The following is a 198,467-nucleotide window of genomic DNA, read 5'->3' on the forward strand; positions in this document are numbered from 1 at the left end:
CTACCTAGGAGATAACCAGACACAGGTTGGCCTGCTGTTCTGCTGATGGTTATTCAGTTTTCAATGTGCGTCACGATGTGCTGATGGTTTCATCGCTAAAACCGTCACGATGTGCTGATGTACGACAGGTAGACAGTAGTCGGTAGACAGTAGTCGGTAGAGAAGCGTGATAACAGATATCGATGAGGCGATGCAATGGAATATCGAATTTTGGGCAAAACCGGCCTGAGGGTGTCGGTGTTGAGCTACGGCGCTTCGCCCCTGGGGAGCGTCTTCCGGGAGGTGGATGAGGCCGAGGGGATCCGCACCGTCCATACAGCCCTGGACCTGGGGATCAACTTTATCGACGTGTCACCGTACTATGGCCTGACCCGGGCGGAGACGGTGTTGGGCAAGGCGCTGCGGGGCATCCCCCGCACCCAGTACGTGCTGGCCACCAAGGTTGGCCGCTATGGAGACCAGGAGTTCGACTTCTCCGCCGCGCGGGTGACGGCCAGCGTGGAAGAGAGCCTGCGACGTCTGAACGTCCCCTACATCGACCTGATCCAGTGCCATGACATCGAATTCGGCGACCTGGACCAGGTGGTCAATGAAACCATCCCCGCCCTGCGCCGGTTACAGCAGCAGGGCAAGGTGCGCTTCATCGGGATCACCGGGCTTCCCTTGAAAATTTTCCGCTATGTCCTGGAACGGACCGATGTGGACAGCATCCTGTCATACTGCCGCTACGCGCTCAACAACACCCAGCTGGTCGACCTGATCCCATTTCTTCAAGAGAAGCAGGTAGGCATCATCAACGCCTCTCCCCTGAGTATGGGGCTGTTGACCAACCGGGGTGCGCCAGCCTGGCACCCGGCCAGTGAGGAGATCAAGCAGACGTGCGCCCGGGCTGCGGCCTTCTGCCGAGAGCAGGGGGTGGACATCGCCAAGCTGGCCCTCCAGTTTGCCCTGGCCAACCCGGACATCCACACCACCCTGGTGGGAACGGCCAACCCGGAAAACATCCGCAAGAACGTGGCCTGGATGGAAGAGCCCCTGGATGAGGAGCTCCTGGCCCAGGTTCAGCAGATCCTGGCGCCCATCCACAACCAGATCTGGCTCAGTGGACGACCTGAGAACAACTAAAAGGCATTGTCCATCCAAGGCTCGGTCACCTCGTATACAGCTCCAGATCGGGAATATCGTCGTAGTCAGCGATGTTGCGGGTAACCAGAGTCAGGTTATATTCCAAAGCTGTGGCTGCAATAATCAGATCCAGAGCACGGGCATTCACCCGCTTGCCTTGTTCTTTGAGATGATTGCGTAATTGTGCACAACGTCGGGCGACCGACAATGAGAAAGGTAAAACCACAATGCCTTCCAAAAGAGCATCAAAACGTTCCTGCGCCTGGACTGGGTCAGGACTACGAATGACGCCCTGATAGACCTCCATATAGGTGATAATGCTGATGGCGATACCCTCCGCAGCAAGCCTGCTCAGGGGCTCGGCTGCATCCTGGACGTCACTCAAATGGTCGATAACCCAGTCAGAGTCGATCAGATAAGGCATTGTTGTCAGGCGGGACGGCCACGGCTGTTCTGTTTGCGTGCGAGATGAATGTCTGCCAACAGTTCTTCGCGGTCGATTCCACGTAAGGCGCCTGTGCTTTTGCTCAGGGCAGATCTGGCCTTCTGTGGGCTATAGCCGGCCCAAAGATCTTGTACTGGCTCTACCGTCAAGCGATAGAGTTTGCCATTTTTCTCAAGCAAAGCCGGTGCATCCCCAATTTCATCCAATAAGCGGGCAAGCTCACTGTCAGGTTTGACGCGGATGCGATATGGTTCGGTGACCATTATCGGCACCTCCTACTGTGCCTCAAACTTACTGTGCCTCAACCTGGAGGGCAGGACATTAGCGGCCAACCAGAAAGGACGCCCTCTGCCCTCCAATGTCAGCAGTTCACGATTTCGACGCGGAGTCGGCATCTGAGGATGCCGACCCAGCGGGACAGCGCCGCATCTGAGGATGCTCACTCCGCAAATGGGCAACAATCGTGAAGTACTGAATGTACAAAATAGCACTGCAAACGCCTCTATCCAGGATAGTATATCACATGGGAGAATCCCCGTTGAGCATTGTGCGGCGTCACGGTATTTCCACCAATACGTACTGCCGTTCCACGGTCACTTCGTACGTTTCGGCCACGTAGGGGCCCTTCTGGGGCCCCTGGCTTTCTGCCAGCTCCTTGCCTTCGGCCACCTGAACCGGGTAACTGCGCACCCGGGTGCGGGCCGGATCAAACCACGATTGGCCGGTCTTGACGTCGAACTCCCAGCCGTGCCAGGGGCAGCGCAGGATTTCGCCCCGACGGCTATAGGTGTATTCCCCGGGCACGGTGGCCAGCAGCAGTCCGCTCAGCCGTCCTTCGCACAGGGCGCCTCCCTGATGGGGACAGCTATTGCGCAGGGCGTAGAACTCGCCGCCGATGTTAAAAACGCCAATGGAGCGGCCGGCCACCTCCACAATCTTGCGGCCGCCTGGCGGGATTTCATCCACCGTGGCGACAACATAGCGCGCCATGTCCATCCTCCTCGATGCAGTTCAACGCTCGCCTGGCTTTCAGTGCTCCTCCGGCCGCGAGACCTGGTGCAGTCTGGCGTAAATGCCCCCAGAGATCAGGGGGTGCGTAGACGGGTTCACGTACCGCACCGTAGGTCCGGCCTCCCGGCCGGACAGGGATGCCTGCGCCTCTGTCACGCCAGGATGCGTGACCTGCGTACCACCCACCTACGACTCAGTATCCACAGGTCTGCTTCCGCCGGGCTCTACAAGTGCCGGGGCGGCAGCTTATAGAGGGCGCGGGCATTCTCCGCCATGATTTTACGTTTGAGTGCCGGGGGCAACTCCACCGGAAAGGCCCGATCCGGCGCGTCGAAATCCCAGTGGGGATAATCCGTGGCGAACATGAGGCGGTCGTCTGCGTTTAGCTGCTCCAACAACTGGCGGAAAAAGCGCCCCTTGGGTGGCTCTTCCATGGGCTGGGTGGTGATCCAGAAATGCTCGTGGATGTACTCCGACGGCGCCCGTCGCAGGTAGGGCACCTCTTCCTTCAGCCGGCGCCAGCTCTGGTCCAGCCGCCAGGCCAGGGGCGGCAGCCAGGCAAAGCCGCCTTCAATGAGGACGATCTTCAGGGTGGGGAACCGTTCAAAAACCCCTTCGCAGACCAGGCTGATGACCTGGGCCTGGAAGGCCTGGGGCATCCCTGCATGGTCCTCGATGTAATGGGAGGGGAAGCCGGCACCGGTGATGGGGCCGCCCCCGGCGCCGCCAAAGTGGATGCCAATGGGCAAGTCGTGGCGGACGGCCGCCTCGTAGATGGGCCAGTACTTGCGCCGGCCCAGGGGTTCCGCGGTGCGGGCGATGAGGAGAACCTGCACGAAACCGGGGTGGCCGCCCCACCGCTCGATCTCCTGCGCGGCCAGGGCGCTATCTTCATAGGGCACCACGATGGAAGCCCGCAGGCGGGGCTCGGGCTCCACCCATTCGGCCAGTTGCCACTCGTTGGTGGCCCGAGCCAGGGCCGCGCCGAACTCCAGGTTCAACTGTCCGCCGGCCCCCAGGAGGGGGTTGAGGATGCCGTATTCCAGGTCCCAGGCGTCCAGCAGTTGGGCGCGCATGAACGCCAGGTCGGAGCCGGGTGGCAGGCCATTGGGCGGCCAGGCGTCATGACGGGCGGCGTTTTTCATGGCCCGGGGATAGTGGCCACCGTAGTGGCCGCGCAGGCCGATGGTCTCATGGTGACGACGCCAGCGGGCCGGCAGGTACTTATACAGGGTCTCGTTGGAGGGAAATGCGTTGTGGATGTCGCAGTCGATGACAGGTGTCTGGACTCTTTGGCGTTTTCGTGTCCTACGCTCAGCCAATTGTATGGGTTCCATGCCCTTTTCTCCTGTGCCCTTGACCGTTAATTCCATCGGTTTTGTCTAACGTTCAGACTATTCGTCCACCAGCCGAATTCTCAGTCGATGGGATTCTACCGTAACAATAGCACCTGCTTGAAGCGCTTCCCCATGGGATGCAAGTACCCTGGCACAAATGGGGCCCTGTTGGCGGGCAGGCAAATTGACCAAGCGTACGATTCCTGCATGTGGCTGCTCATACACGATAGCAAGCTCACCAAAATCCTTGTCAAGCGTTACCAGTATGCGGCCTTCCCGATGGGCCAGCATAAGAATTTCAGCATCCCCAGGATCGGTATCCCAGTCACCAGCCCAAATAACGTCGTGCCCGGATTCTTCCAAAATAGAACGAGCTCCGCCCCATACACAAGTGTCAAGCAGTACCTTCATGGCATTTCTTGGGGTACAAGTTCAATTCGCTCATGGCTAACCATTCGATGTGCGTAAACAAGGCAGGCTTGAATGTCTTCTGGTTCTAGCCATGGATATCCCTCCAAAATAGTCTCTGGGCTATCTCCGGCTGCCAGCATGCCCAAAACATGCTCAACGGCCAGGCGTCGACCGCGAATGATCGGTTTTCCACCAAATATGCGAGGATCAACCGTAATTCGCTTGAGCAGATCTTGTGTAGTCATTTTTCTCAACCTCCCCATGCTTGCGGCGTTTATCTGCCCTACAAACGATAAAACCGGCGAGCGTTCTCTGACATGATTTTAGCATACAATGGCTCGGGCAGACCGGCGGGGATCGCCTCTTCCGGCCGGTCGAAGTGCCAGTGGGGGTAGTCGGTGGCGAACATCAGGAGCTCATCGGACTCCATCTGTTCCAGGATCTGGGCCATGGCCGCGGGATCCGGCGGCGCATCCAGGGGCTGCAGGGTCCAGCGCATATGCTCCCGCATGTACGCCGACGGGGGACGTTTCACCCACGGGGTGTTGTGACGCAGCCCCTTCCACTCCTTGTCCAGCCGCCACATGAGGGAGGGCAGCCAGGTGAAACCCGCCTCGATCAGGGCCACCCGCAACGGCGGAAAGCGGTCAAAGACGCCTTCGATGACCAGGCTGATCACCTGGGACTGAAAAACCTGGGCCATGCCGGCGTACTCCTCCAGAAACGTGGATGGCCAACCCACCGGCGTGGGCGGGTTACCTGGCGCACCGCCGTAATGGATCCCCACCACCAGATCGTGGCGCACCGCCGCGGCGTAGATGGGGTCGAAATGGCGCTTGCCGTAGGGCATGGCCGAACGCACCGGCAGCAACACCTGCACAAAGCCAGGATGGCTGCCCCAGCGGTCAATCTCCCGGGCGGCCAGCTCCGGATTCTGGCTGGGCACCACAATGGAGGCCCGCAGGCGCGGCTCCCGGGCCAGCCAGTGCTCGGCCTGCCAGGTGTTGATGGCCGTGGCCAGGGACGCGGCCAGATCCTCGTTGTGTACTGCGGAGACCTGGTACACACAGGTCAAAATGCCCACTTCCACCGGCCAGACGTCCAGCACCTGGGATTGGAGCAAAGACAAATCCGAGCCAGGGGGGCGCCCATCCCCAGGTCGATAGTCGGGCCGCGCGGTGATGGCCGCGCCCCGGGGATAGTCGTTGGCATCTGGCCCCACGAAGGCCGATTCCCGGATATAGTCGCACCAGTAGTCGGGCAGATAGGGAAAGAGGGTTTCCAGGGAAGGCAACTCGTTGTGGAGATCACAGTCGATCACAGCAGGCCGTCGGTCGAGTTCCATGATGGATCCTCCTGGGAAGCCGGATGTGGTTGCGCCCCGGCCAGGCCGTGGACGCGCCACCCATCTAAAGATTGTCCAAATATGGTTTTAATGTTCCTCTAATCATTTTGCGACATGATGGCGGCTGTCAGCGGCCCCGGTAGCCGTTGATGGGGGAATATCCCCTTTTTACCGTGATGCCATATGGATTTTGGCAATCAAAATGACTCAAACAAGGAAAGGAAAGCTATGAAGACCCATCGCAAAACCATCTGGACCATCGCCCTGGTTTTTCTGCTGGCCCTGGCCCTGACTGCCTGTGGCAGTTCCAGCGAAGCGCCTGCCGCAGAAGTTCAGGGGGAGGCCCAGGCCGATGTGGCCGCCCAAACCCAGGAGCCGGTTCAAGCCGACGCCCAGGCAGAAACACAGACGGAAGCCCAGGCAGAGAATGCCCCAGAAGCGGACTCATCCCCGAGTGATGAGGTAGCCGCGGACACCGACGAAGCTGGCGAGATGGCTTCGGATGCAGAGACGTCGGCAGAGGCGGATGCCCCGGCCCAGGCCGAGGCCGCCGGTGAAGGCCAGGCCGCAGCCCAGGCAGGCGGCGTCCAGATCTTCCGCATCGACCCGGAGCGCACCCAGGCCCGCTTCACCATCGACGAGGTGTTGCTCGGCAGCCCCAAGACGGTGGTCGGGGTGACCTCCCTGGTGGAGGGCGAAATTCAGATCGACCCGGCCGCGCTGGAGAACACCCAGATCAGCACCATTCGGGTGGACGCCAGCGACCTGACCACCGACGACAACCGGCGTAACCGGGCCATCCGGGAACGCATCCTGGGCGCCAACAATGAAGCCTACCGCTACATCACCTTCGAACCCACCGCCATCGTGGGCCTGCCGGCGTCGGTGGCCGTGGGCGAGTCAGTCCAGTTCCAGGTCACCGGCAACCTGACCATCCGGGACACGACCCGGGAGGAAACCTTCGATGTGACGGTCACGCCCACGTCGGAGACTGAAATCACCGGCCTGGCCACCACAGTGATCCGCTATGCGGACTACGGGCTGGCCATCCCCAGCGTGCCTTTCGTGGCCAACGTCTCCGAGGAAGTCCAGCTGGAGCTGGAGTTCACCGCGGTGGCCACCGGTTCCTGAGCCTCAAGGAGAGGCTGGCCGGATGACCAGAAGCTGCAGGGCGTAGCCGTCCAGGTGGAGGGCCAGGGGCAGGGAGCAGGCCTGGCGTTGGGCCGTGGCCGGATCCACCAGCCAGGCCTCCCCTGGCACGGCAACCTGCAGCCGAACCTTCAGCGGGGTGCCCGCTTCGTTGAAGAGCAGATAGACGTGGTACCCCTCTTTCACCACGTGGCGCACCCGCAGGTCCGGCGCCGGGCGATCCGGTATCACATCCGGCTCCACCAGGCGGTCGATCTGGGCGAGGAGGGCAGCGCCTGACTCGCCCGGATCCGCCGCCGGGTCATAGCGGATGAGGCGGCCGGCCCGTTCCAACTGGGCCAGGGCCGGTCGCGCCCGGGGATCCGGTTCGTGGGCCAGGATCAAGGCCCGGTAGTGCATCCCGGCCAGCTGTACGCCCGTCTCGTCCACCCGGGCATCTTCCCACAGGTGGCGCTCCTCCAGGTAGTTGAAATCCCGCTGATGTTGAAAACAGACTTTGGCCGGCTCCCAGGGTAGATAGTCGGCCGCCCCCAGGATGGCCAACTGGCAGACATGGCCGCTGTCGGTGTTGATCCAGGAGAGGCGCCGGCAGCGATCCGCGTAGGTGGCGAAGCGGTCCCACCAGGGGCTGTGGGGTCCCACGTCCGGCGGGCGCTCATCCCGTCGGGGCCCCCGCACCGAGTAGTAGAAGGCGTGGGGGAAGAGCAGGTTCACCCCCCGCACGAAGCACCAGTCGGCCAGCCAGTTCATCTCCGCCCAGGTCAGCTCGTGGCCGTAGGCGCCGCAACACTCGTTGGCATTGCGCCGACGCCCCAGATGGATCATGGCCGAAGAGCTGCACTTGCCCTGGGTGGCCTGTTCCCCCTCCAGGGCGGACGGGTGATCCGGCAAGACCCAACGCCAGACCAGATCCTGTCCGGGGATGTGGAAGTAGCGCAACGCGCCGATGTCGTCGGCCCGGGCCGGATGACCGGTCAGCGCCAGGCCATGGGCTTCACACCAGTCGTAGAGTTGCCGGTACCAGGTTTCTTCCATGCGCAGGGCGATGGCCTGTTCGTAGCGCCGGCGATGGTGGGCCGCGTCCGGCTCATCGTCGTACCAGAGGGCCGCCAGGTGCGGGGTGAAGTCCTCGCCCAGGATACGGTTGACGTGCTCCAGGATGCCAGTGGTGCCGGGCCAGATGCCCCGCTCCCGAGGGCGGCCCAGGGGGCTGGGCTCATCGGTGAAGATGGCCATGATGGGGTCCCCGAAGTAGCGGCCGAAATGCTGGGCGAAACGGTCGTAGACCAGGGCCAAAAAGCAGCGAACCGCATCCGGGTTGAGCAGATCGGCGGCCGGGGGCGCATCCTCGTCCGGGCCCTCAGCGATAAAGTGCAGCCCCCGGATGGTGGCCTCTAACCGGCGGTCGATCACCGCCAGCCGCTCCCCGTTGCGCCGGGTCACCACCGCCACCAGGTTCTGGTCGGCGGCCAGTTCCGGCTCCTGGCCCGGCGCCAGCTCGATCTTGTCCAGACAACGGGTCTGGTAGGCGGGGTTGCTGACCACCACCTGCCCCGAGGCCGAACCCGAGGGGTACATGCCCTCATCGTAGAGGATTACGTACATGCCCCGGCGTTGGGCCTCCTGGATGGCCACATGGTAGAAGTGGAGCAGCGCCTCGGACATGAAGCCCAGGTCCCGGGGGAGCCCCACCCGGGGATGGATCACGAAGCCGTGGACCCCATGGGCCTGGAAGTCGGCAATCTGCCGGCGGATCTCCGCCTCGTCCAGCCGGTCGTTCCAGAACCAGAAGGGCATTACGCTAAACTCCCGGGGCGGCTCCAGGAGGGTCTGCCAGAAGGACATGGACACCCGATCCATCAGCCGGCCATCTCCTTGACCAGACGGAAGAAGGCCTGCTTGCGGGGGGTGGACAGGCCCCAGTTCACCGGGGGCGACTGGTAACCGTCCCGATAGTTGCTCTGGCCGGGGTCAAAGTAGCCCCAGGAGGCGTAGCGGGAGATGGCCGCGATGAAGTTGTTCCACGGCTTGTCGAAGTCGAAATGGTCGTCCTCGTTGAAGAGGATGGGCATGGGGCGATAGCCGGGCACCTGACGCGCCTCCTCCACCATGGCGGCAATCCGGTCGGGGTCGGAGACGCCGTTGCCGTGCATCAGAAGGAAATCGGAGACCCGCACCACGTTTTCTCGGGGGATGCTGTTCCCTTTGTAGCTCACGCCCACCAGTAGCCTGCGGTCGCCGTCGCGGATGCTCCGGGCCCGTTCCACCAGCTCGTGAACCCGGTGGGGCTGCAGAATTTCGTGCTCGTACTTGGGCACGTCGCACTCGTTGCAGATCTCCAACAGGACGTGCCGGTAGCCCCGGTCCAGCAGCCAGGTGACGGCGTTGTCCAGCGCCCGGATGACGGCCCGTTCGTCGGCCAGCCGTTCGTCCTGGCCGAAGTAGAAAAGCCCCACGATGGCCACCATCCCCAGCTCATCCAGCCGATCCAGCACCCGCCGCATCCGGTCCAGGTAGTCGGGCTTGAGCTCCCCTTCTGCAGTGAAGGCGGTGTTGATCCAGGGCTGCTCCTTGCTGTAGCCTTCAGGGCTCCCGCCCTGGAAGTTGAGGGTCACGGCCAGCAGGCCATGCTCCCGGTAGATGGGGAGCGCGGCCAGAAACTCCTGGACGTTGCGCTCGGCGTCGTAGACGCCTGTGTCGGGATAGGCCCAGCGGTGGCGCGTCTCCGGGTTGGTGTCGTCGAAGGTGGCCTGCACCATGCGGCTGTTGAGCAGGAGCCCTTCGATGGGGTAGTCTCGATAGCTGCGGCCTTTGTAGGTTGGCTCCCCGTCGATGTAGAACCGATCATCGACAATGGTGACTTCGGTCATGGTCAGCTCCTTGGGGGTGTGGTGCGTGGTATGTGGTGCGTGGTGCGTCGATCTCATCCGAGGATGCGTGAGCGACGCACCACGCACCATACTGCCTTCTGCCCGCTTCGGCTACGGCAGCCAGAACTAGGCCTGGCCCTGCTGTTGGGCCTTGCGCCAGGCCTCATACTCGGCCCGGGCTTCCTCGGAGAGGGGATAATATTTGCGCAGGTCGCCGCCCTCGGCCAGGCGCATACGGGAGAAGTCCTCCCACTCCGCGTGTTCGCTGGCCTTCTTGAGCAGCTCCGGCGCCAGCTTGATGGGCACCACCACCACGCCGTCGTCGTCGGCAACGATGATGTCGCCGGGCATCACCAGGGTATTGCCACAGGCAATGGGCACATTCACCGCGAAGGGGAAGATGTTGGTCTGGGTGTGGAAATTGGGGGTGGTGCCCCGCAGCCACAGGCCCAGCCCCAGGTCCTTGGCCCGGGGATAGTCCCGGATGCAGCCATCGATGACCACGCCGACGCCGCCTCGGCCCTTGAAGTAGGTCAGCATCATTTCGCCGAAGACGCCGCTGCCCATGTCGCCCCGGGCATCCACCACCACGATGTCGCCGGGCTGGGTGTGGTAGAGCACATGCCGGTGGAGCTGCTTCTCCGGGTCGGCGTATTCGTCCACGTTATAGAGGTCCTCCCGCTTGGGCATGAACTGCAGGGTCAGGGCGGGCCCCACCACCGTCTTCCCCGGGGTAAAGGAGACCGGTCCCCGAATCTGGGGATCACGAATGCCCAGGCGGGCGAGTTCGCCGCTGGCGGTGGCGCTGCCGATGTGGGCAAGCCCCTCGATCAACTCCTTGGGTGGGCGCTGAATGTCGGGTGTCTGGATCATGGGATGCTTCCTCTCTAGGGTTTGTTGATTCAAGGTGACTGGAAGGTGCTTGTTGAGTGCAGAGGAATGGGGGGCGACAGGGGTGAAATCACCCCTGTTCATTTTAACGGATCCACCGCCGACCGGCCGAAATTGGCATCCCATGGAATCGCGGCTGGCCGGGGCCGCCGGCACTATCGTCGGCGACGCCGCCGGCCCCGGGAACGGGAGCGGGAGCGTTGTGGCTGGGGCGGGGACTCATCTTCGGGCTGGGGCGGCGGCGCATGGAGGAGCTGCTGGTAGTAATCGTCCAACAGCATGGCGATGATGGCCGACTCGTCCTCGTTTTCCGCCAGGGCACGGGCCAGGGGAATGAAGCGGCGGCTCCGCTCTGCCTGAAGTTTATCTCGGGTGCGCAGGCGGGCCTCCAGCATGGCGGTGAGTCGCTCGGAGACCACCGCTTCCACATCCTCGTCGGTGGGCAGGGGGCGCTCCTCCAGCTCGATGCCGTAGCGCTTGGCGATGCGATCCAACAGGCGCTTCTGGGGGCGGTCCACCAGGGTGATGGCGACGCCGGTGGCGCCGGCCCGGCCTGTGCGGCCAGCCCGGTGGATATAGCTTTCCATATCCTCCGGCGGCTCAAACTGGATCACATGGGAGAGCTCCGGGATGTCCAGGCCCCGCGCGGCCACGTCGGTGGCCACCAGGAAACGCAATGTGCCTGCACGCACCCGGGCCAACACCCGCTCCCGCTCCTTCTGGGAGAGGTCGGCGCTCAGCTCGTCCGCGTCGTAGCCAAAGCGCTGGAGCACCACCGTCACAAAATGGACGTGCACTTTGGTGTTGCAGAAGATGATGGCCGATGCGGGGTTTTCCACCTCTATGATGCGCACCAGGCTCCGCTCCCGCCCCATGTCCGGCACCAGATAGAAAATATGGTCCGTATCGGTGACGTGCACATGGTCGCGGCTGAGGGAGAGGAACTCCGGATTGCGCAGGAATTGATGGGCCGTGCGCATGACGGAAGCCGGGAAGGTGGCGGAGAACATGCTGGCGTGGATCTCGCCCTCGGGGAGATAGCGCTGCACTTCCCGCATGTCCGGGTAAAAGCCCATGGAAAGCATCCGGTCGGCCTCGTCGAAGACCAGCATACGCAGCTGATCCAGGGAAAAGGTACGCCGGAGCAAATGGTCGAGGATGCGTCCCGGCGTCCCCACCACGACCTGGGCGCCCGCCTTCAGGGCCTCGATCTGGGGGCCGTAGCCCACGCCGCCATAGACGGCCACGGTGCGCAGGCCGCTTTCGGCAAAGAGGACTTCCGCCTCCCGGGCGACCTGACGGGCCAGTTCCCGGGTGGGGACCAGGATCAGAGCCTGGCAATGGTGCTGGGCCGGATCCAGCCGCTCCAGCATGGGCAGCAGGAAGGCGCCGGTCTTGCCGCTGCCGGTACGGGCCTGGACCATGGCATCCCGGCCCGCGAGCAGGTAGGGGATGGCCCGGGCCTGGACTGGGGTCAGGCTTGTCCAGCCGGCCCGGGCTACAGCAGCTCGCAGCGTCTCTGGCAGATCGTCCAGGCCCACTTCGGCCAGGGTGTTTTGTGACTGGGGTTGGGAATGGCTTTCGGAATGATTTTCAGGGTAATTCAAGTTCGACTTGTCTCCAAACGATTTGTACGTTGTTCTATCTTCCGTTCTATCTTCCCCAAGGGGGAAGGTATCACGGGCCGTAAACGATTCAACCTTTGCCCAAGGGCGGTCACAGGTTGATGTTCTCCATCTTACCCGCGGCGGGCACTTCCTGCAAGGCAGCCTTGATGGCGTCCAGATCCTGGCGCAGGGCTCCCCGGAAGGCCGCAATGTCCATGGAGTGGACGATCAGGTTGGCGCCCATCCGGGCCCAACGGATCTCCTGCTCCAGGCCGCCGGCGTAGACCACGTGGATGCCGGCGCCGATCTGGCGGGCCCGGGCTTTCTGGATGATGGTGTCCACCGCGTCGATGAAGCGGGGATGCTGATACTGTTCTGGGATGCCCAGGCTGCAGGAGAGGTCGTGGGGGCCGATGAGGACCCCATCCAACCCATCCACCGCCAGGATTTCGTCCAGGGCTTCCAGGGCGGGCACACTCTCGATGTTGACGATGGCCACGTTGCCGGCGTTGCGCTCAGCCAGGTACTCCGCCAGCTCCGGCTCCAGAGGAACCTGGCCGATGAGGGCCTGGTGAAGCTTTTGCCCCTTCAGGGGTCGGTACTTCACGGCCCCCACAATCTGCCGCACCTGATCCGGCGTCTCCACGTAGGGGGCAATCACGCCCTGGGCGCCACCGTCCAGCACCATGGCAGCCTGGTAGGGATCCGGACTGGGGATACGTACGATGGGGACCACGCCGGTGGCGGCGTAGAGCTGGCACATCCACGAAAGTTGGGAGCGATTCTGCTGGATGTGCTCGGTGTCGATAAAGGCGAAGTCCAGGCCGATGGCTTTGCAGACCGCGGGCCATCGGGGAGACACGGCCACGATCATGGTGCCGTAGACCCGGTCGCCCCGGTGGAGCCGTTCGCGAAGTTCTTTGCCGTTCATATTCCTGAGCGTCTCTCGTTTCTTCTTGCTGGTGTGGTCTTCCACTTGCTGGTGTGGATAGTGGGTCGGTCCAGTCGGCCACGTGGGACAGGGTCAATCAAAGAAGTCCTCATCCCCAGGCGGCAGGTAGGGGCGGGCGGCCTCGGGGTTGATGTCCACACCCAGGCCTGGTCGATCCCAGACTTCGATGAAGCCATCTTTAACGATGGGGTTGGGCAGCCCTTCCACAATGTCGTACCACCACGGGGGATTGCCCACCGGATACTCGAAGGCGATGTAGTTGTCGGGGAGGGTAGCCGCCACCTGGACCAGCGCAGCCAGGCCGATGAGGCCGTCGCCTGTGCCATGGGGCGCCATGAGGATACCGTGGAGATCCGCATACTCGGCCACCCATTTCAGTTCAGCCAGGCCGCCGACATCGCACGGGTCCGGGCCGATGATATCGACTGCGCGCTTTTCGATCAGGTCCATGAAATTTTGGCGCAGGTAGATCTGCTCACCGGTGTGGATGGGCGTGGAGGTGCTTTGGGTCACGTCCCGGTAGAGGTCGGCCAGGACGTAGGGGGTGTAATCGCCGGTGATGAGATCTTCCAGCCACATGACGTTCAGGGGTTCCAGGGCCTTGGCCAGGCGGATGGCGTCGGGCACAGTCCAGCCGGGGCCACAGTCCAGGGCCAGGCCCACCTCGTCGCCCAGGACATCCTTCATGGCCTCCACGCAGGCGATGACATGTTTCAGCCCTCGCTCGGTGAGGAGGCCCCGGTTGGGGTGCCGCCCTCCGCCCCGAAACTCGCCGTAGAAGAAGTCGGGCACTTCCCGGGGCATGGGGCTGTGGAAGCCGATGCCCTGTTTGATGATGGTGAAGCCTTCTGGAGCTGCCTTCATCCTGGCCATGTTCTCCGCGTAGTCCTCGGGGGAGTAGCCGTTCATGGGGAAGCGGACGGCCCCGTTGTAGACCCGCACCCGATCCCGCACCTTGCCGCCCAGGAGCTTGTAGATGGGCAACCCGGCGGCCTTGCCCGCGATGTCCCACAGGGCGATCTCGATGGCGCTGACTGCGCTGCCCCAGGGCTTGAAGCTGGCCATGCGGCGGATGCGCTGCATGACCCGCTCCACGTTGGTGGGATCTTCGCCGACGATGAGGTCCTTGTAGAAGAGTACGTGGGGTTTGATGTAGGGCTTGTAGGATTCCACCGGGCCCAGGCCACTGATCCCTTCGTCGGTGGTGACGCGGACCACAGGGGTTTGTCCCAGGACAGTACATTTCAGATCGGTGATTTTCATGGGTGAACGCTCCCTTGGTGCCGGGGTGAAATGGGTGGGTAGATGGGTAGCATGGGATGGACCCTCAGCCGCGACCGATCCAGGCCAGCTCCAGGTTGGCGGCTGTGCCCAGCCGTTCGTACAACTCGCCGGTATGGTGTTGAAGGTGGCGCAGGTTGTAAAACTGAAGTTCCAGCTTGTTCATGGGGAGCCAGTGGAAGCCGGAGGGCGCCTGCCAATCCAGGGCGGCGAGCCACCCGCCAAGCTGTTGCCGGCAAAAGGCCAGGTAGGCCAACACCTCCTCCACCGCATAGGGCTGTGGTGCCCTGCCCTCCTCGCCAGCAGCGGCGGATCCCATGGCGTGGGAGTCGGCCCGATGACCAGGCCAGGGTACGAAATCGTCCTCAGACGGCTGCAGGTAGAGGTGGGTATAGAAGAGGGCGTGGTAGGCAACCTGCCAGAAGCGATTGGCGTAGGTGGCGTCATCCCAGAGGAACGCCGGGCAGCGCTGAACAGCCTGTTGGAGCATCTGGAGCGCGGCCAGATATTGGGACGCGAGCACGGCCTGGGTGTCGGGCTCGTGGGTGGAGATAGCCATGGTTCCTCCGTGGAAATCGCTGGGTGGTGCTGGGGTGCACAGGGCCGGCCTGCCCAATTATAACAGGGGATTGCCCAGGTGGGGAACTATGGACCCCCTGGAATGGTTGTGCTCTACCGCTGCCCCCACAGCCAGAGCACCCGCGGGGCCATCAGCAGATAGTCGATGACCACGGCGACGAGGAACCCCGCGGCCAGCCCCCGGGCCCCTGTGGCGGCCAGCGCCCAGGCCGCTGCCCCCAGGATCACCCACTCAATTCCAAGCCGGAGAGGGCCTGGGACCGGGATCAGGGCCGGACCGGGGTCGTTGGGAACCCGCAGGACGGCCCAGATCACGGCGGCCAACACAGGCAGGCCCACCCCCAACGCCAGCCTGGCCAGCAGGTGATCGCCGGTCTGAAATCCCCAATATACCAGCGCAGTCAACGCAAGCAGCTCCAGCACAAAGTGAAGCCCTAACCCCAACGTAACAGTGGTCATTTTCTCCTCCCCGTAGCAAAGTCCTGAGTCCGAAGTCCTGGTCCTAATTCCCCACCACTCAGCCGTTCATCAAGGGGTTTACTCCAGAAAGCCCAGATTTCACCAGATTCGCCAGAAGAGCCATCAGCGGGCCGACAGCGGATGCCCCTCCTCCACTGTGTTCTCCAGGCCTCGATAAAAGATCTGCACCAGACGACGAAAGCTTTCGTCACAGTCCAAAGAGAGGCCAAAACCACCGGCAATCTCCAGGGTGGCAAAGCCGTGGACCACACTGCGCAGCCCCCGCACCGCGTGGAGGGCATCATCCCCCGTCAGCCCAAAGGAGGCAACCACCGCCAGGGCCACGTCCACCACCTGCTGCTCCAGGTCATGGAGCTCCTGATCCCCGGGCTGGCCTGCCGCATAACGCAGGCCAGCCATGTACACGCCCGGATGAGCCTTGATGTAATCCCGATAGGCCTGGGCCACGGCCATCACCGCCTCCGGGCCGGCCTTCCCAATGGCCGCCGCCGTCAGGGCATGAGCCATCTGCCGGAGGTTGAGCAGAGCCAGCTCCCGCATGAGCCCGCCCAGCCCCTCCACGTGGTTGTAGAGGGAGGGCGGCTGCACGCCCAATTCCCTGGAGAGCCGGGCCAGGGAAAGGGCATCGACCCCCTCCTGGTCGACCAGCCGGGCGGCTGCCTCCACCACCCCGCCCCGATCCAGCCGTCTGCGCCGGCTCATCCCACCACCTCCGCCGGCTGGGACCACACTTCGGCCAGAAAGCCGCGGATCAGCTCACCGGCTATCCCGGGCATCTCCGCGTGGGGATAATGGCCGGCCCCTTCCACCAGGTGGCAGCGAAAACCCAAGGCGTCGGCCACCCAGCGGGCCTCGACGCCGGGATCGCTGAAGTCCGGGTCCCGGGTGCCCATGAGGACCAGGCCAGGCGCCTGGACCCGGGGAATGCGCTCTTCCGAAGCCCGCTTGGAGGCGAAAATCATCTGCCGCAGGGCTTCAAAGCGGCCGGGCTCCTGCAGATTGGCCCGCAGCGCCCCGGCATAGGCCTCATAGTCCGCCGGCTTGCGGCTGGGATAGAGGCTGCCATAGTACCAGAGCCATGCCGCCGGTCCCCAGGGACGGCGGAAGAGGGCGCCGTATACCGGGCGGTGCCACCACAGGGGCTCCCCCCGTACGAAGGGACCAACCAGCACCAGGCCAGCAACCAGCTCCGGCGCCTCCGCCGCCGCCCAGACCGCGGCGCCCGCCGCCATGGAGGTCCCCACCAGGACCGCCGGCCCTCCATCCAGCGCGCGCAGCAGGGCCACCAGGTCGCTGCCCACCCCGGCCACCGAGTAATCGGTCCAGCCCACACTGCTTTCGCCATGGCCCCGCACGTCCAGGGTGACCACCCGGTAACCGGCATCCACCAGTTGAGGCACCAGGTAGCGATACTCGGCCCGCAGGTCGCCCATGGAGGGCACACACACCACCAGGGGTCCCTCTCCCTGGTCGTCGTAGGCCAGGAAACCATCAGCAACATCCAGATATCGAGTTGACATGGGATTCACCCTCCTCAGGGAGATAGATGGGGCTTCCGTACAGAAAGCACAGATTTCGCAGATGGACACAGATTTTGCCAGATTGCGCTCTGGAAGCCTCTGCGTCGAAACATGCCTTCCTTCCAGGGAAACCAAATTCAGCAGTTCACGGTTTCGACGCGGAGCGGGACAGCGCCGCATCTGAGAATACTCACTCCGCAAATGGGCAACAATCGTGAAGTGAAGTACTGAATTTGCATTCACCAACGAACTAACATAGTTAGTATTATAACTAACCTCATTAGTTTTGTCAAGCCCCAAGTTTCGGACGGTGTGGTTCACAATCGTCGGGGTCACGGACAGAGCGAGCCCTGTCCCTACGTCCTGCACCGACGATCTTGAACGATCCCCATTTCTGACTTTTTGCTCGGCTATCTTTTCACTTTTCAGACATGCCTGGCTGTGTCGCGTTCCTGCAGGTGGGCGAGCAAGGCGGTGGCGTAGGGCATCCAATACAAAAACGCCCTGGGCGGAATTTCCCCAGGGCGTTGGCGAAAGCGGACAGACCGTTTCGGCTTTCCAGCAGGCTATTGTCGCTGGAGCCGACGAAGTTCAGACAGGGCTTTGGAGGCAGCCAGGGGCACGCCTACGCTGGGCTCCGGGCCTTCCAGGGCTTGAAAGACGGGCCGAACCAGGTCGGCGGTGCGTTCCAGCAGGTAATTTTTGGCGAGCAAATCGTGGAGGACGTGGTGGGCTCCTTCGATCATCAGGGAGGAGAGGGGACGTTCTGCCAGGGCTTCCAACAGGGGCTCCAGGCCGGCCTGTCCCAGGGCAATCAGGGCTTCCGCCGCCAGCCAGCGAACGCTGAACTGGTTGTCCTCCAGGGCCTCGATCAGGGCCGGGGCCGCTTTGGGGCTGGCAATTTCCCGCAGTGCCTTGGCAGCTTCCCAGTGGGAGGGGCCATCGTCCTGTTTCAGAACCTGGATCAGGGCATCCACCGCGGGCTCGCCAATGCGAACCAGTTGGATGCGGGCCTTCTGACGTACCAGCCCATCCGCGTTGCGCAGGGCGGCAATCAAAACCTGGATATTCGCCTGTAGTTCCTCATGAGATTCCATGGCTATCATCCTCCTTCGTCAGCCTGGCAGGCCCATCGCCTCTCCAGGGGCCTGGGCCAGGAAGGGGAGTCCGTCTCCCGACTTCCTGGCCTGCGCCCGTGCGAAGTGCCCAAAATCTTTACTGAACGTCCAACAGCTCCACCTCAAAGACCAGGGTGGCGTTGGGCGGGATGACGCCGGCGGCACCCTGGGGACCGTAGGCCAGCTCCGGCGGGATGATCACCTGGCGCTTGCCGCCCACCCGCATGTCGAGCAGGCTTTCATCCAGCCCGGGGATCACCTGGCCGACGCCCACGGTAAACTCCAGGGGCTCGCCCCGATCCAGCGAGCTGTCGAACTTACCGCCGTCCAACAGCCAGCCGGTATAGTCGAGGGTAACCGTCTGGCCCCGCTGGGGTGTGGCGCCGTCGCCCACCTGGAAGTCTACAAATTTCACGCCGTTGGCGGTGACGCTGTAATCCCCCTCGTCCACGGCGGTCGGTTTCTCCGGCGCGCCGGGCCGAACTTCGAGTAACTCCACGTCGAAGATCAGGGTGGCGTTGGGCGGGATCACATTGCCCGCGCCCCGCTCGCCATAGCCCAGCTCCGGGGGGATGGTCAGGGTTCCCTTGCTGCCCTCCCGCAGGAGGGCGATCCCCTCGTCCCAGCCCTGGATCACCTGGCCAGCACCCAGCACGAACTGGATGGGCTTGTTGCGCTGGTAAGAACTATCGAAGACGGTACCGTCGGTGAATTTGCCCGTGTAGTGGACCACCACCACGTCGCCAGGCTGGGGCCGGGCACCCTGGCCGGCCACGGTTTCGGTATAGGTTACACCGGTTTGTTGCGTCAAAACATGGCTCCTTAATCCATGAGAGTTGGGCGAGCTTCTCGCCCACGAAATCGAATGGGGTCCGTGTGACTTCAGCCCGTGGGGGTCAGGCTCCCCTGGCCGGCAGGCAGCTCCACGACCTTTTCGACCGTGTCGTAGAGCCGGAACCCTCGGGCCTGATAGTTCTGGAGCGCCCGGGGATGATCCAGGGTACAGGTATGCACCCAGACCCGGCGGGCGTCCATCTCCCAGGCACGGCGAATGGCTGCCGTCAGGAACAGACCGCCGATGCCCCGGCCCACAAAGCGGGGAAGCAGGCCAAAGTAGGCAATCTCCACCTGCTGGCCGGGCTGCTTTTCCAGTTCCACGTAGCCGGCGGGCGTATCCTCCAGGTAGGCGATCCAGGTCTCCAGCTCCGGCCGGTCCAGGTAGGCGAGCCATTGATGGTCGTCCCAGCTCAGCCGCTCGTACCAGTGCCAGTCTGCGCCCACGGTGGTGTAGAAGAAGCGGTTCAGCTCCGGGCAGGGAATGCGCGCCTGGCGAATCGCCAGGCCGGGCACCGTCCGTTGGGCCGGCACCAGCTCATCGGGGCTGGTCATCTCCAGGTAGTAGATGGTCACAAGTGTCGGCGTACCCATGGCCTCCACTTTATCATGGCTGGCGGGAAAGTACCAACCATTCCTTCGCTTGATCAAGGTTCCACGCCCTGGCCAGAGGAGTGCAACGGGGTAAAGTCCTTCTTGTGGGCGGCGCTTGTTGACAGCTTTCGTCTCCTGGCGTGAAAATACCCGTATGGACACGCACCCTCATCACTCCCTGGAAGAAGTACACGAAAGTGTTCCCGTCCCCAGCGGTGGTTCCTGGTGGCGGCGTTGGCTGGCCATTACCGGCCCGGCTTTGATGGTCTCCGTAGGCTACATGGACCCGGGCAACTGGGCCACGGACCTGGCCGCAGGCAGCCGCTACAACTATCGGCTCATCTGGGTCCTGCTCATGTCCAACCTCATGGCCGTGCTCCTGCAGAGCCTGGCCGCGCGCCTGGGCATCGTCAGCCGCACCGACCTGGCCCAGGCCAACCGGGAAGAGTATCCCAGCGTGGTGAACATTCCCCTCTACGTCCTGGCCGAGATCGCCATCACGGCCACGGACCTGGCCGAGGTGATCGGCTCTGCCATTGCGCTGAACCTGCTCTTCGGCCTGCCTTTGCTGTACGGCGTCCTGCTCACTGCGCTGGACGTCCTGCTGCTCCTGATCCTGTCTCATTACGGCATTCGCCGCCTGGAAGCGGTCATCACTTCCCTGGTGGGTACCATCGCCGTGGCCTTCCTCATCGAGATCTTCCTGGCCCGCCCCGAGTGGGGCGGGGTGTTGCGGGGGTTCACGCCGTCCCTGCCCGACGCCACGGCCCTCTACATCGCCATCGGGATTTTGGGCGCGACGGTGATGCCCCACAACCTCTATCTGCATTCCTCCCTGGTGCAGACCCGCAAGATTGGCCGGACGCCCCGGGAGATCTGGCAGGCCATTCGTCTGAACACCTTCGATTCGGCCATCGCCCTGAACGCGGCCTTTTTCGTCAACTCGGTCATCCTCATCGTGGCTGCGGCGGTCTTCTATCGCACCGGCCACAACGAAGTAGCCGAGATTCAGGATGCCCATCGCCTGCTGGAGCCATTGCTGGGCACAGCCCTGGCGCCCATCGCCTTTGCCGTAGCCCTGCTGGCCTCCGGCCAGAGCTCCACCATTACCGGCACCCTGGCCGGCCAGATCGTGATGGAAGGCTACCTGCACTGGCGGATTCGCCCCTGGTTGCGCCGCCTGTTGACGCGGCTGTTGGCCATTGCTCCGGCCGTCTTCGCCATCCTCCACTTCGGCGAGCAGTCCACCGGCGAGCTGCTGGTCCTGAGCCAGGTGGTGCTATCCCTCCAGCTTCCTTTCGCCACCATCCCCTTAATTCACTTTGTGGCCGACCGCCGTCGCATGGGCGAGTTTGCCATCTCCCGGCGGCTGCAGGCGGCGGCCTGGGTCGTGGCCGGCCTGATCGTGGCGCTGAACATGAAACTGGTCGTCGATGAGATCCAGGGCTGGTTGACCAGAGCAGGGGACCGCGCCTGGCTGCTGTATGCCAGTGTGGTGCCCCTGAGCCTGGCCTTGCTCCTCCTGCTGGCCTACATCACGGTGCGCCCCTGGCTGGATAGCCGCTTGGGGCGGGCCGGGCAACCTCGGGGCACCGACCTGCATCCCCTGCCAGCCCGGCCAGCGCCCCAACTGGCGCTGCCACCAGCCTACCATCGCATCGCCATCGCCCTGGATTTTGGGGAAGGTCAGGAGCGGCTGCTCAACGAGGCCCTGCGCTTTGCCCGCTTCAACCACCCCCACTACTACCTGCTCCATGTGACCGAAAGCCCGGCGGCCCAAGGGCTGCGGGACAACGCGGCCGATCGGGAGATCCAACGGGACCGGGAGCGGCTGGCCGCACTGGCGGAGATGCTACAGGCCAGAGGCTTGACCGTCACCTGCCATGTGGGCACCGGCGACCCCGCCGGAGAGCTGGCCCGGCTGGTGAACGAAGTAGGGGCAGATCTGCTGATCGTGGGTTCCCACGGTCATCGAGGCGTGGCGGATGTCCTATACGGCACCACCATCGACCGGTTGCGCCATTTGGTCCGTGCCCACGTGCTCATTGTATCTCGGGAATAACAAGGTACTTGACAGGGACGAGCGCAAGTACCGGGAAAAACCAAAGTCAACAGATTCTCATGTCGAAGATCAAATCAAGGAGAAAGAGATGTACGAACATCGTCGTGAGCCGCTACTTCCCCTGGGCCGCTTCCTCTGGCGACTGTTCTGGCATGCGCTCGTCTCCACCGGTGTGGTCAGTCTTTCCTTGGGAATCGGCGTTGTGGGATATCATGTGACCGAACAACTCTCCTGGCTGGATGCGCTGTTGAATGCATCCATGATCCTGACCGGCATGGGCCCTGTCAATCCCATGACGACCGTTGCCGGCAAACTCTTTGCCTCTGCCTATGCCCTCTATTCGGGCGTCGTATTTCTGGCTGTTACAGCCATCATGATGGCTCCCCTGGCCCACCGGTTGCTCCACCGGCTTCACCTGCCTATCGAAGAGTGATGTCACCAGCTGGAATTCACGCCTCGTCCGCCCCCTGGACCCAGATGGGGCTGGACCAGGCCCGCTGGCCGTTGCGCTGTTCCACCCGCACCCGGTAGTGGGTCTCCTGGGTCAAAGGCTCGTCGTCGGTGACGGTGAAGGTGACCGTATAGCCGGCCTCGGGGATGACCCGGTGCAGTTTGGCTTTGTGGGCGAAGTGATAGTAGGCATCGCTGCCTTCTGCCCGCTCTGGCTCCAGGCCGGTGGCATCCCGCAGGAAGTGGATGCACTCGTCGCGGTACCAGAGCAGATGGCTGCGCATGGACAAAGCTGAGACCGGGGCGGTCAGCTCCAGGCCATTCAAGCGCAGCTGGACCAGGGATTCTGGGGTGGCTTCAAACTCGAAGAGGGTCGCGCCCTGCATGGGACGCCCCACATGCTCCTGGCGGCTGACCATGTGGAACCAGGCTGTGTCTCCCTCCAGCCGGGGCACACCCTGCCAGGGCGAGATCCAGCAGGGCTCCCATCCCACCATGCGCCCGTCGCCCACCGTCAGTTCGCCGTCCCAGTGATGCTCCGGTTTGGGCAGCTCGTTGGGGCGGGGGCCCCAGCCCACTTCCAGGCGCAGCTTGTAGCGGGTCCGCTGTCCAGGCTGGGGCTCGGACCACTGCCCCTGGTGGCAGTAGGTGGCCCACACCCGGCCGTTGCGTAAAATTTCGATGCGGTCGATGGCATCCGAGCCGCGCACGGTCACGGCCAACTCTCGCCTGGGCGCATGGCTCAGGATGCTGCCCATGCGGGCGCCGTTGCAGGTGAACTCCAGCTGGATACGGTCACCCGTCACCCCGTAGACCCGGCGGGCCAGGAAAGCCTCCCAGAGCCCTTCCCGGCTCAACTCGCTGGCCCAGCAGCCCATGAGCCCCTGTCCCCAGTGGCCTGGCATGTGGGTCCAGTTGTCGGTGGAGCAGATGGCCCCCAGGTGCAACCCCCGGTCCAGCGCCTCCTGATAGGTGCCGCCACCGACCCCCGGGCCCATGTGGGCGTTCTGGCGCAGGCCGATCCACTCTTCGTCAGTCTCCGAGCACCCGTGGATGGAAAAGAGTTCGGCAAAGGGGCTGAGCCGTTCGTCACAGTGGCGCCAGTCCGGCGCGCGCTGACCCACCAGGTAGCCGGTGTGGTGGGGGATGGCGATGGCCCGGATGGGCAGCTTGCGCAGGAAGTCGTACAGCGCCGGCAGGGTGTCTGCATCGCACAGGGGATGGCCTTCCTCCTGGTAGACCACGTTGTGGTCGCCCCAGCGGCCGTTGCCCTGCCACTCGTAGCCCGGAAAGGCCACGAACTCCCCCGGACGATTCCATTTGGCCGTGGCGATCTGGAACTCTCGCCACTCCTGGGCCATCAGCGCCGCGTCCTTGGGCCGCTCCAGGTGCACGCCCCGGTAGTTCTGGCCGGCCGTGCCTGTCTCTTCGGAGAGGTGGCCGCCGACCGTGGCCAGCGCCGGCCCCTGCAGATGGGGCTTGGGGGGCACAAACTCGAAGAAGCGCATGTAGTAGGCGCCGGTGTAGAAGTCCAGATGGCGGCTGGCAAAGTCCAGGATGTCCACCAAGGGCGGGTCCTGGCCGCCATGCTGATAAGAATTGTGATGAGTCTCTCCCCAGAACAGTTGATAGGTCATGACTTCTCCCTGCTGAACTCATGAAATACCGCCCACATCCGGCCTCTACCCCCAATAACGCCGACCCCACCCATTCCGTTCACCCACCCAATCACCTGATCACCCCTCATACCGCGCCAACGCCCGATACAGAGCCTCCGCGCCAAAGCGGATCGCCTCCACCGGTACCCGCTCGTTGGCCCCGTGGACGGTGGCATTGGCGTTGAAATCGGCCGGGAGCTTCAGGGGGAGGAAGCCGTAGTTCTGGATGCCCAACCGGGCGAACATGCGGCCATCGGTGAAGCCAGCCACCATGCTGGGAATGGGCACCCCTTCGGGATCCAGCTCCTGCAGGATGCCAGCCAGCAGGGGGAAGAGGCCCATGTCCACTCGATCCACGCCGGGGTCGTGGCGGATGACTTCGAAAGTGAGGTCGTTGCCCAGGAGGGCGTGGAGCTCGGTCATCAGGTCCTGGGGGGTGAAACCGGGCAACAGGCGGCCATCCAGCTCCAGCTCGATGCGGCTGGGGATCACGTTGGTCTTGGCGCCGCCCCGCACCACAGTGGCGTTGACCGTGTTGTGAAGGAGCGCGTCCAGCAGCCGGTGCTGGCGGATGCCCCGGTCGGCCAGCTCGTCCAGCACGGCATCGGTCTGGGCGGGGTCCAGCAGGCGGCGCAGCAGATCCCCCTCGGTGGGGCTGGCGTGCTCGGCCAGGCCCTGGATCATGCGCTCCATCACCGGCGTGATGTGCACCGGCAGTCGATTCTGATCCAGGCGGGTGAGCAGGCGGCCCAGCCGGGCCATGGCGCCGCCCCGCAGCGGGGTAGAACCGTGGCCGCCGGGCCCGCGCAATTCGGTGCGCATCCAGCAGACCTGCTTCTCTGCCACCATCACCGGGTAGTAACGCCGGCCGAAGAGGGTCTGGGCCGTGCCGCCGCCTTCGCCGATGGCGTAGGCGGCCCCGGCAAATTGCTCGGGGTGTTCTTCCACCAGGAAGCGGGCGCCATAGTCGCTGCCCGCCTCCTCGTCGCTCATGATGGTCAGGATCACATCACCGGCCGGGCGCACTCCCTCCCGCCAGGCCCGCAGGAACGCGGTCACCATCATGGCCACCCCGCCCTTCATGTCCAGCGCGCCTCGCCCCCAGACGTAGCCGTCCACCAGCTCGGCCGAGAAGGGCGGATGTTCCCACGCCTGCCCGGCGGTGGTCACCACGTCCACATGGCCCTGGAGGACCAGCCCCGGCGCCTCGCCCCGGCCGGGCAGCCGGGCAATCAGGTTGGGCCGGTTGGGATCCCTGGCCAGGATGGTGGCTTCCACACCGGCCCGGGTCAACAGCTCCCGGAGGAAGGCGATGCAGGCGGCCTCATTGCCGGGCGGGTTGGTGGTATCGAAGCGGATAAGGGTCCGCAGCAGTTCAATGGGATCCAGGTCTACAGTCGCCGTCATCTCGATGATCCTCACTCCCCCAATCTGCAATCTTGAATCTTCCACTCAAACCGCATGTTCTGCGATCCACTCCTGGGTAATCTCCAGGCCGAAGCCCGGCGCGTCGCTGGGTACCAGGTAGCCGTTTTCGATAGCCGGCGTACCGGGCAGGCGGGTCATCTCGGCCAGGGGTACGCCCGGCGGGGAGACGCCCTCGGAGCGTTCGCCCCAGGTGACGGCGGGCATGGCGTAGGCCAGGTGCTGGCCGAAGGGGTAGTTCATGCCCGCGTGGGGGATGACCTCGATGCCCATGGCCTCGGCCAGGTGGCAAATCTTGACCACGCCGGTGATGCCCCCGCACCAGAGGATGTCCGGCTGGAAGATGTCCACCAGGCGGCGGCTGGCCGCAGCGGCAAAGGTGTGGGGCAGGTACCAGTGTTCGCCGGCGGCCAGGGTCTGCCAGGGCAAGCGGCTGCGGACGGCCTGGTATTCGTCCAGTCGTTCCGGCGCTACGAACTCCTCGATCCACCGCAGGCGATAGGGGCGGACCAGCTCCGCCAGGCGCAGGGTGTAGTCCACGTCGGTGGACATCCAGCAGTCCAGCATGAGCTCCACCTGGTCGCCCACCAGCTCCCGGGTGCGGGCCACCAGCTCCACGTTTTTGTGCAGGCCGTCCAGCCCATCCTGGGGGCCCCAGGGGGTGAAGATCTTGGTGGCCTTGAAACCCAGCTCCAGGTACCACTCGGTGTCGAAACCGGTGGCGTAGCAGAAGATCCGCTCCTTCTGGGGGCCGCCCAGCAGCTCGTAGACCGGCCGCCCCAGGAGCTTCCCCTTCAGGTCCCACAAGGCCACATCCACCGCGCTGAGGGCATAGCTGGCCAGGCCGGCCGGTCCATAGGCCATGCTCATGCGGGCCATCATGTCCCACAGCTTTTCGGTGGCCATGCAGTTCTGGCCGACCAGGGCGGGCGCGAAATGGTCGTTGATGATCGAGACCACGGGGTTGCTGTGGACGGTGAGGCCGAAGCCCCAGGTGCCATCCTCGGCGGTGACCACCACCGCGGCCCGCTGCCACATGCGGGGAAAGCCATGGCCGCGCGCTTCAGGATAACGGTTCACCGGCCGGTTCATCTCCAGGGTGTTCGCCCGGCTGGGCGAGCGGGGTGTCGTGGTTGGGCGTGGCGTGACGTCGATGGTCAACGCCCGGACTTCTTTGATCTTCATGGTTAGCGTCCCTTGGGCATGAAGGCGGAAAGCCCCCCATCCACCGGAAGCACCTGGCCGGTGATGTGGGCGGCGTGGTCACCAAGCAGGAAGCAGACCAGCGCAGCCACTTCTCGCGCGTGGCCGGGGCGGCCGTTGGGCACGTCGGCGCACTGGGGGAAATCGGCGGGGTCCGGCGGGTAGGGCGCGTCCGCGGGGAGGGTCCAGCCGGGCGCTACCGCGTTGACGGTGACGCCATGGCGGGCCAGCTCCACGGCAAAGGATTTGGTCAGGTGATTGATGCCGGCTTTGGCCACGCCGTAGACGCCCTCGCCCGGCACGTAGTTGAGGCTGGCCACGCTGCTGACATTGACGATGCGCCCCCAGCCCCGCTCCACCATGCCAGGCGCCACGGCGCGGATGGTCAGGAAGGTCCCCCGCAGGTCGGTGTGGATCAGCCGATCCCACTCGTCATCCTGCAGCTCCAGCAGGGGCTTGTCCACCCAGTCGCCGGCGTTGTTGACCAGGATGTCGATGGGGCCCAGGGCTTCCTCCACTGCGGCGCAGAGGGCGGCCGGTCCCTGGTGGGTGGACAGGTCCCCCTGGACCGCGGTTGCCCGGTGGCCGGCGGCCCTCATGGCGGAGACCAACGTCTCTGCCCGGGTCCGATTGTGATGGTAGGTGACGGCCACGGCAGCGCCTTCCTGGGCGATGGCCCAGGCCATGGCTGTCCCCAGCCCGCCGGCGCCGCCGGTGATGAGGGCAACTCGTCCTGTCAGTGTCATGAAATCTCCTTTCGGCTAAGGAAGGACTCGCTTGGGTATTTTGCAGACCATGGTATAGGCCGGGTCGTAGATGTTGCCCAGGTCATATTCCACCGTCTGCCCCATGAGGATGTGCGCCCCCACCGGGTCCAGGCCGTAGCCTTCCTGGAGCCAGCGCAACATTTCGGTGGTGGCATGTTGGGTGGCCTGGTCCAGGGGGCGGGCGTTGCCCACGGTGAAGATGTAGTCGTTGTTCTCGCCCCGGGGCCAGAAGCATCGCTGCCCCTTGCGCAGATCCACCGTAAACTGCACGTCAAAGGAAATCTCGATGCCGGTACCCACGATTTCGCCGTCCCCCTGCAGGGCGTGGCCATCGCCGATGTGGAAGAGGGCGCCCTCCACGAAGACCGGGAAATAGACGGTCACCCCAGCCACGAAGCCCCGGTAGTCCATGTTGCCGCCGTGGGGGCCGGAGGTGGCGGTGGAGATGGCCTGACCGCCGGCCGGGGCCACGCCGAAGCACCCCACCATGGGGGCCAGGGGAAGTTGAAGCCGCCCCAGGCGGGTGTCCTCGGGATCGATGAGGGTGGCGGTGCCCGCCGCGTTGTTGATGGCCCAGGTGGCCAGGGCCTGGCTCTCGTCGGCCGGCCAGGGCATGCCAGGTACATATTCAGGATCCACCACGTTGGCGGCGACCACCTTACGGCTCCAGCCGGTGGGCCGGTTGGGCGTCAGCCGGTCCAGGTAGACGATGAGGGTGTCCCCTGGCTCCGCGCCTTCCACGTAGAAGGGGCCGGTCATGGGGTTGCCCCGGGGGGTGATGGGTTGACCGCTGGCGTCCGCGCCCCGGGCGTCCACCGTGGTGGTGATCACCGTATCGCCGGGCGCGATGTGCAACACCGGGGGATGGGAACCGATGGTGTTGAAGTAGTGGGTGGGTGTAAAATGATGGGTCGCCATGGATCTTCTCCTGGAATCTCAGTTCTTGGAACGGATGAAAGCCGTGGTCAACCTGTAGGGACAGGGCGAGCCCTGTCCGCTTGCCCTGTCCAGGGTGCAGGCGGGGCAAGCCTCGCCCCTACCAGTAGAGGACCACGTCGTCCCCCTCCTGTTCCACCTGGTAGGTACGCACCCGCAGGGTCTCGTCGTAGAGGGCCCGACCGGTTTTGATGTCAAACTCCCACTGGTGCCAGGGGCACTTGATGATTTCGCTCTCCCGGTCGTAGGCCACCTGGTAGACGCCCGGGGAGACCACCAGGGGACGGAGCCGGCCATGGCAGAGGGGGCCGGCCCGGTGGGGGCAGTAGTTGAGCAGGCCGTAAAAGCGACCCGCCACGTTGAAGATGCCGATCTCCCGGCCGTTGATGTTGACGATCTTGCGGGAGCCCGGCGGCAGTTCGTCCACATGGGCCACCACCTGGCGCCGGGATGCTTTGCGGTTCATGGTCAGCTCCTGCTTACCGACAGCGCTCCTGCTCACAGATGATAGAGCTGGCGGGCATTCTCGTACATCACGGCCCGGCGCAGCTCCCGGGGGAAGCCGGCCAGGAAGGTGCTGGGCTCGTCCCAGTCCCAGTGGGGATAGTCGCTGGCGAAAACCAGGGTCTCATCGGCCCATATCCAGTCCAACAGCCGGGCCAGGTCGTCCCGGGTGGGTGTGTTGGGCATGGGCTGGGAGCCGAAGCGGATGTGCTCCCGCAGGTATTCGCTGGGCAACTTCTTCACCCAGGGCGTGTAGTCCCGCACGCTCTTCCAGTCCCCGTCCATGTGCCACATGAGCCCGGGCACCCAGAAAAAGTCATGCTCGATGAAGAGGAAGTGAAAGTCGGGAAACTTCTCGAAGACCCCTTCGCAGATGAGGCTGACGGTGTGGGCCATGGCGATCTGGGGGCGGGCCATGCGCATCTCCAGGTAGTAGGATGGGTAGCCGGCGGCGGTGGGTGGTGCGGCGATGCCGGCCCCCTCCGCCCCGAAGTGGACGCACAGGGGTAGTCCATGGCGTTCACACGCCGCGTAGATGGGATGGTAGAAGCGGTTGCCAAAGGGGAGGCGCGCGCCGGCAGGCATCATCACCTGGACGAACTCCGGCCTGGGTGCCAGCCGCTCGATCTCGGCCACCGCCTGCTCCGGGTCCGTGGGTGCGATGTGGATGGAGGCCCGGAAGCGGGGATCCTTGGAGACCCAGTGATCCAGGGTCCAATCGTTGAAGGCCCGACAGTAGGCCGCGGCGTAGTCCACGTCCGGATGGACGGCGGCGGCGTAGGGGCCGCCGGTAAGGATGGCGATGTCGATCTGGTAGCGGTCCAGATGTTTTTCGATGCAGACCTCCGGCACGGTGGCCGGGTTGACGTCGGCGTCTACCCAGAGGTCGTGGCGGGCACCGTGGCCGGGCATGTTGGTGTAGCCCAGGCCGGGCATCATGGTGCCGAAGTCCTGGATGTATTCCACATAATGGCGGGGGAGGTAGGGGAAGAGCACTGACACGTCGTCAAACTGATGGTGGACATCACAGTCGATGATGGGGATACGCTCTGCCGCCGTGGAATCGGTGGCAACTTCCGCCGCGATGGCGGGGGAGTCGGCTGCTGTAGCCATGGTTGACCTCCTTGGTTCGTTTGAGGGGAGCGATCCTTCGACAACCGTCAACGGGCACTGCGGAGGCCGGGCAATCCTTCCAGGCTCTCGTGGTTGTAGCGGCGCTGGTAGGCCCGCACCCCCTCCTCGCCCAGCTGCTCACCAAAGCGTACCAGGGCCTCCCGTTGCCCCTGGTACGCGTACAGGGGAACGCCGGTACCACACGAATCGGCAATGCGGGTCACATCCACCCGAATGATGGCGCGCACGCCGGCATAGGGGGGAAAGTGACCGCGCAGGCTTTCAAAATCCGGGTCACCGGGCTCAAGGACGGTGCCCCGGCCGTGGAGGCGCAGGATCTTTGGGGGCCCTTCCAGCGCGCAAAACATGATGACGATGCGGCCATTTTCCCGCAGGTGGGCCACGGTCTGAATGCCGCTGCCGGTCAGGTCCAGGTACGCCACGGTGTGGGGATCGAGGATGGCGAAGGTATCCAGCCCTTTGGGCGAGCAGTTCACCAGGCCGTCCTCCGCCAGGGCGGCGGTGGCTACAAAAAAAATGTGCTGGCCGCGGATCCATTCGGCCAACCTGTCGTCGATCTCGGGATAGACTTTTCCCATGGCCTGCTCCTTGGAGAGGGGTAGATGAAGATGGGTGTGGTGCGCGGGATCTATTTTACCAGCTTTTCGGTGGCCGTCGAAGTGGGGCGGCCTCCGCAGCGCAACAGCAAACAGCGTCAGCGAGGAGCGACCCTGAATGGACGTTGCGGCCCGCTGTCGCCGTCGGGACAGGCCCCTGTGCCTGTCCGTGATGTGGTATCATAAAGCGATCCCCCGTCAAAAACCACAGATTACAGAAGACACAAGAAAACCACTCTAGAAAAGGACACAACGTGGAACCCATCCAGGTACTCGCCTTTGCCGGCAGTCTGCGCCAACACTCCTACAACCGGGCCCTTCTGCGGGCAGCGGTGGAGCTGGCGCCCGCCCAGATGCAGATCCACATTTTTGACCTGTCCCCGCTCCCTCTCTACAATGCGGATGTGGAGGCCGCGGGAACACCGCCGGCGGTCCGAACGTTCCAACGGCAGATCGCCGCAGCCGACGCCCTGCTCATCGCCACGCCGGAGTACAACTACTCCGTCTCCGGCGTGCTCAAAAACGCGCTGGACTGGGCCTCTCGACGCCTCTCCGCCGAAGAACTGCCGGCCCTGAACGGAAAGCCCGCGGCCATCCTGGGTGCGGGCGGACGCTTCGGCACGGTGCGTGCCCAGGCCCATCTGCGGTACATCCTCCTGCACAACGATGTCAAAGTGCTCAACAAGCCAGAGCTGATGATCCCCCGGGCCAGCCAGTTCTTTGACGAGGAAGGGCGCCTGGTGGATGAAGAGCTGCGCGAGCGGCTCCGGGATCTCCTGGACGCCCTGTACGAGTGGACGCTTCTCTTCCGCCATCGATGATGGCGCTTTGCTGAACAGCTTTGCAGGACGCTGATACTGCCCAAGGCAGCACGCGAGAAGGCCGTGAGCCGGTTTCACATCTCCCTGTTGGGCCCCCTGGGGCTCCGACTGGATGACAGCACCGAGATTCATCTGACCGCGCCCCAAAGCCAGGCTTTGTTGGCCTACCTGGCCGCGCCGGACGGGCGGGCAGGCTATGGTCGGGAGCAGCTGGCTGAGCTCTTCTGGCCGGAACAGCCCGCCCGCACCGGCCGCCAAAACCTGCGCCAGGCCCTGGCCCGCCTGCAACGGGCTCTGAAGTGGCCACCCGCACCCAAAGGGGACCTGCCGCCCCTCCTCCAGGTCAGCCGCCAGCACATCCGGCTCCACCCGGAACTGGCCATCCAGACAGACCTGGAGATCTTCCTCGCGGCCGTGGCCACCGCCCAGGAGCATGACCATCCTGAGATAGCTTCCTGTCCCGACTGCGTCCGACGCCTCTCCCATGGAGTCAACCTGGTTCAGGGGGAGTTCCTGGCCGGGCTGCCGTCCATCAGTCCCCCGTTTGACGCCTGGGTCATGACATGGCGCGAGCGGCTGAACCAGCACCTGGCCTGGGCCCTCGGCTGCCTGACACGCCACGCCCTGGAGCGGGGCAACTACGATGCCGCCAGCCTCTACGCCCGGCGGCATCTGGCCCTGGTCCCCCTGGACGAAGAGGCATGTCGTCGGGCCATGATCGCCCTGGCCCGGTTGGGCAGGCCCCAGGAGGCCGCGGTCTGCTATCAGGCCCTGGCCCAGGCGCTCCAGGAGGCGGTGCAGGCGCCGCCATCCCAGGAAACCACGGCCCTCTACCGCCAGATCTGCGGCCAGGCCACCGGCGCAACCGACAGCCGTCCACCCCCCACGGTGACCGGCCTGCCCGTCCAACACACCCCCTTCGTGGGCCGCCGCCAGGAACTGGCTGCGCTGGACGCCTGGCGCGACCGGGGCCGGCCGGGCCTGTTGACCCTGTACGGGCCAGGCGGCATGGGCAAGACCCGCCTGGCAGTAGAGTGGGCCGGCCGGGCCGCGGCCCGCTTTGCCGACGGCGTGTGCTTCATCAGCCTGGCCACGGTGGACACGCCCGACCGGGTCCTCTCGGCCATCGCCGCCGGCCTGGGCCTGGCCTTCCAACTGGCGGGCAACGAACCGGAAGGACACCTCCGCCAGGTTCTGGCCACCCTGCGGGAACGAGAGCTCCTGCTCGTCCTGGACAACTTCGAACATCTCCTGCCCGCCCGGGATCTGCTCGCCCGCCTGCTGGCCGGCACCGAGGGAGTCTGGCTCCTGGTTACCTCCCGCACCACCCTGGAGCTGGCAGGGGAAGAGAAGCTGGAGATCCGGGGGCTCCACCGGCCGCCCCCGCCGCCCCATCGTCTCCACCAGCCCCCGGTCAATCCTGACGCGTACGATGCCCTCCAGCTCTTCGGACGCTGCGCCCGTCGCATTCAGCCGGCCTTCCACTGGCACGCCCAGACCCTGGCTGCCGCCAGCCAGATTTGCCAGTTGGTGGGAGGGCTGCCCCTGGCCATCGAACTGGCCGCAGCCACCGTGCGGGAACGGGATGTGACGGCCCTGGCAGCGGAGCTGTCCCACAACCTGGACATCCTGGCCACCGACATGCCGGACGTCCCCCCGCGCCACCGGAGCCTGCGGGCCATCTTTGCCAGCTCCTGGGCCATCCTTTCCCACGGGGAACGGCGGGCCTTCACCCGGCTGGCCATCTTCCCTGGCATCATCGACCGGGAAGCCGCCCAGGCTGTGGCCGGCGTGGACGAAGCCATGCTGGAGCGCCTGGCTGCACACTCTTTCCTGCGCCGAACCCGGCCAGGGCGCTACGAGATCCACGCCATCCTCCGCCAATACGGCCTGGAACAACAGACAACTCGACCGGTCCTGCGCCGGCGCACGGCGGAACGGTTCTGCCGCTACTTCGCCGAACGCCTGGCCACCCACACCCCCGACCTCTTCAGCAGCCGCATTCGCCAGGCCCGGGATGCCGTCCAGGCCGATCTGGCCAACCTGCGCCAGGCGTGGCAACTCTGCCTGGCCCACGGCTGGCCCGCGTTCCTGGGCCGCTATATCCCCGGTCTGAGCCGTTTCTACACCATCGCCGGGTTGAGCCATGAGGGAGAGCAGCTCTTCCAGCAGGCCATCCAACAGCTTCAGACCGAGCCGGCCCGCGGTGGGCATCCAGGGCTTCTGGGGCAACTGCTCACCGCCCAGGCCGGCTGCGCCCTGAATCTGGGCGCCTTCGACCGGTGCATCGCCCAGGCCCAGGCGGCCTACGACCTGTGGCTGGCCGGGCACCGCTGGCCGGGCGGCGCTGCCGAGGCCCTCCTGTACTGGGGCCGCGCCCTCTGGCGGCTGGGGCAGCCAGCAGAGGCCCGGCAACGGCTGGAAGAGGGCCTGACCCTGGCCCAGGAGCACGGCCAGCGCCAACAGGAAGCCGAAATCTGGCTGGCCCTGGGTGACATTCCCCTGCTGCGGGGCGAGGAGACGGGCGCACACAGTGCCCATGCCTGCTTCAGCCAGGCCCTGGCCCTCTTCCAGGAGACGGGCGACTGGTATGGCGCCAGCTCGGCCCTGAACAGCCTGGGCTTCCGGGCCGCCGTCCAGGGCGACTATGAGACGGCGGGCCATTATTTTGAACGGGCCCTGGAGCTGTACCGGCAGATCGACAACCGCCTGGGGCAGAGCACCGTCCTGAACAACCTGGGCAACCTGTACGCCCTGCGGGGAGATTACGACCGGGCCAATGCCTGCCTGCAGGAGGTGGTTGCCACAGCCCGGTCCACCGGCAACCCCATCGGCGAAGTAAACGCCCTGGTCAACCTGGGCACCAACGCGTTGGATCAGGAAGATGACCAGCGGGCGGCCAACCTTTTCTGCCAGGCCCTGGAGATCGCCCAGCAAATCGGCTATCGTCGGGGCCTGGGGGCCATCTACAACAATCTGAGCGCCATTGCCCTGCGGCGGGGAGCCCTGGCCACCGCCCGCCACTACGCGGAACTCTCCCTGGCGGAAGCCCAGGCGACCGACGACCGCTACTTTGAGTGGCAACGGCTCAACGTCTTGGGAAACCTGGCCCGCCTCCAGAGGCAGTGGGCGGCGGCCGAGGCCTACCTGCAGGCGGCCCAGACCATCACCCAGGCATTGCCGGCCGCCGCGGCCCAGGCGACCCTCTCCCTCTCGTGGGGGCTGCTGGCTGAAAGCCGGGGCGATTTGGAGCGGGCCCGAACTGCCCTGCGGGCCGCCCTGACCCAGGGCCAGGACAATCAGGAGGTGGCCGTCCAGGCGCTCTTGGGACTGTCCCGGCTGGCCCTGGGCCGGGGGAAGGCCAGGATCGCCATCCAACTGGCTCAGCAGGCCCTGGAGATGGCCCGGACCCTGGCCGATGGCCAGCAGGTGGCCGCCTGCCTGACCCATCTGGGCCGGGCCTACGAAGCTGGGGAAGAAGGGCCGGCAGCCCAGGCAGCTTTTGAGGAAGCCCTTTCCCTGCGCCGGACGTTGCAGCAACCCCACCTGGCCCTGGAGCCCCTGGCCGGCATCGCCCGGCACCACCTGCACATGGGGGAGACGACGGCGGCTCTGACCTGCGCCGAGGAGATCTGGGCCCAGCTTCAAGTCCTGCCGCCGGAATGCACCTGGGACCCAGATGCCATCTACGTCACCTGCATCCAGGCCTTCCGCGCCCACGAGGATCCCCGGGCAGCGTACGTCCAGGACGCCTGGAAACAATGGCGAGCAGAGCGGGCGGCGGGGAAGATCTCTGCCGCCAGATCGCGAGGTTAACCGTATGACAGGCCTCCAAATCCTCAGCCTGGGGCCGTTCCAGATTTTGGATGGAGAGGAAGTGGTGGAGACCATCACCGCGCCCAAAGCCCGGGCCCTGCTGGCCTACCTGGCGGCCCGGCACCGCCAGCCCCACTCCCGGCAGGAGCTGGCCGCGCTCCTCTGGCCTGACCACCCGGAGCCCCAGGCCCGGCAGAACCTCCGCCAGATCCTCCACCGACTGCAGAAGTCCCTCCCCCCCACCGGAGATGACCTGCTCCTCGTGCGGTGGCAGACGGTCCAGCTCAACGCCCAGGCAGCGGCGCTGGTGGACGTGGCGACCTTCACCGACGAGCTGGCCGCCGTCCACAACCATGGCCATGACGACCCGGCCCGGTGTGCCCCCTGTTGCCGGCGCCTGGCTGCGGTGATCAGCCTGTACCGGGGGGACTTTTTGGCCGACCTGGATGCAGAGAGCCCGGCCTTTGACGACTGGGTGCAACTGGAGCGTTCCTGGCTGCGCGGCCAGGCCCAATGGGCACTGGACGTGCTGGTGCGCCATGCCCGGTCAGAAGGGGACTTTGAATCCGTCGCGGCCCTGGCCCGTCAGCTGCTGGCCATCGACCCCCTGCTGGAGGAGGCCCACCGCCAGCTCATGGAAGCCCTGGCCCATCTGGGGCAGCGGGCCCAGGCCCTGGCCCACTTCAGCAACGCACGCCGCCTGTTCCAGGAAGAGCTGGGGATGGAGCCCGGTGCGGAGACCTTTGCCCTGGTGGAGGCCATCCGGGCGGATGCCATCGGCCGGGGGGCGGCGTCGGCCTCTACCGGCCCGGCACCCGAACTCACCGGGCTGGGGAATCAGCTTCCCCTGTCCCGCACTCCATTTGTGGGCCGTGCCAGGGAGCTGGGCCAGGCGGAGGAGTGGCTGGCCGATCCCCACTGCCACCTGGTAACCCTGGTAGGCACAGATGGGGTCGGGAAGTCCAGGCTGGCGCTGCAACTGGCCCGCCGACGGGCACTGGCCTACCCCCACGGTGTCCGCTGCGTGTCCCTGGCCGGGGTCACGACGCCGGCCATGTTCCGCTACGCCCTGGCGGCAGCCCTGCCGTTGCCCGGTGCTCCCCTGGAAGCCCGGGCAGACGGGCAGCGACTCCTGGCCCATCTCCAGGCCCATCGCATGCTCCTGATCCTGGACCAGTACCAGGCGCCCTGGCCTGGCCTGGAGCTGGTGGTGGAGCTGCTCCAGACGGCTCCGGGGCTCCAGTTCCTGATCACCGCGCCCCAGCCCTTGAAGCTCCGGGCCGAATGGCTGGTGGATGTCCAGGGGTTGCCTGGCGGCGCCCCCGTGTCCGGCGAGCGCCGGCACCTCTTCTTCCAGCTGCTGGCAGCCAGCCAGGAGCGTGGCTCCCCTGGTGCCCAGGCAGATCGGCTGGCGGAGCAGGTGGGCGAGCTCTGTCAGGGCAATCCCCTGGCCATGGAGCTGGCCGCCGGAGCCGCCTTCCGGCTGTCCCTGCCCCAACTCCAGGACGAACTGGTCCGCTGGCGGAAGGTGCACCCGGCCGATCCCGTGGCGGCGGCCTTTGAATGTGCCTGGGCCAGCCTGGATGGGGAGCGACGGCGACGGCTGATGGCCCTGGCCGTCTTTCCGGGGGGCTTTACGCCGGCCGCGGCCTCGACCGTGGCCCAGGCCAGGCCCGAGGATCTGCGCCTCCTGGTGAAGACGATGCTGGCTCACCCCGTAGGCCGCATGCTCCCGAGCGGCCCACTCCGCCTGGCCTTCCATGATCGGGTATGGCGTCTCCTGGCAGAAAAGCTGGCCGCCCATCCAGAGGCCTGGGAGCAGGCCCATCGACGCCTGTGCCGCTTCTTGACCCGGCAGATGAGCCTTTTGGGCGGCGTCCTCTCCTCCGGGGCACCCGGCAAGGCTCCGGCGTCCCTGGCCGCCGAATGGCTCAACCTCTGCCATGCCCGGGATTGGGCCCATCGCCACTGGCCGGACGGGCCGGCCAGCCCTCTCCTGGATCAGCTCTCCTGGCTGCCGCGCAACGATTAAGAAAAGAAGAAACTACCCATTCTATAGATCACTATCTTTGCACTTTATTTTCAGCCACAGATTGCACAGATAACACGGATTACACAGACAACGCCGCATGGGGCGAGTACGCATCTGAGGATGCGCACTCCTCGAAAGGAGCACCACCGCCACGCGGAGTCGGCATCCTCAGATGCCGACCCAGTCGCTGCGCAGCCGTTGCCGTCCCTGCACCTGTCCGGATTGGGTGCAACACGTGCGTAGGGCGGGTCTCTGGCCCGCCGTGGGTGGCTGGTTCGACCGCGACAGCGGGCGGGCACGGCGGCCCGCCCCTACGGGAACGGGCGCCCTTCCGGGCACCACCGTGCGGCCGGAGACCGCACCTACGAGAGGAGCCGCCATCCGCGCAGATCGGACGCCACGGATATGGGGAGCGGCTGTGAAATCGATGGGGCGGATCTGCAAAGATAATGTATAGATGACTCCCCTGCAACGCAAGGGCGCAAAGGCGCAAAGAAACGCAGGAGAGAGTAACCCGAATCAGCGTTCATCTGCGTGGGTCAGCGTCCTCATTTGACCTTTGTGCAGTAGAGCCATGGATGAAACCCGGATGGCCTGTCGCCCCAAAATGACAGAAATTTGTAAGAACTTTCCTGTTTCTGTTCTGTTAAACTAAACTACGGGCGGTATTTCTGTCATCGGACTTCTCACGGCGGCCATTCCAGAAATGCTGTCCCCTCTTTCGTTCTTCCCGGGTCAGCCGCCATATGAAGATGCAGCGCGCCTGTTCCGTGGCCCAGGCACAGCCCGGCCGGCAGCAGATCCTACCAGCGCCCTCTGCAACGACATCCTTCCACCCAATGTGCTGATCCCCATCATTCTTGAAGGAGTCCGATATAGAGTCCACAAATTGAGCAGGTGTCCGCAAGTTTTCTTATCTCGCGGGGGAATCTGGTCGTTACCCCTTTTTCAATAAAGTTATCAGCGATGGATGTTAGGAGACAAGTGAGATCCACATGACAAAGCCCAACAGATTTATCGCCCCGGTCTGCGCATGGGCATTTGGCCTGGGTCTGCTCATGGCCCTGGTTACCGGGCTGACTGTGACCCTATCACCCCAACGGGTGACGGCCGCGCCGCTCCCAGTGCCCCATTTTGTCCCCACTCTGCTCTCGACCACGCCAGACGCTAATGCCCGCCACGTCCCCAGGAACACGGCCGTTTCGGCCAGCTTCCAGGAAGCCATGAACCCATCCTCGGTGACGCCCAGCACCTTTGTGGTCCACGGCAGCCAGAGCGGCCTCATCGCGGGCACGTATGCTGTCAGCGGAGATGGCCAGACGGTCAGCCTGACCCCAGCAGCCAGCCTGTTCCCGGGCGAACGGGTGGATGCCATCCTCACCACCGGGCTCGCCAACACCAGCGGCGAACCCCTGGACGCGCCCCATGTCTGGCAGTTCTGGGCCCAGGCGGGCATCGCCACCGGCATTTACGGCTTCAGTGGCCAGCCCCTGGGCGCAGCCAACCAGCAGAGCTACGCAGTGGCAGCAGGCGACCTCAACCAGGATGGCTTTCCCGACCTGGTGGTGGGCAACGCCAAGGCCGGCGGCCACAACACCATCTACCTTAACGATGGCACGGGCTCCTTCGGCACCATCAGCCAGACCCTGCCCACCCTGGACTCCACCCGCAGCGTCCTGCTGGTCGATATGGACATGGACGGCGACCTGGACCTGGTGGTAGGCAACCACGGCAAGCAAAATTACATCTACCTCAACAACGGCAACGGCACCTTTGCCACCCCCGGCCTGCCCTTTGGCCCCGATAACGACACCACCTACTCGCTGGCGGCCGGTGACCTGGACGGCAACGGAACCATCGACCTGGTGGTGGGCAATGTCATCACCTCGCCCATGGGCATCTACTTCAACAACGGCAACGCCACCTTCTCCAGCCAGAGCTACACCCTGCCTGTAGAAGGCCAGGTGTGGAGTGTGGCCCTGGGGGATGTGGATGGCGACGGCGACCTGGACCTGGCCGTGGGCAACTATAGCAACCCCAACCAGATCTTCCTCAACGACGGCCACGGCAACTTTATCCAGCCCGGCATCAACCTGCGGGACGCGACCGACCTGACCCACCGCCTGGTCCTGGGGGATGTGGACGGCGACGGCGACCTGGATGCCGTGACAGCCAACGCCGGTCTGAACTACGTCTACTACAACAACGGCGACGGCACCTTCAGCGCCAACCGCCACCCTTTCGGGGTGAGCTATGACAACAGCATGGGGCTTGCCCTGGGGGATGTGGACGGCGACGGCGACCTGGATGTGGTGGTGGCCAACGACGTGGGCGCAGCCAAGAATCCGGGCGAAAGCGGCAACGTGGTTTACCTGAACGATGGCGACGGCACCTTTGATACCACCGCCTACCTCTTCGGCGGCGTGAGTGACCGCAGCCAGGCGGTCGCTCTGGCCGACTTCGACGGCGACGGCGACCTGGATCTGGCGGCCGTCAACGCGGCCATGGCCGGCGAAAATCCCGTTCCCCAGCAGAGCGCGGTCTACTTCAACGCCAACGCCTCCGATCCGGCCATCACCTTCAGCATGCAACCCACGTCGACCGTCCCCGGCGGCACCGTGCGCTATTTCCTGCGCTTCCAGAACCAGGGACAGGCTGCCTCGCACCAGGTGATCATCACCATCACCCTGCCCGCCCAGGTCACCATCACCAACATCGAAACCAGCGGCGCGCCCGTCACCATGAGCGGATCTGGCCAGATCCGGGTCTTCCAGGCGGGCTCCCTGGCCGCCCAGGCATCCGGCCAGATCACGGTAACCGGTACGCTGGTGACCGGCCTGGCGCCGAACACCCAGTTCTCCGCGACGGCCAGTATCACCGGCAGCGGTGACGGCTATCTGCTGAACAACAATGCCAGTGCAGTAGGACAGGTACTCAACGGTCCACCCAACGCGGTGGATGATTCCTTTACCATTCCGGAGGATTCCCCCAATACCGCCCTCTCGGTGCTGGCCAATGATTCAGATCCCAACGGCGATCCCCTCTCCATCTACGCAGTAGGGATCCCTGATCACGGCGGCGTGGTGAACTTCAATGCCAGCACCATCACCTATCGACCGGCAGCCAACTTCGCTGGGACGGAAGTCTTCACCTACACGGCCCGGGATGGACGGGGCGGCTATGGCACGGCCAACGTCATCGTCACCGTCACCCCTGTCAACGACCCGCCCGACGCCCGCAACGACAGCGCCACCGTGGATGAAGACAGCGGCGACACCTTCATCGATGTGCTGGCCAACGACACCAGCGCGCCGGACACGGGCGAAACCCTCACCGTGATCGCGGTGGGCACGCCCAGCCGGGGCGGCACGGTCAGCTTCACACCGGGCGGTGTCACCTATCGACCGGCGCCGAACTACAACGGAGTCGAGACTTTCACCTACACCATCAGCGACGGCAACGGCGGCACCGACTCCGCCCAGGTTACCGTCACCGTCAACCCGGTCAACGACCCGCCCGACGCCCGGGACGACACCGCCACAGTGGACGAGGATAGCCAGGACAACCTGATCAACGTTCTTCAAAACGACCGCATCACGCCGGATGTCGATGAGATTCTGACAGTCATCGCAGTGGGCACCCCCAGCCAGGGCGGCACCGCCACCCTCACCGGCGGCCAGGTCCGCTACACGCCGGCGCCCAACTTCTTCGGCATCGAGACCTTCACCTACACCATCAGCGACGGCAATGGCGGCACCGACTCCGCCCAGGTCACCGTCACCGTCAACCCTGTCAACGACCCGCCCGACGCGCGGGACGATACCGCCACAGTGGACGAGGACAGCCAAAACAACCTGATCAACGTCCTGGCCAACGACACCAGCGCGCCGGACACGGGCGAGACCCTGACCGTCACTGCGGTGGGCACCCCCAGCCAGGGCGGCACCGCCACCCTCACCGGCGGCCAGGTCCGCTACACGCCGGCGCCCAACTTCTTCGGCATCGAGACCTTCACCTACACCATCAGCGACGGCAACGGCGGCACCGACTCCGCCCAGGTTTCCGTCACCGTCAACCCCGTCAACGACCCGCCCGACGCCCGGGACGACACCGCCACGGTGCTGCAGAATGCCGGCGCCACCCCCATCAACGTCCTGGCCAATGACACCTACCTGCCAGACGCGCCGGAGACCCTGACCATCGTGGGCGTGGGCGTCGCCAGCGCCGGGGGCAGCGTCAGCTTCAGCGTGGATCAGGTGTTCTACACGCCCCCGCCCAACTTCATCGGCACCGATACCTTCGCCTACACCATCAGCGACGGCAACGGCGGCACCGACTCCGCCCAGGTCACCGTCACCGTGACGCCCTCCTCGAACCCGCCCGCCAACCACCCGCCCGCGGCCCGGGACGACGTGGCTACGGTTAGCAAGAATAGCCACAGCAACCGCCTGGATGTGCTGGCCAACGACAGCACCGAGCCAGATACGGGCGAACAGCTCTCCATTATCGCTGTCAACGACCTGAGCGCGGGCGGCACAGTCACCTTCACCGCACGCTATGTGTTCTACACACCGAAGACAGATTTTACCGGCGTAGAAACTTTCGCGTACACGGTGGACGACGGCAGAGGCGGCACCGATTGGGCGGTAGTGACTGTCACGGTCACCGGCACCACGGGGTCACCCGGTAATCCGCCCGGCGATCCGTCTCCTGGCGACCCGCCCGGCACCGGTAACCGGGCGCCAGTGGCGGTCAACGATAACTACTCCACCGTGCAGGGGCAGACGTTGACCGTCAGCGCGGCAGAAGGGGTGCTGCAGAACGACCAGGATGAGGATGGTGACACCCTCACGGCGGAACTGGTAGCCGACGTGGTCCAGGGTACCCTGTCCCTCCAACCAGATGGCTCCTTCGTCTACACCGCGCCGGCCACCTTCTCCGGCACCACGACCTTCAGCTACCGGGCCTACGACGGCCAGGCCTATTCCGGGGCCGCAACCGTCGTCATCTCGGTCCAGGCCGAAAGCAGTGGCAACCTGGAGTTGGATAAACAGATCTTCCTGCCCGTCATCCAACGGGCGACAGAATGAGAAAAAGGGGTAGGGCGAAAGATCTTTCGCCCTACCCCGATTGACCCTGGGTGGATGCAGGGGCGGCGACGGCGGCGCAGCTGCGAGCTGCGCCTACGAGGACGGGTTCCGATTTCCGTAGGTGCGGTTTCGAACCGCAAGCTGTCGCCAGCCCCGGGCGGATGCAGGGAGGGCGACGGTGGCGCAGCTGCGAGCTGCGCCTACGAAGACGGGTTCCGATTTCCGTAGGTGCGGTTTCGAACCGCAAGCTGTCGCCAGCCCCGGGCGGATGCAGGGGCGGCGACGGTGTCCCGTACAGGCGGGTGAATCCGTGGATCCGTCGTGGTGTACCTCACCAGAGGAGCGACTTCTCGGTCTGGGGATCGAAGAACTGGACCCGCTCGCCGTCCAGGACAACGTAGACCGACTCGCCCATTTGCAGATCCATGGAAGGATCCACCAGGACATGAAGCTCTGCCCCATCGAAGCGCACGGTGACCAGGTCGTCCCGCCCCAGGGGCTCCACCACGTAGACTTCGGCCTGGAACGCGCCGGGCATGGCCGTCCGACTCACGGTGATGTCCTCGGGGCGGATGCCCAGGATTACCTCGCCCCGGCCCGCGGCCTTGGCGCCACGGGAGGGTGTCACCGTGGCATCAAAACCGGGCCGCCGGGCATGATAGGTCCCCTCCTCCTGGACCACGGTCACATCCAGGAAGTTCATGGGCGGGTTCCCCACAAAGCCGGCGATGAATAGGGTTCTCGGCTGGTCGTAGAGCTCGTCGGGCGAGCAGTAGGCCTGGAGGATGCCGTTTTGGATGACGGCGATGCGGTCGGCCATGGTCATGGCCTCCACCTGGTCGTGGGTGACGTAGATGGAGGTGATGCCCAGCTCCAGCTGCAGGCGTTTAATCTCGGCCCGCATGCTCAGACGCAGGCGTGCATCCAGGTTGCTCAAAGGCTCATCGAAGAGCAGCAGGTCTGGCTCCTTGGCCAGGGCCCGCCCCAGGGCCACCCGCTGCTGTTGCCCCCCCGAAAGCTGGCCGGGCCGGCGATCCAGCAGGTGGCCGATGCCCATCATATCCGCCACCTGGCGAGCCCGCTGGTCCATCATCTGTTTGGGCACCTTTTTCAGCTTCATGGGGAAGACGATGTTTTCGTACACCGTCATGTGGGGGTAGAGGGCATAGCTCTGGAAGACCATGCCGATGTTGCGGTCTTTGGGCTGGACGTGATTCATCACCCGGTCGCCGAAACGGATAGCGCCTGAGGTGGGCTTGTAGATGCCCGCAGTCATGAGCAGGGTGGTGGTCTTGCCGCAGCCCGAAGGGCCCAACAGGGCCACAAACTCGCCGTCTTTGATTTCCATGGAGATGTTGTCCACTGCCACCACATCCCCGAAGCGTTTGGTCAGATTTTCAAAGGTTACATTCATCTTACGTGCCACCTTTTGTGCCACCGCCGAAGATATTCAGCAGATATTCCTGGGTAAAGATGAAGAAAATCAGCACCGGGATGAGCTGAAAGAGGCCCACCGCGGCCACGGTGCTGTAGTTGACCGGCGCGGTGTCGCTGATCAGCCCCCGCAGATACGGGGCGATGGTGCTCTGGTCCTGGGTCGTGAGGAAGGTGTAGGGAATCAGGAAGGCATTCCAGCCGGAGATAAACGAGAAGATGGAGAGGGCCGCAATGCCCGGCCGGATCAGGGGCATCACAATCTGCCACCAGACCCGAAAGCGGGAACAGCCATCGATGAGGGCAGCCCGCTCCACGTCCCAGGAGATCTGGTCGAAGAACCCTTTCATCAGCCACACGCCCAGGGGCAGCTCCAGGGCCACGCTGACCAGGATCACACCGCCCAGGGTGTTGTAGCCGAAGCCGCCGATGAGGGGCAGCCCCCGCCCCAGCACGGGTATCCCCGCGATCCAGCGCAGCACAAAATAGATGGCGATGAGCAGGGTCACGCTGGGGAAGGCGTGGAGCACCAGGGTCGTGGCCAGAAATGCCCGACGGCCTGGGAAGCTGATGCGGGAAAGGGCGTAGCCGGCCAGGGAAGAGACCAACACCACGCCCACGGTCAGCCCCAGGGCCAACACGAAGGTGTTGACCACCAGCCGCCAGATGATGGGATCCTCCCACAGGAACGACCAGTTGCGCAGGGTCAGGCCGCCGAACTGGCCGTCCGCATCCACGGGGATCAGCCCGTGGGTGCGCTGGGCAAAGGTAGAGACGAAGACCCAGATGTAGCCGATGACGATGGGAATGGTCAGGATGGCCAGGACCGCCAGCGGAAAGATCACCCGCCAACGGCTGCCCGCCCCCATGGTATCGTTCATGGATCGCTCCTCGATTTCAGCTAAGTCGCCATGCCGGGACCTCAAAGGGCCTCGATCTTCGGCTCCTGAACCAGCTCGTTGAATTGGAAATAGCGCATGTAGATAATGGCCAGGACGATGCCCACCGCCACCAACACGGTGGCCAGGGCGGCCCCAAAGCCCCACTGGAAATTGCCCCAGTAGTTGTTCAGCGCCCGGTGATACGCCCACAGGGACCAGACCTCGGTATTGAACTGGCCGTCGGTCAACAGCAGGATGTACTCAAAGGAAGTAAGCAGGGACAGGGTCTGGTAGGTGGTGACGAAGAGCAGCGGCCAGCGGATCATGGGCAGGATCACGTAACGGATGCGCTGGAGCAGGGAACAGCCATCCACCAGGGCCGCGATCAGGTAATCTCGAGGGATGGATTCAATGGCCGAGGTGAAGATGATCATGCCGAAGGAAGCACCGATGAAGCCGTTGGTCATCACCACGAAGAGCCAGGGCTGGGCCGGGATCCAGTTGGTGGGCTCCACGCCCAAGGGCTCCAGCAGGTGGGTGTTCAAAATGCCGTAGGGCGCGTCGGCTGCGATGTATTTCCACATCATGATGTAGACCACCGACGGCGTGATGCGAGGCAGCAGCCAGAGGGCCCGGAAGAAGAAGCCAGCCCGGCGTGGAATGTGGACGCTCAGCAGGGCCACCACCAGCGCCATGCCAATGTTGAAGAGACTCAGGGTCAGCACCACATACTTGGCCGTGTTCCACAGGATGGGACCGGACTGGGGGTTATTGGCAATGCGCCGGTAATTTTCCAGCCCGATCCACTTCCAATTCTGGAAACCTGTGGCTGAACTCAGATCCGTGGCCGACAGACCCACAGTAATCAACACCGGAACAAAAAAGAATACGATCACCAACAGGGTAGCCGGCGCCATGAAGAGCAGCGGGCCGATGGCCCGGCGCAGGGTATCGCCCCAACTCTCCCGTACCTGCAGCGCCGCCGGCTGGACCGTCCCTTCTGTGGTGGCAGTCGTCATGATGAAAACGCCTCCGTGGCTACGAGCGTGGTATTACGAGCGTGGTATGTAGTGCGCAGTGCGTGGTGCGTAGTGCGTGAACGGATGAACGTACCACGCACTATGCACCACGCAAGGGCCCCAATGTCTATTGGACGATGTCTATTGGACGATCAAAAACCTACTCGACGAGCACCTACTCAACGATCAAATAGTCGCCAAGCTCCGCCTGCAGCTGCTGGACAGCCTGGCTGGCCGCATCGGCCGGCGAAAGCTCGCCGTTCTCCGCCCGCACCATGAAGTCCCACAGGATGTCGAAGTACGGCCCATACATCACATGGTTGGGCTGGTAGAAGTTGTAGTCCAGCATGTACAGGGTATCAGAGAGCAGCCGGTCGTTGGCATACTCTGGATAGTCCGCCTGGGATTTGAGGATGCCCAGGTGGGTGCTTTCCACCGCGTGGAGGGTGTTGATCTCCGGCGTGGTGGTCTTGGCCAGGAGCGCACAGGCGGCAGCCTGGTTGTTGCGGCCGGACGCCTGGGGCGAGGTGATCATGTAGACCAGGGGATGGCTGAGGGTCGAGCCGGGCCGACCGGGGATGCCCGAAGGCTGCAGGGCGTAGCCGGCGAAGCTGAAGAGGAAGTCCTGCCCGCCCTTGTCCGCCACGTAGTTGGTGGCCCAGTCCGCCCACTGCCAGATGCCGCCGTTCCAGAAGAGCACCTCGCCGGCAGAGACGGTGCTGTGCCAGATGCTCCACTCGGTGCCGATGAAGTTCTCCGGGGTAATACCCTCTTCCACCACCCGGCGCTGGAAGGCATACCACTGCTCCAGCGCGTCCTGGGTCACCACCAGCTTGTCCGCCTCGGCATCGTACAGGCGGCCACCATAGGCGTGGTAGTACTGGAGGAAGTCGCCACCCTTGCTGGGCCGATGCCAGTAGCCGTAGCCCGGCTCCACCACGCCGGCGTCGACGGCCTGCTTGGCGGTGACGATCAGATCATCCAGGGTGAATTCGCCGTTCTTGATGCGCTCGGGCAGGCTGTTGATCTCCTCCTCGGACCAACCCAGCTCGGCCAGCTTGGTCTTGTTGTAGTACATGGGCCGGGCTTCTGTGTCCTGGGGAACGCCCCAGATCTTCCCCTGCCACGTTACCGAATCCCACAGGCTGTCGATCACATCATCGAACTCGGGATAGCTCTCCCGACACTCGGTGAACTCGATGATGTAGCCCGCATTGGCCCACACCGGCACATCCTCATGGCCAGAGAGGACAATATCGGGCGCTTCGCCGGCATCCGCAGCCAGGGTGAACTTCTTCTTGTAGTCGCCCCAGCCCGAATCATCGTTGACCGGGTTGACGGTGATCTCAAAGTCGGTCACCATCTCGGCGGCCTTGGCCGGCCCGTCGGCCCGCCAGTGCTCCACGTTGTTGGCCTGGGCCCAGACGGTGATCTCCACCGGGCCAGAGGCCTCGGCCGGCGCCGCCTCCTGGCCCGAGGAAGCCGGCGCGCCAGGTTGGGCCGGCGCCGGGCAGGCCGCCAGGACCAGCGCCAGAAGCGCAAGGATCATCCCAAGGGCAACCTGTTTCATCACGGTTCGCTGTGGCATTGGACTTTCTCCTTTTCTTCTTGCAGCTCGCTGAAAAACTGGATGTGAATTGATTGGGTACCATCTTAACAATGATGGTTAAGACAACGGCTGGGGGAAAAGGCCAGGTACAGGCAACGGCGTAAAGCGGCCCCACAGGCAACAGCCGGGGACAGCCAGGCAGCGCACACGATTGTGCACCCTTCACCGAAGGGAAAGCCCCACCGCTCAATCAAAGCACGCTGCCGAATCCTATCACGGATGGTTCAGGAGATGGCCAGAGCCCACTTGGGCAACCGTTGGATATGCCATTTTATCCCATCCGATGTTAGAATGGAAGGGTAAATTGAGATCATTAAGACAGGTGCGATGTTTTTGTTAACATTCGTGTTAACGGCTGTGGCAGCAGCCCTGTCCCCATCGCCCCTGTCCCCTTTTCAGGAGAAGCTGGGCAGCAAGCACCATGCAAGTTCGAATCGAAGTGCGGATGCCGCACACCGCGGCAGCCCGGGAGATCGTGCGCCAGGCCGCCACGCTGGGAATCCGCGGCCTGACGGCGTGCAACCTCTCCCGGCTCTACTTTCTGTCCCACCACCCGGGCACAGAGTCACTCCAACGGCTCTGTGCCCTTCTGTTGGTAGACCCAGTCACGGAACAGGCCCACTGGCAGATCTTCGACGGCGCACCGCCGCCGGCCGAGAGCCCCCACGCCGTCATCGAGGTGGCCCCCCGGCCGGGCGTCACCGATGTGGAAGCTCGGGAGCTGGTCCGGGGGATGGCCGAACTGGGCCTGCCAACCTGCGAAGTGGCCACGGCCATGCGCTATGAGCTGGTAGGGGACTTGAGCCAGGCCGACCTGCACCGCCTGGCCCGCCAGCTCCTCTGTAATGAAACGGTGGAACATTATTGTCTGGGCCCTATTATACCCCAATTTGGCGTGGCTGCACAGGCCGGCGATCAGGTGGAAACGGTGCCCATCCGCACCCTGACCGACCCGGAACTGCTCGCCCTCAGCCGGGATCGACTCCTCTCCCTGGATGTGGATGAGATGCGCGCGATCCAGGCGTTCTACGTGGCCCAGGATCGGGATCCCACCGATGTGGAGCTGGAAACCCTGGCCCAGACCTGGTCCGAGCACTGCGTCCACAAGACCTTCCGCGCCTGCATCGACTTCACCTGGCTGGACGAGGCAGGCCAGGTCAAGGCGCAGGAGACCATCGACGGTCTCCTGCGCACTTACATTCGCGCGGCCACCGAGGCCATTGCACCGCCCTGGCTCCACTCCGCCTTTGTGGACAACGCCGGCATCATCGCCTTCGACGACACCCATGACCTGGCCTTCAAGGTCGAAACCCACAACCACCCCTCCGCGCTGGAGCCCTTCGGCGGCGCCAACACCGGCGTGGGCGGCGTGGTGCGGGACATCCTGGGCGTCTCCGCCCGGCCCATCGCCACCACCGATGTCCTCTGCTTCGGCCCCCAGGATCTGCCCCACGAGGAGCTGCCCGAGGGGGTTCTCCATCCCCGGCGCATTGCCGACGGCGTGGTGGCCGGCATCGGCGACTACGGCAACAAACTGGGCCTGCCCACAGCCAGCGGCGCCGTCCTCTACGACCCGGGCTACCTGGGCAACCCCCTGGTCTTCTGCGGCTGCGCTGGCCTGCTGCCCCGGGGCAGCCATCCCACCGCCCCCCAACCCGGCGACCTGGTGGTGGTGTTGGGCGGACGAACCGGCCGGGATGGCCTCCACGGCGCCACTTTTTCCTCCGCCGAACTCACCCACGAGACGGGCGAAATCGCCGGCAGCGCGGTTCAAATCGGCGACCCCATCACCGAAAAGGGCCTCATCGAGGTGGTGGAACGGGCCCGGGATCAGCAGCTTTACCACGCCATCACCGACTGCGGCGCCGGCGGCCTCTCCTCGGCCGTAGGCGAGATGGGGGAAACCCTGGGGGTGGAGGTGGAGCTCACCCGCGTGCCCCTCAAATACCCTGGCCTGGTCCCCTGGGAGATCTGGCTCTCCGAGGCCCAGGAGCGCATGGTCATGGCCGTGCCGCCGGACCGGCTGAAGGCCCTCCAGGCCCTGGCCGAGCAGTGGGATGTGGAGCTCAGCGTCCTGGGACGCTTCCGAGACGACGGCCAGCTGCGGGTGTACCACGACGGCCGGGTGGTGGCCGACCTGCCCATGGCCTTCCTGCACGAAGGGCTGCCCCGGCGCCACATGCGCGCGGTCTACCAGGATCCGGCCCCGGCCGAGGAGGCGCTCCCGGATCGCCCGGCGGGTGAGCTGCTGCTGGCCCTGCTGGCCCACCCCACTGTGGCCAGCAAGGAGGCCATCATCCGCCGCTACGACCACGAGGTGCGGGGCGGCACCCTGGTGCGTCCGTGCACCGGCCCCGAGCTGGACGGCCCCACGGATGCCGCGGTGCTCAAACCCCTGGGCACCTGGCATCACAGCCGCGCCTTCGCCCTCAGCGCGGGCATCAACCCGCTCCTGGGCCGACGGGACCCCTACGCCATGGCCGTCAGCGCGGTGGATGAGGCCGTGCGCAATGCGGTGGCCGTGGGCGCGGACCCGGACTACATCGCCATCCTGGACAACTTCTGCTGGGGCAACCCCACCCTGCCGGACCGGCTGGGCGGGCTGGTGCGGGCCTGCCAGGGCTGCTACGACGCCGCCCTGGCCTACCGTGCGCCCTTCATCTCGGGCAAGGACAGCCTGTACAACGAATTCAACGGCCAGCCCATCCCCGGCACTCTGCTCATCTCGGCCATCGCCCTGGTACCGGACATGCACCACACCGTCACGTCGGACCTGAAGGCACCTGGCAACCGGCTCTACCTGGTGGGAGAAACCCGGCCGGAGCTGGGCGGTTCCCTGCTCTATGCCCTGCTGGGCCAGGAAGGGGGCACGCCGCCGGGCCTGCTGGCGGATCCGTTGCCCCGCTACCGGGCCCTGCACCGGGCCATCCGCCAGGGGCTGGTGCAGGCCTGCCACGATTTGAGCGAAGGCGGCCTGGCCGTGGCCCTGGCCGAGATGGCCATCGCCGGTCGGCTGGGCGCCGCCATCACCCTGCCCACGGACGACCTTGCCGACAGCGGGTGGCTCTTCAGCGAGAGCAACGGCCGCCTGCTGGTGGAGGTGGCCCCCGAAGATGTGGACGCCTTTGAGGCTCACTTCCAGGGCCTGCCCCTGATCCCCCTGGGCGACGTCACCTCGGCCGGGCGGCTCAGGGTCCAGCGGGGAAATCGCACCCTGATCGACCTGGAGCTCGATACCCTGGTGTCCACGTGGAAAGGCAGCCTGAGCTAGACGTTGTAAAATTCAGGAAGGAATTGTTCGCATCAGCGTTCATCTGCGTAGGCCAGCGTCCTATTTGACCCTTTTGTAGTAGAGCCATATGTAGGCCATATATAGATGGGTAAGACCACTCAGGAGGAATCTTAACCGGTGGTGAAACAAAGTGGAGCATCCAAGATGAGGGAAATCATTTTTCTAGTGCAGGATTCCCCAGAAGGTGGATATGAAGCGCGCGCTCTAGGAGAATCGATCTTTACTGAAGCAGACACGCTGGAAGAGCTACGAGCTATGGTACGAGATGCAGTAGCATGTCACTTCGATGAAAGCGAGCGTCCACAACTGATTCGGCTACATTTCGTCCGTGAAGAGGTTCTTCCTGCATGAGGCTACCGAGAGATCTGAGTGGAGACGAGCTGGTACTTCGACTCGAAAAATTCGGATATCACATCACCCGCCAAAGAGGCAGTCATATTCGCCTCTCTCGAGTTACCCATGAAGGAACTCATCACCTTACCATTCCGCGCCATAATCCGCTGCGGGTTGGAACTTTGAATGGGATATTAAATGATGTAGCCTCTCACCTGGGCATGAGCAAAGACGAATTACTCGCACAATTGTTCCAATCATGAAACCGTCCATTCTGATCCTGCACGCCTCGGGTACCAACCGGGACCAGGAAGCCGCCCGGGCCTGTGAGCTGGCCGGTGGGGCACCCGAGATCGTCCACATCAACCAGTTGCGCCGGGGGGAGCGACGCTTCCAGGACTACCAGATCCTGCTGCTGCCCGGTGGCTTCTCCTACGGCGATGCCCTGGGCGCAGGTACCCGCCTGGCCCTGGATCTCCACGTCTATTTCCACGACGAACTCCATGCCTTTGTGGAGAGCGGCAAACCGGTGCTGGGCATCTGCAACGGCTTTCAGGCCCTGGTCAAGGCCGGCCTGCTGCCCGGTCCCCTGGACGGCACCGGCAATGGCGACATGGCCACCCGGCCGGCTACCCTCACCGAGAACGCCCGCGGCCACTTCGAATGTCGCTGGGTCCACCTGGCCGTCAACCCCCAGGCCCGGGCCGGCTGGCTCGCCGCCCTGGATGAGCTCATCTTCTGCCCGGTGGCCCACGGCGAGGGAAATTTCCAGGTCAAGGATGAAGCTACCCTGGCCGCCCTGGAGGCCGAAGGACTGGTGGCCTTCCGCTATGTGGACCAGGGGGGCCAACCGGCCGGGGGACAATACCCCCTCAACCCCAACGGCTCCGTGGCCGACATAGCGGGCATCTGCAACCGGGCCGGCAACGTGGTCGGCCTGATGCCCCATCCGGAAGATCACCTGCTGCCTATCCAGAACCCCCTGGGCAGCCCCGGCCGCAGTGGCCTGGCCCTCTTTCAGGCCCTGGTGGCCAGCGTCCAATAGAGCAAGGGAATCGAGCCCATGGCCTTTCCAGAGAAATCACAACCGGCTGGCATCGTGACTGAGGAATTTCTGGCTCATCACCTGGATCATGCCCTGGCCCAGGTGGAGATCCCGGGGCTGGACGCCCCCGAGCGGGGCAAAGTGCGGGATATCTTCCGCCACGACGACCGGCTGATCCTGGTCACCACCGACCGGCTTTCAGCCTTTGACCGCATCCTGGGCCTGGTGCCCTTCAAGGGCCAGGTCCTCAATCAGCTCTCGGCCTTCTGGTTCGAGCAGACAGCGGATCTCATCAGCAATCACCTGCTGGCGGTACCCGACCCCAACGTGTCCGTGGTCCGCCGCTGTGAGCCCCTGCCGGTAGAGGTGGTGGTGCGGGGGTACATCACCGGCGTCACCCAGACGGCCCTCTGGTACCGCTACAGCCAGGGCGAGCGCACCATCTACGGCATCGACTTCCCCGAAGGGCTGCGAAAGAACGATCCCCTGCCGGAGCCCATCATCACGCCCACCACCAAAGCCCGGGACGGCGGCCACGACGAGCGCATCACGTCCGCCGAAGTGGTGGAGCGGGGCCTGGTGGACGAGGAAAGTTGGTCCCAGATCTGCCAGGCGGCGGTGGCCATTTTCCGGCGAGGCCAGGAGATCGCCCGCCGGGGCGGCCTGATCCTGGTGGATACCAAGTACGAGTTTGGCCGCACGCCCGACGGCCAGATCGTGCTGATCGACGAGGTCCACACGCCCGATTCCAGCCGCTTCTGGCTGGCCGAGAGCTATGCGGACCGCCACGCCGCGGGACAAGAGCCAGAAAATTTCGACAAGGAGTTCATCCGCCTCTACTACGCCGAGCGGGGCTACCGGGGCGACGGCGAGCCTTTTCCCATGCCCCCGGAGCTGGCCGTCCAGGCAGCTCGACGCTACATCCAGGTCTACGAGATGCTCACTGGCACACGTTTCATGCCGGGCGAACTGCCAGCCCCGGCGCGTATTGTCCGCAACGTCCAGGCGTGGCTGGCGGCCTCTACAGGGTGAACGCGGAGCAGGCATCCTGCCCTGAAAAAGGACACAGATTCACGTAGATAGGTAGGTCCGGTCTCCTGGCCGGAGATCCGCACCCAACATGACAGGAACCCATGTCACGCAGGGATGCGTGACCTACGGGTCGTGCCGATTGTTCATCTCCCGCGGGGCCATGAAGGTGCAGGAAGCACTCAGATGCGGCGTAATCTGTGGCTAAAAACGAGCGTGCAAAGATAGTGAGCTGGAAAGGAAGTGGCAGAAAATGACAACAGTGCCCCTGGTGGGCGTGATCATGGGCAGCAAGTCGGACTGGGAGACCATGCGCCATGCCGCGGAGACGCTGGAACAGTTCCAGGTTCCCCACGAGTGTCGGGTGGTTTCGGCCCACCGCACCCCCGAGTGGATGATGGAGTACGCGTCCCAGGCCGAGGGGCGGGGGCTGGAGGTGATCATTGCCGGCGCAGGCGGCGCCGCCCACCTGCCCGGCATGGTGGCCGGCCACACCCTCCTGCCCGTGATCGGCGTGCCCATCCAGAGCCGGGCCCTCAACGGCCTGGATTCCCTGCTTTCCATCGTGCAGATGCCCGCGGGCGTCCCTGTGGCCACCATGGCCATCGGGCGGGCCGGAGCCATTAACGCCGCGCTGCTGGCCGTGGCCATCCTGGGCGCCCGACGGCCAGAACTGCGCCAGCGCCTGCAGGCATACCGCCAGGAACGGGCCCGTCAAGTCCTGGCAGAGACCCTGGAGTAAATCTGGAGCAATCGGATATATCATGCCACCCACAACGACCATGGCTGTCACAGAAAATTCCAAAACCAAGACAACGCCGATCCTGCCTGGCGCCACCATCGGCGTCTTCGGCAGTGGCCAGTTGGGGCGCATGTTGGCCCTGGAAGCCCGGCGCATGGGCTACCGCATCCACACCTTCTCCCCAGACCAGGACTCGCCCACCGGCCAGGTGGCCGACCGGGAGGTGAGCGCGGCCTACGCCGACCTGGATGCGGTGCGGCAGTTCGTGCGCGGGGTGGATGTGGTGACCTTCGAGTTCGAGAACGTGGCCGCGGCCGTGGCCGACATCGCCGCAGAGGAGGGCGTGCCCGTCCGCCCCGGGGGCTGGGTGCTCCACACGGCCCAGCAGCGCCTGCGGGAGAAGGGCTTTCTGGCCGAGGCGGGTCTGCCGGTGACGCCCTTCGTGCCGGTCCACAGCCTGGCCGATCTGGAGGCCGGGCTGGCGCGCCTGGGCTGCCCCGCGGTGTTGAAAACCGCGGCCTTCGGCTACGATGGCAAGGGCCAGGTCAAAATCGAGCGCCCAGACGATGCGGCCGCGGCCTGGCAGACCATCGGCCAGCAGGAGGCCATCCTGGAGGGCTTTGTGGACTTTCAGTGCGAGATATCGGTGGTGGCCGCCCGGGGCGTGGACGGCAGCTTCGCCCACTACGGCGCCATCGAAAACATCCACCGCAACCACATCCTGGACATCTCCCTGGCGCCGGCCCGGGTGGCCCGGCCGGTGGCCGAACGGGCGGTGGCCCTGGCACGGTCGGTGTTGGAAGCGCTGGATGTGATCGGCGTGCTCTGTGTGGAATGCTTCGTGACCCGAGGGGGAGAGGTCCTGATCAACGAGATGGCGCCCAGGCCCCACAACTCCGGCCATCTGACCATCGACGCAGCGGTCACCAGCCAGTTCGAGCAACAGTTGCGCGCAATCTGCGGCCTGCCCCTGGGCAGCACCGAGCTGCTGCGCCCGGCAGCCATGGCCAACCTGCTGGGCGACCTGTGGGAAACGGGCACGCCGGACTGGGCAGCGGCCTGCCAGGTGCCGGGCGTGAAGCTCCACCTGTACGGAAAGCACGAACCCCGACCTGGCCGCAAGATGGGCCACCTCACCGCGCTGGGCAGCAGCGTGGATGAGGCCTTGGCCCAGGTTGAGACGGCCCGGGCCCGCTTGCAGGGCTACGCCGGCGGCAGAGGGCCAACCCCCTGTTGAGAGACAGGTTCATGAGCCGTGAACCGGAGGAGGACTCCACCCATGTATTCCGACGATAAACTACACGAGGAATGCGGCATCTTCGGCATCTATGCGCCGGACCGGGAGGCGGCCCGTCGCACCTTTTTCGGCCTCTATGCCCTGCAACATCGGGGCCAGGAAGGGGCCGGCATTGTCTCCTGCGATGGCCGCATGGCCCATATCCACAAGGGCATGGGCCTGGTCTCCCAGGTGTTCAATGAAGAGAACCTGCGCTACCTTCAGGGCCACATGGCCATTGGCCACACCCGCTATTCCACCACCGGCTCCACCAAACTCCGCAACACCCAGCCCTACATCCTGGAGACCCTGGACGGCCCCCTGGCCATCGGCCACAACGGCAACCTCATCAACGCGCCCCAACTGCGCCGGGAACTGCTGGAACGGGGCGTGGGACTCCAGACATCCACCGACAGCGAGGTGATCATCCACCTGCTGGCCGGCGCCGGCGGGCCAGATTGGCCCACCCGCATCCGCATCATGATGGCCAAGGCCGAAGGGGCCTACAGCCTGGTCATCCTCACCCGGGAGGCCATCTACGGCGTACGGGACCCCTGGGGGTTGCGGCCGCTGGTACTGGGCGAGCTGGAAGGCGGCCACGTGCTGGCATCGGAGAGCTGCGCCTTCGCCACCATTGGCGCTCGCATGATCCGGGAGATCCAGCCGGGCGAGATTGTGCGGCTGGACCACAACGGCTACGAGATCATGCAGGGGGCGCCCCCCCAGAAGCTGGCCTTCTGCACCTTCGAGCAGATCTACTTCGCCCGCCCCGACAGCGTGCTCAACGGCCGACTGGTCCACCAGGTTCGCCAGAAGCTGGGCCGGCAACTGGCCAAGGAGGCGCCGGTCAAGGCGGACATCGTCATCCCGGTGCCGGACTCGGGCACACCCCACGCCATTGGCTACGCGCAGAAAAGCGGTATCCCCTACAGCGAAGGGCTGATCAAGAGCCGCTACATCGGCCGCACCTTCATCGAACCCACCGATCAGCTCCGCAAGGTGGGCGTGGCCATGAAGTTCAACCCCCTGCCCGACAACCTGAAAGGCCGTCGGGTGATCATGGTGGACGACTCCATCGTGCGGGGCAACACCTCTGGCCCTTTGGTACAGCTCCTGCGGGATGCCGGCGCGCGGGAAGTGCACGTGCGGGTGGCATGCCCCCCCATCAAGTTCCCCTGCTTCATGGGCGTGGACATGGCCACCCAGGCGGAGCTCATCGCCGCCAACAAGAGCATCGACGAGATCTGCGAACACATCGGCGCCGACTCCCTGGCCTTCCTCTCCATCTCCGGCATGATGAAGGCCCTCAAGGCCACCGACGGCTACTGCAACGCCTGTTTCACCGGCGAATATCCCTTCCAGACGCCCATCCCCCTCATCGAGCTCCAGGAAAAGGAAAAATTCCCCCAGGTGTGGGGAAATTGATGGGATCCACAGATGCCCCAAAGGGCACGGGGATGATTCACAGGGGATGATTCACAATCGTCGGAGTCACGGACAGGGCGGCGCCCAGGGGCGCACCTCTGGGCCCCTGTCCCTACACCCTGCACCGACAATCTTGAACGATACCCCAAGGGCACAACCTGGCCAGATGTCCTCAGAAATTGGGGCGATTGCCCTGATCCATCGACAAAAATCCATGCTACAATGGACTCCGAATTGTGGGCTGGGTAGTCCAGACCCGAAACCAACAGGAGCATGGGAAGAGGACTTATGAGCGAAACCCTCGTATCTGCCTATCGACGCCACCCGCTGGATGCCATCTTTGCCCCCAAGACCGTGGCCGTCATCGGCGCTACGGAAAAGGAAGGGGCCGTTGGACGCACCATCCTCTGGAACCTGATCAGCCACCCCTTCGGCGGCACCGTCTTCCCGGTGAACCCCAACCGAAGCAGCGTGCTGGGCATCCACGCCTACCCCAAAATTGCCGATGTGCCGGCCCAGGTGGACCTGGCCGTGATCGTCACGCCTGCCCTGACCGTGCCCGGCATCATCGAGGAATGCGTGGAAGCCGGGGTCAAGGGCGCCATCATCATCTCCGCGGGCTTCAAAGAGATCGGCAAGGCCGGCGCCCAACTGGAGCAGAAGATCCTGCGTCGAGCCCAGTCGGCCAAGATGCGCATCATCGGCCCCAACTGCCTGGGCGTCATGAGCCCCGTGACCGGGCTCAACGCCACCTTCGCCCGGGGCATGGCGCGGCCCGGCAACGTGGCCTTCATCAGCCAGAGCGGCGCCCTCTGCACCTCGGTGCTGGACTGGAGCTTCCGGGAGAACGTGGGCTTCAGCCACTTCGTCTCCATCGGCTCCATGTTGGATGTGGACTGGGGCGACCTGATCTACTACCTGGGTGACGACAGCCGCACCAAGAGCATCGTCCTCTACATGGAGACCATCGGCGACGCCCGCTCCTTCCTTTCTGCCGCCCGGGAGGTCTCCCTGAGCAAGCCCATCATCGTCATCAAGGCCGGACGCACCGCTGCGGCGGCCAAGGCGGCCGCTTCCCACACCGGCTCCCTGGCCGGCAGTGACGCGGTGCTGGACGCGGCCTTCCGGCGCTGCGGTGTGCTGCGGGTAGACTACCTTTCCCACCTCTTCGCCATGGCCGAGGTGCTGGATAAGCAGCCCCACCCCCGGGGCCGCAAGCTGACCATCGTCACCAACGCGGGTGGGCCAGGCGTCCTGGCCACCGACGCCCTCATCCAGGGGGGCGGCGAGCTGGCCGAGCTTTCAGACGAGACCATGGCCGCCCTCAACGAGGCCCTGCCCCGCCACTGGAGCCACGGCAACCCCATCGACATCCTGGGGGATGCCACGCCAGAACGCTACACCGAAGCCGTCAAGATTGCGGCCGACGATCCCAACAGCGATGGCCTCCTGGTCATCCTCACCCCCCAGGATATGACCTACCCCACCCAGACCGCGGAGCAGATGTCCCGGGTCCTGGCCAACACCCGCAAGCCAGTGCTGGCCTCCTGGATGGGTGGCCCCGAAGTGGCCGCCGGGGTCGATGTACTCAACCGGGCCAACATCCCCACCTTCGACTACCCGGACACCGCCTGCCACATCTTCAACTACATGTGGCGCTACACCTACAACCTGCGCAGCATCTACGAGACCCCTTCCCTGCCCATTGCCAGCGAGGCCGAAGCCACCAACCAGCGCCGGGCCACCGAGCTCATCGAAGAGGTCCGAAAGAAGGGGCGCACCATCCTCACCGAGTACGAATCCAAGCAGATCTTCCAGGCCTATGGCATCCCCACGGTGCCCACCCTGCTGGCCCACAGCCCGGACGAGGCCGTGGCCCGGGCCGAGGAGATCGGCTACCCGGTGGTGCTCAAGCTCAACTCCGAGACCATCACCCACAAGTCCGACGTGAACGGCGTGCAGCTCAACCTGACCAACGCCGACGAAGTTCGCCAGGCCTACGAACGCATCCGCCAGACGGTGACGGAACGCAAGGGCGCCGAACACTTCCAGGGCGTGACCGTCCAGCCCATGGAAAAGCTGGACGGCTACGAGCTGATCATCGGCAGTAGCCAGGACAGCCAGTTCGGGCCGGTGCTCCTCTTCGGGACGGGCGGCACCCTGGTGGAGGTCTTCCAGGATCGGGCATTGGGGCTGCCGCCCTTGAACACCACCCTGGCCCGCCGCATGATGGAACAGACCAAGATCTTCCAGGCCCTCCAGGGCGTGCGCGGCCGGGGACGGGTGGACCTGGAGGCGTTGGAGCGGCTGCTGGTCCGCTTCAGCCAGCTGGTGGTGGAGCAGCCCCGCATCCGGGAGATCGATATCAACCCCCTCTTCGCCTCTCCCGAGCGGCTGGTGGCTCTGGATGCCCGCATCGTCCTCCACGACCCGGATCTGCCCGACGAAGAGCTGCCCCGCCCCGCCATTCGCCCCTATCCGGTGCAGTACACCTGGCACTGGCAGTTGCCCGACGGCAGCCAGGTGGAGATCCGGCCCATCCGGCCGGAGGATGAGCCCCTGATGGTGGAGTTCACCCAGGGCCTCTCGCCGGACAGCCTCTACCTGCGCTACTTCCACGCCGTGTCCGTGAGCAGCCTCATCGCCCACGAGCAGCTGGCCCGCCTCTGCTTCGTGGACTACGACCGGGAGATGGCGCTGGTGGCTGTGCGCACCAATCCCGAGAGCGGGAAGCCAGAGATCCTGGCCCACGGCCAGCTCACCAAGCTCCACGGCACCAACGATGCCGAGTTCAGCATCCAGGTGCGGGATGACTTCCAGGGCACTGGCCTGGGCACCGAACTGCTGAGCAGGCTCCTGGAGATCGGGCGGCACGAAAAGCTGGAACGGGTGGTGGCGGAGATCCTGCCCGAGAACACCGGCATGCGCCGGGTCTGCACCAAGCTGGGCTTCAAGCTACAGACCAACCCAGAGACCCATACCGTGCAGGCGGAAATTCATTTGTGACGCCCATTGCGCGAACACTGCGCCCTATCCCTTTCCCAGGACAGACAGAAGCGGGGGAGCCGGGACGATCTCGTCCCGGCTCCCCCGCTTTCCATTTCATACCGATTGCCTGATCAAGCGCCATCGGAGGTCCGGTATGGAAACCGGACCTCCGAAGTGATGCAGCCCGCCCGGTCAGGAGGAGGGCCCCCAGCTGAGCATCTGCTCCAGGGCAAAGTTGTACTCTATCTCCACCGGGATCTCCAGGGGCCGCTGGCCACTGCCGTCGGCATTCATCACCCAGATGCGCCAGGGGCCGTGGCTGTTGTTGGCATCCCGGCTGCTCAGGTAGGCGATGTGGCGGCCGTCCGGACTCCAGGCTGGCGCCACGTTGTGGGGAAGCTGGTCCACCAGGGTGGTCACCGGACGGGTCAGGGCGGTCAGATCCGAGCCGTCCGGGTTGACGGCGAAGATCTCCCAGTGATTGCCCTCCCGGCTCTGGAAGACGATCCGCCCGGCGCCCGGCTGCCAGGCCGGATCCTGGTAGTACGGGGCGCTGATGACGGCCCGGGTCTCTCCGTCGGGCGTGTCCTGGGTGATCTCCAGGGACGTGGCCGCGCTGTAGACGATCCCCCCTTCGTTCCAGTCCGGCGCCTGGGCCGTGTTCAGGGAAGGCAGGTCCCGGTAGTTCTGGCCGTTGAAATCCACCCGAGCCAGCATGGTCTGGGGCTTGCGGATGAGAGGAAAGCCGCTCAGGAAAGGATTGTCCGGCAGGCAGATACCGAAGCCCACATCCCGACATTCATACGAATCGATGGCATAGCTGAAGACGATATACTGGCCGTCCGGACTCCAGCTGGGGCCCCGCATCCCGGCCCGGCCGTTGTAGATGCGCCGTTCGTTGCGGCCATCGATGTCGATCAGATACAGGCCAGACTCGCCCCCCTCCCGCACAAAGGCCACCGTGCGGCCGTCCGGGCTGATGTCCGGGTCGATGCCCGTGGTCAGAGGGCGCAGGCTGCCCGTGGCCAGCTCGTAGACGTAGATGGTGCCCCCACCCCGGTCCTGAAAAACGAGCCGCCCGGACAGTGCTGGCTCTGCCCGGGCGGTGGTGGGAGACGGGGCCGTGGCCCCTTGGGCCACGTTCCCCGTCTGGGTGGAGATGGGCAAGTCCAGGACCGAGCCGCTCAGGGAAATAAAGGGGGCCGAGACCCAGCCGAAGCCGCCGGGCAGATCCGGCACGGCAATTTGCACCCATGTGCCGGTGGCGTTGCGGCCCAGGGCAATGAACTGTTCGCCTGGCAGGGCCTTGCCCACGATGGCGTAGTTGGTGCCCGGCCCGGAGCGGATGTTCAGGCGGGCGTCGGTCAGCACCACCGTGGCCACGATGTCGCCCGGGCCCGCCTGGGGCGTGGGCCGCACCGGCTGGAGGGGCGTCGGCGAGGCCAGCAGGGTGGGCGTGGGCGTCGGCAGCGGCACCATGGCCGTTCCGCCGCCGGCCTCCCCCCCGGCAGAGGCCGCCTGGCCCCGGGGCGGCTGCTCCAGGACGGGCAGACTCTCCACGTTAAACGCAACCACCTGATCCCGCTCGACCCAGCCCTGGGCACCCGCGGCCGTGGTGGCGAAGAGCCAGCGGCCGTCACCCGTGCGGGCCAGCAGGGTCAGAGCCGTGCCGGTAGCCAGGGGCTGGAGGCTCTCGCCACCCGGTTCTGCCCGCAACAGGGCGCCACTCCCCCGTACCACTGCCACCAGGCGTGGCGCATTGACCGGCCAGGGCGTGGGCGTTGGGGTGGGTGGCGGCGTGGGCGTGGGGCTCGGCGTGGGAGAAGGGGTGGGGCTGGGTGTGGGCGTGGCCGTGGGCGCGGCCGCCGGCTGGGTAGCTGCCACCGTGGGCTCGGCCGGCGCGCTGCCCGCCTCCAGCATGACCGGCAGATCCTCCAGGCCGAAGGCCACGATCTGGCTGCGTTCAACCCAGCCCACCGTCTGCGCATCCACATAGACGACCAGCCAACGGGTGTCGGCAGTCCGCCCCACCGCGGTCAACACGGTACCGGGGGCCAGTGAGCGGAGGGCCGTGCCGCCGGGCGCGTCGTACAGGCTGGCTTCATTGGCCCCCACGATGGCCAGGATGCCTTCCTCGGCAGGCTGGACAGCCGGGGCAGCGGTGGTGGGGGCGGAAAAGAGAAGCCCGGCCAGGAGGATGGCCAGCAGGAAAGCCATCAACAGCCCCAGGCGCAGCCGCCCGCCCAGCCGATCTCCGGCTTGCAGGCGGCTTCGTCCGTTGACACCAGGTTCCAACTGTGACATCGACTTCGCTCCGTTCAGTTCCGTGAGTTCATGAGTTCAATTGAATCCACAGATTTCGCAGATGCGCACAGATTTTTATCCCGTCCTATCTGTGTAATCTGTGGATCAAAGCCAATCTGCAGAGGCGGTGTCTTTGACAAAGGTAAAGACGATCGGTAGAATCTATTCGACCGACCGTCCGGTCGGTTCAGTCCAGTGCATTATCGGTGTTCAATGGCTTCTTTGTCAAATGGACACCCCGAAAAAATGACCGCCGGGTCCAGGCTGATGGGATCCATGTTTACATCCATGTTTGTCGGAGAATCTCAAGCAGGGATCACGAGTAGGAGATTACCACCAGACAATTATGCCAGAGAATCATGACCATGGCGGATGAAACCAACGAGGCCTTTGCCTCCAAACAGGCTGTGCTGGAGGCCGCCCACCACCTGATCCGCCAGCACGGCTACGCCGGCCTCTCCATGCGAGAGCTGGCCCGGGCCAGTGGCCTGGCCAAAGGCACCATCTACCACCACTTTCAGGACAAGCGGGACATCTATCTCCACGTCCTGGAGCGGGATATCCAGATCGTATGCCAGCATGTGGCCACCGCTGCCGCCTCTTCAGAACATTGGAAGGAGCAGTTGCGGGCCATCGTCCGGGCCTATTTCCAGCTCCAAAGGGAACGGTGCGTCCTCATCCTGGCCAGCCTGCGGGAAGCGGTGGGAATGGAGCAACAGCTCTGCCAGCTCGTCCGCCAGTACCGGAAGGAGCTGCTGAAGCCCATCGCCCAGGTCCTGGAGCGGGGCATGGCCCAGGGCGAGGTGCGCCCCATCCACGTGGAGATGGCCGTGCTCAGCCTGGTCGGCATGCTCCACAGCTTCGTCCTCCACCATATGATCTTGCAGGAGCTGGAGGTGGACGAGGAAGCCATCATCGACCACACCCTGCAACTGTTTCTGTACGGAATCGCCCAAAACAGCACCTCGAACGGGACAAACCTCCCGGCATCCTCGGGCCAGTCCGTCGTTGACCAACATCCATGATTCAATACGCCATGATACCGTGGGAGTTTCACCCAGGAGAAACCGGGACACACCTATGACCAGCAAGAGAGAGCGTCATATTGGGGAGCTTGGCAAGCGTCAGCACGGCGCGGGCGCCAGCCGTTGGTGGATACCGAAGGCCCAGGTCCAGGGGGTATGGCCCCGGGTGGTCGTCTGGGCCAGCCTGGCCCTGCTGCTGGCAGCCTGTAACCTGGGCGGCAGCCAGGCAGAGCCGACCCCGGTAGCCGTGCCCACCTACGCGCCGCCGGATGGGGTCGGCACCGGCGTGGTGGCCGAAACGGCTGCGTCGGCCCCGGCGGCCGCAGAGGCGCCGGCAGCGGCAGCCCCCGCCCGCGCCGATGTCGCGCTGGGCTCTAACACCTACACCGGCGAAGTACAGGCCGAAGATCAGGTGACCGTGATGGCCGAAGTGGGCGGCCAGGTGCTGCAAGTCAACGTGGAAGTGGGCGACCGGGTCCAGGCCGGTGAGACCCTGGTCAGGATCGACAGCACCACCCTGGAAGCCCAGCGAGCCCAGGCCCTGGCCGGCCTGGAGGCGGCCCAGGCCCAACTGGACCTCCTCCTGACCAAACCGGACGAAAGTGACCTGGAGGCAGCCCGGGCTGCGGTGGCCGCCGCGGAAGCCGCCTACCAGCGGGCGGTGGAAGGCCCCACCGAGGAAGATCTCATCGTGGCCGAGACCCAACTTCGCCAGGCGGAAGCCGCGGTGAAGCGAGCCCAGGCCGCCTACAACCAGGTCTCCTGGAATCCCCTCATCGCGGCCTTGCCCGAGAGCTTGCAGTTGGAACAGGCCACCCTGAACCTGGAGGCGGCCCGGGCCCAGTACAACAAGCTGGTCAAGGGCTCCACCGCCGATGTCATCGCCGGGGCCTACGCCCAGCTGGCCCAGGCCCGGGCCACCCTGAAGCGCCTGGAGGAAGGGCCGGAAGCCGCCCAGATCCGGGCCGCCGAAGCCCAGGTCCGCCAGGCAGAGACCGCGCTCTACCTGGCCCAGCTGCAGCTGGACAAGGCCACGGTCAAGGCGCCGGTGGAGGGCGTGGTCTCCCAGGTGAATGCCACTGAAGGGGCCATGCTGGCCCCTGGCTCGCCGGTGGTCACCCTCCTCTCCCCGGCAGTCAAGGTCACCATCGCGGTGGAAGAGTTCCGCATCGCCACCGTGCAGGTGGGTCAGCCGGCTCGCATCCGCGTGGATGCCTACCCGGACCGGGTCTTTGAGGGGAAGGTGGCCATCATCGCGCCGGCCCTGGACACCACCACCCGAACCGTGCAGGTGACCATCCGCCCCACGGGGGATGCTTCCCTGCTGGTCCCCGGCATGTTCGCCACTGTAGAGCTTCTGGAAGGTGAGTCGTCATGAAGCTTTGGGACATCGCCATCCGGCAGCCGGTCTTCATGACCATGATCCTGGCCGCCGGCATCGTGTTGGGAACCGTCTCCTATTTCCGGATGCCGGTGGATCTGTTTCCCAACGTCGAATTTCCTGTGGTCCTGGTCACTACCATCTACCCCGGCGCCAGCCCCGAGGAGATGGAGCAGCAGGTGACCAAGGTGCTGGAGGAAGAGCTCAGCGCCATCAGCGGCATCGACTCGGTCATCTCCCGCTCCTCCGAGGGGCTCAGCACCCTCATCCTCCAGTTCGACCTGGACCAGTCAGTGGACAAAGCCAGCCAGGAGGTGCGGGAGAAGGTCAACCTGGTACGCAACCGCCTGCCCGACGGCATCCAGGAGCCCATCATCCGCCGCTTCAACCCATCCGACAACCCCATCCTGCTCTTCGGCGTGGCCGACCGTTCGGGCCAATACGCGCCGGTGGAGCTGCGTAAGCTGGTGGAGGACATCATCCAGGCGCCCCTGCAGCGGGTGCCCGGGGTGGCCGCAGTGGATGTGGATGGCGGCCAGGTGCGGGAAATCAAGGTGGAGCTGGACCTGGAAGCCCTGGAGGCGCGGCGCATTGCCCCCCAGCAGGTGGTGGAAGCCCTCCGCGCCGAGAATCTGAACATCCCCGGCGGTTCCGTGGTGACCCCCCAGCAGGAACTGGCCGTGCGCACACCCGGCAATTTCCAGACCCTGGACGAGCTGCGCAACCTGGTCATCGCCCGGCGGACCGCGCCTGTCTACCTGCGGGACGTGGCTCGAGTGGTCGATGGCTTCGAAGAGCGGGAAGTCATCACCCGGCTGAACGGCCAGGAGTCCATCGTGGTGCGGGTACGCCGGCAGAGCGGCACCAACACCACCGCCGTGGCCAACGCCGTCAAGGAAGAGCTTCAGACCATCGCCCAGGCCAATCCCAACCTGGAGATCGTCATCGCCGGCGATGAATCCCTGCTGGTCAAGCAGTCCACCGATGGCGCCTTCGAGGACCTGATCTGGAGCTCCATCCTGGCGACCCTGGTCATCCTCTTTTTCTTCCGGGACCTGCGCAACACGGTCATTACCATGGCCGGGCTGCCCGTGATCATGGTGGCCACCCTCTTCTTCATGGACCTGGCCGGCATCTCCCTGAACCAGGTCTCCCTGCTGGCCCTGGCCCTGGTGGTGGGCCTGGTCATCGACGACGCCATCGTGGTGCGCGAGAACATCATGCGCTGGGTGGAAAAGGGCTACAAGCCCCGGGAAGCGGCCAGCAAGGGGACGGCGGAGGTGGTGTTGCCGGTGCTGGCCACCAGCGCCACCATCCTGGCCGTTTTCTTGCCCGTGGCCTATGCCGAGGGGATCATCGGCAAATTCTTCCGGGACTTTGGCCTGACCGTCTCCATCGCCATCGCCGTCTCCACCTTCGAGTCCCTGACCATGGCGCCCATGTTGAGCGCCTACTTCTTCCGGGCCAGCGAAAATGTGGACCGGGAGATCGACGAGAGCCGGGGCAACGAAAGTGGCAGCGGCCTTCTGGCCCGCATCTACGGCCGCAGCCTCAACTGGGCGCTGGACCACAAGCTGATCTCCAGCCTGGTGGCTGTGGCTGTGATTGCGGTCAGCCTCTACAGCGCTCGCTTCATCGAGCAGAGCTTCCTGCCCAGCCTGGACCGGGGCCAGTTCGACGTCTCCATGGAGATGCCCCTGGGGACCTCCCTGGCCGTCACCCAGGCCGAGGCGATTAAGGTAGAAGAGATCCTGCGCAGCCATCCCGACGTGGCCGACGTCTTCACCACCATCGGCGGCACCAGCACGCCCGAACAGGCCAGCTTCTTCGTAAAAGTCAAGGATGAGGACGGCCGGAAGGTGGACACCCGGAAGGTCATCAACGACCTGCGCAGCGCCCTGGCCAACGTGCCTGGCATCTCCTTCCAGCTGGCCGACAGCGCCACCGGCGGCGACGTGATTCTGGGCGGCAAGGACGTGATCGTGGAGATGACCGCCTACTCGGGCGATTACGGACTGCTGGCCCAGGAGGCCCGGCGGGTCGCCCAGGAGATGGCCCAGATCCCCGGCATTGTGGACATCGACGTCAGCTACAAAGAAGGACGGCCAGAGCTGCAACTGGAGATCGACCGACAGCGGGCCTCGGACCTGGGGCTGAGCACGGCCCAGATTGGCGCCACCGTGCGCACCCTGGTCAACGGGGAAGTGGCTTCCGTCTTCCGGGGCGAGGGCCCAGAGGCCGACATTCGGGTACAGCTCAGCCAGGCGGATCGGGCCAGCGTGGAAGACATCCTCAACATCGGCCTGCTCTCGCCCACGGGGCAGGTGATCCCCCTGCGCAACGTGGCCCGGGTGCAGATTGCCTCTGGCCCCAACGAGATCGTGCGGGTGGACCGGCAGCCCACCATCAGCATCGGCGCCAACATCAGCGGCCGGGACGAGCCCAAGGCCACGGCGGATGTGGTGGCCCTGCTGGAGCGCATGGACTTCCCCACCGGCATCGAGGCGAAACTGGGCGGTGATGCCGAGGCCCAGGCGGACGCCTTCCGGAACCTGGGGCTGGCCCTGGCCCTGGCCATCATCTTCATCTACATGGTGCTGGCCAGCCAGTTCGGCAGCTTCATCCAGCCATTGCTCATCATGCTGGCCATGCCCCTGGCCGTCATCGGCGCCATCCTGGCCCTCTCCATCAGCGGACGCCCCCTGGACCTGACCGCGTTCATCGGCTTCATCATGCTCATGGGGCTGGTGACCAAAAACTCCATCCTGTTGGTGGACTTCGCCAACCGGGAGCGGGCCCGGGGCCTGGACGCGGACACGGCCATGCGCCACGCCGGCCCGGTGCGCCTGCGCCCCATCTTGATGACCGCCCTGTCCATGATCCTGGCCATGATTCCGGTGGCTTTGGGCCTGAGCGCCGGCGGCGAGTTCCGCTCCTCCATGGCCATCGCCATCATGGGCGGCATGATCACCAGCACCTTCCTCACTTTGATGGTGGTGCCCATCGGCTACAGCCTGGTGGTGGGCACCCTGGATCGACTGGGGCGGCGGATTCGATCCGGTCAGGAACGGACCGAGGCCGGGCAAAGTCCGGCGGAAGGCACAGTCCAACCGGTGGGCGACTGAGGTGAAACTGATCCTGCACTATCTTTGCATTTTCTTTCCAGCCATAGATTCCACAGATTACAACGCGTCTGAGGATGTTCACTCCGCCCATGGACCACCATCGCGACGCGGAGTCGGCATCCTCAGATGCCGACCCAGTCGCTGCGCAGCCGTTGCCGTCCCTGCGCCTGTCCGAATTGGGTGCAACACGTGCGTAGGGCGGGTCTCTGGCCCGCCGTGGGTGGCCGGTTCGACAGCGGGCGGGCACGGCGGCCCGCCCCTACGGGGACGGGCGCCCTTCCGGGCACCACCGTGCGGCCGGAGACCGCACCTACGACAGGAGCCGTCATCCGCGCAGATCGGACGCCACGGATAGGTGGGGCGGCTGTGAAATCGATGGGGCGGATCTGCAAAGATAGTGTGTACTAGAGCCCTCATTGAATCGATGTTACAATAGGCTGGCTTGCGTCGACGCTGAGACAAGCGCCAGGGTCAACCATCCCTGAGCCCCACGAGAGAAGATATCGATTCAATGAAGTGGTCTCGTCTGGATTGGATCCTACTGCTGGCAGTCACCCTCCTGGCCGCGGGCCTGCGCTTCTACCGGCTGGGCGAAGTCCCACCCGGGTTCCAGTTTGACGAAGCCTTCAACGCCATCGATGCCCGGCTGGTCCTCCAGGGGCACCGCCCCCTCTTCTTGCCGGCCAACGCGGGCCGGGAAGTGCTCTACACCTACTGGCAGGCCCTGCTGGCCAGCCTCTTTGGGCTGAACGTCTACACCCTGCGACTGGCCTCTGCCCTGGCGGGCATTGTGGCGGTTCCGGCCACCTACCTGCTCCTGCGCACCCTGCTGCGCCAGGGCAGCCGGGCGATAGCCCTGTTCACCAGCCTGGCCCTCTGCCTGAGCCTGTGGCACATCCACTTCAGCCATTACGGCATCCGGGTCATCACCATGCCGGTCATCTTCAGCGGCCTCTTCGGCCTCTACTGGCTGGGCCACCATGGCAGCAGCCGGCGGGTGCGCCTCGCAGCCTATGGGCTGGCCGGCGTGCTGGCGGGCCTCAGCGTGTGGACCCATCCCACCGGCCGCTTTGTGCCCTTTGTGCTCATCCTCTACACCGCCTGGCTCTGGTGGCGTTCACCGGCCCACCGCCGGCTGCACCTGGACAGCCCGGTGGGTGGGTTGCTGCTCACGGGCGCGGTGGCGTTCCTGGTCTTCCTGCCCCTGGGGCTGGAATTCTACCGCCACCCGGAATTCTTCTTCGGCCACGCCTCGGAGGTCTCGGTCTTTGCCCCCCGGGTGGGCGGCGATGCCCCCTGGCGAGTGCTGATGGGCAACTTCTTCCGGGTGCTGGGGATGTTCAGCGTGGCTGGCGACCGGGAATGGACCCACAACCTGGCCGGGCGCCCGGTCTTCGACCCGCTGATGGCCATCCCGTTCTACATCGGCCTGATCCTCTGGGCAGAGCGCCTGTGGCGGCGTCGGGGAGAAGCCGGGGATGTGGATGCCCTGGCACTGCTGGCGCTGTGGGCGGGCATCATGCTCTTCCCCTCCATCCTCAGTGAAGCCGCGCCCAACTACTCCCGTACCCTGCCCGCCCTGCCCGCGCTCTTTGTACCGGTGGGGCTGGGCCTCCACTGGCTGTGGGAACGGCGGCATCCGGTGCCCTGGCTGGGCCCTGCCCTGGTGGCCGTGATCGTGCCCGTCAGCGGTGGGCTGGCGGCCTACGACTATTTTGGCCGCTTCGCCAACAGCCCGGAAGTGTACTACATGTACGACGCCGAGAAGCTGGATGCGCTGGCCTACCTGGCCGAGCTGACCGGCGACAACCAGGTCTACCTCTCCCAGCTTTGGGGCGACATGCACGCCACCGTCTTCTACCTGCGGGGCAACCTGGGCATCAAATCCCTGGACACCACCGACACCCTGGTGCTGCCGCCGCCAGGCCAGGGCGCGGTCTACGCCTTTCCACCCGAGCAGAAACGCCGGGCGGAACGGCTGGCCGAAAGCTGGCCCGCGCTGCGCCTGGACGTGGTGCCAGACCGCTATGGGGAGCCCCTGCTCTACACCCTGGCCCTCCGGCCCGAGGACGCCCAGGAATGGCCGGCCCCCTACGAGCCCACCCAGACCCACACGGCGGCGTTCCAGGGCGCGCCCACCCTGCTGGGCATGCGGCCGGAGTCGGATGCTCCGGCCCTGCGCCTGTACTGGCGAGCCGACGAGCCCATGGGACAGAGCCTCACCTCCTTCGTCCACCTGCTGGACCAGGACGGACACCGGGTTGCCCAGATGGACAAATTGCCGGGCAACGGCAGCTACGCCACCATCCACTGGACGCCCGGCGAACGAGTCATCGACCGCTATCCGTTGAATGTGCTGGATCTCTGCGCCGGTGGGGAAACCCTTCGGGTGCAGGTGGGTTGGTACCAGGCGGGCGTGGAGGGCGCCCTTGATGCGCAGCCCCTCCGCCGGGCCGATGCGCCGGGCCATACCGCCCTCGCCGGCCAGATGACCCTGCCCTTCATCGGCCAGCCGCCAGCCCAGATGGAGCCGCCCGTCCGCCTGGATCTGCCCTTGCGGGAGGACCTGGCGCTGGTGGGCTATGGGCTGACGGGCGAGGATCTCCAGGCCGGCGCGCCGGTCACCCTGGATCTCTACTGGCACAGCACCCGGCCAGCCGATGCCCCGCCCCCCACCGAAGAACCCGTGACCCTCTACCTGGCACGGACAGGGCAACGGGAGGTGCTCTGGGAGGGACAGCTGGCTCCAGAGGGATATTGGGCCGCCGGCGAGGTTCTCTGCCGCCGGCTGCGGCTGCGCCTTCCCGCAGAGGCAGCGCCCGGGACCTATCGCCTGGAGGTGGATCTGAATGAAGCCCGCTCGCCAGATCCTACGCCCCTGGCCGACCTGACCCTGGGGCCGTCCACCCGCCTGTTCCAGCCACCGGCATTGACCCTGTCCACGGAAGCCATCCTCGGCGAGCCCGACGGCAGCCACGGCCAGGCCAGGCTGCTAGGCCTGGCGACGCTGGACTGGCAGTCGCCCCAGGAGAACCCGGCCGGCGCGCCCTCGCTGGCCGTGGACCTGGTGTGGGAAGCTCGCTCGCCGTTTCCCAGCAGCTACAAGGTCTTCGTCCACCTGGTGGACCAGCACGGCCAGATCGTGGCCCAGTCGGATGCAGTGCCGGGCCCCGACTACCCTGTCACCCGGTGGCTGCCCGGGGAAGTGGTGGTGGACCGGCACATCCTGGCCGTGTCCGGGGAACTGCCGCCGGGCCGCTATCAGCTCTTTGCCGGCCTGTACGACCCGGTGAGCGCACAGCGGCTCCCGGCCTACGACGGGACGGCGCAGCGCCTGCCCGACGACCGGGTCTCCCTGGGCGAGGTGACCTGGCCGCCTGCCGCGCCGTGAGGGCTTGCAACCGCAGAGAGCATCTACAGATTTTACAGGTGAATACAGGCTGACCATGACCAAACCGATCCTGTTACTGGCCCTGGAGGAGGGCCGACTTTCCGAACAGCATCTGGCCCGGCTGCGGGAACTGGCGCCGGGCTACGAAGTGATTCAGAGCCGAGACGAAACCGAGATTCGGGCCCTCATCCACCGCATCGAAATCGTGGTGGGGGACATCCCGTGGGAGCTGCTGGGCGAGGCATCCCGGCTGCGTTGGGTGCAGCTCTGGGGTGCGGGTGCGGACTGGCTCATGCGCTATCCGGAGGCGGCCCGGCATCCGTTCATCCTCACCAACGCTTCGGGTGTCCATCCTATCCCCATCAGCGAACACATCTTCGCCCTGCTCCTGGCCCTGGCCCGCCGCCTTCCCCAGGCCTTCCGGGCCCAGCAAGCCCACCGCTGGGAATCGCCCGATTGGGACGATGTCTTTGAGCTGGCGGGCAAAACCCTGGTGCTGGTGGGCGTGGGCGCCATCGGGGAGCGGACCGCGCAGGTGGCCCGGGCGCTGGGCATGGCGGTGGTGGGCGTGCGCCGGGACCCGACCCGCCCGGCGGCGGGCGTGGAGCGCATGGTTTCGCCCGACCAGCTGTTGGATGTCCTGCCGGAGGCCGACTTCGTGGTCATCACCGCGCCGTTGACGCCGGAAACCCGGGGACTCATCGGGCGGGAAGCGCTGCGGGCCATGAAGCCCACCGCCTGCATCGTTAACATTGGCCGAGGCGCCATCATCCAGGAGGAGGCCCTGATCCAGGCGTTACAGGAAGGCTGGATCAGGGGCGCAGGTCTGGATGTGGTGGCCACCGAGCCCCTGCCGGCCGACTCTCCCCTGTGGGATATGGAAAATGTGATCATCACGGCCCACTACGCGGGTAAGACGCCCTGCTACGACGAGCGGGCTTTCGCCATTTTGGAGGACAATCTGCAGCGTTTTCTGGCCGGCCAGCCCCTGCGCAACGTGGTGGACAAGCAGGCCGGGTATTGACCCGCACAGGAGCCGGATACCCCGGGGAAGGGCGGCTGCGAAAAGGAGGTCACGATATGGCAGAACTGGATCGATTTCGAGGTGCGCTGTTGGGCCTGGCCTGCGGCGATGCGGTGGGCACCACGCTGGAGTTCCAGCCCCGGGGACATTTCGAACCCCTGACAGACATGGTGGGAGGTGGGCCATTCCACCTGGCACCGGGCGAATGGACCGACGATACCTCCATGGCCCTGTGTCTGGCCGCCAGCCTGGTGGCCTGCAACGGCTTCGATGCCCGGGACCAGATGGATCGCTACGTGGCCTGGATGCAGCAGGGCTACATGAGCAGCAACGGACGCTGCTTCGACATCGGCATCACCGTCTCCACCGCCCTCCGCCGCTACCTGGCCACCGACGACCCCTTCAGCGGCTCCGCCGATCCCCTCAGCGCCGGCAATGGCTCCCTCATGCGCCTGGCCCCGGTGGCTCTGTTCTTCTACCCCAACCTGGAGGCCATAGTCCACTATGCGGGGGAGAGCTCCCGCACCACCCACGGCACGGCGGAATGCGTGGACGCATGCCGACTGTTCGCGGCCATGCTCTACAAGGCCCTCGCCGGAAAAGACAAAGAGACCATCCTCGCGCCGCCCCACCTGCCCGCGGAGACAACGGGCCCGGCAGGGCTGGCCCCCAAGATTCAGGCCATCGCCGAGGGCAATTACCGGGACAAGGCCGAGGCCGAGATCGTGGGCAACGGCTACGTGGTCAACAGCCTGGAAGCCGCGCTCTGGTGCTTCTGGCGGACAGACAGCTACCGGGAGGCGATCCTGCAGGCGGCAAACCTGGGCGACGACGCAGACACCACCGCGGCCATCTGCGGCCAGCTGGCCGGCGCCTACTACGGCGCATCCGCCATCCCGGCCTCGTGGCTGGAGCGGCTGGCCCTGCGTGACCAGATCGAGGAGCTGGCTGCCCAACTTTACCAGGTGGCTGCGGAGCGGGAAGGAGATAAAGGAGGGAGGAGGGTAGACAGTAGAGGGTAGACAGTAGACAGTAGACAGTAGACGGTAGACGGTAGATGGTAGATGGTAGATGGTAGATGGTATGGGGGAGATGGCGGACAGAGGGGATGGGTTTGTGATAAAATTGTGCCAGGAGGCGTAAAGACGCCCAGGAATCAGATGGTACATCGTTGTGGAATAGGGGTGCAAAAGGCCTCTTTGGGCCCGAGGAGAGCATGGCTGAGAGGGGGCCATGAGGAGGGACGCCATGAACGAATCCACCCATTCGACCCGTGTGTCAGATGCCACATCGAGCCGGGTGTGGACGGAGATTCGGCAACGGATGGAGGAGCGGCGAGCTCGGGTGCGCCGGCTACAGCGGAAGGCGCGGCTGGCCTCCCTGGGCCTGTTGGGCCTGGCCCTGGACACCGCCCGCACAGCCTGCCGGGAAGGCCAGGACTGGCTCGACCGGGCTGAGGCCCGGGGTGAAGCCCTGGAGCAGGAGCTCCATACCCGGCTCCAGGCCATGGGCCCGTGCGGCCGGGCTGTGGATGAACTGTTGACCTGCCTGGGCATGGCGCCGGCTGCGCGCCAGCCGGCTGAAATCCCCATCGCGCCGGCCGAAACCCCACCCTTCCCTGACTACGATGACCTCACCGCACCCGAGATCCTCCAGCGCCTGGATGCCCTGGATGCGGACGGGCTGGCCCGGCTGCGACGCTACGAGGCGGCCCACAAGCAACGGGTCACCATCCTGCGGGCGGTGGATGAACGGTTGGGCGGGAATTTGAAGATTGAAGATTGAAGATTGGGATGATTCGAGGCGAGCTGCGCGGCCGTTGACTTTCGTCCGGCCCTGTGATAGACTCGCGCCCACATATGGCGAAAGGCGATGACAGGGAGAGGTTGCCCGGCCTTCCCGGCGCCCAGAGAGCGACGCCACCGGCTGCAAGCGTCGCCGTCGGCCCCGGGCAATGACACCCTCGAGCCGACCGGTGAACGTGCGGCAAAGCTGTCGTGAAAAGCTGTCGTGATCAGTAGCCGGGATCCGGGTGCGCCCGTTATCGCGCCACGGCCCGCTATCGGCAATCTGGCTGGTAGGGCCGGCTGAGGCTCCAGCGCGGAGCGAATGGTGGTGGCACCACGGGTGGCTTTGGCCCTCGTCCTCCAATGGACGGGGGTTTTTTATTTGGCGCAAGGAGCTGGGCGGATGGTCCAACCCGGCTGTTTACGGCGGCGCGGCCCAGCGATCGATTCAAGGAAGGAGACATTCCCATGGCGAGCAGCGCTTCACCGATTCGGGTACGCACCCACGAAATCCTGACCCACGTGGGCGAACGGGTCATCCTGCAGGGCTGGCTCCACAACCTGCGCCGCCTGGGCGGGGTCAACTTCATCATCCTGCGGGACGGCTGGGGGACGGTTCAGGCCGTCACGGAGGACGAGGCCGACCTGGCACCGCTGCTCCAGGAAGGGCTGGGCGTGGAGACGGTGATTCGGCTGACGGGTACGGTGGTGGCCACCCCCCAGGCGCCCGGCGGCGTAGAGCTCCATCAACCCGAGCTGGCGGTGATTACCCCGGTACAGGAGGCGCCGCCCCTGGCCCTCAACAAACGGCGGCTCCGCGCCGCGCTGCCCACCCTGCTGGACCACGCCGTCATCGCCAACCGGCACCCGTCCCGCCGGGCTGTCTTCCGACTGGCGGCGGGCCTCATGGCCGGCTTTCGGGCGGCCCTCGCTGACCGGGGCTTCACCGAGATCCAGACGCCCAAGATTGTGGCCTCCGCCACCGAAAGCGGGGCCAACGTTTTCACCATCGACTATTTCGGCCGGCCCGCCTACCTGGCCCAGAGCCCCCAGTTCTACAAACAGATCATGGTGGGCGTCTTCGAGCGGGTCTATGAAGTCGGTCCCGTCTTCCGGGCAGAGCCCCACGACACGGCCCGTCACATCAATGAATACGTCAGCCTGGACGCGGAATTCGGGTTCATCCAGGACCACTTCAGCGTCATGGCCCTGCTGCGAGAGGTCCTGGCCCACATGTTGGCGCACCTGGCCGAGGCATACGCGCCCGAGCTGGCCCTCCTCCAGCTCAGCCTGCCGCCGGTGCCGGCCACCATCCCCCACATCCACTTCGCCGATGCCCAGGAGCTCATCTTCCAGCGCCACGGCGTGGATGTGCGGGGCGAGCCGGACCTGTCCCCCCAGGACGAACGGTGGTTGGGCGCCTGGGCACAGGCCGAACATGGCAGCGACTTCCTGTTTGTCACCGGCTATCCCATGGCCAAACGCCCCTTCTACACCCATCCCGATCCCAATCGGCCCGGGTATTCCAACTCCTTCGACCTCCTCTTCCGGGGCGTGGAGCTGGTCACCGGCGGACAGCGACTGCACCGTTACCCGGATTATCTGGCCGCGCTGGAGGGAGCCGGGCTGTCGCCCGAGCCATTTGCTACCTACCTGGAGGCGTTCCGCTACGGCATGCCACCCCACGGCGGCTTCGCCATCGGCCTGGAACGGCTCCTGATGCAGTTGCTGGATGCGCCCAACCTGCGCCTGACCACCCTCTTCCCCCGGGACATGACGCGCCTGGCGCCATGAGGCACCCGGGCGGGCACCGATTCCCGTAGGGGCGGGCGTCCCGTCCGATGTCGCCGGCCGCGAAAGGGCGCGGCTTCCAGCCGCCCGATGGTGTCAGGCCCCGGCAGGTGAAGGCGCGGCAACGGATGCGCAATATGTAGGGGTGAATCATGATTCGCCCCGCCTACGAGGGGGCGACGATGGGTGGTAGGGTCCTATGCTTTACGGGGGCCGATGCCGGTGGTATACTCATAGCCATTCATGCACATGTCCATGGTTTGGACTAGATGGGAGATACCATGCCGATCAGCACATCATCCTTCGGCGATGAGCGGGACAGCCGCTACAACGAGTACGAAAAGACCGATCTCTATGACCAGGAGACGCTGGACTTTCCCGGCCTGAGCGCCGCCATGGCCGAGTCCTTCCTGAAGAAGCTGGGCGGTGGTGTGGCCGAAAAGGAATGCCGGGTGGAGGGAGTGGGCTGGAACGCCACCATCCATCCCCGAGAGGACGGCGTGGCTGTGGAGTTCGATGCCCACGAGGAGCTGTTGGACGACCTGATCCGCCGCTTCGAGTTGATGGCCGAAAAAGCCAGCGGTTAGTACCAGGAGGCGTAAGCGCGCCCCGAAATCAGATGGTACGTCGCAGGCGGGTTCACGCGCTTCACGATTGGTCACGATACGTCCGACCAGGAAGCCGGACAGGGGTGCCTGCACCGCTGTCACGCAAGGAGGCGTGACCCGCGGCACTACCACGTACCATCCACAATGGGCCTCCCCTCGCCCGGTCAGCCCATCCGACACCCCCAACCTGACAGAAGGACATCACCGGAAGCGGATATGCGCAAGTGTACCGTACGGGCAGGCAGCAACATCGCCTTCATCAAGTACTGGGGCGTGGCCGATCCCGCCCTCAACCTGCCCCTAAGCAACTCCATCAGCATGACCCTGGCCGATGCCTACACCGTCACCACCGTGGCCTGGGAGGAGCGCCCGGCTCAGGCTCGGGGTGAAGCCCCGGACGAAATCGTACTGGATGGCGTGCGCCTGGAGGGGGAAGCAGCCCAACGCATCGTGGCCCACCTGGATCGCCTGCGGGCCCTGGCCCAGGTGGACTGGCGGGCACGGGTGGTCAGCCAGAACAACTTTCCGGCGGCCGCGGGCATTGCCAGCTCGGCCAGCGGCTTTGCCGCCCTGACGGTGGCCGGCTGCCGGGCCTTGGGCCTGGAGCTGAGCCCGACCCGGCTTTCGGCCCTGGCCCGCCGTGGCAGTGGTTCTGCCTGCCGCAGCATCTTCGGTGGCTTCGTGGAATGGGAGCAAGGCCACGACGACACCACCAGCGTGGCCCGTCCGCTCTTCCCGGCCGAACACTGGGACCTTCACGACGTGGTGGCGGTGGTCAGCCGCGCGGCCAAGGCGGTCAGCAGCGCCGGCGGTCATCAGGTGGCCGCCACCAGCCCCTTCAACGCAGCCCGCATTGCCAGCCTGCCGCCCCTGTTGGCCACAGTGCGCGACGCCATCGCAGCGCGAGACATCAGCCGGCTGGGACCTGCCATCGAACAGGATGCGCTGGCCATGCACGGGGTGATGATGACCAGCCACCCCAGCCTCCTCTACTGGCAGCCCGGCACCGTGGAGGTGCTCCATGCGGTGCGGCGCTGGCGCCAGGAGGAAGGGCTGGCCGTCTATTTCACCATCGACGCCGGCCCCAACGTGCATCTGATCTGTGAACAGGACCAGGTTGGCCCGGTGGTCCAGCGGCTGCAACAACTGGCCAGCGTCCAGCAGATCCTGGTCAGCGGCCCGGGCCCTGGACCGGTGGAATTGGATGAACACCTGTTTTGATGGCGCCCGCTCTCTTCACTGGGCGCATCCGCCCATGCGGCGTCGTCTCGTCTGGATCGACATCCTCCGATGCCGACTCCGCGTCATGAGGGTGGCCCGTATGCGAAAGTCTTGGGCCGATGATTGAAATCATCGGCTGGCACACCACAAGTGCGTTGAAACGCACTCCACGGGGCAGATTGCACCCGGATTGAATCCGGAAAGATCCTTTGATTCTGATTAAGGAGAGGAACCCCATGAGCAAGCTGCCGGGCGGTGCCCTGGCCAGCCGTCCCCTCCACTTCTTTTGGATCGCCGATTGTTCCGGCTCCATGGGGGTGGACGGCAAGATCCAGGCGCTGAACAACGCCATTCGGGAAGCCATCCCCCACATGCAGCAGGTCGCCCTGGAGAACCCCAACGCTCAGGTCCTGGTGCGGGCCATCGCCTTCGCCCACGGTGCCCGCTGGCATGTGGCCCAGCCCACCCCGGTGGCCGACTTCCGCTGGCCCGATCTGAAGGCGGGCGGCGAGACCGACATGGGCCAGGCCCTGCGCCTGGTGGCCGAGCAGCTCCGGGTGGAAGCCATGCCCGCCCGGGCTTTGCCGCCGGTCCTGGTCCTGATTTCCGACGGTCAGCCCACGGACAATTTTGACGCCGGGCTCCAGGCGCTGATGGAACAGCCCTGGGGCAAGAAGGCCGTGCGCATCGCCATCGCCATCGGCGACGACGCCGATCTCAGCATCCTGCAAAAGTTCATCGGCCACCCCGAGTTCCAACCCCTCCAGGCCAACAACGCCGATACCCTGGTTCGCTATATCCGTTGGGCATCTACCGAGGTCCTCAAGTCTGCCTCTTCGCCAGCCAGCCAGGCCACCACGGCGACAGCCGCTACTAATGTTCCCCTGCCCCCGGCACCGGACGCCGGCACCCTGCCGGAATCGGCGGAAGACGTCTGGTGAGGTAACCGGAGGCCCCTGTATGTACCCGGCCGGCAGCCAGTGGTGGGTCCTGGGCCAGAGCGTGCGCGGGGCACGCCATCGACGGGGCCACAGCCCCAACCAGGATGCCCTGGCCCGGCTGCACCCGGGACCGACGTCCCAGGCCCTCCTGGCTGTGGCGGACGGCCACGGCAGCCCCCGCTATCGGCGCAGCCACCAGGGCGCCAAGCTGGCCGTGCAGGCGGCCATCCGTGGCCTCCACGAGTTTGTCACCTCCCACGGGGCGGTGGAGAACTTGTCTACCCTCAAGCGAGGAGCCACCGAACCACTCCCCAAACGCATCGTCCACCTCTGGCAGATGGCAGTGGCCGAACATCTGGCTGTCCATCCGCCGTCCACGGACGAGCAGGCACCTTCCGCCCATGCCCTCTACGGATCCACGCTCCTGGCCGCGGCCGTCACGCCCCGCTACCTGCTCCTGCTCCAACTGGGCGACGGGGACATCCTCATCGTCGACGACGCCGGCCAGGTCAGCCGCCCGCCTTTCCCGCCGGATCCGCGCCTGCTGGGGAACCAGACCATTTCCCTGATCGATGAGCGGGCCTGGGCCGAGTTTCGGGTGCACTTCCAACCCCTGGCGGACCATCCGCCGGCCCTGGTGCTGCTGGCCACCGATGGCTATGCCAACGCCTTCGCCACCGAGGCCGATTTTCTCCAGGTGGGCACCGACCTGCTGGCAGCCATCCGGCAGGAAGGGCCACGCAAGGTCCAGCAGCGGCTGGCCCACTGGCTGACCCTCACGTCGGAGCAGGGCAGCGGTGACGACATCACCGTGGGGCTGCTCTACCGGGCTGGCTGAACTTCGGGTGGACATGACAGCCCGTCCCTCCGGCAGGAAGATTTGGCGCTATAGCCGGAGTGTGATATGCTGGCTCAGCCATAGTGGACATCGATCTGCAAAATGGCAACGGTGACGGTCCCTCGACCGAGAAAGGAGGCGTAGCTATGGAAGTTGTAAATCGCCACGCGCTTGCAGCCCTAAATGAAATGCGCCTATCGGTCGTGAGGAGACCTCGCCCCCACGCTCTGACATAACCCCCTACAGATTGAACCGGCAGCCGACCGGGGATACAGAGAAAAGACGGGGTCCCTCCCCTGCGGGGAAGGAATGGCCGCGGGCGCATGGCGTTCGCGGCCTGTTGCATTGGGCAACGGCCCTGCCAGGCCTGGGCGCCAGCTGCCGACGACGACGCAAGTCGCGTCGGCCCCTCTCATCACCTTGTGCCAGACCTGACAGAGGAAGCGACCGTGTCTACACAACAACCACCCAACAGGGACCCCCGCGCAGAAAGCCCGGAAAAAGATTTCCAATCCGGGCCAAAGGGTGTCCCCGAGGATTCGTTTGAAGAAGGTTCGTTTGAGGATCTTGGGCAAGATCCAGATCAAGATCCATACGTCGAATATGCCCGCCAGTTTGATCCGGATTGGGCCGCAGCCATGGAAGATGCCCGACCTCGCCGACGAAAGGCCCGGAAGAGCCGGCAACAGATCGTGGCCGAGCTAGCCGAGGAGGCCGCGGGCCTGGAGGCGGGGTTCCACATCACCTACCGGCCTGCCCGCTATGAAGCCACGTGGCTGCTGGAGTCCCTGCGCCCGTTCTACGACCAGGGCGTGCTCCGGGATGTCCTGGCCCAGATCAAAGGAGGCAAGGAGGCCAGCGTCTATCGCTGTCAGGCCGACCCCTCCACGGGCCTGGAGCTGGTAGCGGCCAAGGTATACCGGCCGCGCCAGTTCCGCAACCTGCGCAACGACAAAATCTACCGGGAAGGGCGCCAGATCTTGAAGGCGGATGGCCGGCCGGCCAAGAAGAACGACCACCGCATGATGCGCGCCCTCCAGAAGAAGACCGACTTCGGCGCGCAGGTCGCCCACACCTCGTGGCTCATGTACGAATACACGACCCTGGAGCAGCTATATCAGGCCGGGGCGTCCGTGCCTCGTCCCCTCGCGGTGGCGGAGAATGCCATCCTGATGGGCTACATCGGGGACGAACGGCGGGCCGCGCCGACCCTCCATGAGACGGTGCTGACGGCCGACGAGGCACCTCGCCTCTTCGCCGAGACCCTGCGCAACGTGGAACTGATGCTGGAGTATGGCTTCATCCATGGCGACCTGTCGGCCTACAACATTCTGTACTGGGAAGGGCAGATCACCCTGATCGACTTTCCCCAGGTCACCAGCCTCCACGCCAACAGCAACGCCCGCTCCATCCTCCGGCGGGATGTGGAGCGGATCTGCGACTACTTCGCCCGCTACGGGCTGGACGCCAACCCCCAGGAGCTGGCCGCCAGCCTCTGGCAGCGGTATACCCGCATCACGCCCAACGACCTGCTGGCGGACTATTCTCGCCACGAAGCAGAGGAGGAAACGTAAGAGTACGCGGGGCATTGTCCCGTCTGAATTGATTCACACGCACGCACCATGGACCATGCCTTTACGCCTCACCAGCCATAGCGTTCCGGACCCCAAGGCCGGGTGGTGAGCTCCTGGCGGAGCATCACCACCTGCCGGTCCGGGACGTCCTCGTAGAGGACGACGCCTGGGCCCACGCAACTGTAGACCCCCACCCGCCGCCCCGGCATGATGATGGCGTTGACGCCCGTCCGGCAGAAGTCGCCGAAGTAGGCGGCATTGGCCCCGTGGAGGGGCGTCTCCTGCCGCCCACGCACCCGCCAGACGGTCTCGCCGTCGTCGAAGCGCAGGTTGCCGCAGACGGTGGCCGCGCCAAAGTCCACCGCTTCCCCCACCACGCCCCAGATCTCGCAGTAGTGGTAGCAGTAGACCCGGTCCAAAGCCACGCCGCTGAACTCGGCGCCGTGGCCGTAGACCCCACGCGCGCCCACGGTGGTGTGCCCGCCGATCAGGCAGTAGTCCCGAATCCGGGTTCCAGGGCCGACCGCCACCGGCCCGTCCAGGATGGCGCCGTTGATGACGCTGGCCCCATCGCCCAGCCAGAGGTCGCCCCGGATGCTCACCCGGTTGCCGATGACGCAATTCGCGCCCACTGCCAGCCGCCCCTGGATCTCCGCACCATCGTGGATGCGCGCCGTGGGATGGATCACCTCCCCCACCATCTCCCGGGCCATGGCATCCATCACCTGCCGGTTGGCTTCCAGGATGTGCCAGGGCTTGTCCAGGTCCACGTGGTAGCCCGGCGCTTCCACAGCCAGCACCGGCTCGCCGTCATCGATCATCATTTGCAGCGACTGGGCCATCTCCGCCTCCAGGGGAGGCATGCCTCCCACCGGCACCTGCCGCATGATCCCAGGATTATCCCGGAAGTAGGGGAGCGCGGCGGCGCGCAGGGCATAGACGCCACACAGACGAAATGAGCCCCCGCGACTGTGACCTTCGACCCCCAGAAGCCGTTCCCCTTCCGGGAAGGCGACGAGCCAGTCCTGAGGACGTTCCGGCCCCAGCGGCTGGATCAGGGCTGCGGCCAGGGGTCCCTCTTCCTGAAAGCGGATGAGCAGCCTGGCCAGGTTGCCGCGGTCGGTGGCCACGTCGCCCGACACCACCAGGCAGTCCTGGTCCAGCGCCTGGAGGCCCAGCAGCGCAGCCGTGGCCGTGCCCGTGGGCTCCGGCTGGCGGACGTAGACCGGCTGGATGGGGGCAGTGCGCAGGGCGGCGCGCACGCTGGCCTCCCCCGGGCCCACTACCACGGCCACCCGTTCGATACCCAATTGGACAAGATCATCCACGAGCCGGCGGACCAGGGGCACGTTGACAATGGGGAAGGCGGCCTTCTGACGTACCACGTTGTAGGGCCAGAAGCGGGTGCCGCGTCCTGCGGCCAGCACCACCGCGGCCCGGATGGGCTCAAGGCGCATCGGCATCTTGCTCCAGAGTTGTCTGAATGAGGGTCACCGTATGCTGGATGAGATATGCATCTCCCCGGGCGTGGCTGCCCATCAGGACAATGGCCCGGACTCCTGGCCCGTCAAAACGGTGAATCCAGGGGAAGAAGTTGGATTGCGCCATGGGTCCCTGTGATAAAACCGTGTTATAATGGCAGCGTACTGGCCCCATCGGATGGCTTCAGCCGGTGGCTTCGAAGCCCCGCACAGAAAGAGGAGAGCCATGCACCGTATTCCCGTCCGGCAGATCATGCAGACGACCGTTGTGACTGTTCATCCCGATGCCCTCATCGCCGACGCGGCCCAGTTGATGGAAGATTTCAACGTGCGCAGGCTCCCGGTGGTGGACGACGAAGATCACCTGGTCGGCATTGTCACCGACAGCGACGTGCGGGAAGCAGAAATGGCGGGCAGCGTCATGAGCACCTATGAACCCGGCGTCGACGTAGAGTGGCTCACCGTGGCCGACATCATGACGCCGGAGGTGATCACCATCGGACCGGATGCCACCGTGGGTGAGCTGGCTGCCATCCTGGCGGAACACAAGGTGGGCGGCGTGCCGGTGGTGGTGCCGGACGCCGCCGCGCCCAGGTATGTTCACGTGGTGGGGATCGTCACAGAGGTGGACATCTTTTCCATGATTGCCGCCGCCTGGAAGGCAGAGAGCCAGGCCCAGGTCTGAAGACTCAGATGGGCAACGGCGTGGAGGAGCGGATGCGGGCCACGATCTGGGGGAGCTGCTCCAACACGTAGGCCACATCCTCCGGCGTGTTGCTGTGCCCCAGGGTCAGCCGCAGGCCGCCCACCGCATCCCGAGGTGGAACGCCCATGGCCTCCAGCACGTGGCTGGGCCGATGGGAGGCACTGGTGCAGGCGCTGCCGCTGCTGGCAGCCACGCCGGCCAGATCCAGGCCAATCAGGACGCCTTCGGCTTCCACCCCCTGGATGACGAAGCTGGCGTGGGAACAGATGCGCTCCCGGCGCGATCCGGTCAGCCGGGCCCCGTCCACCGCCTCCAGAATGCCCCCGATGAGCTGGTCTCGCAACACCTGCAACCGCTCTGTCTCCTGGGGACGCTCCGCCTCCGCCAGGGCCAGGGCCTTGGCCATGCCCACGATGTAGGGCACATTTTCGGTGCCGGCCCGGCGACCGTTCTCGTGGCTGCCGCCGGTGATGAAGGGCAGGCAGGGCGTACCGCCGCGCAGGTAGAGGAAGCCCACCCCTTTGGGGCCATAGAACTTGTGGGCACTGCAGCTCAGGGCATCCACCTGGAGCTCATCCACCCGCAAGGGCAACTTACCGGCCGCCTGGACGGCATCGGTGTGGAAGGGGATGCCCCGCTCCCGGCATAGGGCGCCGATCTCGGCGATGGGCTGGATGGTGCCCACCTCGTTGTTGGCGTACATGACGGAGACCACCGCCACATCCTGGCCGTCGCCCAGGGCCGCGGCCACGTCAGCCGGGTCGACCCGTCCTTCGCCGTCCACCGGCACCAGGGTCAGCTCAAAGCCGAAGTGATCCCGCAGATCCTGGGCCGTGTAGAGCACCGCCTTGTGCTCCACCGGCGTGGTGACAATCCGGTTGGCGCCGGTGGCTTCCCGCCGGGCCAGGGCAATCCCACGGACGGCGGCGTTGTCGCTCTCCGTCCCACAGCTGGTGAAGATGATTTCGCTCGGGTGGGCCCCCAGGATCTCGGCGATGGTACGGCGGGCGGTAGTCAGGGCTACACTGGCCCGGCGTCCCAGGCTGTGGATGCTGGACGGATTGCCGTAGGCTTCGGTGAAGAAGGGCAGCATCGCCTCCAGCACCTCGGGCCGGACCGGTGTGGTGGCGGCATGATCCATGTAGATAAGACGACGATCTTGTGTAGTCACGGCGTTCAACCCCTTTTTGTCTATGCGAACCAGACGTTTCATCCATTGTAGCACGGCGCCATCGGGCGGGTCAAAGGCTTCCGCCCATGGGACCATGCTATATTTATGCCCGTTTGAAACCAGTAGATTCGATTGCCATTTAGTCAACAGGAGGCGATCATGGCAGATGTCATCGTTATCGGCGATGGGCCCGGCGGGCTGAGCGCAGCCCTCTTCCTGGCCAAGAACGGCAAGTCGGTCCAGGTTTTCGGCCAGGACGAGACGCCCATGCACTACGCCATGCTCTACAACTACCTGGGCATTCCCGAAATCAAGGGGAGCGATTTTCAGAAGATCGCCCGGGACCAGGTGACCAAGTTTGGCGCCACCCTCCACGACCAGGAGGTCACCCGGGTAGAACCCACCGACGACGGCTTCGTGGTCACCACCGCGGACGGCAGCCGCCATGAGAGCAAGTATGTGATCATCGCCGAAGGCAAAGGGCTGGAGCTGGCCGCCCAACTGAACCTCCCCCGTTCCCAAAGCGGTGTGGAGGTGGACCGCAACGGCCGCACCGCCATTGAGCGGCTGTACGTGGTGGGGCGCAGCACCCGCATCAACCGCAGCCAGGCCATCATCTCCGCCGGGGAAGGCGCCGCCGCCGCGCTGGACATTCTGTCCACTGAAGCGGGGCGGGATGTGCACGACTTTGACACGGTCAAGTAGGCCGGCCGGCAAAAACGATCCCCATGGAAACCATCATCACCGATAGCCCATCCCCCTACTGTTCTCACGTCTCCCGGGCCGTGGGCGAGCAAATCTTCGGCACCGCGGCCCGGAACACCCGGGTGTGGCTGGCGCTGGAGTATCCCCGCCCCTGGGGTGCCAAAGCCCTGGAGGAGAGCGACCTGCCCGCGCCGGTCAAGGAGCGGCTGGTCCACCTGCAGGCGCATGTACCCGGCTGTCGACTCCAGTTCATCAAACAGCAGGCCAATGGAGCGGCCGCGCCGTCCGGCATCCGCTGCTTCGTCGGCCTTTCCCGGGAGCAACGCTCCCAGCTCTACCAGATCCGGCTCCAGGAGTATGGAGAGCTCCTGTCCCTGGATCTGGCGGCCCTGGCCGCGGGCGAGCCTGTGGCCGGGGCAGAAGCCGTTCCAGGCCCCTTGTTCCTGGTCTGCACCAACGGCCGCCGGGATCGCTGCTGCGCCAAATTTGGCCTGCCCGTGTACCAGGCCATGGCCCACCACGCGGGTGCAGCCGTCTGGCAGACCACCCACACCGGCGGCCACCGCTTCGCCGCCACCCTGATCGCCCTGCCCGATGGCGTCTGCTACGGCTGGCTGACGCCCGAGGACGCGGTCCCCCTGGTGGAAGCCCACCGGCGGGAGCAGATCTATCGCCTGGATCGCTATCGGGGGCGCTCCTGTTACGGCCCGGTGGTCCAGGCGGCCGATTACTTCCTGCGCCGGGAAACCGGCCTCCTGGGGCTGGCCGACCTGCGCCTGGTGGACTGCCAGCCCGCGCCCGACGAACCGGACGTGTGGACGGTTCGCTTCGTCACCGCGACCGACGGCGCGCGCCATCAGCTGCGCCTGCGCCAGGAGCTGTCCCCCTTTGAACTGGCCCTGAGCTGTGGCAAAGAGGAAGCCGAGGCGGTGCCCCAGCATCGGCTCCTGGCCTGGGATGTGGAAAACCCCCGGTCGGCTTGACGGGTCCGCTTGCCGCTTCCTCCATTTTGACATCGATTGACATCCCGGGCCGCCGGAGCCCAGCAGGAAGCACGATCCTGTTGGTCCCCTGGCGGCCCGGCCATTTCAAGGCCCTTACAGACATCCGACAACCGGGGTTGAAATTGCCTTTAACCTCCTTTGCGCGCGCCGGTTAGTCCCCCTTCAGCACACCGTTCACCGCTGCCGAACCCACTCCCCGCCAAATTGGCCCGCAACGCTCCCCAAAATGATGGTAGGATCTCCCGCGGGTTTCTGCCCGACAAGGCCGGACAGACCGGCCGGCCTGAAGGCAAGGGGAGACTTCTGCCCGGGACCTCCTTTTCCCCGGGGAGATCTGGCGAGATGCGGTCTCCCATCCAAGAGCACAAAACCAACATGGGGAGTTATCCGTGATGCCGAAAACATATCGCAAGAGTGGACGAGAAAAAAGAAACCGGCTTTTCCGCCAGGCTCTGCTGTGGGGATGGATGGTTCTGCTGGTGGGTGGGTTGGTTGTTGGCTGTACCCCGGCGCAGGAAACCGGGCGCGAGGAGACACAGCCTGTCCCGGCAGCTTCAGCCGATGGGGAAGGGCGCCGGGTGGCCCACGCCATGGGCGAAACCCAGGTCCCATGCACGCCCCAACGGGTGGTCACCCTGGGCCAGGGGGCCACGGACGCCGTCCTGGCGCTGGGGTTGACGCCGGTAGGTGCCGTGGATCCCTGGGGTGGGAAGTGGTACGCCTACCTGGGCGACCGCATGGCGGACGTGCCTTCCGTGGGTAGCGAGACCGAACCCAACCTGGAGACCATTGTCGCCCTGGATCCGGACCTCATCCTCGGCAGCCGCCTGCGCCACGAGGCTATCTACGACCAGTTGAGCGCCATCGCGCCCACGGTCTTCGCCGAGACCATCGGCAAGGCCTGGAAGGAAAATTTCCAACTCTACGCCCAGGCCCTCTGCCGGGAGGAACAGGGCCAGGAGCTGCTGGCTGCCTGGGAGGCGCGCATCGCCGACTTTCAGGGCAAAATGGGCGAGCGCCTGCAGACCCGGGTATCGCTGGTCCGCTTCCGGGCCGATGAAGTGCGCATCTACACCACCGGCTTTCCCGGCTCTGTGCTGCGGGAGGCCGGCCTCTCTCGCCCCGAAAGCCAGCAGGTGGACGACTGGGAGAACGCGCCCCAGGTCATGACCCTGAGCAAAGAGCAGATCCCCCTCATGGATGGCGACATCCTGTTCTACATGGTCTCGGACTGGGAGAACAACGAAGGCAGCCAGATCCAGGCCGAGTGGACGGGACATCCCCTCTGGCAGACGCTCCAGGTCGTCCAACAGGGGGCCGTCTACCCGGTCAATGAAGAGCACTGGAACCTGGGCGGCGGCATCCTGGCCGCCAACCGCATGCTGGATGACCTCTACCGCTTCTTCCTGGGCGAAGAAGCCACGGAACCCGCGCCGGCCACCACGGCCTTCCCCGTCACCATCGAGCACAAATTCGGCACCACCACCATTCCCCAGGCGCCCCAGCGGGTGGTGACCGTCGGGTTCAGCGAACAGGATCCGGTCCTGGCCTTGGGCGTAAAACCTGTGGCCGTGCGGGAATGGTTCGGCGAACAGCCCTACGCGATCTGGCCCTGGGCCCAGGACGAGCTGGGCGACGCCACGCCCCAGGTGTTGCGCATGCCCTTCGGCGAATTGAACTTCGAAGCCATCGCCGCGCTCCAGCCGGACCTGATCGTGGCCACCCATGCCGGAATCACCCAGGAGGAATACAACCTCCTGGCCCAGATCGCCCCTACCCTGGCCCAATCGGCCGCTTACCCCGATTTCGGCATGCCCTGGCAGGAGCAGACCCGCATCATCGGGCAAGCGCTGGGCCGCCCGGAGCAGGCCGAAGCCCAGATCGAGAAAGTGGAAGCCCAGATCGCTGAAGCTGCCCAGCAGCACCCGATCCTGGCCGGCAAAACCGTGGCCTGGATCACCCCGGCTGGCGAGCCTGGACAGTTCTGGGTCGTAGGGCCGGACACGCCGCCCATGCGCTTCCTGACCGCCCTGGGCCTCTCCTATCCAGACGAACTCCGAGCCCTGGTGGGAGAGCTGGACTCCGCCCAGATCAGCAGCGAACGCTTGGACCTGCTGGATGTGGACGTGCTACTGGTGCGAGCTGCCAACGAGGAAGAACGGGCCGCCATCGAAGCAGATCCCATCTTCCAATCCCTGGGCGTATTCCAGGATAACCGCGTCATCTTCTTTGTCGGCGCCGATGACCCCATCTACGGCGCGCTCAGCTTTAGCACGGTGCTCAGCCTGCCCTATGCATTGGAAGAGCTGGTTCCTCAACTGGTCCAGGCAGTGGAACGTTCCTGATGGCGACCGTCACCACGACAGCCCCCCATCTACAAGATAGCACCTACTGCAATGTACTCGCCCGACAGAATGGGCTGGACCCGGGCGGCCACGCCGGCCATTTCGACGACGCCGTGCTGGTGGAAACGCCCTTGCCCTGGCGGCGGGATATCTACCAGACGGCCGGCCCACTGCCCCAGGAGCTGATTGACCTGCTGGCTTTGTGGTTGGAACGCTACCGTCAAACCGGAATCTACAACCACCGCCCGCTCCTGATCGCACCGGACCCCGACTATTCAGAACCCGGGTATCGACGTGTGATCTTCTACCGACGCCCACAGGAGCCCTGTGCCCACTTCCATAAGACCGAGTATTCGGTCCCGGAAGCGAAAGTGGGGCCGTTGCTCTGGGCACTCTTCCAGGATCGGGAGGGGTTGGCGGCCTTTGAACCCTACCGCCGGCCGGAAGCAGAGCGGCTGCGGGACCTGCTGGTCTGTACCCATGGGACAGTGGACGTGGCCTGTGCCAAGTTCGGCTATCCCCTCTACCGAAACCTGCGCCACGAAATCGCCAGCCCAGATCTGCGTATCTGGCGGGTGAGCCACTTCGGCGGCCACGTGTTCGCGCCCACCTTTCTGGATATGCCCACAGGCCATTACTGGGCCTACATGGATGTAGCGGAAAGCGAGGCTGTGCTCGGCCGCACCGGCGCTCCCGCCGCCCTGTACGGCCACTATCGAGGCTGGGCCGGTCTGCCGACAGGCTTTGCCCAGGCAGTCGAGCGGGAGATATGGCAACAGGAAGGGTGGCAGTGGTTTGACTATCCCAAGGCCTGCACCGTGTTGGAGCAGGATACGGACGGCGCTTCCCCCAGGTGGATGGTGATTCGAATGGACTTCCGGCGAACCGACGGTTCATCCGCCGGCTACCTGGCTCGGGTGGAAATTTCCCACACGGTGGAGACACGGCCCTCTACCCGCGGCGCCGATGCCTACGCCTACCCCCAATATGAAGTCTCCTGGCTGAAACTTGTGACGTGAAGTCCCCCAAAGGATCAAAATCAGGTGAAAGGTCTATAAAAAATGAATTCGCACAAAGTCTCCTACCAAACAAGGCGTCATCCACTGCTGACCCTGGGGCTGATCCTGCTGTTGCTGCTGGCCGGATGCGCAGCACCGGCTGCTCCGGACAGCGCCCCATCCCCCGCGCCCACTCCACTTACCGTGGACCATGCCCTGGGTGAAACGGAGATCCCCACCACGCCCCAGCGCATCGTTGCACTGGAGTGGACCTACGTGGAAGATCTGCTGGCGTTGGGTATACAGCCCGTGGGCGTGGCCGACATCGCCGGCTATGAAGAGTGGGTGCAGATCCCAGTGGAACTTGCCCCGGATGTCACCGACGTGGGCACCCGCCAGGCCCCCAATCTGGAGACCATTGCCGGCCTGAATCCCGACCTGATCGTCGCCCCAGCTTTCCGGATTGCCGACATTTACGAACAGCTGAGCGAAATCGCGCCCACCCTGGCCTTCGACGCCTACCCCACCGACCCCGAGCAAACCCAGTACGAGGAAATGCGCCAGACCTTCCTCACCCTGGCCGATGTGGTGAACCGACGGGCAGCAGGCGAGGCCGTCCTGGCGGAGATGGAAGACACCTTTACCGCAGCTAGACAGGCCATTGAAGCGGCCGGCCTGCTGGGCGAGCCCTTCGTCCTGGCCCAGGCCTTTGGGCAGGACACCGTCCAGGTGCGCCTCTTCACCGAAAACGCCCTCGCCGTCCAGATGGTGGAGCAGATCGGGCTGGAAAATGCCTGGGAAGATGCCACTTTCCAGCAGTACGGCTTCAGCACCGTCAGCGTGGAGGCCCTGCCGGATCTGGGCGACGTCCATTTCTTCTACGTGGTGCAGGAGGAGAATAACGTCTTCGCCCGGGAAGCCGTCCGTCCGGTGTGGGAGAGCCTTCCCTTTGTTCAGAATGGCCATGCCTATCCCCTGGGCGGAGACACCTGGCTCTTCGGCGGCCCCCTCTCGGCCCAGGTCCTGGTCCACGCCATCCTGGACGCCCTGGGCCTGGCGCTCCCCGCGGAGACGGCCTTCCCCGTCACCATCGAGCACAAATTCGGCACCACCACCATTCCCCAGGCGCCCCAGCGGGTGCTCTCCCTGGGCTACAACGACCAGGATCCCATCCTGGCTCTGGGGGTGGTCCCAGTGGCGGTGCGCTACTGGTTCGGCGATCCAGGCGATCAGATCTGGCCCTGGGCCGAGGAAGCCCTGGGCGATGCCCGGCCGGCCATCCTGAACATGCCCTTCGGCGAATTGAACTTCGAAGCCATCGCCGCGCTCCAGCCCGACCTGATCATCGCCGTTTCCGCAGGCATTGACGAGGAAGAGTACGCCCTCCTCTCCCAAATCGCGCCCACGGTGGCCCAGTCGGACGCCTATGTCAATTTCGGCACCCCCTGGCAGGAGCAGACCCGCCTCATCGGCCGGGCCCTGGGCAAGGAGGCCCTGGCCAACCGCCTGGTGGCAGAGATGGAAGCCCGCTTCGCCCAGGCCCGGGAAGCCCATCCGGAGTTCGTGGGGGCCACCGCGGCCATCGCCTCCCCGGCCGGGGAAGGGCAGTTTTTCTTCTCAGGCCCCCAGCACGAACGCCAGCGGGTCCTGACTTCCCTGGGCTTCGTGTTGCCAGAAGAGCTGGCCCAGATTGCGGGCGATTCGTTCTACGGCACCATCAGCGGCGAACGGCTGGACCTGCTGGACACCGACGTCCTCATCTGGACTGTGTCCAGCCCGGAACAGCGGGCCGCTATCGAATCGAACCCCCTGTACCAGCAGCTGGCCGTGGCCCGGGAGGGACGGCACATCTTCCTGGATACCTCCGGCAGCGGTGAGCTGGTGGGGCCGGCCCTGGTCTTCAGCAGCGTGCTCAGCCTGCCCCTGGTCTTCGACGAGCTGGTGCCCATGCTGGCCGAACGGCTCCAGCGTTAGGTGAAGGTGCCATGGGTGTGGTAACCACTTCTACCGCTTCGGGTGGGCTCCGCCTGGTCCGGTCCCGTGGCGGCCTGGTGGCCGGACTTGTGCTGGGTCTGGCGCTGCTGTTGGCGATCCTGCTGGCCAGCCTGGCCTTTGGCGCTGCGGAGATCCCCCTCCCCGAGGTCTGGGCTGCCCTCTTTGCCTTCGACGCCGGCGCCACCAACCATTTGATCGTGCGCACCTTGCGCGTGCCCCGGGCGCTGGTGGCGGCTTTGGTGGGGGCGTCCCTGGCCGTGGCCGGCGCCCTGGTCCAGGGTCTCACCCGCAATCCCCTAGGGGATCCAGGCATTTTGGGCATCAACGCGGGCGCAGCGCTGGGGGTGGTGGTGGCCGTCTTCCTCTTCCAGATCCACACCCTGTCCCTCTTTGCGCTCTTTGCCTTTGCCGGCGCGGCCTTGACCGCGACGGCAGTCTACGGGCTGGGCGCATGGGGGCGGGGTGGCCCCACGCCCCTGAACCTGACCATCGCCGGTGCGGCCCTGACGGCGCTGCTTTCGTCCTTCACCACCGCCATCCTGATCTTGAACCAGCGCACCCTGGAAGAAGTTCGCTTCTGGCTGGCCGGTTCGGTGGCGGGCCGGGATCTGGCGCTGTTGGCCCAGGTTGCACCCTACCTTCTGGCCGGCCTGATGCTGGCCTTTGGGCTGGGCCGCCAGATCACCACCATCACCCTGGGGGATGACGTGGCCCGGGGTTTGGGGCAGAACACCGCCTGGGTCAAGGCTCTGGCTGCGCTGGCGGTGGTGCTGCTGGCCGGTGGCTCCGTGGCGGTGGCCGGGCCCATTGGCTTCATCGGGCTGGTGATCCCCCACATGGTTCGTTTTTGGGTGGGCGTAGACTACCGCTGGGTGTTACCGTATGCCGCGCTGGCCGGCGCCATCTTCCTGCTCATCTCCGATGTGGCAGCACGGCTCCTGCTACGGCCTACGGAGCTGCCCGTGGGCGTGATGACAGCCCTCCTGGGCGGGCCGTTCTTCATCTATCTGGTGCGCTGGCGGGTGCGGAGGTAAACCGATGGGCAAACAGGTTGGACAGGAAAATACGCCAGCCCCCTGGCTGGTGGTCCGGGGTGGACGGCTGCCCCTCTCCGTCCGGCTGGACCGGCGGGTACCCTGGGTGCTGTTGGTGGGCCTTCTGGCCACGCTGGCCGTGATGGTGGTCAACATGGGCGTGGGCGAATATCCCATCCCACCGGTGGACGTGCTGAAGACGGTGCTCCACCTGCCCACAGGCAACAGCGACCACTCGTTCATCGTGAACACCCTGCGGTTGCCCCGCATGCTGGTGGCTGCCCTGGTGGGGGTAGCCCTGGGCCTGGCCGGCGCCATCCTCCAGGCGTTGACCCGGAATCCCCTGGCTTCCCCGGGCATCCTGGGTATCAACGCCGGGGCGGGCCTGGCCGCGGTCTCCCTGATTGTGCTCTTTGACCGTGTGTCAGCCAGCCTGCTGCCCCTGGCTGCGTTCGGCGGAGCGTTCCTGGTGGCCCTGGCCATTTACGGGCTGGCCTGGCGCGCCGGGGACTCCCCCACCCGCCTGATCCTGATCGGCATCGGGCTGACGGCCGTGGCCCAGGCCCTGACCACCCTCATGATCACCTTTGGGGACATCAACAACGTCCAGCGGGCGCTGGTCTGGCTGACGGGCAGCGTCTACGGTCGAACCTGGGACGAATTCTGGGCCCTGTTGCCCTGGCTTGTTCTGCTGGGGCCCGTCGCCCTGTTGCTGGCCCGGGACCTGGACGCCTTGAGCCTGGGCGACGAGGTGGCTCGGAGCCTGGGCAGTCCGGTGGATCTGCAGCGGGGAATCTTGCTGGGGGTGGTGGTGGGTCTGGCCGGCGCCGCGGTGGCAACGGCCGGGACCATCGGCTTCGTGGGGCTCATGGCGCCCCACATTGCCCGGCGGCTGGTGGGTCCTGGGCATCTGGGGCTGCTCCCCACGGCCGGCCTCACCGGTGCGTTTCTGGTGGTCACGGCTGATCTGGTGGGACGCACCCTGCTGGCACCCACCGAGTTGCCCTGTGGCCTGGTCACCGCCGCCATTGGTGCCCCCTTCTTTCTGTACCTATTGTGGCGCCAACGGTCGTGAAGGGTTCACCAAAAAGAAGTGCGTGACCGTTACCCACCCATCAGCCGAAACTGATAGGTTCCCCCGACGGATAACGGCCACGCAGGAACTACTATACCACCATCAAGAATTTCCTGCAAATTTGATTTAACGTTGCTGACAATTCATTACTACTGCAATCCAGCGGAATGCTTACGGCAGATATTCAGCGCGGCACTACCCCTGGTGGAAACCGTGGACAAACTTTGGCTGGGATCCACAGTTCACAATCGCCGGAGTTTGGCCATCGGATGCTGTAGGGGCGCTGCTTGCTGCGCCCGGCACGGACAGGGCATGTCACGGAGAGGGCGGCGCCCAGGGGGCTCCCGCCTCTGGGCCCCTGTCCCTACATCCTGCACCGACAAATGTGAAATATACCCTCGCCTTTTCGCCTTTTTTTGTCCTTGACGCAGACCTCATAGTATGATACATTACGTCTGCTTGGGAGCGCTCCCAAAACCACGCAAGGCATTCTTCGCATGACATTCCCAAGCACAGCTTAGTTGGAACATTACCCTATTTCTTCCACAAAGCGAAATATTTACAAGCTGTTCTCTTTTCATTGATTTGAAAAGAGAGACTCGCACAATAAACTGCGCTCTCTAAATCAGAATCTGGGATGCATTCTTCCCGCTTCCCAGGGTTCTGTTGACATCTCGCCTGGCAAAAAAGATAGCAACTGCGCCAAGAAGCAACCAAAAGACCTGTAGCAATACCCGATCAGGTACAGTGCCCCCAAAGAAACCTGGTTTTCAAGTTAAACGGCGTTTCACCGTACCTCGATCTCACAGGTTCTAAACCTTACGGACGATGACGAATGACTCTCGAAGAGATTGCTCGTCTGGCGGGTTGCTCGCGCTCAACAGTCTCGCGGGTGATCAACAATGATCCAAACGTGCGAGAGGAAACGCGGAAACGGGTGCTGCGTGTAATCAGGGAGCAGGATTTTCAGCCCAATCCTGCTGCGAGGGCGCTGGCAGGCCGTCGCAGCAGGGTGATTGGTCTGGTAATCCCACAGCCGCTCAGCACCATCTTCTCCGATCCTTATTTCTCGACATTGATCCAGGGCTGCGCAACGGCGTGTGATGAGCGTGGATACTATCTCATGCTTTCGTTGGTGTTGCGGCAGGCGGATGATACCTATCGATGGCTGATTCGCACTCGACACATGGATGGCTTGCTTGTCGCACCACCTCTGATGGACGATCCGTTTATCCCCCATTTGCTGGACAGGTGCCTTCCGCTTGTCATGATGGGTCGCATTCCGGGACGCGCAGACATCCCGACGGTGAATATTGACAACGTCAATGGGGCAAAGCTAGCGACTCAGCACTTATTGAAACTTGGCTATACACGGATTGCCACTATCACCGGAGCCATGAACCTGGTTGGCGCCATCGATCGCCTGGAAGGTTTTCTCAATGCGTTGCGGGAGGCAGGTATTGACCCTCCGGAGGAATATATCCAGGAAGGTGATTGGTCGGAAGCGAGTGGAAAGCGGGCCATGGAAAACCTGTTGCAGGTGACACCGCCTCCTCAGGCTGTATTCGCCGCCAGCGACAACATGGCCATCGGAGCAATCAAGGCGATCCAGGCAGCGGGGTTAAGGGTCCCCGACGATATTGCTGTGGTGGGATTCGACAATATGCCAATGGCCGCGATGGCCGATCCTCCCCTGACTACTATCAATCATCAGATTGAGCGAATTGGGTTTCTGGCAGCTACCACATTGATTGACAGATTGGAGACGCCTCCGGCCTGTATGTCGGACGGCGATGTTCAACATGTTTTATTGCAACCCGAGCTGGTCGTTCGGATGTCCTGTGGACAGTCGCTACAGCATGGGGTTGTTCCATAAGGGATAGGACCAAAGACCGCGTGTCCCGAGAGAAAGGAGGTGCAGGCTACCTACAGGTTCTGCCGCTTCTCGTAGATATCTATTCACCGTAACAGGAACCTTCTTCACCCCTTTTCAGGAGGCAAGCATGAGATCTCGCTTCAACCTTTGGATTGTCCTGCTGCTCATCACCGGCATGGTGCTGGCGGCCTGCGGTGGCGGCGCAACATCCCCCGAGCCAGCAGTAGAGCAGCCAGCTGCCCAGGAACAAGCCGCCCAGGAGCAGCCTGCGCAAGCAGCAGAAGCGCCCGCCACAGCTCCGGCGGAGGCTTCCGCCCCGGTGGATGCCAATGCATTGCCCCGCGACGAGACCCTCTACTACAACGGTTTCCAGTGGGGCCCCGTGGTCGGTTGGAATCCCTACTCCAACAGCAACAACAATGGCATGGCCATCGCCCAGCAGGACAACGCCCGGGTGACCATGTTCGAAACCCCATACCTCTACAACATGCTGGACGGCAAGCAGTATCCGCTTCTGGCGGACGGCGACTGGTCGTGGAACGAGGATCGCACCGAGATCACCTTCAAGATCAAGCCCGCCGCCCGCTGGAGCGATGGGACACCGGTGACTGCCGAAGACGTTGCCTACACCTGGGCTACCCACGTGAAGTATGAGACTGCGATTGGTGCTGCAAACAAGGCGTACATCGACACCATCGAAGCAGTCGATCCCCAGACCGTTGTGATTAAAGCGAAGCTGGATGAAAATGGCCGAGCGGTCAACCCGCTGATCGTACAGGCGTACCTGAGCAGCTACTACGTGATCCAGAAGGCCTGGACGCAGAAGCTGGAAGAGCGCAGTGGCGGCGACCCCACCAAGCTGATGGCAGACCCGGCAGAGGATGTGGTCTACTCCGGTCCCTACGGCAAGTTCTTCGCCGATGACACCAAAGTCGTGCTGGTGCGCAACGACAATTACTGGGGTCAGGATCCCAGCATGTGGGGGAAGCTGCCGGCGCCCAAGTACCTGGCCCACACCATCTTCAAGGACAACGCGGCCGGCACCACGGCTCTCGCGGCCGGCGAGGTGGACGTCAGCCAGCAGTTCAACTCCAACGTCCAGGACCTATGGGAGAAGCAGAACCTGCCCATCTCCACATATCTCCCAGACCCGCCCTACCACATCGGCGCCAGCCTGCCGACTGCCTTCTACAACCTGAAGGCGCCTGGCCTGGATCAGGTCTGCATCCGCAAAGCCATTGCCATCGCTGTGGATTATCGGGCCATCGTCGCCAACGCCATGACCAATCAGTCCGCCACCTTCGAGCAGGTGCCTCGTTCGCTGATGAATCCAACCCCCTTCGAGCAGGCTCTGTACAACCGGGAAGCAGTCCGGGAGTTGCAATGGGTGGGTAATGACATTGAAGGCGCCAAAAAGCTGCTTGACGACTGTGGCGTGGTGGACACCGACGGTGACGGCTGGCGCGAATACAATGGCGAGAAGCTGAGCTACGTGGCCACCTGCCCCAACGGCTGGTCCGACTGGCAGGCCGCCATCGAGATCGTGGCTGCCGCCGGCAAAGAGATCGGCATCGACATTACCACCAACTTCCCCGAATGGTCGGTCTACCAGACTGTCGTCACCAAATCTGACACGCCGCTGCCGCCCGGCTATGAGATCTTCATGATGTGGAGCGCCGGGGCTGGCCCGACGCAACCCTGGGGTCGCATCCGCAACCTGCTCAGCTCGGAGTGGATCGGCCTGCCCAGCAACTGGAGCGGCAACTGGGGTCAGTACTCCAACCCAGAGGTGGACGATCTCCTGGCTAAGATTCCTCATGAGACGGATGAGGCCAAGTTGAAGGAGATGTACACACGTTTGGTGGAGATCTACCTGACCGACGTGCCTTCCTTCACCTTGATGTATCGCCCACAGAACTTCCACACCGTCAACGAGAGCGTCTGGACGAACTTCCCCCACGAGGGCGACGGCACCAACCCGCCCGTCCCGCCGCTTAACCTGACGGATGGCTGGAGCATCGCTGGTCTTTACAACCTCACCCTCGTAGAGCCATAGCGGATGGCCGAGACCCTTGCCGGGACGCGTCCCGGCAAGGGTCTCGTTTTCCCCGTTCCACTCTTGTTATGTGCGGTTGAGGCACCGCTTTCCGTGTTGTGAAGTCGGTGGCTGTTGACAAGCCAAAGGAAGGATCCCGTTGAAAGGCTACACCCGATATTTCCTCGTTAAATTCGGTTGGTTTCTGGTCACCTTTGTCTTCGCCTTTGTGCTGAACTTTACTTTGCCCCGCCTGATGCCCGGCGATCCGGTAGCCGCGATTGTAGCCCGACAGGCGCAAGGCATGAGCAACCCAACCGGCGTGCAGGCAATCTACCAGCAATACACCGAACTTTTCGGTACCAACAGGCCCATCATCGAACAATTTTTCATCTATGTGCGCAACGTGTTTCGCGGAGACTTTGGCTTTTCGTTCAGTCAATATCCCCGTACGGTGGCGGAGGTGATCGGCGCTTCGATTGGTTGGACCCTGATCTTACAGTTTCCGGCCATCCTTGTGGGCTGGATTTTGGGCAATGTACTCGGTGCCATGGCCGCCTATCTCAAAGGTGGCTTTGATAAGATGGTTATGCCCACTGCTCTCTTCCTGAGCAGCTTTCCGGCTTTTGGCATGGCCATCATCTTACTTGTGATCTTCGCTGTACAACTGAAGTGGCTGCCCACATCGGGCGGCTATGGCTACAACCTGATCCCCAGCCTGACGCCCACCTTCCTATGGTCGGCATTCGTCCACTACCAGCTGCCCTTTTGGTCCATTGTGCTGATTGCCATCGGTGGCCAGGCCATCGGCATGCGCTCCATGTCGATCTACGAGTTGAATGCGGATTACGTGAAATTTGCCCGCTTTATGGGCATCAAGGACGACAAGATCGTGGCCTACGTCTTCCGCAACGCCATGCTGCCCCAGGTGACCGGTCTGGCCCTCTCCATCGGCACGATGGTTGGCGGCGCGCTGATCGCCGAGATCGTGTTCAGCTATCCTGGCCTTGGCACGACGCTTTTGAATGGCATCATGGGGCAGGACTATCCCCTTATCTCGGCTGCAACCTTAATCATCACGTTCATGGTGTTGACAGCCTTTTTTATTCTGGAGATCGTATACGGCCTGATCGATCCACGCATCAAGGCCGCCCAGTCTGATTAGGATGGAAGCGCCATGCAGCATACTTTCAGGCAGATTTTTCGCTCCGGCAAGTTTATTATCGGTTTCACGATTTTGATGATGATCCTCCTGATGGTCATCATCTACCCCTTGTTGTTCCCCTATCCACCCCTTCAGATTATTGCCCAGGGCACCTTCTTTCCCCCCGGCGTCTATGTAAGCGTCTACGATGCCATCAACGCGCCGGCGTTGTACACCCTTAACCTGGAAGACGCCGACCTGAAACGCATTGCCAACAGGTTAAGCCAGGAAGATCGGGAGGCCATGAAAGAGTGGCTGGTCTCCTTCGGCGTGCCTGAAGAAGAAATAGACATCGAGAATACCGAACAATTGCTGTCCCAATGGAACGCCAACTACGACCCCAATCTGCGCTTGCCCGGCATGACCTTCGCCCGGCAGCGCTATTTTCAGCGCGTCAACGCGGCCATTGATGGACTGCTCTCCACCGAAGGGGCCATCGTCGCCACCCGAGATCCTGAGACGGGCACGTTGGAGGAAAAAACCGTCATCCAACAGACGGACTACGCCAACGTAGACCAGATCGCCAATGTGCGCGTTCTCCCGCTGGGGACTGATAACTTTGGCCGCGATGTGCTGCCACAATTGGTTGTCGCCACGCGGGTCTCGCTGCTGATCGGCCTGGTCGCGGGGCTGATCGCCACGACCATTGGCCTGTCGCTGGGATTAGTGGCCGGGTACATTGGCGGGCTAATCGATGACGTTATCATGTTCGTCACCAACCTGTTCACCGTCATCCCCGCCTTTGTACTGTTAATCCTCATCTCCTTCAGCATCGGCCAGGACAGGCGTGGGGCCATCACCATCGCCATCGTGATCGGCTTCACCTCCTGGGTGTGGACGGCGAGAGCCGTACGCTCTCAAGTGCTTTCCCTGCGCAATCGCGACCATGTCAATCTCTCGAAACTTTCCGGGCATTCGGTATTTCGTATCATCCTCATCGACATTCTGCCCTATATCGCCTCCTACGTGGTCATGGCCCTCATCCTGCAGATCTCGTCGGGCATTCTGGCAGAGGCCGGCCTTTCCATCCTGGGGTTAGGGCCGCGCACCACTGAAACACCGACCCTGGGGCTAATGCTGAACTGGTCGATGATCTACCAGGCCCACATTTTGGGCAAGTGGTGGGCGTACCTGCCCGTGCTGATCACGATCGCCCTGATTTCATTCTCCATGAATCTCATGAACACCGGACTGGACCAGGTGTTTAATCCTGCGCTAAGGGATTGAGTGAACCGATGGGAAAAATTATGCTGGAGGTGCGTGATCTTACTACCAAATATGTCACGCGCTATAAAGAGGATGTCTACGCCGTCGATCACGTCTCGCTAAAGATCGAGGAAGGCAAAACTCTCGGCATTGCCGGCGAATCGGGTTGTGGAAAATCGACCCTGGCCCTAAGCCTGATGGGCTATTACTTTCCGCCGCTCCATTACATGAGCGGCGAGATTATCATTGATGGGCACAATATCACCGGCATGAAACCGGACGAAGTACGTAAATCGATCCTGGGCAAGGAGATCGCCTATATTCCCCAGGCGGCCATGAACGCGCTGAATCCCACCCGGAAAGTGATCGATTTCATCGGTGATGTGATCCACGCCCACGATCCAACCTGGACCAAGAAGCAGATCTACGACCATGCCCGCGCCCTCTTTGAACGCCTGGGGCTGCCGGCAACGGTGCTGCACAAATATCCTGTCGAACTTTCGGGTGGGATGAAACAACGCACGGTGATCGCCATTGCTGTCATCTTGAGGCCAAAGGTGCTGATCGCCGATGAACCCTCATCCGCCCTGGATGTCACCTCCCAAAAGATGGTCATCAAAATGCTGCGGGACATGATGGAGAGCGGTTTCATCAAAGCCATGATCTTCATCACCCACGAGCTGCCCCTCCTCTACAACGTCGCCGACGACATCATGGTCATGTACGCCGGACAGATTGTGGAAAGAGGCACCTCTAAACAGGTCGTCTTTGACCCTCTCCATCCCTATTCAAAAGGGCTGATGGGATCGATCATCGTGCCGGAAAGTGGCCTGCGCAGCGTCAAATTGACTGCTATCCCCGGCTCGCCCCCCAACTTGAAAAACCCGCCGCCAGGATGTCGCTTCGCCGATCGCTGTAAATATGTGCGGCCAGAATGCCGGGCCATTTCGGTGCCTTTGTACGATGCAGGCTATGGCCGCGCCTATCGGTGCATCATACCGGAAGAGGAGTTAAGGAGGGCTTACGATCATGGCCAGTAACGGACAACCATGTCTGAGCGGCCGAGGCGTGACCAAAATCTTCGGCTTTGGTCGCACCAGAACCGTCGCCGTCGACCACGTGGACTTTGACTTTCACGAAGGCGAAATCGTCTCCATCGTAGGTGAGTCGGGCAGCGGTAAGACGACCCTGGCCAAAATGTTGCTGGGGCTGATCAACGTGACCGAAGGAGAGATCTATTTTCAGGGGAAGAAGCGAGATCTCAGCTCCGGCCGAAAACGGCGAGAGTACTGGCGCAATATCCAGGCGATCTTCCAGGACCCCTTCTCCTCATACAACATTTTTCAGAAAATCGACTCCGTCCTACTCGATTGTATCCGAATGCGCGGGGGTGGCAGGCTACCTCGGGAACAGAAAATTGAGATGATGACAGAGGCGTGTAGTTTCGTCAACCTGAAGTTCGCCGAACTCACCAACAAATATCCCTTCGAGCTCTCAGGTGGGCAGATGCAGCGCCTCATGATTGCCCGTATCTTCCTGCTTAAACCCAAGATCCTAGTGGCGGATGAACCTACCTCCATGATTGACGCCTGTTCACGTGCCACCATCCTGGACTATCTGATGAAACTACGTAACGAAACCGGCATGACGCTCATCTTCATTACCCACGACATTGGCCTGGCCTACTACGTCTCCGACACCATCTACATCATGGAACACGGACGCTTTGTAGAAAGCGGTACCGCCGACGACGTCATTCTTCATCCCAGACAACCTTATACCCGCCGTCTGATCAGTGACGTACCGAAAATCTACGAGGAATGGGATCTCTCCACTGTGTAATCAACTGGCATTATCTTTGCACTTTAGGTTTTAGCCACAGATTCCACGGATCACACCACATCTGAGGATGCCCCCTCCGCACATGCCCCCCATCCGGACGCGGAGTCGGCATCCTCAGATGCCGACCCCAGAGATAATATACCCGGTCACGGCCGTTCCAACCAACCCAACAAAACCGGCTCCCTGGCCAACTCCTCGCCGGCCCGGCTGGGAACGGCGAAATCCCCCCCAAAGGGTTGGAGGCCCACCTCCACCCGGTATCGTCCCGGGCCGGCCCACGTCGGCCAGGAGATCTGATACACATCCTGGATCACCACACCCTCGGGCCACCAGTCGGTGCTCCAGCGGCCATAGCCCGGGGAACGCCGCCACTCCCAGACCAGGCTGCCGTCTTCGGCCACCACCCGCACGACGGTACGCCAGTCCTGGGTGGGCGGCTCCTCGCTGCGCCAGTAGAGGCGGATGGGATCCGTCAATTCCCAGTGGACCAGCGACAGTTCGCCGAAGCGGATGGGCCGACCTACGGCGGGTACGCTCGCCGGAGGGACGGGCGCCGGCGGCGCCATGCCCGTTCGTATCACCCCCACCAGGCCATACACGCTCAACAGGGAGAGGCCCACAACCAGCGCCCAGGCTAAAACCCCTCTCCCCCTGCCAGGTAGCCAGGCATCCAGGCCCGCCACCCACAACACCGCCAGCGCCCCCAGGGCCGGGAAAAGGAGTCGCCCCTGATCCGTGCCCAGGGCGACCAGGGAATAGCGCCAGATGCCCAGGGCCACCCCACCCGCAGCCACCAGCAATAGGCCCAGGACGATCCGCTCCTGATCAGGTCCGCCTCGCCAAAGGCGACGCGCCAGGCCCAGGAGACTCACCAGCGTCAGGAAAGCCAGAAAGCCGTAGATCCACCCCGCCATGGGCATGTGCCCCGCGCCGCCAAACTTGCCCCAAAAGGAGACAAACCAGCCCTTGAGCAGCCACCCGGTGTCGCTCCAGCCCCAGGGCGCGGTCCGCTCATCCACCGTCTGCCGCACCAGGGCCATGCCCAGGGGATCACCGTACAGCCGCCAGTTGCGGATGAACCAGGGGCTGGCCAGGGCCACCGCCGGCACGAAGACGGCCACCAGGCTGCCCAGCCAGCGCCGCCAGGTCTTCCACAGCGTGGCAGCCATGGCCAACCCAGAGGTGGAGGTCGGCCTGTGGCCAACGGCCGCACCGGCCACCACGGCCAGAGCCACCGCCGGCCACAGCCCCGAGGTGCTGACCTTGGCCAGCAGCCCCAGGCCCAGGGCCAGGGGTGTCCACCAGCCACTGCGCCACCCCCAGCGGCCGCCAGAGCGAAACAGGGCCAGCCCCCCCCAAAGCGCCAGGGTGCCAAAGAGGGCGGCCGCGTTGTCGTTGTTCACCGACCCGCCGATGAAATTGAACTCCGGCAGGCAAGCGGCCATCGCCGTGGCCGCCAGCGCCAGGAGCGGCTGGCCCGGCCAGACGGTGGTGGCCAGGCCATAGATCGCCAGCACGGTGGCGGTGCTCAACAGGACGGACCAAAAGCGGGCCAGGTGGAAGGCCAGGACGCTCTCTCGCCAGGGCCAGGCTTCCAGGCGGGTGTGCACGAAAAAGTTGGGCGATCCATACGCCGTCGGCTCAATGTGGACATCCGGGTTGGCCCGCAGGAAGTCGAAGCGAGGGCCGGCAGGCAGCGCCACGAGAGCGGCGGTCCCGTGGTACAGGGGCGGGTGCTTGCTCTGGGTCACCCGGGGCCCCACGGGCAGTTGCCCCTCCTGGGCCAGATAGACCACAAAGGCCCAGTGGTCGGCCTCGTCGGGTGCCTCGCCCGCCGGGTTGAAGACGCTGTAGCTCCCTGCCAGCAGCAGGTGCAGGGCGGCCAGCAGCACTGCGTACAGACGGACTCGTCGGGGGCTCATGGGCGAACCTCCACCTGCCCGATGGCCAGCCGGGGCGTTGGATGGCCGACCGGCTGGAGCGGAGCCTCGGGCTGGCCCGGCGGATAGAGCCCCACGTACACCGTGTAGGTGCCCGGCGCCAGGTCGGCCGGCACAGGCACCTGGTGCTCATAGACCAGCACCTGACCCGGCAGCCAGCGCTCCGCCGGCGTGTACAGCCCGGCCAACGGCTCATCCCGCTGGGCCACCATCTCGCCACCTGCATCCACCAGGTGCACGAAGGTGGTCAATGGCTGCCCCCCCTCCTGGACGGACCAGAAGAGCCGGACGGACAGAAGATCCCCAGGGCCAGCCGCCCCGATGACGGCACCTTCCAGCCGCACCGGTCCATAGTTCACCCCCACTGCAACGGGATGAACTGCCCGGGCGAACCAGCCCAGGCCATCGCCCACCAGCAACAGCACAAAGGCCAGCCCGAAGACCAGCTCCAACGGACGCCGTCGTCCGGCCAGCAGGGCCACGACCAGGCCGCCCAGGCTGCTACAGGCCAGCCCCAACAGCACCGCCGGCGTGGGCGTCCAGCGGAGGTCCAGGCGGTGGTTGCCGGCCGGGACGTCTACCGCCAGGAGTGCCAGGGGGCCGTCTGGCTGAACCTCCACGGGACGGCCATCCAGGCGCACCTGCCAGGCCGGATAAAAAAACTGGTGAAAGCGCAGGGTAAAGTCTTGGGCTGCCGTGACGAGCCAGCTCCCCCCCAGATAGGGCTGCTGGAGAGGCTCGGCGCGCCAGGAGACAGGGTCCACCTGGAGCTGCTCCTCCTGGGGAACCGTGGGCGCCCGGCCCACTGCCCACCGGGCCTCCTGAACCCAGCGGGGCAGAAATTCGGCCGTCCAGGTGGCGCCCACCTGGCCATGGTCGGCATCGAACTGCCACATCTGTTCTCGAGTGAGCAGCGCCGGGGTGTAGGGAGCCGGCTGAGGGCTCAGCCCGGCCAGGGCATACCAGACCCCGTAGACACCCACCACCGCCGCAGCCAGGAGTCCTCCCCCACGTCGCAGCCCTGGGGTCAGCCGCCAGCCTGCCTCCAGGAGCAGCGCCGCGCACCAGGCAAAAGCCGGCGCCAGCAGGGTCTGCCAGCGCCAGGGGAACTGCAGCTTCTCCAGGACCGCGCTCCCCAGCATCCACAGGGGCGCGCTGGCCCCGGTGGTCAGAAACAGGGAGAGGCCGGCGATCCCCAAAGCCGTGGCCAGGGCGCCCCGGCCGGGCACAGACGCCCCCATGCCCAGGACGCCCAGGGCCAGAATCAGGGTGGGAAGCAGATAGGAAGGTGCAGGCACCGTGGCCGCGGCGGCATCCGGATAGGGATAGCGCCACAGGCCGGCCCACAGCTCCCGCCAACCTGCGAAATGGCGGACGAAGCCCGCGTCGGGGGGGCTGCTTCCCAGGGAGACCCAGGGGACTTCCAGCACCGCGGGCAACAGCTGCACCCCGGCGAGGGCCACCCCCATGATCACCGGTCCGCCCAGGGCCATCCCCACCCGCCAGAATCGGGCCCAGGATCCCTCCCCAGCAGAGGACCACAGCCGGGCGGCTGCCAGCACAGGAAAGAGCAATCCGGCCATCATCACAGCCATCAAAGCCGTCAGGTTGTGGGTCAGGAAAAGGCCGGCCCAGGCCAGGCTGAGCCAGAGGAAGACGGGCCGACGGAACAGGGAATGCTCGCCCTCCGTCGCCCGCAGGAGCCGACAGGTCAGCCCGGCGATGAGGGGCAGCCAGAGGAAAGCCGCAAACTCAGGCAGGGCGCCCCGGATGAACAGGTCGTAGAGGCGGTAGGGGAAGGCCAGGTAGAGGAGAGCCCCCCAGAGGGCCACGGCAGGCCGACACCAGCAGCGCAACAGGGCGATCATGGCCAGGCCGGACAGGCCATACCAGAGGGCCAGACCCAGCCGGGTGGCGCTGAGCAGGTCCAGGCCGGCCAGGTGGAAGAGCGCCGGCCCGTAGTAAAAGGCCGGCGCATAGAAGTTCAAGACGGGATACCCATAGCCAAAGGCGAAGTCTGGAAACCAGCGGGGCCACAGGACGCCCATGGAAAGCGCCTCGGCCAGGGCCCGCACCCGATGCAGATGGAAGAGGCCATCCGGCGTCTCTGGCCAGGACGCCGTACTCCAGAAAAGGGCGAGGCCGGCGCCCAGGCACAAAGCCACATAACCCACCCGACGACGCCAGGCCGGGCCAGGGGCGACGGTGAAGGCTTGCATCGCGGACGGTCAGGCCGCCCCCTCCCCTGGGGAAGTGGCGGAGGATTCGGCCTCGGGCTCCTCTTTCTCGGGCTCTTCCTTGATGGAACGCAGGTGGGGAAAGAGGATGACCTCGCGGATGGTGTCCTTGTCGGTGAAGAGCATGGTCAAGCGGTCGATGCCCATGCCGAAGCCACCGGTAGGCGGCATCCCATAGCTGAGGGCCTCGATGTAATCCTCGTCGATGGGGTGGGCCTCATCGTCGCCATGGCGCGCCCGGTAGTTTTCATCCACGAAGCGCTGCCACTGGTCGATGGGATCGTTGATCTCGCTGAAGGCATTGCAGATCTCCATGCCGCCGATGAAACCCTCGAACCGCTCCACCTGCCGGGGATCGTCCGGGGTCGCCTTGGCCAGGGGGCTGATGTCCCGCGGGTAGTCGATCAGGAAGGTGGGCTGGATCAGCTCCGGCTCCACGTGGCGGGCCAGCAGGCTGTCCACCAGCTTGCCCCAGCTGCTCTTGGGATCGGGCTCGTGGCCCAGGCGGCGCATTTCCTGAGCCAGGGATGCCGCGTCTGGAAAGGCCTCGTAGTCGATGCCGGTCGCGTCCAGGATGGCCTGGCGCAAGGAGATTCGGCGCCAGGGCGGTTTCAGGTCGATGGTCTTGCCCTGCCAGGTGATCTGGGTGCCCCCGGTGACCTGTTGGGCCACGTAGGCCAGCATCTCCTCGGTGCGCTTCATGACACCGTTGTAGTCGGCATAGGCCTCGTAAAATTCGAGCTGGGTGAACTCCGGGTTGTGCTTGAAGCTGACGCCCTCGTTGCGGAAGTCCCGCCCGATCTCATAGACCCGGTCGAAGCCCCCCACGATCAGACGCTTCAGGTAGAGCTCGAAGCTGATGCGCAGGTAGAGATCCTGGTGAAGCTGATTGTGATGGGTGACAAAGGGCCGGGCTGCAGCGCCGCCGTAGATGGGCTGCAGGATGGGCGTCTCCACTTCCAGGAAGCCTTCCCGGTCCAGGTACTCTCGCAAGGCCCGCACGATAGCCGCCCGGCGGCGGAAGACCTCCCGCACCTCCGGGTTGGCCAACAGGTCCACGTACCGGCGACGGTAGCGGGTCTCCCGGTCCCGCACGCCATGCCACTTATCGGGCATGGGCTTGAGGGCCTTGCTGAGGAACTGGATGGACTGGGCCTCCACGCTCAGCTCGCCAGTTTTGGTCACCACCAGGGGTCCGGTGACGCTGATGAAGTCGCCCAGATCGATCAGCTTCTTCCAGATGTCGTTGTACCAGCCTTCGGGCAGGCTGTCCCGGCGGACTAGGATCTGGATCTGGCCGGTGCCATCTTCCAGGTCGGCGAAGCTCATCTTCCCCATGATGCGGATGCGCTTGAGCCGACCTGCCACCGAGACGGGGCCCTGGCTGTCGGCGCCCGATTCGTACAGGGCCCGGGCCTGGGCGATGGTGTGGGTACGCCGGGCGCGGGCGGGGTAGGGCTCAATGCCGGCCTCCATCAGCGCCTGCAGATTTTGCAGGCGTGATCGTTCCTGATCGGTCAATCTTTCCGACTCAAACGGAGAAGGAGTGGTTGAATGGCTCACGCGGCAGTTCCCTTTTCAGGCTTGAATCCACTGCAAAAGCCACAGATTTCACACTCCGTGGCTTTTGGCAGTCAGGAAGGCTTTATTCGATCTTCAAGATTTCAAAGACGATTTCACCGCCAGGAGAATTGACTGTGACCGATTCGCCTACCTTCTTGCCCAGCAAGGCCTTGCCGATGGGGCTCTGGTTGCTGATGCGGCCATTGGCAGGGTCGGCTTCCAGCGAACCGACGATGGTGTAGGTCTCTTCGTAATCGGTCCCCACTTCCCGCACGATGACTGTGCGGCCCAGGGCAATTTCATCCGCTGGCTGGGCGGATTCATCAATCACCTGGGCATTTTTGAGGATGTTTTCCAGCTCTCGGATGCGGCCTTCCAGGAAGCCTTGGGCCGTTTTGGCCTCATCGTAGCCGGCGTTTTCGCTGATATCGCCTTCCGCCTTGGCATCAGCGATCATCTGGGCCACTTCCTTACGCCGCACCGTCGTCAAATATTCGAGTTCCTCCTTGATCTTCTGGAGTCCCTCAGCAGTCAGGTAGACAGGCTTGTTCGTACTCATGGCGATCTTCTCTCTCCACTACAATCTCTCGCAAATACCACGGCGGAAATCGGTCCGCACACACACCCATGGATGCCCACGCTGGATTCCCGCCGGGATTTGCTGCAATCTGACAACCCTGCCGACACGGTACCTTGCCCGGAATCGGTCATGCCCTCGTGTTCGGCACATGAAACAAACAACATCAAGCAAACAAACGCAGGTCCATGGGACCGCTTTCATGGCGTCTTTAAAACGGGACGCCCGACCGGAAAGGTTCCTGTACAGTGCAGCCATGAAAAACACCGCCGAATTCCGGCGGCGCGTGCGGTTCGCTGGGTTCACACCAGGCCAGGCCCATCTACCGCCACCTAAACGCCTAACCGCTCCCCACAGGTTCGCCTGCAAAGCTGGCAACTTCAATGGTGACGATGGAAATGGACGGGGCCGCACACATGGGAAATGGACGAAAGTAATCGGCCGACCTGTCCTGTCGGACAGATCGGCTATCCGTCTAACATAGCAAAACCCGGCAGAAATTCTGCAGAACCCCATCTGTGGGAAACATGCGAGCGAATTTCTGCCGGCCAATTTCTACCGTGGTGCTCCCATTAACATGTGATAGTATAATCCATATCAACCAATTTGCCAAATCCACGCCAAGGAGCCCAAGGAGCCCAACGAGCCAACATGGATGCCCAGACCTTTGACCGCTTTGCGCCATTTTACGACCAGGACTATCGCCACTATGACGAGGATCTGCCCCTCCTGGTGGACCTTGCCCAGGAGTGCGGGGACCCGGTGCTGGAGCTGGGCTGCGGCACGGGCCGGGTGGCCATGGCCCTGGCCGCGGCCGGATGTCAGGTGACGGGGGTCGATCTCAGCCCAGCCCTGCTGGCCGTGGCCCGGCGAAAGCTGGCCGACTCGCCCTTCGCCGGGCAGGTTCAGCTGGTCCAGGATGACCTGCGCCACTGCACCCTGGAGCGCCAGGACTTCGCCTTCGCCTGCTGTGTCAGCAACACGCTGATGCACTTTACCACGCCGGAATCACAGATGGACGTACTGCGCAACGCCCACCGCCATCTGCGCAGCGGCGGTCGCCTCTTCCTGGCCCTCTTCAATCCGGATGTCCGCCGCCTGACCGAGGTCAACGGCCTGATGGAACTGGCCGACCGCTGGGAAGACGAAGAGGCCGGTACTTCGGTCATCAAATGGAGCGTGCGCACCGTAGACTGGGCCGCGCAACTGCAGGACACCCTCTTCATCTACGAAGAGCTGCTGGCCGACGGCTCCGTACGCCGGACGGCCTGCCCGTTCACCCTGCGCTTCCTCTGGCAGCACGAGGCCGAGCTGATGCTCCAGGCCGCTGGCTTCCAGGTAGAAGCGGTCTGGGGCGATTACGAATGCAGCCCCTACGACGATCAGGCGGAATCTCTTCTCCTGTTGGCCCAGAAGTAGGATGGCGTCGCATCGAAGGATGCTCACTCCGCGAATGGGCAACCATCGCAAAGGGTTGAATCCGTGCCATTCGTGGCCTTTAGCGGCAGCAGCAGATTGTGCATTGTGGAACAAATGGTGGCCAGCTCACGTTGTATGAGCCGTGGGATGGTATAATGATCCCCGTGAAGGTCAGGGCGGCCGGAAGTCAGGATGACAGCGTCCATCCGGTTCCGCCCCTGATCCGTGGATGCCAACGTAGATGCACTTTAACACCAAAGATTGGAGTGACAGACCATGTACGCCAATGAGAACCTGATGGTCATGTTGAACCTGGGTCGAGATCAGTATGAAGAGCGCCTTCGGGAGGCCGAAGCCCGTCGGCGTGTCGCCCGGTTCACTCCTGCCGGGGAATCCTGGTGGGATCAGTTGCAGCTTCACCTGGCCGATTGGCTCATCGCCGCAGGCCAGCGGATGAAGCGGACCCATGGCCACGGCCACTCCCACCCCGCCTCTGCCTGACACCAGGACAGATCGCCCGGCCCCATGCCGGAGCGGGTGGGTCAAGGTGGGTGGCACGTGATGGAGATCCCGGCAACGACGTCGGTTCCGATGAAAAAAAGCTTTCCGGCCATGATGGCCGGCTCGATCCCGACCGTTCCCATCGGCAGAGGGATCGAAGGTTGAACTAGAAATAACGAAATAAACCGTCTAAAAACAAATACAGCCAGTCGAAGTACACAATTCAAATACCATGGTCAAATACCATGGCTGCAGAAATGGCCCGGCCGGCCCCAAGGGCGCCGGACAAAGAGGCCCGGTAGCCTACCGGCCAGAGGCCAGCAGTGAACCTGGTTCGTAAATCAAAGGGGTGCCCGCTTGGGCACCCCTTTCTGCTTGTTTCTAGCTGGTGGCCTGCTTGTCGCCTCGTCAGCATTCGCTGTAGCCGCAGACGTGGCATTTGCGGCATCCTTCTACGTTCAGGAATGCGGCCTCGCCACAGTCGGGGCAGATGTCGCCGATGGGGCGCTGGGCAATGGGCAGGGCCAGCTGCTCGGCCAGATGGAGCTCCTCCCGGGCTGGCGGATGCTCGCTCAGGTGTTCGGCCAACACCTGGGCCACGCCGTCGGGCAGACTGCGCACCCGGTTGGCGCCAAAGCCCAGGGGACGTCCACCGCCGATGCCGGCCAGTTCGTCCATAACCCACCGCAGGCGCTCACTGGGGGGCAGGCTGGCCGGCATGCGCAGCACCAGGCTGATGAGCCGGCCCAGGGCTTCGCTCACCGCGCTGACCTCGCTGCCCGCCTTGCCCACGTTGAGGAAGACCTCGAAGGGCTCGTTGCGCTCATCGTTGTTGATGGTGATGTACGCAGTGCCCAGGGGCGTTTCCTTGCGATAGGTCACCCCGTGGAGGGTCTTGGGGCGGGGCCGCTTGGTCATGATGGGCTTGACGTCCTCGGTGGCGGCGGCCGGCGCCTGGGCGCCGTTGGCGTATGGCACAGGCGTCTGGCTCGAGGATTCCACGGCCGGCTGCCCTTCGGCCATCGCCGGGCTCTCCTCCTTCCTGGCCTTGGTGGCCTTGGTCTCCAACACCACCTCCTGGCGGCTGCCGGTCACGTAGACGGTCAACCCCTTGCAGCCCAGCTCCCAGGCCAGCATGTAGGCCTTGGCCACATCTTCTTCGGTGGCATGTTCGGGGAAGTTTATCGTCTTGCTGATGCTGTTATCCACAAAGGCCTGGATGGCGGCCTGCATGCGCACGTGCTCTTCGGCGGTGATGTCGCTGCTGACCACGAAGGTGTGGCGGATGTGTTCGGGCACTTCGGGCAGGTTCTGGCAACTGCCGTAGACGGCCACGTGCTGCTTGATGCGCTCCTTGGCCTCGGGGCTCAGATCGGTCTGGTTCAGGGCTTCCTCGAACAGGGGGCTGGTGTAGTTCAGCTCCACGTCCCGGTCGCCGTCCTTGAAGTGGCGGATGTAGCCCAGGGCGAAGACGGGCTCACAGCCGTAGCCTTCGCAGCCACACACGGTGGCGATGGTGCCGGTGGGCGCCACGGTGGTCTGGGCCGCGTTGCGGATGCCGTGCCGCTCGATGCCGGCCACGATTTCGTTCCAGTCCAGGGGTGGCCGTTGCCAGTCGTGGCGGTACGGCTGCAGGGGTCGGGGCGGTTGCCAGGCCATGCCGCGGCCGGGTCCGGCCTCGGGATCGTAAATGCTGCCCTTGAAGGCCGGGAAGGGGCCTCTCTCCTGGGCCAGCTCGATGCTCTTCTGCATGCAGTGGTAGCGGATGAATTCCATGATCTGGGCGGCGAACTCCTGGCCGGTCTCACTGCCGTAGCGGATGCCCAGCTTGAACATCATGTCGCCCAGGCCCATGATGCCCAGGCCGATGCGGCGGGCCCGGTAGGCCGCCTCTGCCACCTCTGGCACGGCGGGCACATAGGCGTTGGCGCTGACCACGTTGTCCAGGAAGTGGGTGCTCTCCCGGACGGTACGCCGCAGCAGTTCCCAGTCCACCACCGGCTTCCCCTGGTCGTCGGTGGTCACATGCTGGGCCAGGTTGATGGAGCCCAGGCAGCAATTTTCATAGGGTCCAAGCCATTGCTCGCCGCAATTGTGTGCTACCAGGCCGTTGGCGATAAGGCTGTTTGTGTCAGGTTGAGTCAGATCGTAGACATCGGCAAGCCCAGCAGGTTCGACAGAAACGATCACGTCCTCAAAGGTTTCCTGGTTCGAGGCACGAGACTTGCCGTCGATGTATTGCATCAGCAATTCCTGCTTGTGGGTCTGCAGGAAGCCAATCTTTTCAGCGAACCGGTCCCGATTCTGCTTACCGATTATCAACTCATATTGCGGCCGATGGGCATACAGAGCATGACCTCCTTTTCCATCAGGCATCCGACGCATTCCGGCCTGGCGACGTTGATGAATGCGGGCCACGATTCCAAAGTTGCTCAGTAGGAGCTGTACCTCTTGAAGCAATACGAGAGAACTGCTGGCCAACCGGACGGTACAATCCCGTTTTTGGGCGTTGATCTGCACAGAGCCATCTGCGCTAAAGAGACCCTGCAGGAAGCCAACCACAGCTGTACGCGGAGCGCGCCATATGCTGGAAGGCACACGCTTTTCATGCGCCCGAACAGCGGCTACACCCAGGGATCGGAAGAATTCAAATGGCAGCCGACCGTAGGTCAGTTGTGTTACGCGCTCGCGCTGGTGTAGACATCCCTCGCCAAACCAAGGTTTCAATGCGCTATGGACACGCTCTAGAGACTCCGCGTCAGAAAACACAAATCCTACAGGGCTATTACTATCCTCCGAGAGCCATCCATCGCCCACAAGGAAGCCCAAAGCAACCCCTAGACCATGACTCCAGGTATCAGGCAAATTAGCATACTGCTGGAGGAAATCTTTGCGTTGGACAGTGCGGCCGGTGACACGATCTCCGCCATGGGCCATTTCCGCCACTCGTTCTGCAAAGAATTCCTGGTGCGGGAGACGTTCATCCCGACTCCAAACACCTTCGCCACTCTGCAAAAGCACGCGATCACCAGGCTTCAGACTGTCCAAAGCCACGTAGCCAGACGGTGTCAAAAAGCGATGATCGGGAGTTGCCGTAACAGAATAGCCTTGGCGGGTCATCAGGCGCAACACCGTTGTCTTCCGACGCGTCATCCAGGCAGGTGATGCTGCACGCAGAGCAACACCTGGGGTACGCCCAACCCCGCCGTTCGGGAGAGCTCGATTGTCGGTCACAATAAATCCACCCTGCTCCATATCGGCCAGTTCGGCGATAGTCAGCAGGCCATATTCGGTAGGGATGCGCGTTTCACCCACAAAACACGGGTTGGTCGCCTCCAACTCATACAAGTGGGGCACGGGGTTGCTGCGGTTGGCCGCATCGATGAAGAGGGCGCCTGGCTCGCCGTTGTGGTGGGCATGCCGGATGATCTTCTCGAAGAGATCCCGGGCCCGGACCGTCTTCCACACCTTGCCATCCCGGGGGTTGCGGAGATGAAAGTCGGTGTCGTCCTTCACCGCCTGCATGAACTCATCGGTGATGGCCACGGAGATGTTGAAGTTGGTGATCTTGCCCTCTTCCGCCTTGCATTCGATGAACTCTTCGATGTCCGGGTGATCCACCCGCAACACGCCCATGTTGGCGCCCCGTCGACTGCCGCCCTGGGCAATTTCCCCAAAGGCCTGGTCGTAGACCCGCAGGAAGCCCACCGGGCCGGTGGCACGGCCGGCGGAGGTGTGGACGATATCGTTCTTGGGGCGCAGCCGGCTGAAGGAGAAGCCGTTGCCACCACCGGTCTGCTGGATCAGGGCTGCCACCCGCAGGCTGCTGAAGATGCCGTCGCTGCTCTTGCCCATGTCGTCGGCAATGGGAATGACGAAACAGGCCGCCAACTGGCCCAGGGGGGTCCCCGCGCCGGTGAAGGTGGGGCTGTTGGGGAAAAAGCGGAAATCGGTCAGCAGCTCATAGAAGGTGCGGGTCACCGCGTCCACATCGCCGCCGTGCTGGGCCTCCACCTGGGCGATGTGGCTGGCCACCCGGTAGAACATACCCGCCGGCGTCTCCAGCAGGGTGCCGTCCACATCCCGGCGCAGGTAGCGGCGCTCCAGCACCTTGCGGCTGTTTTCCGTGAGCCGAATCTTGGCGTCATCCACGTAGTCGGGTGGCGTGACGGGGATGCGTTGCCCCTTGACGTTCTCGATGACCGTCCGGGCGGTGGTCCTCAACTGGCTGTCGATCTGTTCAGTCATGAATGCGCTCTCCTATGAGACCTTCTTCCGATGGAACTCCGATGGGGCTCCAATCAAACCCTGATGGGCCCTCACACAGAATGTTTCACCTGGCATCCGCCCCTCAGCGCCCCATGAGCCGATCGATCTCGGCCCGGAGCTCGTTCAGGTCGTTGATGTCCAGGTAGACGCTGGCAAAACGGATATAGGCCACCTGGTCCACCTGGGAGAGGTGATCCAGCACCAGATTGCCGATGACGCTGCTGGGCACCTCGGCCCGGCCCAGGCTGTGAAGCGCCTCCTCGATCTGCACCACCATGTGCTCGATGGTGTCGCTGCTGATGGGGCGCTTGGTGGCCGCGATCTGGATGCCGGACAGCAGCTTTTGCCGTTCGTACGGCTCACGCCGGCCGTCGCTCTTCACCACCAGCAGGCTGGCCGCCACGTGCTCATAGGTGGTGAAACGCTGGCCACAGTGATCGCAGCGCCGACGTCGGCGAATGCTCTCACCGGCCTCTCGGGTGTCGATCACTCGATGTTGGGTGTGCCCACAGTGGGGACAGCGCATAGGCAGACTCTCTCGCTCTACAGTTCCCGTATGAGTTCCCGTGTGCGTCGCCGGATGGTGACGTGATCCAGAAGATGGAAAATCGCGGCAAAAAAACCAGCCCATCTGGAAGGGAACATCAATCCACCAAGATGGGCTCCCAGCCCCACATATAGTACTTTTGTTGTAGGTGCATACTATATGTAGCGTCAGGCAGGGCCAAAGTATAGCACAGATCGGGGGCCCTGGCAAATGCCAAACAAGTGTTCTGCCAGGGCAATTTCACCGAAAAGGGGCGCCAGCGCGAAATTTTAAGGTTGGGTAAGGAAGAGGGGAGGGATGGGGGGATAGGGGATTGAGGGATTGGGTAATTGGGTGACTGGGTGATTGGGGGGGGCAGGCATACAACCCACCTCATCCCCCAATCACCCAATCCCCGATTCTCTAATCCCCCAATTCCCCGGTCACCAAACTCCTTCAGCGGCCGTTGCTGCGGGAGCGGCGCAGGAAGGAGGGGATGTCCAGGTCATCCCGGTCAAAGGTACGGACCTTGTAGTCCCGGCTGCGGCTCTCCTGGCGGGTGGCCCGGGGCCGGGGTTCGTAATCGGGCTCTTCGTAGCTGAGCAGGTCGCCGTCGTTGGCGCGGTCGAAACCCGTGGCGATGACCGTCAGGTTGATGGTCTCCTTCATCTCTGGGTCGATCACAGCGCCAAAGATGATGTTGGCCTCGGGGTGGGCATTGGCCCGGATGATTTCTGCCGCCTCGTTCACCTCGAAGAGGCTCATGTCTTCGCCGCCCTTGATGTTGAACAGGATGGCCCGCGCCCCCTCGATGGAGACATCCAACAGGGCACTGTGGATGGCCTGCTCGGCAGCCTCCCGGGCCCGGTTCTCGCCCGTACCCCGGCCAATGGCCATCAGCGCGGCGCCGCCCTCCAGCATCACCGAACGCACGTCGGCAAAGTCCAGGTTGATCAACCCGGGGATGGTGATCAGCTCGCTGATGCCCTGGATGCCCTGGCGCAGGACGTCGTCCGCAGTGCGGAAGGCCTGGTTGATGCCCATCTTTTTGTCCACAATCTGGAGCAGACGATCGTTGGGGATCACGATCAGGGTGTCCACATTCTCGGCCAGCTGGGCCAGGGCCGACTCGGCCGTGCGTCGCCGCTGGGATCCCTCGAAGGTGAAGGGCCGGGTGACCACGCCGATGGTCAGGGCGCCCAGCTCCCGGGCCACCGCGGCGATGATGGGCGAGGCGCCGGAGCCGGTGCCGCCCCCCATGCCCGCGGTGACAAAGACCATATCCGCCCCTTCCAGGATCTCTTTGATATCTTCCCGGCTCTCCTCGGCAGCCCGCTGGCCGATCTCCGGGTTGCCGCCCGAACCCAGCCCCTTGGTCAGCTTGTCGCCGATGCGCAGGCGCTGGGGCGCGCTGGAAAGCATCAGGGCCTGGGCGTCGGTGTTGACCGCGATGAACTCCACGCCCTGGATCCCTTCTTCGATCATCCGATTGACGGCATTCTGGCCGCCGCCACCCACACCGACCACCTTGATCTTGGCGAAGTTCTCCACAAATTGCGGCTGTGAATTACTGGTACGCGCCATAAATTGCTTGCTCCTTGTCTGCACGAGAAATCAATGCGAAGCCCAGTCCTACATTCTCTCCTGAATGATGACGATCCCCAGGGCAGCACGCGGGATCCAGAACGCCCTGGCCGGATGCCGCCCCCTCCCTCCTCATATCAACACATATCAACCCTATGTCAACGGCTCCGTCGACGCCCACCGCATGGCTCAGCCTGCCATGGGGCCGGGAACCGCTCAGCCGGGCAACAGGTTGCGCAGCCATCGCATGGCCTGGCCCACCCACTGGGTGTGGGGGCTCGGGGAGTCGGCCGAAAACCGTCGATGCACCGACCGGGCGTCCTCGTGCAGCCCCCAGAGCAACAGCCCCACGCTGGTGGCGTAGGTGGGCGACAGCAGGGTGCGGGTCAGCCCGCCGATGGGCAGGCGGGCAGAAGGCGCCCCCACCCGCACCGGCATGCCAAAGATCTCCCGCCCCAGCTCCGTCAGGCCATGGAGCTGACTCGATCCGCCCGTCAGGACAATGCCTGCCGGCAACCTGTCGTAATATCCGCTCTCCTCCAGTTTTTCCCGCACGATCTCGAGGATCTCGCAGGCTCGGGCTTCCAAGATCTCGCTGATGAAACGGCGGCTGAAGCTCCGCTCAGAACGCTCCCCGAAGACGGTGGCCCAGACTTTCTCATCCGCGGCCACCCGATCGGGCAGCACGGTGCCATAGCGCAGCTTCAACTCCTCGGCCGTTTCAAAGGGTGCATGCAAGCCGACCGCCAGATCGTTGGTGAGATGATTACCTCCCAGATCCAGGATGACGGTGTGGCACAGGCCATCTTCGATGAAAATGGCGATGTCGGTGGTGCCGCCGCCCAGGTCGACGACGGCCACGCCCATCTGGCGCTCCTCCGGCCGCAACACCGCCTCGTTGCTGGCCAGGGGCTCCAGCACCAGCTCGTCGATGTCGATGTTGTGGGACAGCACGCATTGGGCCAGGTTGTTGACCGCGGTGCTGCTGCCGGTGACGATGTGGGCGTCCACTTCCAGGCGATAGGCGCTCATGCCCAGGGGGTACTGGACGGCCCCCTGGCTGTCCACGGTCCACTGACGGGCAATGGTGTGGATCACCTCCTGATTTTCGGGGAGGGCCACGGCCCGCGCGCCTTCCAGCGCGCGCTGCATGTCCTGGCCGGTCACGCCCTGACGATGGTCGACCGGGCTCATCCCCTTGCTGTTCAAGGTGGAAATATGGCTGCCGGCGATGCCGACATACGCGCTCAAGATGGGTTGCCCTGCATCCTCCTCACACTTCTCCACGGCTTCTCCCACGCAGGCGGTGGCATCCTTGACGTTGACCACCACCCCACGCCGGATGCCCCGGCTCACGGCCTGGCCCACGCCCAACACCCGGAGGGCCAGGTTGCCCAGGCTGTCATGGGTTACAGCAGCCGTCAGGGCACAGACTTTGGTGGTTCCGATATCAATAGCTGAAATGAATTCCTGCACGACAACACCTCTCTGGTTAGCCCACACACGCCAGGAATGGGTGCACCGGATACCCCTGGATGACGCCTGTCCGCCACCGCCGGCAGGGCGGTTCAGCGTACATAGGGCCGATGAACATAACGAACATCGATGATCTGTGCGGAGGTCTTGCCGTCCTCCAGTAGCCGCCTGGCAGCTTCCAAATTCTGTCTTTTTGCCTGCAAATTGTAGCCATCGCCCCAGTAGACCCAGACCTGCTCCTGGGGCAAGGGAAAATTCAGCCCCACGCTGCGGTTATAGCGGACCTGGTTGCCCAACTCGGGCAGGGTGTCCATCAAGGACAGTGCGCTCTCCAGGATGCGGGCATCCACCGCGATGCCGTGGCGGCTGTCCAGGGCCCGGGCCTCCTGAAGGGCGTCCAGAATCTGGGGCAGCCCCGGGTCCACCTCGGTCCGGGCGGCCAGGGCCGTGCCATCCGCCAGCAGCCAGTAGGTGCCGTCCCGGGTGACCCAGAGGGCAACGGGCTGCGCCTCCTGGACCTGGATCTCCACCCGGTGGGGCAACCCCAGGCGCACCTGGGCATCGGCCACGTAGGGGTGTTCCAGGAGGGCCTGGCGGATCTGCCCGGGCTCCAGCCAGAAGATGCTCCAGCCATCCACGCCGCTGCGCTGATACAGCTCCTCCCCGGACAGGTAGGTCAGGTCGGTGAAGGAGACATCCTCGGCGTAGACGAACCAGCCGCTGGGCCCATGGAGCCAGAGGATGGCGGCCACGACGGCCACCGCCAACCCCAGGCTGATCCACTTGCTGGGATGCCAGTGCACCCGCCCCCAGAGCCCCTGCACCGCCTGCCCGGCCCGGTTGACGCCGGTCCGGGTGCCCAGCCCCGCCAGGGCAGATTCAAAGCGCCGTCGCCGCCGGGTAGCGGTACGCCGCCGGGCACGGGGCCCAGAAGGGGCCCTGCCCATCCCAGGCCAGCGATGCTGTGACGTTCTGGTGGACCTGGTCATCCCGGTCTTCCTCGATTCCTGGCGGATTAGGACCGCCTGACATACGCGCCACGCCTTCCGGCACTAACGCGCGGTGCGATTCTGTTGCCGCTCTTCGTACCGTTCCAGAGCCAGCTGCACCAGCCGGTCCACCAGCTCCGGATACGGGATGCCGCTGGCTTCCCACAGCTTGGGATACATGCTGATGCGGGTGAAGCCCGGCATGGTGTTGATCTCGTTCAGGTAAAAGGTGCCGCTGGCATCATCCAGCAGGAAGTCCACCCGGGCCAGGCCGCTGGCTTCCACGGCCCGAAAGGCCCGCAGGGCCAGCTCCTGCACGTGGGCGACTTGCTCCGGCGTCAGGGGCGCCGGAATCAGCAGCTGGCTGCTGTCGTCCAGGTACTTGGCCTCGTAATCGTAAAACTCGTGGCCCGGGATGATCTCGCCGGGCACGCTGGCCATGGGTTCGTGGTTGCCCAACACGCTCACCTCGATCTCCCGGGCGTTGGGCACCGCGGCTTCCACCAGGACTTTGGCATCATAGGCGCAGGCCAGCTCAATAGCCGCCTCCAACTCCGCCCGGTCGCGGGCCTTGCTCACCCCCACGCTGCTGCCCAGATTGGCCGGCTTGACAAAGAGGGGATAGCCCAGGCTCGCCTCCACCTCCGCCACCAGGGCATCCGACCGGGCACGCCAGGCCCGCCGGTGGAGAACCCGGCTAGGCGTCTGGCAGAGGCCGGCTGCGGCGAAGAGGCGTTTGGCCACGTCCTTGTCCATGGCGACGGCGCTGGCCAACACCCCACAGCCCACGTAGGGCAGGTTGGCCATCTCCAACAGGCCCTGGATGGTGCCGTCCTCGCCGTAGGGGCCGTGGAGCACCGGGAAGATGACATCCACCGTGGGCAGCGGCTCGCCCTGGCGCTCCCGGGGCAAGAGGGCCCAACGCCCCGGCACCAGGCTGCTGTCCGAGTGGCTGTGGCCGTTGGGGCTGGCCGCCTGCTCGCTCAGCAGGGCCAGGGGATCGCCCCCGGTCAGCCACCGACCTTCGCGGGTGATGCCGATGGGCACCACCGTGTACCCGGCCTGGCGCAACGCGTCCATCACGTTGCGGGCACTGGCCAGGGAAACCTCGTGCTCACTGCTGCGGCCGCCGAAGACCACGCCGACCCGAATGTTTCGCCGGTCTCTGCTGCCGGATCTGCTCATGTCCATTCCCCCACCAGCTGAACCTCGGGCACCAGCTCCACGCCCAGTCGCCTGTGGACGGTGGTCTGGATCAGCTCCATCAAGGCCAGCACGTCCCGGGCCGTGGCGCTGCCCACGCCGCCCGGGTTGATGATGAAGTTGGCGTGAAGCTCACTCACCTGGGCGCCGCCCACCCGTGCCCCCTTCAGCCCGGCGGCTTCAATCAGCCTGCCGGCAAAGTCGCCCGGCGGGTTCACAAAGGTACTGCCCAGGCTGGGCTCTACCGGCTGGGTGCGTCGGCGATGGGCCAGGTAGCCCTCGGCCAGGGCCCGCCCCACCTCTGGCTCCCCGTAGGGCAGGCGGAAATTGGCGCTCAGCACCACCGGCTTGAAGCCGGCCTGCAACAGCTTCTGCCGCTTCAACGTGCTGTCCCGGTAGGCGTAGGCAAAGTCGGCCACCGTGTACTCCCGCACCTCGTCGTGCTCGTCCAGCACCAGGGCATAGTCCAGGCAGTCCTTCACCTCGCCGCCGTGGGCACCGGCGTTGCCCACCACCGCGCCGCCGACTGTGCCGGGGATGCTCACCGCCCACTCCAGCCCGGTGAGGCCGGCGCGGATGCTCTGCCGGGCCACCCCGGCCATGGCTGCGCCGCTCTCGGCGAAAAGGTAGGGGCGGTCGTCCCGGGGAAAGGCGCAACAGGGTGCGGGATCCACCCGCACCTGGCGGCAACGATTTTCGATGACCAGCCCCCGGATACCGGCATCACTGATCAGGATGTTGCTGCCGCCGCCCAGGATGAAGTAGGGCAGGCCCACCGAGCGGGCCCAACGCACCAGCTTCAGCAACTGGTCCACCGTTTGGACGGTGGCGAAATAATCGGCGGGGCCGCCCACCTTGATGGTGGTCAGGGGCGCCAGGCTGACGTGGCGGCGCACCGGGATCCCCAACCGTTCTGGCACGGAAAAATCTTCGATGGCGGCCACGCTCAGGCGGTCGACGACTTCTGGGTTCATGATGCCTCCGTAGGTGCGGTGGCCACGGCCTGCAGCCGCTCCAGCAAGAGTTCCCCCACCCGGTAGCTGTCCCCGGCTCCCAGGGTGATCACCAGGTCGCCGGGCCGGACAGCCTGGGCCAGGTACTCGGCCACCTGGGTCAGCGTGGGAATGTGGTGGATGTTGGGGTGGGGACTGGCTGCCACCAGCTCGCCCGCGGTGACGCTGCCGTCGTCCTGCTCCCGGGCCGCGTAGATGTCGGTGACGATGACTTCGTCGGCCGCCTGGAAGCTTTCCCCCATGCGGTAGAGCATATGCCGGGTGCGGCTGAAGGTGTGGGGCTGAAAGACCGCCCGGATCTGCCGTTCCGGGTAGCGGGCCCGGGCTGCGGCCAGGGTGGCCTGGATCTCGGTGGGGTGGTGGGCATAGTCGTCCACCACCAGCACGCCCTGGGCTTCCCCCTTGATCTCAAAGCGCCGGGCCGTGCCCCGGTAGGTGCGCAGGCTCTCCAGCGCCTGGGCCGAAGGGACATCGCACCAGCAGCTTACGGCCAGCGCGGCCAGGGCGTTGCGCACGTTGTGCAGGCCGGGCACGCCCAGGGTCAGGGGACCGGTGGGCGCATGCCACCACTGCAGGTCGGCCGTGTACCCCTGGCCCGGCGTGGGCGTGGGCCGGACCGCACGCAGGTCGGCCCGGGCGTGGAGCCCGTAGGTGATCCAGCGGGGCGCGGGCGCCTGGTGTCGGGCCCGGATCTGCTCGGCGCCCGGGTCATCCCGGCAGGAGACCACCAGCCCGTCCGGGTCAACGGTGTCCACGAACTGGCTGAAGGCTTCCCGGAAGCTGGTGGGCGTGGGATAGCAGTCCGGATGATCCCACTCCACGTTGGTGACCACGGCGACGGTGGGGCGCAGGCCCAGGAACATACGGTCGTACTCATCGGCTTCGATGACAAAGTACGGGCTGCGTCCGGCGCTGGCGTTGCCGTAGCCTGGCAGGTGGGCCCCCACGATGTAGCCGGCCTCGATGCCTGCATCCCGCAGGACCTTGACGATCATGGCCGTGGTGGTGCTCTTGCCGTGGGTACCCGCCACGGCGATGACCTGACGGCCGGCCAGGAGCGCAGGTAGAAATTCGTTGCGGCGCACCACGGGAATGCCCAGGGAGATGGCGGCCTGCCGTTCCGGGTTGTCCGGCCCCACGGCACTGCTCATGAGCACCACGTGGGGCCGTTCCGCCGGCGCCAGGGCCAGCAGGTTGTCCGCCGCCTGGCCCTGGAAGATGCGCGCCCCCGCGGCGGCGAGCTGTTCCGTCACCGGGCCGACCTGTCGGTCGCTGCCGGAGACCTGCACGCCCATCTCCAGCAGAACCCGGGCGATGGCGCTGAGGCCCGCGCCGCCAATGCCCAGGAGGTGTATCCGCAATGTTGAATCGTGCGCCTTCAGTCGTTCCTGCCAGTTACTTGACATACGTGTGTTCAATCCAATCCCATGGCGATGACTCAATGGTTCGATGCGTCAGCCCCGGACTCGCAAAATCAACAGCAGGCCCAACAACGCCATCCAGTAGGGGGCGCTGAAGAGGGTCAGGGGCAGGTAGTTGACCAACGTCTGGGCCGTTGGGCTCAGTTCCGTGCTGGTCATCCAGCCCAGGGCCTGCACCGGGTAGTCGTATTTGTGCAGAAAGTACCAGAGCATGCCGGCGATCAGGTAGCCGTTAAAGAGCCCCACCAGAATGCTGAGCAGCGTACCCTGGGGCGGTGGCGCTGGCCGGCCGGAAAACTCCAGGGTCCTGCCCGAGTAGCCGGCGTAGACGATGGCGATGAAGAGCAAGGAGAGCACCAGGAACTGAAAAAAGCGCACCCCTTCCGGGTTGTCGCTGCCCAGGAGCTGTGCCCCGGCCGCAGCCAGCACATTGTCAATGCGATCTTCCAGAAAGTCCAGCACCACGATGCCCACCAGGATGAGTACCGTGCTGCCCAGCTCTTTGGCATACCCGCGGGTGACGCCGATCAGGGCAACGATCAGGCCGATGGTGAAAAAGATGACTTCGATGGGCCCCATGATGTCGTCGTTCCTTCGCTTTCACTGGCGTCAGCCCCTGCCCCGCACCCCTGTCTGGCAGAAGGGGCCCGGATTTCCAGCGCCGACCGCCTGCGTCGTCCCGCGGTCTCCGTCAGGCCTTGGCACCGCTGCGCAATGAAGTGGCCGCGATGATCAGCACCAGCGCCACCAACAGGAAGATCACGATCTGGGCGTGGGGCTGGGCTATGGACCAGAGGTTGCCAATCCCCTCCCGAAAGACCGACCAGCTCCCCCGCAGCACCACGGAGACGTCGTTGCGCTCCGTTTCGGCCGCCAGGGTACGCCCTTCGTCCCCCAGCATGGCCACCAGCCGGGGCAATAGGACAGCGGCGAAAAAGAGTCCGTTGGCCATGCCCAGGATGGTGGCCCAGCCCTTGTTGTTGGGCTTCTTGATGGGCGCCAGCTCCGTCCACAGATAGACGATGATGACCACGACCAGCCAGGCGATAAAGAGAAACGTCACCCGGTTGTCAGCGGTGATGATGTCGGGCTGTTCACTGACGGCTGCCAGCACATCGCTATTCTCGCCGCCCAGCCCGCCCGTGGCCACCAGACCGATGAACTTGAAGATCAGGTTGCCGATCAGCTGCACCTGGGGGCCAAAGGTCTGCAGGATGACCCAGCTGGTGACTGCCACGACCAGGACATACAGCTCCCGTGGGCTTCCCCGCCGGCGACCGTTCCAGGCGAAGAACCACAGGTAGACAATGACGGCGAGCAAAATTTCCAGTTCAAAGTTCATGGCAGCTCACCCATTTCGGCATCCATGCTCCTCATGTACCCGCCCGCCCCAGGGCGCCCAGCTCCCGGGCGATGGCGCAGGCGGCGTCGGGGCGGGCCAGGCGGGCCAGCGCCTCGGCCATGGCCTGGCGGCGTTGAGGGTCCGCCAGCAGCGCCAGCAGGGTGGGCACCAGCCGGTCCGTCAGATGGCCATCCTCCAGCATGACCGCCGCGCCATGGCGGACCAGTTCCTGGGCGTTGCGGGCCTGGTTCACCCCGGCGATGGGCAGGGGCACCAGCACCGAGGGCAGCCGGGCCACCGGAAATTCGCCCAGGGTGCTGGCCCCGGCCCGAGCCACGCTCAGATCCGCAGCGGCCAGGGCGTAGGCCATCTCCTCGTGCAGGTAGGGGACGGCCCGGTAGCGACTCGTCCACTCGGGGGAAAGGTGGGTTGGAGGCCACTGGTCTCGAGCCCATTCCTGATACAGGGGCCAATCCCGCTGCCCCACAATGTGCAACACCCGGGCGTGGGGGAGCAATTCCGCCACGCCTTGCCAGGTGGCCTGGTTGATGGAGCGGGCCCCCAGGCTGCCGCCCCAGATGAGCAGCAAGGGCAGGCCATCCTCCTGGGCCAGCTCCGGCCAGGACAAGAGCCGGGCCAGGGTCTGGCGGGCGGCCTGCCGATCCCGGGCAGCCTGGACCAGCTCCGCCCGGACCGGGTAGCCGGTTACCACGGCCTTGCCCTGGGGCACCTCCCCCCCGAAAGCGGCGGCCGCCGCCGGGAAGGTGACTGCCACCCGCTGGGCCAGGCGGCTGAGCCAGCGGATGGCCCAGCCCGGGACCATGTCCGGGAGGTAGATGAGCACGGGCACACGCCGCAGGCGACAGGCCAGCACCACCGGGGCACACACGTAGCCGCCGGTTACAAAACAGACGTGGGGGCGAAAGTGGTCGACGGCGGCCAGGCTTTGGCCCAGGCCTCGCACCATTTTGCCAGCATTCACCACCGCCGTCAACGGGTTGTTCACCCGCAGTTGCCCCGTGTCGATGCCCCGGTAGGCCACCCCTGCCCGCTCCACCAGCTGCCGCTCCATGCCGTGGGTGCTGCCGATCCAGAGCAGGGTGTGGGGCTCAGCGGCTTCTGCCCCGGCGTCGGGTCGACGCAGCCGTGCGGCCACGGCCAGGGCGGGATAGACGTGTCCGCCGGTTCCGCCACCCGAAATCAAAACGCGCATAGGCCTGCCTTCCCAGTTCCGATGTTCTGCCGGCGTTGCCCCGGTTGGCCCGGCTGATGCTCAACAAGATCCCGATGCTCCCCAGGACCGTCACCAGGGAGCTCCCCCCGTAGCTGATGAAGGGGAGGGTCACCCCGGTGGGCGGCGCCACGGCCACGATGACGGCCATGTTCAACAGCGCCTGCAGGGTGAGCATGGCCGTGATCCCCGTGGCCAGGAGCATGCCGAAGTTGTCCGGCGCCCGCAGGGCAGTGCGCAGCCCCCGGTAGGCCAGCAGGGTGAACAGCAGAATCACCAGCAGCGTCCCCAACAGCCCCAGCTCCTCGCCGATGACGGCGAAGATGTTGTCACTCCAGCTCAGGGGCAAAAAGCCGGGCATCTTGGCCATGCCGTTGCCCACACCGGTGCCGAACAATCCTCCCCGCAGCAACGTCTGGACGCCCTGCCAGACCTGCCACTCGCTGCTGTGCAGGGGATCCCAGATGGAATCCAGATAGCGCTCCACCCGGCCCCGGGCATAGCTGCTGTAGTGGATCACCAGCCAGAAGGTGGCCGTCCCCCCCAGGCCCACCACCAGGAGCTGCTTCATCTCGGCGCCGGCGATGAAGAACATGATGGACGCGGTGGCCACGATCAGGATGGCGGTGCTGATGTCCGGCTGGGCCACCAGGAGCACGGTCACCGCGCCCATGAGGACGCTGAAGGGCAACAGGCCCACCCGCACGTCCCGGATCTTGGTGCCTTTGCTGGCCAGCCAGGTGCTGATGTAGATGATGATGACGATCTTGGCCGGCTCGCTGGGCTGGACGCTGCCGCCGAAAAAGGTCCGGGTGGAGCCGTACTTCTCAGAGCCCAGGGCGATGACCGCCAGCAACATGACCAGGGTGATGCCCATCAGGCCGATGCTCCAGCGCTCCCAGAGGGTGTACGGCAGGCGAGCGGCAACCACCATGGCCACCACGCCAATGGCCACCCAGATGCACTGGCGCAGGACAAAGTAGTAGGGATCGCCCAGGCCATAGACCCCCTGGGCGAAGCTGGCGCTGAAGACCATCACCAGCCCCAGCATGAGCAGGGTCACCACGATGGCCAGAAGCCCCCAATCGTAGCTGCCTGGGGCATTTCGGTTGCGGGATGCCGCAGTGGTTGCCATGATGCCTATCCCACGGATTTCATACCAGACATGGAACGGGCCGCCAGCTGCCTGTGCACCAGATGGCGGAAATGTTCCCCCCGGGCCTCGAAGTTCTTGTAAGCGTCAAAGCTGGTGCCGCCCGGCGAAAGGAGCACCACCGTGCCGGGCCCGGCGGTGCGGGCGGCCAGCTCCACCGCCTCGTCCAGCCGCTGCACCACCGCGCAGGCGGGCGCCGGGTGGTCGCTGTAGCGGGCCCGCTCCTGCACCAGGTCCACGATCATGGGGCCGGCCTCGCCGAAACCGATCAAAAAGCGAACCCGCTCCACGATCTCCTGGGCAAAGGTATCCCAGGAGAGGTTCTTGTCCTTGCCGCCGGCCAGCAGAATGAGGGTCTGCTGCTGGCTGTCGAAGCTGCGCAGTCCGGCGATGGCCCGCTCCGGCGAGGTGGCGATGCTGTCGTTGATCCAGGTCACCCCGTCCGCCTCGGCGACCACCTCTAACCGGTGGGGCACGCCTGTGAAGCGGCGGGCCACGGCGGCGATGGCGTCCACGGAGGCACCGGCGGCGGCACTGATGGCCGCGGCCGCCAGGAGGTTGGCGATGTTGTGGTCCCCCCGCAGGCGCACTTCGTCCCGCCGGCAGATGGGTTGCCCCTCCAGGAGCAGAAGATCCCCCGCCAGCCAGGCCCCCTGGGCCAGGGGCGCCTGCCGACTGAAGGGGACCAGCCGGATCCCACGCCCGGCCAGGCTCTCTTGCAGCTCCTGCACCAGGTTCCCCAGCCGCCAGGCCGAGGGGATCGGACCGGCGTGGCGGCTCTCCGTCGGCAAGAGGGCGGCGGTCACGGCATCGTCGCTGCTGAGCACGGCCGTGGCACCCTGGGGGAGGCGGCGCAACAGGTTGAACTTGGCGCTGGCGTAGGACGCCATGTTGGGGTGGCGATCCAGGTGGTTGGGCGTCACGTTCAGGATGGCCGCCACGTGGGGGCCACACGCCTGGCACGGTCCAAAGGCCACAGCCGGGTCAAAGAGCTCCAGCTGAAAGCTGCTCAGCTCCAGGACCACCGGCTCACCCGGCTGGATGGCGTCCAGCCGGTCGATGAGGGGCGTGCCGATGTTGCCGCCCACGTGGACCGTCCGGCCGGTGGCGGCCAGCATTTCCCCCACCAGGGTGGTGGTGGTGGTCTTCCCGCTGCTGCCGGTGATGGCCACCAGGGGGCCCAGCCCCCGGCTGTGGGCCAGCTGGAGGGTCAGCAGGCTGTCGTTGCTCAGGCGGATCCCTCGGGCCACGGCCTCCTGGACCAGGGGGATCTGGGGCGGAACGCCGCCACTCAGGCAGAGCAGATCGCAGCCGTCCAGCAGGTGCAGGGGGTGCCCTCCCAGGGCAAGCTGCACCGGCAGATCCCCCAGCGCGGCCAGCTCGGCCTGGAGCTTTTCGGCCGGCGCGGCATCGCTGATGGTGACCCGGGCGCCCTGGGCCACGAAGAAGCGGGCCAGGGCCAGCCCCTGCCGGGCCAATCCCAGGATGAGGATGGAACGGTTGGCAAAGCGCAGTTCGTTCTTCAACGTCCCCTCTGTCTTTACACGTGACATGCCGGGTCACCTGACCGGTCAAAACTCGGATGGCACTAAACAACGGGCGAGTTCACGCCCCCGTCGCAGGTCCGGCCTCCTGGCCGGACAGAGGTACAGCCTCCTGTCACGCCAGGATGGGTGACCTGCATCCCTCAGATCAGCGCCAGGGCGACGCCCAACATGCCGCTCAACACGCTAATCAGCCAGAAGCGCTCCTTGATCTGGGTTTCGCTCCACCCCAGCAGCTCGAAGTGGTGGTGCAGGGGCGCCATCTTGAAAATGCGACGGCCCTCCCCGTAACGGCGCTTGGTCCACTTGTAATAGGTCACCTGAAGGGTGCTGCTCAAGGTTTCGGCCACAAAGACCGAACCCACCACCGGCAGCAGGAGCCACTGACCCGTCATCACGGCCACCAGCCCCAGGGTAGCGCCCAGGGCCAGGCTCCCCGTATCGCCCATGAACATCTGGGCCGGATGGGCGTTGTACCAGAGGAAGGCCAGCAGCGCGCCCACCACGGTGAAGCAAAAGGCCATCAGGTAGACCTGGTTCTGCAGGTAGGCGATGATGCCATAGCTGGCGAAGCCGATGCTGCTGATGCTCCCTGCCAGGCTGTCCAGCCCGTCGGTGATGTTGACCGCGTTGCTGGTGGCCACGATGATGAAAATCGTGATGGGGATGATCAGCGGGCCGATGCGGAAGAAGCCGCCCTCATATGGCCCCCGCAGGCCCGGCACCCCCACGTAGTCCCAGTGGGGCGGCCCGAAGTAGAGCACCAGGGCGATGATGGTGGCAAAAATGAGCTGAAAGGTGCTCTTCATGCGGGCACTCATGCCCTCTCCCCGGGCCCGCAGGCCCTTCACCCCCTGCCAGTCGTCCACCGCCCCCAACAGGGCGTGGGAGCCCAGGCAGAAAAAGAGGAGCAGGGTACTCTGCCCGATCAGATTCATGCCCCAGAGGTTCGCCACGTTCAACACGCCGGTGATGAGCAGGACCGGCACCACGATCAGGATCCCGCCCATGGTCGGCGTACCGGTTTTCACCTGGTGTCCACCCGGCAATTCCACCCGAATCTGTTTGCCGATCCCCCATCGCTTGAGCAATGTGATGAGGGGCTTGCCCCACATCACCGCGATAAAGAAACTGACGGTACCCAGGGTGAGCGCATATGCCATGAACGACTCTTTCCAGTGGATGCTGACTTCCTGGCCTGTCTCGCAGTCAGCCCGGGGGATCGCGCCTACGCCAGGCTCATTTCTGCCACGATGGTATCCATGCCCACAGCCCGACTTCCCTTCACCAGGACCAGGTCATCGGCCTGGACGAGTTGCCGCAGCAGCTCGATGGCTTCCTGGGCGTCCCCGGTGATGTGGAGGCGATCTTCGGGGAAGCCCACCTCGCGGGCCTCGGCGCCAATGGCTTTCCCCAGCTCCCCCACCGTCACCAGGACGTCCACCACGGCGGCGGCGCGGCGACCCACCAGCTTGTGCCCCTCCTCCGTGTACTGCCCCAGCTCCAACATGTCGCCCAGGACGGCCATCCGGCGTCCACTGCCGCTGGGCTGGAGATCGGCCAGCAGGTTCAGGGCGGCCACGGTGCTGGCCGGGCTGGCGTTGTAGGTGTCGTCGATGACGGTGCAGCCGTTGATCCCGGGCACCACCACCAGGCGGAGCTGGCCGGAGAGGCTCTGCATGCCGGCCACGATCTCCTCCCAGCTCAGGCCTTCCACCAGGCCCACGGCGGCAGCCCGCAGGGCCGTGTGGACGCTATGACGCCCCAGCAGCGGCACCCGCACGTGGAGGGACTCAGGGCGTTGGCTGTCCGGCGGGCGGTAGTGGAAGCGGAAGCGGATCCCCTCCAGCCCCGCGCTTTCGATCTCATCGGCCCAGAGATCCGCCTCGGGAGTGAGCCCGTAGCGGAAAATGCGGGCCCGGGTCAGGTCGGCCATGGCCCGCACCCGTTCATCGTCCCAGTTCAGGATGGCCACGCCGCCCTCCTCCGCGGACGGGAGTGCCTGCACCAGCTCCGACTTGGCCTGGGCAATGCGCTCCATGGTGCCCAGGCGGCTCAGGTGGGTGGGCCCCACGTTGGTGATGACGCCGATGAGGGGGCGAGCCAGGGTACACAGGGTGTGGATCTCCCCCAGGGCGTACATGCCCATCTCCACCACGGCCCGCTCGTGTTGGGGCCCCAGGTTGAGCAGCGCCAGGGGAAGCCCCTGTTCGCTGTTCAGGTTGCCGGGGGTGTGGAAGGTGTTGTAGCGCTGGCGCAAGACCGCGGCCGTCAGTTCCTTGGTGGTGGTCTTGCCCACGCTGCCGGTGATGCCAATCACCCGTAGATCTCCATGGCAGCGGTGCATCCGCTGGAAGCCACCCACCTTCTGCAGCGCGACCACGCTGTCCGTCACCACAAAGGCCAGGGGCGCCCTGCCCAGATCCGCGGCTGCGGCCGCGTCGGCAAATGCCCCGGGGCGGGTACAATCCACCACCCTGGCGCCCTGGGCTTCTGCCTGGGCCTGGCCGTGGGGCTGGCAGATGATCGCCCGGGCGCCGGCCGCCAGGGCATCCTGGATGTAGGCGTGGCCATCAGTCTTCTGGCCCTGCAAGGCAATAAAGAGATCCCCCGGCTCCACGGCCCGGCTGTCCAGGGATGCCCGGGGAATGGGCACCGGCGCCAATGCCAGGGGTGGCAGGTCGCCGGTCAGGGCCTGCCAGAGGGTATGGAGGGTGATTCTGGTTGCCGTCACCGGACCCACAGATACCTGCTCCCTTTGCTGTCCGTACCTTGATCGTAACCTTGATCGTTGCTCATTTGCGACGTAAACATCCTCAAATGCCAAAATCCCCGTTAATCCAGCGAGACAGGCTGGACCGACTCGGGCGGAATGTTCATGTGTTCCAGCAGCCGCTTCATCACCCGGCTGAAGACCGGGGCCGCGGTGTTGGACGCCCACTGGTTGATGTTGGGATCCGGCCGGTCCATCTTCACCAGGACGACCAGCTGGGGGTCGTCCGCGGGGGCAAAGCCGATGAAGCTGACGATGGTTTCATCCAGCACATAGCCCTGGGGCGTGGGGATCTGGGCGGTGCCGCTCTTGCCGGCCACCCGATAGCCGGGCACCCGGGCCTTGGTATTGCCCGTCTCCACCACCGCCACCATCATCTCGGTGAGCTTCTGGGCTGCCTCCGGCTGGAGAACCTGGCGCACGGTGACCGGCTCGGTCCACTGAACGGTTTCGCCATCCACCCGGGCCTGGACCACGTAGGGCTGCATGAGTCGGCCCTGGTTGGCGATGGCCGCGGCGGCCCGAATCATCTGGATGGGAGTGACGGCCAGGCCCTGGCCGAAGCTGTTGGTGCCCAGATCCGACAGGCTCCAGTGGGGGTCCTGGGGCGTCTTGATCAGGCCGTTGATCTCGCCGGAGAGATCGATGTTGGTGGCCTCGCCAAAGCCGAAAAGGCGCAGATATTGGTAAAAGCGATCGGGGCCCAGCAACTGCGCCACCTGGGCCGTCACCACGTTAAGGGAGCGGGCCAGGGCGTCGGTGGCGGTGACCTGGCCGTAGGCCATCCGGTTGCTGTTGTAGATGGCCCGCCCCCCCACGGTGATATAGCCAGTGTCGGTAAAGACGGTGGACGGCTCCATCAACCCGGCGTCCAGGGCCGCGGCCATGGTGATGATCTTGAAAATGGAGCCGGGCTCGTACTGGGCGCTGATGGCCGGGTTGGGAAAACGCTCCTGGGGCATCTCCGGATAGCGGTTGGGATCGTAGTCGGGCAGGTTCACCATGCCCAGGATCGCGCCCGTTTTGGGCGCCATCACGATGATGGTGCCGGCCTCGGCCCGATATTGGGCCAGGCCCTGGGCCAGCTCGTCCCGAATAATCCACTGGACGGTGCGGTCCAGGGTCAGCACCAGATCCTTGCCCACATCGGAGGGGACGAAGCGGCGCACCTCCTCGGGCAGGCTCTCCAGCCCGTCCTGACGCCCGCCCAGCAGACCGGCGCCGTCCTGGCGGAGGAACTCGTCGTAGTACGCCTCCAGGCCCATGACGCCCCCCAAATCGGGCCGTACAAAGCCGGTCAGGTGGGCGAAGAGGGACTCCTGGGGGTAGAAGCGCCGGGGGGTCGGTCGCACGTGGACCTGTTGCAGGGGGTAGATCACATTTTCTTTTTCCTGGAGGGCCTTGAAATCCAGGATCTTTTGGGCTTCGGTCAGGCTTACGTCGTTGGCCAACACAGCAAAATAGGCGTCCTGATAATTCGTCAACACAGACATCGTGTGATCATAGGGCAACCCGATCAGATCGTGCAACTGGCGGGCCACCTCGATGCGCGCCTCCTCGGTCTCCAACTGGCGGGGGGTGGCGGAAATCTGGTAGAAATAGCGGTTCACCACCAGTGGGACGCCGTCCCGGTCGACCATGATCCCCCGGGCCGTCGGCCCTTCCTCCGCCACGACAGACGCCGCCGCCTGATCCCGCTGGAAGATCTGGTAGCGCACCAGCTGTCCCAGGACGATGAGGGTCAAGAGGCCAAATCCGACGGCCAGCAGGTGAAAACGCCCCACGGGCCGGGCCGGTTGGCTGGCCGCGCCGGCATGGGAGGATGCCAGATGGGGTGAAAGTCCGCCGGAAAGGCGGTGGAATGTGCCCGGAGATTCCATGGATGCCTGAGTTATTCCTGAACAGGCTGACGCGGCCACCAGCGGGTCCACCAGCCAAATGGAGCCTCGTCGGCGGCAGGGCTGGCGGGTGTGGGCAAGGCCAGCGGCTCTCTGGAATTGGAGTCAGGGGCAAAGAGGGTCTGCAGCCAGTGGAGAAGCCCCCCCTCCGCCTGGGTCTTTTCCGGCTGGGGCTCAGCCACAGGGGCCGGAATAGCCGGGGCGGCAGGGGTCGCCGGAAGGACGACGAAGGTACGGCCCTCCGCGGGCACATAGCCCAGTTCCCGGGCCCGTTGGGCGATCCGATCCAGGTTGGTGGCTGCCGCAATCTGCCAGGCCAGCTCGCTGTTTTCCTGGATGAGCCGCTCGTGTTGTGCCTGGAGCTGGCTCAGCTCCACCCGGGCCTGCAGGATCTGGGCCGCCAACAGGACGTGCAGGGTCAGCCCCAGGAAGATCAGGCTAAGGCCGGCCACGTAGCGGGCAAAGGCCTGGGGACTGTCCGGCAGCCGGAGCCAGCCAGCCGCCACGTCCATCTGCCGGAGGAGCGGAGACAGCCAACCCGACGGCAGGGGAAGGGCCGGTGCAGCCGTGGAGGGGGCGGTTGTCGCCTGACTCCAGCGGGACGCCGGGGATGACTTTTGGGCATACGGGGCAGAGGGAGAGAATGAACGCTGGGATACCAGTTGCATAAGTGCTCCTCTGTCATCGGCGAATTGGCAGCGACGACCACCTTGCAGAATGACATAGACGATGACATGAAAGACGATGACATGAAAGACGTCAAAATGTCTTGATAATACCCTGATAATGTCTTGATGGTGCCTGGATGCGCTGCTGGTATGCGTTGGTTGTGCCTTGCGGAACCGGCGAAGGACGCTGACAAAGGACGCTGGCAGAGGTCTTCGCCGGGGCCTGTCAGAGCCGCTCTGCGATGCGCAACTTGGCGGAACGGCTCCGAGGATTGTGCTGGATCTCAGCCGCATCCGGCACAATGGGTTTGCGGGTGATGATGCGCAGGCCTGGCATCTTTTCGTAGCCGCCCTGGGGGTGGGATGGATCCTGGACGAAGGAGCTGGCTTCTGCCTGCATCCAGCGCTTCACAATCCGATCCTCCAGGCTGTGGAAGCTGATGACCGCCAGACGCCCTCCAGGCTTCAGGAGCTCCAGGCATTGGGGCAGGACCGACTCCAGGGCCGCGAGCTCCTGATTGACGGCGATGCGCAGGGCCTGGAAGGTGCGGGTGGCCGGATGAAGACGCTCGCCCCGCCGGCCGCCCACGGCCCGTTCTACCGCCTGAGCCAGCTGGCCGGTGGTCTCAAAGGGCCGGTGGCGCACCAGGTAGCGGGCAATTCGTCGGCTGCGCCGCTCCTCCCCATACTGGTAGATCAGATCGGCCAGCTCTTGCTCGGGCCAGGTATTGACGATGTCGGCGGCGCTCAAGGGCTGAGCCGGGTCGAAGCGCATGTCCAGGGGCCCATCCTGCTGGAACGAAAAGCCCCGGTCCGCGAGATCCAACTGAAAGCTGCTGACGCCCAGATCCAACAAGATGGCGTCGACAGGTGCAAAGTGGTGGGTGTGGACTGTCTGTCTCAACTGCGTGAAATTGCTCTGGACGAGTCGCAGGCGCCCTGCCTGGACGGCATGGGAGAGCCGTTCGGCAACCCGTTGAATGGCCTCCGGATCGGCGTCCAAGCCCAACACCAAACCGTCGGGTGCTGAACGCTGGAGCATGGCTTCCGTGTGCCCACCGCCCCCCACCGTGGCATCCACCATGCGCATGCCGGGGCGGATCTGGAGGCCCTCCAGCACAGCCTCCAACAGGACGGGGACGTGGCGATAAAGATCAGATGGATGGGCGCCGGCATGGGCGTCCATCGGGGTCTCTTCCTCATCGCCCGCCTGGATACCACCGGATACCATCATGAGGAACCTGACATTGCTCCTGGACTCATACATTCAAGGCGGCGAACAGTTCGCCGTCGATGTTGCCGCTGTCCAACGGCTGCAGGACCTTTTCCTCCCAGAGGGAGGGCTGCCACAGCTCGACGAATGTATGGAGGCCGGCGACGAGAATATCGCTCTCAATCTGGGCGTAATCCCGCAGGCGCTGGCTGATCAAGATGCGTCCCTGCCGGTCCGGCTTCAGATCTTCGGCGGCGCTGAAGATGGCCCGGCGCAGGAGGGCCGACCGGGGATCGGTCAGGGGCAGGGCGCTGATCTTTTCGGCCATTTCCATCCACCTGGCCTGGGGGATCACCAGCAGACAGCGCTCCACAGGATTCCGGGTGATCACCAGGCCGGCGGCCAGCTGATCCCGGAACTTGGCCGGAATGGTCAACCGGCCCTTGCTGTCCAGACTGTGGATGAATTCGCCGAGGAACACGCGATGATCCCGTTCTGCAGATGGAGGTCACGCCGTGTTACACATCGCCCTGCTACATGGCTGTGACCCAGATGGCGCTCAACAAAGGGCAGTGCTGAACGGTCGGGCAAAGATCCGCCCATCAGGCGGCGGGGACCTGCCAATATCCCAAATTCAGAACACTTGTTCTTGGCGTCCCACTTTTGCCGCCAATTTTCCCCGCAATTAGGGACAACGCCCCACTTTCTACCATAATGGCCCACATTATAGTGCATTTCGTTCCTTATGTCCACCCCGGATCAGGGCCTCCCCTTGGGAAATTTGGGAAATTCCCTCATACTTTTGTCGCATTTTTTATTTGGGTTCCTATCTGGACCAGGATAGCCCTCCACGGGCGGCTTGATTTCGGGCACCTGCTGTGAGTTCATACAGGGAGTTCATACAGAAAACGGAATTGTCATTACAGTTTCGACAGGCTTTCTGGTGTATGGTAACGGAGTCGATTTGTGCGCACAGGCTGAACCGGTTCTTGATTCCGTTTCTCCCATTTTATTTTTGACTTTGAATCCGAGGTGTGCTAACATTGCAAGTTACGCCAGGGAGCGCCGTCTTTTGACGCGCCCTGACCTTGCAAGGAAGAAGGATGGCGAACAGGCCGACCGGCCCGCCAGGCAAATCTGGCTCGACATCCTGTATTGACAACCAGATAACATTGGCAATTGCTGCTGGTAGAAGGGAATCAGGTGACGCGTAGGGGAATGGGCTTTGGCAGGCTCATGGCAAAGGATGCAAGACCCGTACAGCACCTGATTTTTTTTGGCATTATTCCAGGTTGACGTTGACTGTAAATTCCAGGATTGGTTTCGGCCTGGGTAGCAGCGCTGGCGCAATTAAATCATCGTTATTTTTTCGTTATTTTTATTGAGTGGCATCCATATAAAAAACCTTGTTGTACGGAGTTGGATAACCAAGGCACCAGGATATAGGTAGGGCCCGGAACAGCGTCGTGGCCGTTCCGACCACTATCTATAGGGGTGTCTTATTGTTATTTTCCGGCCCGGCGTTGGCCTGAGATGCAGGGTCAATGACGTCCGTTTGGGTATTCATGGGTTTGAAGGAGCTGAGTGCTACATGAGACTGTCCTCGAATGGTACCAATTCTGCTGTGAAAGGGCTGCGCACTGTCCGTAAGTCGTATGCCCGAACACCGACCATCCTGGATCTGCCGCGGCTCACCGAAGTCCAGTTGCGCAGTTTTGAATGGTTTAAGACGGAGGGGCTGCGCGACCTCTTCGACGAGATCTCGCCCATCGTGAGCTTCAACAAAAATCTGGAGCTCCACTTCGGCGACTTCTATTTCGGTGAGCCCAAGTATCCGGAAGACGAGTGCCGGGAGCGGGACATCACCTACGCGGCGCCCCTGTGGGTCAAGGTGAAGCTGATCAACCGGGACACGGGTGAAATCAGCGAGCAGGAAGTCTTCATGGGCGACTTCCCGCTCATGACAGACGCGGCCACCTTCATCATCAACGGCAGCGAACGGGTCGTGGTCAGTCAGCTCATCCGCTCGCCGGGGGTCTATTTCACCGTGGAGGAGGACCGCAGTACCGGCCGTGAGCTGGCCGGCGCCAAGCTGATCCCCAGCCGCGGCGCCTGGCTGGAGTTCGAGACCAGCAAGCGGGACATCATCAGCGTCAAGGTGGATCGAAAGCGCAAGCTGCCGGTCACCCTGCTGCTGCGCGCCATCGGCTATGGCACGGATGAAGAGATCCGGGAACTCTTCGCCGACGTGGACACCGACCTGGATCACCCCTTCATCGAGGCCACCCTGGAGCGGGATGCCACCAGCAACCCCACCAACAACAGCGAAAAAGGGGTGGAGGACGCCCTCCTGGAATTTTACAAAAAACTGCGGCCAGGTGACCCCCCCACCCTGGATAACGCGCGCAATTTCGTCCAAAATCTTTTCTTTACCCCCCGTCGCTACGACCTGGGACGGGTGGGCCGCTACAAGCTGAACCGCCGCCTGGGGCTGAATACTCCCCTGGATACCCGCATCCTCACCAACGAGGACCTGGTGGCGGTGATCCGGCGCATCATCGAGATCAACAACGGCCCAGCCCGGCCGGACGACATCGACCACCTGGGCAACCGCCGGGTTAAGACTGTGGGCGAGCTGATCCAGAACCAGCTCCGCATCGGCCTGCTGCGCATGGAGCGAGTGGTGCGGGAGCGCATGTCCATCCGGGACCCGGAGCAGGTGACGCCCCTGAGCCTGATCAATATCCGGCCTGTGGTGGCGGCCACCCGAGAGTTCTTCGGCGGCAGCCAGCTCAGTCAGTTCATGGATCAGACCAACCCGCTGGCCGAGCTGACCCACAAGCGCCGCTTGAGCGCCCTGGGCCCCGGCGGCCTGCGCCGGGAACGGGCCGGCTTCGACGTCCGGGACGTCCACTACAGCCATTACGGCCGCATCTGTCCCATCGAGACGCCTGAAGGCCCCAACATCGGCCTGATCGGCTCCATGGCCACCTACGCCCGGGTCAACGACTTTGGCTTCATTGAGACGCCATACCGGCGGGTCTACAACGATGTGGAACCCACGGTGGAGGCCCTGCGGGGCCACACCCTGGACGCCGACGTCACCGACCCCGAGACGGGCGAGGTGGTGGCCACCAAGGGCACGGTGGTGGACGAGGAGCTGGCCAAGCGCATCAGCGCCCTCTTCGCAGGCCGCAACAACGGCAGTGAACCGGTCCGCATCAAGGTCAAGCCCTTCGCCAGCCGGGAGGTGGTCTACCTGACTGCCGACGAAGAGGAAGATGCCTCCATCGCGCAGGCATCCTCCCAGCTTAACGCGGTGGGTGAATTCCAGAATCCCCGCCCCTCGGCGCGGCGGGCCGACGAGTTCCTGTTCGAACAGCCGTCCCGCATCCGCTACATGGATGTCTCGCCCAAGCAGATCGTGGGTGTCTCGGCGGCGTTGATTCCGTTCCTGGAGCATGACGACGCCAACCGGGCCCTCATGGGCTCCAACATGCAGCGCCAGGCGGTGCCCCTGATCCGGCCCGAGGCCCCCATCGTCGGCACGGGCATGGAATACCAGGCGGCCATCGACTCTGGCCAGGTGCTGGTGGCCCGCAAGGCCGGGGAAGTGGTCAGCGTGACCGGCTCGGAGATCGTGGTCCAGGAGGACGACGGCACCCGCCGGGTCTATCACCTGCGCAAGTACAACCGGAGCAACCAGAGCACCTGCATCGACCAGCGCCCCACCGTCTACAAGGGCGACCGGGTGGAAGCCGGTTCTGTTCTGGCCGACAGCTCCAGCACCGAGAACGGCGAACTGGCCCTGGGCCAGAACGTGGTGGTGGCCTACATGAGCTGGGAAGGCGGCAACTTCGAGGACGCCATCCTGGTCAGCGAGCGGCTGGTACAGGAGGACAAGTACACCTCCATCCACATTGAGAAGCACGAGATCGAGGCCCGGGAAACCAAGCTGGGCCCTGAAGAAATCACCCGGGACATCCCCAACGTGGGCGAGGATGCCCTGAAGGATCTGGACGAAGAGGGCATCATCCGCATCGGCGCCGAAGTCAACCCGGGCGACATTTTGGTGGGTAAGATCACGCCCAAGGGTGAGACGGAGCTGACGCCGGAGGAGAAGCTCCTGCGGGCCATCTTCGGCGAAAAGGCCCGGGAGGTCAAGGACAGCTCCCTGCGTCTGCCCCACGGTGAGCGGGGCAAGGTGGTGGACGTCAAGGTCTTCGACCGGGACGAACACCGGGATCTGGCCGCCGGTGTGGAGCGCATCGTACGGGTCAGCGTGGCCCAGCGCCGCCGGCTGACGGAGGGCGACAAGATGGCCGGCCGCCACGGCAACAAGGGCGTCATCTCCAAGGTAGTCCCTGTGGAGGATATGCCCTTCCTGGAGGACGGCACGCCGGTGGACATCATCCTCAACCCCCTGGGTGTGCCCGGCCGCATGAACATCGGCCAGATCCTGGAGGCTCACCTGGGCTGGGCAGCCAGCCGCCTGGGCTTCCTGGCCGAGACGCCCGTCTTCGACGGCGCCAAGGAAGACGAGATCGAGGCGGAACTGGCCCGGGCCTGGCTGATTGACCGGGCCTGGCGGGATGCCACCGAAAAGGCCTGGCAGTTGGTCAAGGAACAGCGCATCAGCCCAGAGGAGCTGCTGGACGACGCCGACGCCCGGCGCATCTACCTGGTCGCCTGGCTCGAGCCCCTGGGCTACGACGGGGAGCGCATCTTCAACGACGAAACCTACGCCCGCCATGCCTGCCTGCGGGAGTGGCTGCGGGAACGGGGCTACGAACCCGAAGCCCTGTTGCCCGACAGCTACAGCCAGCGGCGTACCAGCCGGGAATCCAACGAGCTGGTCAAGGAAGTGGCCCTGCGGGAGTGGTACATCTTCCACGGGGGCGAGGTGGGTGACCTCTCCGGCGAAGCCCTGGCCCAGGCCGCGGCCGAGTTGAGCGAGGAGACCGGCTGGCCCCTGCCCACCACTGGCAAGCAACGCCTCTACGACGGCAAGACCGGCGAGCCCTACGACTCCCCGGTCACTGTGGGCGTGGTCCAGATGCTCAAGCTCCATCACCTGGTGGAGGACAAAGTCCACGCCCGGAGCACCGGCCCGTACAGCCTGGTCACCCAGCAGCCCCTGGGCGGCAAGGCCCAGTTCGGCGGCCAGCGCTTCGGCGAGATGGAAGTGTGGGCCCTGGAGGCCTACGGCGCGGCCTACATCCTGCAGGAGATGCTCACGATCAAGTCGGACGACATCACCGGCCGGGTCAAGACCTACGAGGCCATCGTCAAGGGCGAGGAGATCCAGAGCCCTGGCGTCCCGGAGAGCTTCCGGGTTTTGGTGAAGGAATTGCAGAGCCTGGGCCTCTCGGTGGAAGTGATCAACGAGAAGAACGAGGTGATCCAGTTTGGCAAGGAAGACAGCGAGGAGCAACTGCCCAAGCTGGGCTTCAGCCTGAATGTACCGGGGCCGATGAGCCGGAGTAGCGAATAACTGTGTCGGGTTCGTCCCCTGGGGGAAAGAGCGGCGTTCATCGCCACTCCCCCCCGGGGGGATTCGCACCCTGAAAAAGGGAGATAGATAAACAGATGGAAGTCAAAGATTTCGACGCCATTCGTATCTCATTGGCCTCACCGGAGCAGATCCGCGAGTGGAGCTACGGCGAGGTAACCAAACCGGAGACCATCAACTACCGGACCCTGCGCCCAGAGCGGGATGGCCTCTTCTGTGAACGGATTTTCGGCCCCACCAAGGACTGGGAGTGCGCCTGTGGCAAGTACAAGCGGGTGCGCTACAAGGGCATCGTCTGTGACAAGTGTGGGGTGGAAGTGGCGCCCAGCCGGGTGCGCCGGGAGCGCATGGGCCACATTGAGCTGGCCTCCCCCGTCAGCCACATCTGGTACGTGAAGGGCGTGCCCAGCCGCCTGGGTCTGCTGCTCAACATCAGCCCCCGCCACCTGGAGCGGGTGCTCTACTTTGCCCAGTACATCGTCACCAACGTCAACGAGGATGCCCGCAGCCGGGCCATCCAGCGCCACGAGCGGGAACTGGCCATGCGCCTGGCCCGGATCGACCACGAGATCGAAGGGACCATCACCGAGCTGGAGAACCAGCTGGAGTCCCGCCTGGCTGCGCTGGACGAGGAAGAGGAACAGGCCATCCGGGAGCTGGATGAACGCATCAACGACGCCTCCTCCCGCATCATCAGCGAGGCCCAAAACCTGCAGATCTGGCTCCAGGATCGCATCGGCAAGAAGGCCGAGCAGGACCAGCACCTGTCGTGGACAGAGCAGGCCGTCATCCAGGCCGGCGAAGTCATTTCCCGGGACCACGAGACGGCCATCAACAACCTGGTCCAGGAAAAGCTCAACGAGCTGCAGCAGGAGTCCGACGAAGAGAAGGCCGACATCCGCCTGATGATCGCGGCCAAGCGGGATCATGTGCGCAGCGAGCTGGGCGCCCAGATTGAAGAGCTGCGTCAGGGGGTCGAGGAGCGCAAGGAGCGCATCCGGGCCCAGATGGAACGGGAGCTGGAGGACCTCAAGTCCCTGGAGGAGAAGCAGCTCCTGACCGAGAACCGCTACCGGGAACTGGCCGAGAAGTGGGGCAATGTCTTCACCGCCGGCATGGGCGCGGAGGCCATCCGGGACATTGTGGCCAAGTTGGACCTGGACAAGCTGGCCAAGGAGCTGCGCAAGGAGATCCGCACCACCCGCAGCAAGCAGCGCCGCAAGAAGGCGGCCAAGCGCCTTCGGGTGGTGGAAAACTTCCGTAAGAGTGGCAACCGCCCCGAGTGGATGATCCTGACCGCGCTGCCGGTGATTCCGCCGGACCTGCGCCCCATGGTGCAGTTGGACGGCGGCCGCTTTGCCACATCGGATCTCAACGACCTGTACCGCCGGGTCATCAACCGCAATAACCGCCTGCACCGGCTCATGGAGCTGGGCGCGCCGGATGTGATCGTGCGCAACGAGAAGCGCATGCTGCAGGAGGCCGTGGACAGCCTCATCGACAACGGCCGGCGCGGCCGGGCCGTCAGCCGCAGTGGCAAGCGCAAGCTCAAGAGCCTCAGCGACCTGCTCAAGGGCAAACAGGGGCGCTTCCGCCGCAACCTGCTGGGGAAGCGCGTAGACTACTCGGGCCGCTCGGTGATCGTCATCGGGCCGGAGCTCAAGCTCCACCAGTGTGGCCTGCCTAAGAAGATGGCCCTGGAGCTCTTCAAGCCCTTTGTGATGCGCCGCCTGGTGGAATACAACTATGCGCACAACATCAAGAGTGCCAAGCGCATGGTCGACCGCATGAGCCCGGAAGTCTGGGACGTGCTGGAAGAGATCTGCAAGGAGCGGCCGGTCCTGCTGAACCGTGCGCCCACCCTGCACCGCCTGGGCATCCAGGCCTTTGAGGTGGTCCTGGTGGAAGGCAGCGCCATCCACCTGCACCCCCTCACCTGCACGGCCTTCAACGCAGACTTCGACGGCGACCAGATGGCCGTCCACGTGCCCCTGAGCAGCCAGGCCGTCAAAGAAGCCCGGGAGCTGATGCTCTCCAGCCAGAACCTGCTCAAGCCCAGCAGCGGCGACCCCATCGTCGGGCCGTCCAAGGACATGGTGATGGGCGTCTACTACCTGACCGTCATGGAGTCCAAACCCCGGCGCTCCAAAGCGAGGGCCAACGGCGCCAATGGGGCCAATGGGGCCAACGGTGAGGAGCCCCGGCTGCCCACCTTCGCCACCATGGACGAGGCCGAGTACGCCTACGACATGGGCATCATCAAGCTGCGGGAGCCCATCCGGGTCTGGTTCACCAGCAAGTACGACCAGGTGCCCGTCTCCGAACTGCTGGTCGGCTCGGAGCGGATGGCGCCCTACGGACCCGAGGCCGGGATCAGCCAGCGGGTGCTGGATGCCCTGACCGGACACGGGATCCGCACCGTGGGTGAGTTGATGGACTACTACACCCGCGGCGAGAACAAGATGATCCAGGAGATCGCCGGTTTCGGCACCGTGGCCATGGACGAGACCCGGGAAGCCCTGCGGGTGCTGGGGCTGTTGGGCGCATCCTGGCCCAGCGAGCGCCTGATCACCACCACGGTGGGGCGCATCATCTTCAACCGGGCCCTGCGGGAAGAGCTCTGGTTTGTCAATGAAGTGTTGGACCGCAAGGGCGTGGATGCGGTGGTGGCCCGCTGCTACAAGCACCTGGGCCGGGAAGTGACCGCAGAGGTGGTGGACAACATCAAGGATCTGGGCTTCCGCTACGCGACCCGCTCCGGCATCACCATCGCGGTGAGCGACATTCGGGTGCCCGAGCAAAAGGCCGAGATCCTGGAGCGCACCAGCCGGGAAGTGGAGCTGAGCGAGCAGCAATACCGCCGTGGCCTGATCACGGCCGAAGAGCAGTATAACAAGATCGTGGAGCTGTGGACCCGGGCCACGGACGAAGTGACCGACGCGGTGAAGCAGCTGCTGAACCCAGAGGAAGGGTTGGGCGCCATGGCCCAGTCCGGCGCCACCAAGGGCGGCATCAACCCCATCCGCCAGCTGGCCGGCATGCGTGGTCTGATGGCCGACCCCAACGGGCGCATCATTCCGCTGCCCATTCGCTCCAACTTCCGGGAAGGCCTCACGGCGCTGGAGTACTTCCTGAGCACCCACGGTTCCCGCAAGGGTTTGGCCGACACCGCGCTGCGCACGGCCGACGCCGGCTACCTGACCCGACGCCTGGTGGACGTGGCCCAGGACGTGATTGTGACCATGGAGGACTGCGGCACCACCACAGGGATCTGGATCAACGCGGATCAGGCGGCCGCCATCGGCGAAACCTTCAGCGAACGCATCGCCGGGCGCTTCCTGGCTGCTGACATCACCGATCCCGAGACCGGGGAGGTGCTGCTCAAGGCGGGCACCCTGCTGGACGAGGCGGCCCTGGCCACGGTGGCCCGGTACAAGATCCAGCAGGCCTACGTGCGCAGCCCGCTTTCCTGTGAGGCCCGCTTCGGCCTCTGCCAGAAGTGCTATGGGGAAGACCTGGCTCGAGGCGGTGTCATCAAGCTGGGCGAGGCTGTGGGCATCATCGCGGCCCAGTCCATCGGCGAACCCGGCACCCAGCTGACCCTGCGCACCTTCCACACCGGTGGTGTGGCCGGCGGCGACGACATCACCCAGGGTCTGCCCCGCGTCGAGGAGCTCTTCGAGGCCCGAACGCCCAAGGGCGAAGCGGTCATCAGCGAAATCGACGGCACGGTGGACATCTACTGGGAAGGCGAGATCCGCATGCTGCGGGTCAGCCGCACCGACCTCAAGAGCCGCAACGTGGAGATCCCGGCCGGCTACCAGGTCCTGGTCAGCGACGGCGACCGGGTCCAGGAGGACACGGTCATCGCCCTGCCGCCCGAGGGCGAATCCGCCGGGGGTGCGTCCGAGGAGGCTACTGCCGAGGAGGCCGGCGTGATTGGCATCGTGGCGGGCATGGCTGGCGAAATCTTCCTGGAAACCCAGGAGGACGGCCGCACGGTGGCCACCATCCGCCGGGAGGACACGGAAGTCTGGGAAGTGGACATCCCGGCCAACGCCCGCCTGCGGGTGGAGAAGGGTGCCTACGTCCATGCTGGTGAGCAGCTCACCGAAGGGGCCAAGAACCCCAAGGAGATCCTGCGCATCCAGGGGCGGGAGGCCTGCCAGATCTACCTGCTGGAAGAGGTCCAGAAGGTCTATCGCAGCCAGGGTGTGAACATCCACGACAAGCACATCGAGGTGATCCTGCGCCAGCTCCTGCGGCGCATCCTGGTCCGGGCTACCGGCGATACAGACCTGCTGCCCGGGGAGCTGGTGGACCGCTTCGAGTTCGAGGACATCAACGCTGCCGTGGTGGCCAAGGGCGGCAAGCCGGCCCGGGGTGAGCCGGTGGTGCTGGGGCTGACCAAGGCGGCCCTCAACACCGAGAGCTTCCTGGCCGCAGCCAGCTTCCAGGAGACCACCCGGGTTCTGACCGAAGCGGCCATCCGCGGGCAACGGGACGAGCTGCGGGGTCTCAAGGAGAATGTGATCATCGGCAAGCTCATCCCCGTGGGCACCGGCTTCCATGCCCGGCGGGAGCGGCAGATGCGGCGTCAGGCCGAGCTGGCCGCCCTGCAGGAGCCCGCCCACCTGGCGGTGGACGAGGAGGAGGACGGCGAGCTGGAGCTGGACGACCTGGACTTCAGCGACCTGGATATGAGCGACCTGGCCGGAGTGGCCGAGCTGGGCATGGAGCCCCTGGGGGTTTCCGCCAGCGACGAGGACGAAGACGAGGATGTGGAGATCGACTTCGGCTCGCTGGAGAACGACGAGTCTGAGGAAGATCTGGACGTGGACATGGGTTAATGGCCGATGCGCCTGCCCTGCAGGCGTATGGAAAGAGGACAACAGGGGCGGCGTTGCGGGGGCAACGCCGCCCCTGTGCGCGTTTCCGCCCGATCGGCCCGCCCATGACGCATCGTCTGTGTTATAATCACCCCACGACATAGCCGGCCCAACTGGCGCCAACACCATGCCGACCATTCGGCCGTGCCATCGCTGGCGCGCTCGTCGCAAAACAACCAAACGCTAGAAAAGAGGGAATCAGGTTCCATGACTGCCCCACGTAAACGGTATGCCCTGGTGGGCACCGGCGGCCGCGGACGTATGTTCGTGGACGCCATCTGCGGCCGCTACCGGGATAACGCCGAGCTGGTCGCCCTGTGCGACCTGAGCCAGACCCGCATGGATTTCTACAACCAGCAGATCCAGGAGCAGCACGGCCTGCCCCCGGTGCCCACCTTTCACGCGGACGATTTCGACCGCATGGTGGCGGAAACCCGGCCCGAGGTGGTCATCGTCACCACCATGGACGCCACCCACCACATCTACATCATCCGGGCCATGGAGCTGGGCTGCGACGCCATCACCGAAAAGCCCATGACGGTAGATGCCGAAAAGGCCCGGGCCATCTTCGACGCCATTGAACGCACCGGCCGTCAGCTCCGGGTCACCTTCAACTACCGCTACGCGCCCATCGCCACCAAGGCCCGGGAGCTCATCATGCAGGGTGTGGTGGGGAAGCCCCTCCACGTCAACTTCCAGTGGGTGCTGGATACCTTCCACGGGGCCGACTACTTCCGCCGCTGGCACCGGGAAAAGGATAAATCCGGCGGGCTGCTGGTCCACAAGGCCACCCACCACTTCGACCTGATCAACTGGTGGATCCAGTCCTACCCCCAGGAGGTTTTCGCCATGGGGGACCTCCTCTTCTACGGCCGCAAAAATGCCGAAGCCCGGGGAGAACGCTACGAGTACGACCGCTACACCGGCAACGAAGCTGCCCGCCACGATCCCTTCGCCCTGCGCCTGGACCAGCACGAGGTGCTCCGCCATCTCTACCTGGAGGCAGAAAAGGACACCGGCTACATCCGTGATCGCAACGTCTTCGGCGACAACATCACCGTGGAAGACACCATGAGCGTCACCGCCCGCTACCGCAACGGCGCCATCCTCACCTACTCCCTCATCGCCTACAGCCCGTGGGAGGGTTACCGCATCGCCATCACCGGCGACCGGGGCCGCCTGGAAGTGGAGCTGGTGGAGTCGGTGGGCAAACAGTTCATCGCCGGCGAAGAGGAGACCATCCGCCGGGATGAGGAGAGCGAGCAGCGCTTCGGTGGCAAGCATATACGGGTGTTCCCCATGTTCGGCCGCCCCTACGAGGTGGAGATCCCGGAAGGGGTGGGCGGCCATGGCGGCGGCGACCGGGTGATGCTGGAACAAATTTTCTCCCCCAACCCGCCGGCGGATCCCTTCAACCGGGCCGCCTCCCACATCGACGGCGCCGCGTCCATCCTCCTGGGCATCGCGGCCAACGAATCCATCGCCACCGGCCGGCCGGTGCGGGTGGATGACCTGTTGCCGTTGCCGGTGTAAACAGCAAACAACCGCAGGTTCGGCCAGGAGGCCGGACATGGTTACCTCCCCCTGGCGGGTTGTCAAGAGAGCGCTGAGGGAAGAGCGTTGAGAGGAGGGAGCAAAGATGACTCGAGAACGGTTTGACGCCATGTTGGCCAGCGTTCGGGATGAGATTTTGCTGATGGGGAGCCAGGTGGCCGAGGAACTGCAACTGGCCCTGCGCGCCCTGGAGGGGTTGGACGGCGAACTGGCCCAACAGGCCATCGCCGTGGACCGGGAGATCAACCGGCGGCGCTTCGCTATCGAGGATGAATGCTTCCTCCTCATCGCCACCCAACAGCCCACGGCCCGGGACCTGCGCCTGATCTTCGCGGCCATGAACATGATCGTGGACCTGGAACGCATGGGCGACCAGGCCAAAGGCGTGGCCAAGCTGGTGCCCCAACTGGCCCAGCGCCCCCACCAGCACCGCCCACCCGAACTCCACCAGATGGGCCCCATGGTGGCCCGCATGCTGGAAGAGGCGCTCCAGGCCTACGCGGAAAACGACATGGAGCTGGCCCGCAAGGTTATCGCCGACGACGACCAGGTGGACGCGCGCTACGCCAACGTCTTTACCCAGGTGATGTACCAGATGGCCCAGGCCGGCAATCCCGAGCAGGTGGAGGCAGCCTACGAGCTGCTGCGGGCAGCCCGCGAGCTGGAGCGTTTTGGCGACCTCTGCACCAACATCGCCGAACGCACCCTCTACCTGGCCACCGGCTCCATGGAGAATCTCCACGCCGCAACGGCAGGTTCGCCTGAGCCACGGTGAAACGCCCCTCGACCGGAGCAAAGGGCCGACCATGACCCTTGAGCAGGTGACGCTGCTACTGATCCTGGTAACCACCGTCGGGCTCTACATCACCCGCTGGCTGCCCACCGAAGTCACCTCCCTGCTGGCCATTGTCGCGGTCGCGCTCACTGGCCTGCTTCCGCCGGAACAGGCCCTGTCCGGCTTTGCCAGCACGGCCACCATCACCGTGGGCGCCATGTTCGTGCTCAGCGGGGGCCTGCTGCGCACCGGCGCGCTGGAGACAGTGACCATCTACCTGGCCCGCTTCTCCCGGGGCGATCCCCACCGGCTGTTGCTCTTGCTGGCCCTGACGGTGCCAGTGGCCAGCGCCTTCGTCAACAACACCCCCATCGTGGTGATGATGGTGCCGGTCGCGCTGGCCCTCAGCCGCCAGTTCGGGGTGCGGCCCTCGAAGCTGCTGATGCCCATCAGCTACTTCTCCATCCTGGGCGGCACCATGACCCTGATCGGCACCAGCACCAACATCCTCATCGACGACCTCTACCGCCAGGCGGGTGGACCCGGCTTCACCATGTTCGAATTCACCCGCCTGGGCGCCATCTACACCGCGGTGGGCAGCCTCTACCTGGTCCTCATCGGCTATCGCCTGCTGCCCAATCGGGCTCCCCTGATCGACCTGGTGAGCAACCGGGACAAGGCCACCTACGTCACCGAAATCGTGGTGGATGAGGACAGCAACCTGGTGGGCCAGTCCACGGAACAGACCTTTGACCGCATCTCCCAACAGGATCCAGGGACGTCGCCCACCCAGGAGCGACGCCACCGCCGGTTGCGCCGGCCCCCTTCCATCCGAACGGCCACCAACCACGAACAGGAAGACGGGGTGGAGTTGTTGGCCCTCTCCCGGGGAGAACAGGTCTACCGGGCGGAGGAAACCCGGGGACAGGTACTGCAGCCGGGTGACATCCTCATGGTGGCCGGCTCGGCCAACGGCCTGGCCCGCTTCCTGGAACAGCAACAGACCCGGCTGGCCACGGTCCTGGCCGACAGTGAACGCACCCCCCTGCTGGATGTGAAGCAGAAGGTGGTGGAAGCGGTGGTCCTGCCGGAATCACCCTTCAACGGGCGGATGGTCGGCAATCTGGCCCTGAACCGGCTCTACGGGATCAAGGTCATGGGCGTGCAGCACCGGGGGCGGCAACGGCTGACTGGCCTGCGCAATATCCGGCTGGAAAGTGGCGACGTGCTGCTCCTCCTGGGCGCGCCGGAGACACTGCAGGCCGCCAGCGAGGCCGAAAAGCTGCTGCTGGTGGAGGGGATCGAGCGTTCCATCCTGCGGGTGGACAAGTATCGCATCGCGCTGCTCATCATGCTGGGCGTGGTCCTGCTGGCGACCCTCTCCTCCATCCCCATCGTGGTCCTGGCCGTGGCCGGGGCCGGCCTGATGGTGGCCACCCAGTGCCTGCGGGTGGACGAGGCGCTCCAATCCCTGGACGCGGGCACCCTCCTGCTCCTGGCGGCCACCATTCCCCTGGGGGCGGCCCTGGAAAGCACCGGTCTGATTCACCTGGCCGTGGACGGGATCACCTGGCTGGTGGGCGACGCCCATCCGGTGCTCTTCCTCTCCCTCTTCTACCTGATGACCAGCCTGACCACCGAGATCATCTCCAACAACGCGGTGGCCGTCCTGTTTACGCCCCTGGCCCTCAACCTGGCGGCCCGCCTGGGCTTCCATCCGACCCCCCTGCTCATCGCCATTGCATTCGGCGCCAGTGCCGCCTTCCTCACCCCCATCGGCTACCAGACCAACGCCATCGTCATGGGGCCGGGTGGCTACCGCTTCAGCGACTACCTGCGGGTCGGGCTGCCCCTCTCCCTGCTCATGTGGCTAACTGCCACCATCTGCATCCCCTGGTTCTGGCCGCTGACGCCGGGCGGGTGAGGGAAGGCCTGTTCCAGCCTGGGAAGGGATGGCGGTGGGCATCATACCCCCGCTTGCGGCGACCGACGGGCCAGGGCCCACTGAAGCCCCGCGGCCAACAGAAGGCCAGTCAAGGCACCGGAGGTGGGAATCAGCCAGGGCGGCACGGCCGCAGCCGGCCCGGTCCCAAAGGGGGCAAAACCCGATAGCCCCATCAAAACGAGGCCGACTCCCCCCCCCAGAGCGGCGGCCGCCCATGCCAGCACCGGCCAGCGCGCCACAGCCAGGCCGGCAACGACTCCCCAGGCCAAGAGCACGCCAAACAGTCCGGCGCCCAAACTGGATAACAGGGCCGCCACCGGGCCATCGGCATCCACCGTCACCAGGGGTGCCAGGACCAGGCCGGTGCCCACGCCGCCCGCCAGCCCGCCCAGGACCAGACGGGGCAACAGACGGCCCGGTTCTGGCCAGAGCAGCCGGCCCACCCCAATGCCCGCTGCCAACAGGGCCCCGGCCACCAGCCCCATGAGCGCCACCATGGGGCCGATGAAGAGCGCGTCCAACACGGACGCAACGGGGCCAGCAGCCCCAGGGGTATACAAGGTCCCCGCGGCGTGTAGGACAAGGGGCGGGGTCAGGCCCAGGCCGAAGGCCAGCCCGCCGGCTCCCGCCCCCACAGCGACCACCTGGCGCAGCCAGGGCAGATTGGCAGCCAGGCGCATGTGAGCCAGCGTCCAGGCCACCCCCCGTCGCCGCCTGCGATCCAGCCCCATGAGCAGAGACGGATCCAGGTGGAGGATTTGGGCCAGGCCTCGCCTGACCCGAGCCTGAGTCTCGGGCAGCGCCTCATCCAGGGCTGCTGCCAGCCTGTCCACCGCATCTGGCGCCTCTAGCCGGGCCAGGCTTCGGGCCGCCTGATCCCGGACAGGCTGACAGCCATCCTCCAGGATGCGGGTCACCAGGGCCCCGGCTGTGGACGGCCCGGCAACGCCAGCCAGCAGTCTGGCCGCGGCCACCCGGGCTTCGGGCGCTTCATGCTCAAGCAGGGACAACAACAGGGTTTCCTGCGCTCCTTCGTCGCCCACCCGGGCCAACCAGTAATCGGGCTCCTGGTCGTAGCGGATGGCCGCCCGGGCCAGCAACGCCGCCGCCGGACCGTGGAGATCCAGCCGGTCGCGCACCTGGTCCAGCCGCTGAAATTTGCTTTCGCCCAGCAGCAGCTCGGGATCCTGCTGCCAGTCGGCCAGCTCCTGCTGCAGCAGCTCCCGAGCCCGCTTCAACTGCCGGTCCTGCTCATCGACCCAGCTGGCTACAGTGGCCGCCAGCACATCGTGGGTCAATTCGTACCTGTCGCCATCCCCCACGCCTCGCACCAGACGTTGCCGGACCAGCCGGTCGAGGATCCGCTCCACAGCCTGGCTCCCGGCCCATTCCGACACGCCATGGGTCAGGAGCTCCCGCCGGACCGCCGTTCGGGTTCCCTGAGAGGTCACCAGTGCCAGGAGGAGATGCCGGGCGATCTCTCGCTCCGGCGCGGAAAACTCGGCCAGCGAGGTATCCACATAGCGGGCCAGGATCCCTTGGGCGCCGCCCAGGGCGGCAAAGTCCGCCGGGGTGATCTCCTCGCGGCCGTCGGCAGCAGCCCGGGCGTACAGGCCATCGCAGACCAGTTGAAGCTGGGGCGGCATGACCGTGCTGTCTTCGCTCCCGGCGGGGCCCTCCGTGCTCCCGGCCACCAACTCGTCCAACAGATCTTCCACCAGGTCGGCGGCGTAGCGAATACCCAAGCGCCGGGCCGGCTCTTGGATGGCCTGGCGGGCCTGGCTCCGGGTCAGGGGAAGCAGCCGCATCTTGGTTCGAAAGATCTCCGGCAGCCGGTCGTCGAACTCGCCCATGGCGGCCAGCCACTCCTCCCGCAGGCTGAAGACCACCTTCACCGGCACATCCCGGGCATCGAAAAGGCGTCCCATCTGGGCGATAAAGCGGGCCCGGGCGGTGGCGCTGAAGCGCAGGAAGAACTCCTCGAACTGATCCAGCACCAGGACCAGGGTGCCGGGCAGATCCCGGGTGGCCGCCGCCAGGCAGTCCACCAGCGAGCCTGGGGGCAGATCCGCGTCGGGCCGCAGGCGGGCCAGGGCCTGACGAATGGCCGTCTCGGGCTCCTCCAGGGCACGGACCATCACCGCCACGTAGGGCGGATCGGCCTGGGCCAGGCGAGGCAGCACGCCGGCCTGGAGCAGGGACGTCTTGCCGGCCCCCGAAGGGCCGTAGAAGAGAACCAGGCGATGGGCATGGATGAGGGAAAGGAGGGCCGCGGTTTCCTGCTCTCGGCCGAAGAAGATGGGGGCATCCTCCGCCTCGTAGGCGGACAGATGTTTGTAGGGACGGGTGGGCAGGGGCATGGGTGTTGGGTCGCCGGCCAGGGGTGCCGGCGTGGACGAGGGACGGCTGCGGCTGGCCAGTTGGGCCATGAGCGTCTCCAGGAAAGCCGTAGCCCGGACGTCGATCACCTCAACGCCGTGACGCTTGCACCAGCGTAAGACCCGGGGGGAGGGCTCGCCGCCGAAGGCGTAGGCCCTGCGCGCGAAGAGGTCCAACGCACCGGTGACCTTGCTGAAGAGCCGTTTGAACTCGGGATCGGCCAGGTCATATCCCACGAAGACGATGGTTTTGCGGGCCAGGTAGCCTTCCAGCACCACCGAGACACTGTCCTGATCCAGAAAGAAATCTTCGTAGTCATCTTCGGTGAGCACCAGGGACTGCACCTGTTCCAGCGTCCCCCGCAGCTTGTAAAGCTGGGTCTTCTCCCCCTCTTCCAGGGCCACGTCCGCGCTGCTGACGATGACGTCCAGGGAGCGCCCCGCAGCCTCGAAGGCCCGCTCCAGGCGCCGGTCGACGCAGGTGGTGGCAATGACCTTGAGGCTGCCCAGCCGGGCAATGAGGTCGTGGGCCTTTTGGGGTTGGGCACCGGTGAGTTCCACCTGTTCCCGCAGAAACTGGATCAGGGCCTGTCGCCCAAACTGATCCTGGTAGGCCTGGGCCGCCTCGGGAAAGGTATAATCCTCGTCGGGCGATAGCTGGCAGCGGGCGACCAGGTGATCTTCCAGCCGATCCACCAGTGCGCGCCCGTCCTGGTTGCGGGCAAACCGCTCCCCCACGAAGAGCAGGACATTGCCCCGTTCAATCTGTTCCAGCAGGGCTTCGGGAATAACCAGCATGGGTGGCCCTCAACATCCAATGCCCGGCATCCGCCGCACGGAGGAGATCATCTACGGCGTGGCCGGAGCGGTCGCTTCCGGCAACAGGTTCAGGGGGATGGTGCACGAAACGTAGCCTGCAGCGCCGCTGACCCAGCCGATCTGGCCCGTCTCCCGGACACGAACCTGGATCCAGGTGACAGTGCCGATGCGCCGCTGGGCGGTCATGACCTGCTGATCGCTGCGGGCCAGGGGCTCCAACAGGGTCCCCCCGGTCAGGGAGGTCATGGGGGGATCGTAGTCAATGCCGGGCCCGCTGCGGAGGTTCAAGCCGGCCACATCCACGGTGCAGGTGGCGTCGTCAATGGCGAAGTGGACGGCGGGATCGACCGGCCCTACCTGGATCATGTCGTAGTGGACGTGAACCCGGGGGCTATCCAGGGTCTGGACCACCAGGGCAAGAACACCGCTGTCGTACGCGTCATCCATGATCTCCCCCACAGGCTGGCCGTTCAGGGTAAAGAGCATGTTCGCCCCCCGAGCATCCACCCGCAGCTGGTCGGGAGCGGACTCTTCCCCTTGGATGGAGTCATCGCGCCCCTCAGCCAACAGGTTCAGGCGGGCCGGCGTGCTCTTGAAGATGAACCAGCGCTGGGTTCGGGGTGAGATCATAAAGCCGTAGTACTGGTCTCCCGTACGCCGCAAGGCCAGCCCGTAGCGAAAGTCTCCCTCCACCGCGGTGTTGGCAGCGTCGGGGAAAAGGGCGACTTCAACGGTAGCGTCCACCAGGGCGCCGCCGGGCCAGGACACCAGGGCCCGGTCGTGGGCAGTGCGCACCTCCACGTGATAGTACTCTGGCTCATGGTAACCGATGAAGTAGTTGTCGAAAACCAGCGTACCCGGCCAGCCACTCAACGGATCCGTGAAATCATCGTGGTACTGTTGGGCGGCATGGTTCACCGGTGGAGCGAGCGGATAGACAGCCACCCAGTCATGGTGGACGTGGACCCGGATGGCATCCTCGGTCTGGACCAGGAAGCCGATGGAGCCGGCCGTGTACCCTTCGTCCTGCACTTCTGCCACGGGATGGCCGTTGACCATGAAGCGCAGGAGTGGGCCCTGGGTCTCCACCCGGAGATGATCCGGGCTGGCCTCCTGCCCCTGTATCGATTCGTGGCTGCCGTCGGCCAGCAGGGTCAATCCGGAAGTCGAACTCTTCACAACGTACCAGTGCTGACTGCGGGGAGCGACCAAAAAGCCATAGTACTGCTCGCCGGTGCGCCGCAGGGCCAGCCCATAGCGGAAGTTTCCTTCCGCCGCGGTGTTGGCCGGATCCACAAAAACGGCCGCCTCCACTGCCACATCCTCAAATGTGCCCGCGGGCCAGGGGACCACCACCCGGTCATGGGCGGTGCGCACCTCCACGTGATAGTAAGCCGGCTCGTGGTAGCCGATGAAGTAGTTGTCAAAGACCTGGGCATTCGGCCAGCCGCTCTGCACATTGGTGAAGTCGTCCTGGAACAACACCTCGCCGGAAGCGGACGGGGCAGGCATCTCCATCGCGGCTGGCGCAGGCGGGGGCAGAGCTTCCGCGGTCGCGGGCGCAGGAGTCGCCGGGAGCGGGGGCGTGGCAGGAGGCACAGCCGCCGTACAGCCCCCAAGGCCCCACAGCCCACAGACCAGCACCAGTTGTACCACCCAGCGGCCCATCGTCCACGACGGTGCCGCTGGCACCCCCAAAAGTGTTGCCATTTCTCTATTCTCCTTCAACCCGGTCTGCCGCACAGCGGAAACCGGCTACGGATCGAAAACGGTCATCATCGGGGGCCACCTGTTGGCGATAGGCCATATCTCGCTGGAGGCCATACCGTCCACCCCGCAGTAACCTGTGCCCCGTCAGCACCGGCGCATAGGGGGAATCCACCCATTCCCAGACATTGCCGGCCTGGTCATAGACATCGAAGGGGCTACGGTTGAAGGTGACGCTGCCCACCGGGTAGCTTTCCACGGGGGAAAGGGCATTCACCTGCCCCCCCGCCAGCGGATCCGCCCCCCATGGGTACAGGGCGGGGGCCTCTCCGGGTCCCCGGGCAGCCACCTCCCATTCAGCTTCGGTGGGCAGGCGTTTCAACGCCCAGGCACAGTACCTTGCAGCCTCCTCCCAGGTGACCCCCTGGACCGGGTGGCGATCCCGGCCTGGCGGCACGGTACCATCGGGCCAGGCCAGGGGTGGCGTGTGGCCTGTGGCGGCCAGATAGGCCGCGTACTGCTCATGGGTCACCTCGAACTGATCCAGCCAGAAGGCGGGCAGGCTCACCCTCATGGCCGCCACATGGTAATCATCCGCCCTGGGCGCGCCCACTACATATTCGCCGGGCGGGATGGACACCATGCCCTCGGCTGCCGGCAAAGGGAGCGCTGTTTCAGTCGGCGTGGACACGGCCGTCGCTTCGGCCACCGGGGCCGGCGGCGCCTCTTCTCCACAGGGCAGATCAGGCCCCCAGGAGATGACCAGCGCGCCCAGGGGATCGATGGGCGCGCTTCCCCGCTTGGCATCCATCCACCGGCGGACCTGACTCAGGTCGGCGCAGGTTGGGGGCTGGGGGGGCTGATCTGGGAAGATGTAGGTGGCCTCGCCGGCCCGCACGGTCACCACCTCCCCCTGGGCCCGCACCTCGGTGGCCCCTGCCAGGGTCACCATACAGGTCAGTTCGGGCGCGTGGCAGGTCACAAACTCGGTGCCATCTTCAATGGCGGTGATGGTGGCATAGTCTGTGGTCAGGATCAGCCGGGCGTTGGCCTGGCCCGTCAGCTCTGCGCGGGTGTGGCCAAAGGCCTGGCGCATACGCACGAAGATGAAGCCGGCCGCCTCCAGCCGCACGTCGGCCATGTCTATCTGGGTGTCCCGAAAGAGCTCCACCACCAGGCGATCGGGGAAGCGCAAAAGGCCCCGCCCCTGTTCCAGCACGGCGATGCGGTCGCCCGGCTGGACGTCGACGGACTCATCCTGGACCAGCCCGTGGCGCACATCGCCCCGCAGCCGGTCCACCGTGACGGCCAGCGCAGTCAGATTGGCATTGGGCATCAGCAAGGAGCCACCCTGGGAGGGGAGGCCTGCCGGGGTGGTAGCCACGCACGCGGCCACCACCAGGCCAAGGGCCATCGCCATGGCCGCCCACCCAAGGTGGTGCCACACATCTCGATTCATGGGGCCTTTCTCCTTACTGGCCAGGAGCCAGGAACATGTGCTGCAAAAAAGGCGTGCCCTCCGGAACTGGAGGACGTCCTCACCGACAGCCCAGGAATATCTGGAAAGGCCGAAGATGTGGAGGAAAGTGAGGTCAGAAGCAGAGCAGACAGATACAGATCAAACAACAGGTCACAGGAGCAGTGGATGTGGCAAAGTCAGAGGAGGCGACCCGTCTTTACCGGGATGCCCTCAGAGTACAGGAAAACCGGGGCAATGTCAACGATTCGAGAAATTTTGCTGCCAAATCCCTATTGACATCCGGCCCAGACTCCGCTATACTAGCAGCCACCCAGATTATTTTCATGCCCAAATTAATTTCACGCCACAGCCAGGATACCCACCCCCTGGACGTGGCGGCGCCTTCGGCCCTGATCCCTGCTGTCCATCCGCCATATTTTGCTTGGTGTGTTCCAATCCCTTGGGTCGCCCCCGGCGCATTTCGTCCGATCCGTTTCATTCACTGCGTTTCATCGAGGGCATATGGTCAAACATGCCACCCACATCAAAGCAGAAAACCAGCGCAGGCTGCTGCTCACCCTGCTCCGCCACCAGCCCATCTCCCGGGTGCGCCTGGCCCGCTGCACGGGGCTCTCCTCCACCACGGTGACCCACCTGACGGCCCCGCTCCTGCGGGCGGGCATCCTGGCGCCGGCCGGCACAGACCAGGAAGCGGCCACCGAAGGCGCCGGCCGCCCCCCCCAGGCTCTGGTCCTGGTGCCAAAAAGTCGCTTAGCCCTGGGCATCCACCTGGGCGTCCGCCGGGCAGTGGTGGCCCTGAGCACCCTGGAAGCAGAACTGGTCGATCAGCGGGTCATCCCCCACCCCCAGGGTGAATCGCCCGAAGGAATACTCGCGGCGCTGGCCGATGCGGCCCAGGAGTTGCTGGCCCATCATGGAATTACCCTGCCTTCGGAGCGGATCGTGGGGGTGGGCGTTGGGGCCTCTGGCCTGGTGGAAGCCGAGAGCGGCGTCAACGTGTGGGCGCCTGCCCTGGAATGGCACCATGTGCCCATCGCCGCCATCCTGGGCCAGCGGCTGGGGCTTCCCGTGGCGGTGGAGAATAACGTGCGCTGCATGGCCCTGGCGGAATCCCTCTTCGGCGCGGGACAGGGGAAACGGGTGCTGGCCTTCATCTACGCCCGCATGGGCGTGGGCGCCGGCCTGGTGGTGGACGGCCGCATCTACCGGGGGGCCTGGCACGCAGCCGGCGAAATCGGCCACTGGACCGTGCTGCCCCACGGCGGGGAGCTCTGCCGCTGCGGCAACCGGGGCTGCCTGGAGACCCTGATTTCCGAGCGGGCCCTGGTGGCCCAGTCCCAGCAATTGGCGCCGGCGGTGGTCCAGGGGCAGGCCGATCCCCTGGCGGCCATCTTTGCCGCCGCCCGGACCGGCCATCTCCCCCTCCGCCAGATGCTGGCGGAGCGGGCCGAATATCTGGGCATCGCCCTGGCCAACCTGGTCAACGCCCTCAACCCCGAACTGATCCTGCTGGGTGGCCTGCTACACGAAGGCTACGACCTGATTCAGCCGGTGGTGGAACAGGTGCTGCGCCAGCGCTCCTTCCACGGCATCGGCGCCCAGGCCGAACTGCGCCCGGCCACCTTCGGCGTGGACAGCGGCCCGGTGGGCGCGGCAACCCTGGCCCTGAACGCCTTTTTCTACGGGAGTGTGCCGGCCCGCCACACGCGAAAGAGACAAGCCCAGCCATGACCCACACCATCGCCTTCTTCGCCCTGGCTCGCCCCACCTTCGATGTGGGCCTGGCCCAGGAGATCGCCCAGACGGCCCTGAACCAGTTGACCGTAGCCGGCTACCGGGTGATCGGCCCGGGCGCCCGCCTGGTGATGGATGCAGCCGCGGTGGAAGCGGCCCTCGCCGACTGGCCAGAGGAACCCTGCGACCTGGCTGTTCTGCTCCAGGCCTCCTTCGCCGACAGCGCCATGGCCCAGTCCATCGCCCGTGCCATGCATGCCCAGGGCATTCCCCTCCTGCTCTGGGCTGTCCCCGAGGCCCGCACGGGCGGCCGGCTGCGGCTGAACAGCCTGTGCGGCGTCAACCTGGCCGCCCACGCCCTGGCCCGGCAGGGCATCCCGTACGACTACCTGTTTTACCCGGCCGGGGATGAAGCCGCCCTGGCCAAGGTCGATAGCCTGGCCCGGGCCGGCTACGCCCGCCGGATCCTGGCCGAATGCCGTATCGGGCTCCTGGGCCAGCATCCCCCCGGCTTTGACACCTGTGCCTACGACCAGGCGGAGCTGGCCCGGACCCTGGGGAGCCAGGTGGTCCCCATCCCGCTGGCGCAGGTCCTGCAGGCCGCGGCCCAGGTTCCCCCGGCCCAGCGGCAGGAAGCCCTGGCCCATCTGGCCCGCTGGGCCCCCAACCTGGACGAGCTGGACGCCCGGGCGACCGCCGGCACGGCCGGGGTGTACGCCGCCCTGCGGGAGCTGGCCACGGCCCGGCACCTGGATGGGCTGGCTGTGCGCTGCTGGCCCGAGTTTTTTACCGAGCTGGGCTGCGCAGCCTGCGGCGCCATGAGCGCCCTGACCGAAGAGGCCGTACCCTGTAGCTGCGAGGCCGACGTCCACGGCACCCTGACCCTGGTGCTCCTCCAGGCCATCAGCGGGGAGCGCCCCTTCATCGCCGACCTGGTGGATGTGGACGTGGACGACGACAGCGCCGTGCTCTGGCACTGTGGGCTGGCGCCCCCGTCCATGGCCGATCCGGCCCAGGGCATCCAGGGCACGGTCCACAGCAACCGGGGGCTGCCCCTGCTCTTCCAGTTTGCCCTGAAGCCGGGGCGGGTCACCCTGGCTCGATTGCACCACCTGCCCGGCCAGGGCTACCGGCTGGTGGTAGGCGGCGGAGAGATGTTGTCTGCCGCGCCCAGCTTCAGCGGCACCAGCGGCGTCATCCGCTTCGACCGGCCGGCTCGGGAGGTGTTGGACAGGGTGCTGGGCCAGGGGTTAGAGCATCACCTCTGTCTGGTCTACGGGGAGCATCGCCCCGCGCTGGCTGCCTGGGCCCGCCTGATGGGGCTGCCCATGATGGATCTGACGGCCACGCCCCGGGAGTTTCTGCCGCCCGATGGTCCGGTGAAGAAGTTCGATATGTGAGTTTGAGGCAAGTTTGGCCAGGCCAATTCATGCCAAGTCCATTCACCAAAGACAGGAGGAACACCATGCAGGACAATCGACTTTCGCGACGGGCATTTCTGCGCAGCGTAGGGCTGGGCGCGACCGGCCTCTGGCTGGCCGCCTGTGCTGCGCCGACCGCGGCGCCGGGCACCGAGAGTGCCGAGGGAGGGGCCGCGCCGGGTGCCGCCGCCATCACCCTGGACTTCTTCGCCTGGGGCGATCAGACGGACATCCCGGCCTGGGAACAGCTGGCCCAGAACTACATGGAGATGCACCCCAACGTCACCCTGAATGTCTCCCCCACCCCGGGCGCCGACTACTACGCCAAGCTCCAGACCCTCTTCGCCGGCGGCACGCCGCCCCATGTGGCTTCGTTCCAGGGCTGGGAGTGGCAACCCTATGCGGACCGGGGGCTGCTGGCCCCGCTGGACGAGTACGTGCAGGACAGCGGCCTGACCGCGCCCTACCCCGAGGGCATCCGCAGTCTGGAGGTCTCCACTCGCCGCAATGGCCAGATCTACCTGATGCCCCTGCAGGTGGCGACCATGGTCATGTTCTACGTGCCGGCTCTGTTCGAGGAGGCCGGGGTGGACCTGCCCACGGACGACTGGACCTTCGAGGACTTCCTGGCCAAGGCGGAGGCCATCACTGATACCTCCGGCGACAAGAAGCGCTACGGCTACCAGGCCAACGGCATCTGGCCCCGGGATATCCACTGGATTCGAGGCACCGGCAAGCAGGAGTTTGACGAGCTGGTGGATCCTCACACGGCCATGTTCGACCAGCCGGAGATCATCGACGTGATCCAGATCGTGGCCCAGGACGTGATCTACAAGATGGGCGTGGCCCCCCTGCCGGCGGACACCGACACCGGTGCCAACACCATCCAGACCGGCAACGTGGCCATGAAGTACGAAGGGGCCTGGTTCTTCACCCAACTCAACAGCCCAGCCCTGCGGGAAGAGGGCAAAGAGATTGTCTTCGATGTGGTCATGATGCCCAAGCAGCAGGACCCGGAGCGGCCCCACCGGGGCTGGTCCGAGGGGGTGGCCATTCCCCGCACCGATCTCGTGGGCGAGGCCTGGGGCTTTGTCAGCTACATGGGTGGTGAAGAGGGCAACAAGCTCTACGCCACCATCACCGGGCGCATCCCCAACAACCTGGATTTGATCGAGAACTTCTGGATCCCCACCATCGCCGAACGCTTCCAGGTTCAGAACGGCAAAGCCTTCCTGGAAGCCATCAAGCGCTCTGAAGTGGACGTGATCGGCGGCGTCTCCCGCACCCAGATGTGGAACGAGGTGGTCAAGCCCGACGGCTGGGACCGGCTCAACAACAACAGTGCCACCGCAGCGGAGGTGCTGCCGGTGGTGAATGCCGGGGTGCAGGCGCTGTTGGATGAATATTGGGCGAATCAGTAGACAGTAGTCGGTAGTCGGTAGACAGTAGACAGTAGACAGTAGACAGTAGAAGGGGCGGGGGCGGGTGGTCTGCCGTTCCTCCGCCCCGGGTTTTCTGGATGCTTGCCTGAGGGAGAAGAGCCATGGCCACCGTGACACCTGCCCTGCCTGGGGGGCGGCGGAGCCCATCCCGGCGTCGGTTACAGGAGTGGCTGGACGGTTATCTGTTCGCCGCGCCCTTCATTGTGGGGTTTCTCTTGTTCATCGCCTATCCCATGCTCTATTCGGTCTATCTGGCCTTTATGGACTGGGATCTGCTTTCGCCCCCCCGTTTTACCGGCCTGAAGAACATCGTCCGCCTGTTTGAGGATCCCAAGGCGCGGCTCAGCCTCTACAACAGCGCCTACTACACCGTCTTCGCCGTGCCGTTCCAGCTCCTCATCTCCTTTTCCCTGGCGCTGGCGCTGACCCAGAAGTTGCGCTTCCGGGATTTCTATCGGGCAGGCTTCTACCTGCCCATCATCGTGCCCCTGGTGGCCAGCGCCGTGGTCTGGCAGCGGGTCTTTCACCCGGAATTTGGCATCCTCAACGAGGTGTTGGGCTGGGTGGGTATCCCGCCCCAGGCCTGGCTCTTCCGGCCGGAGCTGGCCAAACCAGCCTTCATCTTCATGTCCTTCTGGATGATCGGCCGCCAGATGGTCATCTTCATTGCCGGCCTGGGCAACATCCCAGAGTCGCTGCTGGAGGCGGCCAACCTGGACGGCGCGGGGACGTTCCGGCGCCTCTGGCATGTGACCATCCCGTTGATGACGCCCCTGATCTTCTACAACATGGTCATCGCCATCATCAACTCGTTCCAGACCTTCATCCCCGCCATGATCATGACCCAGGGGGGGCCGGAAAATGCCACCCTGTTCGCGGTATTGTACATCTACCGCCAGGGCTTCGTGAACTTCAACATGGGCTACGCGTCGGCCCTGGCGTGGGAGTTCTTCATCATCGTGGTGGGCTTCACCATCGCCCAGTTCTACCTGTCCCGCCGTTGGGTCTATTACGAGGGTTGAGCCTGGGAGGCAGCCATGCAGACGCATGTGGACATACACGCCAAATCGCTTCAGGAAAGCCGGGCCCGCACCTTGAGCCGCAACCGGCTCTTCCAGGGGCTGTGGCTGGGCTTCCTGCAGATCTTGATGACCGTCCTGGTGATCAGCTTTCTGGTGCCCACCCTCTGGATGGTCAGCTCCTCGCTGAAGGCCTCCACCGAGATCTTCACCCATCCCATCCAGTGGCTGCCCCAGACGCCCCAGTGGCACAACTACGCGAAGGTGTTCGAACTGCAGCCCATGGGCACCTTCATCAAAAACACGGTGATCGTGGTCATCTTCGCCGTGCTGGGAACGGTCATCTCCTCCATCATGGTGGCCTACTCCTTCGCCCGTATGGAATGGCCTGGACGTCGCTTCTGGTTTTCCCTGCTCATCGCCACCATGATGCTGCCGGATGTGGTCACCCTGGTGCCCCGTTTCGTCCTCTTTCGGACGCTGCCTGCCTTTGGCTTCCAGGGGCAGTCCAACTGGCTGAACACCTTCCTGCCCCTGATCGTCCCCTACTGGACAGGGGTGACGGCCATCTACGTTTTCCTGATCCACCAGTTCTTGCGGGGCATCCCCATGGAGCTGGAGGATGCCGCGGCCATCGATGGCGCCAGCCGGTGGCGGATCCTCTTCCAGATCCTGTTGCCCCTCTCCAAGCCGGTGGTGGCCACTGTGGCCGTCTTCGCCACCCTTCAGCACTACAACGACTATTTGAACCCCCTCATCTACATCCGTTCCCGGTCCCTTTGGACCATGCCCCTGGGCCTGGCCGCCTACAACGACGCCTACGTGCAGAACTGGGAGGTGGTCTTCGCTGCCAGCACCATCATGGTCATCCCCATGGTCCTGATCTTTCTGGTGGCCCAGCGCTACTTCGTCCAGGGTATTGCCATGACCGGCTTCGGCGGCCGCTGATGATTGGATCCAAAGATTTTACAGACAACACAGCGAGGACTGGAGGAGATCTGTGTGAATCTGTGGATCCAAAGGGGGCGGTCAGTGACCATCCACAGAAACAGAATGACCCTGGTGGGTAGACGTGGAGTGGGCCGCCAGCGGAATTGTGGCGCTGTTCACTTTGGCCTGGCGGCGCCGCACCTCGTTGAGCAGCATGTAGGTCCGACGGCCATTGTCGGGCAGAGAGTAGCGCATGGCATAGGCCTTTTCCAGCCACTGGCGCGCCTCGGCAAACTGCTGCTTCTGAGCCAGGATGGCCCCCAGGTTGGAGGCGGCCAGGGCCGACGCCGGATTCTCGGCCAGCTCGGCCCGCAACCGGGTTTCCTGATGGTCCAGCCGGGAGTTTCGCCGCAGGATGACGCCCAGGTCAAAGATGATTTCAGGCAGGATGCTGGGCTCCTGACACTCGGCCCGATGGCGAATCCGGGCCCGGTGGCGGGGCACAATCATGTCCAGCTCCCGGACGACCCGCAGGTAGAGATTCGCCTGGGCAAAGTCCCGGGAGGGATGGAGCTCCAGCGTCTCGCCGGCATCCACCACCACGTTCAGCAGATCCTCCTCATCTTCCTCGCCTTCGTTAATCAGCGCCAGAGACTGAAGCAGTACAGGTTGGCCCGTGTGGTTGACCACCTGGATCAGGTTCCCTTTCCGGGTCGCGGAGACCCAGGGCGTATCGGCCCGCAGGTCGCTGCCCAGGGGGAGGGCCTGGCGCTGGGGAAACTGGACATCCAAAAATTCCAGAAAATCCGCCGAGTAGTTCTTGAAGATCCCCACGTGCTCGTGCACTTCGTCGTCTTCCAGCAGCTCCACCACCACCTTCTGGCCGATGTAGCGTTCCAGCAGGGGATCGTGGACGTGGCCCACCTGGCCGATCACCTCGCTGCCCAGGCTCTTGAGGTGGGCCTCCCCGGTCTCGGTGATGTAACGGCCGGCCGGCTTGCGCAGCCGGCCCACCAGCACGCCGATCATCTCGCTCAGGGACTCCCCGGCGATGTTGAAGAAGTGGCGTACACCCCGCCCCAGGCGCCGCAGCGGACCGGGATGAAAAGAGCGCTCCAGGTCCCGCTGGCGACGGGCCCGGCTCTCCTCCGCCAGATCATCCACGTAACGGAAGATGGCCTGGATCTCGCCATATTCCTCGCCGTAGAGGATATAGCTGGACTCCACATGGTTGGCGTCCTGCACCAGGTTGCGATAGCGCAGTTCCAGCCCGGTGGGCTCCAGCTCCATTACCCCCCAGATAATCTTGCCGTTGACCCGTTCCAGGGTGACGTGGAAGCTCTCAAAGGATTTGAGACAGGGATCGCAGCGCCTGGAGCGCAGATAGGCACCCACCAACGTACCGAAGAAGATGAGGCCCAGGGTGGCCAACAGGGTAACGTCGAAAACTTCACGCAGGGCAGCCATGGCACTCCCCTTTCTCCATGGGGTGGTTGCCTCAAGGATCGTATACCTTGAGCGGGATGAATGAGGGCATGATCCTATCAGTGCATCACGAAGGGGATGCCCGACCGTCCGGCGGCTTTAGGGAGATCTCCGTTCGTGTCCGGCTGATAGACTCGGGTGTTTGGGATGTGAAAAGTTAACAGACCAGGGGGGCAATGCAGTCAGCGCCTTCGTTACGGGGGCTGTTTACGTAGGTGCTGACCGGGTATGCTTCCATGGCCTCGGCCGGAAATGGACGAAGTAGGTGGTGCAGAAGGGAAGCCCGCTCCCGTTCCCGATCCAGGTCGATGGTGAGCCAGTTCTGGTAATCCTCGGGCGCCACGATCACCGGCATGCGGTTGTGGAGGGGAGCCATCAACTCGTTGGCCTCGGTGGTGAGGATGGTGCAGGATTCCAGGGCCGAACCATCCGGGCCCGTCCAGAATTCCCACAGGCCAGCCATGGCAAAGGGAGAGCCGTCCCGCAGGTGGACGAAGTAGGGCTGCTTGCCCTTGCTGGTGCGCTGCCACTCGTAGAAGCCATCGGCCGGGATCAGACAGCGGCGGCGCTTGAACGCGGCCCGAAAGGAAGGTTTCTCGGCCACCGTTTCGGCCCGGGCGTTGATCAGGCGGCTGCCCATGCTCGGGTCTTTGGCCCACGAAGGGACCAGGCCCCACTGAACCAGCGCCCACTCCCGGGTCTGGGTCCGGGCGTCGGCGCGCACAATGGCCACCGGCTGGGTGGGCGCAATATTATAGCGTGGAGCCAGCTGCGGCGGCTCCGCCAGGTCAAAAAGCTCGGCCAGCCGCTCCGGCGATGAGAACAGCGTGAATCGTCCGCACATGGCGTCATTATAGCACCACGATTGGCAGCACGTCCAGTGCTTCAAGATGACCGCGGGACTATGTTCGTGCACTCGCTTACTACCTGGCTGCCTGGCGATTTTTCCCCTCCCCGCGACCGTCTGTGTTATACTTAGCCCTGGCGTAAATGCGCCAGTCCGAAGTCCGAAGTCCGGAGTCCTGAGTCTGGCGTAAATATCCTGGCACTGTGGCCAGGATTGACCCAACAGGCGTTGTCCCGTCGACCCAGGACAACGCTCGAACGTTTAAACCGGGACCAATCAACCTGAAAGTCCATGACCGTTTTGACCATCTCACCCGGCGATGCCCGCATTCCCCAGGGTGTGGCCGACTACTTTTGGGAAGAAGCATATCAACGGCGCCAGTTGGAAGGCCAGCTATTGGCACTTTTCCGCCGCTGGGGATACGGCGACGTCATCCCCCCCATGTTCGAGTATGCAGACACCCTCAACATCGGCGCCAGCCCCCGGCTCCAGCAGGAAATGTATCGTTTTCTGGACCGGGACGGCCACACCCTGGCCCTGCGGCCAGACATGACCATCCCCGTGGCCCGGCTGGTGGGTGCCCGCCTCCACGACTGGCCCATGCCCCAGCGCTTCTGCTATGCGGGCAGCGTCTTCCGCTACACCGACCCCCAGGCCGGGCGGCAGCGGGAATTCTTCCAGGCCGGGGTGGAGCTCGTCGGGGCCAACACGCCCGAGGCCGATGCCGAAGTGCTGGCCCTCACCGCCCACGGGCTGGAGGCAGCCGGCCTGACCGACTTTCGCCTGGTGGTGGGCCAGATCCAGTATTTCCGGGGGTTGCTGGAGGCTCTGGGTCTGACGCCAGCCCAGGAACAGGCCCTGCAACAGGCCATCGACCGCAACAGCGCCGCCGAGCTCAACGACTTTCTCGAGCAGACGCCCCTGCCGCCGGAACAACAGGCCAGCGTCCTGGCCCTGGCCGAGCTCAGCGGCGCCGACGTGGCCCAGGTCCTGGAGCGGGCCGGTCGCTATTGCCTCAACCGCGCCATGGCCGCCGCGCTGGACAACCTGCGGGCCATCAGCCAGGCCCTGGACGCCTACGGCGTAGGCAGCCGGCTCTACCTGGACCTGACGGAGATCCACAACCTGGGCTACTACACGGGCATCACCTTCGAAGTGCTTGCCCCCCAACTGGGCTTCCCCCTGGCCAGCGGCGGGCGCTACGACAATCTGGTGGGCGCCTACGGCCATCCCCAGCCGGCGGTTGGCGTCGCCATTGGCCTGGATCGCCTGTTGTTGGCCCGCCGTCTCCAGGAGCGTCAAAGCGTCTCCTCCCCCACCCGCCCCATCCCGCCCGACCTCCTGGTGGCCACCGGCGGCGACCGTGGGGCGCTGGCCATTGTGCAGCAGTGGCGGGAGGCGGGACTTCGGGTGGCCGTGGACGTGAACGGCCGAGGGGAAGAGGCCCTAACCATGTACGCCCGCAGGTTGGGTATCCCCCGGGTACTGACCTGGACAGGAAGCGGCTTTCATGTCCGTGAGACAGCCGGGGACGCCACCGGCCAGCCCGCCTTCTGGCCGGCAGAGGAATCCTTTCAGCGGGGCCAGGCGCTCCTGGAGCAGCCGGCCGCTCACCCCAGGGGAACCTCATGAGCCAGGAAACCCACACCCTGATGTTTGCCCTGCCCAAAGGCCGCATGCTGCCCAACGCGCTGGGACTGTTGCGTCGTGCCGGCTTTTGGACGCCGGATCAGGACAACGGGCGCAAGCTGATTGTGGAAAGCCCGGATGGCCGGCTGCGCTACATCATGGCCAAGCCGTCGGACGTGCCCACCTATGTGGAATATGGCGCGGCGGACCTGGGCATCTGCGGCCTGGATGTTTTGCGGGAAAGCGGCCGCAACGTCTATGAGCCACTTCTGTTGCCCTTTGACTACTGCCGCCTGAGCCTGGCCGGCCCGGCCGACCGGCCGGACTGGCCCCTGCGCTACGCCAGCCAGCCCCGGGTTGCCACCAGCTTCCCCCGCCTCACCACCGAGTTCTTTCGCTCCCGGGGGGTCAACGCCGAGATCATCAAACTCAACGGCTCGGTGGAGTTGGGGCCGCTGGTGGGCCTGGCCGACCTCATCGTGGACCTGGTCTCCACCGGCAATACCCTGCGGGCCAACGGCCTGGTGGAGATCCGTACCATCATGGAAAGCCAGGCGGTGCTCATTGCCAACCGGGCGGCCTACCGCCTCAAGGCCCCGGCCGTGCAACCCCTCATTCAGGCGTTGCGCCAGGCCATCACCCAGCAATCAGAGGGTGCGTAGGGCATGGTGCGTGCACTCACGCCAGCCTGTACCAGACCTGCCGACATAGCCAGTCAACACAATCTGGAGCAGGAGAGAAAATCGCAATGGTGGAGATAGTGGAATCCGCCCAAATCGCCGGCGTCAAGTTCGTCCGGCTGCGGGCCTTCAGCGACGAACGGGGACGCTTTATGGAGACCTTCCGCAAGGAGTGGTTCCCCGAACGGAGCTGGGAGATCGTCCAATGCAACCGCAGCGACAGCGAGGCGGGCGTGCTGCGGGGGCTCCACTACCACCACCGCCAGGTGGACTACTGGCACGTGACCCAGGGCCACATTCGGGTGGGCCTGGCGGACCTGCGGGTGGGTTCGCCCACCTTCGGCGCGGTGGAGACCGTGGAGGTGGATGCAGCCAGACCGATGGGCATTTTCATTCCCACGGGCGTGGCCCACGGCTTCCTGACCCTCTCCCCCGCCACCCTGACCTACGTGGTGGACAATTACTACGACGGCCAGGACGAGAAGGGGGTGGCCTGGAACGACCCAACCCTGGGCATCCCCTGGGGCGTCCAAGAGCCGCTCCTCTCCCCCCGGGATCGGCAAAACCCCCTTCTGGCCGACATTCCCAGGCAGGCCTTGCCCGTCTGGACCCATTGACCGGGCGTACGCCCACGGCAGCTTCAGTTATCCAGCCCAAGCAGTGGTAAGCAAGGAGTGGTGAGAAGGTGAGCGAGAAAATTCGTTTCGGCGTCATCGGCGGCAGCGGCGTCTACCAGATGGAAGCCCTCCAGGATGTGGAGGAGATCCAGTTGGAGACCCCCTTTGGCCCTCCCTCGGATCGCTACGTGGTGGGGACCCTCCACGGCCAACGGGTGGCCTTCCTGGCCCGCCACGGCCGGGGGCATCGCATCAGCCCATCCCGCCTCAACCAGCGGGCCAACATCTACGGCTTCAAACTGCTGGGGGTAGAGTACCTCATCGGCGTCAGCGCCTGTGGTAGCCTGCAGGAACAGTACGCACCGGGCCACATCGTCATCCCGGATCAGCTCTTCGACCGCACCACCGGCCGCGCCCTCAGCTTTTTCGACGACCCCACCGTGGGCACCGACGGCCTGGTGGTCCACATCAGCCTGGCCGAGCCCTTCTGCCCCTTCCTGAATCAGATCTGCTATGAGGCGGCCCGGGAAACGGGCAACCCGGTGCACCTGGGCGGCAACTTTGTGACCATCGAAGGCCCCCGCTTCAGCACCAAAGCCGAAAGCCGGGTCTTCCGCAGCTGGGGCATGGACATCATCGGCATGACCACCACGCCGGAGGCCCAACTGGCCCGGGAAGCGGAGATGAGCTACTCGGTCATGGCCCACGTCACCGACTACGACGTCTGGCACGAGACCGAGGAGCCGGTCACGGTGGAAGCCGTGGTGCGCACCCTTCTCCACAACGCGGAGGTGGCCAAACAGGCCGTAGCCAACGCCATCCGCCGTCTGGCCGACGCCGGCCCGTCGCCCCAGGCCAACGCGCTGCAGGACGCCATCATCACCGACCGGAGCCTGGTGCCTCCTGAGGTTGTCCAGCGCCTGGAACCCATCATCGGCAAATATTTCAGCGGCAAATAGCCCGTCGGCAATTCCGGCGAGAATCGGCCGATTGCCCCTGAAGCCCGTCCATTTTGTGGAGCGGGGTATCCACCGGCCCGGCGCGGTTTTGACGCCAGATGGCGACAGGCCCCAATATTTGCCCAAAGCAGCCCCTTGGCCTATAATGGCGTCAAAATTGGACGTAAAATGGCTGCATGGATGCTACATGTCGCCACATGTTAAGGAGAGAGTGCCATGGCGAAAAAGGGACCACGCGTGCTGGTTAAGATGCGCAGCACGGAAAGCGATCACATGTACCTGACGGAGAAGAACCGCCGCAACGATCCCAACCGGCTGGAGCTGCGGAAGTACGATCCCATCGTCCGCAAGCACGTGATCTACCGGGAAACCAAGTAAGCGGATCCGTCGCAGGCGGTTGTCGCCGCCCGTGAAGCGGGCTCTGTTGACATTTGACCGTTCGGGTATTTGCTTCACCCCAGAGAACACAGGGCGCGGCCAATTCGCCTGTGATCTCTGGGGTGAATGGCGCTTTGGACAGGGTCCACAGGCTGCGGTTCATCGTTGAGACAGTTGAAACAACCCCAGGCGCAGCGGTCCAGCCCTGCGCTTTTCTTTTGGGTTGGAATTCCTGTTGGGGTCCGCAGCCGTGAAGCGAGAAGGCCGCCGGTCAGCCCAGCAAAGGGAGACACACCCGGGGCGCAACGTGTCGGGCCCTGGAACCGAAAGCCCGTCTGGGGCGTCAACAAAGAGCCACGATCGGATAGACGTAGCCAGACCGTACTTGAGGTGTAGGGCATTTGTGTTAGTACAGATGGCCAAAATCGGGTAAGATGTGTCCGGTTAAACGCTTTCGGGCAAGTGCCAGGAAGAGATTCATGCGTAGATTGGTTCTATTGGCAACATTGACTTTGTGTTTTAGTCTGCCGGCCCTGGTCTATTCCGTCCAGCCGGCCCACGCCACAACCCAACAGGTGACCTTCAGGCCGGGGGACAACCACAGGGAACTCCTGGGCGTCATCCTGCCGGCGGCAGCAGCCATCCTCTCTGCCCAGGCCACCGAGCCCGTCACCCCAACGGCCACGCTCACCGCGACCGCACCCATTTCCCCCCTGGTCACTCCCCAGGCCTCCCTCACCCTCACCGCTTCTGTCACGGCCAGCCAGGCTATCACGGCCCCTTCGCCCCTGGCGACCCCCACACCTGTCGGGCCCACCAGCGACGCCCTGCAGGAAGGGCCGCTGGCGGGCACCATCATCGCCAACCGCAGCACGGCCACCATCAAATTTTTCGTGGAGGGGGAGACCTATACCGTGGCGCCGGAACGCTCCCTGGGGCTCAACCTGCCACGGGTAACAGCCGTGTTAAGCCTCTACAACTGTGATGCCAACACGCCTGAAACCCAGGCAGGCTGCTTCTGGGACCCCTACGTGGTGCAGCGGGACGGCTTCTACGAGGTGGTCAACAAAGCGCCGGCCGGCCTGGGCGTCACCCTCGTCCTCCAGGCGGCCAACAACCCACCGGCCAATCAGGTGTGGGTCCAAAACCGGACCGGGCAGCCGGAAGCGGTGGTCTTCAAGAACGAAGTCTTCGAACTGCCGCCGTCTTACGTCCAGGAGTTCAGTGTGGTGGAGGGGGCGCCTGCCATCCTCTACGTGCGACACTGTGTCATCCTGAACGGCCAACAGGCCTGTGAGTGGTCGCCGAAGACCCTGGAGCCAGGGGTCTATTACGCCATTGAGGCCGTTGAAACGGTCGGTGGCCTGCCGGGCAGCCAGATCTTGACGGCCGATCTCCGCCCTGTAGTTGCCCAGGATGGCCAGCAGGTGGCAGGTCCGCAGGAGATCCTCTGCCGCCTGCAGGTGCCCGTGTTGAACGTACGCACCGGCCCCGGCCTGCAATACCAGATCATCGCCAAGGTCCGGGCCACGGATGACAATCCGGGTACCGTACTGGTTGTGGGCCGGGATACAGCAGGAGAATGGCTGGCCGTGGACCAGCGGGTGGCGCCCGGTGGCTGGGTGACGGCAGAGCCCAGCTACATCCTCTGTGATGGCGACATTGGCACCCTGCCCATCGCGGAAATCACAGACGGCCGCCTGGCGCCCACGCCGACACCGGTGCCTGTCGCCACCGGAAACAACACCGAGAACAACAATGGAACGCCGGCTGCACCGGCGGCGCCGTCAGAAAGCGGCAACGGAACCACGGAGGAAAACGGCCAGGCCCAGACCGGCCCTACGATTCCCGAAGGGTTGGCGGTGTTGGTGGTGAACAACGCCTTTCAACATCAGATGCGCTTCACCCTGGACCAACAGTACCGCCCTGAAGAGGGCCCCAGCGAATACGACCTCCAGCCCGGCGAGAGCATGACCATCGTGGTCTTCCCGGGTAAGATTGCCTTCACCGCCAGTAGCCCGTGGAATGGCCTCTCCGGCAATGCCGAACTGGAGATCGACGCCGACGCCTCCCAGACCCTCTGGTTGCGTTTCGAACCAGACCCGGACGGCTCGGGCCGCTGGAACCTGCACTGGCAGTAGGGCGTGTGGGCCAGGCGCCCACCAGAACAAAAGCGGGGGCAAATAGAATTGCCCCCGCTTTTTGATTGGCGTCGCTCCCTTCGCCGGGGAGTCGGCATCCTCCGATGCCGATCCAGACGGGACGCCGCCGCATCTGGCCAACCACCGGGAAGGGCTGAATGTGGAGCCACAGATAATTTGTACTGTTCGCCTACTTCCGGCGATAGCGCACGTACAGCTCTCGGGTGATCTCGTCGGCCGTAAGCTGAAATGAGGCCACCGGACCGACCGCGGCCCCGTTTTCATCCAGCAGCTGAACCTCCCAGGTCCCGGCCTGGGATTCCACGAAGATCACGTTCAAATTGGTAAAGCGGGTATAGGCGCTGGGCTCTGGGCGGGTCTGCCCGGGCAGACCGCCCGTGGAAACCTGGTCCACCGGCAGTTGAGCTCCGTTGTGGGTCACCCGGAGGGTATAGCCGGCCAGGGCCAGCTCGGCCGGTGAATAGATGTAGGCGTAGACCCGAACCACGTTGGGGGCCAGGGATTCGGTGGGGAACTTCTCGGCCGACTCCAGCAGGAAGGGATAGTCCGGTGTCGGCGTGGGCGTCGGCGGGACCGTGGGCGTAGGTGTGGCCGTGGGCGGCGGCGTGGGGGTTGCAGTAGGCGTGGCGGTGGGCACAGGCGTGGCCGTGGGCGGCACCGGCGTCGACGTCGGCGTGGGAGGGAGGGTCGGCTGCGCGGCCTGGGCCGGCGGCTGGACCGGCTGCTGGGCCTGGGCCGGTGGATTGGCGCCGGCAGCCAGGATGGGCGTGGGCGTAAAGGTGGGGAAGGGTGTGCGGGTAGGCGGCTCGTTCCGTCCGGCGCCACACCCTGCCAGCATCAAAAGGGCCAAACACCCCAGGGGAAGCATCCGCCACCCGCGCAGGGAGCGCCCTACCCGGGGCAACTCACCTATCCACCACGCCAATTGTCGCAAGCCATCCATGTCGGCCGTTCGCACAATCACCACATCACGCCCATGTACAGATTTGAGTTGATTCACAGATTCCACAGATGAATACAGATTTTATCCAACGCAATCTGTGCCTTCCTGCGAAGAGGGCATTCTTTAATGCAAATGCGCAAAGAAATCCAGGAGAAAATCGCCCTAATCAGCGTTCATCTGCGTGAGTCAGCGTCCTATACGCCCCTCTTGCAGCAGAGTCATCCGTGGCTCCAAGGTAGTTCTCTGCGGCGTGTTTCCAAGGAAACCACAGCTATCGCAAAAGCCGCAGGAGCCAATGGTAGCGCAATTAGGGGCAGAGGGCAAGAACCATAGCCCCCCGGCGCCATGGCCGCCGGCACCGATTCCCCCACGTTTTCTCCACGATTGTTGGCTGCCGAGCCACGTCCGCCCGCGCAGCATCTCCCGGGGAACCGCTGGCCAACGGGCCCTCGACGGCTCTACATCGCCCACACTTTCCCCAATTGGCAGGCCCTCTGCTATCATAGGGTTTCAGACAAGACTTTCACCGATTCACCATCAACCCTGCGTGCCCCTGTCATCATCCAGGGACCATCTACGGGAAAGGGACAGAACCCATGACTAAACCAGTTCTTGCCGCCCAGCTCTACACCGTGCGTGAGTACACCCGCACCGCGGAAGACTTTGCGGCCAGCATGAAGAAGATCCGCCAGATTGGATACCAGGCCGTTCAGGTCTCCGCCATCGGCCCCATTCCCCACCAGGAGGTCAAGGCCATCGTGGAGGATCTGGGGCTGACCATCTGCAACACCCACATCCCCTATGACCGCCTGTGGAATGACCTGGACTCGGTCATCGAGCAGCATCACCTGTGGAACTGCCGGCACGTGGCCATCGGCAGTCTGCCAGCCGCGTACCGGGAAGAAGGGGAAGACGGCTACCGGCGCTTCGCCCAGGAGGCGTCCCAGGTGGGGGAGAAACTACACGCGGCCGGGCTGACCTTCAGCTACCACAACCACGGCTTCGAGTTTGAACGCTTCGGCAAGCGCACCGCGCTGGACATCATCTATGAGGAGAGTGACCCGCGCTATCTACAGGCAGAGATTGACACCTATTGGGTGCAGCACGGAGGGGGCGATCCCGCGGCCTGGATCCGCCGCATGAAGGGCCGCATGCCGGTGGTCCACCTCAAAGACATGGTGATCGTGGACCGGCAGCAGGTCATGGCGGAAGTAGGGGAAGGGAACCTCAACTGGCCTGCCATCCTGGACGCATGCCGGGAGGCCGGCGTGGAGTGGTACGCGGTGGAGCAGGACATCTGCCGGCGGGATCCCTTCGAGAGCCTGCGCATCAGCTACGAGAACCTGCGGGCCATGGGGCTGGCGTAGGCGGGGGCGATCCGGCGGTTCTTCCGAACTGAAGAGAACAAGACTAACATTGGGGGCGACCTGGCAGGTCGCCCCCAATTCATGTAAGGCAGTTCCCCCAACAAACAGGGAAAGTAGGGACACAGGAACGCGCGGGAAAATAGTACTTGACACAGGCCCGGAGATTGTTTATAATGACACCTGAATATAATTTCATAAATGAATATAAATTCACATTTCAGTCGGTACGGCTTGTTCACCCCTTCCATTGGCGTCACCACCAGGCCCTGCCCCAGGCACCACCGGCGTCATTTCAAGCACAGAGAGCAGAAAGAGGTGATTATGGATCCCACTGTCCACGCACTTCAACTTAAGTCGATCCAATACCGCAAGACGATCCTTTCCATCATCAAACAGGCCAGGGCTGGTCATACGGCTGGCAGTTTGTCATGCATCGACATCTTGAACGTGTTGTATAACCACGTGATGAACGTCTCCCCCGAGAACTTCGCCGATCCTGACCGGGATCGCTACATCCAGAGCAAGGGGCATGCCGTGGAGGCCCTCTACACCGTGCTGGCTGACCGAGGCTTTTTCCCGGCTGAAGAGCTGCAAACCTTGGGACAGTACCGCTCCCACTTTGTGGGACATCCGACTCGCAAGGTCCCGGGCATCGAGCACAACACCGGGGCCCTGGGGCATGGCCTGTCGGTTGCCGTGGGGCTCGCCCTGGCCGCCAAGAAGGACGGGCGCTCCTATCGGGTGTACACCCTGTTGGGCGACGGCGAACTGGCGGAAGGTTCCAACTGGGAAGCCTCCCTGGTGGCCGCCCACTACAAGCTGGACAACCTGGTGGTCATCGTGGATCGGAATGGCCTGCAGATCACCGGGCCAACCGAAGATGTGGTGGCGCTGGAACCCCTGTGTGAAAAATTCCGGGTCTTTGGATATGCGGTCCGTGAAGTGAACGGCCACGACATTCCCACCCTGTTAGATACGTTCACACAGATTCCCTTCCAGCCGGGCAAACCCAGCCTGATCCTGGCGCGTACCATCAAGGGGCGGGGGGTGAGCTTCATGGAGAACCAGGTCTCGTGGCACCACCACGTGCCTAACGACGAAGAATATACCCTGGCCATGCAGGAGCTGGAGCTGGCCGAAACGGCCCTTGTGGGGGTGGCACAATGAAGCTCGGCAGACCCAACCTGGAAGAATTCGGCGCCACCATGCTGGAGCTGGGGCGGGCCAACCCGGACGTCCTGGTCTGCACCAGCGATTCCCGGGGTTCGGGGAAGCTGGTTCCCTTCGGCCAGGCCCTGCCCGAGCAGATCGTCGAACTGGGCATCGCCGAGCAGAACCTCATCGGCGTTGCGGCCGGGCTTGCATCCGCGGGGAAACGGGTCTTCGCCGTGGTGCCCGCCTGCTTCCTCACCACCCGGGCCCTGGAGCAGATCAAGAACGACGTCTGCTATTCGGATCATCCGGTCAAGTTGATCTCCATCAGCGCCGGGGTCAGCTACGGCGCCCTGGGCTCCACCCACCACTCCTTGCATGACTATGCGGCGCTCCGGGCCATCCACAACATCACCATCGTGGCCCCGGCGGACAACCATGAAACCCGGTCGGCCATCCTGGCTGCGCTGGACTATCCGCACCCCATCTACATTCGCATGGGCAAGCGCCCCATGCTGGAGCTACACCAGCCGAATACGCCCTTTGAAGTGGGCAAGGCCATCATGCTGCGAGACGGCTCTGACGTCACCTTCGTGGCCATTGGCGAGCCGGTGGCCGAAGCGCTGCTGGCCAGCCAGATCCTGGCCGAAGAGGGCATCCAGTGCCGGGTTATCAGCATGCACACCCTGAAGCCGCTGGACCAGGAGACGCTGCTGGCCGCGGCGACCGACACCCGGGTCCTCATCACCGTGGAGGAGCACAGCATCTACGGCGGGCTGGGCGGTGCCTGCGCGGAGCTACTGATGGAGCGGGGCGTCACGGTGCCGTTCAAGATCGTGGGCATCCCCGATGAGTACACGGTGACCGGCAGCCAGATGGACATCTTCCGGCACTACGGCATCACGCCTGAAGGGCTGGCCGAGACAGCCCGGCAGATGCTGGAGACGGTCAAGGTGTAGCCCACCGGGCGAAAGAGGCGAAAGAAAAACGCAGGAGAAAGTGAAGTCGGGCACATGAAGCAGACAAATGGGGAAATCCTGGCCATTGACCAGGGCACCACCAACACCAAGGTGTTGCGGGTAAACCCGCAGGGCGAGATCGTGGGCCGGGCTTCCTGCCCCCTGGAAGTCACCTACCCCAGGCCGGGATGGGTGGAACAAGATCCCCAGGCCCTGTGGCAAAGCGTCTGCGACGCCATGGAACGCTGTCTGGCCGACGGGGACCCGAGCCGGCTGACGGCCATCGCCATCACCAACCAGCGGGAATCGGTCGTTCTGTGGGAGCGCGCGAGCGGCAAGGCGCTGGGCCCCTGCGTGGTCTGGCAGTGTCGTCGAACGGCACCCTTTTGCCAGACCTTGCGGGAGCGGGGTCTGGAACCGCTCCTGCATGAAAAAACCGGTCTTACCATCGACCCTCTCTTTTCGGCCAGCAAGATGCACTGGCTCCTGGATCAGATACCCAATGGCTATCAGCGGGGCGCGGCGGGTGAACTCTGTCTGGGAACGGTGGATAGCTGGCTCCTGTGGAACCTGACCGGTGGCAAGGTGCACGCCTGCGACATGTCCAACGCTTCTCGCACCCAACTGCTCAACCTGCACACCCGGCGTTGGGACGAGGAGCTGTTGGAGCTCTTCGAGATCCCCGCAGCCGCGCTGCCCCAGGTCCTGCCATCCAGCGCCATCTACGGGGAGAGCGCCCCGGCGGGCCCCTTGCCGGGCGGCATTCCCATCGCCGCCATGATAGGCGATTCCCATGCGGCCCTCTTCGGCCACACCTGCTTCCGGCCGGGCGCCATCAAGGCGACCTATGGGACCGGTTCATCGCTGATGATGCCGGTGGATCGGCCCCTCTTGTCTGCCAGCGGCCTATCCACCACCGTGGCCTGGGCCATGGCCGACCAGGCCACCTACGCCCTGGAGGGCAACATCCCGGTCACCGGGGCGGCGGTGCAATGGCTGGGACAGTTCCTGGGATTGGACGATCCAGCCGCCGGAGTGGCCCGGCTGGCCAGCCAGGTGGATGGCAGTGATGGCGTCTATTTTGTCCCAGCCTTCGTGGGGCTGGGGGCGCCCCACTGGCACGAGGAGGCCCGCGGGTTGATCACGGGCCTCACCCGGGGCAGCAGTGCGGCTCAGCTGGCCCGGGCCACGCTGGAGTCCATCGCCTACCAGATTCGGGACGTCTTCGACGCCATGGAAAGGGAGGTGGGCAGGGAGCTCCCGTGTCTGCTGGCCGACGGGGGGGCCAGCCAGAACCAGCTGCTCATGCAGTTTCAGGCGGATATCATCGGCCGGCCGGTGCTGCGCAGCACCTCGCCGGATCTGTCAGCCCTGGGCACAGCTTACCTGGCCGGTCTGACAACCGGGATCTGGCGCTCCCCCCGGGAGATTGGCGAGTTGCCCCGCCATTACGATGTCTTCGCCCCCCAGATGACAGCCGAACGGCGCGAGGAGCTCTATGCCGGTTGGCGCCGGGCCGTTGCCCGGACCATCTACACCCCCTAACCGCCAGAAGTACCCTTGCCTGAACCATGGCCCTGCCTGAAGCATGGAGCGAGGCTTTTCCAGCACATCATGGCTGAAACACCCTTTCAAGCGGCATAGGTTGGCGCTGCCGTTGGCCTGTCGCGACGGTTTGGCAGCAGGCCTGCCATGGCTCCATAATGGAAACGGACGCGGGCGTCTAAACCCGTGTAAGGCAGAAGATCCATTGGAGAAAGGCAAGGGAGCAATGGCGACCATTGATGAGTTGCGACTCATGACCAAGGTGGCCCGGCTGTACTACGAAAATAACCGCCGTCAGTCGGAGATAGCCGCCCAACTGGACATTTCCCAGGCGACGGTTTCCCGTCTGCTGAAGCGTGCCCACGAAGAGCAGATCGTCCGGATTCGCATCAGCCCGCCCCCGGGCATCTACTCGGAGTTGGAAGCGGCGCTGCAGGAGCGCTACGACCTGAAGGATGTCATTGTGGTGGACTGCGAGGCCGAGGACGACGAGCAGGAGATCATCCGCAACCTGGGCGTTGCGGCCGCTTTCTACCTGGAAACCACCCTGAAACGGGGAGAAGTGGTGGGCATCTCGTCGTGGAGCGAAACCCTGCTGGCCATGGTGGATGCCATGCATCCCCTGGCCCAGCCCCTGGAATCCCAGGTGGTGCAGATTTTGGGGGGGATCGGCAACCCGGCCGCCGAGGTGCATGCCAACCACCTGACCACCAAGCTGGCCAACCTGGTGGGCAGTGAACCCAAATTCCTGGCCGCGCCCGGGGTGGTCGGCTCCCCCGAAGCCCGGGCCGTCATCTGCAACGATACTTTTGTGCAGGAGACCCTGAAACTTTTCGATCGAATCAACGTGGCCCTGGTGGGCATCGGGGCGCTGCTCCCCTCCAAGCTGTTGGCCAGCAGTGGCAACGTCTTCTCCCAGGCGGAGATCGACCTGCTGAAAGAAGAGGGCGCGGTGGGAGACATCTGCCTGCGATTCTACAACAGCCAGGGGGTTCCGGTGGTCACCCCCCTGAATGAGCGGGTGATCGGCATCACCCTGGAGCAGTTGCGAAAAGTGGAACGCTGTGTGGGGATTGCCGGCGGCCGCCGCAAGTGGATGGCCATTCGCGGCGCCCTGGAGGGTGAGTTGATCAACGTGCTTATCACGGATCACTTCACGGCCCAGCGGCTGATTGACGGCAGGCTGTTTACGTTCCCGTGGGAGCCGTCCATGTCGGACCGGACGCCGCGGGAATAGCCCCCCGCCCGCTGGGGTCCACGGGGTTCACGGCCAACGGGGATCCGTGTTTTTTTGCAGTTGAGTTATCCCAGGTCAGAGGAAAAGCGAGAGGAGCGAGGGAATATGGAACCATCAACGGTTACCCTGGGCGTGATTGTGGGCAACCGCGATTTCTTCCCGGATCAGCTGGTGAGCGAAGGGCGGCGTGACATCCTGCAAGTATTGGAAGAGATGCAGGTCCAGTCGGTCATTGTGGACGAAGAGATGACCAAGCTCGGCGCGGTGGAGACGTGGGAGGACGCCAAGCGCTGCGCGGCCCTGTTCAAGGAGCATCGGGACGAGATCGACGGCATCCTGGTGGTGCTGCCCAACTTCGGCGATGAGAAAGCCGTGGCCGACACCATCCGGCTCTCGGGCCTGCGGGTCCCCATCCTGGTGCAGGCCTACCCGGATGCGCCAGACCAGTTGAACGTGGAACGGCGCCGGGACGCCTACTGCGGCAAGATCTCCGTCTGCAACAATCTGTACCAGTACGGCTTTCCCTTCACGTTGACCGAACAGCACACGGTGTTGCCCCAGGACGAATCCTTCAAGCGGGATCTGCAGAAATTCGTGGGCGTCTGTCGGGTGGTGCGTGGGCTGCGGGGGGCACGGCTGGGCGCCGTGGGGGCCCGCCCCAACGCCTTCAACACCGTGCGCTTCAGCGAAAAATTGCTGGAGGCCTCCGGGATCAGCGTCTCCACCATCGACCTGTCGGAGATCCTGGGCCAGGCGGAGCGGCTGGCCGACGATGATCCCCGGGTCCAGGCCCGGCTGGAATCCATTCACGGCTACGTGCCTACCCCCGGCGTCCCCGAGCCCCGGGTGGTCAAGATGGCCAAGCTGGGCGTCGTCCTGGATGCATGGATGGACGCCTATGACCTGGATGCCACGGCCATCCAGTGCTGGTCCTCCCTCCAGCGTAACTACGGCGTCAACGTCTGTACCCTCATGAGCATGATGAGTGACCGGTTCATGCCCAGCGCCTGCGAGGTGGACATCACCGGTGTAGCCAGCATGTATGCGTTGCAGCTGGCTTCGGGGCAACCCAGCGCCCTGGTCGACTGGAACAACAACTATCGCAACGAGCCCGACAAGTGCGTGCTCTTCCACTGTGGCAACTGGGCCAAGAGCTTCTTCCCGGCGGAGATCACCATGTCCAACGCGCCCATCCTGGGCACCACCCTGGGCGTGGAGAACACCTGGGGCACGGTGGTGGGACGGGTGCCCGCCGGCCCCATGAGCTACGCCCGCATCAGCACAGACGACCGCCATGGGCAGATCAAGAGCTACGTGGGCGACGGCGCCTTTACCGACGATCCGCTGGACACCTTCGGCAGCCGCGCGGTTGTGGAAGTGCCCGGCCTGCAGCGCCTGATGCACTACGTCTGCAAGAACGGCTTTGAACACCATGTCGCCATGACCCTGGGCCACACGGCCGACATCCTGGCGGAAGCCTTCGGCACCTACCTGGGCTGGGACGTCTACCATCATCCGTAGCCGGCCATCCCTGTTTGTTGTTTTGAACCATCCCAACCATAAACCATCTATCATCGTCACAAAACTGGAGGAATGACAGACATGACCGAATCTGTCGAGAAGTGGGGCATCTTCGAGTTGGCCCTCTCTGGCCCAGCGGACGGCAACCCGTTCACCGAGGTGTCCTTCGGCGCTCGATTTCGCCACAAGAACCGGGTCGTGGAGCCCGACGGCTTCTACGACGGCGACGGCGTCTACCGGGTGCGTTTCATGCCCGACACCGAGGGCGAATGGCACTACGAGACGGTCAGCAACGTGGACGAACTGGCGGGCCACAGGGGCAGCTTCACCTGTGTTCCGCCCACCACGCCGGGCAACCACGGCCCTGTGCAGGTTCACAACATCTATCACTTTGCCTATGCGGACGGCACGCCCCATGTCTCCGTGGGAACCACCTGCTACGCCTGGGTGCATCAGGGCGATGCATTGGAAGAACAGACGTTGGAGACGTTGAAGCAGGCCCCCTTCAACAAGATGCGCATGTGTGTCTTCCCGAAGCACTACCCCTTCAACGCCAATGAGCCCCCCCTGTATCCGTACGTGCGCGGCGAAGATGGCCAGTGGGATTTTCAGCGGTTTAACCCCGCCTTCTTCCAGCACTTCGAGACCCGGGTCGGGCAGCTGCGGGACATGGGTATCGAGGCCGACATCATCCTCTTCCACCCCTACGACCGGTGGGGTTTTGCCACCATGCCACCTGAGGCGGACGATTTGTACCTGCGCTACGTGGTGGCCCGCCTGGCCGCCTACCGCAACGTCTGGTGGTCCATGGCCAACGAGTTCGATCTGATGAAGTCCAAGCACGAGGCCGACTGGGACCGCTTCTTCCGCATCGTCCAGGAGAGCGACCCCTACCAACATCTACGATCGATTCACAACTGTCGGCGATTTTATGACCACGGCAAGCCCTGGGTCACCCACACCAGTGTCCAGCATTCGGATCTGGCCCGGGTGCCCGAGTGGCGCGAGGCCTACCGCAAACCTGTGGTGGTGGACGAGTGCCGCTATGAGGGGAACATTGAAAAAATGTGGGGCAACATCACGGCTCAGGAGATGGTGCATCGTTTCTGGCTGGGCACCATCGGCGGCGGCTACGTGGGCCATGGCGAGACCTACCTCCACCCTGAGGACATCCTCTGGTGGTCCAAGGGTGGGGTACTCCACGGCGAGAGTCCGGCCCGCATCGCCTTCCTACGCCGACTCCTGGAAGAGCACGCTCCCGAGGGGCTGGATCCGGTCAGCCGGGAGGGAGCCAGCAAGGGCGAAGACTATTACCTCTTCTACTTCGGCGTCGCCCAGCCTGGCCGCTTCCTCTTCACCCTGCCCGAAGCCCATCAGTACCGGCTGGACGTCATCGACACCTGGAACATGACCATCACCCCCGTCGAGGGGACGTACAGCGGAACCTTCATGCTGGAGCTCCCCAGCAAGCCCTTCCATGCCGTTCAGGCCCGTCGGGTAGACAGCTGAGCCCCACGGTTCACGCGGGTCTGGATTGAAATCCAGGAGAGACAAGAAAGAGCGGGATAGGGGATACAATTCAAGTTCCAGGGCGGATGTGGGTACGCAGGAAAGCCATGCCGCCTCTGCAGGCGTCCGTGCACGTTCGCCCACTTGAATTGTATCCCAATCCCCTTCCCCAGAAATTGGCCATTGACAGAAAGGATGTTTCGCGCTATGATATGAATCAATAACCACTAGAGAATAATTATTCCAACTATTGTCCTTCCTACAACGCCAGTCTCACGGGCACGGTCAAAACGTTGCTGCTCCCCAGTGCATGCCTTGTGGGGCTCAAGTCGGTACATTTCAACAAGCTAAAAGGAGATGCTGCCCAGACTACCGGGTAGCGCCATGCCGTGTACGTAACCATACCGAGGAGGATAATCCCATGAGTCAGCCAGGCAAGTACCTACGAATCATCATCTTTGGGCTTCTAATGCTCTTGTTGGCCGCCTGCCAGACGCCCACCGAAGCTGGACTTTCGCCGGCAGGCGCAGCAGGGGGGCAGGAGCAGTCTGATCAGCAGGGGACCCTGACCGATGTCGGCACGCCTCGACACGAAACCCTGGTTGTCCAGACCTTCGACCGCAAGTCGGCCAACCCAGATCAGATGAATCCCCTCATGCAGTATGCCCACTGGCGGGGCTTCCGTGAACTTGGCTGGGGCTTTCTCTGGGAGACAGACACCGGAACGGGTGAATCCTATCCCGAATTGGCGGCCGACATGCCAGAAGTCCTGAACCCTGAACATACCCGCTTCCGCATCAAGCTCAAGGAGGGCATCTACTGGAGCGACGGTGTGGAGTTCACCACCGACGACATCATCTATACCCTGGACACCTATTTCAATGAGCGGGAGAAGCTGACGAATGCGAATGTCAATCGTATCGTCAACTACATCAAGAGCTACCAGGCCATCGACCGCTACACCTTTGAAGTGGAGACGGTGAACCCCTCCTACGATCTCCACACGGTGATGGGCGTGTACACCTGGGGCTCCGCCTTCATCCCGGTGCCCAAGCATATCTTCGAAAAGCAGCCGGATGTCAGCCAGTTCCGCAACACCTATCCCGTGACCCTGGGTCCCTATGTGGTGAAGGAGTTCGACCCCAACGGCTTCTGGCAGCTCTGGGAACGCCGGGAGGATTGGGAGCGCTCCGCCTGGGGCTGGATGGGAGAACCCAAGCCCAAGTATGTGCTCTACAAGGACTTCGGGCCGGAGGAAACCCGGGTGCTGGCCTTTGTCCAGAACCAGTACGATGTGGACACCTTCATGAGCCCGGACAGCATCAAGGCTGCCCAGGAGCGAAACCCCTACATCACCACCTTCTCGGACAAGATGCCCTACCACAACATGGATGACGCCTGCAGCTACGGCGTGCTGATGAACCAGCACAAGCCACCGCTGGACAAGGCGGAAGTGCGCTGGGCCCTGGCGCTCTCCCTGGACCTCAAAGAGGTGGGCATCAACGCGCTGAGCGGAGAGTTCAAGGCCTCCCCCCTGCCCATGGTGGACACCCGCATCCTGCGCCCCATTTACTTCGAACCCCTGATCCCGTGGCTCCAGGAGTTCACCCTGCCCGATGGCTACAAGCCCTTTGATCCCAACTTTGCCGCTGACCTGGTGGCCCGGCTGGCGGAGTCGGGGGTGCCGGCGGAAGAGCTGCCCCAGGGCGAAGAGGCCATTTCGGAGGCCTTCGGCATCGGCTGGTGGAAGTACGATCCGGCTGAAGCGGAACGGCTGCTCAACAGCGTGGGGATCACCAAGAATGCCGACGGGGTCTACACCTTGCCGGATGGTTCCGTGTGGGAGCTGGAGCTGGTGATCCCGGGTGATTGGAACAAGGTCATGCAGCGGGTTGGCTTCTCCATCGCCGATAGCTGGCGGAAGGCCGGCATCCAGGTCAATGCGCGCCAGGTGGACAACGCCGAGTTCTCCAAAGTGCAGAACACCAACGCCCTGTTGACCACCATACTGAACTGGACCAACTGCATCTTCACCCCCAACTACCTCAACAGTTGGCACAGCATCAGCCTTGAAAACCTGAAGGCGGCCGATGCCACGGAGCCCATTGTGGGCAACCAGTACCGCTGGAACAATGCCACGGTGGACGCGCTGATCAAGGAAAGCAAGGCCATGGATCAGAGCGATCCCAAGTTCCGCGAGAATGGCCGGGCCATCCTCCAGGAGTTCGTCAAGGACATGGCCTACATCAACATCATGAACATCCCGACCACGATTCCCACCAACGAATATTACTGGACCAACTTCCCCAAGCAGGACAACTACTACGCGGTCCCGTATACGTGGTGGAGCTCGTTCAAGGAGATCGTCGTCAACATCGAGCCGACCGGGCGGAGATAGCAGGCGGCGTTGCCAGGGGGCAACCGAAGGGTTGCCCCCTGGCACAGATTTGGAGCAGGAGTGAATGATGAAATTAGCACAGTATATTGCGGCCCGGTTAGGTGTCTATGTGGTCGTGCTCTTCATGGGCATCACCATCACCTTCTTCCTACCTCGCCTGATGCCCAGTGACCCGATTGAAAATTATATCGCCCAGTTGCAGAATCAGGCGGGACAAACGCTGTCAGAAGCGGAGGTGATGCAGCTACGGGCCACCCTGGCCGAACTCTATGGCCTGGAGGGCAGCCTCTTCACCCAATATATCAACCACCTGAAACGCATCTTTTTGACCTTCGACTTCGGGCCTTCCTTTGCGTCATTTCCCAGGCCGGTCTCCGAGTTTATTTGGGTCGCCCTGCCCTGGACATTGGGGCTGCTGACCACCACCACCTTCATTGCCTGGTCTTTGGGGAACTTTATCGGCCTTTTGGCCGGCTTTTTCCACAATAACCGGCTGGCTACCGCGCTGGAAGTGGTGGGCGTCCTGATCTACCCCATCCCCTACTACATCCTGGCGCTGGTTTTCATCCTGGTGCTGGCCTACATTTTCCCCGTCTTCCCCCTCTCGACGACCATTCGACCGGGCCCACTCACCTGGTCCAAAATTCAGATGATCGCCACGAACTCGGCCCTGCCAGCGCTCACCCTGATCACGGCCGGCTTTGGCTGGAATATCTTGAGCATGAAATCCCTGGCCTATGCCACCAAGGAAGAACCTTACGTGACGTTCGCCCGGCTGAAAGGGGTGCCGCCGCGAAAGATCATGATCAGCTACGTGTTTCGGAACGCGCTGCTTCCCCAGGTGACCGCCCTGGCCCTTTCCATCGGCATGATCTTCAACGGGGCACTACTGACCGAGATCCTCTTTTCGTATCCTGGCCTGGGCCTGCTGATGCGCACGGCAGTCGGTAGCGGCGACTATAACATGCTCTACGGCACCATCACCATGTCCATCATGGCCGTCGCCACCGCTGCCCTGGTCATCGACCTGCTCTATCCGCTCTTTGATCCGCGCATCCGGTATAAGTGAGCAGTGACCATCATGAACAGCATACTACGCCTGAAACGGGATTGGTTTTCCCTCTTCCTGCCATCCAGGGGGACACAACGCCGGGGGCTGAAGCTCAACCTGCGCCTCCGGCTGGGCCTTGCCATCCTGGCCGTTTTGGTGGTTGCCAGCTTTACGCTCCCCTTTTTCTCGGATGTGGACCCTATGCAACAGGGGACCTATGCCAAAAACCTCCCGCCGAGTTGGGAGCATCTGTTGGGCACCAATTCCCAGGGGCAGGACATCTTCTGGTTCCTGGTCTTTGCCATGCGCAATTCGCTCCTCCTGGGGGTTGCGGTGAGCTTCTGTGTCACTGTCATCGCCACCCTGGTCGGCCTCAGCGCAGGCTACATCGGCGGCTGGTATGAACGGGTGGTGATGCTCCTTACCGACTCGTTTATCATTATCCCCGTCTTCCCTATCCTCATTGTGCTGGGAGCGCTGTTCAGGGGGCGCGCTTCCTTTTGGCTCGTGGGCATGATCCTGGTGATCTTCGGCTGGGCATGGGGTGCCCGAACCGTACGCTCCATGGCCCTCTCCATCCGGGAGCGGGAATTTATCAACATGGCCCGCTTTTCCGGCGCCAACACCATGCAGATCATCCTGTGGGAAGTCTTCCCGTACGTCTACGCGTACATGGTGGTGGGTTTCATCAACGCCATCCTCTACGCCATCAACACCGAGGCGGCGCTGGCGGTCATTGGCCTCTCCAACCTGGAGGTGCCTACCTTGGGTTCCATCATCTTTTGGGCGCTCAACTACAACGCCATGTTCATCGGCCAGTATACCTGGATCGTGGCACCGGTCATCGCCACGGTCTTACTCTTCCTCGGTCTCTTTCTGACCTCTACGGGATACAATGAGCTCTATGCGGCCAAGCGGGGGCACTCATGATTAAATTGCGGGATCTTGTGGCCACTTACACCACGGTTCGTGGCCAGGTACATGCAGTTGATCACATTGATCTGGAGATTCCTCATGGGATCATCCTGGGGGTTGCCGGCGAATCCGGCTGCGGCAAGACCACCCTGATGAAAGTGATCTATGGAGATATCGGGTATCCCCTCTCCCTGACTTCGGGGACTGTGGAATATGGGTTTGAAGACGAGGAAGGCGAGCCGGTGACGACCAAGACCATCCGAAAGCATTGGTTCAGACGGATCTCCTACATCCCCCAGGGTTCCATGAGCAGCCTCAACCCGGTAGTCCGCATCCGTCACCAGTTTGTGGACTTTTTGCCTTCTAACACCAACAAGGCGGTGGTGTTGGAACAGATCCGGGACTACGTCCGCAGGTTAGATCTCCCGCCGGAGGCCCTGGACGCCTACCCGCACCAACTTTCAGGTGGCATGCGGCAGCGGATCATGGTCGCCATGGCGACCTTTTTCCAGCCAGATATCATTCTGGCCGATGAGCCCACCACAGCCCTGGACGTGGTGGTGCAGAAGGGTATTCTGATGCTCCTCATGGAACTCCAGGAGGAGATGCAGAATACCATCATCTTTGTCTCCCACGACATGGGGGTGCACTATCAGATCACCCACAAGATGTTGATCATGTACGCCGCCAAAGTCGTGGAATTTGGCGATACGGATGAGCTCTTTGCGGCGCCCCTCCATCCGTACACGCGCCTGCTGATCGAATCGTTGCCCACCATCGGCGATCCCCACCTGCGGCAGGGAATCGAGGGCAGGCCGCCCAGCTTGTGGGAGGAGCTGCGGGGATGTCGCTTTGCCCCACGCTGTCCCCTGGCTACGGAGCTCTGCCGAAACAGCGAGCCAGAGCTGCGGGAAGTTCAGCCTGGACGTTTCGTCGCCTGCCACTATGCCGGGGACGAAACCCTGGCCCTGGGAGCGGGCCAGATCCTGGCCGATACGTTTTCTATAGCGTCCGAGACACCCCACCTCTCGGAGGATTGATCCACCTGAGAGGGCAGCGCGGTCAATCCGCCTTGTTTGTCAAGAGAAGGGCAACATAGCAACAAAGTTCGCCCCCTGATCGAAAACAGGACGTGCAATGAAGACCATTCTTCGCACCCAAAACCTTCGCAAGGTCTATAAACTGGGCTCATTACTCCATCGCATCCAGATCGATGCCCTGGATTCAGTGAACCTCTCTGTCCAAAGCGACGAGCCCGTGATCATCAGCCTGGTGGGTGAATCCGGCAGTGGCAAGACCACCCTGGCCAAGGTGATTTTGCGCCTGGTGGAGCCCACTTCCGGGACGGCCATGGTCCACGACCTGCCCGTGGCCGGGGAGGGAGCCAACCCCGACAAAGAAGTGTTCTTCCGGACGGTTCAGCCCATCTTCCAGAATCCGTTCGAAGCCTTCAGCAGCCACCGGACGGTGGATGCCTATCTGGAAAGTACGGCCCTGCGGGTGAACCGCCTGGACCGCAGGCAGGCCATCCACGCCATTGAGGAAGCACTGGCATCGGTGGGACTTCACTATGGCGATGTCCGGGGGAAGTATCCCAATCAGTTCTCGGGTGGAGAGCTACAGCGGGTTTCCATTGCCCGCGCGCTGATTCCACGGCCGGCCATCATCATCGCCGATGAACCGGTCAGCATGGTGGACGCCTCTTTGCGGATGAATATCATCAACCTGTTCCTGCAGTTAAAACAGGAGTACCGCACCAGTTTTCTCTACATCACCCACGATTTGGCCACGGCCTACTACATCAGCGACTACATTGCAGTCATGTACCGGGGCAATATCGTGGAGTTTGGCGATGCCCGCAGCATCCTGACCGCTCCACAGCATCCATACACCCAACTGCTGCTGGCCTCTATTCCGGACAAGTCCCGCAAGTGGCGCCGAGAACCAATGCGCCTCTCGGATATCGAAACCAAAGAGTATCGTTTTACCGGCTGTAAGTTCCGCAACCGTTGCCCTCTGGCCATGGACATCTGTGCCACGCAGCGGCCGCCGGCCGTACACACACCGGATGGCCGGGAGGTGTACTGCCACGCCCTGACCGAGGTGACCCCCGTGCGATAGTCCGCCCCAACCTGGACTTACCCCCACGCCTGCCGCAGGAATGCCGCTGCTGCCGGGGCCTCCGCGGCAAAGTCCCGCCAGCGGCATTCCACCGAGATGCGTTGGGACGGCCCGCTGCCATAGCCCGCTTCCTTCAGCCGGGCCACAAAGTCGGCGTAGGGGTATTCCCCGGTGCCCGGGGCCAGGCGCCCGCTGTCAGCCACGTGGACATGGGCCAGCCACGGCCCATTTTCCACCAGGGTTTCCAGGGGCTCATCCTCCTCTTCCATGTGGTAAAAGTCGGCTAGCACCCGAACCGCTGGATGATCGGCCTGGCGGGCGAAGGCGACCCCTTCCGCCACGCTGTTGATGATGTTGGATTCCCGGCGGTTCAGGGGCTCGATGGCAATGGTGATGCCCAGGGGCGCGGCCACCTCCCCGGCCAGGCGCAGGAAGCGCACGATCTGCTGGACCGCCTCATCCCGAGAAAAGCCGTCGGGCACCTGGCGGGCACCGCCGCTGCCGAAGACCACCCGGTCCGCGCCGATGGTGTGGACCCGCTGTAACGCGGTCCGCACGTAGCGCTCCACCCGGGGCCAGTCCACCGCCGGCCCAACGATCTTCAGATCCCGAGGCAGGAAAACGTTGAAAGCCCGTACCGGCAGGGCCGCGGCGCGATAGCGCTCCAGAATGGGCGCAAAGGCCGCTTCGTCCTGCTCCGGCTCCAGGGAAACCACAGTGCATTCGATAAAGTCAAAACCTGCCGCCTGGGCGATTTCGCTCTCCTCCACACGGCAGCAACAGCCGAATTCCACAATCCCGGTCCTTTCTGTTGCAGAAAAAACTACAGATTTCACAGATTGCATAGATGATGGCTCTACTGCAAAAAGGTCAAATGAGGACGCTGACCCACGCAGATGAACGCTGATTCGGGTGATTCTCGCCTGCGTTTCTTTGCGCCTTTGCACCTTTGCGCCTTTGCGTTCAAAAATGCCCTTGTTGCAGGGGAACCATCTTTGCATTTTATTTTCGGCCGCAGATTCCACGGATTACACCGCACCGGAGGATGCTCCCTCCACGAGAGGACAGCCACCGCGACGCGGAGTCGGCATCCTCAGATGCCGACCCAGGCGGGACGCCGCCGCTTCAGGGGAGTGCGCATCTGAGGATGCGCACTCCGCAAAAGGACAACCACCGCGATGCAGAGAAAATAAAGTGACACACCTGCTCAGGAAACGGCCCAGTCAGGTTTCACTTCCGGGCAGCCCAGGCGTTCCATGAGCCGGCGCAGGGTCTCCACCGCGTAGGTCATGCCGGATACACCGCTGAAGCCACTGCTGTGGCCGGCGATGGCCAGGTGGGGCTCCAACCCCAGGAAGCCTCGATAGCCGCTATCCCGCAGCTTCTCCAGCAACAGGTCGACCTGGCCATCCCCTTCACCGGCGGCCCGCACCCCACCGTCACCCAGGACGGCATCCTTCACATGCACATGGGCCACGTAGTCCCCCAGGAGCGGCCAGCCCCGCTCGGTGACCCGCTCTTCCCCGACCTGGACAAAGTTGGCCGGGTCCCAGACGAAGCGCAGGTGGGGGCTGTTCACCCCCTTCAACAGGGCATGACAGCGGGCCACCGTGTCGCCCACGATGCCCTTTTCATTCTCCAGCAGCAGCTCCATGCCCTCGGCCGCGGCCACTTCCGTCAGCCGGGCCAGCCGCGCCACCACATCCTCCACATACTGGTCGTAGTGGGTGTTGGTGCTGGTGTCGTCGGGATAGAAGGAAAAGACCCGGATCCGGCGGGTGCCCAGGGCCTCGGCGATCTGGCAGATCCGATGGAGGTTGGCCACCTCCCGGTCGATGGGATCAGCCAGGGGGGACTTGCCGATGGGGCTGCCGATGGAGCTGATCCCGATCTGCTGCTGGTCACATTCCTGCTTCAGCCGGGCCACCTCTTCATCGGTCAGGTGGAGGACATTCTTGCCCCAGACGCCCCGCAGCTCCAGGTGACCCACCGCCAGCTGGCGCAGCAGGGCCAGCTGCTCGCCCAGATCGTCCGCGATCTCGTCGCCGAATGCGCTCAGGTAAAATTGTGCTTCCGTCATCGTGCGGCTTCCTTCTGCAAAGATTGGCTCTTCAGAGATTCCAACAGGGCCGTGTAGCCCTCCCGATCCAGCGGCAGCTCGACCGTCTGATTGTGGTGGCTGGAGTAGATCATGGCGTTGGCCAGCTCCAGGGACATGCGCCCCTGGACGCCGTCGGCGCAGACGGGCGTGCCCTCCAGGATGGCCCGGTGGAGGTCCCGATAGACGGCCACGTGGTCGCCCCGCCCTTCGGGCAAGGTGACGGGCACATCCTCCAGCCGGGGCGCGCCGAACATGCTGGGGTGGTTAGCGATGTGCTCCCGGAGGTCGGTCTCAAAACGCTGATAGGTCAGGCTGCCGTCCTGGGCAATGAAGAGGCGCCCGCCGGTGCCCACGATCTCCATGCGCCGGGGGCCGGCTTCCGCGGTACTGAAGTAGATGGTGCCCAGGGCGCCGTTGTCGTATTCAATCATGGCCAGCACCGTGTCCTCGGTCTCGATGGCGTGGCGCAGGGTGCGGTTCCACGAGAAGACCCGCCGGGGCATCCCGGCCAGGTGACAGAGCAGGTCCAGGCCATGGGGCGCCTGGTTGAGGAGGACGCCGCCCCCTTCCCCTCGCCAGGTGCCTCGCCAGCCGGCGCTGCGATAGTAGGCGGCCGGCCGCATCCAGGGTTCCACCAGCTCCACCCGCTGCAGCTCGCCCAGCTGCCCACTCTGGATCAGTTGATGGGCGGCCCGAATCTCGGGACGATGGCGCTGTTGAAAGTTGACGGCCAGCAGCCGGCCGTTGGCCTCGGCGGCCTGGATCATGGCGTCGGCTTCTGCCACGTGGACGGCCATGGGCTTCTCCACCAGCACATGGCTGCCCGCCTCCAGGGCGTCGATGGCGATGGCCGCGTGGAAGGGATGGGGCGTGAGGATGACCGTGATGTCGGGCCGGGTTTCCGCCAGCAGGGTCTGATGGTCGGGGAAGAAGGGGCAGCCCAGCTCCTCCGCCCGGGCCCGGCCCACCTCGGCGTTCACATCGCACGCACCGACGACCTCGACCGTCTCCAGGGCCAGGGCCGGCCGGTGGGCGCTGAGGATCCCTGCGCCCACGCCGACGATGGCATGGCGCAGCTTGGGTTGTTCACCAGTCATGGTCTTTCTCCAGTCAGGAAGGTGGTTGGATCGACCTTTCGATTGTATTCGTTCCAGTACAGATCCGCAAAGATATACCCTGGGTTGTGCCAGATGATTACAGGTCCAGGCCAGAATCGTGCCGGGGGCGAACGGCCGACGCGGACGGGGCAGACTGGGGCAAACGTCGCTCCCGGACGAAAGCCCAAATGGCCACCGCCAGGGCCACGGCCACCAGGGTCAGGGTGACCAGCAGGGTGTCCCGCAGGGCGGCCACCTGGGCCCAGGCAGGCGCCTCCGTGGCGCCGCCGGGGAGGGCCTGGCCTGCGTGGTAGGTGGCTCGGGCGGCCCAGACGGTGCCCAGGACGGAGATGCCGGTGACCTGGCCCAGGGTACGGGTGATGGAGAGCAGCCCCGAAGCCACTCCCAGCCGCTCCCGAGGCGCGGCGCCCATCACCGCGCTGTTGTTGGGCGACTGGAAGATCCCCATGCCCAGGCCGATGGGCAGCAGCCGGGCCACATAGCCCAGGACCGTGGTCTCGGCGCTCAGGGTACTGGCGGCGCCATAGCCCACCAGCAGGACGGCCAGGCCGATGACGGTGATGGGCCGGGAGCCGTAGCGGTCGGACAGGGAACCGGAGATGGGGGCCATGACGCCCAGGGCCACAGGAATGATGGCCAGCATCAGGCCCACCAGCCGCACCTCGTAGCCCAGGACATCTTCCAGGTAGAAAGGCAGCAGGATGAAAAGGCCGGAGATGCCCACAAAGGTAATAAAACCGGTGCCCAGGTTGACGCTGAACTGGTAATTGCGGAAGAGGCGCAGGTCGATCATGGGCTGTTCCACCCGCCACTCGATGGCCAGAAAGAGGGCCAGGAAGACAGCCCAGGCGGTCAACAGGCCAACGATGAGGGGGTCGCCAAAGCCCCGTTCCTGGGCCAGGGTTAACCCCAGGGAAAGGCCCAGGATGCTGCAGAACAGGGTGAATGCTCCCCAGTAGTCAAAACGCTGTCCGCCCGCGGGACGCAGGTCCGGAATGAAGCGGCTGGCCAGGATGGTGCCCAGGATGCCAATGGGCAGGTTGACCAGGAAGATCCAGTGCCAGGAGGCCGCGTCGATGATGAGCCCGCCCAGGGTAGGTCCCACCACGATGCCCACGGAGACGATAGAGCCGGTGATGCCGATGGCCTTGCCCCGCTCCTGGGGCGGAAAGGATTCAGTGACGATGGCGATGCCCAGGGCCATGATCATGGCTGCGCCGATGGCCTGGAGCACCCGAAAGCCGATCAGGAAGTAGATGGTGGGGGAGAGGGCACACAGGGTGGAACCTACGGTGAAGATAATGAAGCCGCTGACGTAGATGCGCTTCTTGCCCACCATGTCCGCCAGGCGGCCGATGCCCAACATGAGGGTGGTCACGGTGAGCAGGTAGGAGAGCACCACCCACTGCACCGCCGCAAACACAGTGCCAAAATCCCGCACCAGGGTGGGCAGCGCCACGTTCACGATACTGCCGTCGATGGTCGCCAGGAAGATGCCCATGGCGACGGCCATCATCACATACCATTTGCGGCTGTAGTCCACGGTGAGGTTCTGCATGAGTCCGAAGTCCTGAGTCCGAAGTCCGGCTTCTCGGATCCAGCGGTGTTGGATCAACGCCCCGGCTGCAAGATCAGGCGATACTGGGCCGCTTTCTCCACCGCGGCCCGCTGCCAGGGCATCTTGTGGTAGACCCCCTCCCGCCACATGGGGATCTGGTCGTCGTAGTGCTCGCTCAGGGGGTGGCCCGACTGGCCGGTGGCAGTCACCGTCTGGGCCTGATCCCAGACCCCCACCTCCAACACCTGCCGGTAGCTGGCGGCAATCTGCACCAGGCCGGGCGGCAACTTGGGCGCATGCCGGGTCTGGTTGGGGGTCACCCCATCGCCGCCCACCGGGAAGGGCCCCCGGTTGAAGATGCCCCGCAGCAGCCGCACGCTGCCCAGGGGGTGCACGTAGCGGACCTGATGGACCCGGCCCCAGTGCCAGCGCCGGATGTTGTCGCCCAGCTCCCGGCGGATGTGGCGCACGGCCCGGCCCAAAGCCTCCTTCAACAGCTCGTCCCGGCGGCGGGGCCGGCCGCTGGCTGCCTCCATGTACCAGATGGACTCCTCGGCTTCGTTCAGGAGCTGGACCAGGCGACTTTCGGCCCGCAACATGAAGCCGTTGATCTGGAACAGGGGGTTCGTGGCCATGCCCAGATAGCCTTCGGCCGCGGCGCCCAGTTTGTCGCCGAAGGTCAGCTGCAACAGGTAGAGCAGGGTGTAGTGGAAGATGAGGGCGGCAGGGCTGTCGGTGTCCATGCGGAAATCCCAGCGCCGCAGATAGTTGATGGCCACCCGTTCCCAGGAATCCTCGGTGTCGATGAGGGTCAGCCAGGGGGTGAGCGCGGCCGCATACTTGCTCACCGTATCCATCTGCATCTCCTCCATATCCCGCACGGTGTAGCGCTCCTTCTTCTGCAGGAGCTCTTCCAGCCGTGCAGCCCGCCATCCTGGGAAAAACTCCACCCCTAGAAAGTATGGGTAGTCATCGCCGATCATCTTGTTGTTGGCCGTGACGATGACGCCAGACGGCGGGTTGTAGAGGCGAGGCAGCTCCTCCGCTGGGATATAGCCGTCCCACTCGTAGGTCGGGTCCCAGCCCGGCGCCGGCACCAGGCCCAGGTTCACCTCCCGCCGGGGTATCTGCCCAGCCAGGACGTAGCCGATGTTCCCCTCCACGTCGGCATAGGTGACGTTCTGGGCCGGCACGGACCAATCGGCCAGCGCGTCCTGAAATTCCTCCCAGTTTCGGGCCTGGTTCAGGCGCAACAGAGAGCGGAAGAGGCGCCCCGGCCCATGCCCCACCCAGCGGAGGGAGAGGGGCACTTCGGCCCGGTCGCCCAGGAGGCCGGTGATCAGGGGGCCGTGGCGAGTAACCACCACCCGCTCCACGTGGGGTGTGGTTCGCCGGCGGATGCGGATCTCCTCCTCGATGACCTGGGCCTGCTCCCACCCCTCGCCATAGGCAAAACGAGTCGGGTCAGTGGGGTGGGGCCGCTCCACGTACAGGTCCTGCACATCCACGCAGGCATTGGTCAGGCCCCAGGCGATGTGTTCGTTGTGGCCGATCACCACGCCTGGGCCGCCCGCGAAGGAGACCCCGCTGACTTCCAGATCCGGGCAGCTGAGATGATTCTCATACCACGCGCCGGGAATCTGGACGGCCAGGTGAGGATCATTGGCCAGGAGGGGTCGGCGGGTCAGGCTACGCTTGGGGGCCAACACCCAGCTGTTGCTGCCCTGGCCGCCTTCCATGGTGCCCAGCCACTGGCGCAACTTCTCGTATTCGTTGAGGAGCAGGCCGCCGGTGTTCAAAAGCCGGGTCACCTCCTGGCTGCCCAGGCCCTCCAGGATGATGGGGTTCTCCGCCGGATAGTCCGGCTCCAGCTCGGCAGCCCGGATGGGCCCCAGGAGCTTCAGCAGGCGCAGCCGGGTCAGCTCGCTTTCCCAGTTGATGCTCAGGGACCAGCCCATCATCTTGGCGAAGGCCAGCACGTCCACGGGTGTCCAGGGCTCCGGCGTAAAGCGGAGCAGATTGCATTCCGCCGCCAGGCGCCCCGGCCGGGATTGGATGTAGGCGTTGACGCCTTCCACATACCAGGTCAACACCTGGAGCACCTCGGGCTCCAGGGTGGGCAGCTCGGCCTGGGCAGCCCGCCAGAAACCCACGATGCGGCTGAAGCGATCTGCGTCCAGGGCGGCTTCCCCAAAGAGCTCGGCCAGGCGGCCCTGGGCAATGCGCCGGTTCTGCTCCATCTGCCAGAGACGATCCTGGGCGTGGACGAATCCCTGAGCCCGGAAGAGGTCGGCCCGGGAGCGGGCATAGATGTGGGGCACGCCGTGGCGGTCCCGCAGGATCTCCACCGGCTCGTCCAGGATGGACAGGATCAATTCGCCGTCCAATTTGGGCATCGGCCGCTGCACCAGCCACCAGTAGACGTAGAGGAAGAAGCCGCCTACGGCCAGCAGGGCCAGAATGAGGAGAAGCGCGATGAGGGTGAAAAGGGTTATCCACATAGGGCCGGCTCGATCACTCGGTCATGTCGTTGGGCGCCGCGGCCCTGTGGTGTGGGGCCCGGCGCGTTTGCAGTCTTACAGACTTGTCGGAACCAGTCCTGTAGTTATAACACAGTCTGCCCGTTCTCTGGGAATCGGAAGGTGGGTGGACCACATCGCAGTGACGGCCGACGGCCAGGAGTACAGCAGCTGTGCTCTGCTCGTGGCCACCGGTAGCCGCTACCGACGCCTCCAGGTGCCGGGTGAAGCCGACTACATCGGCGCAGGTGTCCACTTCTGTGCCACATGCGACGGCCCTTTTTATAAAGGGGGGCATGTGGCCGTCGTAGGTGGCGGCAACAGCGCCACCGAAGAAAGCCTGCTTTTGACAAAATTTGCTGATCAGGTCACTATGATAGTTCGTGACGGGTCCTTTAAGGCCAGTCCAGTCATCCAGGAGAAGGTGCTGGGGGACCCCAAGATCCGGGTGCTGTGGCATACCGAAGTCGTGGAATTCCAGGGCCGTGGCGGCAAGTTGACCCACCTGGTGCTCAAAAACAACCAGAGCGGTCAAGAGAGCACCCTGGCCGTGGACGGGGCCTTCATCTTCATTGGCCTGACGCCCAATACGGCCTTCCTGCGAGAAAGCCCGGTGCGCCTCAACCCATGGGGCTTCATCGTCACTGGCCACGATCTGGTCCACGACGGCACACGTCCTCCGGGATTCGAGACACGGGATCCGGGCCTGCTGGAGACCAGCGTTCCTGGCATCTTCGCAGCCGGGGATGTGCGGGCCGGCAGCACCAAGCAGGTGGCCAGCGCAGCCGGAGAAGGGGCCACCGCTGCACTTTTGATCCGGGAATACCTGAAAACCGTTTGAGGTGATCGCGAACCATGAACAAAGCGGCCAGCGAAGATGTTCTGTGCATCGGCGTAACCGTGCGCAAAGGGACGCCAGAGTGGATTGAAGAAAACAGCCGGCACTACCTGAACGTGCTGGCAGCATACGGCGCGACAGCCGTGGTCCTCTCACCGGACCAGCCGGCGACCTTGCCAGATGGACAGCGCTTTGCACCGGACGCCACGGGACGTCTGCCCGACGCAATCCTGGATCATCTGGACGGGCTGATCCTGTCGGGCGGGGGCGACGTCCACCCCCGCTATTTCAACCAGCCCCTCAACGGCGCTGAGCCTGAACAGATCGACCTGGCCCGAGACGAGTTGGAGCTAAACCTGGCCCGGGGCGCCCTCGGCCGGGACTTGCCCATCTTCGGCATCTGCCGCGGGTGCCAGGTCCTTAACGTCGCGGCCGGCGGCGCCATGCGCCAGCACCTGGATGGACACCGCTCGCCCAAGGAAGACCCGGTCTTCCACCCAGTGGCCATCCAGGCTGGAACCCGCCTCCACGCCCTGGTGGGCCGGAACGAGATCCAGGTCAACACCTACCATCACCAGGGCGTAGACCATGAGAGCCTGGCCCCCATCTTTGTACCTGCCGGGGTGGCATTGCCGGATACGTGGCTGGTGGAGGCCTTCGAAAGCCCGGTCCATGGCTGGGTCTTGGGGGTCCAGTGGCATCCGGAGCGCCTGTTTGAGCTCAGCGACGACCATCGCCGCCTGTGGGAAGGCTTTCTCCAGGCCTGCCGGCAGACCGCCCGCCGCCGGGAGGTCCGAAACCCGGAAGCCAAACTGAAGCAGTGAAACAGCAACAACCATGAAGACTGCCTTGTTCGACTATGATCTGCCCCCCGAGTTGATCGCCCAGGAGCCGGCCGAGCCCCGGGACAGCAGCCGCCTGATGGTCCTCCATCGGGCGGATGGCCGCATTGAGCACCGCCGCTTTCGGGACATTGGCGACTACCTGCGGGCAGGAGATCTGCTGGTGGCCAACGACAGCCGGGTCATTCCGGCCCGACTCCACGGCCACAAGTCCACCGGCGGCAAGGTGGAGATCTTTCTCCTCCGCAAGCTGGACCAGGCGGGCAGCGAGTGGGAATGCCTCACCCGGGGGCGCAACCTGGTGGCAGGCGTCCAGGTACAGGTGGAGCCCCTGGCGAGCGGAGAAGAGGAACCCGCGCCGCCTGTGGAAGCCACCATCGTGGCAGTGAATCCCTCGGGCACCCGGGTGGTGCGCTTCGCCCAGCCCATCAGCCCATACCTGCACCAGTTGGGGGAGATTCCCCTGCCGCCCTATATCACGGCCTACCAGGGCGACCGGGAGCGGTACCAGACGGTCTACAGCCGGCCGGAGGGGAGTGTGGCCGCGCCCACGGCGGGCCTGCACTTCACGCCAGAGCTCCTGGTGGCCTTGCGAAAGCAGGGCGTCGGCTTTGAGACCGTGACCCTACACGTGGGATTGGACACCTTCAAGCCGGTGGAAGCGGAGGAAGTCGAAAAGCACACCATCCACACCGAATGGGCGGAATTAAGTGCCGATACAGCCCGGCGGATTAACCAGGTTTCGCTTCAAGGTGGGCGGATCGTGGCAGTGGGCACCACCACCGTGCGCACCCTGGAATGGGCGGCCACAGGGGCCCAGGGTATCGACCCGTACGATCCCCAGGCCTGTCCGTGGCAGCGCACAGCCGCCTTTGCCGGGCCGGTGGACCTGTACATCTACCCGGGCTACCGCTTCCGGGCGGTGGACGGGCTGATTACCAACTTCCATCTGCCCCGCTCCAGCCTCCTGATGCTGGTGAGCGCCTTTGTGGGGCAGCACCATCCAGAGGATCTGGACTGGGGACGACGCACCCTGCTGGCTGCGTATGAGGTGGCCAAGCAGGAAGGGTACCGGTTCTACAGCTTTGGCGATGCCATGCTGATCCTCTGAGCTCGCCGACACCGTGGCGACAGTCGACACCGTGGCGACCACGGTTTCCCAGAGGGAAGCGTGGATGGGAAGTGCGCCAATAAGAACAGGGCCGACTGCGCCAGGAAATCCCGGCAGAAATTCGGCGATAGTTCCCACCAGGGGGAGTGTCGCCGAATTTCTGCCGGGGTATTTCGCCAGACTGTACTAGTCGGCCCTGGGAAGCAGATGCTTCTGCAGTTTCCCCATGGCGTTGCGAGGTAAAGTTGAAACCCGGTAGAAACGCCGGGGAACCTTGTAGCCGGCCAATTGGCCTTTGCAAAAAGCCACCAGCTCCGCCTCGTTGATTTCACCCGTGCAGACAATATAGGCGACGGGTACTTCACCCCACTCGGGGTGGGGTTCTCCCACCACGGCCGCCTCCGCCAGCCCCGGATAGGTGGTGAGCAATTCCTCGATTTCCCGGGGGTAGATGTTGAAGCCACCGCTGATGATCAACTCGTGACGCCGGCCCAGCAGCGTCACATAGCCGTGGTCTGGATCCTGCCGGGCCAGGTCACCGGTCCGGAACCATTCCCGGCCCTGGGCATCCTGGCAAAAGCTGGCCGCGGTCTTCTCCGGATCCTGCCAGTATCCCTGGAAAACATTGCTGCCCCGCACCAGGAGCTCCCCTTCTTGCCCCGGCGCCACGTCCTGCAGGTTGGCATCCACAATGCGGATGGAGACGCCGGGAAGGGGCGTGCCGACGGTGCCAGGCCGTCGGGGGCCGGCATAGGGGTTACTCAGGTTCATCCCCGTTTCGGTCATGCCATACCGTTCCAGGATGGCATGACCAGTCCGATCTTGGAAGGCCACAAAGACCTCTGGCGGCAGGGGAGCGCTGCCTGAACAAAACAGGCGCATATGACTGAAATCCAGAGGGTCGGGGTGGCGCTCCATTTCCTGGAGCAGGCGGACGTAGATGGTGGGGACGGCAAAGAAGAGGGTGGGGTTGGCATGGAGCAGATCATCCAACACCGCCGCCGCGTCAAAGTGGGCGTGGAGGAGGATGGTGGCACCGGCAGCCAGGGCACAGTGCAGGCCGACAATCAGGCCGTGGACATGAAAAAGGGGCAGGCAGAGGAGCAGGCGATCTTCTGCCTGCCATCCCCAGGCGGACAACAGGCCGGTGACAGTAGCCATCACGTTGTTATGGCTCAACATGGCGCCCTTGCTGCGGCCCGTGGTGCCAGACGTGTACATGATGAGCGCCAGGTCGTCCCCTTCAACGGTAGGCGCGTCCAGGCTATCGACCGGGGCAGACCAGCCTGGGAAATCCTCCAACAGGAGCGTGGCCTCCAGGGAAGTCCGCTGGGAGGGGGGCACCTCCTCGAGGATGGGCAGATAGTCTCGCTCCGTGATGAGGAGGCGGGGCCTGCAGTCACTCAGGATGTGGCCGATTTCCAGGCGGCGGTAGCGGAGGTTCATGGGGACCACAATGGCGCCCAGGCGAATGACGGCCAGGTAGGCGATGACCAACTCTGGGCGGCTGCCCACATAAAAGGCAACCCGATCGCCTTTCCCCAAGCCCCATCGCTGGAGGCCTGCGGCCAACCGATCTGCCTGGGCAAAGAGCTCTTCATAGGAAAGGCGGTGCCCCGGGAGACCGGGCGAGCGGGTCTCAATGGCAACATGGTGGGAGGCGCGATGGCGCGCGATGGCAAAGAGATCGTGGAGGTTCATGGAAGTATACTATCAGAAAAGCTGTGGAATGGTTGATGGGATCGCTTGCAGGTGGGCTCCACAACGACAGAACCCGGGGAAAGACTAAAGCGGGTGACAATTTCTGTCAAATTGAATGCGATGGTTATATGAGGGGAGGGGGAGGGGATAAGAAAAGGCAGGGAAGAGAAGGGTTGGCAATGACCTACTCTCGCATGCAGTCGCCCGCATACTACCATCGGCGCTGGTGGGCTTAACTGCCGGGTTCGGGATGGAG

Annotated in this window: 147 protein-coding genes and 1 rRNA gene; 77 read left to right on the top strand and 71 right to left on the bottom strand. The window is 64.4% G+C overall.

The features are described from left to right. Positions 1 to 195 precede the first annotated feature (195 nt). The gene (locus FKZ61_RS10015) at positions 196 to 1,125 is read left to right on the top strand and encodes an aldo/keto reductase (RefSeq protein WP_141609979.1); all 930 of its coding nucleotides are present in this window, start codon (positions 196 to 198) and stop codon (positions 1,123 to 1,125) included. Between the two features lie 25 nt (positions 1,126 to 1,150). On the opposite strand, the gene FKZ61_RS10020 is transcribed toward FKZ61_RS10015, so the two are convergent. From FKZ61_RS10020 to FKZ61_RS10050, 7 genes are all read right to left on the bottom strand, one after another. Further along, complete coding sequence (locus FKZ61_RS10020) at positions 1,151 to 1,549, bottom strand: type II toxin-antitoxin system VapC family toxin (RefSeq protein ID WP_141609980.1); 399 nt, start codon at positions 1,547 to 1,549, stop codon at positions 1,151 to 1,153. A 5-nt stretch (positions 1,550 to 1,554) separates the two neighbouring features. Beyond that, complete coding sequence (locus FKZ61_RS10025; protein ID WP_141609981.1) at positions 1,555 to 1,833, bottom strand: hypothetical protein; 279 nt, start codon at positions 1,831 to 1,833, stop codon at positions 1,555 to 1,557. 292 nt (positions 1,834 to 2,125) lie between these two features. Continuing rightward, positions 2,126 to 2,560 carry a Rieske (2Fe-2S) protein gene (locus tag FKZ61_RS10030; protein WP_141609982.1) on the bottom strand — a complete coding sequence of 145 codons (435 nt, stop codon included), beginning with the start codon at positions 2,558 to 2,560 and terminating at the stop codon, positions 2,126 to 2,128. A gap of 245 nt (positions 2,561 to 2,805) precedes the next feature. Then, complete coding sequence (locus tag FKZ61_RS10035; protein ID WP_141609983.1) at positions 2,806 to 3,918, bottom strand: amidohydrolase family protein; 1,113 nt, start codon at positions 3,916 to 3,918, stop codon at positions 2,806 to 2,808. 57 nt (positions 3,919 to 3,975) lie between these two features. After that, on the bottom strand, positions 3,976 to 4,329 hold the full coding sequence (locus FKZ61_RS10040; RefSeq protein WP_141609984.1) for a DUF5615 family PIN-like protein: 354 nt from the start codon (positions 4,327 to 4,329) through the stop codon (positions 3,976 to 3,978). After that, on the bottom strand, positions 4,326 to 4,574 hold the full coding sequence (locus FKZ61_RS10045) for a DUF433 domain-containing protein (RefSeq protein ID WP_141609985.1): 249 nt from the start codon (positions 4,572 to 4,574) through the stop codon (positions 4,326 to 4,328). Before FKZ61_RS10045 ends, FKZ61_RS10040 begins: the two co-directional genes overlap by 4 nt. Before the next feature lie 38 nt (positions 4,575 to 4,612). Beyond that, positions 4,613 to 5,674, bottom strand: coding sequence for an amidohydrolase family protein (locus FKZ61_RS10050; RefSeq protein WP_141609986.1), 1,062 nt, complete (start codon positions 5,672 to 5,674; stop codon positions 4,613 to 4,615). A 228-nt stretch (positions 5,675 to 5,902) separates the two neighbouring features. Between FKZ61_RS10050 and FKZ61_RS10055 the strand changes: the two genes are divergently transcribed. Then, positions 5,903 to 6,805, top strand: a complete 903-nt coding sequence (locus FKZ61_RS10055; RefSeq protein ID WP_170199526.1) for a YceI family protein — start codon at positions 5,903 to 5,905, stop codon at positions 6,803 to 6,805. A 3-nt stretch (positions 6,806 to 6,808) separates the two neighbouring features. On the opposite strand, the gene FKZ61_RS10060 is transcribed toward FKZ61_RS10055, so the two are convergent. The 13 genes from FKZ61_RS10060 to FKZ61_RS10120 form a co-directional block, all read right to left on the bottom strand. Continuing rightward, the gene (locus FKZ61_RS10060; protein WP_141609988.1) at positions 6,809 to 8,683 is read right to left on the bottom strand and encodes a hypothetical protein; all 1,875 of its coding nucleotides are present in this window, start codon (positions 8,681 to 8,683) and stop codon (positions 6,809 to 6,811) included. Continuing rightward, complete coding sequence (locus FKZ61_RS10065; protein ID WP_141609989.1) at positions 8,683 to 9,693, bottom strand: hypothetical protein; 1,011 nt, start codon at positions 9,691 to 9,693, stop codon at positions 8,683 to 8,685. The genes FKZ61_RS10060 and FKZ61_RS10065 overlap by 1 nt, the downstream gene beginning before the upstream one ends. A 126-nt stretch (positions 9,694 to 9,819) precedes the next feature. Beyond that, entirely contained in the window at positions 9,820 to 10,566 is a 747-nt protein-coding gene (locus FKZ61_RS10070; protein WP_141609990.1) for a ribonuclease activity regulator RraA, read from the bottom strand. Positions 10,567 to 10,739: 173 nt separating this feature from the next. Continuing rightward, a complete protein-coding gene (locus FKZ61_RS10075; protein WP_141609991.1) occupies positions 10,740 to 12,191 on the bottom strand; it encodes a DEAD/DEAH box helicase in 1,452 nt (483 codons plus the stop codon). A gap of 109 nt (positions 12,192 to 12,300) precedes the next feature. Continuing rightward, positions 12,301 to 13,122 carry an HpcH/HpaI aldolase family protein gene (locus FKZ61_RS10080; protein WP_141609992.1) on the bottom strand — a complete coding sequence of 274 codons (822 nt, stop codon included), beginning with the start codon at positions 13,120 to 13,122 and terminating at the stop codon, positions 12,301 to 12,303. 93 nt (positions 13,123 to 13,215) lie between these two features. Next, positions 13,216 to 14,406, bottom strand: a complete 1,191-nt coding sequence (locus tag FKZ61_RS10085; RefSeq protein WP_141609993.1) for a mandelate racemase/muconate lactonizing enzyme family protein — start codon at positions 14,404 to 14,406, stop codon at positions 13,216 to 13,218. A 64-nt stretch (positions 14,407 to 14,470) separates the two neighbouring features. After that, positions 14,471 to 14,983, bottom strand: a complete 513-nt coding sequence (locus tag FKZ61_RS10090) for a DinB family protein (RefSeq protein WP_141609994.1) — start codon at positions 14,981 to 14,983, stop codon at positions 14,471 to 14,473. 113 nt (positions 14,984 to 15,096) lie between these two features. Continuing rightward, on the bottom strand, positions 15,097 to 15,462 hold the full coding sequence (locus FKZ61_RS10095; protein ID WP_141609995.1) for a YrdB family protein: 366 nt from the start codon (positions 15,460 to 15,462) through the stop codon (positions 15,097 to 15,099). 123 nt (positions 15,463 to 15,585) lie between these two features. Then, complete coding sequence (locus tag FKZ61_RS10100) at positions 15,586 to 16,185, bottom strand: TetR/AcrR family transcriptional regulator (protein WP_141609996.1); 600 nt, start codon at positions 16,183 to 16,185, stop codon at positions 15,586 to 15,588. Continuing rightward, complete coding sequence (locus FKZ61_RS10105; protein WP_141609997.1) at positions 16,182 to 17,003, bottom strand: alpha/beta fold hydrolase; 822 nt, start codon at positions 17,001 to 17,003, stop codon at positions 16,182 to 16,184. The genes FKZ61_RS10100 and FKZ61_RS10105 overlap by 4 nt, the downstream gene beginning before the upstream one ends. A 566-nt stretch (positions 17,004 to 17,569) precedes the next feature. Beyond that, positions 17,570 to 18,100: a HEAT repeat domain-containing protein gene (locus FKZ61_RS10110; RefSeq protein WP_170199528.1), complete on the bottom strand. Its 531-nt coding sequence runs from the start codon at positions 18,098 to 18,100 to the stop codon at positions 17,570 to 17,572. Between the two features lie 118 nt (positions 18,101 to 18,218). Beyond that, positions 18,219 to 18,932 carry an FKBP-type peptidyl-prolyl cis-trans isomerase gene (locus FKZ61_RS10115; RefSeq protein WP_141609999.1) on the bottom strand — a complete coding sequence of 238 codons (714 nt, stop codon included), beginning with the start codon at positions 18,930 to 18,932 and terminating at the stop codon, positions 18,219 to 18,221. Between the two features lie 71 nt (positions 18,933 to 19,003). Further along, on the bottom strand, positions 19,004 to 19,549 hold the full coding sequence (locus FKZ61_RS10120) for a GNAT family N-acetyltransferase (protein ID WP_141610000.1): 546 nt from the start codon (positions 19,547 to 19,549) through the stop codon (positions 19,004 to 19,006). A gap of 154 nt (positions 19,550 to 19,703) precedes the next feature. Here FKZ61_RS10120 and FKZ61_RS10125 point away from each other — a divergent pair, with 154 nt between their 5' ends. Further along, the gene (locus FKZ61_RS10125; protein WP_141610001.1) at positions 19,704 to 21,611 is read left to right on the top strand and encodes an Nramp family divalent metal transporter; all 1,908 of its coding nucleotides are present in this window, start codon (positions 19,704 to 19,706) and stop codon (positions 21,609 to 21,611) included. Positions 21,612 to 21,699: 88 nt separating this feature from the next. Then, complete coding sequence (locus FKZ61_RS10130) at positions 21,700 to 22,044, top strand: hypothetical protein (protein ID WP_141610002.1); 345 nt, start codon at positions 21,700 to 21,702, stop codon at positions 22,042 to 22,044. Between the two features lie 16 nt (positions 22,045 to 22,060). On the opposite strand, the gene FKZ61_RS10135 is transcribed toward FKZ61_RS10130, so the two are convergent. From FKZ61_RS10135 to FKZ61_RS10170, 8 genes are all read right to left on the bottom strand, one after another. Continuing rightward, on the bottom strand, positions 22,061 to 23,698 hold the full coding sequence (locus FKZ61_RS10135; protein WP_141610003.1) for a DUF3604 domain-containing protein: 1,638 nt from the start codon (positions 23,696 to 23,698) through the stop codon (positions 22,061 to 22,063). Between the two features lie 99 nt (positions 23,699 to 23,797). Beyond that, positions 23,798 to 25,126 carry a M20/M25/M40 family metallo-hydrolase gene (locus FKZ61_RS10140; protein ID WP_141610004.1) on the bottom strand — a complete coding sequence of 443 codons (1,329 nt, stop codon included), beginning with the start codon at positions 25,124 to 25,126 and terminating at the stop codon, positions 23,798 to 23,800. A gap of 45 nt (positions 25,127 to 25,171) precedes the next feature. Then, positions 25,172 to 26,329, bottom strand: a complete 1,158-nt coding sequence (locus FKZ61_RS10145) for an enolase C-terminal domain-like protein (protein ID WP_141610005.1) — start codon at positions 26,327 to 26,329, stop codon at positions 25,172 to 25,174. 2 nt (positions 26,330 to 26,331) lie between these two features. Continuing rightward, entirely contained in the window at positions 26,332 to 27,093 is a 762-nt protein-coding gene (locus tag FKZ61_RS10150) for an SDR family NAD(P)-dependent oxidoreductase (RefSeq protein ID WP_141610006.1), read from the bottom strand. 15 nt (positions 27,094 to 27,108) lie between these two features. Beyond that, positions 27,109 to 28,032, bottom strand: a complete 924-nt coding sequence (locus FKZ61_RS10155) for an acetamidase/formamidase family protein (RefSeq protein ID WP_141610007.1) — start codon at positions 28,030 to 28,032, stop codon at positions 27,109 to 27,111. A gap of 118 nt (positions 28,033 to 28,150) precedes the next feature. Further along, positions 28,151 to 28,516, bottom strand: a complete 366-nt coding sequence (locus FKZ61_RS10160; protein WP_141610008.1) for a Rieske (2Fe-2S) protein — start codon at positions 28,514 to 28,516, stop codon at positions 28,151 to 28,153. 32 nt (positions 28,517 to 28,548) lie between these two features. Next, positions 28,549 to 29,667, bottom strand: coding sequence for an amidohydrolase family protein (locus FKZ61_RS10165; RefSeq protein ID WP_141610009.1), 1,119 nt, complete (start codon positions 29,665 to 29,667; stop codon positions 28,549 to 28,551). Positions 29,668 to 29,714: 47 nt separating this feature from the next. Beyond that, positions 29,715 to 30,266, bottom strand: coding sequence for a pyridoxamine 5'-phosphate oxidase family protein (locus FKZ61_RS10170; RefSeq protein WP_141610010.1), 552 nt, complete (start codon positions 30,264 to 30,266; stop codon positions 29,715 to 29,717). Between the two features lie 272 nt (positions 30,267 to 30,538). On the opposite strand from FKZ61_RS10170, the gene FKZ61_RS10175 reads away from it, so the two are divergent. The 4 genes from FKZ61_RS10175 to FKZ61_RS10190 all read left to right on the top strand — a co-directional run bounded on the left by FKZ61_RS10175 (position 30,539) and on the right by FKZ61_RS10190 (position 42,043). Continuing rightward, on the top strand, positions 30,539 to 31,105 hold the full coding sequence (locus FKZ61_RS10175) for an NADPH-dependent FMN reductase (protein WP_211358506.1): 567 nt from the start codon (positions 30,539 to 30,541) through the stop codon (positions 31,103 to 31,105). A gap of 63 nt (positions 31,106 to 31,168) precedes the next feature. Beyond that, positions 31,169 to 34,921, top strand: coding sequence for a tetratricopeptide repeat protein (locus tag FKZ61_RS10180; RefSeq protein ID WP_141610011.1), 3,753 nt, complete (start codon positions 31,169 to 31,171; stop codon positions 34,919 to 34,921). Positions 34,922 to 34,925: 4 nt separating this feature from the next. After that, a complete protein-coding gene (locus FKZ61_RS10185; RefSeq protein WP_170199530.1) occupies positions 34,926 to 36,953 on the top strand; it encodes an AfsR/SARP family transcriptional regulator in 2,028 nt (675 codons plus the stop codon). A gap of 995 nt (positions 36,954 to 37,948) precedes the next feature. Then, positions 37,949 to 42,043, top strand: coding sequence for an Ig-like domain-containing protein (locus FKZ61_RS10190; RefSeq protein WP_141610013.1), 4,095 nt, complete (start codon positions 37,949 to 37,951; stop codon positions 42,041 to 42,043). A gap of 331 nt (positions 42,044 to 42,374) precedes the next feature. Here the strand turns inward: FKZ61_RS10190 and FKZ61_RS10195 are convergent, their stop codons facing one another. The 4 genes from FKZ61_RS10195 to FKZ61_RS10210 all read right to left on the bottom strand — a co-directional run bounded on the left by FKZ61_RS10195 (position 42,375) and on the right by FKZ61_RS10210 (position 46,965). Next, positions 42,375 to 43,457, bottom strand: coding sequence for an ABC transporter ATP-binding protein (locus FKZ61_RS10195; RefSeq protein WP_141610014.1), 1,083 nt, complete (start codon positions 43,455 to 43,457; stop codon positions 42,375 to 42,377). A gap of 1 nt (position 43,458) precedes the next feature. Further along, entirely contained in the window at positions 43,459 to 44,358 is a 900-nt protein-coding gene (locus FKZ61_RS10200) for a carbohydrate ABC transporter permease (protein WP_211358507.1), read from the bottom strand. A gap of 41 nt (positions 44,359 to 44,399) precedes the next feature. After that, entirely contained in the window at positions 44,400 to 45,377 is a 978-nt protein-coding gene (locus FKZ61_RS10205) for a carbohydrate ABC transporter permease (protein ID WP_141610015.1), read from the bottom strand. A gap of 175 nt (positions 45,378 to 45,552) precedes the next feature. Next, entirely contained in the window at positions 45,553 to 46,965 is a 1,413-nt protein-coding gene (locus FKZ61_RS10210) for a sugar ABC transporter substrate-binding protein (protein WP_141610016.1), read from the bottom strand. Positions 46,966 to 47,407: 442 nt separating this feature from the next. On the opposite strand from FKZ61_RS10210, the gene purL reads away from it, so the two are divergent. The 9 genes from purL (at position 47,408) to FKZ61_RS10250 (ending at position 59,134) form a co-directional block, all read left to right on the top strand. After that, on the top strand, positions 47,408 to 50,257 hold the full coding sequence (gene purL, locus FKZ61_RS10215) for a phosphoribosylformylglycinamidine synthase subunit PurL (RefSeq protein ID WP_141610017.1): 2,850 nt from the start codon (positions 47,408 to 47,410) through the stop codon (positions 50,255 to 50,257). Between the two features lie 165 nt (positions 50,258 to 50,422). Beyond that, entirely contained in the window at positions 50,423 to 50,629 is a 207-nt protein-coding gene (locus FKZ61_RS10220) for a 2-oxoisovalerate dehydrogenase (protein WP_141610018.1), read from the top strand. Continuing rightward, positions 50,626 to 50,874 (top strand): type II toxin-antitoxin system HicA family toxin, encoded by a 249-nt coding sequence (locus tag FKZ61_RS24465; protein WP_141610019.1) that lies wholly within the window; start codon positions 50,626 to 50,628, stop codon positions 50,872 to 50,874. The genes FKZ61_RS10220 and FKZ61_RS24465 overlap by 4 nt, the downstream gene beginning before the upstream one ends. Then, positions 50,871 to 51,656, top strand: coding sequence for a phosphoribosylformylglycinamidine synthase I (purQ, locus tag FKZ61_RS10225; RefSeq protein WP_141610020.1), 786 nt, complete (start codon positions 50,871 to 50,873; stop codon positions 51,654 to 51,656). Before FKZ61_RS24465 ends, purQ begins: the two co-directional genes overlap by 4 nt. An 18-nt stretch (positions 51,657 to 51,674) precedes the next feature. Then, positions 51,675 to 52,688, top strand: a complete 1,014-nt coding sequence (locus FKZ61_RS10230) for a phosphoribosylaminoimidazolesuccinocarboxamide synthase (protein WP_141610021.1) — start codon at positions 51,675 to 51,677, stop codon at positions 52,686 to 52,688. A gap of 250 nt (positions 52,689 to 52,938) precedes the next feature. Continuing rightward, positions 52,939 to 53,427, top strand: a complete 489-nt coding sequence (purE, locus tag FKZ61_RS10235) for a 5-(carboxyamino)imidazole ribonucleotide mutase (RefSeq protein WP_141610022.1) — start codon at positions 52,939 to 52,941, stop codon at positions 53,425 to 53,427. A gap of 22 nt (positions 53,428 to 53,449) precedes the next feature. Then, positions 53,450 to 54,664: a 5-(carboxyamino)imidazole ribonucleotide synthase gene (locus FKZ61_RS10240; protein ID WP_229964207.1), complete on the top strand. Its 1,215-nt coding sequence runs from the start codon at positions 53,450 to 53,452 to the stop codon at positions 54,662 to 54,664. 42 nt (positions 54,665 to 54,706) lie between these two features. Next, positions 54,707 to 56,128 carry an amidophosphoribosyltransferase gene (purF, locus tag FKZ61_RS10245; protein WP_141610023.1) on the top strand — a complete coding sequence of 474 codons (1,422 nt, stop codon included), beginning with the start codon at positions 54,707 to 54,709 and terminating at the stop codon, positions 56,126 to 56,128. A 288-nt stretch (positions 56,129 to 56,416) separates the two neighbouring features. Next, entirely contained in the window at positions 56,417 to 59,134 is a 2,718-nt protein-coding gene (locus FKZ61_RS10250; protein WP_229964208.1) for a bifunctional acetate--CoA ligase family protein/GNAT family N-acetyltransferase, read from the top strand. Between the two features lie 174 nt (positions 59,135 to 59,308). Here the strand turns inward: FKZ61_RS10250 and FKZ61_RS10255 are convergent, their stop codons facing one another. Continuing rightward, the gene (locus tag FKZ61_RS10255; RefSeq protein ID WP_170199532.1) at positions 59,309 to 61,420 is read right to left on the bottom strand and encodes an SH3 domain-containing protein; all 2,112 of its coding nucleotides are present in this window, start codon (positions 61,418 to 61,420) and stop codon (positions 59,309 to 59,311) included. Between the two features lie 365 nt (positions 61,421 to 61,785). On the opposite strand from FKZ61_RS10255, the gene FKZ61_RS10260 reads away from it, so the two are divergent. The 13 genes from FKZ61_RS10260 (at position 61,786) to FKZ61_RS10320 (ending at position 80,126) form a co-directional block, all read left to right on the top strand. Then, the gene (locus FKZ61_RS10260) at positions 61,786 to 62,445 is read left to right on the top strand and encodes a TetR/AcrR family transcriptional regulator (RefSeq protein WP_170199534.1); all 660 of its coding nucleotides are present in this window, start codon (positions 61,786 to 61,788) and stop codon (positions 62,443 to 62,445) included. A 55-nt stretch (positions 62,446 to 62,500) separates the two neighbouring features. After that, positions 62,501 to 63,823, top strand: coding sequence for an HlyD family secretion protein (locus FKZ61_RS10265; protein WP_141610028.1), 1,323 nt, complete (start codon positions 62,501 to 62,503; stop codon positions 63,821 to 63,823). Next, complete coding sequence (locus FKZ61_RS10270) at positions 63,820 to 66,951, top strand: efflux RND transporter permease subunit (protein WP_141610029.1); 3,132 nt, start codon at positions 63,820 to 63,822, stop codon at positions 66,949 to 66,951. The genes FKZ61_RS10265 and FKZ61_RS10270 overlap by 4 nt, the downstream gene beginning before the upstream one ends. A 511-nt stretch (positions 66,952 to 67,462) precedes the next feature. Then, positions 67,463 to 70,342, top strand: a complete 2,880-nt coding sequence (locus tag FKZ61_RS10275) for an ArnT family glycosyltransferase (protein ID WP_141610030.1) — start codon at positions 67,463 to 67,465, stop codon at positions 70,340 to 70,342. Positions 70,343 to 70,397: 55 nt separating this feature from the next. Continuing rightward, positions 70,398 to 71,366 carry a D-2-hydroxyacid dehydrogenase gene (locus FKZ61_RS10280; RefSeq protein WP_141610031.1) on the top strand — a complete coding sequence of 323 codons (969 nt, stop codon included), beginning with the start codon at positions 70,398 to 70,400 and terminating at the stop codon, positions 71,364 to 71,366. A 56-nt stretch (positions 71,367 to 71,422) separates the two neighbouring features. After that, complete coding sequence (locus tag FKZ61_RS10285; RefSeq protein ID WP_141610032.1) at positions 71,423 to 72,388, top strand: ADP-ribosylglycohydrolase family protein; 966 nt, start codon at positions 71,423 to 71,425, stop codon at positions 72,386 to 72,388. A 226-nt stretch (positions 72,389 to 72,614) separates the two neighbouring features. Then, positions 72,615 to 73,151 (top strand): hypothetical protein, encoded by a 537-nt coding sequence (locus FKZ61_RS10290; protein ID WP_141610033.1) that lies wholly within the window; start codon positions 72,615 to 72,617, stop codon positions 73,149 to 73,151. A gap of 470 nt (positions 73,152 to 73,621) precedes the next feature. Further along, positions 73,622 to 74,947, top strand: coding sequence for an aspartate--tRNA(Asn) ligase (aspS, locus tag FKZ61_RS10295; RefSeq protein WP_141610034.1), 1,326 nt, complete (start codon positions 73,622 to 73,624; stop codon positions 74,945 to 74,947). Between the two features lie 278 nt (positions 74,948 to 75,225). Next, positions 75,226 to 75,531, top strand: a complete 306-nt coding sequence (locus tag FKZ61_RS10300) for a hypothetical protein (RefSeq protein ID WP_141610035.1) — start codon at positions 75,226 to 75,228, stop codon at positions 75,529 to 75,531. A 237-nt stretch (positions 75,532 to 75,768) separates the two neighbouring features. Next, the gene (mvaD, locus tag FKZ61_RS10305) at positions 75,769 to 76,773 is read left to right on the top strand and encodes a diphosphomevalonate decarboxylase (protein WP_170199536.1); all 1,005 of its coding nucleotides are present in this window, start codon (positions 75,769 to 75,771) and stop codon (positions 76,771 to 76,773) included. Between the two features lie 236 nt (positions 76,774 to 77,009). Further along, positions 77,010 to 77,714: a vWA domain-containing protein gene (locus FKZ61_RS10310; RefSeq protein ID WP_211358508.1), complete on the top strand. Its 705-nt coding sequence runs from the start codon at positions 77,010 to 77,012 to the stop codon at positions 77,712 to 77,714. A 19-nt stretch (positions 77,715 to 77,733) separates the two neighbouring features. Further along, positions 77,734 to 78,552, top strand: a complete 819-nt coding sequence (locus FKZ61_RS10315) for a PP2C family serine/threonine-protein phosphatase (RefSeq protein ID WP_170199538.1) — start codon at positions 77,734 to 77,736, stop codon at positions 78,550 to 78,552. 638 nt (positions 78,553 to 79,190) lie between these two features. Next, the gene (locus tag FKZ61_RS10320; protein ID WP_170199540.1) at positions 79,191 to 80,126 is read left to right on the top strand and encodes an RIO1 family regulatory kinase/ATPase domain-containing protein; all 936 of its coding nucleotides are present in this window, start codon (positions 79,191 to 79,193) and stop codon (positions 80,124 to 80,126) included. Between the two features lie 68 nt (positions 80,127 to 80,194). Here FKZ61_RS10320 and FKZ61_RS10325 read toward each other — a convergent pair whose 3' ends face one another. Continuing rightward, positions 80,195 to 81,589, bottom strand: a complete 1,395-nt coding sequence (locus FKZ61_RS10325; protein ID WP_211358509.1) for a sugar phosphate nucleotidyltransferase — start codon at positions 81,587 to 81,589, stop codon at positions 80,195 to 80,197. Positions 81,590 to 81,833: 244 nt separating this feature from the next. Between FKZ61_RS10325 and FKZ61_RS10330 the strand changes: the two genes are divergently transcribed. Beyond that, positions 81,834 to 82,292: a CBS domain-containing protein gene (locus FKZ61_RS10330; protein ID WP_170199543.1), complete on the top strand. Its 459-nt coding sequence runs from the start codon at positions 81,834 to 81,836 to the stop codon at positions 82,290 to 82,292. Between the two features lie 4 nt (positions 82,293 to 82,296). Here the strand turns inward: FKZ61_RS10330 and FKZ61_RS10335 are convergent, their stop codons facing one another. Further along, the gene (locus FKZ61_RS10335; protein WP_229964209.1) at positions 82,297 to 83,484 is read right to left on the bottom strand and encodes a cysteine desulfurase family protein; all 1,188 of its coding nucleotides are present in this window, start codon (positions 83,482 to 83,484) and stop codon (positions 82,297 to 82,299) included. Between the two features lie 159 nt (positions 83,485 to 83,643). On the opposite strand from FKZ61_RS10335, the gene FKZ61_RS10340 reads away from it, so the two are divergent. The 13 genes from FKZ61_RS10340 to FKZ61_RS10400 all read left to right on the top strand — a co-directional run bounded on the left by FKZ61_RS10340 (position 83,644) and on the right by FKZ61_RS10400 (position 100,803). Further along, positions 83,644 to 84,189: an NAD(P)/FAD-dependent oxidoreductase gene (locus FKZ61_RS10340; RefSeq protein ID WP_141610041.1), complete on the top strand. Its 546-nt coding sequence runs from the start codon at positions 83,644 to 83,646 to the stop codon at positions 84,187 to 84,189. A gap of 23 nt (positions 84,190 to 84,212) precedes the next feature. After that, positions 84,213 to 85,172: a sucrase ferredoxin gene (locus FKZ61_RS23945; protein WP_141610042.1), complete on the top strand. Its 960-nt coding sequence runs from the start codon at positions 84,213 to 84,215 to the stop codon at positions 85,170 to 85,172. A 413-nt stretch (positions 85,173 to 85,585) separates the two neighbouring features. After that, positions 85,586 to 87,538: an iron-siderophore ABC transporter substrate-binding protein gene (locus FKZ61_RS10350; RefSeq protein WP_141610043.1), complete on the top strand. Its 1,953-nt coding sequence runs from the start codon at positions 85,586 to 85,588 to the stop codon at positions 87,536 to 87,538. After that, positions 87,538 to 88,557, top strand: coding sequence for a sucrase ferredoxin (locus FKZ61_RS10355; protein WP_141610044.1), 1,020 nt, complete (start codon positions 87,538 to 87,540; stop codon positions 88,555 to 88,557). Before FKZ61_RS10350 ends, FKZ61_RS10355 begins: the two co-directional genes overlap by 1 nt. A gap of 42 nt (positions 88,558 to 88,599) precedes the next feature. Continuing rightward, on the top strand, positions 88,600 to 90,510 hold the full coding sequence (locus tag FKZ61_RS10360) for an iron-siderophore ABC transporter substrate-binding protein (RefSeq protein WP_211358510.1): 1,911 nt from the start codon (positions 88,600 to 88,602) through the stop codon (positions 90,508 to 90,510). An 11-nt stretch (positions 90,511 to 90,521) separates the two neighbouring features. Next, positions 90,522 to 91,565 (top strand): FecCD family ABC transporter permease, encoded by a 1,044-nt coding sequence (locus tag FKZ61_RS10365; RefSeq protein ID WP_141610045.1) that lies wholly within the window; start codon positions 90,522 to 90,524, stop codon positions 91,563 to 91,565. Between the two features lie 4 nt (positions 91,566 to 91,569). Beyond that, on the top strand, positions 91,570 to 92,640 hold the full coding sequence (locus tag FKZ61_RS10370) for a FecCD family ABC transporter permease (RefSeq protein WP_141610046.1): 1,071 nt from the start codon (positions 91,570 to 91,572) through the stop codon (positions 92,638 to 92,640). 835 nt (positions 92,641 to 93,475) lie between these two features. Beyond that, complete coding sequence (locus tag FKZ61_RS10375) at positions 93,476 to 94,516, top strand: LacI family DNA-binding transcriptional regulator (protein WP_141610047.1); 1,041 nt, start codon at positions 93,476 to 93,478, stop codon at positions 94,514 to 94,516. A gap of 127 nt (positions 94,517 to 94,643) precedes the next feature. Next, positions 94,644 to 96,572 (top strand): ABC transporter substrate-binding protein, encoded by a 1,929-nt coding sequence (locus tag FKZ61_RS10380; protein ID WP_141610048.1) that lies wholly within the window; start codon positions 94,644 to 94,646, stop codon positions 96,570 to 96,572. 139 nt (positions 96,573 to 96,711) lie between these two features. After that, positions 96,712 to 97,716, top strand: a complete 1,005-nt coding sequence (locus FKZ61_RS10385) for an ABC transporter permease (protein ID WP_141610049.1) — start codon at positions 96,712 to 96,714, stop codon at positions 97,714 to 97,716. A 12-nt stretch (positions 97,717 to 97,728) separates the two neighbouring features. Continuing rightward, positions 97,729 to 98,982 (top strand): ABC transporter permease, encoded by a 1,254-nt coding sequence (locus FKZ61_RS10390; protein ID WP_141610050.1) that lies wholly within the window; start codon positions 97,729 to 97,731, stop codon positions 98,980 to 98,982. A gap of 8 nt (positions 98,983 to 98,990) precedes the next feature. Beyond that, complete coding sequence (locus tag FKZ61_RS10395) at positions 98,991 to 100,001, top strand: ABC transporter ATP-binding protein (protein WP_170199545.1); 1,011 nt, start codon at positions 98,991 to 98,993, stop codon at positions 99,999 to 100,001. Further along, the gene (locus FKZ61_RS10400; RefSeq protein ID WP_141610051.1) at positions 99,991 to 100,803 is read left to right on the top strand and encodes an ABC transporter ATP-binding protein; all 813 of its coding nucleotides are present in this window, start codon (positions 99,991 to 99,993) and stop codon (positions 100,801 to 100,803) included. Before FKZ61_RS10395 ends, FKZ61_RS10400 begins: the two co-directional genes overlap by 11 nt. A gap of 146 nt (positions 100,804 to 100,949) precedes the next feature. Here FKZ61_RS10400 and FKZ61_RS10405 read toward each other — a convergent pair whose 3' ends face one another. The 4 genes from FKZ61_RS10405 to greA form a co-directional block, all read right to left on the bottom strand. After that, positions 100,950 to 102,725 carry a hypothetical protein gene (locus FKZ61_RS10405; protein ID WP_141610052.1) on the bottom strand — a complete coding sequence of 592 codons (1,776 nt, stop codon included), beginning with the start codon at positions 102,723 to 102,725 and terminating at the stop codon, positions 100,950 to 100,952. Beyond that, complete coding sequence (locus FKZ61_RS10410) at positions 102,722 to 104,962, bottom strand: hypothetical protein (RefSeq protein ID WP_141610053.1); 2,241 nt, start codon at positions 104,960 to 104,962, stop codon at positions 102,722 to 102,724. Before FKZ61_RS10410 ends, FKZ61_RS10405 begins: the two co-directional genes overlap by 4 nt. A gap of 9 nt (positions 104,963 to 104,971) precedes the next feature. Further along, positions 104,972 to 106,501: a lysine--tRNA ligase gene (gene lysS, locus FKZ61_RS10415; protein WP_268251955.1), complete on the bottom strand. Its 1,530-nt coding sequence runs from the start codon at positions 106,499 to 106,501 to the stop codon at positions 104,972 to 104,974. A gap of 124 nt (positions 106,502 to 106,625) precedes the next feature. Next, a complete protein-coding gene (gene greA / locus FKZ61_RS10420) occupies positions 106,626 to 107,102 on the bottom strand; it encodes a transcription elongation factor GreA (protein WP_141610054.1) in 477 nt (158 codons plus the stop codon). 669 nt (positions 107,103 to 107,771) lie between these two features. Between greA and FKZ61_RS10425 the strand changes: the two genes are divergently transcribed. Then, positions 107,772 to 108,539 carry a class I SAM-dependent methyltransferase gene (locus tag FKZ61_RS10425; RefSeq protein WP_141610055.1) on the top strand — a complete coding sequence of 256 codons (768 nt, stop codon included), beginning with the start codon at positions 107,772 to 107,774 and terminating at the stop codon, positions 108,537 to 108,539. Positions 108,540 to 108,815: 276 nt separating this feature from the next. After that, positions 108,816 to 109,040 (top strand): hypothetical protein, encoded by a 225-nt coding sequence (locus FKZ61_RS10430; protein ID WP_141610056.1) that lies wholly within the window; start codon positions 108,816 to 108,818, stop codon positions 109,038 to 109,040. Positions 109,041 to 109,448: 408 nt separating this feature from the next. On the opposite strand, the gene FKZ61_RS10435 is transcribed toward FKZ61_RS10430, so the two are convergent. From FKZ61_RS10435 to mraZ, 19 genes are all read right to left on the bottom strand, one after another. Next, positions 109,449 to 113,288 (bottom strand): LAGLIDADG family homing endonuclease, encoded by a 3,840-nt coding sequence (locus FKZ61_RS10435; RefSeq protein ID WP_141610057.1) that lies wholly within the window; start codon positions 113,286 to 113,288, stop codon positions 109,449 to 109,451. Positions 113,289 to 113,391: 103 nt separating this feature from the next. Beyond that, on the bottom strand, positions 113,392 to 113,835 hold the full coding sequence (gene nrdR / locus FKZ61_RS10440) for a transcriptional regulator NrdR (protein ID WP_141610058.1): 444 nt from the start codon (positions 113,833 to 113,835) through the stop codon (positions 113,392 to 113,394). 456 nt (positions 113,836 to 114,291) lie between these two features. Beyond that, positions 114,292 to 115,419, bottom strand: a complete 1,128-nt coding sequence (ftsZ, locus tag FKZ61_RS10445; protein WP_141610059.1) for a cell division protein FtsZ — start codon at positions 115,417 to 115,419, stop codon at positions 114,292 to 114,294. Positions 115,420 to 115,635: 216 nt separating this feature from the next. Beyond that, the gene (ftsA, locus tag FKZ61_RS10450) at positions 115,636 to 116,895 is read right to left on the bottom strand and encodes a cell division protein FtsA (protein ID WP_170199547.1); all 1,260 of its coding nucleotides are present in this window, start codon (positions 116,893 to 116,895) and stop codon (positions 115,636 to 115,638) included. Positions 116,896 to 116,987: 92 nt separating this feature from the next. Beyond that, entirely contained in the window at positions 116,988 to 117,884 is an 897-nt protein-coding gene (locus tag FKZ61_RS10455) for a cell division protein FtsQ/DivIB (protein WP_141610061.1), read from the bottom strand. Between the two features lie 63 nt (positions 117,885 to 117,947). Next, a complete protein-coding gene (locus tag FKZ61_RS10460; protein ID WP_141610062.1) occupies positions 117,948 to 119,069 on the bottom strand; it encodes a D-alanine--D-alanine ligase family protein in 1,122 nt (373 codons plus the stop codon). Then, a complete protein-coding gene (gene murB / locus FKZ61_RS10465; protein ID WP_141610063.1) occupies positions 119,066 to 120,061 on the bottom strand; it encodes a UDP-N-acetylmuramate dehydrogenase in 996 nt (331 codons plus the stop codon). The genes FKZ61_RS10460 and murB overlap by 4 nt, the downstream gene beginning before the upstream one ends. Beyond that, positions 120,058 to 121,506, bottom strand: coding sequence for a UDP-N-acetylmuramate--L-alanine ligase (murC, locus tag FKZ61_RS10470; protein WP_141610064.1), 1,449 nt, complete (start codon positions 121,504 to 121,506; stop codon positions 120,058 to 120,060). The genes murB and murC overlap by 4 nt, the downstream gene beginning before the upstream one ends. Before the next feature lie 48 nt (positions 121,507 to 121,554). Next, positions 121,555 to 122,100 (bottom strand): CvpA family protein, encoded by a 546-nt coding sequence (locus FKZ61_RS10475; RefSeq protein ID WP_141610065.1) that lies wholly within the window; start codon positions 122,098 to 122,100, stop codon positions 121,555 to 121,557. A gap of 112 nt (positions 122,101 to 122,212) precedes the next feature. Continuing rightward, positions 122,213 to 122,863: a hypothetical protein gene (locus FKZ61_RS10480; RefSeq protein WP_141610066.1), complete on the bottom strand. Its 651-nt coding sequence runs from the start codon at positions 122,861 to 122,863 to the stop codon at positions 122,213 to 122,215. Between the two features lie 31 nt (positions 122,864 to 122,894). After that, positions 122,895 to 124,076 carry a UDP-N-acetylglucosamine--N-acetylmuramyl-(pentapeptide) pyrophosphoryl-undecaprenol N-acetylglucosamine transferase gene (locus FKZ61_RS10485; RefSeq protein WP_141610067.1) on the bottom strand — a complete coding sequence of 394 codons (1,182 nt, stop codon included), beginning with the start codon at positions 124,074 to 124,076 and terminating at the stop codon, positions 122,895 to 122,897. Further along, positions 123,973 to 125,229, bottom strand: coding sequence for an FtsW/RodA/SpoVE family cell cycle protein (locus FKZ61_RS10490; protein WP_141610068.1), 1,257 nt, complete (start codon positions 125,227 to 125,229; stop codon positions 123,973 to 123,975). Before FKZ61_RS10490 ends, FKZ61_RS10485 begins: the two co-directional genes overlap by 104 nt. A gap of 5 nt (positions 125,230 to 125,234) precedes the next feature. Then, entirely contained in the window at positions 125,235 to 126,800 is a 1,566-nt protein-coding gene (gene murD / locus FKZ61_RS10495) for a UDP-N-acetylmuramoyl-L-alanine--D-glutamate ligase (protein WP_141610069.1), read from the bottom strand. Between the two features lie 134 nt (positions 126,801 to 126,934). Continuing rightward, positions 126,935 to 127,954, bottom strand: coding sequence for a phospho-N-acetylmuramoyl-pentapeptide-transferase (gene mraY / locus FKZ61_RS10500; protein WP_141610070.1), 1,020 nt, complete (start codon positions 127,952 to 127,954; stop codon positions 126,935 to 126,937). Between the two features lie 65 nt (positions 127,955 to 128,019). Further along, entirely contained in the window at positions 128,020 to 129,525 is a 1,506-nt protein-coding gene (locus FKZ61_RS10505; RefSeq protein ID WP_170199551.1) for a UDP-N-acetylmuramoyl-tripeptide--D-alanyl-D-alanine ligase, read from the bottom strand. Positions 129,526 to 129,626: 101 nt separating this feature from the next. Then, the gene (locus FKZ61_RS10510; protein ID WP_141610072.1) at positions 129,627 to 131,444 is read right to left on the bottom strand and encodes a peptidoglycan D,D-transpeptidase FtsI family protein; all 1,818 of its coding nucleotides are present in this window, start codon (positions 131,442 to 131,444) and stop codon (positions 129,627 to 129,629) included. An 11-nt stretch (positions 131,445 to 131,455) separates the two neighbouring features. Then, positions 131,456 to 132,130 (bottom strand): septum formation initiator family protein, encoded by a 675-nt coding sequence (locus tag FKZ61_RS10515; protein WP_170199553.1) that lies wholly within the window; start codon positions 132,128 to 132,130, stop codon positions 131,456 to 131,458. A gap of 226 nt (positions 132,131 to 132,356) precedes the next feature. Next, the gene (gene rsmH, locus FKZ61_RS10520; RefSeq protein WP_141610125.1) at positions 132,357 to 133,316 is read right to left on the bottom strand and encodes a 16S rRNA (cytosine(1402)-N(4))-methyltransferase RsmH; all 960 of its coding nucleotides are present in this window, start codon (positions 133,314 to 133,316) and stop codon (positions 132,357 to 132,359) included. Between the two features lie 73 nt (positions 133,317 to 133,389). Then, on the bottom strand, positions 133,390 to 133,824 hold the full coding sequence (gene mraZ / locus FKZ61_RS10525) for a division/cell wall cluster transcriptional repressor MraZ (protein ID WP_141610074.1): 435 nt from the start codon (positions 133,822 to 133,824) through the stop codon (positions 133,390 to 133,392). 1,110 nt (positions 133,825 to 134,934) lie between these two features. Between mraZ and rpoB the strand changes: the two genes are divergently transcribed. The 5 genes from rpoB (at position 134,935) to FKZ61_RS10550 (ending at position 147,997) form a co-directional block, all read left to right on the top strand. Continuing rightward, positions 134,935 to 138,837, top strand: a complete 3,903-nt coding sequence (gene rpoB, locus FKZ61_RS10530) for a DNA-directed RNA polymerase subunit beta (RefSeq protein WP_141610075.1) — start codon at positions 134,935 to 134,937, stop codon at positions 138,835 to 138,837. A 95-nt stretch (positions 138,838 to 138,932) separates the two neighbouring features. Further along, positions 138,933 to 143,705, top strand: a complete 4,773-nt coding sequence (locus FKZ61_RS10535; RefSeq protein WP_141610076.1) for a DNA-directed RNA polymerase subunit beta' — start codon at positions 138,933 to 138,935, stop codon at positions 143,703 to 143,705. Between the two features lie 246 nt (positions 143,706 to 143,951). Then, on the top strand, positions 143,952 to 145,277 hold the full coding sequence (locus tag FKZ61_RS10540; RefSeq protein ID WP_141610077.1) for a Gfo/Idh/MocA family protein: 1,326 nt from the start codon (positions 143,952 to 143,954) through the stop codon (positions 145,275 to 145,277). A gap of 106 nt (positions 145,278 to 145,383) precedes the next feature. Further along, a complete protein-coding gene (gene phoU, locus FKZ61_RS10545) occupies positions 145,384 to 146,073 on the top strand; it encodes a phosphate signaling complex protein PhoU (RefSeq protein ID WP_141610078.1) in 690 nt (229 codons plus the stop codon). Between the two features lie 31 nt (positions 146,074 to 146,104). Further along, entirely contained in the window at positions 146,105 to 147,997 is a 1,893-nt protein-coding gene (locus FKZ61_RS10550; RefSeq protein ID WP_141610079.1) for an SLC13 family permease, read from the top strand. 41 nt (positions 147,998 to 148,038) lie between these two features. Here the strand turns inward: FKZ61_RS10550 and FKZ61_RS10555 are convergent, their stop codons facing one another. Genes FKZ61_RS10555 through FKZ61_RS10565 form a run of 3 tightly spaced genes read right to left on the bottom strand, consistent with a single transcriptional unit; the run spans position 148,039 to position 154,381 of the window. Further along, on the bottom strand, positions 148,039 to 151,194 hold the full coding sequence (locus FKZ61_RS10555; protein WP_141610080.1) for an nSTAND1 domain-containing NTPase: 3,156 nt from the start codon (positions 151,192 to 151,194) through the stop codon (positions 148,039 to 148,041). Positions 151,195 to 151,245: 51 nt separating this feature from the next. Next, positions 151,246 to 152,925, bottom strand: a complete 1,680-nt coding sequence (locus tag FKZ61_RS10560; protein WP_141610081.1) for an SH3 domain-containing protein — start codon at positions 152,923 to 152,925, stop codon at positions 151,246 to 151,248. A 4-nt stretch (positions 152,926 to 152,929) separates the two neighbouring features. Continuing rightward, positions 152,930 to 154,381, bottom strand: coding sequence for an SUMF1/EgtB/PvdO family nonheme iron enzyme (locus FKZ61_RS10565; RefSeq protein WP_141610082.1), 1,452 nt, complete (start codon positions 154,379 to 154,381; stop codon positions 152,930 to 152,932). A gap of 522 nt (positions 154,382 to 154,903) precedes the next feature. On the opposite strand from FKZ61_RS10565, the gene FKZ61_RS10570 reads away from it, so the two are divergent. The 5 genes from FKZ61_RS10570 (at position 154,904) to FKZ61_RS10590 (ending at position 160,966) form a co-directional block, all read left to right on the top strand. Further along, positions 154,904 to 156,133: an ROK family protein gene (locus FKZ61_RS10570; protein WP_141610083.1), complete on the top strand. Its 1,230-nt coding sequence runs from the start codon at positions 154,904 to 154,906 to the stop codon at positions 156,131 to 156,133. After that, positions 156,130 to 157,536, top strand: coding sequence for an L-fucose/L-arabinose isomerase family protein (locus FKZ61_RS10575; RefSeq protein ID WP_141610084.1), 1,407 nt, complete (start codon positions 156,130 to 156,132; stop codon positions 157,534 to 157,536). Before FKZ61_RS10570 ends, FKZ61_RS10575 begins: the two co-directional genes overlap by 4 nt. 65 nt (positions 157,537 to 157,601) lie before the next feature. Then, the gene (locus FKZ61_RS10580) at positions 157,602 to 158,978 is read left to right on the top strand and encodes an extracellular solute-binding protein (protein ID WP_170199555.1); all 1,377 of its coding nucleotides are present in this window, start codon (positions 157,602 to 157,604) and stop codon (positions 158,976 to 158,978) included. Between the two features lie 122 nt (positions 158,979 to 159,100). Then, positions 159,101 to 160,021: a carbohydrate ABC transporter permease gene (locus FKZ61_RS10585; protein ID WP_141610086.1), complete on the top strand. Its 921-nt coding sequence runs from the start codon at positions 159,101 to 159,103 to the stop codon at positions 160,019 to 160,021. A 15-nt stretch (positions 160,022 to 160,036) separates the two neighbouring features. Next, entirely contained in the window at positions 160,037 to 160,966 is a 930-nt protein-coding gene (locus FKZ61_RS10590) for a carbohydrate ABC transporter permease (RefSeq protein ID WP_141610087.1), read from the top strand. A gap of 81 nt (positions 160,967 to 161,047) precedes the next feature. Here the strand turns inward: FKZ61_RS10590 and FKZ61_RS10595 are convergent, their stop codons facing one another. Beyond that, the gene (locus FKZ61_RS10595) at positions 161,048 to 162,415 is read right to left on the bottom strand and encodes a tetratricopeptide repeat protein (protein WP_141610088.1); all 1,368 of its coding nucleotides are present in this window, start codon (positions 162,413 to 162,415) and stop codon (positions 161,048 to 161,050) included. 175 nt (positions 162,416 to 162,590) lie between these two features. Further along, entirely contained in the window at positions 162,591 to 163,277 is a 687-nt protein-coding gene (locus tag FKZ61_RS10600) for an SOS response-associated peptidase (protein ID WP_141610089.1), read from the bottom strand. 294 nt (positions 163,278 to 163,571) lie between these two features. Here FKZ61_RS10600 and hisZ point away from each other — a divergent pair, with 294 nt between their 5' ends. From hisZ to FKZ61_RS10630, 6 genes are all read left to right on the top strand, one after another. Next, positions 163,572 to 164,912, top strand: coding sequence for an ATP phosphoribosyltransferase regulatory subunit (gene hisZ, locus FKZ61_RS10605; RefSeq protein WP_141610090.1), 1,341 nt, complete (start codon positions 163,572 to 163,574; stop codon positions 164,910 to 164,912). Further along, the gene (gene hisG / locus FKZ61_RS10610) at positions 164,909 to 165,571 is read left to right on the top strand and encodes an ATP phosphoribosyltransferase (protein ID WP_141610091.1); all 663 of its coding nucleotides are present in this window, start codon (positions 164,909 to 164,911) and stop codon (positions 165,569 to 165,571) included. Before hisZ ends, hisG begins: the two co-directional genes overlap by 4 nt. Positions 165,572 to 165,657: 86 nt before the next feature. Then, positions 165,658 to 166,206 carry a dTDP-4-dehydrorhamnose 3,5-epimerase family protein gene (locus tag FKZ61_RS10615; protein ID WP_141610092.1) on the top strand — a complete coding sequence of 183 codons (549 nt, stop codon included), beginning with the start codon at positions 165,658 to 165,660 and terminating at the stop codon, positions 166,204 to 166,206. Between the two features lie 68 nt (positions 166,207 to 166,274). After that, positions 166,275 to 167,165, top strand: a complete 891-nt coding sequence (gene mtnP, locus FKZ61_RS10620; RefSeq protein ID WP_141610093.1) for an S-methyl-5'-thioadenosine phosphorylase — start codon at positions 166,275 to 166,277, stop codon at positions 167,163 to 167,165. Positions 167,166 to 167,381: 216 nt separating this feature from the next. Further along, complete coding sequence (rpmG, locus tag FKZ61_RS10625) at positions 167,382 to 167,543, top strand: 50S ribosomal protein L33 (protein ID WP_141610094.1); 162 nt, start codon at positions 167,382 to 167,384, stop codon at positions 167,541 to 167,543. A 479-nt stretch (positions 167,544 to 168,022) separates the two neighbouring features. After that, entirely contained in the window at positions 168,023 to 169,684 is a 1,662-nt protein-coding gene (locus FKZ61_RS10630; RefSeq protein WP_141610095.1) for an SH3 domain-containing protein, read from the top strand. A gap of 190 nt (positions 169,685 to 169,874) precedes the next feature. On the opposite strand, the gene FKZ61_RS10635 is transcribed toward FKZ61_RS10630, so the two are convergent. Beyond that, positions 169,875 to 170,546, bottom strand: coding sequence for a hypothetical protein (locus FKZ61_RS10635; protein WP_211358512.1), 672 nt, complete (start codon positions 170,544 to 170,546; stop codon positions 169,875 to 169,877). Between the two features lie 698 nt (positions 170,547 to 171,244). On the opposite strand from FKZ61_RS10635, the gene FKZ61_RS10640 reads away from it, so the two are divergent. From FKZ61_RS10640 to FKZ61_RS10695, 12 genes are all read left to right on the top strand, one after another. Next, positions 171,245 to 172,015 (top strand): sugar phosphate isomerase/epimerase family protein, encoded by a 771-nt coding sequence (locus FKZ61_RS10640; protein WP_141610096.1) that lies wholly within the window; start codon positions 171,245 to 171,247, stop codon positions 172,013 to 172,015. A gap of 321 nt (positions 172,016 to 172,336) precedes the next feature. Then, positions 172,337 to 173,182 (top strand): transketolase, encoded by an 846-nt coding sequence (locus FKZ61_RS10645; protein ID WP_141610097.1) that lies wholly within the window; start codon positions 172,337 to 172,339, stop codon positions 173,180 to 173,182. Continuing rightward, the gene (locus FKZ61_RS10650; protein ID WP_141610098.1) at positions 173,179 to 174,126 is read left to right on the top strand and encodes a transketolase family protein; all 948 of its coding nucleotides are present in this window, start codon (positions 173,179 to 173,181) and stop codon (positions 174,124 to 174,126) included. The genes FKZ61_RS10645 and FKZ61_RS10650 overlap by 4 nt, the downstream gene beginning before the upstream one ends. A 54-nt stretch (positions 174,127 to 174,180) precedes the next feature. Further along, positions 174,181 to 175,671 (top strand): FGGY family carbohydrate kinase, encoded by a 1,491-nt coding sequence (locus FKZ61_RS10655; protein WP_141610099.1) that lies wholly within the window; start codon positions 174,181 to 174,183, stop codon positions 175,669 to 175,671. Positions 175,672 to 175,897: 226 nt separating this feature from the next. Further along, a complete protein-coding gene (locus FKZ61_RS10660) occupies positions 175,898 to 176,908 on the top strand; it encodes a sugar-binding transcriptional regulator (RefSeq protein WP_141610100.1) in 1,011 nt (336 codons plus the stop codon). 105 nt (positions 176,909 to 177,013) lie between these two features. Next, positions 177,014 to 178,429 carry an L-fucose/L-arabinose isomerase family protein gene (locus FKZ61_RS10665; RefSeq protein WP_141610101.1) on the top strand — a complete coding sequence of 472 codons (1,416 nt, stop codon included), beginning with the start codon at positions 177,014 to 177,016 and terminating at the stop codon, positions 178,427 to 178,429. Positions 178,430 to 178,510: 81 nt separating this feature from the next. Then, positions 178,511 to 179,938, top strand: a complete 1,428-nt coding sequence (locus tag FKZ61_RS10670; protein ID WP_229964211.1) for a DUF5060 domain-containing protein — start codon at positions 178,511 to 178,513, stop codon at positions 179,936 to 179,938. 421 nt (positions 179,939 to 180,359) lie between these two features. Beyond that, positions 180,360 to 182,336 carry an ABC transporter substrate-binding protein gene (locus FKZ61_RS10675; RefSeq protein WP_170199559.1) on the top strand — a complete coding sequence of 659 codons (1,977 nt, stop codon included), beginning with the start codon at positions 180,360 to 180,362 and terminating at the stop codon, positions 182,334 to 182,336. A gap of 67 nt (positions 182,337 to 182,403) precedes the next feature. Further along, positions 182,404 to 183,405 (top strand): ABC transporter permease, encoded by a 1,002-nt coding sequence (locus FKZ61_RS10680; RefSeq protein ID WP_141610104.1) that lies wholly within the window; start codon positions 182,404 to 182,406, stop codon positions 183,403 to 183,405. A gap of 12 nt (positions 183,406 to 183,417) precedes the next feature. After that, entirely contained in the window at positions 183,418 to 184,317 is a 900-nt protein-coding gene (locus tag FKZ61_RS10685) for an ABC transporter permease (protein WP_141610105.1), read from the top strand. Beyond that, positions 184,314 to 185,342, top strand: coding sequence for an ABC transporter ATP-binding protein (locus FKZ61_RS10690; protein ID WP_141610106.1), 1,029 nt, complete (start codon positions 184,314 to 184,316; stop codon positions 185,340 to 185,342). Before FKZ61_RS10685 ends, FKZ61_RS10690 begins: the two co-directional genes overlap by 4 nt. Before the next feature lie 97 nt (positions 185,343 to 185,439). Next, the gene (locus FKZ61_RS10695) at positions 185,440 to 186,423 is read left to right on the top strand and encodes an ABC transporter ATP-binding protein (RefSeq protein WP_141610107.1); all 984 of its coding nucleotides are present in this window, start codon (positions 185,440 to 185,442) and stop codon (positions 186,421 to 186,423) included. A 17-nt stretch (positions 186,424 to 186,440) separates the two neighbouring features. Here FKZ61_RS10695 and FKZ61_RS10700 read toward each other — a convergent pair whose 3' ends face one another. From FKZ61_RS10700 to FKZ61_RS10720, 5 genes are all read right to left on the bottom strand, one after another. After that, positions 186,441 to 187,217: a sugar phosphate isomerase/epimerase family protein gene (locus FKZ61_RS10700; protein ID WP_141610108.1), complete on the bottom strand. Its 777-nt coding sequence runs from the start codon at positions 187,215 to 187,217 to the stop codon at positions 186,441 to 186,443. Positions 187,218 to 187,630: 413 nt separating this feature from the next. Next, positions 187,631 to 188,503 carry a sugar phosphate isomerase/epimerase family protein gene (locus FKZ61_RS10705; RefSeq protein WP_141610109.1) on the bottom strand — a complete coding sequence of 291 codons (873 nt, stop codon included), beginning with the start codon at positions 188,501 to 188,503 and terminating at the stop codon, positions 187,631 to 187,633. Next, entirely contained in the window at positions 188,500 to 189,621 is a 1,122-nt protein-coding gene (locus FKZ61_RS10710; protein WP_141610110.1) for a Gfo/Idh/MocA family protein, read from the bottom strand. The genes FKZ61_RS10705 and FKZ61_RS10710 overlap by 4 nt, the downstream gene beginning before the upstream one ends. A gap of 97 nt (positions 189,622 to 189,718) precedes the next feature. Continuing rightward, positions 189,719 to 191,200: an MFS transporter gene (locus FKZ61_RS10715; RefSeq protein WP_141610111.1), complete on the bottom strand. Its 1,482-nt coding sequence runs from the start codon at positions 191,198 to 191,200 to the stop codon at positions 189,719 to 189,721. Positions 191,201 to 191,253: 53 nt separating this feature from the next. Continuing rightward, on the bottom strand, positions 191,254 to 193,701 hold the full coding sequence (locus FKZ61_RS10720) for a penicillin acylase family protein (RefSeq protein WP_141610112.1): 2,448 nt from the start codon (positions 193,699 to 193,701) through the stop codon (positions 191,254 to 191,256). 145 nt (positions 193,702 to 193,846) lie between these two features. On the opposite strand from FKZ61_RS10720, the gene FKZ61_RS10725 reads away from it, so the two are divergent. The 3 genes from FKZ61_RS10725 to queA are packed head-to-tail and all read left to right on the top strand — an operon-like array spanning position 193,847 to position 196,510. Then, complete coding sequence (locus FKZ61_RS10725; protein ID WP_170199561.1) at positions 193,847 to 194,560, top strand: NAD(P)/FAD-dependent oxidoreductase; 714 nt, start codon at positions 193,847 to 193,849, stop codon at positions 194,558 to 194,560. Positions 194,561 to 194,574: 14 nt separating this feature from the next. After that, the gene (locus FKZ61_RS10730) at positions 194,575 to 195,381 is read left to right on the top strand and encodes a gamma-glutamyl-gamma-aminobutyrate hydrolase family protein (RefSeq protein ID WP_141610114.1); all 807 of its coding nucleotides are present in this window, start codon (positions 194,575 to 194,577) and stop codon (positions 195,379 to 195,381) included. Between the two features lie 13 nt (positions 195,382 to 195,394). Next, entirely contained in the window at positions 195,395 to 196,510 is a 1,116-nt protein-coding gene (queA, locus tag FKZ61_RS10735; protein ID WP_141610115.1) for a tRNA preQ1(34) S-adenosylmethionine ribosyltransferase-isomerase QueA, read from the top strand. Between the two features lie 186 nt (positions 196,511 to 196,696). Here the strand turns inward: queA and FKZ61_RS10740 are convergent, their stop codons facing one another. Both FKZ61_RS10740 and rrf read right to left on the bottom strand, forming a co-directional pair. Beyond that, positions 196,697 to 198,211 carry an AMP-binding protein gene (locus tag FKZ61_RS10740; protein ID WP_141610116.1) on the bottom strand — a complete coding sequence of 505 codons (1,515 nt, stop codon included), beginning with the start codon at positions 198,209 to 198,211 and terminating at the stop codon, positions 196,697 to 196,699. Positions 198,212 to 198,382: 171 nt separating this feature from the next. After that, positions 198,383 to 198,467: ribosomal RNA gene (rrf, locus tag FKZ61_RS10745) — 5S ribosomal RNA — on the bottom strand; the annotation flags it as partial.

Source organism: Litorilinea aerophila (assembly GCF_006569185.2).
Taxonomy (GTDB): Bacteria; Chloroflexota; Anaerolineae; order Caldilineales; family Caldilineaceae; genus Litorilinea; species Litorilinea aerophila.

Excerpts from the sequence above, each read along its gene's own strand:
- FKZ61_RS10015 (WP_141609979.1), top strand. The coding sequence starts at position 196 with ATGGAATATCGAATTTTGGGCAAAACCGGCCTGAGGGTGTCGGTGTTG.
- FKZ61_RS10020 (WP_141609980.1), bottom strand. The coding sequence starts at position 1,549 with ATGCCTTATCTGATCGACTCTGACTGGGTTATCGACCATTTGAGTGAC.
- FKZ61_RS10025 (WP_141609981.1), bottom strand. The coding sequence starts at position 1,833 with ATGGTCACCGAACCATATCGCATCCGCGTCAAACCTGACAGTGAGCTT.
- FKZ61_RS10030 (WP_141609982.1), bottom strand. The coding sequence starts at position 2,560 with ATGGCGCGCTATGTTGTCGCCACGGTGGATGAAATCCCGCCAGGCGGC.
- FKZ61_RS10035 (WP_141609983.1), bottom strand. The coding sequence starts at position 3,918 with ATGGAACCCATACAATTGGCTGAGCGTAGGACACGAAAACGCCAAAGA.
- FKZ61_RS10040 (WP_141609984.1), bottom strand. The coding sequence starts at position 4,329 with ATGAAGGTACTGCTTGACACTTGTGTATGGGGCGGAGCTCGTTCTATT.
- FKZ61_RS10045 (WP_141609985.1), bottom strand. The coding sequence starts at position 4,574 with ATGACTACACAAGATCTGCTCAAGCGAATTACGGTTGATCCTCGCATA.
- FKZ61_RS10050 (WP_141609986.1), bottom strand. The coding sequence starts at position 5,674 with ATGGAACTCGACCGACGGCCTGCTGTGATCGACTGTGATCTCCACAAC.
- FKZ61_RS10055 (WP_170199526.1), top strand. The coding sequence starts at position 5,903 with ATGAAGACCCATCGCAAAACCATCTGGACCATCGCCCTGGTTTTTCTG.
- FKZ61_RS10060 (WP_141609988.1), bottom strand. The coding sequence starts at position 8,683 with ATGGATCGGGTGTCCATGTCCTTCTGGCAGACCCTCCTGGAGCCGCCC.
- FKZ61_RS10065 (WP_141609989.1), bottom strand. The coding sequence starts at position 9,693 with ATGACCGAAGTCACCATTGTCGATGATCGGTTCTACATCGACGGGGAG.
- FKZ61_RS10070 (WP_141609990.1), bottom strand. The coding sequence starts at position 10,566 with ATGATCCAGACACCCGACATTCAGCGCCCACCCAAGGAGTTGATCGAG.
- FKZ61_RS10080 (WP_141609992.1), bottom strand. The coding sequence starts at position 13,122 with ATGAACGGCAAAGAACTTCGCGAACGGCTCCACCGGGGCGACCGGGTC.
- FKZ61_RS10085 (WP_141609993.1), bottom strand. The coding sequence starts at position 14,406 with ATGAAAATCACCGATCTGAAATGTACTGTCCTGGGACAAACCCCTGTG.
- FKZ61_RS10090 (WP_141609994.1), bottom strand. The coding sequence starts at position 14,983 with ATGGCTATCTCCACCCACGAGCCCGACACCCAGGCCGTGCTCGCGTCC.
- FKZ61_RS10095 (WP_141609995.1), bottom strand. The coding sequence starts at position 15,462 with ATGACCACTGTTACGTTGGGGTTAGGGCTTCACTTTGTGCTGGAGCTG.
- FKZ61_RS10100 (WP_141609996.1), bottom strand. The coding sequence starts at position 16,185 with ATGAGCCGGCGCAGACGGCTGGATCGGGGCGGGGTGGTGGAGGCAGCC.
- FKZ61_RS10105 (WP_141609997.1), bottom strand. The coding sequence starts at position 17,003 with ATGTCAACTCGATATCTGGATGTTGCTGATGGTTTCCTGGCCTACGAC.
- FKZ61_RS10110 (WP_170199528.1), bottom strand. The coding sequence starts at position 18,100 with ATGGAATCTCATGAGGAACTACAGGCGAATATCCAGGTTTTGATTGCC.
- FKZ61_RS10120 (WP_141610000.1), bottom strand. The coding sequence starts at position 19,549 with ATGGGTACGCCGACACTTGTGACCATCTACTACCTGGAGATGACCAGC.
- FKZ61_RS10125 (WP_141610001.1), top strand. The coding sequence starts at position 19,704 with ATGGACACGCACCCTCATCACTCCCTGGAAGAAGTACACGAAAGTGTT.
- FKZ61_RS10130 (WP_141610002.1), top strand. The coding sequence starts at position 21,700 with ATGTACGAACATCGTCGTGAGCCGCTACTTCCCCTGGGCCGCTTCCTC.
- FKZ61_RS10135 (WP_141610003.1), bottom strand. The coding sequence starts at position 23,698 with ATGACCTATCAACTGTTCTGGGGAGAGACTCATCACAATTCTTATCAG.
- FKZ61_RS10140 (WP_141610004.1), bottom strand. The coding sequence starts at position 25,126 with ATGACGGCGACTGTAGACCTGGATCCCATTGAACTGCTGCGGACCCTT.
- FKZ61_RS10145 (WP_141610005.1), bottom strand. The coding sequence starts at position 26,329 with ATGAAGATCAAAGAAGTCCGGGCGTTGACCATCGACGTCACGCCACGC.
- FKZ61_RS10150 (WP_141610006.1), bottom strand. The coding sequence starts at position 27,093 with ATGACACTGACAGGACGAGTTGCCCTCATCACCGGCGGCGCCGGCGGG.
- FKZ61_RS10155 (WP_141610007.1), bottom strand. The coding sequence starts at position 28,032 with ATGGCGACCCATCATTTTACACCCACCCACTACTTCAACACCATCGGT.
- FKZ61_RS10160 (WP_141610008.1), bottom strand. The coding sequence starts at position 28,516 with ATGAACCGCAAAGCATCCCGGCGCCAGGTGGTGGCCCATGTGGACGAA.
- FKZ61_RS10165 (WP_141610009.1), bottom strand. The coding sequence starts at position 29,667 with ATGGCTACAGCAGCCGACTCCCCCGCCATCGCGGCGGAAGTTGCCACC.
- FKZ61_RS10170 (WP_141610010.1), bottom strand. The coding sequence starts at position 30,266 with ATGGGAAAAGTCTATCCCGAGATCGACGACAGGTTGGCCGAATGGATC.
- FKZ61_RS10185 (WP_170199530.1), top strand. The coding sequence starts at position 34,926 with ATGACAGGCCTCCAAATCCTCAGCCTGGGGCCGTTCCAGATTTTGGAT.
- FKZ61_RS10190 (WP_141610013.1), top strand. The coding sequence starts at position 37,949 with ATGACAAAGCCCAACAGATTTATCGCCCCGGTCTGCGCATGGGCATTT.
- FKZ61_RS10195 (WP_141610014.1), bottom strand. The coding sequence starts at position 43,457 with ATGAATGTAACCTTTGAAAATCTGACCAAACGCTTCGGGGATGTGGTG.
- FKZ61_RS10200 (WP_211358507.1), bottom strand. The coding sequence starts at position 44,358 with ATGAACGATACCATGGGGGCGGGCAGCCGTTGGCGGGTGATCTTTCCG.
- FKZ61_RS10205 (WP_141610015.1), bottom strand. The coding sequence starts at position 45,377 with ATGACGACTGCCACCACAGAAGGGACGGTCCAGCCGGCGGCGCTGCAG.
- FKZ61_RS10210 (WP_141610016.1), bottom strand. The coding sequence starts at position 46,965 with ATGCCACAGCGAACCGTGATGAAACAGGTTGCCCTTGGGATGATCCTT.
- purL (WP_141610017.1), top strand. The coding sequence starts at position 47,408 with ATGCAAGTTCGAATCGAAGTGCGGATGCCGCACACCGCGGCAGCCCGG.
- FKZ61_RS10220 (WP_141610018.1), top strand. The coding sequence starts at position 50,423 with ATGAGGGAAATCATTTTTCTAGTGCAGGATTCCCCAGAAGGTGGATAT.
- FKZ61_RS24465 (WP_141610019.1), top strand. The coding sequence starts at position 50,626 with ATGAGGCTACCGAGAGATCTGAGTGGAGACGAGCTGGTACTTCGACTC.
- purQ (WP_141610020.1), top strand. The coding sequence starts at position 50,871 with ATGAAACCGTCCATTCTGATCCTGCACGCCTCGGGTACCAACCGGGAC.
- FKZ61_RS10230 (WP_141610021.1), top strand. The coding sequence starts at position 51,675 with ATGGCCTTTCCAGAGAAATCACAACCGGCTGGCATCGTGACTGAGGAA.
- purE (WP_141610022.1), top strand. The coding sequence starts at position 52,939 with ATGACAACAGTGCCCCTGGTGGGCGTGATCATGGGCAGCAAGTCGGAC.
- FKZ61_RS10240 (WP_229964207.1), top strand. The coding sequence starts at position 53,450 with ATGCCACCCACAACGACCATGGCTGTCACAGAAAATTCCAAAACCAAG.
- purF (WP_141610023.1), top strand. The coding sequence starts at position 54,707 with ATGTATTCCGACGATAAACTACACGAGGAATGCGGCATCTTCGGCATC.
- FKZ61_RS10250 (WP_229964208.1), top strand. The coding sequence starts at position 56,417 with ATGAGCGAAACCCTCGTATCTGCCTATCGACGCCACCCGCTGGATGCC.
- FKZ61_RS10255 (WP_170199532.1), bottom strand. The coding sequence starts at position 61,420 with ATGTCACAGTTGGAACCTGGTGTCAACGGACGAAGCCGCCTGCAAGCC.
- FKZ61_RS10260 (WP_170199534.1), top strand. The coding sequence starts at position 61,786 with ATGGCGGATGAAACCAACGAGGCCTTTGCCTCCAAACAGGCTGTGCTG.
- FKZ61_RS10265 (WP_141610028.1), top strand. The coding sequence starts at position 62,501 with ATGACCAGCAAGAGAGAGCGTCATATTGGGGAGCTTGGCAAGCGTCAG.
- FKZ61_RS10270 (WP_141610029.1), top strand. The coding sequence starts at position 63,820 with ATGAAGCTTTGGGACATCGCCATCCGGCAGCCGGTCTTCATGACCATG.
- FKZ61_RS10275 (WP_141610030.1), top strand. The coding sequence starts at position 67,463 with ATGAAGTGGTCTCGTCTGGATTGGATCCTACTGCTGGCAGTCACCCTC.
- FKZ61_RS10280 (WP_141610031.1), top strand. The coding sequence starts at position 70,398 with ATGACCAAACCGATCCTGTTACTGGCCCTGGAGGAGGGCCGACTTTCC.
- FKZ61_RS10285 (WP_141610032.1), top strand. The coding sequence starts at position 71,423 with ATGGCAGAACTGGATCGATTTCGAGGTGCGCTGTTGGGCCTGGCCTGC.
- FKZ61_RS10290 (WP_141610033.1), top strand. The coding sequence starts at position 72,615 with ATGAACGAATCCACCCATTCGACCCGTGTGTCAGATGCCACATCGAGC.
- aspS (WP_141610034.1), top strand. The coding sequence starts at position 73,622 with ATGGCGAGCAGCGCTTCACCGATTCGGGTACGCACCCACGAAATCCTG.
- FKZ61_RS10300 (WP_141610035.1), top strand. The coding sequence starts at position 75,226 with ATGCCGATCAGCACATCATCCTTCGGCGATGAGCGGGACAGCCGCTAC.
- mvaD (WP_170199536.1), top strand. The coding sequence starts at position 75,769 with ATGCGCAAGTGTACCGTACGGGCAGGCAGCAACATCGCCTTCATCAAG.
- FKZ61_RS10310 (WP_211358508.1), top strand. The coding sequence starts at position 77,010 with ATGAGCAAGCTGCCGGGCGGTGCCCTGGCCAGCCGTCCCCTCCACTTC.
- FKZ61_RS10315 (WP_170199538.1), top strand. The coding sequence starts at position 77,734 with ATGTACCCGGCCGGCAGCCAGTGGTGGGTCCTGGGCCAGAGCGTGCGC.
- FKZ61_RS10320 (WP_170199540.1), top strand. The coding sequence starts at position 79,191 with ATGGAAGATGCCCGACCTCGCCGACGAAAGGCCCGGAAGAGCCGGCAA.
- FKZ61_RS10325 (WP_211358509.1), bottom strand. The coding sequence starts at position 81,589 with ATGCCGATGCGCCTTGAGCCCATCCGGGCCGCGGTGGTGCTGGCCGCA.
- FKZ61_RS10330 (WP_170199543.1), top strand. The coding sequence starts at position 81,834 with ATGCACCGTATTCCCGTCCGGCAGATCATGCAGACGACCGTTGTGACT.
- FKZ61_RS10340 (WP_141610041.1), top strand. The coding sequence starts at position 83,644 with ATGGCAGATGTCATCGTTATCGGCGATGGGCCCGGCGGGCTGAGCGCA.
- FKZ61_RS23945 (WP_141610042.1), top strand. The coding sequence starts at position 84,213 with ATGGAAACCATCATCACCGATAGCCCATCCCCCTACTGTTCTCACGTC.
- FKZ61_RS10350 (WP_141610043.1), top strand. The coding sequence starts at position 85,586 with ATGCCGAAAACATATCGCAAGAGTGGACGAGAAAAAAGAAACCGGCTT.
- FKZ61_RS10355 (WP_141610044.1), top strand. The coding sequence starts at position 87,538 with ATGGCGACCGTCACCACGACAGCCCCCCATCTACAAGATAGCACCTAC.
- FKZ61_RS10360 (WP_211358510.1), top strand. The coding sequence starts at position 88,600 with ATGAATTCGCACAAAGTCTCCTACCAAACAAGGCGTCATCCACTGCTG.
- FKZ61_RS10365 (WP_141610045.1), top strand. The coding sequence starts at position 90,522 with ATGGGTGTGGTAACCACTTCTACCGCTTCGGGTGGGCTCCGCCTGGTC.
- FKZ61_RS10370 (WP_141610046.1), top strand. The coding sequence starts at position 91,570 with ATGGGCAAACAGGTTGGACAGGAAAATACGCCAGCCCCCTGGCTGGTG.
- FKZ61_RS10375 (WP_141610047.1), top strand. The coding sequence starts at position 93,476 with ATGACTCTCGAAGAGATTGCTCGTCTGGCGGGTTGCTCGCGCTCAACA.
- FKZ61_RS10380 (WP_141610048.1), top strand. The coding sequence starts at position 94,644 with ATGAGATCTCGCTTCAACCTTTGGATTGTCCTGCTGCTCATCACCGGC.
- FKZ61_RS10390 (WP_141610050.1), top strand. The coding sequence starts at position 97,729 with ATGCAGCATACTTTCAGGCAGATTTTTCGCTCCGGCAAGTTTATTATC.
- FKZ61_RS10395 (WP_170199545.1), top strand. The coding sequence starts at position 98,991 with ATGGGAAAAATTATGCTGGAGGTGCGTGATCTTACTACCAAATATGTC.
- FKZ61_RS10400 (WP_141610051.1), top strand. The coding sequence starts at position 99,991 with ATGGCCAGTAACGGACAACCATGTCTGAGCGGCCGAGGCGTGACCAAA.
- FKZ61_RS10405 (WP_141610052.1), bottom strand. The coding sequence starts at position 102,725 with ATGAGCCCCCGACGAGTCCGTCTGTACGCAGTGCTGCTGGCCGCCCTG.
- FKZ61_RS10410 (WP_141610053.1), bottom strand. The coding sequence starts at position 104,962 with ATGCAAGCCTTCACCGTCGCCCCTGGCCCGGCCTGGCGTCGTCGGGTG.
- greA (WP_141610054.1), bottom strand. The coding sequence starts at position 107,102 with ATGAGTACGAACAAGCCTGTCTACCTGACTGCTGAGGGACTCCAGAAG.
- FKZ61_RS10425 (WP_141610055.1), top strand. The coding sequence starts at position 107,772 with ATGGATGCCCAGACCTTTGACCGCTTTGCGCCATTTTACGACCAGGAC.
- FKZ61_RS10430 (WP_141610056.1), top strand. The coding sequence starts at position 108,816 with ATGTACGCCAATGAGAACCTGATGGTCATGTTGAACCTGGGTCGAGAT.
- FKZ61_RS10435 (WP_141610057.1), bottom strand. The coding sequence starts at position 113,288 with ATGACTGAACAGATCGACAGCCAGTTGAGGACCACCGCCCGGACGGTC.
- nrdR (WP_141610058.1), bottom strand. The coding sequence starts at position 113,835 with ATGCGCTGTCCCCACTGTGGGCACACCCAACATCGAGTGATCGACACC.
- ftsZ (WP_141610059.1), bottom strand. The coding sequence starts at position 115,419 with ATGGCGCGTACCAGTAATTCACAGCCGCAATTTGTGGAGAACTTCGCC.
- FKZ61_RS10455 (WP_141610061.1), bottom strand. The coding sequence starts at position 117,884 with ATGACCAGGTCCACCAGAACGTCACAGCATCGCTGGCCTGGGATGGGC.
- FKZ61_RS10460 (WP_141610062.1), bottom strand. The coding sequence starts at position 119,069 with ATGAGCAGATCCGGCAGCAGAGACCGGCGAAACATTCGGGTCGGCGTG.
- murB (WP_141610063.1), bottom strand. The coding sequence starts at position 120,061 with ATGAACCCAGAAGTCGTCGACCGCCTGAGCGTGGCCGCCATCGAAGAT.
- murC (WP_141610064.1), bottom strand. The coding sequence starts at position 121,506 with ATGTCAAGTAACTGGCAGGAACGACTGAAGGCGCACGATTCAACATTG.
- FKZ61_RS10475 (WP_141610065.1), bottom strand. The coding sequence starts at position 122,100 with ATGGGGCCCATCGAAGTCATCTTTTTCACCATCGGCCTGATCGTTGCC.
- FKZ61_RS10480 (WP_141610066.1), bottom strand. The coding sequence starts at position 122,863 with ATGAACTTTGAACTGGAAATTTTGCTCGCCGTCATTGTCTACCTGTGG.
- FKZ61_RS10485 (WP_141610067.1), bottom strand. The coding sequence starts at position 124,076 with ATGCGCGTTTTGATTTCGGGTGGCGGAACCGGCGGACACGTCTATCCC.
- FKZ61_RS10490 (WP_141610068.1), bottom strand. The coding sequence starts at position 125,229 with ATGGCAACCACTGCGGCATCCCGCAACCGAAATGCCCCAGGCAGCTAC.
- murD (WP_141610069.1), bottom strand. The coding sequence starts at position 126,800 with ATGTCACGTGTAAAGACAGAGGGGACGTTGAAGAACGAACTGCGCTTT.
- mraY (WP_141610070.1), bottom strand. The coding sequence starts at position 127,954 with ATGGCATATGCGCTCACCCTGGGTACCGTCAGTTTCTTTATCGCGGTG.
- FKZ61_RS10510 (WP_141610072.1), bottom strand. The coding sequence starts at position 131,444 with ATGGAATCTCCGGGCACATTCCACCGCCTTTCCGGCGGACTTTCACCC.
- FKZ61_RS10515 (WP_170199553.1), bottom strand. The coding sequence starts at position 132,130 with ATGCAACTGGTATCCCAGCGTTCATTCTCTCCCTCTGCCCCGTATGCC.
- rsmH (WP_141610125.1), bottom strand. The coding sequence starts at position 133,316 with ATGGACGCCCATGCCGGCGCCCATCCATCTGATCTTTATCGCCACGTC.
- rpoB (WP_141610075.1), top strand. The coding sequence starts at position 134,935 with ATGAGACTGTCCTCGAATGGTACCAATTCTGCTGTGAAAGGGCTGCGC.
- FKZ61_RS10535 (WP_141610076.1), top strand. The coding sequence starts at position 138,933 with ATGGAAGTCAAAGATTTCGACGCCATTCGTATCTCATTGGCCTCACCG.
- FKZ61_RS10540 (WP_141610077.1), top strand. The coding sequence starts at position 143,952 with ATGACTGCCCCACGTAAACGGTATGCCCTGGTGGGCACCGGCGGCCGC.
- phoU (WP_141610078.1), top strand. The coding sequence starts at position 145,384 with ATGACTCGAGAACGGTTTGACGCCATGTTGGCCAGCGTTCGGGATGAG.
- FKZ61_RS10550 (WP_141610079.1), top strand. The coding sequence starts at position 146,105 with ATGACCCTTGAGCAGGTGACGCTGCTACTGATCCTGGTAACCACCGTC.
- FKZ61_RS10555 (WP_141610080.1), bottom strand. The coding sequence starts at position 151,194 with ATGCTGGTTATTCCCGAAGCCCTGCTGGAACAGATTGAACGGGGCAAT.
- FKZ61_RS10560 (WP_141610081.1), bottom strand. The coding sequence starts at position 152,925 with ATGGCAACACTTTTGGGGGTGCCAGCGGCACCGTCGTGGACGATGGGC.
- FKZ61_RS10565 (WP_141610082.1), bottom strand. The coding sequence starts at position 154,381 with ATGAATCGAGATGTGTGGCACCACCTTGGGTGGGCGGCCATGGCGATG.
- FKZ61_RS10570 (WP_141610083.1), top strand. The coding sequence starts at position 154,904 with ATGGTCAAACATGCCACCCACATCAAAGCAGAAAACCAGCGCAGGCTG.
- FKZ61_RS10575 (WP_141610084.1), top strand. The coding sequence starts at position 156,130 with ATGACCCACACCATCGCCTTCTTCGCCCTGGCTCGCCCCACCTTCGAT.
- FKZ61_RS10580 (WP_170199555.1), top strand. The coding sequence starts at position 157,602 with ATGCAGGACAATCGACTTTCGCGACGGGCATTTCTGCGCAGCGTAGGG.
- FKZ61_RS10585 (WP_141610086.1), top strand. The coding sequence starts at position 159,101 with ATGGCCACCGTGACACCTGCCCTGCCTGGGGGGCGGCGGAGCCCATCC.
- FKZ61_RS10590 (WP_141610087.1), top strand. The coding sequence starts at position 160,037 with ATGCAGACGCATGTGGACATACACGCCAAATCGCTTCAGGAAAGCCGG.
- FKZ61_RS10595 (WP_141610088.1), bottom strand. The coding sequence starts at position 162,415 with ATGGCTGCCCTGCGTGAAGTTTTCGACGTTACCCTGTTGGCCACCCTG.
- FKZ61_RS10600 (WP_141610089.1), bottom strand. The coding sequence starts at position 163,277 with ATGTGCGGACGATTCACGCTGTTCTCATCGCCGGAGCGGCTGGCCGAG.
- hisZ (WP_141610090.1), top strand. The coding sequence starts at position 163,572 with ATGACCGTTTTGACCATCTCACCCGGCGATGCCCGCATTCCCCAGGGT.
- hisG (WP_141610091.1), top strand. The coding sequence starts at position 164,909 with ATGAGCCAGGAAACCCACACCCTGATGTTTGCCCTGCCCAAAGGCCGC.
- FKZ61_RS10615 (WP_141610092.1), top strand. The coding sequence starts at position 165,658 with ATGGTGGAGATAGTGGAATCCGCCCAAATCGCCGGCGTCAAGTTCGTC.
- rpmG (WP_141610094.1), top strand. The coding sequence starts at position 167,382 with ATGGCGAAAAAGGGACCACGCGTGCTGGTTAAGATGCGCAGCACGGAA.
- FKZ61_RS10630 (WP_141610095.1), top strand. The coding sequence starts at position 168,023 with ATGCGTAGATTGGTTCTATTGGCAACATTGACTTTGTGTTTTAGTCTG.
- FKZ61_RS10640 (WP_141610096.1), top strand. The coding sequence starts at position 171,245 with ATGACTAAACCAGTTCTTGCCGCCCAGCTCTACACCGTGCGTGAGTAC.
- FKZ61_RS10645 (WP_141610097.1), top strand. The coding sequence starts at position 172,337 with ATGGATCCCACTGTCCACGCACTTCAACTTAAGTCGATCCAATACCGC.
- FKZ61_RS10650 (WP_141610098.1), top strand. The coding sequence starts at position 173,179 with ATGAAGCTCGGCAGACCCAACCTGGAAGAATTCGGCGCCACCATGCTG.
- FKZ61_RS10655 (WP_141610099.1), top strand. The coding sequence starts at position 174,181 with ATGAAGCAGACAAATGGGGAAATCCTGGCCATTGACCAGGGCACCACC.
- FKZ61_RS10660 (WP_141610100.1), top strand. The coding sequence starts at position 175,898 with ATGGCGACCATTGATGAGTTGCGACTCATGACCAAGGTGGCCCGGCTG.
- FKZ61_RS10665 (WP_141610101.1), top strand. The coding sequence starts at position 177,014 with ATGGAACCATCAACGGTTACCCTGGGCGTGATTGTGGGCAACCGCGAT.
- FKZ61_RS10670 (WP_229964211.1), top strand. The coding sequence starts at position 178,511 with ATGACCGAATCTGTCGAGAAGTGGGGCATCTTCGAGTTGGCCCTCTCT.
- FKZ61_RS10675 (WP_170199559.1), top strand. The coding sequence starts at position 180,360 with ATGAGTCAGCCAGGCAAGTACCTACGAATCATCATCTTTGGGCTTCTA.
- FKZ61_RS10680 (WP_141610104.1), top strand. The coding sequence starts at position 182,404 with ATGAAATTAGCACAGTATATTGCGGCCCGGTTAGGTGTCTATGTGGTC.
- FKZ61_RS10685 (WP_141610105.1), top strand. The coding sequence starts at position 183,418 with ATGAACAGCATACTACGCCTGAAACGGGATTGGTTTTCCCTCTTCCTG.
- FKZ61_RS10690 (WP_141610106.1), top strand. The coding sequence starts at position 184,314 with ATGATTAAATTGCGGGATCTTGTGGCCACTTACACCACGGTTCGTGGC.
- FKZ61_RS10695 (WP_141610107.1), top strand. The coding sequence starts at position 185,440 with ATGAAGACCATTCTTCGCACCCAAAACCTTCGCAAGGTCTATAAACTG.
- FKZ61_RS10705 (WP_141610109.1), bottom strand. The coding sequence starts at position 188,503 with ATGACGGAAGCACAATTTTACCTGAGCGCATTCGGCGACGAGATCGCG.
- FKZ61_RS10710 (WP_141610110.1), bottom strand. The coding sequence starts at position 189,621 with ATGACTGGTGAACAACCCAAGCTGCGCCATGCCATCGTCGGCGTGGGC.
- FKZ61_RS10715 (WP_141610111.1), bottom strand. The coding sequence starts at position 191,200 with ATGCAGAACCTCACCGTGGACTACAGCCGCAAATGGTATGTGATGATG.
- FKZ61_RS10720 (WP_141610112.1), bottom strand. The coding sequence starts at position 193,701 with ATGTGGATAACCCTTTTCACCCTCATCGCGCTTCTCCTCATTCTGGCC.
- FKZ61_RS10730 (WP_141610114.1), top strand. The coding sequence starts at position 194,575 with ATGAACAAAGCGGCCAGCGAAGATGTTCTGTGCATCGGCGTAACCGTG.
- queA (WP_141610115.1), top strand. The coding sequence starts at position 195,395 with ATGAAGACTGCCTTGTTCGACTATGATCTGCCCCCCGAGTTGATCGCC.
- FKZ61_RS10740 (WP_141610116.1), bottom strand. The coding sequence starts at position 198,211 with ATGAACCTCCACGATCTCTTTGCCATCGCGCGCCATCGCGCCTCCCAC.